Source organism: Pseudomonas sp. PDM15, from assembly GCF_014851565.1.
Lineage (GTDB): Bacteria > Pseudomonadota > Gammaproteobacteria > Pseudomonadales > Pseudomonadaceae > Aquipseudomonas.
Genome location: NZ_JACVAA010000003.1, coordinates 166,215 through 396,900 on the forward strand (window position 1 = coordinate 166,215; position 230,686 = coordinate 396,900).

Annotated in this window: 200 protein-coding genes and 1 pseudogene (2 of these 201 only partly in view); 82 read left to right on the forward strand and 119 right to left on the reverse strand. The window is 65.0% G+C overall.

Going from position 1 to position 230,686, the window contains the following annotated elements; translation table 11 throughout:
- On the reverse strand, positions 1-557 hold the 5' end (the start) of the coding sequence (gene sph / locus IB232_RS08780; RefSeq protein WP_192398134.1) for a sphingomyelin phosphodiesterase. The gene continues 955 nt to the left of window position 1, outside the view; only the first 557 of its 1,512 coding nucleotides appear in the window; its start codon is at positions 555-557; its stop codon lies beyond the left edge, outside the window.
- 245 nt (positions 558-802) lie between these two features.
- On the opposite strand from sph, the gene IB232_RS08785 reads away from it, so the two are divergent.
- Positions 803-1,255 carry a YqaA family protein gene (locus tag IB232_RS08785; protein ID WP_192398716.1) on the forward strand — a complete coding sequence of 151 codons (453 nt, stop codon included), beginning with the start codon at positions 803-805 and terminating at the stop codon, positions 1,253-1,255.
- Between the two features lie 9 nt (positions 1,256-1,264).
- Here the strand turns inward: IB232_RS08785 and IB232_RS08790 are convergent, their stop codons facing one another.
- The gene (locus IB232_RS08790; protein WP_021700093.1) at positions 1,265-1,543 is read right to left on the reverse strand and encodes a peptidylprolyl isomerase; all 279 of its coding nucleotides are present in this window, start codon (positions 1,541-1,543) and stop codon (positions 1,265-1,267) included.
- 146 nt (positions 1,544-1,689) lie between these two features.
- Here IB232_RS08790 and IB232_RS08795 point away from each other — a divergent pair, with 146 nt between their 5' ends.
- The gene (locus IB232_RS08795) at positions 1,690-2,901 is read left to right on the forward strand and encodes a PilT/PilU family type 4a pilus ATPase (RefSeq protein ID WP_192398135.1); all 1,212 of its coding nucleotides are present in this window, start codon (positions 1,690-1,692) and stop codon (positions 2,899-2,901) included.
- A 58-nt stretch (positions 2,902-2,959) separates the two neighbouring features.
- Here the strand turns inward: IB232_RS08795 and IB232_RS08800 are convergent, their stop codons facing one another.
- Entirely contained in the window at positions 2,960-3,856 is an 897-nt protein-coding gene (locus IB232_RS08800) for an alpha/beta hydrolase family protein (RefSeq protein ID WP_225592223.1), read from the reverse strand.
- Between the two features lie 389 nt (positions 3,857-4,245).
- Here IB232_RS08800 and IB232_RS08805 point away from each other — a divergent pair, with 389 nt between their 5' ends.
- On the forward strand, positions 4,246-5,133 hold the full coding sequence (locus IB232_RS08805; RefSeq protein ID WP_192398136.1) for an AraC family transcriptional regulator: 888 nt from the start codon (positions 4,246-4,248) through the stop codon (positions 5,131-5,133).
- 6 nt (positions 5,134-5,139) lie between these two features.
- Here IB232_RS08805 and IB232_RS08810 read toward each other — a convergent pair whose 3' ends face one another.
- The 10 genes from IB232_RS08810 to IB232_RS08855 form a co-directional block, all read right to left on the reverse strand.
- Entirely contained in the window at positions 5,140-7,095 is a 1,956-nt protein-coding gene (locus tag IB232_RS08810; protein WP_192398137.1) for an acetoacetate--CoA ligase, read from the reverse strand.
- Between the two features lie 46 nt (positions 7,096-7,141).
- Positions 7,142-7,912, reverse strand: a complete 771-nt coding sequence (locus IB232_RS08815) for a 3-hydroxybutyrate dehydrogenase (protein WP_192398138.1) — start codon at positions 7,910-7,912, stop codon at positions 7,142-7,144.
- 10 nt (positions 7,913-7,922) lie between these two features.
- Positions 7,923-9,314, reverse strand: a complete 1,392-nt coding sequence (locus tag IB232_RS08820) for a GntP family permease (RefSeq protein ID WP_192398139.1) — start codon at positions 9,312-9,314, stop codon at positions 7,923-7,925.
- 246 nt (positions 9,315-9,560) lie between these two features.
- Positions 9,561-10,976: a sigma-54 interaction domain-containing protein gene (locus IB232_RS08825; protein ID WP_192398140.1), complete on the reverse strand. Its 1,416-nt coding sequence runs from the start codon at positions 10,974-10,976 to the stop codon at positions 9,561-9,563.
- 82 nt (positions 10,977-11,058) lie between these two features.
- Positions 11,059-11,961 (reverse strand): hydroxymethylglutaryl-CoA lyase, encoded by a 903-nt coding sequence (locus IB232_RS08830; protein WP_192398141.1) that lies wholly within the window; start codon positions 11,959-11,961, stop codon positions 11,059-11,061.
- A gap of 160 nt (positions 11,962-12,121) precedes the next feature.
- A complete protein-coding gene (locus IB232_RS08835) occupies positions 12,122-14,071 on the reverse strand; it encodes an acetyl/propionyl/methylcrotonyl-CoA carboxylase subunit alpha (protein ID WP_192398142.1) in 1,950 nt (649 codons plus the stop codon).
- Positions 14,068-14,868, reverse strand: coding sequence for a gamma-carboxygeranoyl-CoA hydratase (locus tag IB232_RS08840; protein WP_192398143.1), 801 nt, complete (start codon positions 14,866-14,868; stop codon positions 14,068-14,070). Before IB232_RS08840 ends, IB232_RS08835 begins: the two co-directional genes overlap by 4 nt.
- Positions 14,869-14,871: 3 nt before the next feature.
- Positions 14,872-16,479, reverse strand: a complete 1,608-nt coding sequence (locus tag IB232_RS08845; protein ID WP_192398144.1) for a carboxyl transferase domain-containing protein — start codon at positions 16,477-16,479, stop codon at positions 14,872-14,874.
- Between the two features lie 143 nt (positions 16,480-16,622).
- The gene (locus IB232_RS08850; protein ID WP_192398145.1) at positions 16,623-17,786 is read right to left on the reverse strand and encodes an isovaleryl-CoA dehydrogenase; all 1,164 of its coding nucleotides are present in this window, start codon (positions 17,784-17,786) and stop codon (positions 16,623-16,625) included.
- Between the two features lie 30 nt (positions 17,787-17,816).
- The gene (locus tag IB232_RS08855; RefSeq protein WP_192398146.1) at positions 17,817-18,215 is read right to left on the reverse strand and encodes a MerR family transcriptional regulator; all 399 of its coding nucleotides are present in this window, start codon (positions 18,213-18,215) and stop codon (positions 17,817-17,819) included.
- A gap of 119 nt (positions 18,216-18,334) precedes the next feature.
- Between IB232_RS08855 and IB232_RS08860 the strand changes: the two genes are divergently transcribed.
- On the forward strand, positions 18,335-19,102 hold the full coding sequence (locus tag IB232_RS08860) for a 3-hydroxyacyl-CoA dehydrogenase (protein WP_192398147.1): 768 nt from the start codon (positions 18,335-18,337) through the stop codon (positions 19,100-19,102).
- Positions 19,103-19,111: 9 nt separating this feature from the next.
- Positions 19,112-20,239 carry an acyl-CoA dehydrogenase family protein gene (locus tag IB232_RS08865; RefSeq protein ID WP_192398148.1) on the forward strand — a complete coding sequence of 376 codons (1,128 nt, stop codon included), beginning with the start codon at positions 19,112-19,114 and terminating at the stop codon, positions 20,237-20,239.
- 111 nt (positions 20,240-20,350) lie between these two features.
- On the opposite strand, the gene IB232_RS08870 is transcribed toward IB232_RS08865, so the two are convergent.
- The gene (locus IB232_RS08870) at positions 20,351-21,280 is read right to left on the reverse strand and encodes a LysR family transcriptional regulator (RefSeq protein ID WP_137973243.1); all 930 of its coding nucleotides are present in this window, start codon (positions 21,278-21,280) and stop codon (positions 20,351-20,353) included.
- A gap of 133 nt (positions 21,281-21,413) precedes the next feature.
- Here IB232_RS08870 and IB232_RS08875 point away from each other — a divergent pair, with 133 nt between their 5' ends.
- Entirely contained in the window at positions 21,414-22,643 is a 1,230-nt protein-coding gene (locus tag IB232_RS08875; RefSeq protein WP_192398149.1) for an acyl-CoA dehydrogenase, read from the forward strand.
- A gap of 67 nt (positions 22,644-22,710) precedes the next feature.
- Here IB232_RS08875 and IB232_RS08880 read toward each other — a convergent pair whose 3' ends face one another.
- The 4 genes from IB232_RS08880 to xthA form a co-directional block, all read right to left on the reverse strand.
- A complete protein-coding gene (locus IB232_RS08880; protein WP_192398150.1) occupies positions 22,711-22,896 on the reverse strand; it encodes a hypothetical protein in 186 nt (61 codons plus the stop codon).
- Complete coding sequence (locus IB232_RS08885) at positions 22,889-23,881, reverse strand: TerC family protein (RefSeq protein ID WP_192398151.1); 993 nt, start codon at positions 23,879-23,881, stop codon at positions 22,889-22,891. Before IB232_RS08885 ends, IB232_RS08880 begins: the two co-directional genes overlap by 8 nt.
- A 166-nt stretch (positions 23,882-24,047) precedes the next feature.
- Positions 24,048-25,412 (reverse strand): substrate-binding domain-containing protein, encoded by a 1,365-nt coding sequence (locus IB232_RS08890; protein WP_192398152.1) that lies wholly within the window; start codon positions 25,410-25,412, stop codon positions 24,048-24,050.
- A 144-nt stretch (positions 25,413-25,556) separates the two neighbouring features.
- Positions 25,557-26,369, reverse strand: coding sequence for an exodeoxyribonuclease III (xthA, locus tag IB232_RS08895; protein WP_192398153.1), 813 nt, complete (start codon positions 26,367-26,369; stop codon positions 25,557-25,559).
- A gap of 147 nt (positions 26,370-26,516) precedes the next feature.
- Between xthA and IB232_RS08900 the strand changes: the two genes are divergently transcribed.
- The 6 genes from IB232_RS08900 (at position 26,517) to IB232_RS08925 (ending at position 36,769) form a co-directional block, all read left to right on the forward strand.
- The gene (locus IB232_RS08900; protein ID WP_192398154.1) at positions 26,517-27,158 is read left to right on the forward strand and encodes a GNAT family N-acetyltransferase; all 642 of its coding nucleotides are present in this window, start codon (positions 26,517-26,519) and stop codon (positions 27,156-27,158) included.
- Positions 27,159-27,257: 99 nt separating this feature from the next.
- Complete coding sequence (gene tpx, locus IB232_RS08905; protein ID WP_192398155.1) at positions 27,258-27,758, forward strand: thiol peroxidase; 501 nt, start codon at positions 27,258-27,260, stop codon at positions 27,756-27,758.
- Between the two features lie 161 nt (positions 27,759-27,919).
- Positions 27,920-29,122: an MdtA/MuxA family multidrug efflux RND transporter periplasmic adaptor subunit gene (locus IB232_RS08910; protein ID WP_192398156.1), complete on the forward strand. Its 1,203-nt coding sequence runs from the start codon at positions 27,920-27,922 to the stop codon at positions 29,120-29,122.
- Positions 29,119-32,217, forward strand: coding sequence for an MdtB/MuxB family multidrug efflux RND transporter permease subunit (locus tag IB232_RS08915; RefSeq protein WP_192398157.1), 3,099 nt, complete (start codon positions 29,119-29,121; stop codon positions 32,215-32,217). The genes IB232_RS08910 and IB232_RS08915 overlap by 4 nt, the downstream gene beginning before the upstream one ends.
- Positions 32,214-35,321, forward strand: a complete 3,108-nt coding sequence (locus IB232_RS08920; RefSeq protein ID WP_192398158.1) for an efflux RND transporter permease subunit — start codon at positions 32,214-32,216, stop codon at positions 35,319-35,321. Before IB232_RS08915 ends, IB232_RS08920 begins: the two co-directional genes overlap by 4 nt.
- The gene (locus tag IB232_RS08925; protein WP_192398159.1) at positions 35,318-36,769 is read left to right on the forward strand and encodes an efflux transporter outer membrane subunit; all 1,452 of its coding nucleotides are present in this window, start codon (positions 35,318-35,320) and stop codon (positions 36,767-36,769) included. Before IB232_RS08920 ends, IB232_RS08925 begins: the two co-directional genes overlap by 4 nt.
- Before the next feature lie 91 nt (positions 36,770-36,860).
- Here IB232_RS08925 and IB232_RS08930 read toward each other — a convergent pair whose 3' ends face one another.
- The 3 genes from IB232_RS08930 to IB232_RS08940 form a co-directional block, all read right to left on the reverse strand.
- Positions 36,861-37,310 carry a nuclear transport factor 2 family protein gene (locus tag IB232_RS08930; RefSeq protein WP_192398160.1) on the reverse strand — a complete coding sequence of 150 codons (450 nt, stop codon included), beginning with the start codon at positions 37,308-37,310 and terminating at the stop codon, positions 36,861-36,863.
- Positions 37,311-37,397: 87 nt separating this feature from the next.
- Positions 37,398-38,057, reverse strand: coding sequence for a glutathione S-transferase family protein (locus IB232_RS08935; RefSeq protein ID WP_192398161.1), 660 nt, complete (start codon positions 38,055-38,057; stop codon positions 37,398-37,400).
- A 50-nt stretch (positions 38,058-38,107) separates the two neighbouring features.
- Positions 38,108-39,010, reverse strand: a complete 903-nt coding sequence (locus tag IB232_RS08940) for a LysR substrate-binding domain-containing protein (protein ID WP_192398162.1) — start codon at positions 39,008-39,010, stop codon at positions 38,108-38,110.
- A gap of 129 nt (positions 39,011-39,139) precedes the next feature.
- On the opposite strand from IB232_RS08940, the gene IB232_RS08945 reads away from it, so the two are divergent.
- The 8 genes from IB232_RS08945 (at position 39,140) to IB232_RS08980 (ending at position 50,785) form a co-directional block, all read left to right on the forward strand.
- Complete coding sequence (locus IB232_RS08945; RefSeq protein ID WP_192398163.1) at positions 39,140-39,574, forward strand: PACE efflux transporter; 435 nt, start codon at positions 39,140-39,142, stop codon at positions 39,572-39,574.
- 139 nt (positions 39,575-39,713) lie between these two features.
- A complete protein-coding gene (locus IB232_RS08950; protein WP_192398164.1) occupies positions 39,714-40,190 on the forward strand; it encodes a chemotaxis protein CheW in 477 nt (158 codons plus the stop codon).
- The gene (locus IB232_RS08955; RefSeq protein ID WP_192398165.1) at positions 40,177-41,664 is read left to right on the forward strand and encodes a CheR family methyltransferase; all 1,488 of its coding nucleotides are present in this window, start codon (positions 40,177-40,179) and stop codon (positions 41,662-41,664) included. Before IB232_RS08950 ends, IB232_RS08955 begins: the two co-directional genes overlap by 14 nt.
- Complete coding sequence (locus IB232_RS08960) at positions 41,661-42,269, forward strand: chemotaxis protein CheW (protein ID WP_192398166.1); 609 nt, start codon at positions 41,661-41,663, stop codon at positions 42,267-42,269. Before IB232_RS08955 ends, IB232_RS08960 begins: the two co-directional genes overlap by 4 nt.
- Positions 42,270-42,289: 20 nt before the next feature.
- The gene (locus IB232_RS08965; protein ID WP_192398167.1) at positions 42,290-43,918 is read left to right on the forward strand and encodes a methyl-accepting chemotaxis protein; all 1,629 of its coding nucleotides are present in this window, start codon (positions 42,290-42,292) and stop codon (positions 43,916-43,918) included.
- Positions 43,919-43,925: 7 nt separating this feature from the next.
- The gene (locus IB232_RS08970; RefSeq protein WP_192398168.1) at positions 43,926-46,124 is read left to right on the forward strand and encodes a response regulator; all 2,199 of its coding nucleotides are present in this window, start codon (positions 43,926-43,928) and stop codon (positions 46,122-46,124) included.
- A 12-nt stretch (positions 46,125-46,136) separates the two neighbouring features.
- Complete coding sequence (locus IB232_RS08975) at positions 46,137-47,204, forward strand: chemotaxis protein CheB (protein ID WP_192398169.1); 1,068 nt, start codon at positions 46,137-46,139, stop codon at positions 47,202-47,204.
- Positions 47,205-47,206: 2 nt separating this feature from the next.
- Positions 47,207-50,785, forward strand: a complete 3,579-nt coding sequence (locus IB232_RS08980) for an EAL domain-containing protein (RefSeq protein WP_192398170.1) — start codon at positions 47,207-47,209, stop codon at positions 50,783-50,785.
- A 1-nt stretch (position 50,786) separates the two neighbouring features.
- On the opposite strand, the gene IB232_RS08985 is transcribed toward IB232_RS08980, so the two are convergent.
- Positions 50,787-52,133 carry a cation:proton antiporter gene (locus IB232_RS08985; protein WP_192398171.1) on the reverse strand — a complete coding sequence of 449 codons (1,347 nt, stop codon included), beginning with the start codon at positions 52,131-52,133 and terminating at the stop codon, positions 50,787-50,789.
- Positions 52,134-52,408: 275 nt separating this feature from the next.
- Between IB232_RS08985 and IB232_RS08990 the strand changes: the two genes are divergently transcribed.
- The gene (locus IB232_RS08990; RefSeq protein WP_192398172.1) at positions 52,409-54,097 is read left to right on the forward strand and encodes an alpha-amylase family protein; all 1,689 of its coding nucleotides are present in this window, start codon (positions 52,409-52,411) and stop codon (positions 54,095-54,097) included.
- On the opposite strand, the gene IB232_RS08995 is transcribed toward IB232_RS08990, so the two are convergent.
- From IB232_RS08995 to IB232_RS09030, 8 genes and pseudogenes are all read right to left on the reverse strand, one after another.
- A complete protein-coding gene (locus IB232_RS08995) occupies positions 54,069-55,028 on the reverse strand; it encodes a TIGR03885 family FMN-dependent LLM class oxidoreductase (protein ID WP_192398173.1) in 960 nt (319 codons plus the stop codon). The two genes, IB232_RS08990 and IB232_RS08995, sit on opposite strands and share 29 nt — an antisense overlap.
- 10 nt (positions 55,029-55,038) lie before the next feature.
- Positions 55,039-55,185, reverse strand: coding sequence for a DUF2474 family protein (locus IB232_RS09000; RefSeq protein WP_192398174.1), 147 nt, complete (start codon positions 55,183-55,185; stop codon positions 55,039-55,041).
- Positions 55,166-56,173 carry a cytochrome d ubiquinol oxidase subunit II gene (cydB, locus tag IB232_RS09005; RefSeq protein WP_192398175.1) on the reverse strand — a complete coding sequence of 336 codons (1,008 nt, stop codon included), beginning with the start codon at positions 56,171-56,173 and terminating at the stop codon, positions 55,166-55,168. The genes IB232_RS09000 and cydB overlap by 20 nt, the downstream gene beginning before the upstream one ends.
- Positions 56,130-57,580: pseudogene (locus IB232_RS09010) on the reverse strand (cytochrome ubiquinol oxidase subunit I); the annotation flags it as partial. The gene cydB and the pseudogene IB232_RS09010, both read right to left, overlap by 44 nt.
- Before the next feature lie 13 nt (positions 57,581-57,593).
- Positions 57,594-58,097, reverse strand: coding sequence for a DUF4142 domain-containing protein (locus tag IB232_RS09015; RefSeq protein WP_192398177.1), 504 nt, complete (start codon positions 58,095-58,097; stop codon positions 57,594-57,596).
- A gap of 77 nt (positions 58,098-58,174) precedes the next feature.
- A complete protein-coding gene (locus IB232_RS09020; RefSeq protein ID WP_192398178.1) occupies positions 58,175-58,945 on the reverse strand; it encodes an alpha/beta hydrolase family protein in 771 nt (256 codons plus the stop codon).
- Positions 58,932-60,026, reverse strand: coding sequence for a DUF3182 family protein (locus IB232_RS09025; RefSeq protein WP_225592226.1), 1,095 nt, complete (start codon positions 60,024-60,026; stop codon positions 58,932-58,934). The genes IB232_RS09020 and IB232_RS09025 overlap by 14 nt, the downstream gene beginning before the upstream one ends.
- 2 nt (positions 60,027-60,028) lie before the next feature.
- Positions 60,029-60,457 (reverse strand): hypothetical protein, encoded by a 429-nt coding sequence (locus IB232_RS09030; protein WP_192398180.1) that lies wholly within the window; start codon positions 60,455-60,457, stop codon positions 60,029-60,031.
- 147 nt (positions 60,458-60,604) lie between these two features.
- On the opposite strand from IB232_RS09030, the gene IB232_RS09035 reads away from it, so the two are divergent.
- Both IB232_RS09035 and IB232_RS09040 read left to right on the forward strand, forming a co-directional pair.
- Positions 60,605-60,934, forward strand: coding sequence for a DUF2513 domain-containing protein (locus IB232_RS09035; protein WP_192398181.1), 330 nt, complete (start codon positions 60,605-60,607; stop codon positions 60,932-60,934).
- Between the two features lie 10 nt (positions 60,935-60,944).
- On the forward strand, positions 60,945-63,386 hold the full coding sequence (locus IB232_RS09040; RefSeq protein ID WP_192398182.1) for a glycogen/starch/alpha-glucan phosphorylase: 2,442 nt from the start codon (positions 60,945-60,947) through the stop codon (positions 63,384-63,386).
- Positions 63,387-63,501: 115 nt separating this feature from the next.
- Here IB232_RS09040 and IB232_RS09045 read toward each other — a convergent pair whose 3' ends face one another.
- The 4 genes from IB232_RS09045 to IB232_RS09060 form a co-directional block, all read right to left on the reverse strand.
- Entirely contained in the window at positions 63,502-63,822 is a 321-nt protein-coding gene (locus IB232_RS09045) for a hypothetical protein (RefSeq protein WP_192398183.1), read from the reverse strand.
- 68 nt (positions 63,823-63,890) lie between these two features.
- Positions 63,891-64,361 (reverse strand): hypothetical protein, encoded by a 471-nt coding sequence (locus IB232_RS09050; RefSeq protein WP_192398184.1) that lies wholly within the window; start codon positions 64,359-64,361, stop codon positions 63,891-63,893.
- Between the two features lie 120 nt (positions 64,362-64,481).
- Complete coding sequence (locus IB232_RS09055; protein ID WP_192398185.1) at positions 64,482-64,955, reverse strand: hypothetical protein; 474 nt, start codon at positions 64,953-64,955, stop codon at positions 64,482-64,484.
- A 265-nt stretch (positions 64,956-65,220) separates the two neighbouring features.
- Entirely contained in the window at positions 65,221-65,607 is a 387-nt protein-coding gene (locus IB232_RS09060) for a hypothetical protein (protein ID WP_192398186.1), read from the reverse strand.
- A 172-nt stretch (positions 65,608-65,779) separates the two neighbouring features.
- Between IB232_RS09060 and katE the strand changes: the two genes are divergently transcribed.
- Positions 65,780-67,912, forward strand: coding sequence for a catalase HPII (gene katE, locus IB232_RS09065; protein WP_192398187.1), 2,133 nt, complete (start codon positions 65,780-65,782; stop codon positions 67,910-67,912).
- 49 nt (positions 67,913-67,961) lie between these two features.
- Here the strand turns inward: katE and IB232_RS09070 are convergent, their stop codons facing one another.
- The 3 genes from IB232_RS09070 to IB232_RS09080 are packed head-to-tail and all read right to left on the reverse strand — an operon-like array spanning position 67,962 to position 69,028.
- On the reverse strand, positions 67,962-68,195 hold the full coding sequence (locus IB232_RS09070) for a hypothetical protein (protein WP_192398752.1): 234 nt from the start codon (positions 68,193-68,195) through the stop codon (positions 67,962-67,964).
- A complete protein-coding gene (locus IB232_RS09075) occupies positions 68,195-68,803 on the reverse strand; it encodes an NAD(P)H-binding protein (protein ID WP_192398188.1) in 609 nt (202 codons plus the stop codon). The genes IB232_RS09070 and IB232_RS09075 overlap by 1 nt, the downstream gene beginning before the upstream one ends.
- A gap of 3 nt (positions 68,804-68,806) precedes the next feature.
- A complete protein-coding gene (locus IB232_RS09080) occupies positions 68,807-69,028 on the reverse strand; it encodes a hypothetical protein (RefSeq protein WP_192398189.1) in 222 nt (73 codons plus the stop codon).
- A gap of 154 nt (positions 69,029-69,182) precedes the next feature.
- Between IB232_RS09080 and IB232_RS23745 the strand changes: the two genes are divergently transcribed.
- From IB232_RS23745 to IB232_RS09095, 4 genes are read left to right on the forward strand one after another with little or no spacing between them, the layout of a single operon-like run.
- A complete protein-coding gene (locus IB232_RS23745) occupies positions 69,183-69,317 on the forward strand; it encodes a PSPA7_2676 family Cys-rich small protein (protein WP_318652249.1) in 135 nt (44 codons plus the stop codon).
- Positions 69,318-69,371: 54 nt separating this feature from the next.
- Entirely contained in the window at positions 69,372-70,247 is an 876-nt protein-coding gene (locus tag IB232_RS09085; protein WP_192398190.1) for a Ku protein, read from the forward strand.
- Positions 70,248-70,262: 15 nt separating this feature from the next.
- A complete protein-coding gene (ligD, locus tag IB232_RS09090) occupies positions 70,263-72,815 on the forward strand; it encodes a DNA ligase D (protein ID WP_192398191.1) in 2,553 nt (850 codons plus the stop codon).
- Between the two features lie 12 nt (positions 72,816-72,827).
- Positions 72,828-73,685, forward strand: coding sequence for an SDR family oxidoreductase (locus tag IB232_RS09095; protein WP_192398192.1), 858 nt, complete (start codon positions 72,828-72,830; stop codon positions 73,683-73,685).
- Between the two features lie 19 nt (positions 73,686-73,704).
- Here the strand turns inward: IB232_RS09095 and IB232_RS09100 are convergent, their stop codons facing one another.
- From IB232_RS09100 to glgA, 22 genes are all read right to left on the reverse strand, one after another.
- On the reverse strand, positions 73,705-74,223 hold the full coding sequence (locus IB232_RS09100; protein ID WP_192398193.1) for a GNAT family N-acetyltransferase: 519 nt from the start codon (positions 74,221-74,223) through the stop codon (positions 73,705-73,707).
- A gap of 19 nt (positions 74,224-74,242) precedes the next feature.
- The gene (locus IB232_RS09105) at positions 74,243-74,752 is read right to left on the reverse strand and encodes a Gar/GrdA family gentamicin resistance ATP-binding protein (RefSeq protein ID WP_192398194.1); all 510 of its coding nucleotides are present in this window, start codon (positions 74,750-74,752) and stop codon (positions 74,243-74,245) included.
- Positions 74,753-74,818: 66 nt separating this feature from the next.
- Entirely contained in the window at positions 74,819-75,301 is a 483-nt protein-coding gene (locus tag IB232_RS09110; protein WP_192398195.1) for a hypothetical protein, read from the reverse strand.
- A 77-nt stretch (positions 75,302-75,378) separates the two neighbouring features.
- Complete coding sequence (locus tag IB232_RS09115) at positions 75,379-75,837, reverse strand: SRPBCC family protein (RefSeq protein WP_192398196.1); 459 nt, start codon at positions 75,835-75,837, stop codon at positions 75,379-75,381.
- 12 nt (positions 75,838-75,849) lie between these two features.
- Positions 75,850-76,254: an MmcQ/YjbR family DNA-binding protein gene (locus IB232_RS09120; protein ID WP_192398197.1), complete on the reverse strand. Its 405-nt coding sequence runs from the start codon at positions 76,252-76,254 to the stop codon at positions 75,850-75,852.
- 33 nt (positions 76,255-76,287) lie between these two features.
- A complete protein-coding gene (locus IB232_RS09125; RefSeq protein ID WP_192398198.1) occupies positions 76,288-76,770 on the reverse strand; it encodes a hypothetical protein in 483 nt (160 codons plus the stop codon).
- A gap of 44 nt (positions 76,771-76,814) precedes the next feature.
- Positions 76,815-77,207 (reverse strand): hypothetical protein, encoded by a 393-nt coding sequence (locus tag IB232_RS09130; protein WP_192398199.1) that lies wholly within the window; start codon positions 77,205-77,207, stop codon positions 76,815-76,817.
- Positions 77,208-78,539: 1,332 nt separating this feature from the next.
- Complete coding sequence (locus IB232_RS09135; protein WP_192398200.1) at positions 78,540-79,094, reverse strand: hypothetical protein; 555 nt, start codon at positions 79,092-79,094, stop codon at positions 78,540-78,542.
- Positions 79,095-79,206: 112 nt separating this feature from the next.
- Positions 79,207-79,740 carry a hypothetical protein gene (locus IB232_RS09140; RefSeq protein ID WP_192398201.1) on the reverse strand — a complete coding sequence of 178 codons (534 nt, stop codon included), beginning with the start codon at positions 79,738-79,740 and terminating at the stop codon, positions 79,207-79,209.
- A 103-nt stretch (positions 79,741-79,843) separates the two neighbouring features.
- Positions 79,844-80,251: a DUF4288 domain-containing protein gene (locus tag IB232_RS09145; protein ID WP_192398202.1), complete on the reverse strand. Its 408-nt coding sequence runs from the start codon at positions 80,249-80,251 to the stop codon at positions 79,844-79,846.
- Positions 80,252-81,546: 1,295 nt separating this feature from the next.
- Entirely contained in the window at positions 81,547-82,527 is a 981-nt protein-coding gene (locus IB232_RS09150; protein WP_192398203.1) for a lysylphosphatidylglycerol synthase domain-containing protein, read from the reverse strand.
- Positions 82,524-83,735, reverse strand: a complete 1,212-nt coding sequence (clsB, locus tag IB232_RS09155) for a cardiolipin synthase ClsB (protein WP_192398204.1) — start codon at positions 83,733-83,735, stop codon at positions 82,524-82,526. The genes IB232_RS09150 and clsB overlap by 4 nt, the downstream gene beginning before the upstream one ends.
- The gene (locus tag IB232_RS09160; RefSeq protein ID WP_192398205.1) at positions 83,732-84,514 is read right to left on the reverse strand and encodes an endonuclease/exonuclease/phosphatase family protein; all 783 of its coding nucleotides are present in this window, start codon (positions 84,512-84,514) and stop codon (positions 83,732-83,734) included. Before IB232_RS09160 ends, clsB begins: the two co-directional genes overlap by 4 nt.
- Positions 84,511-85,410, reverse strand: a complete 900-nt coding sequence (locus tag IB232_RS09165; RefSeq protein WP_192398206.1) for a DUF72 domain-containing protein — start codon at positions 85,408-85,410, stop codon at positions 84,511-84,513. Before IB232_RS09165 ends, IB232_RS09160 begins: the two co-directional genes overlap by 4 nt.
- Before the next feature lie 8 nt (positions 85,411-85,418).
- Entirely contained in the window at positions 85,419-86,729 is a 1,311-nt protein-coding gene (locus IB232_RS09170; RefSeq protein ID WP_192398207.1) for a zinc-dependent alcohol dehydrogenase, read from the reverse strand.
- Positions 86,730-86,760: 31 nt separating this feature from the next.
- Complete coding sequence (locus IB232_RS09175) at positions 86,761-87,174, reverse strand: CBS domain-containing protein (protein WP_192398208.1); 414 nt, start codon at positions 87,172-87,174, stop codon at positions 86,761-86,763.
- A gap of 98 nt (positions 87,175-87,272) precedes the next feature.
- The gene (gene glgX / locus IB232_RS09180) at positions 87,273-89,399 is read right to left on the reverse strand and encodes a glycogen debranching protein GlgX (protein WP_192398209.1); all 2,127 of its coding nucleotides are present in this window, start codon (positions 89,397-89,399) and stop codon (positions 87,273-87,275) included.
- 9 nt (positions 89,400-89,408) lie between these two features.
- Positions 89,409-89,681: a DUF2934 domain-containing protein gene (locus tag IB232_RS09185; protein ID WP_192398210.1), complete on the reverse strand. Its 273-nt coding sequence runs from the start codon at positions 89,679-89,681 to the stop codon at positions 89,409-89,411.
- Complete coding sequence (locus tag IB232_RS09190) at positions 89,668-92,481, reverse strand: malto-oligosyltrehalose synthase (protein ID WP_192398211.1); 2,814 nt, start codon at positions 92,479-92,481, stop codon at positions 89,668-89,670. Before IB232_RS09190 ends, IB232_RS09185 begins: the two co-directional genes overlap by 14 nt.
- Positions 92,474-94,534 carry a 4-alpha-glucanotransferase gene (gene malQ, locus IB232_RS09195; RefSeq protein ID WP_192398212.1) on the reverse strand — a complete coding sequence of 687 codons (2,061 nt, stop codon included), beginning with the start codon at positions 94,532-94,534 and terminating at the stop codon, positions 92,474-92,476. The genes IB232_RS09190 and malQ overlap by 8 nt, the downstream gene beginning before the upstream one ends.
- Positions 94,531-96,285 carry a malto-oligosyltrehalose trehalohydrolase gene (treZ, locus tag IB232_RS09200; protein ID WP_192398213.1) on the reverse strand — a complete coding sequence of 585 codons (1,755 nt, stop codon included), beginning with the start codon at positions 96,283-96,285 and terminating at the stop codon, positions 94,531-94,533. Before treZ ends, malQ begins: the two co-directional genes overlap by 4 nt.
- The gene (glgA, locus tag IB232_RS09205; RefSeq protein ID WP_225592227.1) at positions 96,285-97,781 is read right to left on the reverse strand and encodes a glycogen synthase GlgA; all 1,497 of its coding nucleotides are present in this window, start codon (positions 97,779-97,781) and stop codon (positions 96,285-96,287) included. Before glgA ends, treZ begins: the two co-directional genes overlap by 1 nt.
- A 305-nt stretch (positions 97,782-98,086) precedes the next feature.
- On the opposite strand from glgA, the gene IB232_RS09210 reads away from it, so the two are divergent.
- A complete protein-coding gene (locus IB232_RS09210; RefSeq protein WP_192398215.1) occupies positions 98,087-98,569 on the forward strand; it encodes a CinA family protein in 483 nt (160 codons plus the stop codon).
- Between the two features lie 78 nt (positions 98,570-98,647).
- On the opposite strand, the gene IB232_RS09215 is transcribed toward IB232_RS09210, so the two are convergent.
- From IB232_RS09215 to IB232_RS09240, 6 genes are read right to left on the reverse strand one after another with little or no spacing between them, the layout of a single operon-like run.
- Entirely contained in the window at positions 98,648-99,772 is a 1,125-nt protein-coding gene (locus IB232_RS09215) for a mechanosensitive ion channel family protein (RefSeq protein WP_192398216.1), read from the reverse strand.
- A complete protein-coding gene (locus tag IB232_RS09220) occupies positions 99,765-100,850 on the reverse strand; it encodes a lactonase family protein (RefSeq protein WP_192398217.1) in 1,086 nt (361 codons plus the stop codon). Before IB232_RS09220 ends, IB232_RS09215 begins: the two co-directional genes overlap by 8 nt.
- A gap of 3 nt (positions 100,851-100,853) precedes the next feature.
- Entirely contained in the window at positions 100,854-101,219 is a 366-nt protein-coding gene (locus tag IB232_RS09225; RefSeq protein ID WP_192398218.1) for a hypothetical protein, read from the reverse strand.
- A gap of 13 nt (positions 101,220-101,232) precedes the next feature.
- Complete coding sequence (locus tag IB232_RS09230; protein ID WP_192398219.1) at positions 101,233-102,639, reverse strand: homospermidine synthase; 1,407 nt, start codon at positions 102,637-102,639, stop codon at positions 101,233-101,235.
- Positions 102,636-103,292: a phosphoribosyltransferase gene (locus IB232_RS09235; RefSeq protein ID WP_192398220.1), complete on the reverse strand. Its 657-nt coding sequence runs from the start codon at positions 103,290-103,292 to the stop codon at positions 102,636-102,638. Before IB232_RS09235 ends, IB232_RS09230 begins: the two co-directional genes overlap by 4 nt.
- A gap of 1 nt (position 103,293) precedes the next feature.
- Positions 103,294-104,634, reverse strand: a complete 1,341-nt coding sequence (locus IB232_RS09240) for an erythromycin esterase family protein (RefSeq protein WP_192398221.1) — start codon at positions 104,632-104,634, stop codon at positions 103,294-103,296.
- Between the two features lie 128 nt (positions 104,635-104,762).
- Between IB232_RS09240 and IB232_RS09245 the strand changes: the two genes are divergently transcribed.
- Positions 104,763-104,990: a PLD nuclease N-terminal domain-containing protein gene (locus IB232_RS09245; protein ID WP_192398222.1), complete on the forward strand. Its 228-nt coding sequence runs from the start codon at positions 104,763-104,765 to the stop codon at positions 104,988-104,990.
- A gap of 43 nt (positions 104,991-105,033) precedes the next feature.
- Here IB232_RS09245 and IB232_RS09250 read toward each other — a convergent pair whose 3' ends face one another.
- Together IB232_RS09250 and IB232_RS09255 are read right to left on the reverse strand one after the other, a co-directional pair.
- Positions 105,034-105,564: a DUF4142 domain-containing protein gene (locus IB232_RS09250; protein ID WP_192398223.1), complete on the reverse strand. Its 531-nt coding sequence runs from the start codon at positions 105,562-105,564 to the stop codon at positions 105,034-105,036.
- 81 nt (positions 105,565-105,645) lie between these two features.
- Positions 105,646-106,812: a zinc-dependent alcohol dehydrogenase gene (locus tag IB232_RS09255; protein WP_192398224.1), complete on the reverse strand. Its 1,167-nt coding sequence runs from the start codon at positions 106,810-106,812 to the stop codon at positions 105,646-105,648.
- Between the two features lie 163 nt (positions 106,813-106,975).
- Between IB232_RS09255 and IB232_RS09260 the strand changes: the two genes are divergently transcribed.
- Positions 106,976-107,446, forward strand: a complete 471-nt coding sequence (locus tag IB232_RS09260) for a hemerythrin domain-containing protein (protein WP_192398225.1) — start codon at positions 106,976-106,978, stop codon at positions 107,444-107,446.
- On the opposite strand, the gene IB232_RS09265 is transcribed toward IB232_RS09260, so the two are convergent.
- Positions 107,443-108,597: a carboxylate-amine ligase gene (locus tag IB232_RS09265; protein ID WP_192398226.1), complete on the reverse strand. Its 1,155-nt coding sequence runs from the start codon at positions 108,595-108,597 to the stop codon at positions 107,443-107,445. The genes IB232_RS09260 and IB232_RS09265 overlap by 4 nt on opposite strands.
- Before the next feature lie 147 nt (positions 108,598-108,744).
- Here IB232_RS09265 and IB232_RS09270 point away from each other — a divergent pair, with 147 nt between their 5' ends.
- The 14 genes from IB232_RS09270 (at position 108,745) to IB232_RS09335 (ending at position 123,662) form a co-directional block, all read left to right on the forward strand.
- Entirely contained in the window at positions 108,745-110,109 is a 1,365-nt protein-coding gene (locus IB232_RS09270; RefSeq protein ID WP_192398719.1) for an iron-containing redox enzyme family protein, read from the forward strand.
- 2 nt (positions 110,110-110,111) lie between these two features.
- Complete coding sequence (locus tag IB232_RS09275; RefSeq protein WP_192398227.1) at positions 110,112-111,050, forward strand: class I SAM-dependent methyltransferase; 939 nt, start codon at positions 110,112-110,114, stop codon at positions 111,048-111,050.
- Between the two features lie 20 nt (positions 111,051-111,070).
- Entirely contained in the window at positions 111,071-111,577 is a 507-nt protein-coding gene (locus tag IB232_RS09280; RefSeq protein WP_192398228.1) for a hypothetical protein, read from the forward strand.
- A gap of 9 nt (positions 111,578-111,586) precedes the next feature.
- Positions 111,587-112,027, forward strand: coding sequence for a DUF421 domain-containing protein (locus IB232_RS09285; protein WP_192398229.1), 441 nt, complete (start codon positions 111,587-111,589; stop codon positions 112,025-112,027).
- Positions 112,028-112,108: 81 nt separating this feature from the next.
- Positions 112,109-113,002, forward strand: a complete 894-nt coding sequence (gene galU / locus IB232_RS09290) for a UTP--glucose-1-phosphate uridylyltransferase GalU (protein ID WP_192398230.1) — start codon at positions 112,109-112,111, stop codon at positions 113,000-113,002.
- Between the two features lie 734 nt (positions 113,003-113,736).
- A complete protein-coding gene (locus IB232_RS09295; RefSeq protein WP_192398231.1) occupies positions 113,737-115,317 on the forward strand; it encodes a phage tail sheath family protein in 1,581 nt (526 codons plus the stop codon).
- A 12-nt stretch (positions 115,318-115,329) separates the two neighbouring features.
- Positions 115,330-115,854, forward strand: a complete 525-nt coding sequence (locus IB232_RS09300; protein WP_192398232.1) for a phage tail protein — start codon at positions 115,330-115,332, stop codon at positions 115,852-115,854.
- Between the two features lie 5 nt (positions 115,855-115,859).
- Positions 115,860-116,546, forward strand: coding sequence for a hypothetical protein (locus IB232_RS09305; RefSeq protein WP_192398233.1), 687 nt, complete (start codon positions 115,860-115,862; stop codon positions 116,544-116,546).
- Positions 116,543-117,325, forward strand: a complete 783-nt coding sequence (locus IB232_RS09310; RefSeq protein ID WP_192398234.1) for a hypothetical protein — start codon at positions 116,543-116,545, stop codon at positions 117,323-117,325. Before IB232_RS09305 ends, IB232_RS09310 begins: the two co-directional genes overlap by 4 nt.
- On the forward strand, positions 117,322-118,632 hold the full coding sequence (locus tag IB232_RS09315) for a DUF4255 domain-containing protein (RefSeq protein WP_192398235.1): 1,311 nt from the start codon (positions 117,322-117,324) through the stop codon (positions 118,630-118,632). The genes IB232_RS09310 and IB232_RS09315 overlap by 4 nt, the downstream gene beginning before the upstream one ends.
- Positions 118,629-120,527: an ATP-binding protein gene (locus IB232_RS09320; RefSeq protein WP_192398236.1), complete on the forward strand. Its 1,899-nt coding sequence runs from the start codon at positions 118,629-118,631 to the stop codon at positions 120,525-120,527. Before IB232_RS09315 ends, IB232_RS09320 begins: the two co-directional genes overlap by 4 nt.
- Positions 120,524-120,784: a hypothetical protein gene (locus tag IB232_RS09325; RefSeq protein ID WP_192398237.1), complete on the forward strand. Its 261-nt coding sequence runs from the start codon at positions 120,524-120,526 to the stop codon at positions 120,782-120,784. Before IB232_RS09320 ends, IB232_RS09325 begins: the two co-directional genes overlap by 4 nt.
- Positions 120,781-122,316, forward strand: a complete 1,536-nt coding sequence (locus IB232_RS09330; RefSeq protein ID WP_192398238.1) for a DUF4157 domain-containing protein — start codon at positions 120,781-120,783, stop codon at positions 122,314-122,316. Before IB232_RS09325 ends, IB232_RS09330 begins: the two co-directional genes overlap by 4 nt.
- 14 nt (positions 122,317-122,330) lie before the next feature.
- Positions 122,331-123,662 (forward strand): DUF4157 domain-containing protein, encoded by a 1,332-nt coding sequence (locus tag IB232_RS09335; protein WP_192398239.1) that lies wholly within the window; start codon positions 122,331-122,333, stop codon positions 123,660-123,662.
- A gap of 40 nt (positions 123,663-123,702) precedes the next feature.
- Here IB232_RS09335 and IB232_RS09340 read toward each other — a convergent pair whose 3' ends face one another.
- Positions 123,703-124,077 (reverse strand): hypothetical protein, encoded by a 375-nt coding sequence (locus IB232_RS09340; RefSeq protein ID WP_192398240.1) that lies wholly within the window; start codon positions 124,075-124,077, stop codon positions 123,703-123,705.
- 30 nt (positions 124,078-124,107) lie between these two features.
- On the opposite strand from IB232_RS09340, the gene IB232_RS09345 reads away from it, so the two are divergent.
- The 15 genes from IB232_RS09345 (at position 124,108) to fhuB (ending at position 143,363) form a co-directional block, all read left to right on the forward strand.
- On the forward strand, positions 124,108-124,959 hold the full coding sequence (locus IB232_RS09345; RefSeq protein ID WP_192398241.1) for a DUF4157 domain-containing protein: 852 nt from the start codon (positions 124,108-124,110) through the stop codon (positions 124,957-124,959).
- A 75-nt stretch (positions 124,960-125,034) separates the two neighbouring features.
- Complete coding sequence (locus tag IB232_RS09350) at positions 125,035-125,691, forward strand: hypothetical protein (protein ID WP_192398242.1); 657 nt, start codon at positions 125,035-125,037, stop codon at positions 125,689-125,691.
- Complete coding sequence (locus IB232_RS09355) at positions 125,688-126,047, forward strand: LysM domain-containing protein (protein ID WP_192398243.1); 360 nt, start codon at positions 125,688-125,690, stop codon at positions 126,045-126,047. The genes IB232_RS09350 and IB232_RS09355 overlap by 4 nt, the downstream gene beginning before the upstream one ends.
- Positions 126,044-127,183 carry a hypothetical protein gene (locus IB232_RS09360; RefSeq protein WP_192398244.1) on the forward strand — a complete coding sequence of 380 codons (1,140 nt, stop codon included), beginning with the start codon at positions 126,044-126,046 and terminating at the stop codon, positions 127,181-127,183. The genes IB232_RS09355 and IB232_RS09360 overlap by 4 nt, the downstream gene beginning before the upstream one ends.
- The gene (locus tag IB232_RS09365) at positions 127,180-127,692 is read left to right on the forward strand and encodes a phage baseplate assembly protein V (protein ID WP_192398245.1); all 513 of its coding nucleotides are present in this window, start codon (positions 127,180-127,182) and stop codon (positions 127,690-127,692) included. The genes IB232_RS09360 and IB232_RS09365 overlap by 4 nt, the downstream gene beginning before the upstream one ends.
- Before the next feature lie 121 nt (positions 127,693-127,813).
- On the forward strand, positions 127,814-128,134 hold the full coding sequence (locus tag IB232_RS09370) for a hypothetical protein (protein WP_192398246.1): 321 nt from the start codon (positions 127,814-127,816) through the stop codon (positions 128,132-128,134).
- Between the two features lie 2 nt (positions 128,135-128,136).
- Positions 128,137-128,505, forward strand: a complete 369-nt coding sequence (locus tag IB232_RS09375) for a GPW/gp25 family protein (protein WP_192398247.1) — start codon at positions 128,137-128,139, stop codon at positions 128,503-128,505.
- Positions 128,502-131,072 (forward strand): putative baseplate assembly protein, encoded by a 2,571-nt coding sequence (locus tag IB232_RS09380; protein ID WP_192398248.1) that lies wholly within the window; start codon positions 128,502-128,504, stop codon positions 131,070-131,072. Before IB232_RS09375 ends, IB232_RS09380 begins: the two co-directional genes overlap by 4 nt.
- Positions 131,072-133,858 (forward strand): putative baseplate assembly protein, encoded by a 2,787-nt coding sequence (locus IB232_RS09385; protein ID WP_192398249.1) that lies wholly within the window; start codon positions 131,072-131,074, stop codon positions 133,856-133,858. Before IB232_RS09380 ends, IB232_RS09385 begins: the two co-directional genes overlap by 1 nt.
- On the forward strand, positions 133,855-135,933 hold the full coding sequence (locus IB232_RS09390; RefSeq protein ID WP_192398250.1) for a hypothetical protein: 2,079 nt from the start codon (positions 133,855-133,857) through the stop codon (positions 135,931-135,933). The genes IB232_RS09385 and IB232_RS09390 overlap by 4 nt, the downstream gene beginning before the upstream one ends.
- Positions 135,934-135,942: 9 nt before the next feature.
- The gene (locus IB232_RS09395) at positions 135,943-139,116 is read left to right on the forward strand and encodes a DUF6519 domain-containing protein (protein ID WP_192398251.1); all 3,174 of its coding nucleotides are present in this window, start codon (positions 135,943-135,945) and stop codon (positions 139,114-139,116) included.
- Between the two features lie 11 nt (positions 139,117-139,127).
- Positions 139,128-139,622 (forward strand): hypothetical protein, encoded by a 495-nt coding sequence (locus IB232_RS09400; protein WP_192398252.1) that lies wholly within the window; start codon positions 139,128-139,130, stop codon positions 139,620-139,622.
- 104 nt (positions 139,623-139,726) lie between these two features.
- Positions 139,727-140,494, forward strand: a complete 768-nt coding sequence (locus IB232_RS09405) for an ATP-binding cassette domain-containing protein (protein ID WP_192398253.1) — start codon at positions 139,727-139,729, stop codon at positions 140,492-140,494.
- Positions 140,494-141,351, forward strand: a complete 858-nt coding sequence (locus IB232_RS09410; RefSeq protein ID WP_192398254.1) for an ABC transporter substrate-binding protein — start codon at positions 140,494-140,496, stop codon at positions 141,349-141,351. Before IB232_RS09405 ends, IB232_RS09410 begins: the two co-directional genes overlap by 1 nt.
- A complete protein-coding gene (gene fhuB / locus IB232_RS09415) occupies positions 141,348-143,363 on the forward strand; it encodes a Fe(3+)-hydroxamate ABC transporter permease FhuB (protein WP_192398255.1) in 2,016 nt (671 codons plus the stop codon). Before IB232_RS09410 ends, fhuB begins: the two co-directional genes overlap by 4 nt.
- 186 nt (positions 143,364-143,549) lie before the next feature.
- Here the strand turns inward: fhuB and fhuF are convergent, their stop codons facing one another.
- The 11 genes from fhuF to IB232_RS09470 all read right to left on the reverse strand — a co-directional run bounded on the left by fhuF (position 143,550) and on the right by IB232_RS09470 (position 169,717).
- Positions 143,550-144,299 (reverse strand): siderophore-iron reductase FhuF, encoded by a 750-nt coding sequence (fhuF, locus tag IB232_RS09420; protein ID WP_192398256.1) that lies wholly within the window; start codon positions 144,297-144,299, stop codon positions 143,550-143,552.
- Between the two features lie 16 nt (positions 144,300-144,315).
- Positions 144,316-145,611: a lysine N(6)-hydroxylase/L-ornithine N(5)-oxygenase family protein gene (locus IB232_RS09425; protein ID WP_192398257.1), complete on the reverse strand. Its 1,296-nt coding sequence runs from the start codon at positions 145,609-145,611 to the stop codon at positions 144,316-144,318.
- Between the two features lie 151 nt (positions 145,612-145,762).
- Positions 145,763-146,761 carry a GNAT family N-acetyltransferase gene (locus IB232_RS09430; protein ID WP_192398258.1) on the reverse strand — a complete coding sequence of 333 codons (999 nt, stop codon included), beginning with the start codon at positions 146,759-146,761 and terminating at the stop codon, positions 145,763-145,765.
- On the reverse strand, positions 146,751-148,934 hold the full coding sequence (locus IB232_RS09435; RefSeq protein ID WP_192398259.1) for a TonB-dependent siderophore receptor: 2,184 nt from the start codon (positions 148,932-148,934) through the stop codon (positions 146,751-146,753). The genes IB232_RS09430 and IB232_RS09435 overlap by 11 nt, the downstream gene beginning before the upstream one ends.
- 118 nt (positions 148,935-149,052) lie before the next feature.
- Entirely contained in the window at positions 149,053-154,437 is a 5,385-nt protein-coding gene (locus tag IB232_RS09440) for a non-ribosomal peptide synthetase (RefSeq protein WP_318652250.1), read from the reverse strand.
- Positions 154,434-165,221, reverse strand: coding sequence for a non-ribosomal peptide synthetase (locus IB232_RS09445; RefSeq protein ID WP_192398260.1), 10,788 nt, complete (start codon positions 165,219-165,221; stop codon positions 154,434-154,436). The genes IB232_RS09440 and IB232_RS09445 overlap by 4 nt, the downstream gene beginning before the upstream one ends.
- A 23-nt stretch (positions 165,222-165,244) precedes the next feature.
- Positions 165,245-165,970, reverse strand: a complete 726-nt coding sequence (locus IB232_RS09450) for a thioesterase II family protein (protein WP_192398261.1) — start codon at positions 165,968-165,970, stop codon at positions 165,245-165,247.
- Positions 165,970-166,173, reverse strand: a complete 204-nt coding sequence (locus IB232_RS09455; RefSeq protein WP_137973081.1) for an MbtH family protein — start codon at positions 166,171-166,173, stop codon at positions 165,970-165,972. Before IB232_RS09455 ends, IB232_RS09450 begins: the two co-directional genes overlap by 1 nt.
- A gap of 126 nt (positions 166,174-166,299) precedes the next feature.
- Positions 166,300-167,970: a multidrug ABC transporter permease/ATP-binding protein gene (locus IB232_RS09460; RefSeq protein WP_192398262.1), complete on the reverse strand. Its 1,671-nt coding sequence runs from the start codon at positions 167,968-167,970 to the stop codon at positions 166,300-166,302.
- A gap of 24 nt (positions 167,971-167,994) precedes the next feature.
- Entirely contained in the window at positions 167,995-168,561 is a 567-nt protein-coding gene (locus tag IB232_RS09465; protein WP_192398263.1) for a sigma-70 family RNA polymerase sigma factor, read from the reverse strand.
- A gap of 133 nt (positions 168,562-168,694) precedes the next feature.
- On the reverse strand, positions 168,695-169,717 hold the full coding sequence (locus IB232_RS09470; RefSeq protein WP_137973078.1) for a zinc-dependent alcohol dehydrogenase family protein: 1,023 nt from the start codon (positions 169,715-169,717) through the stop codon (positions 168,695-168,697).
- Between the two features lie 198 nt (positions 169,718-169,915).
- Here IB232_RS09470 and IB232_RS09475 point away from each other — a divergent pair, with 198 nt between their 5' ends.
- The 4 genes from IB232_RS09475 (at position 169,916) to IB232_RS09490 (ending at position 176,813) form a co-directional block, all read left to right on the forward strand.
- Complete coding sequence (locus IB232_RS09475) at positions 169,916-170,833, forward strand: LysR family transcriptional regulator (protein ID WP_137973077.1); 918 nt, start codon at positions 169,916-169,918, stop codon at positions 170,831-170,833.
- Between the two features lie 159 nt (positions 170,834-170,992).
- On the forward strand, positions 170,993-172,234 hold the full coding sequence (gene mexE, locus IB232_RS09480; RefSeq protein ID WP_192398264.1) for a multidrug efflux RND transporter periplasmic adaptor subunit MexE: 1,242 nt from the start codon (positions 170,993-170,995) through the stop codon (positions 172,232-172,234).
- A gap of 11 nt (positions 172,235-172,245) precedes the next feature.
- Positions 172,246-175,428, forward strand: coding sequence for an efflux RND transporter permease subunit (locus IB232_RS09485; RefSeq protein ID WP_192398265.1), 3,183 nt, complete (start codon positions 172,246-172,248; stop codon positions 175,426-175,428).
- Positions 175,425-176,813 carry an efflux transporter outer membrane subunit gene (locus IB232_RS09490; RefSeq protein ID WP_192398266.1) on the forward strand — a complete coding sequence of 463 codons (1,389 nt, stop codon included), beginning with the start codon at positions 175,425-175,427 and terminating at the stop codon, positions 176,811-176,813. The genes IB232_RS09485 and IB232_RS09490 overlap by 4 nt, the downstream gene beginning before the upstream one ends.
- A 165-nt stretch (positions 176,814-176,978) precedes the next feature.
- Here the strand turns inward: IB232_RS09490 and IB232_RS09495 are convergent, their stop codons facing one another.
- From IB232_RS09495 to IB232_RS09525, 7 genes are all read right to left on the reverse strand, one after another.
- Positions 176,979-177,440 (reverse strand): PA2169 family four-helix-bundle protein, encoded by a 462-nt coding sequence (locus IB232_RS09495; protein WP_412547721.1) that lies wholly within the window; start codon positions 177,438-177,440, stop codon positions 176,979-176,981.
- A gap of 144 nt (positions 177,441-177,584) precedes the next feature.
- Positions 177,585-179,744 carry a 1,4-alpha-glucan branching protein GlgB gene (gene glgB, locus IB232_RS09500; RefSeq protein ID WP_192398268.1) on the reverse strand — a complete coding sequence of 720 codons (2,160 nt, stop codon included), beginning with the start codon at positions 179,742-179,744 and terminating at the stop codon, positions 177,585-177,587.
- The gene (gene treS / locus IB232_RS09505; protein ID WP_192398269.1) at positions 179,744-183,037 is read right to left on the reverse strand and encodes a maltose alpha-D-glucosyltransferase; all 3,294 of its coding nucleotides are present in this window, start codon (positions 183,035-183,037) and stop codon (positions 179,744-179,746) included. Before treS ends, glgB begins: the two co-directional genes overlap by 1 nt.
- 13 nt (positions 183,038-183,050) lie before the next feature.
- The gene (locus IB232_RS09510) at positions 183,051-185,042 is read right to left on the reverse strand and encodes an alpha-1,4-glucan--maltose-1-phosphate maltosyltransferase (protein ID WP_192398270.1); all 1,992 of its coding nucleotides are present in this window, start codon (positions 185,040-185,042) and stop codon (positions 183,051-183,053) included.
- A gap of 109 nt (positions 185,043-185,151) precedes the next feature.
- The gene (locus tag IB232_RS09515; protein WP_137973069.1) at positions 185,152-185,394 is read right to left on the reverse strand and encodes a hypothetical protein; all 243 of its coding nucleotides are present in this window, start codon (positions 185,392-185,394) and stop codon (positions 185,152-185,154) included.
- 14 nt (positions 185,395-185,408) lie between these two features.
- Positions 185,409-185,876: an MgtC/SapB family protein gene (locus IB232_RS09520; RefSeq protein WP_192398271.1), complete on the reverse strand. Its 468-nt coding sequence runs from the start codon at positions 185,874-185,876 to the stop codon at positions 185,409-185,411.
- Positions 185,877-185,887: 11 nt separating this feature from the next.
- Positions 185,888-186,073 (reverse strand): PSPA7_2676 family Cys-rich small protein, encoded by a 186-nt coding sequence (locus IB232_RS09525; protein WP_192398272.1) that lies wholly within the window; start codon positions 186,071-186,073, stop codon positions 185,888-185,890.
- Between the two features lie 136 nt (positions 186,074-186,209).
- On the opposite strand from IB232_RS09525, the gene IB232_RS09530 reads away from it, so the two are divergent.
- A complete protein-coding gene (locus IB232_RS09530; protein ID WP_192398273.1) occupies positions 186,210-186,578 on the forward strand; it encodes a Rho termination factor N-terminal domain-containing protein in 369 nt (122 codons plus the stop codon).
- Positions 186,579-186,587: 9 nt separating this feature from the next.
- Here the strand turns inward: IB232_RS09530 and IB232_RS09535 are convergent, their stop codons facing one another.
- A complete protein-coding gene (locus IB232_RS09535; protein ID WP_192398274.1) occupies positions 186,588-187,031 on the reverse strand; it encodes a phosphotransferase system, HPr-related protein in 444 nt (147 codons plus the stop codon).
- 75 nt (positions 187,032-187,106) lie between these two features.
- A complete protein-coding gene (locus IB232_RS09540; protein WP_192398275.1) occupies positions 187,107-187,316 on the reverse strand; it encodes a hypothetical protein in 210 nt (69 codons plus the stop codon).
- A gap of 517 nt (positions 187,317-187,833) precedes the next feature.
- Between IB232_RS09540 and IB232_RS09545 the strand changes: the two genes are divergently transcribed.
- Complete coding sequence (locus tag IB232_RS09545) at positions 187,834-188,004, forward strand: general stress protein (RefSeq protein ID WP_192398276.1); 171 nt, start codon at positions 187,834-187,836, stop codon at positions 188,002-188,004.
- Between the two features lie 76 nt (positions 188,005-188,080).
- Here the strand turns inward: IB232_RS09545 and IB232_RS09550 are convergent, their stop codons facing one another.
- Together IB232_RS09550 and IB232_RS09555 are read right to left on the reverse strand one after the other, a co-directional pair.
- Positions 188,081-188,725 carry a paraquat-inducible protein A gene (locus IB232_RS09550; RefSeq protein WP_192398277.1) on the reverse strand — a complete coding sequence of 215 codons (645 nt, stop codon included), beginning with the start codon at positions 188,723-188,725 and terminating at the stop codon, positions 188,081-188,083.
- Positions 188,712-189,371 carry a paraquat-inducible protein A gene (locus IB232_RS09555; protein ID WP_318652251.1) on the reverse strand — a complete coding sequence of 220 codons (660 nt, stop codon included), beginning with the start codon at positions 189,369-189,371 and terminating at the stop codon, positions 188,712-188,714. Before IB232_RS09555 ends, IB232_RS09550 begins: the two co-directional genes overlap by 14 nt.
- Positions 189,372-189,508: 137 nt before the next feature.
- On the opposite strand from IB232_RS09555, the gene IB232_RS09560 reads away from it, so the two are divergent.
- Positions 189,509-189,970, forward strand: a complete 462-nt coding sequence (locus IB232_RS09560) for a copper chaperone PCu(A)C (protein ID WP_192398278.1) — start codon at positions 189,509-189,511, stop codon at positions 189,968-189,970.
- A gap of 18 nt (positions 189,971-189,988) precedes the next feature.
- Here IB232_RS09560 and IB232_RS09565 read toward each other — a convergent pair whose 3' ends face one another.
- Positions 189,989-190,612, reverse strand: a complete 624-nt coding sequence (locus IB232_RS09565; RefSeq protein ID WP_192398279.1) for a trimeric intracellular cation channel family protein — start codon at positions 190,610-190,612, stop codon at positions 189,989-189,991.
- Between the two features lie 7 nt (positions 190,613-190,619).
- On the reverse strand, positions 190,620-191,978 hold the full coding sequence (gene gorA / locus IB232_RS09570; RefSeq protein ID WP_192398280.1) for a glutathione-disulfide reductase: 1,359 nt from the start codon (positions 191,976-191,978) through the stop codon (positions 190,620-190,622).
- Between the two features lie 110 nt (positions 191,979-192,088).
- On the opposite strand from gorA, the gene IB232_RS09575 reads away from it, so the two are divergent.
- Positions 192,089-192,511: a VOC family protein gene (locus IB232_RS09575; protein ID WP_192398281.1), complete on the forward strand. Its 423-nt coding sequence runs from the start codon at positions 192,089-192,091 to the stop codon at positions 192,509-192,511.
- 61 nt (positions 192,512-192,572) lie between these two features.
- Here the strand turns inward: IB232_RS09575 and galU (IB232_RS09580) are convergent, their stop codons facing one another.
- The 9 genes from galU (IB232_RS09580) to ppsA form a co-directional block, all read right to left on the reverse strand.
- Positions 192,573-193,412 carry a UTP--glucose-1-phosphate uridylyltransferase GalU gene (galU, locus tag IB232_RS09580; protein WP_192398282.1) on the reverse strand — a complete coding sequence of 280 codons (840 nt, stop codon included), beginning with the start codon at positions 193,410-193,412 and terminating at the stop codon, positions 192,573-192,575.
- Between the two features lie 163 nt (positions 193,413-193,575).
- Positions 193,576-194,538 (reverse strand): OmpA family protein, encoded by a 963-nt coding sequence (locus IB232_RS09585; protein WP_192398283.1) that lies wholly within the window; start codon positions 194,536-194,538, stop codon positions 193,576-193,578.
- A 140-nt stretch (positions 194,539-194,678) separates the two neighbouring features.
- The gene (gene sigX, locus IB232_RS09590) at positions 194,679-195,269 is read right to left on the reverse strand and encodes an RNA polymerase sigma factor SigX (protein WP_192398284.1); all 591 of its coding nucleotides are present in this window, start codon (positions 195,267-195,269) and stop codon (positions 194,679-194,681) included.
- 89 nt (positions 195,270-195,358) lie between these two features.
- Positions 195,359-196,183, reverse strand: coding sequence for a mechanosensitive ion channel family protein (locus IB232_RS09595; RefSeq protein ID WP_192398285.1), 825 nt, complete (start codon positions 196,181-196,183; stop codon positions 195,359-195,361).
- 2 nt (positions 196,184-196,185) lie between these two features.
- Positions 196,186-196,422 carry a CrfX protein gene (locus IB232_RS09600; RefSeq protein WP_137973053.1) on the reverse strand — a complete coding sequence of 79 codons (237 nt, stop codon included), beginning with the start codon at positions 196,420-196,422 and terminating at the stop codon, positions 196,186-196,188.
- Positions 196,423-196,477: 55 nt separating this feature from the next.
- A complete protein-coding gene (locus IB232_RS09605) occupies positions 196,478-197,458 on the reverse strand; it encodes a zinc transporter ZntB (protein WP_192398286.1) in 981 nt (326 codons plus the stop codon).
- 52 nt (positions 197,459-197,510) lie between these two features.
- Positions 197,511-197,999 carry a ribonuclease E activity regulator RraA gene (gene rraA, locus IB232_RS09610; protein WP_137973051.1) on the reverse strand — a complete coding sequence of 163 codons (489 nt, stop codon included), beginning with the start codon at positions 197,997-197,999 and terminating at the stop codon, positions 197,511-197,513.
- Positions 198,000-198,138: 139 nt separating this feature from the next.
- The gene (locus IB232_RS09615) at positions 198,139-199,107 is read right to left on the reverse strand and encodes an alpha/beta fold hydrolase (RefSeq protein ID WP_192398287.1); all 969 of its coding nucleotides are present in this window, start codon (positions 199,105-199,107) and stop codon (positions 198,139-198,141) included.
- Positions 199,108-199,233: 126 nt separating this feature from the next.
- Positions 199,234-201,606, reverse strand: a complete 2,373-nt coding sequence (gene ppsA / locus IB232_RS09620; RefSeq protein ID WP_192398288.1) for a phosphoenolpyruvate synthase — start codon at positions 201,604-201,606, stop codon at positions 199,234-199,236.
- Positions 201,607-201,761: 155 nt separating this feature from the next.
- On the opposite strand from ppsA, the gene IB232_RS09625 reads away from it, so the two are divergent.
- Together IB232_RS09625 and IB232_RS09630 are read left to right on the forward strand one after the other, a co-directional pair.
- Positions 201,762-202,580, forward strand: coding sequence for a pyruvate, water dikinase regulatory protein (locus IB232_RS09625; protein WP_192398289.1), 819 nt, complete (start codon positions 201,762-201,764; stop codon positions 202,578-202,580).
- 20 nt (positions 202,581-202,600) lie between these two features.
- Positions 202,601-203,248 (forward strand): LysE family translocator, encoded by a 648-nt coding sequence (locus tag IB232_RS09630; RefSeq protein WP_225592228.1) that lies wholly within the window; start codon positions 202,601-202,603, stop codon positions 203,246-203,248.
- A gap of 16 nt (positions 203,249-203,264) precedes the next feature.
- Here the strand turns inward: IB232_RS09630 and prpF are convergent, their stop codons facing one another.
- The 5 genes from prpF to IB232_RS09655 form a co-directional block, all read right to left on the reverse strand.
- Positions 203,265-204,452 (reverse strand): 2-methylaconitate cis-trans isomerase PrpF, encoded by a 1,188-nt coding sequence (gene prpF, locus IB232_RS09635; protein ID WP_192398290.1) that lies wholly within the window; start codon positions 204,450-204,452, stop codon positions 203,265-203,267.
- 123 nt (positions 204,453-204,575) lie between these two features.
- Positions 204,576-207,185 carry a Fe/S-dependent 2-methylisocitrate dehydratase AcnD gene (acnD, locus tag IB232_RS09640; RefSeq protein WP_192398291.1) on the reverse strand — a complete coding sequence of 870 codons (2,610 nt, stop codon included), beginning with the start codon at positions 207,183-207,185 and terminating at the stop codon, positions 204,576-204,578.
- Positions 207,186-207,199: 14 nt separating this feature from the next.
- Positions 207,200-208,363: a 2-methylcitrate synthase gene (gene prpC / locus IB232_RS09645; protein WP_192398292.1), complete on the reverse strand. Its 1,164-nt coding sequence runs from the start codon at positions 208,361-208,363 to the stop codon at positions 207,200-207,202.
- A gap of 71 nt (positions 208,364-208,434) precedes the next feature.
- Positions 208,435-209,322 (reverse strand): methylisocitrate lyase, encoded by an 888-nt coding sequence (prpB, locus tag IB232_RS09650; protein WP_192398293.1) that lies wholly within the window; start codon positions 209,320-209,322, stop codon positions 208,435-208,437.
- Positions 209,319-210,041 carry a GntR family transcriptional regulator gene (locus tag IB232_RS09655; RefSeq protein ID WP_192398294.1) on the reverse strand — a complete coding sequence of 241 codons (723 nt, stop codon included), beginning with the start codon at positions 210,039-210,041 and terminating at the stop codon, positions 209,319-209,321. The genes prpB and IB232_RS09655 overlap by 4 nt, the downstream gene beginning before the upstream one ends.
- Before the next feature lie 282 nt (positions 210,042-210,323).
- Here IB232_RS09655 and IB232_RS09660 point away from each other — a divergent pair, with 282 nt between their 5' ends.
- The 4 genes from IB232_RS09660 to pabB all read left to right on the forward strand — a co-directional run bounded on the left by IB232_RS09660 (position 210,324) and on the right by pabB (position 214,819).
- Entirely contained in the window at positions 210,324-210,860 is a 537-nt protein-coding gene (locus IB232_RS09660) for an ATP-dependent zinc protease (RefSeq protein WP_192398295.1), read from the forward strand.
- A gap of 5 nt (positions 210,861-210,865) precedes the next feature.
- Positions 210,866-212,392, forward strand: coding sequence for an inactive transglutaminase family protein (locus tag IB232_RS09665; RefSeq protein WP_192398296.1), 1,527 nt, complete (start codon positions 210,866-210,868; stop codon positions 212,390-212,392).
- A gap of 7 nt (positions 212,393-212,399) precedes the next feature.
- Positions 212,400-213,383: an alpha-L-glutamate ligase-like protein gene (locus IB232_RS09670; RefSeq protein WP_171016341.1), complete on the forward strand. Its 984-nt coding sequence runs from the start codon at positions 212,400-212,402 to the stop codon at positions 213,381-213,383.
- Between the two features lie 92 nt (positions 213,384-213,475).
- Positions 213,476-214,819 carry an aminodeoxychorismate synthase component I gene (gene pabB, locus IB232_RS09675; RefSeq protein WP_192398297.1) on the forward strand — a complete coding sequence of 448 codons (1,344 nt, stop codon included), beginning with the start codon at positions 213,476-213,478 and terminating at the stop codon, positions 214,817-214,819.
- A 61-nt stretch (positions 214,820-214,880) separates the two neighbouring features.
- Here pabB and thrH read toward each other — a convergent pair whose 3' ends face one another.
- Positions 214,881-215,498 (reverse strand): bifunctional phosphoserine phosphatase/homoserine phosphotransferase ThrH, encoded by a 618-nt coding sequence (gene thrH, locus IB232_RS09680; RefSeq protein ID WP_137973038.1) that lies wholly within the window; start codon positions 215,496-215,498, stop codon positions 214,881-214,883.
- Positions 215,499-215,646: 148 nt separating this feature from the next.
- On the opposite strand from thrH, the gene IB232_RS09685 reads away from it, so the two are divergent.
- A complete protein-coding gene (locus IB232_RS09685; RefSeq protein ID WP_137973037.1) occupies positions 215,647-216,267 on the forward strand; it encodes a phosphoadenosine phosphosulfate reductase family protein in 621 nt (206 codons plus the stop codon).
- Positions 216,268-216,321: 54 nt separating this feature from the next.
- Here the strand turns inward: IB232_RS09685 and cysB are convergent, their stop codons facing one another.
- From cysB to IB232_RS09710, 5 genes are all read right to left on the reverse strand, one after another.
- A complete protein-coding gene (cysB, locus tag IB232_RS09690) occupies positions 216,322-217,296 on the reverse strand; it encodes an HTH-type transcriptional regulator CysB (protein WP_192398298.1) in 975 nt (324 codons plus the stop codon).
- Between the two features lie 137 nt (positions 217,297-217,433).
- Positions 217,434-217,919 carry a universal stress protein gene (locus IB232_RS09695; RefSeq protein ID WP_192398299.1) on the reverse strand — a complete coding sequence of 162 codons (486 nt, stop codon included), beginning with the start codon at positions 217,917-217,919 and terminating at the stop codon, positions 217,434-217,436.
- Positions 217,920-217,977: 58 nt separating this feature from the next.
- A complete protein-coding gene (locus IB232_RS09700) occupies positions 217,978-218,883 on the reverse strand; it encodes a 5'-nucleotidase (RefSeq protein WP_192398300.1) in 906 nt (301 codons plus the stop codon).
- A gap of 7 nt (positions 218,884-218,890) precedes the next feature.
- Entirely contained in the window at positions 218,891-219,838 is a 948-nt protein-coding gene (locus IB232_RS09705) for a putative 2-dehydropantoate 2-reductase (RefSeq protein ID WP_192398301.1), read from the reverse strand.
- Entirely contained in the window at positions 219,838-220,173 is a 336-nt protein-coding gene (locus IB232_RS09710; protein ID WP_318652252.1) for a thioredoxin, read from the reverse strand. Before IB232_RS09710 ends, IB232_RS09705 begins: the two co-directional genes overlap by 1 nt.
- 49 nt (positions 220,174-220,222) lie before the next feature.
- Here IB232_RS09710 and IB232_RS09715 point away from each other — a divergent pair, with 49 nt between their 5' ends.
- Together IB232_RS09715 and IB232_RS09720 are read left to right on the forward strand one after the other, a co-directional pair.
- Positions 220,223-220,642 (forward strand): PilZ domain-containing protein, encoded by a 420-nt coding sequence (locus IB232_RS09715; protein ID WP_192398303.1) that lies wholly within the window; start codon positions 220,223-220,225, stop codon positions 220,640-220,642.
- Positions 220,643-220,763: 121 nt separating this feature from the next.
- Positions 220,764-221,840: a 3-deoxy-7-phosphoheptulonate synthase gene (locus tag IB232_RS09720; protein WP_137973030.1), complete on the forward strand. Its 1,077-nt coding sequence runs from the start codon at positions 220,764-220,766 to the stop codon at positions 221,838-221,840.
- 57 nt (positions 221,841-221,897) lie between these two features.
- Here IB232_RS09720 and IB232_RS09725 read toward each other — a convergent pair whose 3' ends face one another.
- Together IB232_RS09725 and IB232_RS09730 are read right to left on the reverse strand one after the other, a co-directional pair.
- Entirely contained in the window at positions 221,898-222,179 is a 282-nt protein-coding gene (locus IB232_RS09725) for a GNAT family N-acetyltransferase (RefSeq protein ID WP_192398304.1), read from the reverse strand.
- A gap of 20 nt (positions 222,180-222,199) precedes the next feature.
- Positions 222,200-223,462 (reverse strand): hypothetical protein, encoded by a 1,263-nt coding sequence (locus IB232_RS09730; protein ID WP_192398305.1) that lies wholly within the window; start codon positions 223,460-223,462, stop codon positions 222,200-222,202.
- Positions 223,463-223,793: 331 nt separating this feature from the next.
- On the opposite strand from IB232_RS09730, the gene oprI reads away from it, so the two are divergent.
- On the forward strand, positions 223,794-224,045 hold the full coding sequence (gene oprI, locus IB232_RS09735; protein WP_003448337.1) for an outer membrane lipoprotei OprI: 252 nt from the start codon (positions 223,794-223,796) through the stop codon (positions 224,043-224,045).
- Between the two features lie 124 nt (positions 224,046-224,169).
- On the opposite strand, the gene IB232_RS09740 is transcribed toward oprI, so the two are convergent.
- The 3 genes from IB232_RS09740 to IB232_RS09750 all read right to left on the reverse strand — a co-directional run bounded on the left by IB232_RS09740 (position 224,170) and on the right by IB232_RS09750 (position 226,141).
- Positions 224,170-225,123 (reverse strand): L,D-transpeptidase family protein, encoded by a 954-nt coding sequence (locus IB232_RS09740; RefSeq protein WP_192398306.1) that lies wholly within the window; start codon positions 225,121-225,123, stop codon positions 224,170-224,172.
- Between the two features lie 74 nt (positions 225,124-225,197).
- Positions 225,198-225,479, reverse strand: coding sequence for a hypothetical protein (locus IB232_RS09745; RefSeq protein ID WP_192398307.1), 282 nt, complete (start codon positions 225,477-225,479; stop codon positions 225,198-225,200).
- Positions 225,480-225,535: 56 nt separating this feature from the next.
- The gene (locus IB232_RS09750) at positions 225,536-226,141 is read right to left on the reverse strand and encodes an arylesterase (RefSeq protein WP_192398308.1); all 606 of its coding nucleotides are present in this window, start codon (positions 226,139-226,141) and stop codon (positions 225,536-225,538) included.
- A 10-nt stretch (positions 226,142-226,151) separates the two neighbouring features.
- Here IB232_RS09750 and IB232_RS09755 point away from each other — a divergent pair, with 10 nt between their 5' ends.
- From IB232_RS09755 to greB, 3 genes are read left to right on the forward strand one after another with little or no spacing between them, the layout of a single operon-like run.
- Positions 226,152-226,835: an ABC transporter ATP-binding protein gene (locus tag IB232_RS09755; RefSeq protein ID WP_192398309.1), complete on the forward strand. Its 684-nt coding sequence runs from the start codon at positions 226,152-226,154 to the stop codon at positions 226,833-226,835.
- Positions 226,835-229,327 (forward strand): ABC transporter permease, encoded by a 2,493-nt coding sequence (locus tag IB232_RS09760; RefSeq protein ID WP_192398310.1) that lies wholly within the window; start codon positions 226,835-226,837, stop codon positions 229,325-229,327. The genes IB232_RS09755 and IB232_RS09760 overlap by 1 nt, the downstream gene beginning before the upstream one ends.
- A gap of 40 nt (positions 229,328-229,367) precedes the next feature.
- Positions 229,368-229,880 (forward strand): transcription elongation factor GreB, encoded by a 513-nt coding sequence (greB, locus tag IB232_RS09765; RefSeq protein ID WP_192398311.1) that lies wholly within the window; start codon positions 229,368-229,370, stop codon positions 229,878-229,880.
- On the opposite strand, the gene IB232_RS09770 is transcribed toward greB, so the two are convergent.
- Positions 229,867-230,178, reverse strand: a complete 312-nt coding sequence (locus IB232_RS09770; protein ID WP_225592230.1) for a class I SAM-dependent methyltransferase — start codon at positions 230,176-230,178, stop codon at positions 229,867-229,869. The genes greB and IB232_RS09770 overlap by 14 nt on opposite strands.
- A gap of 166 nt (positions 230,179-230,344) precedes the next feature.
- Between IB232_RS09770 and thpR the strand changes: the two genes are divergently transcribed.
- Positions 230,345-230,686 carry the 5' portion of an RNA 2',3'-cyclic phosphodiesterase gene (thpR, locus tag IB232_RS09775; RefSeq protein ID WP_192398312.1) on the forward strand. The gene runs 156 nt beyond the window's last position, so only the first 342 of its 498 coding nucleotides appear in the window; it begins with the start codon at positions 230,345-230,347; the stop codon falls past the right edge of the window.

Consider the following 230,686-nt stretch of genomic DNA (forward strand, 5'->3'; position numbering starts at 1 on the left):
GCGCGCACCGCCGTGCCCTTGCCGTCCGGGCAGCCGGTATCCGCGGCCTGGGCGTGGGTGCCGATCACGTGCAGCGGCTGGTCGTTGCGGTCGAGGCGGGCGTAGACGAAGCCCTTGTTGGAGAAGTAGTCGGCGCCGCAGCCCTGGGCATAGACGTATTGCACGCGCTCGACAATCGGCCAGCGGCTGACGATGGCCACGCCGCCGTCTTCCGGCGTGGTATCGGAGTAGGCGCCGAGGGTGGCGTCCCAGCCATTGCGCGAGCGGCCAAGGATCGGGGTCTGGTGCGGGTACTCGTTCTTCAGTCCATCCAACAGGATGGCGGCGGCGGGATTGTCGAACAGTTCGTTGAGGATCACCGCGTCCTGGCCCTTCATGTAGTCGGCCTGGGCAATCAGCCTGGCACGGGTTTCCTGGCCCCAGCCGGGCTTGAGCGTGCTGGGCAGGAAGAACACGTTGTGGGCCAGCAGCTTGTACTGGTCGCTGGGAGCCGCCGATAGCGGCGCGGCGAGTGCGAGAAGGGTAAGGGTGCAGCAGGCGAGCGTGGTGAACTTCATCCTGAAGGCTCCTGTGGCCTTTACGGCCTCTTGTTGGTGGCATTCCCGGTCTCTGGAATAGACCAGACGCCCGAAGAATCCTGGAGCACTGTTACAGTTTTGCAAGGCGGACAAGGGAGGTCGATGACAGAGCTGTTGCACTGGTCGAGATGGTTGGCCTAGACCAAAGCTGCTTTCGTCGAGCTTCGCAGACGCTACCGGACAGGCTATAACGCAAGCCCGACAATGCTTTCGTGAGTTCCTACTTGCTCGATCATTCCGCCTACCTGGGCCTGTTTCTCTCCGCCTTTGGCGCCGCCAGCCTGTTGCCGCTGCAATCGGAGGCTGTGTTGGTCGGGCTGTTGCTCGGCGGTGGGCATTCGGTGCTCGGCCTCCTGCTGGCGGCGAGCCTCGGCAACATCCTGGGTTCCGTGCTGAACGCGGCGCTTGGACGTGGCATCGAGCGCTTTCACGGGCGCCGCTGGTTCCCGCTTAGCGAAGCGCGCCTGGAGCGGGCCAAGGCCACGTACCGGCATTACGGGCGCTGGTCGCTGCTGCTGAGCTGGGTGCCGATCATCGGCGATCCGCTGACCCTGGTGGCCGGGGTGATGCGCGAGCCTTGGTGGAGTTTTCTGCTACTGGTCGGCGTGGCCAAGGTCGGACGCTACCTGGTGCTGGCTGCCATCACGCTTGGTTGGGCCGCATCCGGCTGGAGCTGAGTAAAGGGATCACTCGCGGTAGAACACCTGGATCAGGTGGTAGCCGAACTGGGTCTTTACCGGGCCGTGCACTTCGCGCAACGGTTTCTTGAAGATCACCTGGTCCACGGCGCGGACCATCTGCCCCGGGCGAACTTCGCCCAGGTCGCCACCTTTCTTGCCCGAGGGGCAGGTGGAGTACTTCTTCGCCAGCACGTCAAAGGCCTCGCCAGCGGCGATGCGCTTCTTCAGCGCGGCAGCTTCGGCCTCGGTTTTCACCAGGATGTGGCGGGCCATTGCCTTGGGCATGATCGGTTCCTCAATTTGCGAGGACGCTATTGTGCCAGCATTCCTTGCGCCATCAGAATGGCGTCATTTTTCAGGCTGATATTGGCCGGAAACGCAGGTCGACTTGGCCTAACTTGATTACTCCACCCCGATGGAAGCGCGCCCCCATGGACCTCACCCAGATGCTGAAAATCCTGTCCAGCCAGGACGGATCCGACCTCTACCTGTCCACCGGGGCGCCGCCCTGTGCCAAGTTCAACGGGGTACTCAAGCCACTCAGCCAGGACCCGCTCAAGCCGGGTGACGTGGCTGCCATCGCCGCCGGGGTGATGGATGAGTTGCAGCGCGCCGATTTCGAGAAAGAGCTGGAGATGAACCTGGCCATTTCGGTACCCAACGTCGGCCGCTTTCGCATCAACATTTTCAAGCAGCGCAACGAGGTCTCCATCGTCGCGCGCAACATCAAGATGGAAATCCCCAAGTTCGAGGACCTCAAGCTACCCGAGGTGCTGCTCAAGACGGTAATGGAGAAGCGCGGCCTGGTGCTGTTCGTCGGTGGTACCGGCTCGGGCAAGTCCACCTCCCTGGCAGCGCTGATCGACTACCGCAACCGCAACAGCGGCGGCCACATCATCACCATCGAAGACCCGGTGGAGTACGTGCACCGGCACAAGAAATCGATCATCAACCAGCGCGAGGTGGGCGTGGACACCCGCAGCTTCCACGCCGCGCTGAAGAACACCCTACGCCAGGCGCCGGACGTGATCCTGATCGGCGAGATCCGCGACCGCGAGACCATGGAGCATGCCCTGGCCTTCGCCGACACCGGCCACCTGGCCATCTCCACCCTGCACGCCAACAACGCCAACCAGGCGCTGGACCGCATCATCAATTTCTTCCCCGAGGAGCGCCGCCCCCAGTTGCTCAATGACCTGGGCAATAACCTCAAGGCATTCGTCTCCCAGCGCCTGGTCAAGACGGTCGACGGCAAGCGTCGTGCTGCGGTGGAGGTGTTGCTCGGCACGCCGACCATCCGCGACCAGATCAAGCGCGGCGACTTTTCCGAGATCAAGGAGACCATGGAGAAGTCGAAGAACCTCGGCATGCAGACCTTCGATCAGGCGCTGATCGACCTGGTCCACGACGGCAGCATCGATGAAGAGGAAGCGGTGAAGAACGCCGACTCGGCGAACAACGTGCGCCTCAAGCTCAAGCTGTACAAGGACAACCCGGCCGCGCCCCAGGCGGCAGCCCTGGCGCCGGTTGCCGCACCCGAAGCGGCACCAGCAGCAGCCCCGGCCAACTGGGCAATGGAGCTCAAGCTGGAGGATATCGAGGAAGAGGCGCCGCCAGAGGACCCGGGGCGCCAGGGTATCTGACGGCCGCTGGGCAATAAAAAAGGGCAGACCTGGGTCTGCCCTTTTTCATGGGCGTCGATCAGTAGGGGCAGTTCTCGCGATACTCGGAGATGGCCAGGTCGCCCTCATGGTTCGGGCCGCAGAGGAACTGGCTGTAGCGGCTGTCGAAGTCGATGAAGCGCTTCATCCAGGCGATGCCGTACATGCCCAGCATGTCCTGATTCGGGTAGCCGGAGTTGGCGCAGAAGTGCGAGCCGCCGTAGATCTCGAGGAACGCCTTGGGCGTGGAGCTGGGGATCTGGTTGTAGAACGGCGAGGCATGCTGGGCCACCGGAGCCACGGTGTCGGCGCTGCAGGCCAGGATCAGCGTCGGCGTCTTGATCCCGCTGAAGGCGCTGGAGCCCAGATACCACGGCGCCTGCGGGATGATGGCGTTGATCGAGCGCTGGGTGGACAGCTTGAGCGAGCCGCCACCGCCCATGGACCAACCAATGGCGCCCAGGCGGGTGCTGTCGATCTTGTTGTAGAGCGGGCTGGACGAGCTTTTGCTCTGGGCGATCAGGTAGTCCAGCGCTTCGCTGAGCTGGCTGGCGCGGCTGTCCGGCTGGTCGTAGATGGTCTCGGTATTCATGGTCATCACCACGAAGCCGTGGGAGGCGAGGCGCGGGCCCCACCAGTCGATGCTGCTCTCGTAGGAGAGATAGCCGGGGATGACGGCGATGGCGCCCATTTTGCCGGTGGTGTTTGTTGGGTAATACACGGTGCTGTCACCGTAGCCCTTGAGGAAGCCGGACACGGAAAACTTGGCAGTGCTGAAGGGACCGGTCGAAGCCTTCAGGGCAGCGACCGTTGGCGCCGGTCCGCGGGTGCAATTGCTGCAAGGTGCGGAAGGGCCGGGAGCGGAAAAGGCATAAGTGCTGGCCAGTAGCGTGGCGGCCATCACTATCGCCTTGGCAGTCGTTACTTTGATTCCCATGTCATTACCTCGTTGGTTTTTGTTGTTGCGTCATGACGATTGGTGGGTGGGTTGTTTCAAACCGCGGCTGGAAACTAACAACGAGGTAAGTGCGCAACAACAATGAAGTCGTCTCAGTTCATACAAGAGAACGGATAACGCCTGCTGTTTATCTGATTTCGGCTGCACATCTTGAATTCTCTGGAGTTGAGCCGGGCGAGAGTTCGCCTTTTCTGTAGCTCTAGAGTATGAAAGAGAAGTGGCTTGTCACTCTTTCGGCTGCATTTGGTGAGTTGCCCGATGCGGGTTGTTAATTGGGCGGTGTGGCTGTTGACAGAAGTCGGCAATAAAACAAACTTGCAGGCTAAAGTTCAGTCCCATGTTTCTACTCGCTAAAAGAGCACTCTCGAATGCCTGCCGAGCGAAACTCATCTCCTGCGCTGGTCTATGTCTGCAATCGGCGCTACCTGTATCTGGGCCGTAGCCGCCTGCTCATTCGCGATCTGCATTCGGGGGCGGCGGCGCTGCTCGTTTGCCTGGAGGGCGAGGTGAAGTTTCGCGCGCCCGGCCACGAGCAATGGCTCAGCAGCGCCAGCGTGCTGATTCCCGCCGGCAGCCGGATCGCTATCGACAATCGCGATGCGGTCCTGGCGTCCTGCTACCTGGATGCGGGCAGGCCCGACTTCGCGTTACTGCGCCGGCAGATGGCGGCGACATGCCAGGGCATCCACTACCACCACCGGCAGGGCGACTATCTGGCGCAGGAGCTGACCCAGCTGCGCGACGAGGCGCCGGACTTTGCCGAGGCTCAGCAGCGGGTCGAACAGATACTCTATCGCGGGGCCTGCCTACCGCTGCCGGAGGTCGACCCACGGGTGACCCATGTAGTGGAGCGCCTGCGTACAAGCGCGGCGCTGAACACCTCGGTCGGTGCGTTGGCGGCTGAGGTGGGGCTGTCCGAGTCGGGGCTGATCAAGCTGTTTGCCCTGCAGGTGGGCGTGCCACTGCGCCGGCACCGGCTCTGGTATCGCCTGATCGACTTTGTCAGGCTCACCCTGGCCGGCACGCCCAGTCACGAGGCGATCAAGGTGGCGGGGTTCAGCGATGCCGCGCACCTGTCACGCTGCTACAGCGGGTTCTTCGGGGTCAATCATTCCTATGCCTTCTCGCCCAGGACCCACGTTCGCTACCTGGTGCCCGAGGAAACCGTTCCTAGGCCACTGAGTGCCGGGAGGGCAAGCCTGGCGGCAGATCCAGGCTTGCGTGCAGGCGAGGCAGGCGGCGCGCGCTGCCCCTAGGCCCGATCAGCCACGCAACTCTTCGAGATCGCGATATAGCTCCAGCGCCTGCGGATTGGCCAGGGCGTCGGTGTTCTTCACCGGTTTGCCGTGCACCACGTTGCGCACGGCCAGTTCGACGATCTTGCCGCTGATGGTGCGCGGGATGTCGGCCACGGCAACGATTCTGGCGGGTACGTGTCGCTGTGTGGTGTTGTCGCGGATCACCGCGCAGATGCGCTGCTTGAGCTCTTCGTCGAGCACCACGCCGTCACGCAGGCGCACGAACAGCACCACGCGCACATCGCTCTGCCATTCCTGGCCGATGGCGATGGACTCCAGCACTTCCTCGACCTTTTCCACCTGGCGGTAGATCTCGGCGGTGCCGATGCGCACGCCGCCGGGGTTGAGCACGGCGTCCGAGCGGCCGTGGATCACCAGGCCGCCGTGTTCGGTCTCCTCGGCGTAGTCGCCGTGGGCCCAGACGCCGGGGAAGGTGTCGAAGTAGGCGCTGCGGAATTTCTCGCCATCGGCGTCGTTCCAGAAGCCCACCGGCATCGAGGTGAAGTGCTTGGCGCAGACCAGCTCGCCTTTCTCGCCGATCACCGGCTTGCCGGCGTCGTCCCATACCTGCACGTCCATCCCCAGGCCCTTGCACTGCAGCTCGCCGCGCCACACCGGCAACACCGGGTTGCCGAGGGCGAAGCAGGAGACGATGTCTGTGCCGCCGGAGATGGAGGACAGGCAGACGTCGCTCTTGATGTCGCGGTAGACGTACTCGAAGCTCTCGTGGGCCAGTGGTGAGCCGGTCGAGAGGATGGTCTTCAGGTGGCTCAGCTTGTGCGTCTCGCGCGGCTTGGCACCGGCTTTTTCCAGGGCGGCGATGAACTTGGCGCTGGTGCCGAAGATGCTGATGTTCTCGGCGTCGATCAGGTCGATCAGGCGCTCGGCACCAGGGTGGAAAGGCGAGCCGTCGAACAGCACCAGGGTGGCGCCCAGGGCCAAACCGGAGACCAGCCAGTTCCACATCATCCAGCCGCAGGTGGTGTAGTAGAACAGGGTGTCGTCGGCGTGCAGGTCGGCGTGCAGGCCGAGCTCCTTGACGTGCTGCAGCAGGGTGCCACCGGCGCCGTGGACGATGCACTTGGGCACGCCGGTGGTGCCGCTGGAATAGAGGATGTACAGCGGCTGCTCGAAGGGTACCTGGGTGAACTGCGGCTCGCCGCCGGCCTGGTAGAAATCGCCCCACAGCGCCACAGGCGCGACTGTCTTGAAGTCGCCCGGCTTAGCGTCGGGGTTGGAGTAGGGCACTACAACCAGCTGCTGCAGGCTGGGCAGGCGCTCGAGGATTTCGTTGAGCTTGGCCGTCAGGTCGAGGTTCTTGCCCGCATAGCGGTAGCCGGCGGCGGCGATCAGTACCTTGGGCTCGATCTGGCCGAAGCGGTCGATCACGCCCTGGGTGCCGAAGTCCGGCGAGCAGCTCGACCAGGTGGCGCCGAGGCTGGCGGTGGCGAGCATGCCGACCAGGGTCTGCCAGGTGTTGGGCATAAAGGCGGCCACTCGATCACCAACCCCGACGCCAGCCGCCTGCAGGCTGCGCTGCAGGCCGGCGACATGGGCGGCCAGTTCGGCATAGCTGAGTTGCTCGCGCGAGCCGTCTTCACTGATGGCGACCAGCGCCGGATGGTTGTCGCGCCGACGCAGCAGATGTTCGGCGAAGTTCAGGGTGGCGCCGGGGAACCAGTGGGCACTGGGCATGGCCGCGCCTTCGCGCAGCACGGCCTCGGGCTGGGCGGAGAAGCGCACCTCGAAGAAATCGACGATGGCCTGCCAGAACGCCTCGCGCTCGCCCACGCTCCAGGCATGCAGGGCTGGGTAGTCGGCCAATTGCAGGCCGTGGCGCTGGTTGACGAAGAGGCGGAAGGCCTCCATGCGGGTGGCGGCGATGCGTTCGGCGGAGGGGGTCCAGAGCGGTGCGGTCATCGGGTCGATCCTGACTTCTTGTATGTGTCGATTGTAGGTCACGGAGTTACTGGGCGAGCCAGCCACCGTCCATGTTCCAAGCGGCGCCGCGTACCTGTTCGGCGGCGTCGCTGCAGAGGAACAGGGCCAGGGCGCCGAGCTGTTCGGGGGTGACGAACTCAAGCGACGGCTGCTTTTCGGCCAGCAGGTTATGGCGTGCCTGATCGAGGCCGCCAGCCGCGGCGGCGCGGTCGTCGATCTGCTTCTGTACCAGCGGGGTCAGCACCCAGCCGGGGCAGATGGCGTTACAGGTGACGCCGCTGGTGGCCGTCTCGAGCGCCACGCTCTTGGTCAGGCCGACCAGGCCGTGCTTGGCCGCCACGTAGGCGCTCTTGCCGGCCGAGGCCGCCAGGCCGTGGGCCGAGGCGATGTTGATGATCCGCCCCCAGTTGCGCGCGCGCATGCCCGGCAGCGCCAGGCGCGTGGTGTGGAAGGCGGAGCTGAGGTTGATGGCGATGATCGCGTCCCAGCGCTCCGCCGGGAATTCCTCCACCGGCGCCACGTGCTGGATGCCGGCGTTGTTGACCAGGATGTCGATGGCGCCGAATTCGGCCTCGGTGGTGCGGATCAGCGCCTCGATCTCCTCCGGTTTGCTCATATCTGCCGGATGGTGAGCGACCTTGCCGCCGTGGGCGGCGACGGCGGCAACGGCCGCCTCCACGTCGCCGAAGCCGTTGAGCATCAGGTTGGCTCCGGCCTCGGCCAGCTTGAGGGCGATGCCCAGACCGATGCCGCTGGTGGAACCGGTGACCAGTGCGGTCTTGCCTTGCAGATTCATGTGCGTCTCCTTAGACGATGCCGGTGGCGTAGAACACGCCGATCACCACGAACACCGCCAGGGTCTTGATCAGGGTAATACCGAAGATGTCCTTGTACGCCTCACGGTGGGTCAGGCCGGTCACCGCCAGCAGGGTGATCACCGCGCCGTTGTGCGGCAGGGTGTCCATGCCGCCGGAGGCCATCGAGGCTACGCGGTGCAGCACTTCCAGCGGGATGTTGGCGGCGTTGGCAGCGGCGATGAAGGTATCGGACATGGCCGCCAGGGCGATGCTCATGCCGCCCGAGGCCGAGCCGGTGATGCCGGCCAGCAGGGTGACGGTGACCGCCTCGTTGACCAGCGGGTTGGGGATGCTCTTCAGCGCATCGGCCAGCACCAGGAAGCCGGGCAGGGAGGCGATCACCGCGCCGAAGCCGTATTCCGAAGCGGTGTTCATCGACGCCAGCAGCGCGCCGCCGACGGCGGTCTTGGTGCCTTCGGCGAGCTTGGCCTTGATCGCGCGGAAGCCGCAGATCAGGACCAGCAGAATGCCCAGCAGCAGCGCGGCCTGCACGGCCCAGATGCCGGTCAGCTTGGCTACTTCGCTGGTCACCGGCTGCGCCATGCCGGCCAGCTGCAGGCTGTGGGTTTTGCCGTACAGCTCGGGAATCCAGCGGGTGAACAGCAGGTTGGACAGGCCCACCAGCACCAGCGGCGACAGCGCCAGCCAGGGGTTCGGCAGGGCGATATCCTCGGCGGTTTCCGGCTCGTTGCGCAACTCGGTGCCGTAGCCTTCGCCATTGCGCTTGGCTTTGTTCAGCTGGCGGCTGAGATAGAACATGCCGACGCTGAATACGAACAGGGTGCCGATTACGCCCAGCCACGGCGCCGCCCAGGAGGTGGTGCCGAAGAAGGTGGTGGGGATGATGTTCTGGATCTGCGGGGTGCCGGGCAGGGCGTCCATGGTGAAGCTGAACGCGCCGAGGGAGATGGTGGCCGGGATCAGGCGCTTGGGAATGTCGCTCTGGCGGAACATCTCGGCGGCGAACGGGTACACGGCGAACACCACCACGAACAGCGAGACGCCGCCGTAGGTGAGCAGGGCGCACACCAGTACGATCACCAGCATGGCCTGGCTGGTGCCGAGCAGGCGGATGGCGGCGGCGACGATGGAGCGCGAGAAGCCGGACAGCTCGATCAGCTTGCCGAACACGGCGCCGAGCAGGAACACCGGGAAGTACAGCTTGATGAAGCCGACCATCTTCTCCATGAACACGCCGGTGAAGGCGGGCGCCACGGCGGACGGATCGGTGAGCAGCACGGCGCCGAGGGCGGCGATGGGGGCGAAGAGGATGACGCTGTAGCCGCGATAGGCGGCCAGCATCAGCAGGGCAAGGGCCGCGAGGGCAATGATCACGCTCATTGAGCTATCTCCTGGCGCCGCGTCGCTGCGCGGCATTCATTGTTGTTGTCGGCGACCGGAGAGGGCGCGGAGCAGAAGATAGCGACTTCCATGCCAAATACCTAACTTGTTGAAATTAAAGGATTATCTTTGATTTGGACGAGTTGGTTTGCACTGCTTTGTCTCTAGATGGAGACATCGTTGGCGCGGGTGTCAGAGAATTCGGGCGTTCGGCCTTGTCTCCACATGGAGACTGGCGTCTCCATTTCAGGACGAAAGCCCCAGGGCAAGCATCTTCTTGTACAGGGTGGAACGCCCCAGCCCCAGGTGTTTGGCGGCCTCCAGTACGTTGCCGGAGTGTTCGGCCAGGGCCTGGCGAATCAGCTCGCGTTCGTAGTTCTCGCGGGCCGCATAGAAGTTGGTGGGTGGCGAAACAGTGCTGCCTGGCGTCGCCGGGCTTTGCTCTGGCAGTGATACGAGGCGGCCGATGGCGGAGCGCAACGCGCTGGCATCCAGGATTGGCTCGTCACTGAGCAGTGCCGCACGCTCCAGAACGTTGCGCAGCTCGCGGATATTGCCCGGCCAGGCATGGCTGGCGAGCAGAGCTTGGGCCTCGGCATCCAGCTCGTGGTGGCCGGGCAGTTCGTCGAGAATCGCCTCGCACAGCGCCGGCAGGTCGTCCAGGCGCTCGCGCAGCGGCGGCAGCTGGATCGGCAGGACGTTGAGGCGGTAGTACAGGTCGGCGCGGAAGCGGCCTTCCTGCACGGCGGCCTCCAGATCCAGCGAGGTGGCGGCGATCAGGCGCACGTCGCTGCGGCGCACCTCGTTGGAGCCCACCGGCTCGAATTCCTTCTCCTGCAGCACACGCAACAGCTTGCTCTGCAGGGCCAGCGGCATGTCACCGATCTCGTCGAGGAACAGGGTGCCGCCCTGGGCGATCTGCAGCTTGCCGGGGCGGCCCTTGCGGTCGGCGCCAGTGAAGGCGCCGGGCGCGGTGCCGAAGAACTCGGCCTCCAGCAGGGTCTCCGGAATCGCCGCGCAGTTGACGCTGACGAAGGGCTTGTGGGCCCGCGGCGAGGCACTGTGGATGGCGTGGGCCAGCAGCTCCTTGCCGGTGCCGGTCTCGCCGAGCAGCAGCACCGGCGACTCGCTGGCCGCACCACGGCGGGCGCGGCGCTTGACCTCCAGGCTGGCGGCGCTGGCGCCAATGAAGTGGGCGAAGCTGTACTTGGCCTGGCGTGCCTGCAGCAGCGAGCGGGTCGAGGCCAGTTCTTCCTGGATCTGCATGAAGCGCGTGACCAGCGGCGCCAGGCTGCGCAGCTGGTCGAACAGGGCGAAGCCGATGGCGCCGATCACCGCGCCGGCATCGTCGTGCACTGGCAGACGCATCACCACCAGCGGGCCGCCGGGGGTGTCGAGCATGTCCAGCAGGATCGGCTCGCCGGTCTCCACCACCTGGCGCAGCAGGCTGGAAGGGATGACCTTCTCCACTTCCTGGCCGATGGCCTGGCTGGCGTCGTCCAGGCCATAGCGGCGGGCGTAGCGCTCGTTCATCCAGACGATGCGCGCGTCCTTGTCGACGATCACCGTGCCCTCGCTGGACTGCTCGACGATCTCGAACAGCGAGCGGATCGCCAGCAGGCGCACGTGCTGGTAGTCGCGCAGGGTAGAGGCGTCTTTCATCGGCAGTCTCGCTAGGGGGAGGAGGCAGAGCTTAGTGGGGCTCGGCCATCGGGCAATCTGACCTTGGTCGCAGCGCCGGCGTTCAGCGGGCGGCCAGACGGGCGCGGGCGACGCGCGAGCCGTTGGGCTTGTCGAGCACCTGGCAGATGCGCGCGCCGGCGTCGATCAGCTTGTCCATGTCGATGCCGGTATGGATGCCCAGGCCCTGCAGCAGGTAGAGCACGTCCTCGGTGGCGACGTTGCCGGTGGCGCCCTTGGCGTAGGGGCAGCCGCCCAGACCGGCGACCGAGCTGTCGAACACGGCGATGCCCTCCAGCAGGCTCGCATAGATGTTGGCCACGGCCTGGCCGTAGGTGTCGTGGAAGTGTCCGGCCAGCTTGTCACGCGGAATATCGCGGCCGACCACCTCGAACATGTGGCGGGTCTTGCCGGCGGTGCCGGTGCCGATGGTGTCGCCCAGCGAGATTTCGTAGCAGCCCATGGCGAACAGCTCGCGGACCACGGCCGCGACCTGCTCGGGCGCCACCTCGCCCTCGTAGGGGCAGCCGAGCACGCAGGAGACGTAGCCGCGCACGCTGATACCGTGGGCCTTGGCCGCTTCCATCACCGGGACGAAACGCTCCAGGCTCTCGGCGATGGAGCAGTTGATATTGCGCTGGGAGAAGGCCTCGGAGGCGGCGGCGAATACCGCCACTTCCTTCACCCCGGCCTCCACGGCGGCCTCGAAGCCTTTGAGATTGGGGGTCAGCGCGCCGTAGACCACGCCAGGTTTCTGCTGGATGCCGGCGAACACCTCGGCGCTGCCAGCCATTTGCGGCACCCACTTGGGCGAGACGAAGCTGCCCACTTCGATGTAGCTCAGGCCGGCGGCGCTCAGGTCATCGGTCAGACGCACCTTGTCGGCAACGTTGATCGGCTGTTTCTCGTTCTGCAGGCCATCGCGCGGGCCGACTTCGACCAGGCGGACGTGTTGCGGCAGGTTCATCGGTGTTCTCCCTGGTGGAAACGCTGCGCGGTTTCCACCCTACGTAATCGTGTGTGCTGATATGGCGGCGTAGGGCAGTAGGGTGGATGTCGCTTTCTACATCCACCAGCCTTCAGCATCGACCTGGGGTGGACATAAAAAGTGATGTCCAGCCTAAGGTTCAGCTTTGTTCCAATTCCACCAGCGCAGCGCCTTCGCCGACCATATCGCCCTCGGCGCAGTACAGCGCCTTGACCGTACCGGCGTGGGGCGCGCGGATGCTGTGTTCCATCTTCATGGCTTCCAGCACCACCAGGGCTGCGCCGGCTTCCACGGCCTGGCCAGCTTCGACCAGCACGCGCACGATACTGCCGTTCATCGGGGCCGTCAGCCCTCCGTGCTGGGCGTGGCTGGCTTCGGCCTCGGCGATCGGGTCGACGCGGCGTACCTCGTGCAGGCGACCCTGCCATTCCAGATAGAGCGCATCACCCCGGCGGATTGCCCGGTGCGCGCGGCGCAGGCTGTCCTGTTCGGTCCACAGCTGCTCGCCTTGCAGGCGCGATTGTGCCGGGCCGCGCAGGTGCACAGTATGGCGCTGCTCGCCGCTGGCGAGATGTACATCGGTTTCCGCTGCCAACCCTGCGCGCCAGCCGCTGCTGGTAGCCCAGGGCGAGTGATAGTCCTCGTGGCTGCGGCGCGGCGCTTCGCTGTGCAGCCAGGCCTCGGCGGCCAGTTGCCAAAACTCGGCAGGCAGTTCGGCCACGGCCGGCAGCAGTTGTTCCTGGTGACGAGCGATAAAGCCGGTGTCCAGCTCGGCGTTGGCGAAGGCCGGATGGGCTAGCACGCGGCGCAGGAACGGCAGGTTGCTGGCGAAGCCGCCGACGGCGGTTTCTTCCAGCATGGCCAGCAGGCGCTGGCGGGCCTGTTCGCGGTCCTCGCCCCAGGCGACCAGCTTGGCCAGCATCGGGTCGTAGAACGGCGAGACGGTATCGCCCTCGGCCACGCCGCTGTCCACGCGGCGGCCTTCGCCGGCGGACGGTTCGCGGTAGAGCTTGAGGTCGCCGGAGGCGGGCAGGAAGTCGTGATCGGTGTCCTCGGCGTACAGGCGCACCTCGATGGCGTGGCCATTCAGCGGCACCTGTTCCTGGGTGATCGGCAGCGCCTCGCCGCGGGCCACGCGGATCTGCCAGGCCACCAGGTCGAGTCCGGTGATGGCTTCGGTAACCGGGTGCTCCACCTGCAGGCGGGTGTTCATTTCCATGAAGAAGAACTGGCCTCGGGCATCGAGCAGGAACTCCACGGTGCCGGCGCCGACATAGCCGATGGCCTGGGCGGCCTTGACTGCCGCCTCACCCATGGCGCGGCGCAGTTCGGGGCTTAGGCCCGGAGCCGGCGCTTCCTCGACCACCTTCTGGTGGCGGCGCTGGATCGAGCAGTCGCGTTCGTTGAGGTACAGGCAGTTGCCGTGGCTGTCGGCGAATACCTGGATCTCCACGTGGCGCGGCTGCAGCACATACTTCTCCACCAGCATGCGCGAGTCGCCGAAGGCGGACTGGGCTTCGCGCTGGGCAGAGGCCAGGGTCTCGGCCAGCTCGGCTTCTCGCTCGACCACCTTCATGCCCTTGCCACCACCACCGGCGGCGGCCTTGAGCAGCACCGGGTAGCCGATGCGTTCGGCGGCGACGCGGAAGGTCTCCACGTCCTGGGCTTCACCGTGGTAGCCGGGCACCAGCGGCACGCCGGCGTCTTCCATCAGTGCCTTGGCCGCGGACTTGCTGCCCATGGCGTCGATGGCGGAGGCGGGCGGGCCGAGGAACACCAGGCCGGCGGCCACGATGGCGCGGGCGAAGCCGGCGTTCTCGGAGAGGAATCCGTAGCCCGGGTGGATCGCCTGGGCGCCGCTGGCCTTGGCCGCGGCGATGATCTTGTCGACCAGCAGGTAGCTGTCGGCCGGCTTGGCGCCGCCGAGATTCACCGCCATATCGGCCTCGCGCACATGCCGTGCGTTGGCGTCGATGGCGCTGTGCACGGCCACGGTCTTCAGGCCCTGGGCCTTGGCGGTGCGCATCACCCGGCAGGCGATCTCGCCGCGGTTGGCGACCAGCAGGGTGTCGATGTGCTTGTGGCTCATGCTTGCGGCTCCTGCCAGGCGGGCGTGCGTTTTTCCAGGAAGGCGTTGAGCCCCTCCTGGCCTTCCGGGCTGACGCGGATGCGGGCGATGGCGTTCTCGGTGTAGCGGCGCAGAGCCGGGGTGAGCACGCCGCTGGCCACTTCACGCAGCAGGTCCTTGCTGGCCTGCATGGCCTGCGGGCTGTTGAGCAGCAGGTTGTTCACCCAGCCTTCGACTTGGGCGTCCAGTTCGGCGGCCGGGTAGGCCTCGGCCAGCAGGCCCAGCTCGCGGGCGCGGCCGCCGGAGAAACGCTCGGCGGTCAGTGCGTAGCGGCGTGCGGCGCGTTCGCCGAGGGCCTGGACCACGAAGGGGCTGATCACTGCAGGGGCCAGGCCGATGCGCACTTCGGACAGGCTGAACAGCGCGTCGTCTGCGCCGATGGCCATATCGCAGCAGCTGACCAGCCCGACGGCGCCGCCGAAGGCCGCGCCCTGGACCACGGCCAGGGTCGGGATCTTCAGGGCGTTGAGGTTGTACATCAGCTCGGCCAGCTCGCGGGCGTCATTGAGGTTGGCGTTGTAGTCCAGCTTGGCGCTGGCCTGCATCCAGGCCAGGTCGGCGCCAGCGGAGAAGTGTTTGCCGCGCCCGCGCAGAAGCAGGAAGCGCAAGGTCTTGTCGGCGGCGATGGCGTCGATGGCGAGGATCAGCTCGCGGATCATCTCGGCGTTGAAGGCGTTGTTCTTCTCCGGGCGGTTCAGCCACAGAGTGGCGAAGCCGCGCGGGTCTTTTTCCAGCTGTACGGTGGTGAAGTCGGTCATGGCTTACATCCGGAACACGCCGAACTGGGTCGGCTCGATGGGCGCATTGAGGCTGGCGGACAGGGCCAGGCCGAGGACGTCGCGGGTCTGCGCCGGGTCGATCACGCCGTCGTCCCACAGGCGGGCGCTGGAGTAGTAGGCATGGGCCTGCTGTTCGTACTGGGCGACAATGGGCTGCTTGATGCGGGCTTCTTCCTCGTCGCTGAACGGCTGCCCGGCGCGGGTAGCTTGCTCGCGCTTGACCTGGACCAGCACGCCTGCAGCCTGTTCGGCCCCCATCACGCCGATCCGCGCGTTGGGCCACATCCATAGGAAGCGCGGGTCGTAGGCGCGGCCGCACATGCCGTAGTTACCGGCACCGAAGCTGCCGCCGATGATCACGGTGAACTTCGGCACCTTGGCGCAGGCCACGGCGGTAACCAGCTTGGCGCCGTGCTTGGCGATGCCGCCTTCTTCGTATTTCTTGCCGACCATAAAGCCGGTGATGTTCTGCAGGAACAGCAGCGGAATGCCGCGCTGGCAGGCCAGTTCGATGAAGTGCGCGCCTTTCTGCGCCGCTTCGGCAAACAGAATGCCGTTGTTCGCCAGGATGGCCACCGGGTAGCCGTGGACATGGGCGAAGCCGCAGACCAGGGTGGTGCCGAACAGCGCCTTGAATTCATCGAACTCGCTGCCATCGACCACCCGCGAAATCACTTCGCGCACATCGAAGGGCTGCTTGGCATCGGCCGGGATCACTCCGTACAGCTCGTCCGCCGAGTGCAGCGGGGCGAGCGGGGTGCGAGTCTGCAGCTGGCCGAGCTTGCGCCAGTTGAGGTTGGCGACGCAGCGCCGGGCGATGGCCAGGGCGTGCTCGTCGTCATCGGCATAGTGGTCGGCCACGCCGGAGGTCTTGCAGTGCACGTCGGCGCCGCCCAGCTCCTCGGCCGTCACCACCTCGCCGGTGGCAGCCTTCACCAGGGGCGGACCGGCCAGGAAGATGGTGGCCTGGTTGCGCACCATGATGGTCTCGTCGCTCATCGCCGGCACATAGGCGCCGCCGGCGGTGCAGGAGCCCATGACCACGGCGATCTGCGGGATGCCCTGGGCGCTCATATTGGCCTGGTTGAAGAAGATCCGGCCGAAGTGCTCGCGGTCCGGAAACACCTCTTCCTGACGCGGCAGGTTGGCGCCGCCGGAGTCCACCAGGTAGATGCACGGCAGGCGGTTCTGCTGGGCGATGGTCTGCGCGCGCAGGTGCTTCTTCACGGTCAGCGGGTAGTAGCTGCCGCCTTTCACCGTGGCGTCGTTGGCGATGATCATGCACTCGACGCCTTCCACCCGGCCGATGCCGGCGACCACGCCGGCGGCCGGTACGTCTTCGCCGTAGACCTCGTGGGCGGCCAGCTGGCCGACTTCGAGGAAGGGCGAGCCGATGTCCAGCAGGCGGTTGATGCGCTCGCGCGGCAGCAGCTTGCCGCGCGAGGTGTGGCGTTCCTGGGCCTTGGCGCCGCCGCCTTCGTGGACGCGGGCGAGCAGGGCGCGCAGGTCGTTCACCTGGGTAAGCATGGCCGCCTGGTTGGCAGCGAACTCCGGCGAACGGGTGTTGATCTGGGTATGCAGGATGGCCATCTGGCGCGCTCCGATGTGCTTTAAATCTCCCCTCTCCCGTTCACGGGAGAGGGGCCGGGGGAGAGGGCAGTGCAGGCGACCTAGAGCCCCTCTCCCTAACCCTCTCCCATAAATGGGAGAGGGATGGCTCGTGCAGGCTGGGACTACTTGGTCTCGTTGTACAGCTCGCGGCCGATCAGCATGCGGCGGATCTCGCTGGTGCCGGCGCCGATCTCGTACAGCTTGGCGTCACGCAGCAGGCGGCCGGCCGGATACTCGTTGGTGTAACCGTTGCCACCGAGCAACTGGATGGTGTCCAGGGCCATCTTGGTGGCCATTTCGGCGGTGTAGAGGATCACCGCCGCCGCGTCCTTGCGCGACTCCTCGCCACGGTCACAGGCCTTGGCCACGGTGTACAGGTAGGCCTTGGAGGCGTTCATGCCGGCATACATGTCGGCCAGCTTGCCTTGCACCAGCTGGAACTCGCCGATCGACTGCTTGAACTGCTGGCGCTCATGTACGTAGGGCAGCACTACGTCCATGCAGGCGCTCATGATTCCGGTGGGGCCGCCGGAGAGCACGGTGCGTTCGTAGTCCAGGCCGCTCATCAGCACCGCCACGCCACGGCCTTCGCCACCGAGGATGTTTTCCTCCGGTACTTCCACGTCCTCGAATACCAGTTCGCAGGTGTTCGAGCCGCGCATGCCCAGCTTGTCCAGCTTCTGGTGGCGGGAGAAGCCCTTGTAGTCGCGCTCGACGATGAAGGCGGTCATGCCGCGCGAGCCGGCGTTGATGTCGGTCTTGGCGTAGATCACGTAGGTATGGGCGTCGGGGCCGTTGGTGATCCACATCTTGTTGCCGTTGAGCACGTAGCGGTCGCCGCGCTTCTCGGCGCGCAGCTTCATCGACACCACGTCGGAGCCGGCATTCGGCTCGCTCATGGCCAGCGCGCCGATGTGCTCGCCGGAGCACAGTTTGGGCAGGTACTTGGCCTTCTGCTCGTAGGTGCCGTTCTTGCGTATCTGGTTCAGGCACAGGTTTGAATGGGCACCGTAGGACAGACCGACCGAAGCCGAGGCGCGGCTGATTTCTTCCATCGCCACCACGTGGGCCAGGTAGCCCATGTTGGTGCCGCCGTATTCCTCTTCCACGGTCATGCCGAGCAGGCCCATGTCGCCGAACTTGCGCCACATATCCATGGGGAACTCGTTGTCACGGTCGATCTGCGCCGCACGCGGGGCCAGCTCGGCCTGGGCGAACTGATGCACCGAGTCGCGCAGCATGTCGATGGTCTCGCCGAGACCGAAGTTGAGGGTTGGGTAGCTCATGGGTTCCACCTGTGAATTATTGGATTAAGTTCAGGAAGTAACACTTTGATCTGAAAGGGTTTCTGCCAGTGCGGCCAGGCAGCGCTCCTCGGCCGTGTCGAGCTCCAGCTGCATCTGTTCGATGTCCAGCAGTTGCTGCTCCAGCTGGGCGCGGCGGGCGGCGATCTTGGCCATGAAGGTCTCCAGCTGCTTGCGGTTGCCGCTGCTGGGGTCGTAGAGGTCAATCAGTTCCTTGCACTCGGCCAGCGAGAAGCCGATGCGCTTGCCGCGCAGGATCAGCTTGAGGGTCACCAGGTCCTTGGGCCGGTAGATGCGCTCCTGGCCGCGGCGCTCGGGCACCAGCATGCCTTGCTCCTCGTAGAAGCGGATGGCGCGGGTAGTGACGTCCAGCTCGCGGGCCAGATCGGAGATGGAATAGGTGATGGACATGGCGGCTCTCGTTTACCTTTACGTTAACGTAAACCTGTGCCAGTCTGACTGTCAATCTCGGGCTCCGGCCGCGGCCGCAGTGCCCGATCGACATTCATCGCTGGATGAGGAGTTGGCTTGTGCGTATCGAAGATTCCGTGTTCCTGATCACCGGCGGCGGCTCCGGCCTCGGCCTGGCTACTGCGCGCGAGCTGGTCGGTCAGGGCGCCAGGGTGCTGCTGCTGGACATCAATGCCGAAGCCGGCGCCAAGGCGGCTGCCGAACTGGGCGAGCGGGCGCGTTTCCTGCGCGCCGACATCAGCAGTGAGGCCGATGGCCGCGCCGCCGTGGACGATGCGTTGCAGGCTTTCGGCGCCGTGCACGGGCTGGTCAACTGCGCGGGGGTGGCGCCGGCCGAGAAGGTCATCGGGCGTAACGGTGCCCACGGCCTTGACAGCTTCCGCCGCACCATCGAGATAAACCTGATCGGCAGCTTCAATATGCTGCGCCTGGCCGCCGAGGCCATGGCCAAGAACCAGCCGAACGAGGGTGGCGAGCGTGGTGTGATCATCAACACCGCCTCGGTGGCGGCCTTCGATGGGCAGATGGGCCAGGCCGCCTATTCGGCGTCCAAGGGCGGCGTGGCCGCCATGACGTTGCCGGTGGCGCGCGACCTGGCGCGCTCCGGCATCCGCGTGATGTGCATCGCCCCGGGCATCTTCGAGACGCCGATGATGGCCGGCATGCCCCAGGAGGTGCAGGACTCCCTGGCCGCCAACGTGCCGTTCCCGCCGCGCCTGGGCCGCCCGGCCGAGTACGCCGCGCTGGTCCGTCATATCGTCGAGAACGCCATGCTCAACGGCGAGGTCATCCGCCTGGATGGCGCGCTGCGCATGGCGGCCAAGTGAGGTGAGCCGATGATTTCCGCCGAACAGGACATCCTGATCCGTGACATGGCCCGCCAGTTCGCCCAGGAGCGGCTGAAGCCCTTTGCCGCCGACTGGGACCGCGAGCACCGCTTCCCGGCAGAAGCCTTGAAGGAAATGGCCGACCTCGGCTTCCTCGGCATGCTGGTGCCGGAGGAGTGGGGTGGCGCGCAGACCGGCCACCTTGCCTACGCCATGGCCCTGGAGGAAATCGCCGCCGGCGACGGCGCCTGCTCCACCATCATGAGCGTGCACAATTCGGTGGGCTGCATGCCCATCCTCAAGTTCGGCAGCGCCGAGCAGAAGCAGCGCTTCCTCCAGCCCCTGGCCAGCGGCGCCATGCTTGGCGCCTTCGCCCTGACCGAGCCGCAGGCCGGCTCCGACGCCAGCGACCTGCGTACCCGCGCACGCAGTGATGGCGACCACTACGTACTGAACGGCGCCAAGCAGTTCATCACCTCCGGCAGCCATGCGGGGATGGTTATCGTGTTCGCCGTGACCGACCCGGCGGCCGGCAAGAAGGGCATCAGCGCCTTCATCGTGCCGACCGACACGCCCGGATACTCGGTGGTACGGGTCGAGGACAAGCTCGGCCAGCATGCCTCCGATACCTGCCAGATCCAGCTCGACGAGGTGCGCATTCCGGCGTCGTTGCGTTTGGGTGAGGAGGGCGAGGGCTACCGCATCGCCCTGAGCAACCTGGAAGGCGGGCGCATCGGCATCGCCGCGCAGTCGGTGGGCATGGCCCGTGCCGCGTTCGAGGCAGCGCGTGACTACGCCCATGAGCGGCAAACCTTCGGCAAACCGATCATCGAACACCAGGCCGTGGCCTTCCGCCTGGCCGATATGGCCACGCAGATCGCCGTGGCGCGGCAGATGGTGCATCACGCCGCCAGCCTGCGCGAATCCGGCCAGCCGTGCCTGACCGAGGCCTCGATGGCCAAGTTGTTCGCCTCGGAGATGGCCGAGAAGGTCTGCTCGGCGGCCATCCAGACCCTGGGCGGCTACGGCTACCTGAAGGACTTTCCGGTGGAGCGCATCTACCGCGATGTGCGGGTGTGCCAGATCTACGAAGGCACCAGCGATGTGCAGCGCATGGTGATCGCGCGCAGCTTGTAACGACTACTCCCCTTTGCGCTGGGCAGACTCGTTCCGCCTCCGACCAGCTGGCCGGTTCCCTCGAAGGCGCCGTTTATTCGTGAAGAAGGGGCCATTCGGCCCCTTCGTTTTTCAGGCCTGTTCGGCGGCCTTCTTCTCCTGGACACCGATCTGCTGGGCCAGCTCGATCAGCTGCTCGCGCATCCAGCGGTTGGCGGGGTCCTGGTCGGTGCTCTCGTGCCAGTAAAGGTGGGTTTCCAGGGCCGGCACGTCGCTCACCGGCAGCTCCACGTAATGCAGATTGTGGCGACGGGCGAAGCGCTCCGGCACGGTCATCGCCATGTCGGTGTTGTGCAGCACGGTGGAAGCCATCAGGTAATGCTGCGAGCGCAGGGCGACCTTGCGTTGCAGGCCCATCTTGCCCAGCGACAGGTCGATGTAGCCGAGGCCGCTGCGGCGGCTGGAGATCTGGATATGGGTCAGCGACAGGTATTCGTCCAGGCTGATCTTGTCCTTGGCCAGCGCATGGCCGGGGCGCAGGGCGCAGACGTAGCGGTCTTCCATCAGCTTGACGTGGCGCACCTGCGGGTCGGTGTTGAGTACCGCGTCCACGGCGAAGTCCAGGCGGCCGGCGGCCAGTTCCTTGGTGGTCTCGCGGCGCTTGGACTGGAAGCTCTCGATCTGCACCGCCGGGGCCAGGCGGCGCAGGCGCTGGAACAGCGCAGGCAGCAGGATCTGCTCGGAGAGGTCGGTCATGCTGATGCGGTAGGTCTTGTTCGCCTGCTTGGCGTCGAAGGTGCGGCTTTCCTGCACCGATACGCGCAGCAGCTGCAGCGCGTTGCGCACCGGACCGATGATGTTCTGCGCCATCGGCGTGGGCACCATGCCCTGGGCGGTACGCACGAACAGCGGGTCGTTGAAGGTCTCGCGCAGGCGGGCCAGGGCGTTGGAAACGGCGGGCTGGGTGATGCCGACGATCTGCCCGGCGCGGGTCAGGTTGGCCTCGGTATAGATGGCATCGAAGACGATGAAGAGGTTGAGGTCTACCTTGTTCAAGTTCATGGTCTCTCTCCGCGGGATCGAGCCTCATCATATATTGCTTATGAATGTTGATAAGGCAGGAAAATAGCTTAGATAAATCGTGGGTGCTGTTCTAGCATCATTTCCACATCGAAGCCAACCACAAGGTGTCCCCATGGATTTCGCCTACTCCCCCAAGGTCCAGGAACTGCGTGAGCGCGTCACCGCGTTCATGGAAGCCCACGTCTACCCGAACGAAGCCGTGTTCGAGCAACAGGTCAACGAAGGCGACCGCTGGCAGCCGACCGTGATCATGGAAGAGCTCAAGGCCAAGGCTAAGGCCGAGGGACTGTGGAACCTGTTCCTGCCGGAGTCCGAGTACGGCGCCGGCCTGACCAACATGGAATACGCGCCGCTGGCCGAGATCATGGGCCGTTCGCTGATGGGCTCCGAGCCGTTCAACTGCTCCGCGCCGGACACCGGCAACATGGAGACCCTGGTGCGCTACGCCACCGAGGCGCAGAAGAAGCAGTGGCTGGAGCCGCTGCTGGCCGGCGAAATCCGTTCCGCCTTCGCCATGACCGAACCGGGCGTGGCTTCCTCTGACGCCACCAACATGCAGGCCAACGCCGTGCGTGATGGCGACGAGTGGGTGATCAACGGCCGCAAGTGGTGGACTTCCGGCGCCTGCGACCCGCGCTGCAAGATCATGATCTTCATGGGCCTGACCAACCCGGACGCGCCGCGCCACCAGCAGCACTCGATGATCCTGGTGCCGAGCGACACCCCCGGCGTGAAGATCCTCCGCCCGCTGCCGGTGTTCGGCTACGACGATGCTCCGCACGGCCATGCCGAAGTGGTGTTCGAGAACGTGCGCGTGCCGTATGAGAACGTGCTGCTCGGCGAGGGGCGCGGCTTCGAGATCGCCCAGGGTCGCCTCGGCCCAGGCCGGATCCACCACTGCATGCGCTCCATCGGCATGGCCGAGCGTGCGCTGGAACTGATGTGCAAGCGCGCCGTCAGCCGCACCGCCTTCGGCAAGCCGCTGGCCCGCCTGGGTGGCAACATCGATCACATCGCCAACTCGCGCATCGAGATCAACCAGGCCCGCCTGTTGACCCTCAACGCCGCGTACATGATGGACACCGTGGGCAACAAGGTGGCGCAGAGCGAGATCGCCCAGATCAAGGTGGTGGCGCCCAACGTCGCCCTCAACGTGATCGACCGTGCCATCCAGATCCACGGCGGCGCCGGTGTTTCCAACGACACCCCGCTGGCCTACTTCTACGCCATGCAGCGCACCCTGCGCCTGGCCGACGGCCCGGACGAAGTGCACCGCGCCGCCATCGGCAAGTTCGAAGTGGGCAAGTACGTGCCGCGTGAGGCGATGAAAGCCAGCCGCTGATTGGTAGCTGCTGCAATGCACAAGGCCCGCGTAAAGCGGGCCTTGTCTTTTGTGCGTGGTGTAGTGCCTACGGCTGCTCCTGGTTACCGTCGTCGCGCAGCTGTTGGCGCAACCAGCTGAAGCGCTGGTGCAGCTGGGCGGCGAAGGTGCGCGCCGCCAGTTCCTCATGGAAGGTCAGGGTCCTGCGCCCCAGGCATACCAGCCACAGGGTGCGGCCTTTGCTTTCACGCAGCTCGATTCGCACATCAGGCATCAGGCCCGGTCTCCTGGTTGCGGGTCTTCAGCAACGACAGCAGCACACCGCCGGCCAACAGGCCAAAGGTTACGCCGAGCGAGAGCAGGGCGGGAATCTTGCCGATAAAGCCGTGCAGGAAGATCTTGCCACCGATGAAGATCAGTACCAGCGCCAGGGCGTATTTGAGGTAGACGAAGCGGTGCATCAGCGCCGCCAGGGCGAAGTACAGCGAGCGCAGGCCGAGGATGGCGAAGATGTTCGAGGTGTAGACGATGAACGGGTCCTGGGTGATGGCGAACACCGCCGGCACGCTGTCCACGGCGAACACCAGGTCGGCCAGCTCGATCAGCACCAGGGCGAGGAACAGCGGTGTGGCGTAGAGCAGGTGCTGGCTGGCGCCCTCCGGGCGCTTGCGGATGAAGAAATGGCCGGCGTGCAACTCGTCGGTGACCCGCATATGCCGACGAAGGAAACGCAGCATGGGGTTCTGCGACAGGTCGGGATGCTGCTCCTCGCGGCTGAACATCATCTTCACCCCGGTGAACAGCAGGAAGGCGCCGAAGATGTAGAGGATCCAGTCGAACTCCTTCACCAGCGCCGTGCCCAGGCCGATCATGATCGCCCGCAGCACGATCACCCCGATGATCCCCCAGAACAGCACCCGGTGCTGGTAGCGCCGGGGGATGCCGAAGAAGCCGAAGATCATCGCCATGACGAACACGTTGTCCATCGACAGCGATTGCTCGACCAGGAAACCGGTGTAGAACTCCAGCGCGCTCTGCGCGCCCAGCTCGTGCCAGACCCAGAGGCCGAACAGTACGCCGACGCTGAAGTAGCCGCTGTACAGCAGCAGGCTCTCGCGCATCTCGATCTCGTGCTGGTCGCGATGGAGGATGCCCAGGTCCAGCACCAGCAGGGCGACGACGATGCCGAGGAAGCTCAGCCACAGCCAGGTGGCGGTGCCGAGCAAGGGGGTATTGAGGAATTCGAGTAGCTGGCCCATCGGCCCCTCCGTCGCTGTCAGTCAGACAGTGACTCCGACATCGCGGCGAGGGTTCGCCGCCAGAGGGGCCCGGCGTCACTGAAGGCTGCGCGTGCAGCCGTCAGGAACAAGGCTAGAGCGGGTGGCGTGGTCCGGCAAATCGCCGAACGTTACAGGCGGTTGCGGCCTAGTAGACCCAGACCTCGACGCGGCGGTTCTTCAGGCGCCCGTCGTCAGCGCTGTTGGCCGCCACCGGCATCTGCTCGCCGAGGCCGGTGATCTCGCGGAAGATCACGCCGCCCTTGGACAGGTCGCGGCGCACGGCCATGGCGCGCAGCTTGGACAGCAGGGCGGCGCGCTGCGGGTCGCTCTTGGCGTCGCCGAAGCCGACCAGTACCACCTTCTGGCGTAGCTTGTCGTTGGCCTTGAGGTAGTCCAGCAGTCGGGCGATGTCGCGTTGCGCCTTGTTGTCCAGCTCGGCGCTGCCTTCCTGGAAGCGGAAGTTGACCGACAGGCGCTGGGCCTCGTCAGCCAGCTTGCGGTAGTCCGCCGGCATCTGCGCCGAGGCCTCGACCTTAACCGCCTGCACGGTCTGGGGGATGAAGCCGGTCTTGGCCACGATGGCCTGGCCGGCCGGGCTGTGGGCGAACTGCACCAGCGACTGCACCCACTCGTTGGTGGTGCCGGGCGGGTTGTACAGGAACAGCCGGCGCGACAGCGGATAGTCCTCGGTGGCGATCAGCGTGGTGCTCGGCAGCATCGGCTGCGATTCACCGTCGGCTATCGCCAGCGGTTTGCTCTGCCGCACGTAGGGCAGGCCGATGAAGCCAATGCCGCCGGGATCCTGGCTGACGCCGTCGGACAGCTGGTCGCTGGACTCGAAGCGCTTGGCCGCGCCACCCAGGCTCTTGCCGTGGGCGGCCAGGACCAGCTCCTTGAAGGTATCGAAGGTGCCCGACTTGTCGTCGCGGGCGTAGAGCTGGATCGCCCCGGGGTTGCCACCCAATGCGCTCCAGTCCTTGATCTCGCCGGCGAACACGGCCGCCAGCTGTTCGGTGGTCAGGGCGCTGACCGGGTTGCCCGGATGGACGATGATGGCCAGGCCATCGATGGCGATCACCTGTTCGGCGTTGCCGCCGCGCATATCGCCCAGGGGTTGCAAAGCCGTGGCCTCGGCATCCTTGATCGGCCGCGAGGAGGCGGCCAGGTCGGCGCTGCCTTCCTGCAGGGCGACGAAGCCGGTGCCCGAACCGTGGGCCGCCACGTTCACCTGCAGGGTACGGCCCAGTTTGTCCTCGGCCAACACGCGCTGCTCGTTTTCCGCGCCTTTTTCGATGCGTACGTTGGCAAAGCCCTGGCTCTCGTACAGGCCGCTGACCAGTGCCGGGCCAAGCTTGGCGCCGATGGTGTTGGAGCCCTGGATGCGCATCAGGGTGGTGCCGTCGGCGGCGAAGACCGACCAGGGCAGGGCGTAGCAGATGAAGCCGAGGAACAGCCATGCGTAGACATGGCCGAGGTTGTGCCGATCACTGACTGGCAGGGCGCGCGACATGTAGCAGACACCTTCTAGGGGGCTGGGAAAGTGCGCGCAGAATAAGTCGGTTAAGTTGCAGTCAGGTTACAGTGCGCCGCTCTGGCATGCGGGCTAGGCATAAAAAAGGCCACCTTGCGGGTGGCCTGGTTCGGGCTCTGCGGATCAGCTCAGCTCCAGCCAGATCGGCGCGTGGTCCGAGGGCTTTTCCATGCCGCGCAGGTCGTAATCGATGCCACCATCCTTGAAGCGCGCCTGCAGGGCGGCGGTGGCCAGGATCACGTCGATGCGCAGGCCGCGCTTGGGTTCGTCCTCGAAGCCGCGGCTGCGGTAGTCGAACCAGCTGAAGCGATCATTCACCGCCGGGTTGAGGTGGCGGAAGCTGTCCGTCAGGCCCCAGCCCTTGAGGGTGGCCAGCCACTCGCGCTCTTCCGGCAGGAAGCTGCACTTGCCGGTCTTCAGCCAGCGCAGGCGATTGGGCTCGCCGATGCCGATGTCGATGTCTTCCGGGGAGATATTGATGTCGCCCATCACCACCAGCGCCTGGCTCGGGTCGAAGCGCTCCACCAGCAGTTGCTGCAGGTCGGTATAGAAGCGCTGCTTGGCCGGGAATTTCACCGGATGGTCGCGGCTCTCGCCCTGGGGGAAGTAGCCGTTCATCACCGTCACCGGGTTGCCGTGCTGGTCGGTGAAGGTGCCATAGATGAAGCGGCGCTGGGATTCCTCGCCATCGTTGGGGAAGCCCTTGTGCAGCTCCAGCGGCGCCTGGCGCGAGAGCAGGGCGACGCCGTAGTGGCCCTTCTGGCCGTGGTAGTGCACGTGGTAGCCGAGCTGGCGGATCTCCGCTTCGGGGAACTGGTCGTCGGAGACCTTGGTTTCCTGCAGGCCGATCACGTCCGGCTGGTGTTTCTCGATCAGCGCCTGCAGCTGGTGCGGGCGGGCGCGCAGGCCGTTGATATTGAAGGAAACGATCTTCATGGAGGGCTACCGGCAGGGAAAACCGCGATGCTAGCCCAGCTCCCGCGCGGCGGCCAGCGTCTGGCGAGGGTGGGGCGGCGGTGCTACCTTGGCTGGCGACCCGTCGGATGCATAACAACAAGAAACTCCCAACAAGAGGTCAGCCTGATGCCCCACCGTACCGCCGAAGTCCGCCTGCTCGATCATGGCTACAGCCGCGAGGCCCGCTCGTTGCTGTATCACGCCTACCGCCACGACCCGACCTTCGCCTACCTGTTCGAAAGTGAGCGCCCAGGCTTCGACCAGCGCGTGCGCGCCACGGTGCGCGAGCTGGTGCAGCAGCATTTCGCCGAAGATCTGCCGGCCATCGGCCTGCTCATCGAGGAACGCCTGGTGGGCATCGCGCTGATCGCGCCGCCGATCCGCCGGCTGGGCATCACCGAGAGCTGGGGCTGGCGCCTGCGCATGCTGATGACCACCGGCTTCCGCTGCACCAAGCGCTATCTGGAATACCACGATGCAGTGCTCGCCTGCCTGCCGCCGGGGCCGTACCACGTGCTGCCGCTGCTTGGCGTGCACCCGCAGTTCCAGGGGCAGAAGCTCGGCGAGCAACTGCTCGCTGCGCTGCATGAATGGTGCGCCGAGGATGCCGGCTCGCAAGGCGTGGTGCTGGATACCGGCAACCCCCACTACTTGGAGTTCTACAAGCGCCAGGGCTACGAAGAAATCGGCGAAGTCGCGGTCGGGCCGATCCGCGAGCATGTATTCTTCCACCCCAATCCGCAGCCCGCGCAGCAGGCTGCCGGCTGACACAGCGACCATTGCTGTGTCAGTACCGGGCGGTCACACTGGCGCCCGTCTCCCCGCTGGGCGCCGAGACCCCGGCACAACACAAAGAAGGAACTCGCAATGGCACAAGTAACCCTCAAGGGCAATCCGATCCAGGTCGAAGGCCAGCTGCCGCAGGCCGGCCAGCAGGCGCCGGCGTTCAAGCTGGTGGCCAAGGATCTGTCCGATGTCAGCCTCGCCAGCCTGGCCGGCAAGCGCAAGGTGCTGAACATCTTCCCGAGCGTGGACACCCCGACCTGCGCCACTTCGGTACGCAAGTTCAACGCCGAGGCCAGCAAGCTGGCGAATACCGTGGTGCTGTGCATCTCCGCCGACCTGCCGTTCGCCCAGGCGCGCTTCTGCGGTGCCGAAGGCCTGGAGAACGTGATCAACCTGTCCACCATGCGCGGCGCCGAGTTCCTCAAGGACTACGGCGTGGCCATCGCCAACGGCCCGCTGGCCGGCGTCTCCGCCCGCGCCGTGGTGGTGCTAGACGAGCAGGACAAGGTGCTGCACAGCGAGCTGGTCGGCGAGATCGCCGATGAGCCCAACTACGCCGCCGCGATCGCCGTCCTGAAGTAATTTCCGTGTGTCACACAACGGCCTGCCATCTGCAGGCCGTTGTCGTTTCTAAATTTCCAACTTCTTGTTACGTCTAAGAAGGGTAAAAAGGCGGTAAAGACCCTTTGCCTGGCTGCTGGGAGTACTTATCGTTCACCCTCCCCAGGATAGTGATCTCGCAAATGCCCGAATCCCGCCGTTTCCCCAGACTCTCTCGCCCCTGGCTGATCGCCCTGGCCGTACTGCTCGGCGTCGTGCTGGTGTGGTGGCTGCTGCCCGGCAAGCCGGAACAGAAGAAGGAGGGCAACAGCCCCTGGGAAGGCCCGGTGCCGGTGCGCCTGACCGAGGTTGGTAGCGGCGACTTCCATATTGAGCTCAAGGCCCTGGGCACCGTCACGGCGCTGAACACCGTCAATGTGCGCTCGCGGGTGGACGGCGAGCTGGTCAAGGTGTTCTTCGAGGAGGGTCAGTTGGTCAAGGCCGGCGACCTGCTGGCGCAGATCGACCCGCGCCCGTACCAGGTGGCGCTGCAACAGGCCGAAGGCACCCTGGCGCAGAACCAGGCGCAGCTGAAGAACGCCGAGATCGACCTGGCGCGCTACCAGGGCCTGTACGCCGAGGACAGCATTGCCAAGCAGACCCTGGATACCCAGCAGGCGCTGGTCGGCCAGTACAAAGGCACGGTGAAGAGCAACCAGGCCGCTGTGGCCGATGCCCGCCTCAACCTCGACTTCACTCGGATTCGCGCGCCGATCGCCGGCCGCCTCGGGCTGCGCCAGGTGGACCTCGGCAATCTGGTGCGCAGCAGCGACACCACGCCGCTGGTGGTGATCACCCAGGTCGAGCCGATCGCCGTCAACTTCACCCTGCCCGAGAAAGACCTGCCGCCAGTGCTGGCCAAGGTACGCAGCAACCAGAAGCTGCTGGTACAAGCCTGGGACCGTGGCGAGCAGCAGCTGCTGGCCGAGGGCGAGCTGCACAGCCTGGACAACCAGATCGACGTGGCTACCGGCACCGTCAAGCTCAAGGGCCGTTTCAGCAACGCCGGCGAGCAGCTGTTCCCCAACCAGTTCGTCAACGTGCGCCTGCGCGTGGAAACCCGCCAGCAGGCCACGCTGATCCCGTCCGCCGCCGTGCAGTTCGGTGCGCGCGGCACCTTCGTCTTCGTCCTCGGCGCCGATGACAAGGTGCAGCTGCGTGATATCAAGGTCGCTGCCAGCGACGGCGCCACCAGCCTGATCGATTCCGGCGTCAAGGTCGGCGAACGTCTGGTGCTGGAAGGCACCGACAAGCTCAAGGAAGGCAGCCAGGTGCAGGTGATCGGCAACGAGCCGGGCGCCCTGGCACAGCCGCAAGGCAAGGCCGCACAGAAGCAGGGCGCATGAACGTTTCACGTCTGTTCATCCTGCGTCCGGTCGCCACCACGCTGTTGATGGTGGCGATCTTCCTCACCGGCCTGATCGCCTACCGCCTGTTGCCGGTCTCCGCGCTGCCGGAGGTGGATTACCCGACCATCCGCGTGCTCACCCTTTATCCGGGCGCCAGCCCGCAGGTGATGACCAGAGCGGTGACTGCGCCGCTGGAGCGCCAGTTCGGCCAGATGCCGGGCCTGAAGCAGATGTCCTCGACCAGCTCGGGCGGCGCCTCGGTGATCACTTTGCGCTTCACCCTGGACGTCAACCTGGACGTGGCCGAGCAGGAAGTACAGGCGGCCATCAACGCCGCCACCAACCTGCTGCCCGACGACCTGCCGGCGCCGCCGGTGTACAACAAGGTCAACCCGGCGGATACCCCGGTGCTGACCCTGGCGATCCGCTCCAATACCTTGCCGCTGACCCAGGTGCACGACCTGATCGATACGCGCATGGCGCAGAAGATCGCCCAGATCAGTGGCGTCGGCCTGGTCAGCCTGGCCGGCGGCCAGCGCCCGGCAGTGCGCATCAAGGTCGATCCCGAGGCCCTGGCCAGCCATGGCCTGAACCTGGCCGACGTGCGCGAGCTGATCGCCGCGCAGAACGTCAATCAGCCCAAGGGCAACTTCGACGGCCCGACCCGCGTCTCCCAGCTGGACGCCAACGACCAGCTCAAGTCCGCCGATGAATACCAGGACCTGATCCTCAAGTACGAGAACGGCGCGGCACTGCGGCTGCGCGACGTGGCCAAGGTGGTGGACGGCGCGGAGAACGACCGCCTGGCCGCCTGGGCCGACCGCAATGAGACCGTGCTGCTGACCATCCAGCGCCAGCCGGGTGCCAACGTTATCGAGGTGGTGGATCGCATCCAGCGCCTGCTGCCGCAGATCACCGCATCGCTGCCGGCCAGCCTGGAAGTGCAGGTGCTCACCGACCGTACCCAGACCATCCGCGCAGCGGTCAAGGACGTGCAGTTCGAGCTGGTGCTGGCCATCGGCCTAGTGGTGCTGGTGACCTTCCTGTTCCTGCGCAAGGTTTCGGCCACCATCATCCCGTCCATCGCCGTGCCGCTGTCGCTGATCGGCACCTTCGGCGTGATGTACCTGGCCGGATTCTCGATCAACAACTTGACGCTGATGGCTCTGACCATCGCCACCGGCTTCGTGGTGGACGATGCCATCGTCATGCTGGAGAACATCGCCCGCCATCTGGAAGAGGGCGAGACACCGTTCAACGCCGCGCTCAAGGGCGCCAAACAGATTGGCTTCACCCTGATCTCGCTGACCTTCTCGCTGATCGCCGTACTGATTCCGCTGCTGTTCATGGCGGATGTAGTAGGGCGGCTGTTCCGCGAATTCGCCATCACCCTGGCGGTGGCCATCCTGATTTCCCTGGTGGTGTCGCTGACCCTGACGCCGATGATGTGCGCGCGCCTGCTCAAGGCGGAGAAGGAAGAGAAGCAGGGGCGTTTTTACCGCTCGGCGGGTGCCTTTATCGATGGTCTGATCGCGCGCTATGCCGTGGGCCTGACGTGGACCCTGCGCCATCAGGGCCTGACCCTGCTGGTGGCCATCGGCACCCTGGCACTTACCGTGGTGCTGTACCTGGCCGTGCCCAAGGGCTTCTTCCCGGTGCAGGACACCGGGGTGATACAGGGTATCTCCGAGGCACCGCAGTCGATCTCCTTCAAGGCAATGAGCGAGCGCCAGCAGCGCCTGGCCAGCGTGATACTGCAGGACCCGGATGTATCGAGCCTGTCGTCCTACATTGGCGTCGACGGCGACAACCCGACCCTCAACAGCGGTCGCCTGCTGATCAATCTCAAGCCGCACCGCGAGCGTGACGCCACCGCCAGCGAGGTGATCGAGCGCCTGCGCCCCGAGCTGGCCAAGGTGCCGGGCATCGCCCTGTACCTGCAGCCGGTGCAGGACCTGACCATCGAGGACCGGGTCAGCCGTACCCAGTTCCAGTTCAGCCTGGAGTCGCCTGATGGCAAGCTGCTGGATGAGTGGACGCCCAGGCTGACCGCCGCCCTGAGCGAGCAGCCGCAGCTGCGCGACATCGCCAGCGACCTGCAGAACCAGGGCCTGCAGGTGTTCCTCAATATCGACCGCGACGCCGCTTCGCGCCTGGGCGTGAGCGTCGGCAACATCGACGATGCGCTGTACGACGCCTTCGGCCAGCGGCAGATCTCCACCATCTTCACCCAGGCCAGCCAGTATCGCGTGGTGCTGGAGAGCATGGGCGCCGGCGAGCTGGGCCCGCAGGCACTGCAACGCATCCATGTGGCCACCGCCAGCGGCGGACAGGTGCCGCTGGCCTCGCTGGCGCGGGTCGAGGAGCGTTCGGCCAGCCTGCTGGTCAACCATATCGGCCAGTTCCCGGCTGTCACCGTGTCCTTCAACCTGGCGCCGGGTGTGTCGCTGGGCGAGGCGGTCGAGGTGATCGAGCGGGTGGAGCAGGAGATCGGCCTGCCGGCCGGCATCCAGACCCAGTTCCAGGGCGCCTCGGAGGCGTTCCGCGCCTCGCTGTCGAGCACGCTGCTGCTGATCCTGGCGGCCATCGTCACCATGTACATCGTGCTCGGCGTGCTTTACGAGAGCTACATCCACCCGATCACCATCCTCTCGACGCTGCCGTCGGCGGGTGTCGGCGCGCTGCTGGCGCTGCTGCTGACCGGAAACGACCTGGGCCTGATCGCCATCATCGGCATCATCCTGCTGATCGGCATCGTCAAGAAGAACGCGATCATGATGATCGACTTCGCCCTGGAGGCCGAACGCAACCAGGGCATGGCGCCCCAGGATGCGATCTACCAGGCCGCGCTGCTGCGCTTCCGGCCGATCCTGATGACCACCCTGGCCGCGCTGTTCGGCGCCATCCCGCTGATGCTGGCCTCGGGCTCCGGCGCCGAGCTGCGCCAGCCGCTGGGCCTGGTGATGGTCGGCGGCCTGCTGCTCAGCCAGGTGCTGACCCTGTTCACCACCCCGGTGATCTACCTGGCGTTCGACCGCATGTCGCGGCGTCTGCTCGGCCGTAGCGCCTCGGGAGTGGCGCTGGCGCCATGAACCTTTCAGCGCCCTTTATCCGCCGGCCGGTAGCGACGCTGCTGCTGAGCCTGGCGATCATCCTCGCCGGGCTGGTCAGCTTCCGCCTGTTGTCGGTGGCGCCGCTGCCGAACATGGATTTCCCGGCCATCGTCATCAGCGCCACTCTGCCGGGCGCAAGCCCGCAGACCATGGCCTCCAGCGTCGCCACGCCGCTGGAGCGGGCGCTGGGCAGCATCGCCGGCATCAGCGAGATGACCAGCCGCAGCGCCCAGGGCAACACGCGGATCATCATCCTGTTCGAGATCGGGCGGAACGTGGACGCCGCCGCCCGCGAGGTACAGGCGGCGATCAACGCCTCGCGCAACCTGCTGCCCAGCGGTATGCGCAGCATGCCGACCTACGAGAAGTTCAACCCGTCGCAGGCGCCGATCATGGTGCTGTCGCTGACCTCGCCGCAGCTGGACAAGAGCCAGCTGTACGACCTGGCCTCCACCGTGATCGCGCAGAAGCTGTCGCAGGTGCAGGGTGTGGGCAAGATCGAGATCGGCGGCAGTTCGCTGCCGGCCGTGCGCGTGCAGCTGGAGCCGCGCCTGCTCGACCAGTACGGCGTGGCGCTGGACGAGGTGCGCACCGCCATCGCCGAGGCCAACCGCGACCGGCCCAAGGGCGACCTGGCCGATGCCGACCGCCACTGGCAGATCCAGGCCAACGACCAGCTGCACAAGGCGGCCGAGTACCAGAGCCTGATCATCCGCTACCAGAATAACGCCCCGGTACGCCTGAGCGACGTGGCCAAGGTCGGCGACTCGGTGGAGAACCGCTACAACTCCGGCTTCTACAACGACGAGAAGGCCGTGCTGCTGGTGGTCAACCGCCAGCCGGGGGCCAACATCATCGAGACCATCGAGGACATCCGCGCCGAGCTGCCGGCCCTGGAGGCGGTGATGCCGGCGAGCGCCACGCTTGCAGTGGCGATGGACCGCTCGCCGGTGATCCGCGCCAGCCTGCACGAGGCCGAGCGCACGTTGCTGATCGCCGTGGGCCTGGTGATCCTGGTGGTGTTCCTGTTTCTCGGCCGCTGGCGCGCCTCGCTGATCCCGGCGCTGGCGGTGCCGGTGTCGCTGGTCGGTACCTTCGCGGTGATGTACCTGCTGGACTTCTCGCTGAACAATCTGTCGCTGATGGCGCTGATCATCTGCACCGGCCTGGTGGTGGACGACGCCATCGTCGTGCTGGAGAACATCTCGCGGCATATCGAGGCCGGCGAGAAGCCCATGGCCGCGGCCTTCAAGGGCGCGGAGGAGGTGGGCTTCACCCTGCTGTCAATGAACCTGTCGCTGGTGGCGGTGTTCCTCTCCATCCTGTTCATGGGCGGCATCGTCGGCAGCCTGTTCGGCGAGTTCGCCGTGACCCTGACGGCGGCCATCCTCATCTCCCTGGCCGTGTCCCTGACCCTCACGCCGATGCTCTGCGCCCGTTGGCTCAGGGCCGAGGAAGAGGAGCACGAACCGAGCCGCCTGCAGCAGTTCGGTGCACGGGTGCAGGAGCGCGTGCTGGCCTTCTACGGGCGCAGCCTGGAGTGGGCCCTGGCGCATTCGCGGCTGACCCTGTTCATCCTGCTGCTGACCATCTTCGGCAATTTCTACCTGTTCGCCACGGTGCCGAAGAACCTGATGCCCGAGCAGGACACCGGCCAGCTGATCGGCTTCGTGCGCGGAGACGACGGCCTGTCGTTCCAGGTCATGCAGCCGAAGATGGACGCCTTCCGCGACGGCCTGCTCAAGGACCCGGCGATCCACAGCGTGGCCGGCTTCATTGGCGGCGAGAGCGGCATCAACAACGCCTTCCTGGTGGTGCGCCTGAAGCCCATCGCCGAGCGCGACATCTCCGCACGCGAGGTCATGGACCGCCTGCGCGACGAGCTGCCCAAGGTGCCCGGCGCGCGGCTGATGCTGATGTCCGACCAGGATCTGCAGTTCGGCGGCCGCCAGGGGCGCAGTTCGGAAAACGAATACGTGTTGCTGGCCAGCGAACTAGAACTGCTCAATCAGTGGATGCCCAAGGTACGCGATGCGTTGGCGGCCTTGCCCGAGCTGACCGATATCGACGCCAACGAAGGCGAGGGCGCCCAGCAGATCAACCTGGTGGTGGACCGCGCCACGGCCCAGCGCCTGGGCGTGGACATGGCGATGATCACCAGCGTGCTGAACAATGCTTTCAGCCAGCGGCAGATCTCCACCATCTACGAGACGCTCAACCAGTACAGCGTGGTGATGGAGATCGATCCGAAATACGCCCAGTACCCGGAAGCACTGGACCAGATCCAGGTGATCGCCGCCGATGGCCAGCGCGTGCCGCTGTCCGGCTTCGCCCGCTGGGAGCGCAGCCTGGAGGAGGACCGGGTCAACCACCAGGGCCAGTTCGCCGCCGAAAGCATCGGTTACAGCCTGGCGCCGGACGTGAGCCAGGACCAGGCCAACGCGGCGATCCGCCAGGCCGTGGCCGAGCTCAATTTGCCGACCGAAGTGCAGGGCGTGCTTGGCGGCACCGGTGGGCAGTTCGAGAAGGAGGCCCAGGGTCAGCCGGTGATGATCCTCATCGCCCTGCTGGTGGTGTACATCGTCCTCGGCATCCTCTACGAGAGTTACATCCACCCGCTGACCATCCTCTCCACGCTGCCCTCGGCCGGGGTCGGCGCGCTGGCAGCGATCCTACTGACCGGCAGCGAGTTCAGCATGGTCTCGCTGCTCGGCCTGTTCCTGCTGATCGGCGTGGTGAAGAAGAACGCCATCCTGATGATCGACCTGGCCCTGGAGCTGGAGCGCAACGAGCACCTGAGCCCGCAGGAGTCGATCCGTCGCGCCTGCCTGCTGCGCTTCCGGCCGATCATGATGACCACCCTGGCCGCCATGCTCGGTGCGCTGCCGCTGCTGCTCGGCCAGGCCGAGGGAGCGGAGATGCGCCAGCCGTTGGGCCTGGCCATCGTCGGCGGGCTGATCCTCAGCCAGTTGCTCACCCTCTACACCACCCCGGTGGTCTACCTGTACCTCGACCGTCTGCGCCATCGGGTCAACCGCTGGCGTGGCGTGCGCACTGACGCCGCCCTGGAAACTCCGCTATGAAGTCCACATTGCCCTGCATTTCCCTCCTGCTCGCTGCTCTGGCCATGGCTGGTTGTGCCGTCGGCCCGGATTATCTGCGCCCGGATAGCGCGCCCTCGGCCGAGTTCAAGCAGGCCGCCGGCTGGAAATCCGCCGCGCCGGCCGACACTGAGCTGCGTGGCGACTGGTGGAAGCTGTACGGCGACGCCGAGCTGGACGGCCTGATCGAGCGGCTCAATGCCAATAACCAGAACCTCGCCAGCGCCGAGGCTCAGTATCGCCAGGCACAGGCCCTGGTGCGTGGCGCGCGTGCCGGCTTCTTCCCGACAGTCGGCCTGAACACCGGCGTGACCCGCGCCGGCCAGGGTGGCGGCGACAGCACCATCGGCACCAGCGGCGGGGTCAGCGTCAGTGGTGCCAATGCTTCCACCGTCTCGAAGACCTATGAGGCCAGCCTCGGCGTGAGCTGGGAGCTGGACCTGTGGGGCAAGCTGCGCCGCCAGCTGGAATCGGAGAACGCCGGCCTCGCCGCCAGCGAGGCCGACCTGGCCGCCGTACGCCTCAGCCAGCAGTCGGAACTGGTGCAGAACTACCTGCAACTGCGGGTGCTGGACCAGCAGCAGCGCCTGCTGAACGAGACCGTCGCCGCCTACAAGCAGGCCTTCCGCATCGCCGAGAACCAGTACAAGGCCGGTATCGTGCCCAAATCCGACGTGACCCAGGCGCTGACCCAGCTCAAGGGCACCGAGGCCGAGGCGGTGGACCTGGAGTACCAGCGCGCCCAGCTGGAGCACGCCATTGCCGTGCTGATCGGTGTGGCGCCGTCCGAGTTCGAACTGGCGGTGCGTGAGGATGTGCCGGCGCTGCCGAGCGTGCCGGTGAGCCTGCCTTCGACCCTGCTGGAGCGCCGCCCTGACGTGGCCGCCGCCGAGCGCCGGGTGATGGCCGCCAACGCCGAGATCGGCGTGGCCGAGGCTGCCTACTATCCGGAGCTGAGCCTGTCCGCCACCGGCGGCTACCGCAGCGGCGGCCTGGACAACTGGATCAGCTCGCCCAATCGCTTCTGGTCCATCGGCCCGGCCTTCGCCCTCAACCTGTTCGATGGCGGCCTGATCCGCTCCCGCGTCGAGCAGGCCGAGGCCAGCTACGACCAGACCGTGGCCGATTACCGGCAGACGGTGCTGGGCAGCTTCCGCGAAGTGGAGGATTACCTGGTGCAGCTGGCCGTGCTGGAGCGCGAGGCCGTGGTGCAGCAGGAGGCGCTGGACGCCGCCCGCGAATCGCTGCGGCTGATACTCAACCAGTACCGCGCCGGTACCGTCGAGTTCACCGACGTGGTCACGGTGCAGACCACTGCGCTGTCCAACGAGCGCACCCGCCTGACTCTGCAGGGCAGCCGCCTGACCGCCAGCGTTCAGCTGGTGGCGGCGCTGGGTGGCGGCTGGCAGGGACTGCCGGTAGAAGAGTAGGGAGCTTGTGGGAGCGGCCTTGGCCGCGATATGAGCCGGCCAACAGCCATCGCGGCCAATCTGAGTGCCGCCCAGATGCGCCCGCAGCGCTCTAGGGCTGGATTGTCGCCTCGATGCGCACGATCTTCGGCTCGCCGTCGATCAGGCGCAGACTGACGGTTTCCTGCATGCCGGTGCTCATCTCGTGGCCCTGCATGCTCAGGGTTTCCTTGGTGGTGTCCTTGACCGTGGCGCTCTGGCCGTCCTGGGCGATCTCGATCGACTCGATAACCACTTCCATGCGGTAGCTGTCCAGGCCGGACCAGCCCTGCTTGAGCAGCTGGCGGTACTTGTCCGCGTCGAGCTCGATGCTGCCCTTGGCGGCGGTGATGTGGATGCGCACGTCCTCGCTCATGTGCGACAGGGTGGCGTCGATATCGCGCTTCGAAGCGTCGGCCGCTATCTGGTCGTACAGGTTGCGGATGCTGTTTTCGGTCAGCGCCGGATCGGCGTGGACCAGCGGGGCGAACAGGCAGAGTAGGGACAGCACGAGCTTTTTCATCGACCTTCCTTGTGGTGCACGGATATGGATGGCCGATGCTAGCGGCATCGCGCCGGCAAAAGGAACCCCGCCGTTGCAAGCTGTGGATCAGTCCCGGTCCGGCGCGCCCAGCGGGAAGAACGTCCGGTACGGCCGCGCCTCATCCACGGCGCGGGCGAAGGACGGTCGCTGTAGCAGGCGCTGACGATAGGCACGTACCGCGGGGAAGGCCGGGCCGATCGGCTGGGTCCAGTCGGCATAGAACAGGAAGGGCGCCGCCGCGCAATCGGCCAGGCTGAAGACTTCGCCGGCCGCCCAGGTGCGGCCCTGCAGGCGCTGCTCCAGCCAGGCGTAGGCGGTGTCCAGCATGCGCCGTGCTTCGGTCACGCCATAGGCATCGCGATCATCCGGTGCGCGCAGGGCATCGAACACACACTTCTGCTGCGGGGTGGAGATGTAGTTGTCGAACACCCGGTCCATGAAACGTATTTCCAGCGCTTGCTGGGGATCGTCCGGAATCAGCCGCACCGGCCCCGGATGGTTCAGCTGCAGGTGCTCGATGATGATGCTCGACTCCGCCACCATCTGGCCTGCATCGACCAGCAGCGGGAAACGGCGCATGGGCCACAGCTCGGCCAGCCGCTGAATATGCTGCGGCTGCTCCGGCGCCAGCAGGCGGTACTCGAAGGCAATGTCGTTCTCATAAAGGGCGATCAGCACCTTCTGACAGTAGGAGGAGAAGGGGTGGGCGTAGAGTTCCAGGGCCATGCGGTGAGTCTCCATCGAGGTGGGTTAGTCCTGGTCGAACGGCGAGCGCCTCAATCGACAGGCTGCCGGTCTTCCTGCGCGGTCTCTTCCGCCAACCAGTTGAGTAATGCCTTGATCGCCGGCTGGCGCTCGCGACCCGGCACGCACAGCGCCAGGTAGCGCGCGCCGGGCAGGCTGATATCGGCACGGTAGGGCCGGAGCAGGCCGCTGGCCAGGCTGTCGGAGACCAGCACCGAGCTGGCCAGCACCAGGCCCTGGCCGGCGATGGCCGCCTGCAGGGCGTAGTGTTCGTCGGGATAGTCGCGGCGCATGGCGCCGGCAACCCAGGGCTCGTTGGCCTCGGCTGCCCAGGTTTCCCAGGCCGGCAGGCCGGACAGTGGCGCCTCCCAGCCCACGCCGATCAGTTCCGGCCGCTGCGCTGGCAGGCGCTCCAGCAACTGCGGCGCGGCATAGGCAGCGAAGCGCTCCTCCATCAGCGCTTGCTGGAACAGTTGCGGGTAATCACCCAGGCCGCAGCGGATGGCCAAGTCGATGCTGGCGTCACGCTGCAGGTCGACCAGCTCGTTGCTGGTCTCGATGCGTACGCGGATGCCCGGATGGCGCCGATAAAAGCGGCCGAGGCGGGGAATCAGCCAGAGCGCGGCGAAGGCCGGCATGGTGCTCAGGCTCAGGCTGTGCTCGCCGGCCTGGGGGCGCAGTGCTTCCAGGCTGCGGTCGATCTCCAGCAGGGCGCCGTGCAGACTACGCCGCAAGCGCTCGCCGGCCTCGGTCAGGCGTACGCCGCGGCCCAGGCGTTCGAACAGCAGACTGCCGAGCCATTGCTCCAGGCCACGGATCTGATGCGACACGGCGGTGGGCGTGACATTCAGCTCCAGCGCCGCGGCGCGAAAGCTGGCCAGGCGCGCGGCGGATTCGAAGGTGCGCAGGGCGTTGAGAGGCAGGCGGGCGAACATGGGCGGCTCGTCGATAGGTGAGTTGTATTCATCCTGGCAAACTATAGGTCATTTGTTCCGTTGGCCGCACCTCCATAGATTCATGGCCACGACGTGCCGCCCATGGCACGGCAAAGGGTGAGGTGAACTATGCAAGGCGCAAAACGCAAGGTGGTCCAGGCGCTGCTCTACGAGCTAATCGGCGCGTTGTTCGTGTCGCCGGTGATTGCCTACGCCTTCGACGAGAGCATGGTCTACTCCGGCACCCTGGCCATGCTGCTGTCCCTGGTGGCGCTGAGCTGGAACATGCTGTTCAACGGCCTGTTCGAGTACTGGGAGGCCAGGCAGAAGCGGCGTACTCGCACCCTGGGGCGGCGTCTGCTGCATTCGCTGGGTTTCGAGGGCGGCCTGGCGCTGATGCTGGTGCCGCTGATGGCCTGGTGGCTGGATATTTCCTGGCTGCAGGCGCTGGTGGCCGATCTGGGGCTGCTGCTGTTTTTCTTCTTCTATGCCTTCGCGTTCCAGTGGGCCTTCGATCTGCTGTTCGGCGTGCCCACTTCCGCGGTCGAGGTTTGCCAGGGATGAGCTGACCGCGTGCTCCAAATGGCTGCCGGCAAGCTGTCGGCGGGTTGGCAGACGAGTTGACCGGTTGGACCGGTTCGCTGGACGTGCCGCTGTGCTGGGCTAGGGTAAAGAGGACAGCTAGCGGCAACTGGACGCCTCTATGGACAGATTTACTGTGCTGCCTTTCCGGCTAGCGGGGCAGCATCTGGCGGTACCTCTGGAAAACGTGATCCGGGTGATCCCGGCATTGCAATGCACGCCGCTGCCGGGCGCGCCGCAGACCGTTCTCGGCCTGGCCAATGTGCGTGGGCAGATTGTCCCGGTAGTGGACCTGGCACGGCGCTTCGCCTGGCCGGCGGCGCCTCTCGCGCTATGGCAGCCGTTTCTCTGGCTGCGCAGTCGCACTCGCGAACTGCTGGTACCGGTCGATGGCGTGGAGACGGCGGCCCAGTGCTCCGCCACGGATGTGGTTGATTCCGCGCAGCCCCGAGTGCCTAGCGAGATGGTGCGCGGCGTGTTGCGTACCGAGGAGGGCATGCTGCTGATCCAGGACGTCGAGCAACTACTGAGCGACGCTGACGAGCTTGAACTGCAACGCGCGCTGGATGCCAACGGAGCGGACGATGCGCCAGGCTGAGCCGACCTGTTCGCCGCGGCTGCTGGAGGTGCTGGCGAGCAAGGTGCACCAGCATCTGGGCATGGACTTCGGCGGGCCACGGCGGGCCGAGCTGCTGCGGCGCCTGCGCCAGCTGGCCGTGGAACAGGGGCGTGATCCGGCTACCTGGCTGGAGAGCCTGGCCTTCGCGGACTGGGACGATGCGCAGATCCAGGCCCTGATTCCCGCCTTCAGTGTCGGCGAAACCTACTTCCGGCGCGATGCCGAGGCCCTCGACTGGCTGGCCCGCCACCACCTGGCGCCGCTGCTGCAGCGCCGGCGCGCTGCCGGCCAGCGCTATCTGCGGGTGTGGAGCGCGGCCTGCTGCACCGGCGAGGAGGCCTACAGCCTGCTGTTCCTGCTCGACGGGCTGCTGGGCGCCGAGGCAGCGAGCTGGACGCTGGAATTGCTGGCCAGCGACATCAACGCCGGTTTCCTCGCCCGTGCCGAGCAGGGGCGCTACGGGCAGAACGCCTTTCGGCGCAACGAGGAGGCGTTCCGCACCCACTATTTCCAGGCCGACGAGCGCAGCTGGCGGGTACGCCCCGAATGGCGCGGCCGCATTCACTTCCTGCGCCACAACCTGGCCGACAAGGCGTTGCCCAATCCCGGTCGGGGACTGGCCGGGATCGATCTGATCCTCTGTCGCAATGTGCTGATGTACTTCTCCACCGAACATGCCACGGCCGCGCTGCGTCGCCTGCTGGCCTGCCTGAGCGACGACGGCATCCTGGTGCTCAGCGCCGTGGAGGCGGGCCTCGCCACCCAGGCCGGCCTGAACGGCTTCTGGGCCGGCAGCAACTACGCGCTGGCAGCGGATGCGGCCGCGCGGACCTCGCCGCCACCGCTAGCGAGAACACAGCCCATTCAGGCCCCCGTGGTGGAGTTCAAGTTCGTGCCACCGGCGCCTCCCGAACCTGTCGCCAGTGCGCCGGCGCAGGTCGAGCCCGACACCCTGTGGCGCGATGCCGAGGCGGCGTTGGCCCAGGGCCGCATGGATCGGGCACGGGAACTGCTGGATGGCTACCTGGCCCGCCCCGGTCTGGCCCTGGCCAGGCGCTATGACGCCTGCCTGCTGATGGCACGCAGCTGGGCCGATCAACAGCGCAGCGGCGAGGCCAGGGAATGGTTGCAACGCGCCCTCGATCTGGATGCCGCAGCGCTGCCTGCCTATTGGCTGCAGGCGCTGTTGGCCCGCCAGGAGGGTGACGTGACGGCGGCCCTGCAGGCCCTGCACAAGGCGCTCTACCTGGACCCTGACTGCTCGATGCTGCACTTCCAGCAGGGGCTGCTGCTGCGCGAGGCAGGCCGCCGCCAGCCCGGCGACAAGGCCCTGCGGGTCTGTTTGGGACTGCTGCAGTCCTGGGCCGCCGACGCACAGGTGCCGCTCGGCGACGGCCTCAGCGCCGGCCAGCTGCGTCGGCTCTGCGAACAATTGCTGGAGGGCCGCGCATGAACGAGACGAGCAACGTCGAGGAGCGCTGGGCGCAGTTGCGCGAGCGCCTCGCGGAGTTCGAACGGCGCATCGACCAGGAATTCTCCCCCGACCCCGGCGAGCACCAGGAGCGCCTGCAGCAACGCACCCGCGAATGGGCGCGCAACGTCGAGGAAACTCGGCCGGACAGCCTGATCGAGCTGCTCAGCTTTACCCTCGGCGAAGAGCTCTACGCGATCGAGACCCTGCATGTCGGCGCCGTGCTGCCGCTGCCGCACTTCACCCCGCTGCCGGGTACGCCACCCTTCGTGCTGGGCATCGTCAATGTGCGCGGGCACATCGTCTCGGTGCTGGACCTGCGGGTGTTCTTCGAACTGCCGATCGAGGGCCTCTCCGACAAGAACTACCTGGTGGTGCTGCGCAACCAGGACATGGAATTCGGCCTGCTGGCCGATCGCATCCGCGGTATCGAGCAGATCCCGCGCGACAGCCTGCAGGCGGGCCTGGCCAACCTGACGGGCATCCGCGCGAACTACCTGCTGGGAGTTACCGCGGAGCAGACCACGGTGCTGGATGGCACACGCCTGCTCGGTGACCCGAACCTACGCGTCCACGCCGACGACTAACGACCAAGCAAGGAGGATTCATGCTGGCAAACCTGTTGAACCTGCGTATCGGTAGCAAGCTGATGCTGGCATTCGCGGTGCTGATCCTGGGTTTCGCATTGCTGCTGTTCACCACGCTGGAGCAGTTCGTCGCCTTGCAGAAAAGCGAGGAGGAACAGTTCGCCCGACGCTATGCGCGGGTGACCGACGTCAAGGACCTGCTGATCAGCATCAACCTGCAGCGGGTGGAGATGCTCAGCGCCCTCGGCGGCGATGCCCAGGTGCTGGAGGAAAGCATTCGCGCCGGCAGCGAGCTGAATGATCGTCGCCTGGAACGCCTGCAGACCGCCGTGCAGGGTGACGAGGTGACCATCGAGCTGCTCAAGCAGATGCAAAGCCTGCGCGCCGGTTATGTGCGCAGCCGCGACAACGAACTGCTGCCGCTGCTGCAGGCTGGCAAGCTGGACGAAGTGCGGGCGTTGGTCGCCGGCCCGCAGCGGCAACGAGTGGAGCGCCTGCACGACCTGGCCGAACAACTGGTGGCACGCACCAATCAGCGCATTGCCGAGAGCACCATCCAGTCGCAACAGGCGCTGGAGGACCTGCGCAGCAGCATCTTCCAGGCCGGCCTGGCCCTGGTGCTGGGCGGCGCGCTGCTGGCCTGGCTGCTCAGCCGGCACATCGCCCAGCCGCTGGCGCGCCTGACCAACCTGGCCGAGCAGATCGGCCGTGGCGAAATTCCCCGCGAACTGCCCGGGCACACGCGCCAGGACGAGGTCGGCCGTCTCAGCCACGCGTTCTTCAACATGAGCCAGTACCTGCGCGAACTGGTCCAGGAGCTCGACGAGAGCATCTCGGTGGTGGCCAGCGCCAGCGAGGAAATTATCGCGGTGACCACCCAGGTGGCGGCCAGCACCCAGGAAACCGCCACGGCGATCAGCGAGATCGCCACCACGGTGGAGGAGGTCAAGCAGACGGCGGTGCTCGCCGGCAACAAGTCGCAGTCGGTCAGCGAGAGCACCGAGCGTACCCGCCAGGTGGTGCAGAGCGGCCGCCAGTCGGTGGAAGAAAACCTGCGCGGCATGGGCCTGATCCGCGAGCAGATGCAGGCGGTGGCCGAGAGCATCATGCGCCTGGGCGAGCAGAGCCAGACCATCGGCGAGATAGTCGCCTCGGTCAACGACCTGGCCGAACAATCCAACCTGCTCGGCGTGAATGCCTCGATCGAGGCGGTCAAGGCCGGCGAGGCGGGCAAGGGGTTCTCGGTGGTGGCGCAGGAGGTCAAGACCCTCGCTGAACAGTCCAAACAGGCCACCGCCCAGGTGCGTGGCATCCTCGGCGACATCCAGAAGGCCATGACCAAGGCGGTGATTCTCGCCGAGGAGGGCAGCAAGTCGGTGGAGGGCGGCTACCAGCGTGCCCAGGTCAGTGGCGAGGCGATCCGCACCCTGGGCAGCAGCGTGGAAGAATCCAGCGAGATCGCCCTGCAGATCGCCGCCACCAGCCAGCAGCAGATGATCGGCATGGACCAGATCGGCAGCGCCATGGAGAACATCCGCCAGGCCAGCCAGGACAATGTGGCCGGTGCGCGGCAGGTGGACATGGCGGCGCGCAATCTGCATCAGCTCGGCCTCAAGCTCAAGGGCCTGGCGGCCCGGTTCAAGCTGTGAGGCACCCGTGAGCTTCGACCGCGACGCACTCCGGCAGCGGCTGCAGGCGAGCTTCCGCGCCGAGGCGGCCGAGCGTCTGGCAATCCTCGCCGACACCCTGGCCAACTGGCGCGAGGGTGGCGCCAGCGAGCAGGGCATCGAGTCGCTGTTTCGCGAGGTGCACAGCATCAAGGGAGCATCGCGAGCCGCCGGGATCGGCGAGATCGAGCGAATCTGCCACGCCTGGGAGAGCCTGCTCGGCGCCGTGCGCCACGCCCATATCGAGCTGACGCCGGAACGGGTAGAGCTGTGCCGCCTGACCCTCAAATTGGTGCAGCGCCTGCACGCCGGTCAGGAGGTGGATGGCAACGAGCTGGCGCAGATGATCGACAGCCTCAACGACAGCACCCTGGGTCAGGAGGTGGAGCTGCCGGTGCTGGAAGCACCCAGTGCCGAGCTGCCGCAGGACCCGACCACCGTGCGCGTGGCCACCGAGCGCCTGGACGCGCTGCTGTTCCACAGCGAGGTGCTGCTGCAGCACAAGTTGGAGGCCCAGGCCCACGCGCGCAGCCTGCAGGAGCACGCGCTGGCCTTCGAGCCGCAGCGGACCAAACGCATGCTCGGCTCCGGTGCGCTCAAGCAGCTGCGCGAGAGCCTCGATGAGCTGCCCAGTAGCGCCCAGGAAGGCCTCAAGAGCGTGCTCGATTATCTCGACTGGAGCCTGTCGCAGCTCGACCGCCTGCATTTCGGGGCCGCGCGCCTGGCCAAGTCTGGAGCGCAGATGGCCCTGGGACTGGCCCAGTTGTCCGACGCGCTGACCGGCGAGATGCAGGGCGCGCTGTTGCTGTCTGGCAGCAGTCTGCTCGAAGGCGTGCCGGCCATGGTCCAGGACATCGCCAGCCAGGCCGGCAAACGCGCGGAGCTGCAGGTACGCGGCGAAAGCCTGCAGATCGACAAGCGCATCCTCGACGAGCTGCGCATCGTCCTCACCCACCTGCTGCGCAACGCCATCGACCACGGCCTGGAAACCCCGGAGCAGCGCACCGGCCAGGGCAAGAATCCGGTAGGAAAACTGCTAGTGGAACTGGCCCAGGAGTCGGCGGACCGCTTCGAACTGCGGGTCAGCGACGACGGTGCGGGCATCGATCCCGCCGGGCTGAAGGCAAAGGCCATGGCTGCCGGACTGCTCAGCGCGGAGCAGGCACAGGCCCTGGGCGAGCGCGAGGCGTTGGGGTTGATCTTCCTCTCCGGGCTGTCCACCAGCGGCATGATCACCGACATTTCCGGCCGCGGCCTAGGCATGGCCATCGTCCAGGACACGGTGGAGCGTCTCGGTGGGCGCATCGAACTGGAGTCCACGCGCAGTGCCGGCACCTGTTTCCACCTGCACCTGCCGCTGAGCCTGTCGACCTTCCGCGCGGTGATCGTGCGCAACGCCGAGCGGGTGTTCGCGGTGCCGGCCCTGGCGGTGGAACGCTGCCTGCGCCTGCCGGCGAGTGCCATCCGTACCCTGGAGAATCGCCCGTCGGTGGCCTTCGAAGGCGAGGTGCTGCCGCTCTGGCCGCTGGCCGATGTGCTCGGCCTGGCGCAGCCGCCGATCATCGCCAGCGAGCTGACTCTGCTGCTGCTCAAGGTGCGCGGCGAGCGCTTCGTGCTGCTGGTGGAGGAGCTGCTGGGCGACCAGGAAATCATCGTCAAGAACCTCGGCCGCCAGCTGCAGCGGGTGCGCAACCTGATGGGCGCCACCGTGCTAGGCGATGGCCAACTGGTGCCCATCCTGCATCCCGCCGATCTCTATCGCAGCGCATTGGAGTCGCAGGACTCCAGCCTCAGCCAGCAGGCGCAGCCGCGCCGCAGCGAGGTAGTGCAGCGCCTGCTGATCGCCGAGGACTCGTTTACTTCGCGGGGGCTGCTCAAGGCGATTCTGGAGGCGGCGGGTTACCGGGTGACCACCGCCAACGATGGCCTGGAGGCCTGGAATGCCTTGAAGCAGGGACAGTTCGACCTGCTGGTGTCCGACGTGGAAATGCCGCGTCTGGATGGCTTCACCCTGACCAGCCGCATTCGCGCCGACCGCACCCTGGCGGATCTGCCGGTGGTGCTGGTGACCGCCCTGCATTCTGCCGAGGACCGCGCACGCGGTCTGGAGGCGGGGGCCAATGCCTATCTGGCCAAGAGCGGTTTCGAGCAGGACAACCTGCTGGAAGCCATTCGCCGGCTCATCTGAGGGGGGACGGGAATGCGTGTGCTGGTAGTGGACGATTCACCGGTGAGCCGCATGCTGCTGCGTGCCGTGCTCGAGGGGGAGGGCTATGAGGTACGCGAGGCCAGCACCGGTAGCGAGGCTTTGCAGGCGCTACTCGGCGGGTTCACCCCGGACATCGTCACCATGGACGTGCACATGCCGGGCATGGATGGCTACGAGACCACTGAGCGCATTCTCGAGCACTACGCCTTGCCGGTGGTGATTCTCTCCGCCAGCGTCAACCACCAGGCCTCGGTCACGGCCATGCGCGCCCTCGAAGCCGGCGCCCTGGCGGTACTGGAGAAGCCGGCGGGGCCGACCGCCAGCGACTTCGAGGAGCGCATTGATGAGCTGCTGCGCACCCTGCGCAGCATGGTCCAGGTGAAAATCGTGCGGCGTAAGCGCCGACCCAGTGCGGCGAGCGCTGTCGATACTCCGCCGCTGGTGGCGCAGACGGCGGCGTGCGCACCGTTGCTGGTGGCGATCTCCGCATCGGCGGGTGGCCCGATGGCGATCAAGGCTTTCCTGCAATCCCTGGTGCCACCACAGCCCTGGGCCATGGTGCTGGTCCAGCACATCGCGCCAGGCTTTTTGCCGAGCTTCCGCGACTGGCTGGCGACGCTGACGCCGCTACCGATAGTGATCGCCGAGGGTGGCCAGCGCCTGACTCCTGGCGCATTGCACCTGGCGCCGGACGGTCATCATCTGGGCTTTGCCGCCAATCGCAGCGTGGTTCTCGACGATGCCCCGCCGGAAGAACACGTGCGCCCGGCCGCCAACTACCTGTTCCGCTCGGTTGCCCGTCACTTCGGCAAGCAGGCGATCGGCATCCAGATGTCCGGCATGGGCCGCGACGGCGCCCAAGGCCTGGCCGATATGTGCCAGGCCGGCGCCCTGACTCTGGTGCAGGAACCGAGTACGGCGGTGATCGACTCCATGCCCAAGGCGGCCATCGGTCTGCAGGCAGCCCGTCAGGTGCTGCCGCCCGAAGGCATCGCAGAACTGCTCAACGCAATAGCCGCCCACATGGCCGCAGTAAACGGAAGTAACGGGAGGGAATGACCATGTATGCCGACGCCGACATCTTGGTGGTGGAAGACAGCCACACCCAGGCCACCGAACTGCAGTACATGCTCGAAGCCGTTGGCTGCAAGGTGCGGGTGGCGAGCAATGGCCGCGAGGCGCTGGAGATGGTGGCGGTGCGCAAGCCGACCATCGTCATCAGCGACATCGTCATGCCGGAAATGGACGGCTATGAGCTGTGCCGTCAGCTGAAGAGTTCGGCGCTGACCCAGAGCATCCCGATCATCCTGGTCACTGCACTGGCGGACGCCCGCGATGTAGTCCATGGCCTGGCGTCGGGAGCCGACAACTTCATCGTCAAGCCCTTTGACGAAAAATACCTGATGTCGCGCATCCGCTACTTTCTGGTCAACCTGGAGCTGCGCAGCCACGAGCGGGTGCAGATGGGCGTCGAGGTCGTGCTGGAGGGCGAGCGGCACTTCATCACCGCCAGCCGCCAGCAGATCCTCGACCTGCTGATCTCCACCTACGAGCAGGGCGTACGCCTGAACAACGAGCTTCAGGCCAAACACGACGAGCTGGCCCGTACCAACTCGCTGCTCAATTGCCTGTTCCACTTCACCAGCGGCCTGACTGATGCCAAGAGCGAGCGCAACGTCATCGACGCTGCGCTGCGGCGCATCCTGGAGTTCCCCGATGCGGTCGGCGCCTGGCTGCTGCTGGCCGACGCCAACGAGCCGCACGAGCCGGCCCATGTGGCTGGCGCCCGCGCGCGTGGGCCGAACTATTCGAAGCATGATCTCGATAAATGCGCCCGCAACTGCCCGTGCCGGCATGCCTGGGTCAGCGACAAGCTGTCCCGGCCGAGCAACATCAGTGACTGCCCGGCGTTGATCGACAAGCCCGGCGACTCCATCCACGCCAGCATCCCGCTGCAGATGGGCAGCGAGATCATCGGCATGCTCAACGTGGTACAGCGCGATGCGCAGCCCTGGTCGGAAGAGTCGCTCAGCGCCCTGGCCTCGATCGGCCGCCAGCTGGCCATGGCCCTGGGCCGCGCGCGCCTGTTCGAAAGCATGGAGCAACTGGTGGAGCAGCGCACCGAGGCGCTGACCAAGAGCGAGGAGCTGTTGCGCAAGGTACTGGACAGCCTGCCGGTGGGGGTGTTCGTCACCGACCAGCAAGGCCGCCTGATCATGAGCAATCCGGAAAGCAGCCTGATCTGGGGCGGCGCCCACCCGAGCGGGGCGGAGGGTTACGGCCACTATCGCGGTTGGTGGGCGGAAACCGGCGAACGCATCACCGAGACGGACTGGTCGATGATGCGCGCCGTGCAGCACGGTCGGGTGTCGCGCAACGAGGTGGTTGACATCGAGACCTTCAAGGGCGAGCGCAAGACCATCCTCAACTCGGCGGTGCCATTTCGCGATGCCAGCCAGGTGATCCAGGGCGCCATCGTGGTGATCCAGGACATCACCGAACAGCGCCGCCGTGACCTGGACATTCGCATCCGCACCCGCGCGGTCGAGGCCAGCGTCAACGCGGTGATCATCACCGATGCCGAACATCCGGATCAGCCCATCGTCTACGCCAATCCGGCCTTCGAGCGCATCACCGGCTATGCGGTCGAGGATGTCCTGGGGCGCAACTGTCGTTTTCTGCAAGGCGACGAGCGCAATCAGGCCGGGCTGGACAACATTCGCCGCGCCCTGGTGGCGAAGGAGGAGGGTGCAGCCCTGCTGCGCAACTACCGCAAGGACGGCTCGGAATTCTGGAACGACCTGCGGGTGGCGCCGGTGGTCAACGATCGCGGCAAGGTCAGCCATTTCGTCGGCATCCTGCATGACGTCACCGAGAGCAAGCGCTATCAGGAGGAGCTGGAACACCAGGCCAACCACGACAGCCTCACCGGCCTGCCCAATCGCAACCTGCTCAATGACCGTATCGGCCAGGCCATCGCCTTCGCCAGCCGCGGCAGCGGCCAGTTCACCCTGGCGTTCATGGATGTCGACCAGTTCAAGGTGGTCAACGACAGTCTGGGCCACAGCGCCGGCGACCAGCTGCTGATCGAGATTGCCGCGCGGCTGCGTGCCAGTGTGCGTGACATCGACACAGTGGCGCGGCTGGGGGGCGACGAGTTCATCATTCTGGTGGCCGACACCGTCCAGCTCAGCGAGCAGGTCGCCCTGCTGGAGCATATCAAGGACACCATCGCCAGCCCGATGATGCTGGATGGTCAGGAAGTGGCGGTCAGCTGCAGCATCGGTTTCTGCTGCTTCCCCAGCGACGGGCGCGATGCCGGCACCCTGCTGCGCAACGCCGACACTGCCATGTACCAGGCCAAGCACCAGGGGCGTAACCGCATCTGCGCCTTCATGCCGGCGATGAACGAGCAGGTGCAGGCGCGCTTGGCCATGGAACAGCAGACTCGCCACGCCCTGCAGAACCAGGAATTCATCGTTTTCTACCAGCCGCAGCTGGACCTGCAGAGCGGCCGTCTGTGCGGTTTCGAGGCGCTGGTGCGCTGGAATCGCGGTGGCACCATCGTCTCGCCGGGCGAGTTCATTCCGCTGGCCGAGGAAACCGGCTGGATCGTCGATATCGACTTCTACGTGTTCGAGATGGTATGCAAGCAGCTGGCGATCTGGCGCGAGAGCTTCAGCCAGGACCTCAGCGTGGCGGTGAACTTCTCCGCCATCAGTTTCGCCGACGAGAACTTCATCGAACGCATCCTCAGCGTGCTGAGGAACCAGAGCATTCCCTCGCGTTGGATCAAGATCGAACTGACCGAGACCATCCTCACCAGCGACGCCGACGTGGTGCAGCGCAAGATGCAGCATCTGTGCGAGCAGGGCGTGCGCTTCTCCATCGACGATTTCGGTACCGGCTACTCGTCGCTGGGTTACCTCAAGCGCTTCCCGTTCAGCCAGCTGAAGATCGACCGCAGCTTCATCACCGACATTCTCACCGAACCGGACAGCGCCTCGCTGGCCCGCTCGATGATCTCCATCGGCCACAACCTGGGGATAAAGGTGATCGCCGAAGGGGTGGAGCAGTCGGAGCAGATGAGCTTCCTGCGCGCCGCCGGCTGCGACGAGATGCAGGGCTACTTCTACTCACCGCCGCTGCCGCCGCTGGCCTGCATGCAGTTCCTGCAGAGCGGCGCGCCGCTGAGCCTGCCGACCAATATCCTCGATGGCACCGAGCGTTATCTGCTGATCGTCGATGGCAGCACCGAGAGCCACGACGCCCTGCGCCGCCTTCTGCGTCTGGAAAGCTACAAGCTGCTCAGCGCCAGCGACGGCGCCGCCGCGCTCAACCTGATGGCGCAATACCCGGTGGACGTGGTGCTGACCGACCTGAGCCTAGTCGACATGCACGGGGTGGAATTCCTGCGCAAGGTCCGCAGCATCTACCCGGACGCCATCCGCCTGGCCCTAAGCGACGCCGCTCGGGTCGGCAGCATCCTAAAGGCGGTCAACGAGGGCGTGATCTACCGCTTCATCACCACCCCATGGGAGCCGGAAGACCTGCGCAACCAGCTGCGCGAGGCCTTCCAGCAACGCGAACTGCACCGCGAGAACCGCCGCCTGCGCGAGCAGGTTGGCATGGCGCGCTGAGTCAGCGTCGATATAGTCGCTCGTAGCAATCCAGCAGCGGCTGGGTCGACAGGCCGTGCAACAGGATGCTCAGGGCCACCACGCTGAGCACCAGGTCGCTGGCCTCGCTGGCGGCCAGTGGGGACAGGTCGTGGTTGATGGCGTAGCTGAGGTAGTACAGGCTGCCGATGCCGCGGATGCCGAACCAGCCGACGAACAGGCGATGGCCGAGTGGCAATTGGCGCTCGCGGATCAGCAACACGGCCATGGCCGGGCGTACCAGGCAGAACAGGGCGAGCGCCAGGGGCAGGGCGCGCCAGTCCCAGTGGTAGATCAGCAGGGCGCCGAGCAGGGTCACCAGGAGGATTTCCAGAATGCGCTCGAGCAGCCCGCCGAAGGAGAGGATGTCGGCCATCAGCGCGCCGGCGGCGATCTGCGGGTGCTCTTCCGGATCGGCGCCGAACTCCACCAGCACATTGGCTTGGCCTTCCTCGCGCGGCGCCGGATTGACGTTCTTTTCTTCTGCGGGATCATCGGTGTGGCTGCTGGTCTCCACCTCGGCATGGCGCAGGCCCAGGCCGGCGGCGAAGGTGGCGAGAAAGCCCCAGGCACCGATGAACTCTGCGCAGGCGTAGGAGAGAGAGATCAGCGCCAGTGCGAGGAAGTCGTTGGCAGTCACCACCGTATCGGTGTGTCGTGCGCGCAGGTAGATCACCAGGCGCCCGGTGCCGCGGCCGAGTGCATAACCTAGCAGCAGGCCGGCGGGGACGGCCCACACCACGTCACTGAGCAGCCAGCGCATTACCTCATCAAGCTGCGGTAGCGCTTGCCCTTGGGCGATCAGCAGCAGCGCGAGCACCACGAAGGGAAAGGCGATGCCGTCATTGAGCCCGGCCTCGCCGGAGATCGCGTAACGCAGGCGGTCGACATCGCCGGCATGGCTGACCTGCACCAGGCTGGCCAGTACCGGATCGGTGGGCGAGAGGATGGCCGCCACCAGCAGCGCCAGGCCCCAGTCCAGGCCGAGGCCGAAGTGGCCGACCAGGGTCAGGCCGAGGATGGTGCCGACCAACACCGGCCCCGCCAGTAGCCAGGCCGCGCGCCATTCCGGCGAACGCAGCGGCAGGCGCAGCTTGAGCCCGCCGATGAACAGCGAGACCAGTACCGCGGCCCCGGCCAGATGTTCCAGCCAACCACTGATAGGGCCGAGGCCCTGCTGCCAGAGTTTTAGGCCGAGAGGGCCGATGGCCAGGCCGAAGGTCAGGTACAGCACCGAGGATGAGATCGGCAGCAGGCGCAGGTAGGCGGACGCCAGCGCCAGGATCAACAGCAGGGTGCCAAGTACCAGCAGCCAAAGGCTGAAGCTCATGGCGTTCTCCGTTGGCACGGTGCGGGGCAGGGCGAAGGATGCATCGGAAGACCGCCTGGTAGGTTATTCAGTTGAGACGGGGCTGCGGGCTGCGGGGTTCAAGGCGCTTTTCCGGTTGGCTGGGCTGCGGATCGATACGTCATCGGCTGCTGGCCCATGCCGTGAGTGGCCAGGACATCGGGATGCCGATCCCGATCCGGCGGCTCGGCGATTGCCTGAACTTGTACCGTCGCGCTCGGCTCCATCTAGCAGGGTCCGAGCCGGCGGAGTGGCGGATGGAAGCGAACGACGTGTGGTACGACAGCGCGGTGTCCTATCAGCTGGATGTCGCCACCTTTCATGACTCCAATGGCGATGGCATCGGCGATTTCCCCGGCCTCACCGCGCGCCTGGACTACTTGCGCCAGCTGGGCATCAACAGCCTGCTGCTGATGCCGTTCCATCCGTCATCGGAGCGCGACGACGGCTATGACGTGATCGACCACTACGGCATCGACCCCCACCTGGGCAGCTTCGGTGACTTCAGCGCCTTCATCGACGAGGCCCGGGCGCGTGGCATTCGGGTGCTCCTCGATCTGGTGGTCAACCATACCTCCAGCCAGCATCCCTGGTTCCAGGCCTCGCGCCACCCCGGCTCGCCGTTTCGCGACTACTACGTGTGGGTGGAGGAGCCGGACGACGCGCAGGCCGACCAGGTGATGTTTCCCGACCAGTACGACAGCGTGTGGACCTACGACGAGCAGGCCGGCGCCTACTACTTCCATCGCTTCCACGACTTCGAGCCGTCGCTGAACCACAGCAACCCCAAGGTGCGCCAGGAGGTGATGCGCATCCTCAGCTTCTGGCTGGCCCTGGGCGTGGACGGCTTCCGGGTGGACGCCGCGCCCTACCTGATCCTGCCCAAGGGGCCGGCACAACACTTCAGCGACCCACATGAGTACCTGCGCCAGCTGCGCCGCCACGCCAGCCGCTATGGCCACGGCGCGCTGCTGGTGGGCGAGGCCAATGTGGCGCCCGAGGAACTGGGGCAGTTCTTCGGCAATGGCGACGGGTTGAATCAGCTGTTCAACTTCATCGGCGCCGAGCGCATCTTCCTGGCCTTGGCCCGCGAGGACGGCACGCCGATTCGTGAGCTGGAATCGCTGCTGCCACCCTTGCCGCCCAGCGCCCAGTGGATGAACTTCCTGCGCCATCACGACGAGCTGAACCTGGCCATGCTGGACGAGGCGACGCGCGAGGAGCTGCTCGACGCGATCGCCCCACAGGAGCATATGCGCATCTATGGACGCGGCGCGCGCCGACGCCTGGCGCCGCTGCTGAGCGACCCGCGGCGGGTGCGCCTGGCGCTGAGCGTGTTGTTCAGCCGCAGCGGCGCGCCGCTGCTGTACTACGGCGACGAGCTGGGCATGGGCGACAAGCTGGAGCTGCCGGATCGCTTCCCAGTACGTACGCCGATGCAGTGGTCGGCTGAGCGTAACGGCGGTTTCTCCAGCGCCGATCCGCAACGCCTGATCCGGCCGATGATCGACGACGGCGAATATGGTTATGCGCGGGTCAACGCCACCGAACAGTGGTTGGATCCGCAGTCCCAGCTCAACGCCACGCGGACGCTGATCGAGACACGGCGCTCCTGTCCGGAGTTCGGCCTGGGGCGCCACGAATTCATCGAGTGCGATGGCGGGCCGGCCGTACTCGCCGAGAGCTATTTCCTCGATCGCGGCCGGGTGGTCTGTGTGCACAACCTGGCACGCAGCGCCTGCACGGTGCGCATACGCCACCCGGAGCTGGCCGACCGCGACTGCTACGAGCTGATCTCGCGCCAGGTGGCGCGGGCCGATGCCATCGGGGCACTGGAACTGCAGCTGGCGCCCTACGGCTACACCTGGTGGCGAGTCGGTTCGATCTTCTCTCCGGCCGAGAACGGCGCCAGCGTGGCTAGCGCAATTGCGGAAGCACCGAGCTAGCGAAAGCCTCGATGAAGCGCTGCTGGTGGCGGTTGACGTTGTGCAGGTAGATGCGCTCGAAACCCTGCTGCAGATCGGCTTGCAGCCAGGCGGCGTGTTGCGCCAGGTCGCTGCCGATGCGCACCTGCTCGAGCAGATCCTCGGGGCGCACCGTGCTGGCCGCCGCCTCGAACTCCTCGACGCTCTTCAGATCCTGCGTCAGCGGGCCGGGCAGCACGTTGGTGCGCCATTGCTGATGGGCCCCGGCGAGGGCTTCGGCTTCGCTCTCGGCGTAGGACAGCTTGGCCTGCAGCAGCAGGGGTTTGCCGGCGCCACCGCCGTCACGGAAGGCATCGATGATGCGTTGCTGCTGCTCCGGCGTGCTGCTGACCGTGATCATGCCGTCCGCCCAGCTCCCGGCCCAGCGCGCGGTCTGCTCCGACAGCACCGCCGCGTACAGCGCGGGCGGGCGTGACGGCAGGCTATACAGCCGCGCCCGCTCCACCTTGATCAAGCCATCGCGCGACACTTCCTCGCCGGCCCACAGGGCGCGGATGATCGCCACCGCCTCGGCCAGACGGGCATTGCGTTCCGCCTTGGGTGGCCAGCGCTCGCCGGTGATCGACTCGTTGATCGCTTCGCCGCTGCCCACTGCCAGCCAGAAGCGCCCCGGGTACATCTGCGCCAGGGTCGCGGTGGCCTGGGCGATCAGCGCCGGGTGATAGCGAAAGCACGGCGTATTGACCACGCCCAGGTCGAAGGCGGTGCCCTGCAGTGCCGCGCCCAGCCAGGACCAGGCGAAGCCGCTTTCGCCCTGGCTTTCGCTCCACGGATGGAAGTGGTCCGAGCACATGCCGGCGGCGAAGCCGGCGCGCTCGGCCTGTTGCATCAGCTGCAGCAGTTCGCCGGGCGGAAACTGTTCGTGGGAGGCGTGATAGCCGATCACTGGCATGGGGCGTACCTCAGCTAGGAGTGGTCAGGCCCGCAGCGCTCATCAGCAGGCGCAGCAGCCAGGCCAGCAGCGCCAGGCTCAGCACGCTGCCGGTCCACAGCGCCACCAGCCAGGCCAGGCGGCGCCACAACGTGGGTTCAGTGGTAGCCCTGGTCATGAGTCACCTTGCCGCGGAACACGTAGTAGCTCCACGCCGTGTAGCCGAGGATGAAGGGAATGATCAGTAGTGCGCCGACCAGGGCGAAACCCTGGCTCTGCGGCGGCGCGGCGGCGTCCCAGAAAGTGATCGAAGGCGGCACTATGTGCGGCCACAGGCTGATGCCCAGGCCGGCGTAGCCGAGGAAGATCAGCACCAGGGTCAGCACGAACGGCTTGGCGTTGTCGTAGTTGGCCACCGAGCGCAGCAGTTGCTGGAAGGTCAGCAACACCAGCAGCGGCACCGGCAGGAACCAGAACAGGTTGGGCAAGCTGAACCAGCGCTTGGCGATGGCCTCATGGGCCAGCGGCGTCCACAGGCTGACGATGCCGATCACTACCAGCAGCACCAGGGCCAGCGGGCGCGCCAGGTCGTGCATGCGCTCCTGCAGCGGGCCTTCGGTGCGCATGATCAGCCAGGTGCAGCCGAGCAGGCAGTAGGCGACCACCAGGCCCAGGCCGCAGAAGATGGGGAAGGGCGCCAGCCAGTCCAGCGAGCCGCCGGCGAACTGTCCGTCATGCACCGGCAGGCCTTCGATAAAGGCGCCGAGCACCACGCCCTGGGAAAAGGTGGCGACCAGCGAGCCGCCGATGAAGGCCTTGTCCCACACATGGCGCCAGTGTTCGGAGGCCTTGAAGCGGAACTCGAAGGCCACGCCGCGGAAGATCAGCCCGATTAGCATGAAGATCAGCGGCAGGTACACGGCCGACAGCACCACCGCATAAGCCAGCGGAAAGGCGCAGAACAGGCCGGCGCCGCCGAGCACCAGCCAGGTCTCGTTGCCGTCCCAGATCGGCGCCACCGTGTTCATCATCACGTCGCGGTCGCCGCGGTCGCGGAAGAATGGGTAGAGCATGCCGATGCCCAGGTCGAAGCCATCCATCACCACATACATCATCACGCTGAAGGCGATGATCAGGGCCCAGATCAGCGACAGTTCGATGCCCATGGCTCAGCCCTCGTCCACTCGTTCTTCCGGCGCCGACAGCGGTCGTGCCGGGGTGCGCGGCCGTCCGGCGCCACCGTCGTTGGTCTCGCGGCCCTCGTGGGGCACCGGCCCCTTGCGTACCAGGCGCAGCACATAGACCAAGCCCACGCCGAAGACGAAGAAGTACACCACCACGAAGGTCACCAGACTAATGCTCATCTGCGTGGCGCTGTGCAGCGAGACCGCGTCGCGGGTGCGCATCAGGCCATAAATTACCCAGGGCTGGCGGCCGATCTCGGTGGTGAACCAGCCGGCGAGTATCGCGATGAGGCCGCTGGGGCCCATGAGCAGGGCCAGGCGCAGGAAAGCCCGAGACTGGTACAGACGGTCGCGCCAGCGCAGCCACAGGCTCCACAGGCCGGTGAGAATCATCAGCAGGCCGAGGCCGACCATGATGCGGAAGGTCCAGAACACGATGGTGGCGTTGGGCCGATCCTCGGGCGGGAAATCCTTCAGCGCCGGAATCGGCTCGGTCAGGCTGTGGTTGAGGATCAGGCTGCCGAGCACCGGTATCTCCACGGCGAAGCGGGTTTCCTCGCGCTGCATGTCCGGCCAGCCGAACAGAATCAGCGGGGTAGGGCCTGGCTCGTCGTTGTTCCAGTGGCCCTCGATGGCGGCGATCTTCGCCGGTTGGTGCTTGAGCGTGTTGAGACCGTGGGCGTCGCCGATCAGCGCCTGCAGCGGCGCTACCAGCAGGGCCATCCACATGGCCATCGACAGCATCTTGCGCACGCCGGGATTGTCGTTGCCGCGCAGCAGATGCCAGGCCGCCGAGGCACCGACGAAGAACGCCGTGGCGAGGAAGGCGGCCACCGCCATGTGCGTCAGGCGGTAGGGGAAGGACGGGTTGAAGATCACCGCCAACCAGTCCACCGGGATCACCCGGCCATCGACGATCTCATAGCCCTGGGGCGTGTGCATCCAGCTGTTGGAGGCGAGTATCCAGAAGGTCGAGATCAGCGTGCCGATGGCCACCATCACCGTGGCGAAGAAGTGCAGGCGCGGGCCGACGCGGTTCCAGCCGAACAGCATGACGCCCAGGAAGCCGGCCTCGAGGAAGAAGGCGGTGAGCACCTCGTAGGTCAGCAGCGGCCCGGTAACGCTGCCGGCGAAGGTAGAGAAGCGGCTCCAGTTGGTGCCGAACTGATAGGCCATGACCAGCCCGGAGACCACGCCCATGCCGAAGTTGACGGCGAAGATCTTCAGCCAGAAATGGTAGAGGTCGCGATAGACCTCCTTCTTGGTCTTCAGCCAGAGCGCCTCGAGCACGGCCAGGTAGCTCGCCAGGCCGATGGTGATGGCCGGAAACAGAATGTGGAAGGAGATGGTGAAGGCGAACTGGATACGCGCCAGGTCCAGGGCTTCCATGTCGGTCTCGCGGTCAGGACAGCGGGTGCGCGCGGGTCAGCATGCGCGCCGTCTGCAGGTGATGCTTGAGCACCGGCAACTTGGCGCGGGCGAAGGCCTGCAGCTCGGCGTCGCCCTGTTCGGCCGCCTGGTTGAACAGGGCGACGCTGTTCTCGTAGCTGCGCGCCTGCAGGTCAGCGTAGAGGGCGTCGAAGTTGTCGCCACTCAGTTGCTGCAGCTGCGGCTTGCTGCGCTTCAGCAGCTCGGCATCGGCCGGCAGGTTGACCTGGCGTGCGCGCGCGAAGGTCTGCAGGTCGGCGTTTTCACGCGGATGGTGGTCGATCACCTGCTGGGCGAAGTCCTTCACATCGGCCGACTGGCTGCGGCGCAACGCCAACTGGGCGGCCTCGGTCTCGGCGATGCGGGCGACCACGGCCTGCTCGACGAAGGTCTGGGTATCGACGGTGGGCGCTGCCAGCAGCGGTGTGGTGGCGAACAGCAGCCATAGACCGGCGCTGCGCAGGATGTTTCTGGCCATGGCGAGCCTCCGAAGCCGTTGCAGAATCTAGGTGTGTGACGAGGGCGGCGGGGCAGGGTTCAAGTTTTCTCCCCGGCTCAGGAGTAGATCGCCAGGTGGTGCGGGTAGTCCCCGACCCGTGCGCCCATCACCATCTCGCTGATCCAGCTGGTGAGGATCGAGGTATAGGCACGCTGGTCGCTGTCGTTGCTCAGCGAATGGTCGGCGCCATCGACGATGCGGTGGGTCAGCGAGTGCGCCTTGACGAAGGCGGCGCGATAGCTCATCAGCGTGGTGTGCGGCACGAAATCGTCATGCTCGGACTCCACCAGCAGCACGTCGCCCTCGAACTCCGAGCAGGCGGAAAGGGCGCGGTTGCCCTGGGGCGGCACGAAAGTGCGCCGGTATTCGGCCAGGCGCTCGCGATCGAGCTGGTGCTTGGGCGCGTCCCATTCCTCGTCCCAGTACAGGGCCGGCACGCGCAGAGCCAGCCATTTGACCGGACGCAGGGTGCTGAGGATGGCCGAGAGGTAGCCACCGTAGCTGGTGCCGATCACCGCGATGGCTTCGGTATCGGTGGAGGGATGACTGGCCAGGCGGTCGTAGGCGGCGACTATGTCCGCCAGGTTCTGCTCGCGGGTCACGCTTTGCTTGCGCGACTGGGTGCGCTCATGGCCGCGCAGGTCGAAGGTCAGGCACACGCAACCAAGCCCGGCAATGCCCTTGGCACGGGCTAGGTCGCGCTGCTGGCTGCCGCCCCAGCCGTGGACGAAGAGAATTCCGGGGACCTTGGCCTGCGGCGAAACCATGGTCCCGGCTATCGTTTCGTCTTCCACCACAATCTCCACTTTTTCGCTATGCGACGTCATGCGGCTCCACCTTGACGTATTTGCTCAATCTGCCGACTTCCGGCTCCTCGCCGCTGTAGAGCTGCTGGGCATCGTCCGGCGGCTCGCTCTCGCCGTAGCACTCGAAGGTCGAGGCTCGCACGCTGCGCAATGTCGGGTCGGCGGCGAAGGCCTCCAGGGCGAAGATCTCCGCCGCACTGGCACCGCCGATGCGCCAGGACTGTTCCAGCACGCCTGAGCGTGGCTTGCCCAGGCTGTCGATACCCTGGGCCACATCGTAATTACGCCGCGAGGCGGACAAGCCGAAGGCGGCGAAGGCGGCATGCTCGTACACATGCGCCTGGGACACGGCCAGGCGGATCGCCTCGGGCATGTCCAGGCGCATCAGTTCGGCGTAGTCGCCGCGCACTATGGTCAGGTCCGAGCCACCGTAGACCTCCACGCCCGTGTTGTCGCGGGTCAGGCGCTGGCTGCCGTAGTAGCTGGCGGTGATGCCGGCGACCAGCACCTGGCCGACGCTGAAGGTCACCACGTCACTGAGGTTCTCCTCCAGCACCAGGCCCCAGGTGGCGACTTCGGCGGCGTCCTGCTCGGCCAGCAGCTCGGCCAGGCGCTGGCGATCATGGATCACTTCCTGGCCACGTCCGGCCTTGCCCAGCACCGGCTTGAGACGCACCGTGCCGTGCTGCAGCAGCTGTTCGCCGGCGCGCTGGGCATCCGCCAGGTCGAATACCGTGCGTCCACCGAGAATGGAATTGGCCGCCTGTTTGGAAAACTCGTGGGACCAGCCCGGCGGCACATGGCTGGGCTGCGCCGGCAACGGATGGCTGATGGCCTTGGTGGCCATGAACGGTTGCGCCACCACGCCACCGAAGAAGTCGTCGAGGCCGTGGATGCCCAGCTCCTGGCAACGTTCGGTGCCGATCAGCGTGTCGCTGGGAATCAGGTAGTAATTGCCGCTCGCGTGCTCCGCGGGATCACGGTCGCCGAGGAAGCGCGTGCCGAGCAGGGCGGCAATCTTGCGTCCCAGCACCTGATGTACGGCGCGTTCATGCTGGCTGACGCCGCACTCGCTTGGTAACAGCAGGACTCCATCCTTCATGCTCAGCGATCCTGCCATGCGCCACCGCCTCGCTCGCAATCCTTTCTGGCCTGGCTGCGATCGTTCAGGCCGTAGTAGTAGGTCACCACCTTGGCGTTATCCGGCACATTGAGCTCATTGGGCGGCGGGTTGCTGCTGCTCGACCGGTGGTTGGCCAGGGTTTCCTGGGTGATCGCGGCGGTACAGCTGGCCTTGTGATCGTCCGCGCACTCGGCGACCTTTTCCTTCTTGGTGCCCAGGGTTTCCTGGCTCTCGTTGCTGCACGACCAGTTGATCGTGCCCTCGGGCATGCCCTGGAACTCGTAGCAGCTCTCGGTCTCCACCGCCTCGACGCCGGGGCTGGCAGACCGGCTGAGGATGTGACAACCCTCGGCCATGGCCAGCGAGCCAAACAGGCTGCCGACCAGCAACACAGCGGTCTTGGCGATCATCTGCTACCTCCGGGTGATTCGTGGGACCTATGCCTTCTGAACCGGTCAACGACACGGGAGTTCAGACTTTCTCCCTGCAAGAAAGGTGGAACTAAGCGGGCCCGCGCGAACCCTTATCTGGAGTAATCCTGAGGAGGGAACGCCGTCATGAAGAGAGATTGGGAGCTGATCAAGGCGCTGATGCTGGAGATCGAGAGTCGCGAGCAGGGCCGCTACTTCGTCCCCGAGCCCTTTGCCGGCCACGACCTTGAATCGGTGAAATACCACCTGCACCTGCTGGATCAGGCCGGTCTGGTCGAGTGTGAGCTGGACGAGCCGTGGGACGGCGTGCCGGTGCTGATCGGGCGCAACCTGACGCTGCTCGGCCACGACCTGCTGGACAGCCTGCGCGACGACGAAGTAGCGCGTCCACGCCCGGCACCGCTGCTGGCGCACATGAGCGGTGTGGCGCGAGAAACACTGCGGCGCATCGCCTGAGGAGGTTGCCATGGCAGGGGAAGCGGAGGTTCTCGAGTTCAAGCAGAACATCCTCGCCAAGCTCAAGTACGCGGTCGGCAAGGACCCGGGCAACGCCTTCGACCACGACTGGTTCGAGGCCATCGCCCTGGCTGCCCGCGACCATGTGATCGATCGCTGGGAAGAAGCCTCGGCCCAGCTCGACCGACGCGGGCAGAAGCGCATCTACTACCTGTCGCTGGAATTCCTCATCGGCCGCCTGCTGATCGACAACCTGAGCAACCTGGGTCTGCTCGATGTCGCTCGCCAGGCCCTGGCCGAACTCAATGTGGACCTGGAGCGCATCCGCCAGGTCGAACCCGACGCGGCGCTCGGCAATGGCGGCCTCGGTCGTCTGGCCGCCTGTTTCATGGAGAGCCTGGCCACCCTCGGCCTGGCCGCCCATGGTTATGGCATCCGCTACGAGCACGGCCTGTTCCGCCAGGTGGTCGCCGATGGCTGGCAGCTGGAGCAGACCGAAACCTGGCTGGACTTCGGTAACCCCTGGGAATTCGAACGCCCGGAAGTCAGCTACAGCATCGGTTTCGGCGGCAGCGTGCACAGCTTGGCGGAGGAGGGTGAGCTGCCCCGGCATGTCTGGCAACCCACCGAGACCATTCGCGCCATCGCTTACGACACCCCGGTGATCGGCTGGCGCCGCAACGCGGTGAATACCCTGCGCCTGTGGCGCGCGCGCGCCGAGGAAGACCTGCAGCTTGACCGCTTTAACGCCGGCGACCATATCGGTGCGGTGGTGGATGTAGTGCGCGCCGAAAGCATCTCGCGGGTGCTGTATCCAGCCGACAGCACCGAGGCCGGGCAGGAGCTGCGTCTGCGCCAGGAGTTCTTCTTTGTCTCCGCCTCGCTGCAGGACCTGTTGCAGCGCCACCTGCGCGAGCAGGGCGATATCCGCAGCCTACCGCAGCACGCGGCGATCCAGCTCAACGACACCCACCCGGCCATCGCCGTGGCCGAGCTGATGCACCTGCTGGTGGATGTGCATCAGCTCAGTTGGTACGACGCCTGGCAGCTGACGGTGGCGACCCTGTCCTACACCAACCACACGCTGCTGCCCGAGGCGCTGGAGTCCTGGCCAGTCTCGCTGATGGAGCGCCTGCTGCCGCGTCACATGCAGATCATCTACCTGATCAACTCGTATCACATCGACTCGCTGCGGGCTCAGGACATCCACGATTTCACGCTGTTGCGCTCGGTGTCGCTGATCGAGGAAGACCATGGCCGGCGGGTACGCATGGGCAACCTGGCATTCCTCGGTGCGCACAGCGTCAACGGTGTGTCGGCGTTGCACACCGAGCTGATGCGCAAGACGGTATTCCGCGATTTGCACGGCCTGTACCCGACGCGAATCAACAACAAGACCAATGGCGTGACCTTCCGCCGCTGGTTGTTCCAGGTGAACCCGCAACTCACCGAGCTGCTGGTGGAGACCCTTGGGCCAGAAGTACTGGATTCGCCGGAGACCGTGCTGCGTGGTCTGGAAAAGCACGCCGACAAGAAGACCATGCACAAGCGCTTCGCCACCCTGCGCCAGCAGAACAAGGCAGCCCTGGCCGCGCTGGTGCAGGAGCGCCTGGGCGTGACCCTGGACACCAGCGCGCTGTTCGATGTGCAGGTCAAGCGTATCCACGAGTACAAGCGCCAGCTGCTCAACCTGATCCACACCGTGGCCCTGTACCAGGCGATCCGCAATGACCCGACCACCGACTGGGTGCCGCGGGTGAAGATCTTCGCCGGCAAGGCGGCGGCCAGCTATCACCAGGCCAAGCTGACCATCAAGCTGGCCAACGACATCAGCCGCACGGTCAACGACGACCCCACGGTGCGCGGCCTGCTCAAGGTGGTGTTCATCCCCAACTACAACGTCAGCCTGGCCGAGACCATCATTCCGGCGGCGGACCTGTCCGAGCAGATCTCCACCGCCGGGCTGGAGGCCTCCGGCACCAGTAACATGAAGTTCGCCCTCAACGGCGCGCTGACCATCGGCACCCTGGACGGGGCCAACGTGGAGATGAGCGAGCAGGTGGGCAACGACAACATGTTCATCTTCGGCATGACCGCGCAGCAGGTGGAACTGCGCAAACAGGCCGGCGAGCTGAACATGACCAGCGTCATCGCCGGCTCTGATCGCCTGAGCGCCGCGCTGGAGGCGATTCGCGGCGGCGTGTTCTCGCCGGACGACCCGACGCGCTACGTGGGCCTGATCGACGCCCTGGTGCACGACGACCGCTTCATGGTCTGCGCCGACTTCGACGACTACTGGGCGACTCAACGCCGGGTCGACGAACTCTGGCAAGACCCGGCCCGCTGGTGGCGCGCGGCGGTGCTCAATACGGCTCGAATGGGCTGGTTCTCTTCGGATCGGACCATTCGCGAGTACGCCAAGGAGATTTGGGGAGCGCCGGCTGTGGGGTGACGGGGTTCAGTGGCGAGCCAGGGACATCGTTGGGCCTGCCGCTGGGTTAGGGAGCAGGCTTTGGTCAATCCCACTGAGCAAAGAGAGCGGCTTGAGCCGCTTGTTAGGTATGGCTCTATACGCCTCTGATGATTGGCTCATTGCTAAAGCCGCCTTTCAAAAAAGATACGTTGATAATTGTTGAGCAACGCATACACATTGAACCTGTGAAATTTGAGTATTCCTTGGTTCCTAATTGTTGATATGAACCTAAGGTTCTTTCATCGTCGGCCTGGTCATCTGCGTCGTTATACCAATAGCATTCGTTAAGCTGGAGAAAGCCCCGATCGTTGCCGTTCAGGAGTTCCTCCACCTTCTGTTCATCGGCTAAGCCACGATAGGTTCTAACTTTGTATTCTGAAATTTGAACTTCTACTTCTATCCAGATAATTTGCAATGCCAGTAGTTATTAACTTGCCTACACCTGAGTCAAGCTGCACCGCGAAGCGGCATCGGTTTGGTCGATTAGTTGGATCCGACTGGAATCTCGCCTTCCCAAGACCAAGCGCGGTACGACGAAGGCCCGCCGTGAAGCTTGTGAATGAGCTTTGCATAGCTTGGGTTTGTCTTGCCGATGGAGGCCAGCGGACCGAATCCATAACTTGCTACTCGACCGTCGTAACCATTTTCGACGCTGGCACAAAGACGCCCAGACAAGAAGCCTTGAATTTGATCGACGGCCTCGTCCGCAATTTTTGAGTCGAAAACGGATGGCGGAAGTGGACTGTGGCAAACGCAGTGCGAGTGGAAGACCTTGGAGTACACCGTGATTTCATTCGCTGCCACGATAGTCGCACGAAGAAAGCCGACGTCTTCGCATGGCGAGGGGATGTCCAGCAGCAGCTGGCCGGACTCCGAACGGGTAATCGAATGGGGGGGAAGCTCTATTTCGGCGAGGCGCTGGAGAAATAGCGCTTCTAACGATTGCTCGGACACTTTGCGCCTTCCTGAGGAAGCAACGTTGGTAAAGGGGCGGCCGCAAGCGTAGCTTGTGCCCCGGAGTGAGAGCAGCGAACGACTTGAGCCAAGTGTTATGTTGAACTCGACAGAAGATATTTATAAGTATGTTGCAATAACAAAGTCATGGTGTTCAACAAAAAATGTAATTGCGCCTTGGTCTTCCTCGTCTCTGTGCTCAATGCAGACAGAGTTCTGGCTTATTAGACGATTCCACGGCCCCTCTTCATCTTCTGTGCTGCTGATCAAGCCATAGTACTCAATTAGATTCCAGTTTATATTTTTAATGGTTTCAGAATTGCCTGGGGGAAGTTTGCTGTAAATTTTCTCGTTAAAAATTTTTTGAATAAATTCAAAATCCACGGTCGTTTTTTGGGAGGGTTGCCCTTGTTGCTTTTCTTGAGGCATGTGCTCGTCAACTATGGATTCTAAGGTTCTTCCATTCTTTTCAATGAGGGCTGCGCCAAAAGATCTTGCATGATGCCCGATGACGCATCTTAATGCATTCAGAAAGCCATCCAATTCTAAGGCGTGAATCTCTGGCTTTAGTATTTCCAGCTTCAGGTTTCTCATGTGCTTGGATTGAAGTGTAGTTATAAATAGAAGCCAGCTGATGTATGGCGAATTGCTCAATCGGATTAAAATTATTTATAAGGCTCGGTAGCAAGCTCTAAATAGCGGCTTTCACAAAGTAAGACACCAATCTGTAAGTCTTTTTGCCAACTGGCCGTGGCCGCAGGGTAGCTTGCTACACAGTCTTGAGACAATGGTCGGCAGAGGTGTTGATCTGCTGATGAGTACTCCAAATCTGATTATTAACGCCAATCCAACAAGTCCTTCAAATAAACCCAGGCTGATGACGCTCGGCCACATAGTCCAGCGGCAGCGCCGCGGCCTTGATGAAGAAGGATGCCAGTTCGGTTTCCACCAGGGTCTGGTTGATCGATTCTAGCGGCGCCTCCAGGCGCTGGACTTCCGGGCCGTAGCTCTTTTCGTGAAGCACCAGGTTGCGCCCGGTCAGGGCACCAATGCGATAGACGCAGGGCACCCCGTCGCTCGGACGCTTGAGGGTCAGGCGCAGTTCGGGGTGTTCGTCGTTGCGCAGTTGCGTGTGCGCCTCCAGGCCATTGGCGTGGGCGTAGCGGGCGGCTTCCTCGAAGTGCAGCGCGGCGCAATCGACCAGGGCCACCAGCAGGGCGTCGCGGAAGGTTTCTTCGTTGTTCATCTATCGCTACCTCGGCTGTCGGACATTGGCTGTTCGACCGGGCGGCGTGCGGCGAGTGCCGGGCTTTTTCAGCGCAGCGGCGTGGTGAAAATCGCTAGAACCTCTGCGGAGCGACCCTCTCATAGCTAGAAGGCGCCGTTCACGGCGCAACCGTAGCCATGAGGAGAACGACATGTCAGAGAAGAAGAGCCCGAGCGAGGCGGCGGGCACCCACACTCTCGATCGCGGCAACAGCAACGCCAAGTTGGACCAGCTGGAGCGCTGGCGCGAAGACGCCAGTGGCGAGGCCCTGACCTCCAATACCGGGGTCAAGGTAGCCGACAACCAGAACACGCTGAAGGCCGGCGAGCGGGGGCCCTCGCTGCTGGAAGACTTCCTGATGCGCGAGAAGATCACCCACTTCGACCACGAGCGCATTCCCGAGCGGGTAGTGCATGCGCGTGGTTCAGCGGCACACGGCTACTTCCAGGTCTATGAGCCGCTGAGCGACCTGACCTGCGCCGACTTCCTCAACCATCCGGAAAAGAAGACCCCGGTGTTCGTGCGCTTCTCCACCGTGCAGGGCCCGCGTGGCTCCGCGGACACGGTACGCGACGTGCGCGGCTTCGCCACCAAGTTCTATACCGACGAGGGCAACTTCGACCTGGTCGGCAACAACATGCCGGTGTTCTTCATCCAGGATGCGATCAAGTTTCCCGACTTCGTCCATGCCGTGAAGCCCGAGCCGCACAACGAGATACCTACCGGCGCCTCGGCCCATGACACCTTCTGGGACTTCGTCTCGCTGCAGCCGGAGTCGGCGCACATGGTGCTGTGGGCCATGTCGGACCGCGGCATTCCGGTGGCCTACCGGGCCATGCAGGGCTTCGGCGTACACACTTTCCGCCTGGTCAACGCCGAGGGCCGCAGCGTGTTCGTCAAGTTCCACTGGCGGCCGGTGTCCGGCGTCTATTCGCTGGTCTGGGACGAGGCGCAGAAGCTGGCGGGCAAGGACCCCGACTTCAACCGCCGGCAGCTGTGGGAGGACATCGAGAGCGGCGACTATCCCGAATGGGAGCTGGGCCTGCAGGTGATCCCCGAGGAGGACGAGCACAAGTTCGACTTCGACCTGCTCGATCCGACCAAACTGGTGCCCGAGGAACTGGTACCGGTGCGTGTGGTGGGCAAGATGGTGCTCAACCGCAACCCGGATAACTTCTTCGCCGAGACCGAGCAGGCTGCGTTCCACATCGGCCATGTGGTGCCGGGCATCGACTTCAGCAACGATCCGCTGCTGCAGGGCCGGCTGTTCTCCTATACCGACACCCAGCTGCTGCGTCTGGGCGGGCCCAACTTCAACGAGATCCCGATCAACCGGCCGCTGTGCCCGTTCCACAACAACAACCGCGATGCTCCGCACCGGCAGACCATCAACAAGGGCAGGGCGGCCTACGAGCCCAACTCGATCGATGGTGGCTGGCCCAAGGAAACCCCGCCGGCGGCCAGTGGCGGCGGTTTCGCCTCCTACCCGGAGCCCATGAGCGGAGTGAAACTGCGCAAGCGTGCCGACTCGTTCGGTGATCACTTTTCCCAGGCCCGGCTGTTCTGGAACAGCATGGCGCCCCATGAGAAGGAACACATCATTGCCGCCTACAGCTTCGAGCTGGGCAAGGTGGAGCGTCGCGAAATCCGCGAGCGCCAGGTCAACGAAATCCTCGCCAATATCGACCCGACGCTGGCCACGCGAGTGGCGCAGAACCTCGGCCTGCCCGCGCCGGCCGGCAGCACCGTGGCCCCGGTGAAAACGACGCTGAAGGAGTCGCCGGCGCTGAGCCAGGCCAATCTGCTGTCGGGCAATGTCCGCTCGCGCAAGGTCGCCATCCTGGTGGCTGACGGCGCCAACGCCGATGACATCAGCCATATCATCGGTGTGCTCAACAGCGAAGGCGCCACCGCCAAGGTGATCGGCCCCAGCTCGGCGCCAGTGAAGACCAGCGATGGCAACACCCTGGTACCCGACGCCACCCTGGACGGGCTGCCCTCGATCGCGTTCGATGCGGTGTTTGTGCCCGGCGGCGCCGAGGCGGCCAAGGCGCTGCTGGCCAACGGCGCGGCACTGCACTACTTGCTGGAGGCCTACAAGCACCTCAAGGCCATCGCCTTGTGCGGCGAGGCGGCGGACCTGATGGCAGAGCTGCGGCTGGAGGCGGATGAGGGGCTGCTGAGCGCGGCCAAGGCAGAGGATCTGTGCGCCGATCTGGTCAAGGCCATGGCCCAGCACCGGGTGTGGGCGCGCGAACCGAAGGCCAAGGCGATTCCCGCCTGATGTGCTGTGTGGCACTCCGGCCTACGGGCCGGGGTGCCTCTACTCTCAACTAGCGATGGGCGAAGTGGTGCGCCGCGCGATAGGCCGGGCTCAGCACCGGGCGCGGCAGCTTCGGTCGTGGCGCCTTGCGCCGGGTGGGAATTGCCGCCGGCGGCGGCATGACGGCGCGGGGCCGGCTGTAGGCGGAATGGCGGCGGGCGATGCGCAGCATGCCCCAGAGCATGGCTGCGGCGACCAGGAACCAGGCCGAGATCATCAGCAGAATGATGCTTGCGGGTCCCATCAGCTATCTCCTTCGACGATGCGCACGCGCTCATGCACGTGCAGCGACACGGTCATTTCATCCAGTAGCCCGGCGGCGAAGCGGCGCAGGGGCAGGGCGCGGTCACCGGGCTGCACGAAGTCGGCGAACTGTAGGGTCTCGCCCGTCGGCGCCGGTGCCTCGACCAGGGTCCAGGCAATCGGGCTGGCCAGCAGGCGCTCCTGCAGATGGCTCACAGGCGCAGAGGGCTGCTGCGGGCTCTCGTCCAGCCAGGCGAAGTCGTCCACCACCAGCAGGCGCTTCACACCGGCTGTTTCCAGGCCATCCAGCATGGCGAGCAGGGCGCGGAACAGCAGAGGGAAATCGTCCCGGGCAGTGCCCGGCAACTGCTCGCCGAGCAGGCAGATGACCGCATCCATGCCGGCCACGCTGTGGCTGACGGAAAGCGCGTCGGACAGGTCGCCCCCTTTGGTACGCAGGCCTGGAATCGAGGGCAGGGCATTGAGCTGGTCGACGATGGCCATCGCCTCGTACTGGCGGTGCAACGCCTCGACCAGCACCGCGCTGCCCAGGCTGCTGCGGGCGCCGTAGAGCGCCAGCTTGTAGGCAGGAGTCTCCAGGTTTTTCATGGCTCAGGGCTGCAGGTGGTGGCCAGGGGAGGCGGCGGTCTTCTCCTTGTCGATACGGCTGGCCTGCACATCGGTGATCGCCCCAGGCCGGGCCTCGCTATGCAGGGCCTGCAGATAGAACAGCGCCTGTTCCGGCGTCAGCGTCTCGCTGTCGGCCTGCACCGTGACGGATTGCGGCTGGTTATCGAGGATGAAACTGACCAGGAAATCGTACTTCTTCGCCATGGTTGAACTCCCGTGCTGCGTGGCCTGGCGGCCTCCTGACTGATAGACCACGGGGTGGCCAAAAGGAGTTCAGGTATTTGTTGATAAAACCTTCGGCGATTGTCTGCGGTCGACAGGTTATCGGGTACCCGACGGTGGGCCGCAGGAGGAACAGATGACTTTCATGTGTTTGATCAGTGGCTGTAACTGGATCAATGGCAACACCACTCTGATGGGCAAGGAGACTCTGCTGTGCCAGTGCTGTAGCCGATGCGGCAGTTTCCGTTACCTGCCCGGAGAGAATCACTGAAACTTTGTCCGACCACGACGGGTCGGCCCATAACACTCCCAGGATGCGACTGTCATGGCTCGAGCTATCTGGAAAGGCGCTATCAGTTTCGGTCTGGTGCATATCCCGGTGGCACTGGTTTCAGCCACGTCGTCCCAGGGCGTCGACTTCGACTGGCTGGACAAACGCAGCATGGAACCGGTCGGTTACAAGCGGGTGAACAAGGTCACCGGCAAGGAAGTGACCAAGGAACACATCGTCAAGGGCGTGGCGTACGAGAAGGGCCGTTACGTGGTGCTCAGCGAGGAGGAGATCCGCGCCGCTCACCCGGAGTCGACCCAGACCATCGATATCTTCGCCTTCGTCGATAGCCCGCAGATCCCGCTGCAGAACATCGACACACCCTATTACCTGACTCCCGACCGCCGTGGTGAAAAGGTCTATGCGCTGCTGCGCGAGGCCCTGGCCAGCACCGATAAGGTGGCCCTGGCCCACGTGGTGTTGCACACCCGCCAGCACCTGGCGGCGCTGATGGCACTGGAATCGGCCCTGGTGCTGGTGAAGCTGCGCTGGCCGAGCGAGGTGCGTGGCCTGGAATCGCTGGAGCTGGGCTCCGCGGTGACCAGCCCGAAGCTGGTGAAAAGCGAACTGGACATGGCCAAGCGGCTGATCAAGGACATGAGCGCCGATTGGCAGCCAGAGGATTACCACGACAGCTTCCAGGATCGGATCATGGAACTGGTGGAGCAGAAGGCCAAGGCCGGCAAGATCGAGGAGGTTGAGCGCGTGGACGGCCAGGAAGAGCGGCGCAGCGCCGATGTCATCGACCTTACCGAATTGCTCAAGCGCAGCCTCGGCGGCAAGGCAGAGAGCAAACCATCGAAGCCCAAGGCGAAGCCGAAGGCGGCCAGCACGACCCCACGCAAGACCGCCAAGACGGCACGCAAATAAGCCAGGAAAACCGACATGGCCAGGGCGCAGAGCGAATACAACCGCAAACGCAATTTCGAGCAGACCAGCGAGCCCCGCGAAGAGCCGCGCAAGCGCACCCGCAAGGCCGGCGCCCTGCGTTTCGTGATCCAGAAGCACGATGCCCGGCGCCTGCACTATGACTTCCGTCTGGAACTGGGCGGTACCCTGAAGAGCTGGGCGGTGCCCAAGGGGCCGAGCCTGGATCCACGCGACAAACGCCTGGCGGTGCACGTGGAAGACCACCCTTTGGACTATGCCAGCTTCGAGGGCAGCATTCCCGAGGGTAACTACGGCGCCGGCGACGTGATCGTCTGGGACCATGGCATCTGGCAGCCCCATGGCGACCCGGCGGCGGGCTACGCAGCCGGCAAGCTCAAGTTCACCCTGGTCGGCGAGAAGCTGGCCGGCGACTGGACCCTGGTGCGTACCCATCTGCGTGGCAGCAGTGACAAGCAGCAGTGGTTGCTGATCAAGGAGAGTGACGACACCGCACGTTCGGCCGACGAGTACGACGTGGTCGAGGCGCAGCCGCAGAGCGTGATCAGCGGCGGGCTGGTCGGCGGGCCGAGCAAGAAGGCGGTGCGCAAGGCGGCGGAAAGCAAGAAGGTCAAGCCCAAAGCCAAGGCTGCCAGCGCCGATTTTCCGGCCAGCCTGGCGCCGCAGCTGGCCACCCTGATGGAGCGGCCTCCAGAGGGCGACTGGCTGTACGAGGTGAAGTTCGACGGCTACCGCATTCTCGCCCGCATCACTGATGGCGAGGTGCGCCTGTTCACCCGCAACGGCCACGACTGGACGGCGCGCCTGCCGCTGCAGGCCGAAGCCCTGGCCAAGTTGGGGCTGCGCGATACCTGGCTGGATGGTGAAGTGGTGGTGATGAACGACCAGGGCCTGCCGGACTTCCAGCTGCTGCAGAACGCCTTCGACATCGGTCGCAGCCACGACATCCTTTACTACCTGTTCGACGCGCCCTTCATCAATGGCGAGGACCTGCGCGAGACGCCGCTGGAGCAGCGCCGCGACCAGCTCAAACAGCTGCTGGGCAACCCGCGGCGTTCGCCCTTGCGTTTCTCGGCGGCGTTCAGCGCGCGCCATGAGGACATCATCGAAAGCGCCTGCGCCATGTCCCTGGAAGGCGTGATCGGCAAGCGCGCCGGCAGCCGCTACGTGTCACGCCGCAGCCCGGACTGGATCAAGCTCAAGTGCCGCCTGCGCCAGGAGTTCGTCATTGTCGGCCATACCAAGCCGCAGGGCAGCCGGAGCGGCTTCGGTGCATTGCTGCTGGCGGTCAACGAGGACGACGGTCTGCGCTACGCCGGGCGAGTCGGCAGCGGCTTCGGCGAGGTGGCGTTGAAGGAGCTGCATCAGCAACTGCAGAAATTGGCGCGCAGCGATTCGCCACTGGCGCACAAGCTCACTTCCGCGCAGACCCGCGGAGTCAGCTGGGTCGAGCCACAGCTGGTCGGCGAGGCGGAGTTCGCCGAGTGGACACGCGAAGGCATCGTGCGCCAGGCCACCTTCGTCGCCCTGCGCAGCGATAAACCGGCCAGCCAGATCGTACGCGAGCGTCCGCGCCCACCGGAGCAGCTCGGCGCCAAGGCCAAGCCCGTCAAGCCAAGCAAATCTGCGAGTGGCAAGGGCGCCAAGCCGGTGGTGGCCGAGGTGCCGATCAGCAATCCGCAGCGGGTGATCGACCCGGACAGCGGCACCACCAAGCTGGACCTGGCGCTGTTCTACGAAGTGATCGCCCAGTGGCTGCTGCCGTACCTGGACAATCGTCCGGTATCGCTGGTGCGAGCGCCGGACGGCGTGGGCGGCGAGCAGTTCTTCCAGAAGCACGCCGAGCGCCTGGCCATTCCCAACATCAAACACCTGGACCCGAGTCTGGACCCCGGCCACGCCAGGCTGATGGAAATCGACAGCCTGCCGGCGCTGGTTGGTGCTGTGCAGATGGGCACCATCGAGCTGCACACCTGGGGTGCCACCAGTGATCGCATCGAGACACCGGACCACTTTGTCCTTGATCTCGACCCGGACCCCGCGCTGCCCTGGCGCAGCATGCTCGAAGCCACTCGCCTGACCCTAGCCGTGCTCGATGAGCTGCATCTGGACGCCTACCTGAAAACCAGCGGCGGCAAGGGCATCCACATCATCGTGCCGCTGGCCCGGCGCGCCGACTGGGATACGGTCAAGGGCTTCGCCAAGGCCGTCGCCCAGTTCATGACCCGCCAGCTGCCGGAGCGCTTCACCGCCACCTCCGGGCCGAAGAACCGGGTCGGCAAGATCTTCATCGACTACCTGCGCAACGGCCGCGGCGCCAGCACCGTGGCCGCCTACTCGGTACGTGCCCGGCCCGGGCTACCGGTATCCGTACCGATCAGCCGCGACGAGCTGGACGGCCTGCGCAGCGCCCAGCAATGGACCATTGCCAACCTGCAGGAACGTCTCGACGGCCTGCGGGACAACCCCTGGAGCGGCTATGCCAACCGCCAACGCCTGACCCGCGCCATGTGGGACCGGCTCGGCGCCACACCGCCCGCAAGTGAATGACGAGGAAATTCCATGAGCGAGAAACAGACACTGCCAGCGCAGCACCAGGAAACCCCGCATGGCAGCGAGGCGCAGATGGACCCGCCACCGGTGTACATCGACGAGCGCTATCGCGGCGCCGGCAAGCTGGAGGGCAAGGTCGCCATCATCAGCGGTGCCGACAGCGGCATCGGCCGTGCGGTAGCCGTGCATTTCGCCGAAGAAGGTTGCGACATCGTGCTGCTGTACTTCGACCGCGATGAAGACGCCCGCCACACCCAGGCGGAGATCGAACGCCGCGGCCGCCAGGTACTACCCCTGGCCGGCGATGTGGCGGACGCCGAGTTCTGCCGCCAGGTGGTCGAGCAGGCCATCGGCAAATGGGGACACATCGATATCCTGGTCAACAATGCCGGCGAGCAGCAGCCCCAGGATGGTCTGGAAGACATCAGCGAAGAGCAGTGGGAGCAAACCTTCCGCACCAATATCTTCGGCATCTTCCAGCTGACCAAGGCCACGCTGCCGCATCTGAAGGACGGGGCGGCGATCATCAACACCACCTCGATCACCGCTTACAAGGGGCACCCCGTGCTGCTCGACTACTCGTCGACCAAGGGCGCGATCACCACTTTCACCCGCTCGCTGGCGCTGAACCTGGCCAAGCGCGGCATTCGCGTCAACGCGGTCGCGCCGGGGCCGATCTGGACACCGCTGATCACCTCGACCTTCCCGCCGGACAAGGTCGCCACCTTCGGTTCGGACACCCCCATGCAGCGCCCCGGCCAGCCCGCCGAAGTGGCACCGGCGTTCGTTTACCTGGCCAGCAACGACTCGTCCTATGTCAGCGGCCAGGTGCTGCATGTGAACGGCGGTTCTGTGGTGAATGGCTAGCGGCTGGCGCGTCGCAACCTCAGGCTGCGGCGTGCCAGTACCAGAACAGGGCGATTTCCCCAGGGGCGGCGAGGGTGCCATACAGGTGCACATCGAAGCCGCCCAGGCGGAAGCCGAAGCGCTCGTACAGCTTGCAGGCCGCCACGTTGTTGTTCTGCGTCTCCAGCATCAGGCCGGGTAAGCCGCGTCCCTTGCACCAGTCCACGGCATGGTGGAGCAGGGCGGTTGCCACGCCGGCCCGGCGCAGCTTGGCGTCGACCAGGATATTGTCGATGCGTGCATAGCCGTTCCAGGCTTCGGATAGCGCTATCGCGCCGGCTGGCCGACCCGCGAGGCGGGCGATGAATAGTTCGCCATCGCTCTCTTCGTCATCATCGTCACCGTAGGATTTCCGATAGGGCTCCACGTCGACGATGTCGTAGCCGAAACGACCGTCGATGAAATGAGGGCGCAGCTCCTGCGTCACGTCGAAGCTGGCATCCAGGCCGGCCTCGGCCAGCTCCGACAGCGAGCCCCTGTGAATGGTGATGCCGGACATCGAGAGCTCTCCTAGGTGTTCAGGCGCAGAGGCCCAGGCGAATCAGCAATGCGGAAACCAGTTCATCTGGCGTGCCGGAAACATCGAATGGCTCGCCCAGGCCGGCATTTGACTCACCTTCCAGAACCGCGCGCTCCTCGACCACCGTCTGCATCTCGAAGTCCTGTTCGTCGATGGCGCGGGCGCTCTGGCGTAGGCGAATCCGCCTGAGATTCTCGTCAAACGGCAGGACCAGGCGGAAGCAGCGTACATCTCCGTCGAGATCACTCAGCGCCTGGCGCAGCGCATCGAGTTCAGCGGCCGTGTGCCATATGTGGTTGATGACGAAGTAGCGATAGCCATGGGCTAAGTGGTGCTTGACCAGCAATGCCAGCGTCGAATGCAGGTACCCCAGCTCGTCCGCGGGAGGCGGGTTCACGGCGACCACCTGATCGCCATCGAGCATCACGCTCGCGTCCAGCCGCTCCATAAGCGCCTCGGAGAGCGTCGACTTGCCGATGCCAAGGGGGCCGTTCAACACAATGATCATCAATCTACCCGCCTTTCGTGAAATCGCCTTGGTCGATGGCCACTCGAGCGGCCTGCTCAGGGTCCGTTACTGGCACTGGGCGATGGGCATGTCCGCCTTGCCGAAGGTGGCGTACACCAGATCGATCTGGTGCGCGCGCATGACATCGCTCAGCTCTGGCGTGCAAACCAACTTCTGCCAGCGTTCCTGGCGGGCTTGATTCTCGGGGGACAGTATCTGGCTGTTCAGCTTGCCGCTCAGCTGCAACTCCGAAGGCTGCGCGGCGGCAAACGAGAGATGGAAGAGCGACCAGCTCTCGCCGGCAGCAGCTGCCTGTGCCGGGTCAACGCCATTCTTGGCGCCGAGAAACTCCAGCTTCAGGTCGGCGGATTGCGCTGCGACTGCTGTACCGACGCGAGCCAGATCCGCGATGGCGGCTTGATCGGCGGGGCTGATGCTGGAGGACGATTGCGCGCTTCCCGCCTCAGGTTGCTGATCACATCCGGCTAACGCACCGAACGCCAGGATGGAGCAGAGAAACAGGGGCTTGAATGGCTGGAGATCGATCATGTGGGCTCTCGAGATACCGGTGAACTTTCAGGTGGCCGCGTGGCAGTTGATTGTGGAGTAATGGCGGGGCAGAGAGGTCAGGCGCGACGCCCCTCCAATACCCTGGCTAGCCTTTTCATCCCAATCGCGGCGCGCTTGCGCATGATTCTGCGGGCGAGTGGCAGGAGCGTGATCCTGGCGAGGAGGCGATCATTGCGGCTGAACATCCGCCACACGACCCGACATGCGCCGGCATCGATGGAGTGGAACTCGATTTCCATCCTCGGCATCAGCGGCGGCAGCTGGCCTTCCGTGACGAACAGTTTGTTCGGCTCCGCTGCAACGGCTGTGATTGCAACCTTGCGGTTGCCGCGCATGGGGATGGCGACGGTTTCAAGGTAGGTTTTCCCGGGGGCGGCATGCGCTAGCTCGTTCGCCGACTCGATGGCTAGGACACCAGGAAACCACTCGCCGAACGTCTCCAGATTGGTGATGTATTCATACGCCACACTCACCGGGCAAGCTATCTCGGCAGTGTTTTCTGTCAGTAGATACACGCGATGCTCCTTCTATCCACGGGCCGTGGTGACCGTAGAGTGGGGGCAGGGTTGTGATTGCTCAAGGGCAATAGCCGATTGCTGCCGCTTCGAAAGGCCGGAGCGTGCCTTGGCGTAAGACCAGGTGATCAGCTCCCGAAGGTAGTCGGCCGGAACCGTCTCGACATCCACGATGGTGACCCAGCGGAACCTGGCCATATAGCGGGCCGGCTTGATGCCCGGCACGTCAGTCAACTCCAGGAAGCGCTCCGCAGAGGTGCAGATACTGAAGCGCCACTGCTCCGGCTCGCTGGTCTTGAAGTACGCGAACTTTCTGCCGCCCACGTAGTAGACAAGGATGTTGCTGGGTGCGTCGTAAAGCTTCGCAGAGACACCGGGGAGTCCACGGCAGTAGTCCTTGACGGCGGCAATATCCATAAAATCCGTGCCCTCTAGCGTGGCCAATCTGAATCATCCGCTATGTGGCGGATTCAATTCGCAGGGAATCAGCTCGGCTCTGTGTGTTGGAGTTGCATTTCTCATAAACGGGAGAATGAACTTCCCCAAGTAATTCGCGTTATTGGTTTCGATCTGCATGCAGGTCCTAGTATCTGGCTTTAAATTCACCTGCAGTTTAAAGCCAGGACTACCTGTCGATGAAACGGTAAAGGTACGACTTCCCGAGGGTAGCTTAAACTCAACTGTCTTGCTTATTCTCATGTAGGAGAGAAGCGTTTTGTCGTTATCGACAAGATTAAAGCCGCTCTCTCCTAGCTTTGCTTCCTTGGAGATTACGATCAACGTAGCAGTGCCGGCCTGCTCTGAGGCCCCAGTTGATGGTCCAGGCGTGCGTATGGTTTCATTTTGACAACCGGTCATCAAAACAACACCGAGCATTACAAGTTTTTTCAAAACATTATCCATGTACTGATTGAAAGGGCTGGCAATTCTCACTGGACTGATAGTGGCGCAGCTTGAGGTATTGTCATGTTCAGCTATTACTTATGGCTAATAATTTGTTTCATTTCAATCTCCGGCTTATCTGGCGACCCAAGTCTCCATTGGGGCAGCGGCGCTATGATTAGCGCAGCCCAGCCACCGATGGTAGTTATCTTGAAGGATCCTAACGGCACTATTTTTTGCTGATCTGTAATGGTCGAGGCACTATATGTGTCTGCGCAATGCGTTGGGATTAGCCCAAATGTAAGCACAAACAGCATCGGCTCGAAGCACTGAAATCCCTCCGGATGTAAATTCTCTTGTTTGACTAGAATGGGTGCATCTGGATTAAGCATCATTTTTGCCGCGGACGCATTATCGGTCATCTCAACTTTGTAAGTCGCACAGCCGCCTATGAACGTTAGCAAAATAGAACTGATTATTTTCTTCATAGGGTGCTGAACTGGCCAAAAGCAGACATTAGCAGAAAGGCGAATACAATGATCCCAATGCAGCACACATATGTTTCATTTCTAGACCCGCTCAGCCACTCATTCTTCGGGTATTTCCGAGCGTTGCCACTTTTACAAAAGGCCAGCCAATAGAGTAGAAAAATGAGCTCAGCAGTATTTCTGTTACGAGGTAGCCAAGAAGTCGTGCAGCGAAGCCGAGGATTTCTTCCATGTGTCACCAGCGCATAGCATTTAGTTAATCGAGCGGTTTCAACCGACCCCGAATGAGCAAGGGTTAAAAATCTAGAGCATTTTATTGAGCGGCAGGTGAGTGGGTGCGTGAGATAGTGTAGTGCGCCCAGGCAGTTGGCATGAATAAAGCTACGCTTATTGCGTATGTTTTTATGGTTCTAGCCATGTCGTGATCAGCCGGAATTGATGGGTGGTCGTTTCCGTACACAGGGCGCAAGAAATACTCTAGCGTTATCATTACTAATATTACCCGCCACAGCTGCGAAGGAAGAATGGCTGATCGATTCACGGCGTAAAGTATATTCCCCAAAGTGGTGAGTATGTATAGAAGCACAGCTGGCAATGTATATATCAAGCTTAAATCGGCGAGTATGCTGTTTGTTGCGCACAGGGCGAGCCAGATGGCGAAAATTACTGAATACACAAGCATCCACCACTTTATTCTTGGTGCCATGCGAAGGGGCGCGACTGATGATTGCGGTGGGGTGCATGGGTTATACATGTCATGCCTAAAAAATAAGGGTGTTCGCCAATTTTGCTTAGGGTGCCCAGGTGAGCGATACGAACGATTCAGAATTGTGATGCGCTACTGGCAGTGTTGGCGTGCCTCTTCTTCTGTTTTTACCTCTGTTCCGTTGCAGTGATAGCCCGGCACGGCGCAGTGAAGATATGCCTTACCTAATTGCTTAGCTTCGTACTCACTTCCAATTACTGTGGGTGCATTTCGCCCGGCAGTTGCTTTGCAAGACTCCTTTCTTGAATCTACTTTATTTATGCATTGACTTTTGCTGATGTTGAATGACTTGGTTGAGTTGTCGCACATTTTTAGCGCGGTCTCGTGCCATAGCTCAAATAAATTTTCTTGCGGGATGGGTTGGTTCTAGATGTTGCTTATGCTGTATTGATTCGTGCCGCTCGCGCTGCCTAGATAATTATTTTGTACGCATAGTACGCCGCGGCAGATAGTACGATCAGAATGATGATTTTCTTCATGTTACTTCCTTGTGATAACGATTGGCTAAGGGGCGGCCAATAGCGCAATTATTGGACGTCCCGAGTGAGCGAAGCGAACGTGTTAGGCTAGTACTGAGGTTCAGCAATGAACTGGATATCGACCCGACTATTCTCGGGACTAGATGGGTCATCCTCATTCAGGAGTTCATCTGCTCCATTGCCAACAGTATCAATGTCGAAGTCAGATGAAAGGTTCAGCGCCCTGCGGACAGAGCTTGCTCGCATATAAGAGAGGCTATACTCGTCGTCGCTAGCTGTGCAATCACTTTCGATGGTGGTGTTTTTTGTAGAAGGGATATTGGAGTTGCCGCTAATTTGTAGTGTTATTGATTCGTCACTCTCCAATGCAGATTCAATTAACTCGCCTATATTTTTTGAGATTTCACCTTCTGCTGTTTCGTTTAGACACTTACTATAATCCTGGAAGCTTTGCCCTTTTACTCTAATAAGTGCCTTTTCTGGAACTATTTCAATGTGCAATAAGCCTTTGCTTTTGACTAATTCTGAAATGGAGGTGATGGCTTTTGCGGCGGTTGAGTTTTTTGCGGCCTCTGAGTCGGCCTGCGCGAAAGCTGGGTGCAGCAAAATGGCGATAGATAAAGCGCTGTATATTGGTTTCATCGTGCGTCCTAGGTTGAGTTGATGTTGGGGTCGTGGTGTTAGCCTAACATTTGGTTAAGGGGCCGGCTTTAGCCGGTCCCGAGTGAGCGAAGCGAACGACTTGAACCATTTGTTAGGTGACGCTCTTGAGTTGGTGATATTTGCTGCTGAATTGGTGCCTTGAGTCACTTTGCTTTACATGCTCGTTAATTCCGAGCAGCCAAAACTTCGAATTCTTTTTCCAGTTGCCATGTATGTAAGTGGCGAAAAATTCGTATGGATGCCCAGCAACCGATAGCCCTTCAAGAGCTTTTTTGATCATGTCGAGGTGGCGCCAGTTATACGCCCACAAGACGTCTTCTTTTGCCTCGATGTAATGATATGGTTTTGGAAGCTCTGCATAGCTCAGGCCTTCAGCTGTAAAGCTGCACTTTGTACAGGCCAAGGTGAAGGGCTTGCTCTTCCAGGATGGACTGAGGTCTCCGACAATTACTTGATTTAGGGCTGCCTCTACATCCACTGCCTGAGCCATGTGTTTGCACTTAGGACACAAAACATGAATTTCTCTTGCTCGTTGCTTGTGGTCGTAGCGTGCGTGATTAACGTTTCCGCTGGATCTAAAGCCGTAGCGTTTTTCAACGGACTTTTTGCCACTACGAATTTCCATGGATAACCTTTGGCACCTAACGATTAAGCTAACGGGCAGGCAAAAGCGTAGCTTTTGACTGTCCAGCGAACGAAGTGGGTGGCAGTTGAGCGCATTGTTAGGCTTAACCCTTTGAGTCGTCGAATACTTCAAGCTCTATCTTTTTGCGAACCCATGATTTCACCCTGCCAACACTTATACTTGAATTATCTTCAAAAGCAATTTCTGTTCCGTCAGGATCTATTTCGTCATAAATAGGCAGCAAACTGGATAGGCCTTCAAATACCCAACGTCCTTTTCTTCCTTTGCCATCTGACCAGTCGCTTTTGTTGTCAATTCCTAAGTTGCCGTATTCGACGGCTTTATAGGCTTTCTCACGATCTTCTGCTTTGAAGATCACTGTGTTTGCAAATGCGCGGCAGCGACGCTTATCGTTTGATTTGTCTTCATCATCAAATTCAAAGCGCTCTATTAATGTGGCTACCCACCAACCGTATGGACTTATATTTCTTGTTGGGATGTCATTGCTCATTTAAGTGGGCCTAACGTTCAAGTTAAGGGGCCGCGGAACGCGGTCCCAGTGAGCGAAGCGAATGGCTTGAACTTGTTGTTAGGCTTTTGCGGTATGTTAGTAAAGAATCTCTCTGCAAGAGCTGGACACACGCGGGCCTGACCAAAATTCACAGGCGTGAGCATAAAGTCCCTATGTACCAGTTTCCGTCCAAGCCTTTTCTCTGCGCATGAGAGGCAAAGCATTCCGTCAATTCTTGGATTTATTGACTTCCAGACCTTTAGCTTGAGCATGTAATACTCTTGGCTTGCGTCTGTGTCTTTGGAGCAGTCAAGGCAAAGCCAGCGCTCTTGGCCTTGGGCGATTTTCTCTGCGTCAGTGAGCATTCAGCTTTGGCCTAACGTTTGGCTAAGGGGCCGGCTTCGCCGGTCCCGAGTGAGCGGAGCGAACGACTTGAGCCAATTGTTAGATTGCCCAGCCGTACGCTGCAAGTGAGGCAAGCGCTGCGCTTTACCGGCGGTGCGCACGGCGTGTCGGTTTTGGCCCGGACAGTTATTTGTGATGTGCACATGCTTTGAACGCAACTCCTTTGCTGGCCACAAATAACGGCCTCTACTGCCAGGCGACCATTCGATTCAGGAACACCGCGACGGTGCGGTGATTGTGTTTCCTGGCTCGGTGCTGAAGAACCAATATTGCCCTTGCGCCTAACGATTAAGCTAAGGGGCCGGCTTCGCCGGTCCCAGCGAACGGAGTGAGCGCTTTGAGCGCATTGTTAGGTGCTCTCACTGGCAATTGCCTGCTCAAGCTGCTCTACACAAGCCTTAACCTCAGGGTAAGACTCTACCCATAGACTGCCAAGATATTGCTTAACGCTCCTCGGTCCGAGGAGCTGCTTGATGCTGTGAGTATTAATAGCCTGCAGAAGATCATGCGCAAGCTCCAAAACGACTTCGCTATGGGAAGAATTGGGTTGCCCGTACTCGACGTTGTACATCCAAACCCGGTTTATCTCTTTGATTAGTTTCCCTGCAGCTTTGGAGCTTGCACTGCGGTCTCTGGGCATCCTTTGCACCTAACTATAAGTAGACGACACAAGTGGCGTAATATTTTCCGCCATATGTGTCGCATAACATTCCTTGTCGTCCGCTAAGTCCTTGTTTGGCCTGAAGAGCGCATCAGCAAATGCGCCATAGGAGGAAGGCAAAAGCGACAGGGGTTCGCAAACTCCGGCTGCTCCATCAGGAGCAGCGATTCGTTTGCGACCCTATGCGATTTGCCTTGAGGCTGTCTATCCGTTGGGACGTATAGAAAGGTCAGGCGCCTTCGGTTTTCAGGCGGCCGGCCTGTTCCGACTTTTGCCTGAGCTTCTTGGCCCGCTTCTCCAGCACCAGATAAACCACCACGGCCACCAGCAGCGGCAGCAGCAGGTAGATGGCGCGGTAGCCGATCAAGGCGGCGAGGACTGCGCCCTTGGAGGCCTGGCCTTGCAGCATGGCGATGAATACCGCCTCCAGCACGCCGAGGCCGGCGGGGATATGGGTGATGACGCCGGCGATGCTGCTGACCAGCATGATGCCGAGCACGGTGGGGTAGTCCACGCCGTCGGGCATCAGCAGGAACACCAGCAGGCTGGACAGCGACCAGTTGCACATGGACATGCCGGCCTGGGCCAGCGCCAGGCGCAGGGGGGGCAGGGTGACCTCGTGATCGCGCCAGGTCCAGGAGCGGCGACGGGCGAAGCGACAGGCCAGCAGGTAGCTGGCGGCGACCAGCAGCAGGGTGACGCCGATCATCTGCAGCGCGGTGGTACCGATCTCCCATTGTTCCGGCAGGCGCACCAGGCGCAGGGCAAACACGCCACCGGCGAGGATCAGGTAGCCCAACCAGTTGGTGATCAGGCTGAAGGTGAGGATGCGGGTCACCATGGCCACGCCCAGTCCCAGGCGCGAGTAGAGGCGGTAGCGCAGGGCGATGGCGCCGACCCAGGAGCTGAGATTGAGGTTGAACGCATAGCAGACGAAGGTCAGCGGCAATATCTGCCGTGCCGGCAGGTGGTGGCCGGTATAGATGCGCCCGAGCAGGTCATAGCTGGCGAACAGCAGGAAACTGGCGGTGGTGATCGCCACGCAGGCGGCCAGGGTTGGCCGGTCGAAGCTGCGCAGGGCCTGGACCACCTCGCTCCATTCCAGGTTTTTCACCAGCATGAATAGCAGCACAGGCACCATGATGAAGAACAGTGCCGTGAGCAGGCGCTTTCCCCAGCGAATCCAGGGGTTGGGATGTGGCTTGCTCATGGCAGCTTGCCCTGGCTGCAGAGGGCGTCATGCGTCTCGTCGGGCTCTGGGCGCAGCGATTTCAGGCGCGGCGAATGGCCGGGGAACTTGGACGCGATGGCCGGGAACAGCCGGGTGAAGTGGAAGCACAGGAAGATCAGCGGAGCACGCCACCAGTAACCGCGGATCGCGCGCTCCAGGCTGATGCGCTTGCAGTGCTCGCTGATCAGGGTTTGCAGGTGTTCGTGGAGCTGCTGGTTGAAGCGGGCGTCGCGGATGAACAGGTTGGCTTCCAGATTCAGCGCCAGGCTCAGCGGGTCGAGGTTGCTGGAGCCCACGGTGGCCCATTCGCGATCGGCCAGGGCGACCTTGCCGTGCAGCGGGCGCTGGCAGTATTCGTGGATTTCCACGCCGTCGCGCAGCAGGTAGTTGTACAGCATGCGCGAGAAGCCGCGAGCCCAGGGCATGTCCGGCTGGCCCTGGAGGATCAGGGTCACCCGCACGCCGCGGCGGGCGGCGTTGCGCAGTTCGCGCAGCAGACGATAGCCGGGGAAGAAATAGGCGTTGGCCACCACCAGGCGGTAGTTGGCCGAGCGAATGGCCAGCAGATACTGGGTTTCGATGTCCCGGCTGTGAGCGTCGTTGTCGCGCACCGTCAGCAGCATGCGGGCGTCGCCGGCGAGGCGGGTGACCGGGCGTACCTGGCTGGGCTCGTCGAGGGCAGGGCGCATCACCCGCAGACTGGCGGCATGCAGGTCGGCGACGATCGGGCCGACGACTTCCACCGCGTAGTCCTGCTTGGCCATCGGGCCGAAGTCGCCAAGGTGGTCGGCCGAATAGTTGATGCCACCGACGAAGGCACGCTCGCCGTCGATCACCACCACCTTGCGGTGCAGGCGGCGGAACAGGTTGGTACGCATGCCCAGCCGGCGCGGGCTGGGGTCGAATACATGGATATTGACCCCGGCGCTGGTCATGGCGGTGACGAACTCGCGGCTGAGGTCGGCGGTGCCGTAGCCGTCCACCGTCAGTTCGACGCGCACGCCACGCTGGGCAGCATCGATCAGCACCTGCTGCAGCTCGTTGCCAACCTTGTCCTCGAAGATGATGAAGGTCTCGATCAGTACTTCGCGCTTTGCCGCGCGAATGCATTCGAAGACTCGCGGGTAATACTCCTCGCCATTGATCAGCAGCTGGACCTGATTTCCTTCGCGCCAGTTGTAATTCATAGGTGAATCTCCACAGCCAAGGGGGCATGGTCGGAAAGGTGGGACCAGGGTCGGGTCGATAGCGCGACGGGCGCATGGCTGGTCGCGTTGCGCACGTAGATGCGGTCCAGGCGCAGCAGCGGCCAGCGCGCCGGGAAACTCTTGGCCGGCTCGCCAAATTCGCTGGTAAAGACTTCGTGCATGCCCTGTTCGGCGAGGACTGCGCTGGCGGTCTGGCGCCAGTCGTTGAAGTCGCCGGCGACTATGACCGGCTCATCCGCCGGCAGGCTCTCGACCAGGCGGCAGAGCAGGGCCAGTTGCTGGCGGCGGTGCACCTCGCGCAGGCCCAGGTGCACGCAGATGGCATGCACCTGGCGCGGGCCGGGCACATCCAGCACGCAGTGCAGCAGGCCGCGCTGCTCGACCACGCCGATCGACACATCCAGATTCACGTATTGGCTGATGGGGAATTTGCTCATCAGCGCGTTGCCATGGTCGCCGTCCGGGTACACCGCGTTGCGCCCGTAGGCGAACTGCGGCCACATGCTGTCGGCGAGGAATTCGTAGTGCGGCGTCACCGGCCAGTTGCGGTGCCGGCGGGCGTGGCGCTGATGGGTGCCGAGTACCTCCTGAAGAAACACCAGGTCGGCTCCGGTGGCGCGTACCGCCTCGCGCAGCTCGGGCAGGATGAAACGCCGGTTGAGGGCGGTGAAGCCCTTGTGGGTATTGATGGTCAGCACCTTGAGCTGATGCACGGCGGGCGCTTGCTCCACCGTGAGAATCGGACTGGGTTCGCTCATACCAGTTCTCCTTGCCGGCGCTGCGGCGAACGCCCCAGGCCTTCCAGCAGGTGGCGCGCGTCGTAGGGCGCGCGCACCTTCACGTCGTTGTCGAAGTAGCAATACAGGTCGCGCGGCCGCTTGCTCGGCTGGTGTTCGGGGTCGATCAGTCGGGCGTCATCCGGCTGCCCGCCAGCGGTCCAGGCTTCGATGCGTTCCTGCCAGCGCAGCAGCGCCTGGGGCGAATAGCCGCTGGTGTAGAGCTTTACGTCGCCGTGCAGGCGCAGGTAGAGGAAGTCGGCGGTGACGTCCTCCATATACGGCCATTTACTCGCGGTATCGGCCACCACCAGGGCCACGCCGTGCTGGCGCAACAGCTCGACGAAGGCCGGGCAGAGGAAGCTGTCGTTGCGTATCTCCACCGCATGGCGCAGCGCGCGTCCCGGCTCGGCTTCCAGATAGCCAGGCACATGCAGCCGCGCATCGGCGTGCCGCGCGCAAGCGCGTGCCTGCTCGGTGTCTTGAGGCAGCCGACCAAGGAAGTCGCCGAACAGCTGGGCATCGAAACCGAAGGTGGGTGGGAACTGCCAGAGGATCGGGCCGAGTTTGTCCTTCAGCTGCAGCGGGCCGGAGGCGAAGAAGTTGGCCAGTGGCTGGCCGACATCGCGCAGGCGGCGCACATGGGTGATGTAGCGCGGCGCCTTGACGCTGAAGACGAAGTCCTCCGGCGTGTCGGCATACCAGTTGGCGTAGCGCTGCGGATTCTGCAGGCCGTAGAAGGAGCCGTTGATCTCGATGCTGTTGACCTCCCGCGAGGCGAACTCCAGCTCCCTGCGCTGGGGCAGCCCCTTGGGATAGAAGTCGCCACGCCAGGGGGCGTAGCGCCATCCCGATATGCCGATGCGAATATCACTCATGGAACTCCCTAGGACCGCTTGGGCACCATTGTGGTCAACATGTCGCCGTTGGACGCGGGCGCTTCGATGGTCTGCTCGAGGCGGCCGCTCTTGATCTGCTCCTCGCTGCCTACGCCCAGCTGCATCTGCGGGTGCAGCTCGACCTTGATCCAGCCTTCGTCGCGGCGGTCGAACGCCTTGAAGGCTTCGATGGCATCGCTCATAGGCTTGATCTGGGTGAGGATCTTGGCCGGGTCGATGCGGTGGTTGAGTACCAGGTCGATCAGCAGCGGGATGTATTTGCGGTGATGACAGTTGCCCATGTTGATGGTCAGGTTCTTGTTCATCGCCGCGCCGATCGGGAACACCCGCGCCTGCTGCGGGTAGACGCCGATGATCGACAGGGTGCCGGCCTTGTCCAGCGCTTCCACGGCCCACTGCAGGGCCTGACTCGGCGCATTGCCGGGGTGCCAGTTGGCGCCGTCCGGGTGGGTCTTGGGCGCGACTGCGGCCATCTCTTCGCGGAACTGGCCGACTTGCTGGGAATTGGCGTGACAGGAGCACTCGGCGTCCACGCCGACAGCATCGATGGCGCGGTCCACGCCAATGCCGCTGGTCAGCCGACGCAGGGTCTGCACCGGGTCTTCCAGGTCGAAATTGATCACCTCGGCGCCTTGCTGGCGGGCCATGCGCAGGCGGTCCTCGAGGTGGTCGATGGCAAATACTCGCGAGGCGCCGAGCAGCTTGGCGCTGGCGATGGCGAACTGGCCGACGGGGCCGCAGCCGAACACCGCCACCGTATCGCCGGGCGTGATCTCGGCCATCTCGGCACCGAAGTAGCCGGTGGGGAAGATGTCCGAAAGCAGGATGGCCTGGTCGTCGCTGATCTCGCGGGGCAGCTTGACCAGGCCGATATGGGCGAAGGGAATGCGAGCCTTCTCGGCCTGCAACCCGTGGAACGGGCCGGAGGGCGAGGGGCCGCCGAAGAAGGCCGTGCCGGCCTCCTTGCCGTTGGGGTTGGCCTCGTCGCACTGGGCGTAGTAGCCAGCGCGGCAGTAGGAGCAGTTGCCGCAGGCGATGGTGGAGGGAATCACCACCCGGTCGCCGATCTGCAGGTTGCGCACATCCTCGCCCAGGGCTTCGACGATGCCGACGCCCTCGTGGCCAAGGATGGTGCCCTTGGCCATGCCGGGCACGGTGCCGCGCACGAAATGCAGGTCGGTACCGCAGATCGCCGAGGCGGTCAGGCGCACGATAGCGTCGGTGGGCTCTTGCAGGGTGGGCTCGGGCACGTCATCGAGACGGATGTCGCCCACATCATGGAATACCACGGCTTTCATGCGGTTCTCCGACTCGCTCTGCCCGCAGGCTTCAGTGGGCCTGCGCTACGCCGCGCAGCAGGGTGCTGCTGGACTTGTCGCTACGGGCGCTGGCGATGTTGCCGAGGGACACCACGCCGATCAGGCGCTTCTCGCGGCTGAGTACCGGCAGGCGACGTTTCTGGATATCCGCCATGTTCTGCGCCACGTGCTGCACGTCTTCGTCCTCGAAGCAGTAACAGACGTTGCCGCTCATCACCTGGCGTACCGGGGTGTCGCTGTTCAGGCCTTCTGCCACCGCGCGCACGGCGATGTCGCGGTCGGTGAGCATGCCCACCAGGCGGTCGTTTTCCTCGACCAGCAGCGCGCCGCTGTCGATGCGCGCCATCAGCGCGGCGGCCTCACGGATGCTTTCTTCGGGGCGCACTGTCTGCACATTGCGGGTCATGATTTCGCTGATCTTCATGTCGTCCTCCTGTGTCGAAAGTGACGGCGCCGCTTTTGCGGCGCCTACAGCTTCCGACTGGAGGGGACGGGCGCGGTTCAGGCTTTTTTCGCCGTGGATCAGTCGCCTTCCTTCTGCAGCTTGAACAGCAGCAGCGAGCGCGGCGCCACCTGGAACTGGCTGCCGAAGGCGAACTGCTCGCTGCTGCGCTGCTGTGGCTGATTACTGTCGAGCAGGCCGACCCAGGCCGAGCCTTCGGCCACCTCCGGCAGGAGGAAGTCCACGGACTCGTGGTAGGCGTTGAGGATCAGCAGCAGGGTGGCATCCGCGCCGCTGCGGCGGATGCCGGTGGGTTGGGCGCGGCCGTCCAGAAGCATGCCCATGCAGCGGGCCTCGCCGTCGTGCCAGTTTTCCTCGCTCATCTCCTCGCCATTGGGTGCCAGCCAGGTCACGTCCTTGACCCCTAGCTCTTCGTTGTAATGGCCGACGAAGAAGCGCCCGCGACGCAGGATCGGGTAGGCGCGGCGCAGGGCGATCAGGCGCCGGGTGAAGGCGATCAGGCCCTGGCCTTCCTCGTCGATGTTCCAGTCCACCCAGCTCAACTCGTTGTCCTGGCAGTAGGCGTTGTTGTTGCCCTGCTGGGTGCGGCCGAACTCGTCGCCGGCCAGCAGCATCGGCGTGCCTTGGGCGAACAGCAGGGTGGCCAGCAGGTTGCGCATCTGCCGCAGGCGCAGCTCGCGGATCTCCTGGTTGTCACTCGGCCCTTCACAGCCGTGGTTCCACGAGATGTTGTTGTCGGTGCCGTCGCGGTTGTCTTCGTCGTTGGCCTGGTTGTGCTTGTGGTCGTAGGACACCACGTCGCGCAGCGTGAAGCCGTCATGGGCGGTGATGAAGTTGACCGAGGCAAAGGGCCGTCGGCCGCGCTGGTTGAACAGGTCACCCGAGGCGGTGAGGCGGCTGGCCAGCTCCGCCAGCTGGCCGCCGTCGCCTTTCCAGAAGGCGCGGGCGTTGTCACGGAACTTGTCGTTCCATTCCGCCCAGCCGGGCGGGAAACCGCCGACCTGGTAGCCGCCGGGGCCGCAATCCCAGGGCTCGGCGATCAGTTTGACCTTGCTCAGCACCGGGTCCTGGCGGCAGGCGACCAGGAAGCTGTGGCGCTCGTCGAAACCGTCGGCGTAGCGGCCGAGGATGGTTGCCAGGTCGAAGCGGAAGCCGTCCACGCGCATCTCGGTGGCCCAGTAGCGCAGCGAGTCGGTGACCATCTGCAACACGCAGGGGTGCGACAGGTCGAGGGTGTTACCGGTGCCGGAATCGTTGATGTAGAAGCGCCGGTCGTCCGGCATCAGACGGTAGTAGCTGGCATTGTCGATGCCGCGCATGCACAGGGTCGGGCCGCGCTCGTTGCCCTCGGCGGTGTGGTTGTAGACCACGTCGAGAATCAGCTCCAGGCCGGCATCGTGCAGGTGCGCGACCATCTCCTTGAACTCGCTGACCTTGCCGCTGGCCAGGTACGCCGGGTGCGGGGCAAAGAAGCCGATGCTGTTGTAGCCCCAGTAGTTGTTCATGCCCTTTTCCAGCAGATGCTGGTCGTTGACGAAGGCATGTACTGGCAGCAGCTCGATGCTGGACACCCCGAGCGCGCGGATGTGCTTGAGCAGCTCCGGGTTCATCAACCCGGCGCAGGTGCCGCGCAGGTTCTCCGGCACGGCCGGGTGCAGCATGCTGATGCCGCGCAGGTGGGTCTCGTAGAGGATGGTGCTGTCCCACGGCACGCGGATCGGCGCCTGCTCACCCCAGGTGAAGGCCGGATCCATGACCTTGCTCTTGGGCACGAAGGCGGCGCTGTCGCGCTCGTCGAAGCTGAGGTCGGCATCCGGATGGCCGATGGTGTAGCCGAACAACGCCTCGGACCACTGCAGCTTGCCCACCAACTGCTTTGCGTAGGGGTCGATCAGCAACTTGTTGGGGTTGAAGCGGTGCCCGGCGTCCGGCTCGTACGGGCCGTATACCCGGTAGCCGTACACCTGGCCGGGATGGGCATCCGGCAGGTAGCCGTGCCAGATCTCGTCGGTGTATTCGGGCAGCTCGATGCGCTCGATTTCGGTCTTGCCCTGGTCGTCGAACAGGCATAGCTCCACTTTCGTGGCGTGGGCGGAAAACAGGGCGAAGTTGACGCCAAGACCGTCCCAGGTGGCGCCGAGGGGGAAGGGGTGGCCTTCGGCGATGCGCGAGCGCTGCTTACCCATGCTCACCTCTCAGGCCTTGGGCGTTTTGGTGGTGCTGCGCGGTGCGCGCGGCTTCTTCAGCAGTGCCGGCTGTTCGGCCTGGGCCTCCGCCTCGGCCAGCGTCACCGCCTTGGGCTTGCTGATACGCCGTGGCTTGAGCGTCGGCAGCTGCTCGGTGGCGGCTTCGGCCTCGGCCAGCTTGTAGGCCATGGCCCAGTGGCGATCTTCCTGGCCGACGGGCTTACCCTCGGATTCCCAGATCTGATAGGCGAATTCGCGGACGCGTTGTTCATCGATGCTCATGGCAATTCTCCTGGCGATGGGGTTTGAGGCAGAGCAGGTTGACCGGGAACTCCGCCAGCACCTCGGCCAGCAGCAGATGCCCGTGATTGGTCGGTGAGTGCGGCGGCAGAATGCCGGTCAGGCCCAGGCCGGCGAGCTCCGGCGGCAGCACGACGCGGGTATCGCCCCAGCGCGCGGCCGGTATGTGCGGCACCTCGCTGCTGCCCAGCAGGCCGGCGGCCAGGCGAGGCACCACGGCCACCAGGTGGGTGTCGCCGAAGCTGCGGGCGAAGGCCAGTACGCGGCTGGCCTGCTCGCCCTCGACCTCCAGTGGGCGGTAGTCGCCGCGGGCGAACAGCTGCGGGCGGGCATGCCGGATGGCCAGCAGATTGGCGATCAGCCATTGCTTGACCCGGCCATCCTGCCAGTGGGCGAGCAGCTCGCCTGGTTCGGCCAGGCCGTCCAGCGAGGCGACGCGGGCGGCGAAGTCCACCGGCCGGCGGTTGTCCGGATCGACCAGGCTGAAATCCCAATACTCGCAACCCTGGTAGAGGTCCGGCACGCCCGGCGCACTGTACTTCAGCAGGCACTGGGCCAGGCTGTTGAGGGCGCCGGCCGGAGCGATGCTGGCCACCGCAGCGACCAGCTCCAGGCGCAGCTCGCGGCCTTCCGGACGGGTCAGCAGGCGCTCGAGGAATTCCTGGCTGGCCGCTTCGTGCTCGGCGTTGGGAGCGTTCCAGCTGGTGTTCAGCTTGGCTTCGCGCAGGGCCTTCTGTTGCCAGGTGCGCATGCGCTGCAGATAGGCCTGCAGGCCTTCGCTATCGTCCGCACTCAGTTCCAGCGGCCAGCTGCCGAGCAGGGCCTGGTAGAGGATCAGTTCTTCATCGGCGCTGGGTGCGTTTTCCGGCAGGTCGCCGCGCCACAGGGCGGCCAGGGCGCGCCAGCGCTGGATCTTCTCGGCATACCAGGACGCGCGTTCGCTGAGCACGGCCAGGCGCGCGCGGCTGTCCTCGCCACGCTTGTGGTCGTGGGTGGCGGTGGCCAGCTGGTTGTATGGCAGCTTGCTGGCCCGCTCGCGGTTGCACTGGTGGAAATGTTCCAGCGGCTGGCTGAAGTGCTCGGCGTCGAAGCCCACGTCGTAGCGCGACAGCAGCACGCCGGCGCGGTAGCAGGCGGTGTCTTCCACCGCCTTGGCCGCCACCGGCGAGGTCAGCTGCTGGAAACGGCTCAGAACCCGCGCGCGCAGCTTGCGCGGACGCCCCGGCGGCAGCTCGTGCAGCGGTTGGCCGCCGAGCCAGCGGTCGAGGTGGTCGAGCAGCGGCCAGTCGGCTTCGGCCAGGGTCAGGCGCGCGCCGTCCAGGGCCTGCTGGAACACGTGCTGGTCCTGCCCGGAGCGGCCGCAGGCGTTGGCGTAGGTGCGGTACACCGGGAAATGCACGATCAGCTCGAGCAGCGCCCGGCGGATAGAGGCCAGGGTCAGGTCGCGGGTGGCGATATCGTTGCGCGCCACCTGCAGCAGGCCCTGGGCGACTTCCTCCAGATCGCCGGTCAGCGAACTGCCGAGCACCAGGCGTCGTGCCTCCAGTGCCTCCTCGGCGAACTCCTGCGGGCGCCCGCCCAGCTCGCTCCACAGCTCGCGCAGCGGCTGTTCACCGCGCGGATCGTGCTGCAGCAGGGCGAGCTGGTTCATGAACTCGTAGCCAGTGGTGCCGTCGACGTTCCAGTTGTCCGGCAGGTGCTCGCCGTAGCCGAGGATCTTCTCCACGTAGATCGGAAAATGCTGGCCGAACATCGCCTGCGGACGCTTTGCCAGCAGCAGGTCGACGCGCCGGCGCAGGCGCCGGCAATAGGCGCGCGGGTTGGCCAGGCCGTCCACATGGTCGATGCGCAGGCCGTCGACCAGGCCCTGCTCGATCAGCTGGAAGATCTTGCCGTGGGTCAGCTCGAACACTTCCGGGCGCTCCACCCGCAGGCCGCCCAGCTCGTTGATGTCGAAGAAGCGCCGCCAGTTGATGTCGTCGGCTGCCGTGCGCCAGCTGGCCACCCGGTAATGCTGGCGTTCCAGCAACTGGTGCAGGCGCTGCACGCCGGCTTCGCCGTCGCAGCGGTAGCGGGCCAGGGCGCGGCGCATGGCCTCGCCAGTCACCTCTGGGCGGCCCAGCTGGGCCAGTTCGGCGCACAGTGGCTGGCTGCTGTGCCAGGCATCGCCGTCGCTGCGCAGGGCGTCGAAGCGTTTGGCCAGCTCGGCCAGCGCCGGGTCGTCGGCGCCGCGCAGGATCTCGCCGTAGCTGGGCGGGGTGATCGGCAGACGATGTTCGAAATGCTGCGCGTAGAAGCGGCCGTGGTCCGGGTCGAAGTGCAGGGCGATGCTGCCGCCGGCCAGGGCCTCGCCATAGTCGGTACGCAGGAAAGGCACCAACAGCTGGCCGGCCAGTAGCGGGTCGTGGGAGTGCCACTGGATATCGAAGAACTTGGCATAGGGGCTGTCCTTGCCCCATTCCAGCAGGTCCAGCCACCAAGGGTTGGCGTCGCCGCCAACGGCCATGTGGTTGGGCACTATGTCGAGGATAAGGCCGATACCGCGGCCGTGCAGGGCCTCGACCAAACGCACCAGGCCGGGCTCGCCGCCCAGCTCGGGGTTGATCCGGGTTGGATCGACCACGTCGTAGCCGTGCATCGAGCCCGGGCGCGCGGTGAGCAGCGGCGAGGCGTACACATGGCTGATGCCCAGGCGCGCGAAGTAGGGCACCAGCTCTACCGCGTCATGCAGGGTGAAGCCCTGGTGGAATTGCAGGCGCAGGGTGGCGCGCAGATCAATCATCGATCGCCTCCTGGCGAGCCTTGGCCAGCCGGGTCAGGCGGCGTTCGGTGTCCGGCTGTTCGAGCAGCTGGCGCACCGGCAGGGTCTGACGGCGGCGCCAGTTGGGGTGGAGTTGGCCGGGGCCGGGCAGGTTGGGTTGCTGGTCGGTGCCGGTGGCGTCCTCCAGCGGCAGCAGCACCAGTGACGCCGGCGTGCCGCCGATGTAGTCGATGCTGGCCTGCAGGCAGGCTTCGGCGTCCTCGCGCGCGCCTTGCAGGCGTCCGTGCTCGGCCAGGGCATCTGCCAGCGCGGCGCTTTCCCGGGCGCGCCCGGCGCGGTCGTCGCTCTCCTGCTCGGGCCGGCTGTGGCCGGCGCGCAGGCGCCAGTCGATGTCATTGCCGGCCAGCCAACCCTTGATGCTCGGCAGGTCGTGGGTGCTGGTGGTGGCCAGGGCGTTGCGTGGCCAATGATGCGGGGCGATGAAGCGGCCGTCGTGCTGCTCGAACAGCAGTACGCGCATGCCGAGGATGTTGCGCCGCGCCAGCTCCTCGCGCAGACCCTCGGGCACGGTGCCCAGGTCTTCGCCGATGACCAGCGCACGATGGCGGTGGGACTCCAGGGCCAGCAGGCGCAGCAGGTCGGTCATCGGGTAGCGCAGGTAGGCGCCGTCCTGTGGCTCGCCGCCATGCGGGATGACCCACAGGCGCTGCAGGCCCATCACGTGGTCGATGCGAATGCCGCCGGCATGCGCCAGATTGGCCTGGAGCATCTCGATGAAGGCGCGGAAACCGTGGCGGCGCAGGCCTTCGGGAGAAAAGGCCGACACGCCCCAGTTCTGCCCGGCGCGGTTAAGGATGTCCGGCGGCGCGCCGACCGTGACCTCCTGCAGCAGTTCGTTCTGGCGGCTCCAGGCCTGGCTGCCGGCGCAGTCGGCGCCCACCGCCAGATCGGCGATCAGGCCGATGCCCATGCCGGCGCCACTGGCCACCGTCTGTGCACTCTCCAGACCGCGCGCGACCAGCCACTGGGCGAAGGCGTGGAAGCCGACGTCGTCGGCGTGCTGGCTGGCGAAACGCTGCACCGCGGCATGCCGTGGGTCGCGGAAATGCTCCGGCCAGTTGCGCCAGTCGCCGGATTCGCCGCTGCCCAGCATATGGCCGTGCAGCGCCTCGAAGCGGCAGTGCTGCAGCAGGGCATCGCCACCGGCGTCGCAGAAGGCAGTGAAGTTGCCGAGCAGCGAGCCGTCGCTCTCGCGGAAGTCGCGATACAACTCGCGCAGCAGGCATTGCCGGGCCTTGGCCACGGCGGGCCAGTCGATCAGTTCCAGCTGCTCCAGGCGCGCCCATTCTTCCTGCAGGTCGCAGGCTTCGATGGCCCATTCCACCGCTTCGCTGCCCAGCAGATTGGCCGGATCGGCGTGCAGGACGTTGAAGAACAGCCGGCTGGAGGGCGAGTAGGGGCTGTAATGTTCGGGATCGGCGGCGAACATGGCATGCATCGGGCTGATCGCCAGGGCATCGGCGCCCTGGTTGGCGGCATGCCGGGCCAGGTCTTCCAGGGCGCGGGTGTCGCCCAGGCCACCGTCGCCGGGACGACGCAGCGAATACAGCTGGGCGGTGAGGCCCCAGGCGTGGCGCTTGCCGCACAGCTCCTCGACGCTGCGGCAGGCCGGCGGCGCCACCGCCAGGGTCAGGCGCGCATCGCCGATCTCCAGGCGGTGATAGCCGGGCACGTCCTGGGCGGGCAGGCAGCCGTGGGGATCGAGTCGGCCGGACTGTACCTCGCCATCCTCGCGCGTCAGCTTGTAGGCCTGTTCCGGGGCGAAACCGCTCAGCCTTGTGGCCTGGCCCTGTTCCAGGGTCAGCAGCGGGTCGGTGGCCGGATTGGCGTGGCGTTGGCGCAGCTCGGCCAGACTGCCCTCGATCTGCTGTGGGCTCTGCGCCGGAAAGCCGAGGGATTCCAGCAGGCGCCGCTGCGCTTCGGGACTGACCCGCTGTGGGCGGCCATTGGCGTCCTGCCAGTCCACGCTTAGGCCGGCGGCGTCGGCCAGTTCGGCAAGCAGGGCATCGCTCATGGCGCCACCTCCAGCACGGCCTGGGCACTGCGTGCAGGCAGCAGGCCATGGCGATATTCCTCCTCGTTGACCCGGTGGGCGCACAGCAGCTTGCCGGCCGGCGAGCGGGCGCCGGTTTCCACGGCGAGCTCGCCCAGATTGATGTCGATGCGCAGCAGCTGGCCATTGCCGAGGCGCCAGCCGGCCGACAGCGCGCCGGGGGCCAGTACCGTGACGCCCAGCGAATGGCTGCCGTGGAGGGCCGGCACGATGTGGCTGTGGCGCAGGTGCAGCAGGCGCCGGTAGTAGTCCAGCCATTCACGCTGGCGCGGTTGGCTGTTGGGCGCCAGATCCGGCTGCGAGCGGGTGAAGGTGGCCAGGTCGTTGGGATCGGGAATGCGTTGCAGCAGCGCCGGATCGGCGAAGCGCGAGAACTCGGCGAACTCGTTGCGCCGACCATCGCGCACCGCATTGGCCAGTTCGCCCTGGTGATCGGTGAAGAACAGAAATGGCTGGATCGAACCCCATTCCTCGCCCATGAACAACAGCGGCACCATGGGCGAGAGCAGCAACAACAAGGTGGCGGCTTTCAGCGCGTCCTCGTCGGCCATGGCCGCCAGGCGTTCGCCAAAGGCGCGGTTGCCGACCTGGTCGTGGTTCTGCAGGAACAGCACGAAGGAGGTTGGTGGCAGCTGGCCGCTGGGCTCTCCACGCGGCTTGCCATGGCGATTGGCCTGGCCCTGATAGACGAAGCCCTCGGCCAGGCAGGTCGCCAGCTTGGCGGTGGCATCCTCGGCGAAGTCGGCGTAGTAGCCCTCCGTCTCGCCGGTCAGCAGCACATGCAGGGCATTGTGGCCATCGTCGTTCCATTGGGCGGTGTAGCTGCGCTCCAGCAGGCCGGCCGAGTTGTTTTCGTTCTCCAGGATCAGGTGCACGTGGCGGCCGGGTGGCACCGCGGCATATACCCGATCGGCCAGGTCGGCGAGGAAGTCGTCGTCGCCAATGGCGTGCACGGCGTCCAGGCGCAGGCCGTCAACGCGGTAATCGAGCAGCCACATGAGGGCGTTCTCGCAGAAGAAGTCACGCACCTGCGGGCGGCGGAAGTCGATGGCCGCGCCCCAGGGCGTGTGCCGGTCCTCGCGAAAGAAGGCGCTGGCGTAGTGGCCCAGGTAGTTGCCATCCGGGCCAAAGTGGTTGTAGACCACGTCGACGAACACCATCAGGCCCATGCCGTGGACGCTGTCGATCAGGTGCTTGAGCTGGTCCGGCGTGCCGTAGCTGCCGTCCGGGGCGAATGGCAGCACGCCGTCGTAGCCCCAGTTGCGCCGCCCGGGGAATTCGCCGAGCGGCATCAGTTCGATGGCCGTCACACCCAGCTCGGCCAGGTGCGGAAGCAGCGCCTCGACGCCGGCGTAGCCACCCAGTAGGCCGGCGTGCAGTTCGTAGATCACCGTCTCGTGCCAGGGTCGACCACGCCAGTTGGCGTGGCGCCACACATAGCTGCGGTGATCGACCACCCGGCTGAAGCCGTGCACGTCGCCGAATTGCCGGCGCGAGGCCGGATCGGGCACCCGCCGACTACCGTCGATGATGAAGCGGTAACTGGTGTCCGCCGGGCATTCCAGCTCGCTCTCGAACCAGCCGTGCGCCGCCTCCTGCATCGGGTGCAGCGAACCGTCCTGCAACTCCAGGGCTACCTCGCGGCAGTCCGGCGCCCACAAGGCGAAGCGGGTACGCCGCTCATCCAGCCGCGTGGCTCCGTGGCTGTACATCAAAGCGCATCCGCGGCCAGGCGAGTGGCGCCCAGCAGTTCCTGGTACAGCTCGTCATAGGGCAGCACCGACTGCCGCCAGAACAGCGGCGCGGCCATGGCCCGGCAGCGCATGGCACTGAGCAGCTCGGGGTGGCGATAGACATTGAAGGCGCGCTGCACCGCCTCCTGGTAACTCTCCAGGGTGGATTCGCGGAACAGGAAGCCGGTGACGCCATCCTCGATGGTGTCGGCCAGGCCGCCGGTGCGCCGGGCGATCGGCAGCGAGCCCAGGCGCTGGGCGTACATCTGGCTCAGACCGCAGGGTTCGAAGCGCGAGGGCATGAGCAGGAAATCGCTACCGGCGAAGATGCGCCGGGCGTCCGTCTCGTTGAAGCCGATGTGCACGCCGATGCGACCCGGATGACGGCTGCCCAGCTCGGCCATGGCCGCCTCCAGCTCCGGTTCGCCACGACCGATCACCGCCAGGCGGCCGCCCTGGGCAACGATCTGTTCGGCCACGCCAAGGGTCAGGTCGATACCTTTCTGCTGCACCAGGCGCGAGACCACGGCGAACAGCGGGCCGGAATCCGCATCCAGGCCGAGCAACTGCTCGACGTACGCAGCGTTGGCGCGCTTGCCTTGCCACTGACGCACGCCGAAGCCCTGCGCCAGGTGCGGGTCAGTGCGCGGCTCCCAACTCTCATCGATGCCGTTGACGATGCCGCTGAGCTGGCCGACGGCGACCTTGGCCTGCAGCATGCCTTCCAGGCCGCAGCCGAACGCCGGGGTGGTGATTTCCTCGGCGTAGGTGCGGCTGACCGTGGTCACATGGCTGGCATAGACGATGCCGGCCTTGAGGAACGACAGCTTGCCGTAGAACTCCATGCCGTCGCTGCCGCAGGCCTGGGCGGGAATGCCCAGCTCGGCGTTGCACTGCAGGTCGCAGAGGCCCTGGTAGGCCAGGTTGTGGATGGTCAGCACGGTGGGGCTGGCCACCTGGCGCCAGGCCATGTAGGCCGGGGCCATGGCCGCCGGCCAATCGTTGGCGTGGACCAGCTCGGGGCACCAGCGGATGCACGCGGTACCGCTGGCGATCTCGGCGGCGGCCAGGCCCAGGCGGGCGAAGCGTATATGGTTGTCCGCCCAGTCACGGCCGTGGGCGTCGCCATAGGGTGTGCCGTCGCGTTCGTAGAGTTCGGGGTTGATCAGCACGTACACGATCAGGCCGTCGGCTAGGTCCATGCGTCCGATCTTGCACGGAGGCAGGGCCGCATGGCCGCCCACTTCGCCGACCACACGAATGTTCTGGCCGCTCTCCATGACCTGGCGGTAGCCGGGAATCAGCACGCGGATATCGTGGTGGCTCGAGAGCGCGCGGGGCAGGGCGGCGGACACGTCTCCCAGACCGCCAACCTTGATCAGGTCGGCGAACTCGGAGGTGACGAAAAGAACCCGCTTTTTCTGCTCGTGCAGGCTCTCGACGTGCAATTGCGGTGGAGCTGGAAGCTGTGTCATGGCCTGTGCATCAATTCTTGCGGTCACAGCGACGTTTCCCATGTCTTTACTCCGAAATCTCAGTGAATCGCCTGCCGCTTCGCCTGGTCCGCCACACAAGGCGCCCCTGCCAAGTCGGCTCTGCTTGGCCCGACTGGCGTCGTCTGCTGATAAACCGACAACCCCATACTCTTTCCCTGACCGGAGCGCTTGGCGGAAAGTTTCGACTTTTTTGCACGCCGCCCCCGGCCGGAAAACTTGAACTTTGAGCGCCGCGCGGCCTTCCCATGGGCATAAGTCAACCCATCGGCAGAGAGGGCACACAGATGCAGAGCGTCGAGCAGGTAGTGCACTTCCTGGAGAAGTACCGTCTGACCCTGAGTACCGCCGAATCCTGTACTGGCGGCCTGATGGCATCGCTGATGGCAGAGATTTCCGGCAGCGGATCCGTGCTGGACAGCGGCTTCGTGGTTTATTCGCCGGAGGCCAAGCAGATGTGCCTGGGGGTCAACCGCATGACCATCGATCACTTCGGCCTGACCAGCGAAGAGGTGACCCGGGAGATGGCCCTGGGTGCGCTGAAGATGAGCCGCGCCGACATCGCCCTGGCCAATACCGGGCTGGCCGAAGCGGATGGGCCGATGGACGGGGTACAGTGCTTCGCCTGCGCCATGCGCATCAACGATCACCAGGGCGTGGTCAGCGAGACGCTGAAGTTCGAGGGCGAGCGCAACGACGTGCGCTATGCGGCGGCGCGCTATGCGCTTTTGCAGTTGCCGTACTACTACGAACGGCTGCGGGTGATGTGAGGCGGTATTCGCCGCAGGCGCTACGGCGTTGCGCCGTGGTGGGCTGCCTGCGGCGAGATCATCCTATAAACAGCCATTTCACACCGGCGGCTGGCGCTCCGCTTCCACCACCTGGCCGCTTGGCTGCTGCTCCACCAGATCGATGCCCGAGGCACTGCCCACCGACGCGCGCAGCTGCGGCAGGCAGCCGGGGAAATTGGCGCAGATGAAGTTCACCAGGTTCTCGCGCAGGTAGCAGCGCAGATCCCAGTTATGCGAGGAATTGGAGGAACTGACCAGTACACGCACCTGGATCGCCCGCTCGCCGGTCTCGATCAGCTGCAGCACCCGCACCCGACCGTCCCACAGATGGGTGGCCTCGTCGCACAGGCGTACCAGTTCCTCACGCAATGGCTCCAGCGGGGTGGAATAGTCGAGCCACAGCAGCACCGCGCCGGTGATGGACGAGTTGCTGCGGGTCCAGTTCTGGAACGGGTGCTCGATGAACCACTGCAGCGGCACCACCAGGCGACGGTCGTCCCAGATGCGCACCACCACGTAGCTGCCGGTGATCTCCTCGATGCGCCCCCATTCGTTCTCGACTATCACCACGTCGTCCAGGCGGATCGGCTGGGTCAGGGCGATCTGCAGGCCGGCGATAAGGTTGCCCAGCACCGGCTTGGCGGCGAAGCCCACCGCCAGGCCGGCGAGCCCGGCCGAAGCGAGCAGGCTGGCGCCGAACTGGCGCGCGGCGGGGAAGGTCATGAGCATGGTCGAGGCGCCGAAAATCACCACGAACACACTGAGCGTACGCACCAGCACCTTGGTCTGGGTCTGGATGCGCCGCGCCTGCAGGTTGTCCGCCATGTCCACCGGGTGCTTGGCGACGATGACGCGCTGGATCGCATCCGCCGCGCGCAGGCCGAGCCAGGTGAAGGCGGCGATCATCGCCAGCAGCACCAGGCGGCGGGCACCATCGATCAGCAGCAGCTGGTCCGGCGCCGAACTCAGTACCACCTGCACCCCGCACAGCGGCAGCAGCAGGCGCACCGGCGCGCGGGCGCGCTGCAGTAGCTCGCGCGCCGCCAGCAGGTTATGGGTGAGCCGGGTGAGCAGGCGCAGCAGCCAGCCGGCCACCACTTCCAGCAGCAGTGCCACCAGCAATGCGACGCCCAGGGTGCGCAGTTCGGGCCAGGGCAGCAGGTCGAGCCAGGCGTTATCCATGGGCTACCGCGGTGATGAACTTGAGATCGCTGGGGCTGGGCACCTGCAGCTCCTGCAGCGTATCGCCGAGCAGGCCAGTGGCCGGGTCGCGCTGGATGACCAGCAGATTGTCGCTGCGCTGGTTGGCCACCAGCAGGAAGCGGCCATCCGCGGCGAGCGCGAATTCGCGGGGCTCCACGCCGCCGCTGTTGCGCCGCTGCAGTTCCTCCAGCGCGCCGTTGCACGGGTCCACTGCGTAGGCCACCAGCTGGTTCTGCGCGCCGCGCCGGCTGACATAGAGGAAGCGCCCATCCACCGACAGATGCAGCGCGCCCAGGCGACGGTCCGCTGGCGGCTGCAGCGGCGGGTCGAGGTCATACAGGGTGCGCAGCCGCAGCCGCCGATCCTGATAGTCGAGCAGGGCAACCTGGTTGCTCAGTTCCAGGGTGAGATAGGCGTGCCGCCCGCTGGCGTCGAACAGCAGATGGCGTGGCCCGCTGCCTTCGGACAGCTGCAGATAGCGCGGGTTGGCCGGCGCCAGCGGATCGCCGCGCTCGGCCTGGTAGTGATAGTGGTAGAGGCGATCCGCACCCAGATCGCAGGCGAAGACATCGCGGTCATCGGGCGCCAGCACCACGCAGTGGATGTGCGATGAGGCCTGGCGCTGCGCACCGGGGCGCTCGAAAGGCTCGACCAGCAGCTGGGTCACCCGCCCCAGGCCATCGGCGCTGAGCGGCAGCACGGCCAGCGAGCCCCCGGGGAGGGCATCCGCACAGTAATGGGCGACCAGCAGGTGGCGCGCTTCCTCGCCAAGGCAGCCATGCACCGCCTCGATACCTTCGCTGGGCATACTGGCGGTGACGATGAACTGCCCATTCGCGTCGCGGCGCAGGGCGCTGACCCGACCGCCGCCCTGCACATCCTCCAGGGCGAACAGCCGCTCACCGTCGGCGGATACCACCAGCCACGAAGCCTTGCTCGCGGCGATGCGCTGCAGCGGCCGCTCTTCGAGCCGGCCGCTGGCGGCATCGAAACCCAGGCGCAGGATGCCATCGCATTCGGCGCAACCCACCAGCAGATGGTAACTAGGTTCCTGCATGCGTCACTTCATCCACTGCGCACGTAGGCTGCGCGCCTCCAGGGTACGCCCCAAGGCCTGGTTGGCCGGCAGCAGCAACAGGCCGACGACGAACCAGATCAGCAGCCGCGGCAGCAGCTGCCAGCCGTCCACGCTGACTTCCAGCAGCGCCCACAGGCTGGCAATCACCGTGACCAGCACGTACAGCACTACTGCCTCGCCCCGGCGCAGTAGAAATAGCGCACCCACCGACAACAGCAGCAGGTCGCCGAAGAACTCCTGCAGCGACGCGCTCAGGCGAATATCGCCGGCTGCCATGACCAGGCCGCCCAGCAACAGGGCGGCGCCGAGCAGGCGGATCGGCAGGATCAGGTTGAATGAGTCGAACATGGCACTTTCTCCTTTAGTCCACGCGGAAATTGGCGAACTGCCAGGGATCGTCACGATCCAGCGCCTCATCGAATAGCCGCTCCCGGTCCTGCAGGGGCGTCCAGTCGCTATACAGTCCGACCAGCTCGCCCAGGTAGGGACGGCACAGCGCAAGGATCTCCTCGTGCGGCAGCTGGTCGGGTTCGAGAATGCCTCGGTCCGGGTTGGCCATGGCCCAGATCACTCCGGCCATCACCGTCGCCGTTACCTGCAGGCTGGTGGCGCTGTTGTGCGGGCACAGCTCGCGAGCCTGCTCGATGCTCAGCCGCGAGCCGAACCAGTAGGCGTTGCGCGCATGGCCGAGCAGCAGTACGCCGAGCTCGTCGCGGCCGCCGGCTATTTCCTCGTCCAGCAGGCGCTGGCGCGATTGCGGTTGCCAGTTACGTGCGGCCAGCTCGTGCAGCGACAGCAGGGCATCGTCGCAGGGCTGGTAGGCGTAGTGCACGGTGGGGCGGTACTCGGGATGCTCGCCACGGCCGACGGTGAGGTAGTCGGCAATGGAAATCGCCTCGCTGTGGGTCACCAGAAAGCCCTGGGTGGGACCGGATGGCGTCCAGGTGCGCACGCGGGTGGCGGCGCCTGGGCGCTGTAGGTAGATCGCCGCCTGGCAGCCGAAGGCATGGCGTCGGCCGTCCATCGGCAGGCTCTTCTCGTGGCTGCCCCAGCCCAGTTCGGCAGGCTGACAGGCTTCGCTGATGAAGCCGTCCACCGACCAGGTGTTGACGAACTCGTCTTCGACCTTGCGCCGCGCGGCGTACTGCGAGTCGCGCTCGGCGATATGGATGCAGCGCACCCCAAGGCGCTGGGCCATGCTTGCCCAGCCCAGGCGGTCGAACGGGGCGGCCTGGGGTTGGCCGAGGTCGGTGGCCAGCTGCAGCAGCGCCTGCTTGACCAGATGCGAGACCAGCCCCGGGTTCGCGCCGTGGGTGATCAGCGCCGTGCTGCCGTCGGGCTCGCCACGCCGGCGCGCCAGCAGGCGTTCGCGCAGGGCATAGTTGCTGCGCTCGGAGGCCGACTGCTGGCTATCGGTATAGGCGCCGGCCCAAGGCTCGGTGCAGGTGTCCAGGTACAGAGCGTTGTGCTCCTGGCACAGGGCAATCAGCGCCGCGCTCTCCACATTCACCGAGAGATTGAGCAGGAAGTCGCCGGGGCCGAGCAGCGGTTCCAGCTCGGCGCGGTAGTTGTCCTCGGTCAGGCGCACGCTGCGCAGCTCGACCCCGTACTGCTCGGCGATCGGCCGATCGCCATCGTCGGGCGTGATGATCAGCAGCTGCGCCGGCTGCAGGTCGATATGCCGCAGCAGCAATGGCAGCACGCCACGGCCAATGCAACCGAAGCCGATCAGCAGCAGACGCCCGTCGAACGGGTAGGGGGCGTTCATATCCGCGCTCCTGGCGACAGCAGCTCCATGACTTCCAGATCGGAGACCTGGCGGAAGTCGAGATAGTGGTCGCCGACAGCGCGAAACGGCTCTGGGGTAACCAGGCAGATCAGCTCGTCCACCAGCGGCCGCAGTTTCTCCACTGCCTCGCTCGGTCCCACCGGCACGGCCAGAATCACTCGGCGCGGGCGCAGCTTGCGCAGCCCCTGCAAGGCCACCCGCGCGGTGCTGCCGGTGGCCAGGCCGTCGTCCACCAGGATTACCTCGCGGTTCTCCAGCGGCACCGGCAGGCGCGGGCCGCAATACAGGGAGCGGCGCCGCTCGATCTCGCGCAGCTGCTCGGTCACCTGCTGGGCGAACCAGCCGGGCGCCGGGTCGAACAGGCGCAGCATGTCTTCGTCCACCAGCCATTGCGGCTCCGCGCTATCCACCACGGCGCCCAGGGCGAATTCCGGCTGGCCGGGCGCGCCGATCTTGCGGACCAGCAGAATGTCCAGCGGCGCGCCCAGCTCACGCGCGATGGGATGGCCAACTGGCACGCCGCCCCGGGGCAGGGCCAGTACCACCGGCTCATGCAGCTGCAGCTCACGCAACGCGCCGGCCAGCGCCAGGCCGGCCTGGTGACGATCACTGAACTCCGCGGATTGCCCCATCTCAGACTCCAAAGGGAACGATGTCGGCGTCATGGCCCTGGGCGAAGGCTCCGCTGCTGTTCAGCGGAGTGATCGGCGAGGTGCGGGCGAACCACAGGTAGGCGTCGAACTGCTCGCCCAGCACGCTCTCGTAGTAGTGACTCTGCCGCTCGCTCTGCGGCCGGTAGACCACGCCGATGGCGCGTTGCAGCAACGGCTCGCCGAGGGCGTGACGCAGGGCGTTCTTGCCGGCGCCGCGCCAGTCGGTCAGCGAGGCGGGCAGGCCGACGCGCAGGAACAGGCTCTCCCAGCTGTCGGCGCGCGAGGGCAGCACCGATTTGATCTTCAGCTCGCCACCCCAGTCGTCGGCGGCGGCCACCTCACCGTGGTCGGTGCCCATGCCGATCAGCACCGCGTCGTCGCCCCAGCCGATGCGGCACAGCTGGCCGAGGTTGAACTCGCCCTGCCAGCCCATGGCAGTGGCGGCGGCATCGCCGATGTGCGAGTTGTGCGCCCAGACCACCGCCTTGGCCTGGCGGCCGCGATGCTTGAGCACCTGTTTGAGGGTGTCGAACATATGGTTGTCGCGTAGGTTCCAGGACGACACCGAGGCGCGGTACATCAGTCGGTAATACTGCTCGGCCGAGCGCACCACGCGTGCGTTCTGCGCCGCATCGAACAGCCCTTCGTCGCGCTCCAGGCTCTCCAGGCGAGCCCACAACAGCTCGCTGAGCTGTTCGATTACCGCCGCCTCGCAGGAGTCGCCGTCGCCCCATTCGACATGCTGGCCGTAAGCGGCGGGGTCGTCCTGCCAGGGCGTCAGACAGGCGTAGCGCTGGCGTGCCTCGGCGGCGCGAGCCGGGTCGCTGCTCTCCAGGTAGCGCAGCACGGCCTCCATGGAGGCGCGCAGGCTGTAGATGTCCAGCCCACGGAACTCGACGCGCTCGGCCGGCTCGCGGCCGACGTTATGGCCGCGCAGCCAGCGCACGAATTCCAGCGTCTCGCGGTTGCGCCACATCCAGCTGGGGAAACGGGCGAAGGCAGTCTCTTCATCGGCGCTGACTTCCACACGCCGTACGTGGCGGTCGATGCGCGCGGCGTCCGGCCAGTCGCCCTCGATGGCGACGATGTTGAAACCGTGCTGCTCGATCAGGCGCTTGGTGATGGCGACACGGGCACGATAGAACTCCGAGGTGCCATGGCTGGCCTCGCCGATCAGCACCACACGAGCGTCGCCATAGCGCGAGAAGGCCGTGGCGAATTCGGGGGCGTCGATATCCGGCAGCGGCTCGGCGCTACGCCGCAACAGGTCGATCAGTTCCTCGCTGGAACGCTCGGCATGGCGGAGGGCGGAGGAGGGCATGACGCTTACCTCGTGGTGGGACTCGCAGTATTCGAGGCGCGCAAGGCGCCGAGCGTTCGATCGATTTCGCCTGAACCGTGGGGCGTGGCTGTGGACACAACAGAAACACCACCCGCAGGAGAATCATCATGTTTGGCGAATTCACGCTTCTGTTCATTGCCCTGGCGGCGATCATCCTGTTGCTCGATGTCTGGGCCATTCTCAGCGTCTATCGCAGCGACAAGGGGGTGGAAAGCAAGGCGCTGTGGTCGCTCGGCATCGCCCTGTTCCCAGTGCTCGGCCTGGCGGTATGGGGCGTACTGGGGCCGCGTGGCCTGGCCCATCCGCCGTCCTCGCCGGAGCACAGCAAGGGTTGAGCGGGCTTGAGCCCGGGAAGCATCCCGGGCTCTGTGCCGATGATTACTCGGGCAGCTGGGAGTTGATCTGCTCGGCCATCTTCAGGTGATGCTCGAGCTTGGGCAGGGTCTGCTTGGCGAAGGCGGCGATTTCCGCATCCTCGGCATTGATGGCCTTCTGGAACAGCTCGATGGTCTCCTTGTGGGCCATGACCTGGTTGTTCATGTAGGCCTTGTCGAACGAGGCTTCACCACGCAGCTTGAGGATGAGCGCCTTGGCCTGGTTGATCAGCTCGGCGTCGGTGGACACCTCCAGCTGCTTCTTGGTAGCCAGTGCGCTGAGCTCCTTGTTGGCCGCGCTATGGTCCTCGACCATGCTCTGGGCGAATTCCTTGACGTCGGCGGTGGTGCCTTTTTCCAGGGCCAGCTTGCCGGTCTCGATCTCGGCGATGCCTTTGGCCGAAGCTTCCTCGACGAAATTGCGTGGGCTGACCTGCTCCTGGTCGGCGGGCGCTTCGTTGGCTTGCACGGCGGCACCGGCACTCAGGGCGACGGCGGCACACAGACCAAGGGTTAGTTGTTTTAGATTGCGCATGGATGACTCTCCTGTGTGAGTTGCCTGGAGTAGAAGCGGCGAAAGTCGGCGAAGTTCAGCCAATGGGATGAATGGCGCCGCTCAGGGGCGCAGCACCACCTTGCGGCAGTCGTCTTCCTTCTTGTCGAACAGGCGGTAGCCTTCGGCCGCCTGTTCCAGGTTCATGCGGTGGCTGATGATCACCTCGGGCTTCAGCTCGCCACGCTCCACATGCTCCAGCAGCATCGGCAGCAGGGCCTGCACGTGGGTCTGGCCCATCTTGAAGGTCAGGCCCTTGTCGAACGCGTCGCCGAACAGGAAGCCATGGATGAAACCGGCATACACACCCGGCACGCTGACCGTGCCGCCGCGGCGCACGGCGGCAATACACTGGCGCAGCACCTTGCCGCTGCTGGCCTCGAGCTTGAGGGTGGTGAGGATGGTTTCGGTCGGGCTGCCCTTGGCCTCGAAGCCCACCGCGTCGATGGCCGCGTCCACGCCGCGATGGCCCGCCGTCTGCTCGATGATGGCGGTGGCCGGATCGTCGATCTCGTCGAAGTTGATCGGAATGATCCCGTAGGCCTGGCGGGCGAACTCCAGGCGATACGGGTGCTCGTCGATCATGAAGATCTGCTCGGCGCCGGCCAGGCGCGCGCAGGCCGCGGCCATCAGGCCGACCGGCCCTGCGCCGTAGATGGCCACGCTGCTGCCCGGGCCGATGCCGGCGTTGAGCACGGCCTGGTAGCCGGTGGGCAGGATGTCGGTTAGGAACAGCACCTGTTCGTCGACCAGGGTGTCGGGAATCTTCATCGGCCCGACATTGGCCTTGGGCACGCGCACATACTCGGCCTGGCCGCCGGGCAGGCCGCCGTACAGATGGCTGTAGCCGAACAGCGCGGCACCGGAAGGTATCTGCTTCTTGTTGAGGATGGCGCCGCGCCCGGGGTTGGTGGTTTCGCAGGCTGCGTGCAGGTTCATGGCGCAGAAGAAGCAGGTGCCGCAGGCGATGACGAAGGGCACCACCACCCGGTCGCCCTTGCTCACGCGGGTCACCGCGCTGCCGGCCTCGACCACTTCGCCCATGAACTCGTGGCCGAAGATGTCGCCATCCTTCACCTGGGGAATCTTGCCCCGGTACAGGTGCAGGTCCGAGCCGCAGATGGCGGTGGCGGTCACCCGCAGGATGATGTCGTCGTCGGCCAGGATGACCGGGTCGGCCACCGTCTCGACGCGAACGTCGTGGCTGCCGTGGTAGGTGAGTGCGCGCATTGGGAATCTCCTCGGTGGCAAGTCCTTTATCGAGAAAGCGCCCCGCTCGGGAGTTCAGCCCGCTGGACGGGCGGTGCCGGTAATTGCTCGAACTTAGGGCGGACCCGCAGGGTCACCTTTACGTCCGCACCAGCGGTCAATCGTCCATAGCCTGGAGATAATCATGAACGCCGTAGAGCTGCTCAAACAGGACCATCAGGTGGTCAAGCAACTGCTGGAGAAACTCGTCGCCACCACCGAGCGTGGGGTGAAGACCCGGCAGGATCTGCTGCACAAACTGCACGTCGAACTGGCGGTGCACACCGATATCGAGGAACAGATTTTCTATCCCGCCTACGAGAAAGCCGGCGGCCGCGAGGAGGGGGTGATGTCTGCCGAGGCCAAGGAGGAACACCGCACGGTGGACTCCCTGGTGCTGCCGGATCTGGCCAAGACCGACCCGGCGACGATCAACTTCGCCGGCCGCGCCAAGGTGCTCAAGGAGCTGCTGGAGCACCACATCGAAGAGGAGGAGAAGGAAATGTTCCCCAAGGCACAGCAACTGCTCGGGGCGCAGAAGCTGGAAGAGCTGGGCAAGCTGATGGAGGAGCGCAAGCGCAGCCTCAAGCAGGCCCTCAACAGCCAGGCCGCCTAGGCCGGTTCGGGCTCGCTCCGCACAGAGCGGGCCCGTGTTTCATCCAGCACCTGATCGACTACCGCCGCCAGTGCCTGACGCTGGCCGATGCCGGTGCTGCGTACGCCTTCATATAGCGCCAGCTGACGCTCCGCACTGCTGCCATGACGCAGGATGCGCCGGGCCTGCTCGAACACTTCGCCATCGCCGAACGATTCGACCCAGGGGCCGATCCGCTCGCGCAGCTGTGCCAGCCAGTCCAGCGCGCGCAATGCGCTGCGGCCATCCACATCGAGAAAATGCGCCGCGCCACCCAGGCGTCGCGCACGCCAGTAGTTCTCTTCCAGCACCAGGCGCTGCAGGCTCATATCGACCGGGTCCCTGGCCTCGATGGCCCAGGCCACCAGCCCTCGGAACAGCCCCGCGATGCACAGCACGTCCGCTACCCGCGGGCAGGCGTCGGCAATGCGCAGCTCCAGAGTGGGGAAGCGCGCCGAAGGGCGGATGAACCACCACACATCGCTGCGCTTGCGGATCGACTCGGAGGCCAACAGCAGGTCGATGTAGGCCTGCAACGCCGGCTCGTCAGGCAACGCCTCGGGAATGCCCATGCGCGGCCATTCCCCGCACAAGGCGCGGCGGTAGCTGAGCAGGCCACTACGCCGACCATTCCAGAACGGCGACGAGGCGCTCAGCGCGAGCAGCAGCGGCAACCACGGCAGCACGCGGTTCATCACCCGTACGCGATCAACGTCTGCCGGCACGCCGACATGCACATGCAGGCCGGACAGCAGGCTGCGCTGGGCCACGTCGCGGTAGTCGGCGAACAGCTGGGCATAGTGTGGCGAGTCGGTGGCCAGCTGCTGACGCCAGTCAGCGAAGGGATGGGTGGCCGCGCCGTACAGGCCCAGACCGAAACCTTCCGCAATCTCGGCCAGGCGCTGGCGGCCCTCCAGCAGACAGGCACGGGCGCCAGCGAGATCGTGCAGCACCGGCGTCACCAGCTCGATCTGGCTGCGGAACATCTCCTCGGCCAGGCGCGAGCCGAAAGCTTGCCGGCAGGCTTCCACCAGGCCAACGGGCGGCTGGGCCACCACGTCGCGGCTGCGCGGGTCGACCAGGAGGAATTCCTCTTCGATGCCGAAAGTGGGGGCGGAGCGGTGGTCGGGCATGGCGTTCTACCGGGGTCAGGTCCTTCCCAAGGGACGGCCCCCGGCTTCGCCGAGTTCAAGTAACCCGCCAATCCTGTTGGTGGAATCTTTGCGGCGCACCGGTACTCCCACTGATACCAGGCATCGCGCGAGAACCCTGCCATGACTATGACCACCACCGCACCGACCCCGACTTGCCCGCTGAGCGCGGTGGATTGCCACCCGGTGCGTGATACTTACGAAGCGCTGTTGCGAGTGCCGGCGGACGCCGCCAGCCTGGCGCGCGCGGGCGACTTCCTCGACACCCAGCTGGCCATGGCCGAACGCCTGCCCTGTGACCTTCCGAGCGATCCGCAGCGCCTGCTGGAGTGGGTGAGGGCGGGGGCCAAACGCACCACCGAGGCTTACGCCGAGTACCTGCAGGCGCGCAAACGCGGCGAGCCGCGCCGCTACTTCACCGGCCGTGCCCACGCCCTGTACTTTCTGCGTGGCGTGGCGCCGACCAAGCTGGTGGACGGCGCCTGGCTCTACGGCGTGCTGCCGCACTGGCACGAGCTGCGCTTCCAGCCGCTGGTACAAACCTATGTGGAAGAGCTGGGCAGCGGCCAGCCGGCGCAGAACCACGTGCTGCTGTACCGCCGCTTGTTGGCCGAGCACGGCTGCGATGAGCTGAGCGGCTTGAGCGATGCCCACTATATCCAGGGTGTGCAGCAGCTGGCGCTCGGCTACCTGGCCGAGCGCTACCTGCCGGAGTTGATCGGCTACAACCTGGGCTACGAACAGCTGCCGCTGCACCTGCTGATCAGTACCTACGAACTCGGCGAACTGGGCATCGATCCTTATTATTTCCAGCTGCACGTGACCATCGACAACGCCGCCAGCGGCCACGCCCAGCGCGCCGTGCAGGCGCTGCTGGACAACCTGCCGGTGGTCGGCGATCGCGACGAATTCCTGCACCGCGTCAGCCTCGGCTACCGTCTCAACGAACTGGGCCGTGGCACTAATGCGGTGATCGACGAGTTCGACCTCGAGCGTGAGCTGCTGGCCATGTTCGAGCGCAAGCGCCAGGTCGCCGGGCGGGTGCATTCCGATCACTGTCGCATCGACGGTCGCACGGTCAACCAGTGGCTCGGCGCGCCGGGCCGCATGGGCGACTTCCTCGCCGCGCTGCAGGCACGAGGCTGGATTCGCCGCAATCAGGACCCGCAGGACAGTCACTTCTGGCAGCTGATCGACGGCCAGAAGGCGGCCATGTTCGGTGTGTTCAATCCTTACGAACGACAGCTGCTGCACGACTGGATCGCTGGCGAATGGCTGGAGGAAGAGGGCGCGTCGATCACTCGACGCCAGGAGGCGCCACAGGAGGCGGGCGAGGGTGACTTCGCCAGCGAGACCCGCGCCCTGCTGGCGGAACTGGAGCAGCTGTCCACCGCGCAACGCAGCGCGCGGCTGATCGAACTGATGTCGCCGGCCTTGCATCACACGCCGGCCGGCCTGCTGGCCACCCGCCTGTTCGCGGCGAGCCACCGCTGATCATGGGCCGGGTCAATCGTCATCTGTTGCGCCTCGGCCAAGCTCTGCATGCCCGCGCCTATCACTTCACCACGGTGACACCGCTAACCCACAGCCGGGTCAACGCGCGCTCGGAAAATGCCTGGGCGAATGACCTGCCCGGCGTGTTCGGCTGGAGCCGGCCGTTCCAGCGCGAGACCATCGGCGAGGAGCTGTTCGGCCTGCTGGACAGCGCCAACGCGTTGCTGGAAACGCCGGACGGCGGCTGGCTCAGCACCGTACGCTGGTCCAGCCTGGGCGACGAGCTCTACGTGCATTCGCGCTACCCGACCCAGGACGAGGATGCGGTGTTCTTCGGCCCGGACACCTATCGCTTTGCCCAGGCCATCGAACAGCACCTGCACCAACAGCCCGGCAAGCCATTGCACCGGGTCGCCGATATCGGCTGCGGTGCAGGCCCGGGCGCGCTGCTGGTGGCCCAGGCCGACAGCGCAGCGGAAGTATTCGCCCTCGATATAAATCCGCTCGCCCTGGAGTACACCGAGGTCAACGCGCGCCTGGCCGGCATCGGCAACGTGCGCGTGCTGCGCAGTGATCTGCTGGACGCCGTCAGCGGCCAGTTCGACCTGATCCTCAGCAATCCGCCCTACATGCTCGATCCGCAGCAGCGCCCCTATCGCCACGGCGGCGGTTCGCTGGGCGCGGAACTGGCCTTTACCCTGATCGACGCAGCGTTACCGCGTCTGGCACCTGGCGGCAGCCTGCTGCTGTACACCGGCGTGGCCATGGTCGCCGGGCGCGACCCGCTGCTGGAACACTGCAAGGCTTACCTGGCAGGGCAGGACTTTGTCTGGAGCTACCGCGAGATGGATCCGGACCTGTTCAGCGAACAGCTCCTGGAGCCCGGTTACGAGGCGGTCGAGCGCATCGCCGCGGTGGTACTGACTATCACCCGCAGCTGATCGAGCGGAGAAGCGAATCGATGAATGCAGACGAAGCGCGCAGCAGAACCGAGCCGGTACGTGAGGACATGCCGCTGCAGCTCAGGGCCTGGCGCATCGAGCGGATCGGCTGGTCTTGCCTGCTCGCTGTGGTCCTGTTGGCGCTGGGCGGAGTATTCGGCAAGGGACCGTTGAGTTCGGCCAAGGCCAGTAGCGCAGACGGCCGACTGCAGGTGGAGTACCAGCGCATCGCCCGCAACGGCGCGCATTCGCAGCTGCTGATCGAGGTGCAGGGGGCAGGGGAGCGCCAGGTGGAAATCGACCTGAGCGGAGATCTGTTCGATGGCGTCAGCATCGAGACGATCGAACCGCAGCCCCTGCGTAGCGCGACATTCGAGGACTCCGGCCAGCGCCTGTTGGCAGCCGCCGATGACCGGGGCAGGGTGCGCCTGCGTCTGGATATGCGCGCTGAGGGAGTTGGTCGCTACGGCGCCAGTATCGGCTCCGGCGAGCAGCGTGTCGCGCTACAACAACTGATCCTGCCCTGAGATTCGTCTATGGACGCCGTCCTTCGCGCCGCCGCCATCTACCTGGCGCTGGTTGTGCTGTTCAAGCTGGCCGGGCGCCGCTCGCTGGCCCAGCTGACCACCTTCGACTTCGTGCTGTTACTGATCATCGGCGAAGCCACCCAACAGGCCTTGCTCGGCGAAGATTTTTCGCTGACCAACGCGTTGCTGGTGATCATCACGCTGATCGTCCTCGATGTTGGCGCCTCGCTGCTCAAGCGTCATTCGCAGCGTTTCGCCGCGCTGCTCGACGGCACGCCGACCATCGTTGTGGAGAATGGCGTGCCGCTGGAAAAGCGCTTGGAAAAGTCGCGCCTGAAGCTCGACGACATCATGGAAGCGGCGCGAGAAAGCGGTATCGAGCGGGTAGAGCAGATCAAGTTCGCCATCATCGAGCGCAACGGCAAGATATCCATCATCCCCAAGAAATGACGGAGCGGGAAAAACCTTGAACTAGAGCGGAGCCGTACCAGTCAGCTGATCAATGCTGACACGTCAATCGGTGAGACCACGATGATCAAGAAATGCCTGTTTCCCGCCGCGGGCTACGGAACCCGCTTCCTTCCAGCCACCAAGTCCATGCCCAAGGAAATGCTGCCGGTGGTGGATACGCCGCTGATCCAGTACGGCGTCGAGGAAGCCTACCAGGCCGGCCTGACGCAGATCGCCATGGTCACGGGGCGCGGCAAACGCTCGCTGGAAGATCACTTCGACATCAGCTATGAGCTGGAGCACGAGATCAGCAATACCACCAAGGAAAATGCCCTGCGTGGCATTCGTCGTCTGATCGATCAATGCACCTTTTCCTATACGCGCCAGGTCGAGATGAAGGGACTCGGCCATGCGATTCTCACCGGCCGGCCGCTGATCGGCGACGAGGCCTTCGCCGTGGTGCTGGCCGATGACCTGTGCCTGAACCCAGGCGGCGATGGCGTGCTGACGCAGATGGTCAAGCTGTACAACCAGTTCCGCTGCAGCATCGTGGCCATCCAGGAAGTGCCGCCCGAGGAAGTTTCGAAATACGGGGTGATATCCGGCGAGGCCATTCGCGACGACATTTTCCGGGTTGACCGCATGGTGGAGAAACCGCGCCCGGAAGACGCGCCATCGAACCTGGCGATCATCGGCCGCTACATCCTCACACCCGACATCTTCAAGCTCATCGAACAAACCGCACCGGGCAAGGGCGGCGAGATCCAGATCACCGACGCCTTGCTCAAGCAGGCCCAGCAAGGCTGCGTGCTGGCTTACAAGTTCAAGGGCAGACGCTTCGACTGCGGCGCGGCGGAAGGCTACGTCGAGGCCACCAATTTCTGCTTCGAGCATCTGTACAAGCCCGAACACCAGAAGCCGCAGGTCCAGGTGGTGACGGAACCGGCCGAGCTGGAGGCCAGCACGGTCGCCTAAGGTTGCTGGAGCATGCTTGCTCGGGCTCAGTAGCTATCCGGTCAGACTAAAACGTGCCCGATAGCGCGAACACCGCGCGCAACGTGATGTTGCCGAGCAGTTGATTCGGCTCGGTAACATCGCTAGGCAAAGAATCACTTCAGCGCCCGTACCCACCAAGAGATCTCCGACCTGGCAAACCCGCTGCAGGAGAAGATCGCATCGCACCTGATTCGTACAGGCAAGAATGACAGCCGAGGGGAGGAGACCAATGAAAGCCAAGCAGGCAACGCTAGAGCTCTGACTTGCATTGAGCTGGCTCAGTCATATTTATCGTTTAACATAATATACATTATGCGAACTTACATGCTTCGTTTTACGAGGCTCGATGCCCAAGCTTTCAAGCTTCGCATAATGTGACTTACGTTAAGTTTCCCGCCCAGATCCCATACCTCTCGTCAGCCTGGCACAGTGACAGCATTGCGCCCCGGCTTCGCTAACCTATGGTCAAAATAGATTCATCGGCCGTATGGCCAATCGGGCTCCTGCAGTCCGCGTTTGACGCCTAGTTTTCATGGACGGAAGCAAAGCTACTTCCTCTCCGCCGCATTTGGGCCTGGACGCTCGTCTTTCCTGATTGCGCGCATCGCATTGTCCGCATCGATCCAACTTGTGCACCGAGTAGTTCCATGCCCGGTATGCGCGCCATCTTTGCATTAGGCCGGGCATCAGATTCTCTCTGAGGAGTCCAGCTCATGCCTTCCAACCTGAGTTACCCCGGCGTCTATATCGAAGAAGTACCCAGCGGCGTGCGCAGCATTACCGGCGTCGCCACCTCGATCACGGCGTTCATCGGGCGTGCATTGCGCGGACCGACCGATGATCCGGTTCGCGTCCAGAGCTTCGCGGAATATTCCCGCTTGTTCGGCGGCCTATGGCAACCGAGCACCATGAGCTACGCGGTGCTGCAGTTCTTCCAGCATGGTGGCAGCGATGCGCTGATTGTTCGCGTGGCCAACGCAGCCGTCACCGCGACGCTGGAGCTGCCCACGGCCACCGGCTCGCTGCTGCTGGAGGCCGCCAGCCCCGGAGTTTGGGGTAGCCGGCTGCAGGCAACGGTCGATCACCTGACGCGCGATACCGCAGACACGCTGTTGTTCAACCTGCTGATCGAAGAGCTGGATCGCCCTGGAGGCACTGTCACCGTGGCATCGGAGGTGTTCCGCAACCTGTCGGTAGACCCGCTGAGCCCGCGTTTCGTCGACACCGTACTCAACGAGCAATCGGCACTGGTCAACGTCCAGACCTCGGCGCCTGTCGATGAGAGCCCCACGGACGGCACAGTCACCGTCGCCAACGACGATGGCACGGCGACCGCGGCAGGCAGCCTCGGTGAGGATGGCGATCCGATCGAGGACACGAATATCACTGGCGATGAGGACGATCGCACCGGAATCTTCGCGCTGGATGCGGCGGACCTGTTCAACCTGCTGTGCATCCCTCCCCTCGAGCGCGACACCGACCTGCTCGAAGAAACCTGGGCCGATGCGGCCACTTATTGCCAGGCGCGCCGGGCGCTGCTGATCATTGACCCGCCGGCCGCCTGGACCGCGACGCCGAGCACCGCAATCGACGAAGCCGAGACCGGTGTCAATGACCTGCGAAACGCGGTGGGAAATGCGTTCGCGATCAACGCTGCAGTCTATTTCCCACGCCTGCGCATGGCCGATCCGTTGTCCGAGAATCGCCTGGCCGAGTTCGCGCCCTGCGGCGCGGTCGCCGGGATCATGGCGCGCACCGATGTACAGCGCGGCGTGTGGAAAGCCCCGGCCGGTCTGGCTGCATCCTTTTCCGGCGTACAGGGCTTCAGCTACACCATGACCGACCGGCAGAACGGCGTGCTCAACCCCGTGGGCCTGAACTGCCTGCGCACCTTCCCGGTCGCCGGCCATCTGGTCTGGGGCGCGCGCACATTGGCGGGTGCGGACTTGTTGGCCTCCGAATGGAAGTACGTACCGATCCGCCGCCTGGCTTTGTTCCTCGAGGAAAGTCTATTCCGCGGCACCCAGTGGGTCGTGTTCGAACCGAATGACGAGCCGCTGTGGGCGCAGATCCGCCTGAACATCGGCGCCTTCATGCAGGACCTGTTCCGTCAGGGTGCGTTCCAGGGCTCCAGTCCGCGTGATGCCTACTTCGTCAAATGCGACCGTGAAACCACCACGCAGAGCGACATCAACCGCGGGGTGGTGAACATCCTGGTTGGCTTCGCCCCGCTCAAACCCGCCGAGTTCGTGGTCATCAAGCTGCAGCAGATGGCCGGGCAGATCGACGTCTAGGAGAACCAGACCATGGCTCAGTTCAGCGCCAACGCACAGCGTTTCGATCCGTACAAGAACTTCAAATTCCGGGTGAAATGGGACGGCCGCTACGTGGCCGGCATCAGCAAGGTCGGCGCCCTCAAGCGTAGTACCGAAATGGTCGAGCATCGTGAAGGTGGTGATCCCTCCACCTCACGCAAATCGCCCGGTCGCACCAAGTTCGAGGCCATCACCCTGGAGCGCGGTGTTACCCACGACACCGAGTTCGAAAAGTGGGCCAACAAGGTGTGGAATTTCGGCGCAGGCCTCGGCGCTGAGGTGTCACTGAAGGACTTCCGCAAGGACCTGATCATCGAGGTGTACAACGAGGCCGGCCAACTCGCCCTCGCCTACAAGGTGTTCCGCTGCTGGGTGTCGGAGTTCCAGGCCCTGCCGGACCTGGATGCCAACGCCAACGCAGTGGCCATCCAGACCATCAAGCTGGAGAACGAGGGCTGGGAGCGTGACTACGACGTGACCGAGCCCACCGAACCCAGCTACACCGAGCCGGCCTGAGCAACATGTTGCCTCTCACCTCCTCGCGCCTGCTGGCGCTCTGGGAACACGGCGCGCCGCGCCATCCGCTCGACCGTGCGTTGTTGTTGTTCGCCCAGGCCGCGCCGGACATTCCGGCCGAACAACTGGCCGACCGGCCGCTCGGCGAATGCAACGCGGCGCTTATGCGGCTGCGCTGGAGCAGTTTTGGCAGCCGCGTGGCGCTCTGGCTGGATTGCCCGACCTGCGGCGAGCGCATGGAGTTCGAGCTGATGCCGGATCAGCTGCCAGCCATGCAGCAACCACCCGAGTCCGTCGAAGTGGCCGGGCAGCGTTTTCGTTGCCCGACCAGCCGCGATCTGGCGCGCGTTGCCCACATGGTCGATATGGAGTTGGCGGCTGACCAATTGCTGCTGGGATGTGCCGGAAATTCCGAGGTGCCCGGCATTCCACGCGAGCAGATCGAAGGCGCGCTGGAGAGTGCCGACCCCTGGGCCGACCTATCGCTAGCCTTCCAGTGCCCCGCTTGTGGCCGAGATGGCGAGGCCGGTTTCGACGTGGCGAGCTACCTGTGGGAGGAAGTCGATGTCAGCGCCCGCCAGCTGCTGAACGAGGTACATCTGCTAGCCCAGACCTATGGCTGGAGCGAGGCGGAGATCCTGGCCTTGAGCCCCGCGCGGCGAAGCGCCTATCTGGCGAGGGTGGCGCCATGAGCGGTCTATTCACCCGTCTCGCGGCGCAGGCCAGCGGAAAGCGCGCGGCGATACTGCACTCACCGGCTGCACTGCCTTATCGCGGCGCCCCCGAGAAGCCATCACTGGAATACGCCCCCATAGCGTTGCCGGAGACGCCTGGGGCGTCATTGGAACAACCTTCGAGGCCACTGGCGCCGGGTCACCAAACCATCCTCGATCAGCCGGCGATGCCAGCTGGCAGTGAAATAAATGCGCGGGATGCCATCCATGCTCGACCCTCTCCGGCGGGAGTCATCGCGCCGGAAGCACCGGCCGACATCGTCTTGCCCGACCCGTTTGCACCACTCCGGCAACCCACTTCGGGGGCAGCCGATGCATGGGCCATTCCACCGGCCGCACTCGCGCAGCCAACGCAAACCACTGAGCCTCGCGCAGATGCAGCCAAGCCCGAGCTCGCGCGCAGAGCCGAGCCGCATGCACAACTCGACATGATCGGCGCTGCAAGAGCGGATTCCCTGCAGACCGACTTCGCTTCGCAAAATGCGAGCGGCGCCCTGCCCCTGCCGGCCACCCTGCTCTCCCCGCGTACCTCACCGGTCAGGCAAGCCGCTGCTCCCACGGCGCCGAGCGCCACGCAGCCATCCCCTCAACAAGCGGATGAAGTGCACATCCATATCGGCCGAATCGAAGTCACCGCAATCCAGGAGCGCGCTCCGAGCAAGCGCGAGGCGCGCAAGGGGCCTACGCCGCTCTCGCTGGACGACTACCTTGCCAAGCGCAAGGGAGACGGACGATGAGTACCGCCCTGGCCCTGGCCGGCGTCACCGCCGTGCTGCGCGACCGGCTCAACGATGGGCTGGTCAACCACAATGTTGCCGGCATTCTCGGCAGCACGGTGACCGTCAGCGTGCTGGCGCCGGACCGCGTCGTGCCGGCCGATGGCACCGAATCGAGCCAGCTCAATCTGTTTCTCTATCAGGCGATGCCAAACGCCAGCTGGCGCAACCAGGCGCTGCCATCGCATGACGCCGGCGGTCGGCAGCGCCTGACCAACCAGCCGCTGGCCCTGGACCTGTACTACCTGATTTCCGCCTACAGCGGCGGCGACCTGCATGCCGAAATCCTGCTGGGCTACGCCATGCAACTGATGCATGAATTCCCGATCATCACCCGCGAGATGATCCGTACCGCCCTCACCCCTTCGCCAGATCTCGGTGTGGTCCTGCCTCCGGCTCTGCGGGCGCTGGCCGAGTGCGGCCTGGCCGACCAGTTCGAGTTGCTGCGCATCACCCCGCAAACGCTGAACACCGAGGAAAGCTCCAAGCTATGGTCCGCCACCCAGTCTAGCCTGCGGCCCACCGCGGCCTACCAGGTGTCGGTGGTGCTGATCGAGGCGACTCGCCCTGCCCTCGCCCCGCTACCCGTGCTGACTCGCGGAGAGGCAGACCCGCTGTCGGGGCGTGAGCGCGGCGTGATGGTTTCCCCCAGCCTGATCCCCGCTTTGCCGATCTTAGAAGCCATATTGCCCAGCGGAGCCCAACCGGTGGCGCGGCTCGGCCAGAACATCGTATTGCGCGGGCATCATCTGAACGGCAGCAATCGTGAGGTGCGTATCGGCAATCCCCGCTACGAAGTGAGCGAAGTGCTGGCGGCCAGCGGTGCAGACCTGGGCTCGCAGATGGGACTGCTGATACCGACAGCCCGCGCAGACGACTTCCCGGTGGGCGTCTACGAAGCGAATGCGCGCCTGATCCGCCCCGGCGAAAGCATCGCCCGGGAAAGCAATCGCCTGGCGTTTACCCTGGCGCCGGACATCACCAACCTGCCGCAGAACGTTGCCCGTGATGGCGACGGCGATGCCCAGGTGACCATCGAGTTCACCCCCGAACTGCGCGCCGGCCAGCGCGCGACGCTGCTGGTCGGCCAGCGTGAAGTGCCGCCTCAGAGCTTCGCCGCGCCCACGGCCAGCCTGGACTTCCTGATCGAGCAGGCCGAAGTTGGCGAACATCTGGTGCGCCTACGCATCGACGGGATCGACAGCCCGATCATCAACCACAGCACCACCCCGCCGACATTCCTCGATCTACGGCTGACCATCACATGAACGCCCCCGCCGCCCTCGATTGGTCGACCGCCAACCAGCAGTTGCTGGTGGCTGAGTTCGCTCGTTTGCGGGCGTTGCTCGAGGGCAGCGATGGCGAGGAGGCGCAAACGAGAGTCGCCGAGCTGCGTGCGACGATGAGCGTGCCACCGGCCATCGATACCCTGGCGCTGCTGTTCGAGCTGAGCGACTTCGAGCGCGATCTTCTGCTTCTGGTTGCCGGAGTCGAAATGGACGCCAGGCTGGGCCCGCTCTGCGCGCAGGCCAGTGGCCAGGCAAGCCGCCCCTGGGCGACCTTTGGCCTGGCGATGAGCGTGCTGCCGGCAGCCCACTGGGATGCCCTGGTCCCGTCGGAACCGCTGCGTCATTGGCGCCTGCTGGAGGTAGACGAGAGTGGCGGCTTGGCCAGCGGGCGCGTGCGCCTGGATGAGCGTGTGCTGCATTACCTGGCGGGTCTCAACCATCTGGACCCGCGCCTGCAACCGCTGCTGTCGCGGCTGCCCCCGCCAGGATTGATGTGCCGCGGGCACGCCGATGTCAGCGCAGAAGCCTGCTCGAGGTTGCAGCACGATGGCGGAAGTCCGCGAACCATCCTGCTATTTGGCGACGACCCGCAGGGCCAGCAGGATGTAGCCGCCGACATTGCCCGGCGCCTGGGTGTGACACTGCATTGCTTGCGCGCGGCGGATATTCCCGCAACGGCTCACGAGCAGGCGGCGCTGGCCATACTCTGGCAGCGCGAGGCGGTGCTGCTCGGCAGCGCCCTGCTGATCGAGCTACGCGATGACGAAGGCAAAACGCTGGAGCGTTTCATCGAGCGCCTCGGCGGACTGCTGATAGTTGCAGCGCGGGCACCTACAGCACTGGATGGTGAGGCTTTCGCCATTGATCGCCCCGACGTGCCCGAGCAACGCCGGCTCTGGCGCGAGGCACTGGGCCAACGCTACGACGAACTGGCGCAAACCATCGACAATCTGGCCGGGCAGTACAGGCTCGGCGCCCGCCGGATTGCCAGCATCGCCGCGCGGCTTAGTCCGGACGCCGACCTGGCCGAGCTGCACCACGCCTGCCGGGCCGATGCCCCGGGCATGAGCGAACTGGCCCAGCGCATAGAAGCGCGGGCCGACTGGGACGATCTGGTGTTACCCGAGGCGCAGCTCAGGATCCTGCAGCAGGTCGCCGTGCATACCCAGCATCGCCTCACCGTGCACCACGACTGGGGCTTTGCCGAGAAAAGCTCGCGCGGCCTGGGTATCGCCACCCTGTTCTGGGGCGACTCCGGCACCGGCAAGACCCTGGCCGCCGAGGTGCTGGCCAATACCCTGGGCCTGGCGCTCTACCGCATAGACCTGTCGGCCGTGGTCAGTAAATACATCGGCGAAACGGAGAAGAACCTGCGCAAGGTTTTCGACAGTGCCGAGGAGCTTGGCGCCATCCTGCTGTTCGATGAGGCGGACGCGCTGTTCGGCAAGCGCAGCGAGGTCAAGGACAGCCACGACCGTTACGCCAACATAGAAGTCAGCTATTTGCTGCAGCGTATGGAGGCCTATCGCGGCCTGGCGATCCTCACTACCAACCACAAGGCCGCGCTGGACTCTGCCTTCGCAAGACGCCTGCGCTTCGTCGTGCATTTCCCCTTCCCCGACCAGGTGCAGCGCGAGGCGCTCTGGCACGGCGTATTTCCGGCTGCGACACCGCTGGAACCTCTGGATTACCACAAGCTGGCGCACCTGGCCGTCCCCGGCGGCACCATCCGCAATATCGCACTTTCCGCCGCGTTCCTCGCTGCCGAGGCTGGCACCGCGATCGGCATGCGCCATCTGCTACGAGCGGCCCATATCGAGGCGGCCAAGCGCGACAAACCGATCTCCGATGCCGAAACGCGGGGGTGGGTATGAGCCGCATCGTGCTGCATATCGACCGCCTGGTGCTGCGTGGCATCGAGCCGGATGACGCCACCGCCTTTGCCGAGGCCTTGCGGGCCGAGTTGCAGCGCCAGCTCACTGCACACGGAGCCCAGACATTGCAGCGCCATGACGGACTGGCCCGTCTACGTCCAGCCCCCGTGCACATCGCACCGCGCAGCAGCAGCGAACAGCTGGGCAAAGCGGTCGCCAGTCATTTGCTACCTACCACCGAGCGAGGTGCGCCATGAGCCTCGGCAGAGTCGAACAGCTGAATCCTGCACCCGAACACTCGGGAGCACTGCTGCAGCGCAAGTGCGCTTGCGGCGGCCAGGCCTCCGAACTGACCGGAGAATGCGCCGAGTGTTCGCAGCGGCTGCAACGCAAGCTGGCTATCGGCCCAGCAGACGACCAGTACGAGCGCGAGGCCGATCGCGTTGCCGAGCAGGTAGTGGGAGGCTTGCCCGGCGACGCCCAGGTGCACCAGGCAACGACTACACCACTGCAACGCAAGTCAGACGACGGCGCGGCCAGCGGCGGTGGTGTACCGGCAGTGGTCAACCAGGCATTGAATTCGCCCGGGCAGCCGCTGGGTAGCGAAGCGCGTGCGTTCTTCGAGCCGCGCCTCGGCCACGATTTCGCCAAGGTGCGCGTGCATACCGACGCTACCGCGGCGGAGTCAGCCAGAGCGGTCAAGGCCCGAGCCTATACGGTTGGCCAGGACCTGGTATTCGCCTCCGGCCAATACTCACCGGATAGTCACGAGGGTAAGCGCCTGCTGGCCCATGAGCTGACTCACGTCACGCAACAGAGCCAGGACCTGCGCCGGGCACCGGCGGACAAGGCAGCCAAGCCGCCAGCCGACCCGCTGTGCGAGACCTTCAAATTCGATGACGCCCGCAAGGAAGTCGACAAGCAGGCAGCGCTGGCCGCAAAAAGCGATGACCTACTGCCGCTGATTCGCGCCCTCAAACCGATCCGCCGTTGCGCCACCGCCAAACAACAGACCCAGGTGAAGGACAGCCTGAGCAGCAGTCTTTCCACCGCCAAGGCCGACAAGGCCTGGGCCGCAGCCGGCACGGCATTCGGTGGCTATGTCGGCTTCTACCCAGGCTATGCCAGCGACGTCAAAACGCATCTGAACAAGCTGGGTGCCAGCGAGTCGCTGGCTTCCAACACCTTCGAGTTGTCCGAAGAAGGCAAGACGCACAAGAAGAGAGCCAAGACCGCGGCCAGCGGCGATGTCGCCGACCTCGGGCGCACCGACATCGTCTATTTCCGTGGCCACCAGTACGCCCAGTACAAGGCGCCCGGGCTATTCGCCGATGGCGATGAGACCAAGGGATTCGACCTGCGCTATGTCGAGAAGAAAGGTGGCTTCGGCAACGTCAAGCTGATGATCAGCACCAGTTGCGCAACCTTGTGCCAGGAGGCCGCTGTGGTGTTCAGCGGCCTGTTCCCCAACGCGGTGATCCTCGGCTACCGCAAATCGGCCCCCATTGACGGTGGAGCCGTGCGCGCCGACCTGACCAAGCGCATCAACGAACTCAATCGCCCCCTGCTGCTCGATCAAGCCGTCGACGTGGCCGCGATCATCTCCATCTGGAAGGCGATAGCGGAGTCGATCCACAAGGGGCAGACCGGCCCGCAACCGGGCATCTACCAGGGCGGAACCGTGACCTATTGGGATGGCTCCGCCTGGCAGACCGTCACCGCGACGGATGCGAAGAAGAACGCCTGCAGGAAGAAAGGAGACTTCAGTGATCAGTATCCCGCGCCCTGACAGGAGGTTTGCCGATGAGTGCCAGGGCTAGCCTGAGTCCACCGGCCACCTCCAATGCGGCGAAGCCTGCGCTGCAGCACAGGGGTGCCTGCAGCAATCAGCCCGCCAGCAAAGAGATAGGCAACGCGGAGTTCAGCTTCGTCCAGCCGCTGGCCAGATTGGCCGTGGGCGCCAGTGATGACCCACTTGAACAGGAAGCAGACCGGGCCGCCGCGCAGGTACTTGGCGGAATCGGCAAGGCCAGCGTTCAAAGCTCGTCGGCGCCGCATCTCAGCCGCGTTGCCGGTGGCTCCCCTGCTGCATCGGCAGCTCCGGCCAGCGTGAGCAGAACCTTGCTGGCTTCCGGCGAACCATTGTCCGGCGCCACCCGAAACTTCTTCGAGCCACGTTTGGGCCATGATTTTGCTCAAGTCCGGGTGCATCGGGACAATGCCGCCGCCAATTCCGCGCGGGATGTTGCCGCCCACGCCTACACCGTGGGCCGACATGTGGTGTTCGCTCAGGGGCGCTATTCCCCTGATAGCTCCGCCGGGCGCACATTGCTTGCCCACGAGTTGGCCCATGTCGTGCAACAGAGCGGTTCCGGATTTGGCGGTGGACTGGTGCAGCGCGCTGGCGAAGGCGATTCACCGGCCAAGCAGCCCTCTCCAACGCGCAGGATAGTCGCGCTGACCTTCGACGATGGCCCGCATATAGCTGGGTTAGGTACCGGCCGGAACAGAACCGAGAAGGTCCTCGATACCCTGCGCGACAAAGGGGCCAAGGCCGGATTCTTCATTCAGACCCATGCACTGGATGGCGAAGGAAATCCCCACCGGGGTAACACGCGCGTTGGCCGGCAGCTGATCCGCCGCATGCATGCCGAAGGCCACGCCATCGGCATCCATACCGGAGGTACCCGGGACCATGAGTCGCACGTCGCTGCCCAGGCCGCCGGGCGCCTGCGCGGCGAACTGACGAGGGCTCGCGATTTTATCCGCGACACTACGGCCACCGAGACCGAAGCCGGCGTGGACGCCACCCTGGTCAGGCCGCCCTTTGGCAGCTCGGACACGGCCGTGCGCAGCACCTATGCCTCGCTCAGCCTGACCAACCTGCTCTGGGACATAGACGGCGACCCCGGCGGCGAGGTGTCACTGGATCAGCTCAAGATCAATGTCACCAATGGTCTGAGCGCGCTGGCTGCAGGTGGCTGGCGAATGACCACGCCCTCGGCGCCGAAGATAGTCGTGCTCTACCACGACATTCGCCGCAACTCATCCACACACCTGGGCGCCGTCATGGATCACATCACCTTGGTAATGCAGCGCGACCATAACTCAACAGTTTCCTTCGAGAAACCCTGACAGCCAGCAGGCGGAAACGGACATGGGTTCATGCAGCCAATCAGCACCATGCAGCCAATGCGAAAGCTGCAAGGAGCGCTCCCACCCGACCAGTTTCAAAGGTCGGGAGCCGTCCCTGCTTAGCCATGCGCAGCGACAACGCCTGGAGACTGAGGCCGATCTGATGGCCGATCGATTCACCCGCTCTGGCTTCACTCAAGGAGCTCAGCTCCCCACTGCCTCCCGTGCCCCGCATCAGGCAGTTTTGAAGAAGGACGACGAGGAAAATGCTACGCCCGAGCAAGCTGCTTCCCAGGAGATCAAGGGCGGTGGTTCTGTCACGGAAACTGCCGAGAGCAACCTCGACGAGCCCGGCGCTGCCGATGGCGAGGTGCTTACCAAGCGTGCGGATGCGCAGATAGAGCCAGTCAGTCATGCGCCCGCCTCGACCGGAGGTGGCGCTGCCATGCCCGCTTCCGAGCGCCGCCCCTTCGAAGCCTTCTTCGGCAGGGACTTCTCCTCCGTGCGTATTCACAACGACAGCCAGGCGCACCGTTACACCCGCCAGATCAATGCGCTGGCCGCCACTCGAAGCAATCATATCTACCTGTCCGAGCGGGTTGCCGCCAGCCGCCCCAGAGCGCTGCTCGCCCACGAGCTGACCCATGTGGTGCAGCAGGGGCGCGCACCGCTGGCCGCGGCTCGTGTGGCAGCAACGGCGCATCCGGCTCGACTGCAGGATGCACCGCCGAACATCTCTCCGGCGCCCATCGGCTGGCAGCTCTACCAGGCGACCATTTGCAACGGCGAAGTCAACGAGCACCCGAGCACGCAGCCACGAGATTTTCCAGCCACCTACATCAGCAAGATCAACGTCTCGCTCACCAACCAGCGCGTGACCCTCGACTGGACCGGCCCGAGCGTCGCCGAGGCCGAACAGAACGTCAGAGATGCCACCGGCGACGGCATCATCAATTGCACCACCGGGGCGGGAGTGAACGGCCAACCCAGCTGCAACAACGTCGCCCATAGCAAGACTGCTGGTAGCTGCTGCACCCCCATAGGGACATTCACCCTGGGAGCGCAGAGCTGTGTCACATCTCGTCTTGGATTACAGAATTTCAGCGGCTTCCAGCGCGCCGGCGTGGGCTTCCACTACTACTCCAGCGTGCCCGGCCACCCGGCTTCCCATGGCTGCGTCAGGCTGCACCGAGGGGCCTCCAAGATCATCTTCGACAGCGCTCGATCGAACGTCACCACGGTCGAGGTCAGCGGCAGTTACACCGGCAGCTACAGCAGGTACAGCAGCTGCGACTAGGCAGCTGCTTCAGCGAGGGAAGGCAAAGATGAAAACAGAACTGCAGGACCAGGATGTTTGCGGGGCGCGCGCGCGATGAGCAGCCTCGCCAATTCTCCCCGCCTGATCAAAGCCGGTCTGGTCATGATCGACCCGCAAACCGCCCAAGTACGCAGGGTGATTGCCCTGCAGTACAACCCGGAAAAACTCACCCGTAGCCTGCAGGTGCAAGGTGCTGGCGATGGCGCCGAACGATCCGAGGCGCTGCGTCTGAAGGGCCCGGCGGTGGAGACTTTCCAGTTGGAGGCGGAGATCGATGCCGCCGACCAGTTGCAATACCCCGAACAGCACAAGGCCGTGGTCGATGCCGGTATCGCTCCGCAGCTGGCGGTACTGGAGTCGCTGGTCAATCCGACGGCGGCCGATCTGCTGGCCGGCAAGGCGCTGGCCGCGGCGGGCACCCTGGAGATCGCGCCGATGGAGTCATCCCTGGTGCTGTTCGTCTGGGGCGCCAAACGCATCGTGCCGGTACGGGTGACCGACTTCTCGATTGCCGAGGAGGCGTTCGATCCTCAGCTCAACCCGATCAACGCCACCTGCAACCTGGGCCTGCGCGTGCTCTCGATCGACGACCTCGGCTTCGCTCACAAGGGTGGTGGGCTGTTCATGGCCTATCTGCAGTCACGAGAGAAACTGGCCGGCAAGGCCGCAACCTTCGGCTTCGACGCACTGGGTATCGGAGGTCTGCCATGACCGATCCACTCAAGGCCTTCCTGCAGGCCAACGCCATTACCGCGCCGGCCTTCGCCCCGGACAGCCGCTACCACGGCCTGGACATCGCCCAGTGGGTGCGCGCCGATGGCGAGGTGCTCAGCTATGTGCGACGGCGCTTCGTGCCTCCGGCGGAGAACTTCGCCACCCTCGGTGAGCATCGCGTGGAGGTCGGCGACCGCCTGGACAACCTGGCCGCCCGCTACCTGGGCGACCCGCAGCAATATTGGCGGCTGTGCGATGGCAACGGCGCGCTGCGGCCGGACGAGTTGACCGAAACGGTCGGCCGCGTGCTACGCATCACCCTGCCGGAAGGCGTGCCGGGAGACGACGCATGAGCAATGCCGTCCACCTCAGCCTGCTGATCGGTCCGATCATTCCGTTGCCGGTGCCGGCGATGCTGATCGACGCCCTCGAAGAGGTCACGGTGACCAGTGCCAGCGAAGGTGCCAGCGGCTTCCAGCTGCGCTTCAAGGTCAACAGCAAGTCCGAGCTGAATACCCTGTTCCTAATCGCCGTGGGCAACAACGCCAGCCTCGGCGTGCCGCCGCTGCGGGTAGTGCTGATCGTCACCCTCGGCGGGCGCCCGCAGCCGCTGTTCGACGGCGTGCTGACCAATGTCGAGGTACAGGCCGGGCAGAACCGCCAGCCCGGCAGCATCACCATCACCGGCGAGGACCTAACCAAGGTGATGGACCTGATCGACTTCTCCGGCATGCCCTACCCGGCCATGCCGATCGAGGCTCGGGTGGCGCTGATCTGCGCCAAGTATGCGGCGTTCGGCATCATCCCCCTGCCGATTCCCTCGCTCTTCACCGATGTTCCGATCCCCATCGAACGCATCCCCGCCCAGCAGGGCACGGACCTGGCCTATATCCGCCAGCTGGCCGGCGAAGTCGGTCATGTGTTTTACATCGAGCCGGGCGAGGTGCCGCTGACCAACATCGCCTACTTCGGCCCCGAGATCAAAGTAGGGCCACCGCAGCCGGCGCTGAACATCGACATGGATGCGCACACCAACGTCGAGTCGTTGAACTTCAGCTTCGACCCGACCAAGGGTGTGCTGCCGATCGTGTTCATCCAGAACCAGATGACCCGCGTGCCCATCCCCATTCCTATCCCCAACCTCAACCCGCTGCAGCCGCCGCTGGGCGTGCTGTCCACGCCGCTGGCCAATCTCAAGATGATGAAGGAGACGGCCAAGATGAACCCGATGCAGGCCATCAGTGCCGGTCTGGCCGAAGCCAAGAAATCCCAGGACGCGGTCACCGCCAGCGGCAGCCTCGACGTGATGCGCTACGGCCGCATCCTGCGCCCGCGCAAGCTGGTCGGCGTGCGCGGTGCCGGGGTCGCCTACGACGGCCTGTACTACGTCAGCAGCGTCACCAGCACCCTGGGTCGCGGCAAGTTCACCCAGAGCTTCAACCTCAGCCGCAACGGGTTGATCTCCATCACGCCAACGGTGCCCGCATGAGCCAGCAACGCTATTACGGCAAGTACCGCGGCATGGTGCTGAACAATATCGACCCCATGCAGCAGGGCCGCCTGCAGGTGCAGGTGCCCGACGTGGCGGGGCTGATTCCTGCCAGCTGGGCCATGCCCTGCGTGCCGATCGCCGGCATCCAGAACGGCATGGTGGCGTTGCCGATGATCGGCTCCGGGGTATGGGTGGAGTTCGAGCAGGGCAACCCGGACCACCCGATCTGGGTCGGCTGCTTCTGGGGCAGCGCCGCGGAGATTCCTGCCCTGGCGCGGGCCACCCCGCCAGGCCTTTCGGCCATCACTCTGCAGACGCCGCTGCAGAACGGTCTGACCATCTCCGACCTGCCCGGCCCTACCGGCGGAATCATGCTCAAGAGCGCCACCGGGGCGACCCTGATCGTCAACGACACCGGCATTTACATCCAGAACGGCAAGGGCGCCATGCTCACCCTGGTGGGCCCGGCGGTCACCATCAACAACGGCGCGCTGACGGTGATCTAGGTCCCGCGCGGATGGCCACGATGCAGTTCCCGGAACAAGGAGGCAGGTATGGACAGACAAGTAACGCAGTGCCGTGAACGGTTGCTCCTGGTCATGGCTCAACGAGAAGGAGGCCGCTGATATGCCCGGTCCCCTCCTCCACGTCGGCGCCAGCGTGCTCTGCGCCCACGGCGGTACCGCCACGCCGACCGTGCCCAATCCGCGGGTGCTGGTCAGCGGCCAGCCAACGGTGTTGATGAGCGGCCCCTATGTGATCGCCGGTTGTCCGTTCAATGTCTCCAGCAGCCCGGTACCCTGCGTCACCGGGCAATGGGTGGTGGCCGCCACACGCGTTCTCTCCAACGGCCAGCCCGTGGTGCTGATGGACAGCCAGGCGGTCTGCGCACCCAACGGCACGCCGCTGCTGCCCGTGGCAGCACAGACGCGCGTGATCGGGAGCTGAGCATGACCCAACGACTGCACTTCCCCTATGCCTTCGATGGCCACGGCCGCAGCCGAGAAGCGGACGAAGCCACCTGGATACGTGGCCTGATCGAACAGGTGCTGTTCACCGCGCCGGGCGAGCGGGTGATGCGCCCGGACTTCGGCAGCGGCCTGCGCGAGCTGGTGTTCGCGCCCAACAGCCCGGAGCTGGCCGCCACCGTGCAGTTCCTCGTGCAGGGCGCGCTGCAGCAATGGCTGGCCGACCTGATTCTGGTCGAGTCGGTCGAGGTCAGCGCCGTCGAGTCTCGCCTGGCGGTGCAGGTGCAGTACCGCATCCGCCGCACCAACCAGCGGCGTGACGACAGCTTCGTCCAGGGAGCGGCGCCATGATCTACCACTGCTGCGAAGAGAACCGCCGAGCGCTGGTGGATGCCCACCCCAGCCTCAATGGCATCGACTACCTGGAGGTGCTCGACCTCGACGCACCACCCGGCAGCCCACGCCAGCGCACCCTGCTGGTTCGCCTGCTCAAGCCGGTGCCGGCCGGGGTCAGCGTAGACAACCTGCATATCAGCGGTGGCGAGCGCGTGCGCCGGGTGGGCATCCAGTGGCTTGGCATCGCCAGCACGCCGCCGGCCCAGGTCAGCGCCGCGGAGCAGGCCCTGTTCCTGGGTCTTACCGAGCCCGACCACGTGCTGGTGGTACGTACCGACACGGACGGCGACCACTCCACCTACCGTCTGCAGCTGCGCCAGGCCGGCTCTCTCGATCTGCCGCTGGCGAACTTCGACCCGCGCCTGTCCGCCGTGGACTTCGCCTTCAAGGTCGAATGCCCCAGCGACTTCGATTGCCGCCCGCAGCAGGACTGCGCAGAACCGTCCGCAGCCGCGCCGGACATCAACTACCTGGCCCGCGACTACGCCAGCCTGCGCCGCCTGGTGATGGATCGCCTGGCCCGGCAGATGCCCGGCTGGCGCGACCGCAGTCCGGCCGACCTGGCCACTACCCTGGGCGAGCTGATCGCCTATGTCGGCGACCTGCAGCACTATCAGCTCGACGCCGTTACCACCGAGGCCTACCTGCACACCGCGCGCAAGCGCAGCAGCCTGCGCCGCCATGCATTGCTGGTGGACTACCAGCTGCACGAAGGCTGCAACGCCCGCGCCTGGTTGCACCTGCATGTCGGCGGCGGGCCTTTCCCGATGCCGGCCGGGCTGCGCTTTTACACCCGCGTGCCGGGCGTACCGTCGCGCATCCTCGCCGACTCGCCGGAAGAACGTCAGGCTCTGCAAAGTGCGCCGCTGGTGTTCGAGCCGATGCACCAGGCCACCCTCAACGAGGCGCACAACCGGCTGTTCTTCCACACCTGGAGCGATGCCCGCTGCTGCCTGCCCAGCGGCGCCACCTCCGCCACCCTGCGCGGCCACCTGCCGGATCTGGCGGTGGGCGATGTGCTGGTATTGCAGGAAGTCCTCGGCCCGCTCACCGGAGAGGCTGCCGACGCCGATCCCGCACGTCGCCACGCGGTGCGCCTGAGCGCGGTGCGTGCCTTCGACGGCAGCGATCCGCTGCTCGATCCGCTGGACGACAGCGAGATCACCGAGATCGCCTGGCACCCCGCCGACGCCCTGCCCTTTTCCCTGTGCATCTCCAGCGAGACCGACGAGGCCCACGGCAGCCTGCAGCTGGAGGATGTGAGCGTGGCCCTGGGCAACATCATCCTGGTCGATCACGGTCGCAGCGTTATCGGCGAAGCGCTGGGCAGCGTGCCGGAGCCATTGCTGCAGTATCCGGCCAGCGGCGGTGCTTGCCAGCGTTTGGCTCCGGAGCCGCTACCGCCGCGCTATCGCCCGTTGCTGGCGGAGGGCCCGGTGACCCACCGCGGCCGCGTCCTGCGTCGGGTTAGCGAGGGTGGCCTGGTGCGGCGCGAATGGGTGCTATTCGACCCGCAGGCCTCGGCCAGCGCCGCCCTGCACTGGCGCGCCGCCGATGCGATCCCCGACCTGCGCCTGGAGAGCGGTCCGGGCGGTAGCCCGGAGCACTGGAACGTGCAACGCAACCTGCTGGACAGCAGGGCCGAGGACCGCCACTTCGTGGTCGAGGCCGAGAGCGACGGCAGCGCCCGCCTGCGCTTCGGCGACGACCGTCATGGCCGGCGCCCGGACAGCGGCATGGCCTTCCGCGCCTACTACCGGGTCGGCAACGGCCCGGCCGGCAATGTCGGCGCGGCCAGCATCGCCCATGTGGTCAGCGCCGAGGCGCGCATCGAGGCAGTGAGCAATCCGCTGCCGGCCCATGGCGGGATCGCCGCGGAGAACCAGGCCGAGCTGCGCCGCGCGGCGCCCCAGGCGTTCCGCACCCAGGAACGGGCCGTCACCCCGGCCGACTATGCCCAGGTCACCGAGCGCCTGGACGCCGTGCAACGTGCCGCCGCCGGGCTGCGCTGGACCGGCAGCTGGCACACGGTATTCGTCACCGTCGACCGCGACGGCGGTGACTCGGTCGATGCACCATTCGCCGAGAAGGTGGTCGAGCACCTGGACCGCTACCGCATGGCCGGCCACGACCTGCGCGTCAACGAGCCGCTGCACGTCTCGCTGGAGATCGACCTGCTGGTGTGCGTCAAGGCCGGCTACTTCCGCAGCGATGTGCGCCACGGCCTGCTCGATGTGCTCGGCAGCCGCCAGCGCGGCGACGGTACGCGCGGGCTGTTCCACCCGGACAACTTCAGCTTCGGCCAGACCTTCTTCCTCAGCCCGCTGTACGCCGCGGCGCGCACCGTACCCGGCGTGACCTCGGTACAGGTGACGCGCTTCCAGCGCCAGGGCCAGGTCGATCCCAAGCCGCTGGCCGATGGTTTTATGGCGCTCGGCCGTCTGGAGATCGTGCGCCTCGACAACGACCCCAACTTCCCCGAGCACGGCGTGCTGCGGCTCAATCTGCATGGAGGCAAGTGATGGCCAGCAAACCCGAGTGCGACTGCTGCGCCGGCGTCGATACCGATACCCCGCGGCGCATCGACAACCCGCCTGGGTTGCCGATGATCGACTACCGCATCGGTCGCCATGGCGACTTCATGGACAGCCTGCAGGCGCGCCTGTCCAGCACCGAGCATCCAGCCCTGGCGGCCTTTACCAGCCGCGAGGCCAGCGACTTCACCCTGGCGCTCTCCGATGCCCTGGCCTGCTCGCTGGATGTGCTCGGCTTCTACACCGAGCGCTACGCTCAGGAGCATTACCTGCGCACCGCCACCGAACAGATGTCGGTGCGGCAGATGGCCCGCCTGATCGGTTACCGCCCCGCACCGGGGGTGGCCGCCTCCACTCACCTGGCCTTCACCCTGCTCAGCGCGCCGGGAATGCCCAGCGAGCCGATCGTGATTCCGCGCGGCACCAAGGTGCAAAGCGTGCCCGGGCAGGATGAACAGGCGCAGACCTTCGAGACCATCGCCCCGGCGCCGGCTCGCGCCGCCTGGAACGCCATACCGGCCCAGGCCAGCCGTGCCTGGCGGCCACGCAAGGGTGACACCGAGCTGTGGCTGGCCGGGGTCAGCCATCAGTTGCAGGTCGGCGACGCCATTCTCATCGTCGGCGACGAACGCCTGAGCGATCCCGGCAGCGAGCGCTGGGACGTGCGCGTGCTGGCAGGGGTCGCGGCAGACAGCGACAATGGGCGCACCCGCCTTTCCTGGACCCACCCGCTGGGCAGCGGCTTCCCGGCCATGAACCCGAGCGGTGCCGGCGCCCGGGTGTTCGCTCTGCGCCAGCGCACGGCGCTGTTCGGCCATAACGCGCCGGACCCGAACCTGTTCGGCTCGGACAACCCGCAGATCATCAACCAGATAGACACGACCACTAGCACCACCAACTGGCGCTGGGCCAACTTCCAGCTCGACCCGACGGCCATCGACCTGGACACCGACAACGCCAAGATCGTGGCCGGCAGCTGGTTCGCCCTGGTCTCCAACAATCCCGACTACGGCAGCGCCGATCTGCCCGGCTATGTCGAGCTGTACCGCGCCGTGCGGGTGATCCATCGCACCCGCAGCGCCTTCGCCCTGTCCGGCAAGATCACCCGCATCACTCCGGACACCGACGAGAACCTCAGCGCCAGCACCTTCCCCCTGCGCCAGACCCTGGTGCTGGCCCACAGCGAGGCGCTGGAGGTGATCGCCACGCCGCTGTTCCACCCGGCGCACGGCGATGTCCTCGAACTCGACCAGCGCGTCGACGGCCTGCAACCTGGCCAGGCACTGGCGCTCTCCGGCCGGCGCCAGCGCATCGCCCTGCAGGCCAGCGGCCTGGCCCTGCAGCTGGATCAGGGCGGCAGCGTGGCACTGGAACAGGGCGACGAGCTGTTCATGCTTGGCGCCGCCGACCGCATGTTCGGCAGCACCCCGGTGGCGCTCGGCGCCGAGGAGTTCGCCGGGCTGCTCGGCAACGCCTCGGTCAACCTGCGCCTGCAATTGCTGGATCGCGACGGACGCAGCGGCCGCCTGCAGGCCAACGCCAGCCAGGTGCGCCTGGCCAGCGGCCACAAAGATGATCCGCTGGTGCGCCAGATCGCCTTCATCGCAGACGGCGAGGACGCACTCAGCCACGACCGCGACCGTACCAGCCTCAAGCTGCAGATGGCGCTGCAGCATGTGTTCGAGCGCGCCAGCCTGCGCATCAACGCCAACGTCGCGCCGGCCAGCCATGGCGAAACGGTGGAGGCCATCCTCGGCGACGGCAATGCGGCCCAGGCCAACCAGCGCTTCCTGCTCAACCAGGCACCGCTGACCTACCTCAGCGCCAGCACGCCAAGCGGGCGCGCCTCCAGCCTGGAGGTGCGAATCAACGACGTGCTGTGGGGCGAAGTCCCGAGCCTGTACCACGTGGTGGCCAATACGCGCAGCTACGAGACCAGCCAGGATGAAGCCGGCTACACCACCCTGCAGTTCGGCGATGGCAACGAGGGCGCGCGCCTGCCCAGCGGCCACAGCAATGTGCGGGTGCGCTACCGCAAGGGCTTAGGTGGCGGCGGCAATCTGGCCGCCGGCAAGCTCACCACCCTGCTGTCGCGCCCGCTGGGCGTCAGCGAAGTGGTCAACCCGGTCCCCGCCAGCGGCGGCGAGGACGGTGAGTCGCTGACCCAGGCTCGCGCCAATGCGCCGCTGACGGTGCTGACTCTGGATCGCGCCGTGTCCATCGCCGACTACGCCAACTTCGCCCGCGCCTTCGCCGGCATCGACAAGGCCCATGCCCTGTGGATTCCCAGCGGCCCGGCGCGCGGGGTATTCCTCAGCCTGGCCGGCGCGCTGGGAGCACCCATCGCCGAGGGCGACGCCGTGTACGCCTCGCTGCGCGCTGCGCTGCTGGCCTATGGCGACCCTCTGGTACCGCTGCGCATGGTTGGCTACGCCGATGCGCGCTTCCGCTGTCGCCTGGCAGTCAAGGTGCTTGCGGAATACGAAGGCGACCTGGTGCTGCGCCAGGTGGAGGCAGCCCTGCGCGAACACTTCGGCTTCGCCCAGCGCGATTTCGGCCAGAACGTCTCGGTCGATGAACTGGCCGCGGTGGCCCACGGCGTGGCCGGCGTGCAGGCGGTGCAGGTCAGCCGCCTGTACCGCCAGGGCCAGGCGGCCGGTCTGGTGCCGCGCCTATATGCCGCGTTGCCGGTGGCCTCGCTCAGCGGCCTGCCGCAAGCGGCCGAACTGCTGACCCTGGCCGATGAGCCGCTGGAGCTGGAGGTGCTGCCATGAGCCTGGACGCACAAGCGCTGTTCGCCCTGCTGCCGGCCATCCACCGCATCCGCGATGCGGAACTGGCGCAGGCCCAAGGCTTCGAACGCGGCCCGCTGGAAGAGCTGGTGGCGCTGCTGGCGGAGCAGCTGGGCATTGCCGAGGAAGGCCTGGAGCAGCTCTACGACGACCTGTTCATCGAGACCTGTGCCGACTGGGTGGTGCCCTATATCGGCGACCTGATCGGCTACCAGGGCCTGCACCAGGTGGTGCCCAAGGTCGCCAGTCCGCGTGCCGAGGTGGCCCATACCATTGCCCTGCGCCGGCGCAAGGGTACCGCCACCGTACTGGAGCAGCTGGCCCGTGACGTCACCGGCTGGGACGCCCGCGCCGTGGAGTACTTCCAGCGCCTGTGCGCCACCCAGTACATGAACCATCCGCGCCCGCAGGCGCTGCAGGCTCCCGATCTGCGCCAGGAGCAGGCGCTGGAGTGGCTGGGCACGGCCTTCGAAACGGCCAACCGCAGCGTGGACGTGCGCCGCATCGAATCCGGGCGCGGTCGTCACAACATTGCCAACGTCGGCCTGCACCTATGGCGCATCCAGGCCTATTCGCGCACTCAGGCGCCCTGCCTGCGTGCCGGCCCGCGGCGCTACCGGGCCAGCCCGCTGGGCCACGACCTGGCGCTGTACAACAAGCCGCGGGTGGAAGACGACATCGGCCATCTGGCCGAACCGGACAACGTGCCCTGGCCGCTATCGCGCCGGCGCCTGGAAGCGCACCTGGCGCGGCACTACGGCGTACGCGCCGCAGCCGGAGAACCACTGGACAACCCGGCGCCGAGCCTGGAGCTGTGGGTCGACGGCACGCTGATCGAGCGCACACAGATCTGCATCTGCCACCTCGGTGACGACGGCGCCGGCTGGGCGCACACACCGCCAGCCAACGGCACCTATTCGATCGACCCGGTGCTGGGGCGCATCGCCCTGCCCGGCGATGCCCCGGACCCGACCGAGGTGCAGCTGACCTGGCACGAGGGTTTCTCGGCCGATATCGGTGGTGGCGAGTACGAACGCGGCGCCGACCTGCCCTCACCGCCAGCCGACCGCCTGGTGATACGGGTGCCGGACGACCAGGCAAGCATTGCCGCGGCGCTGACCGAGATCGCCGGCGATGGGGTGGTGGAGATCACCGACAACGGCCGCTATGAGGAGGCACTGAGCATTCAGGTCGCCGCCGATGGTGCGGTGGAGATTCGTGCGCGCAATGGTCGGCGCCCGGTCCTGGTGCTCAGCCAGCTGGACATCAGCGGCGCGGCGGACAGCGCCTGCCTGCTCAACGGCCTGCTGATCGCCGGCGCGCCGCTGCGGGTAGCGGCCGGCGCCGGTAATGCTCTGGCCCGCCTGGAGCTGAGCCACTGCACCCTGGTACCCGGTATCGAGCTGGACGCCAACGGCCAGCCGCAGCAACCCAGCACGCCCAGCCTGCAGCTGGAGATCGCCAGTCTGTACACACGCATTTCCCGCTGCCTGGTCGGCGCCATTCGCGCCCACGAGCGTGCGACGCTGCAGGCCAGCGACAGCCTGATCGACGCCACCGCCCGCGATGGCGTGGCCTTCGCTGCCGTCGACGGCGCATCACCAGGCGCGGCGCTGTCGCTGGACGCCTGCACGCTGATCGGCAAGCTGCACACCAGCGAGGTGGGGCTGATCTCCAACAGCATCCTGTTCGCCGCCCTGGCCCCCGCCGACAGCTGGGCGGTACCAGTGCGCGCGGAGCGCAAGCAGGTCGGCTGCGTGCGCTTCAGCTGGCTGCCGTTCAATTCGATCCTACCCCGTCGCCACCGCTGCCAGCCCGACTCCAGCAGCGCCTCCCGGCACATCGCTCCACGTTTCACCTCACTGCGCTATGGCACCCCGGCCTATGGCCAGATCGCCACCTCCACCGCTGCGGAAATCCTTCAGGGCGCGGACGACGAGAGCGAGATGGGCGTATTCCACCAGCTGTATGGCGCGCAACGGGTCACCAATCTGCGCATCCGCCTCGCCGAATACCTGCGAGTCGGGCTGCACGCCGGCATCTTTCACGAATCCTGAGGGAGCATCATGAGCTTCGATCTGAGTCGAATCCGCTTCGACGCCCGCCGCGACTTCCTCGGCGTGGTCATGCAACAGGGCCGGGTCCAGCTGGACGCCGACTGGAACGAATGGGTGGCACAGCTGGCCCGACGCATCCAGGCCGGCGCGCTGGACACCTACGGCGGCAACGTGGTGCCACGCATCACCCCGGACGGCTTCCGCATCGAGGCCGGCGGTGGCAGCTTCACCATCGGTGTTGGGCGCATCTACGTGGACGGCCTGCTGGCGGAAAACCACGGCGCCGCGCCCAATATCTGGGAACCGCGCCTGGCCGAGTTGACCGGCAGCACCGCGCTGAACTACGCCAACCAGCCCTACTACCCCAACCCGCCGGCGCTGCCTCAGGGGGGGGCGCACCTGGTGTACGTCGATGTGTGGCAACGCGACGTCACCGCCGTGGAAGCCCCCGACCTGATCGAGAAGGCAGTGGGCGTGGACAGCACCGGGCGTCTGCAGACGGTTTGGCAGGTCAAGGTGCTGGCCAATGTCGGCGACAGCACCTGCGCCACCGAGGATGAAGATGTCCCGGGCTGGCAGGCGCTGATCGCGCCCTCGGCAGCGCGCCTGTCGACCGGCACCGGCGTGCCGAACTTCGAGCCTGACCCCTGCCAGGTACCGCCGGCCGCCGGCTATCGCGGCCTGGAGAACCAGCTGTACCGGGTCGAGGTGCACCGGGGCGGCACGCTCGGCACCGCTACCTTCAAATGGTCGCGGGACAATGCCACGGTGGCCTCGCGGGTCAGCCATATCAACCCGGCGCGTGATCGCATCACGGTCGAGAGCATTGGCCGCGACGACGTGCTGCGCTTCCACGATGGCGACTGGGTGGAGGTGACCGACGACTGGCGCGAGCTGCACGGCCAGCCTGGCGAGCTGCGCCGCATCCGCGTGGCTGGCGGCGTGGACGAAAGCGCGCGGACCCTGCAGTTCGACCAGTCGCTGCCCGCCGGCATGTTCCCGACCGATGCCCAGCAGGCCACCCAGGCCGTGCGCAACACCCGCGTGCGGCGCTGGGACCAGACCGGTCTGGTGCGCCGCGAGAACGGCAACCAGGTGCTGGATCTCAACGCCCCCGGCGCCGCCGGCGATATCCCGATACCCGCCGCCGGTACCCGCCTGTTCCTTGAGCACGGCATCCTGGTGGACTTCAGCCTGGCCCCGGCCGGCGGCCAGTTCCGCAGCGGCGACTACTGGGTGTTCGCCGCGCGCACCGTGGACGCCAGCATCGAGCAACTGAACCAGGCGCCGCCGCTGGGCATCCACCACCACTACGCGCGCCTGGCGATGGTCAATTTCCCCGGCGACGAGACCGACTGCCGCGTGCTCTGGCCGCCAATCGCCGAGGGCGAAGGCTGCGACTGCACCGTCTGTATCAGCGCCGAGGACCACAACAGCGGCGTCGCCACCATCCAGCAGGCCATCGATGCGATCAAGGATGTCGGCGGCACCATTTGTCTGGGCATCGGCACCTACAACCTGCGAGAGGCGCTGACGGTGGACGGCGCCAACTCGCTGCGCATCCGCGGCCAGGGCTGGGGCAGCCTGCTGGTGGCCAGCGGGCCCGGCAGCGTTCTCGACATCTCCGCCAGCAACGGCGTGGCCTTGGAGAACCTCAGCCTGATCGCCTCGGCCACCAGCGCCAATACCACGGCGGCACTGCGCGCACGCAATACGGTCGACCTGCGCGCCGAGCATATCAACGTGCTGTGCCTGGCCACCGGCGAAGGCGCCAGCGCCGCCATCGGCCTGGGCGGCAACATGCTCGGCGTGAGCATCGACGACTGTGCCCTGGTGGCCGAGCGCGGCCTGGTGCGCCTCGGCGAGCACCTGCTCAGCGCCGAGCTGCGGGTGACCCGTAACCTGTTCTTCTGCAGCCAGCGTGCGCTGAATCTGGACGGCATCAGCCTGCACTACGGCGACACGCGCATCGACGGCAACCTGATGATCACCGGCAGGCAGACTGCACTGGTGGCGACCGGCGCGGTGTTGCCGGGCTCGCCATTTACCATCGCCGACAACGTCATCTACACCCAGGGCGATGGCATTCGCGCCGGGGTGGATGGCCTGCGTATCCGCGACAACGAGATCAGCGGCACGTCCGAACGGGGCGGCGAAGGCATAGTGCTCGAAGAGGGTCTCGACCCGCAGGGACCCAGCGACGTGCGCATCGAGGGCAACCGCCTGCGCCAGCTGCAGGGCAATGCCATCGCCATCAACCAGCAGCTGGACGGCGCCAGCATCACTGGCAACCTGATCGAGGACATCGGCCTGGGCGCCCTGGTGATGGGCGAGGCAGGCGGCGCCACGAGCCTGGTAGTGAGCGGCAACCGCTGCCGCAATCTGGGCCTGGCGGCGAATGTCGAAGGTACCGCCTACGCGGCGTTCCAGTTGATCCGCATCCAGCGTGCCGACTTCTGCGACAACCTGGTCGCCGAGGTGGCGCGTGAGGCAGTGCTCGCGCCGGCCATCGCCGGCCTGCGCGCCGCCGCCATCGCCCAGTTGCGGGTGTGCGACAACCGCTTCCTCGGCATCGGACCGGACCGCAGCAGCGGCGAAGTGAGCGCCATCCAGATCATTCCGCCCTTCGATCGCAGTGTGGTCGAAGGCAACCATGTGGACCGGGTCGGCGACGACGAGCAGCAGAAGCCGGTCAATGCCATCTGGCGAGCGATCCTGATCGCCCCGGTAGCGATCGGGGCCAGCGGCCACTTCAGCGCCGCTTACCTGGTCGCCGCCACGCAAAACAACATCTACCTGCTCACTGCCAACAGTGCCTATGCGGTGGCCAACCGTCGCGCCGACCTGGCGATCCAGAACAACCAGTTGCGCGCCCACCTGACCAGCGTGTCGCTGAACCTGTGCGCCGAGCTGGACCATTGCCTGTTCGCCGGCAACCGCTGCGAAACCATCGGCGGGGCCAACACCAGCGGGGCGCAATCAGGCGATCTGCAGGCACGTACCCTCAACGCCAGCAACAACCGCCTGCTCGGCCAGGGCGACCAGGACACCCTGCACCTGCAGCCGGATGCCCAGGTCAAGCAGGCCATCGTCATCGGCAACACCAGCTCCGGCAATATCCGCGTCATCAACGGCGCGCCGGTCCCCAACGACATGGGGTTGACCAACCTCATCGGCTTCTAGGAGAGCACGACATGGCCGTCACCACCTTTCGCGGCGAAAAGAACCTCGGCGAGCTGGCCGACAAGCTGTTCCTGCGCCTCACCCCGCGCCAGCGCGAGAAGGTCGAGGGTGCACTGCTGCAGGCCAATCCGCAGCTGGAGGAACTTTCCAGCCTGCGCGCCGGCACGCTGCTCAAGGTGCCGGACCTGCCGGAGCTGCGCGCCAAGGTCAACCGCGCCGGCGGCAACCCGGACGACCAGTTGGCCGAGCATCTGAGCAACGAGCTGTCGGCCTTCGCCAGGCTGCTGGGGCCACGCTTCGCTACGGCGCAACAGGCAGTCGAACAGACTGCCGCGGTGCTGGCAGAGCCGGAGCTGAACCGGGTGATCGCCAAGGAAAAACCGCTACGCGACCTGGCGAAGAACATCGGCACGCTCAACGAGGCACGCAAGAAGGAGCTGGATGAACGCCAGCAGGCGCTGATCGCCGCCGTGAAACAGATGCAGGGTGATCTGCAGAAGCGCTGAGGCGACATGGCCTGGCGTTCAGGAATGCATTGCGTTTGCCAGGAATTATCATTTTGGCTAAAGTCGCCGGCTTCGCGCATAGCTCGGCAAGCCAAGGATTGTCCATGTTCCGACTCGATGCGGTCAGTTTCAGCCTGCCGGAACGCACCCTCCTGCATCCGCTGTCGCTCGACATCCCGCAAGGCCAGATGGTCGGCCTGATCGGCCACAACGGTTCCGGCAAGTCCACCCTGCTGAAGATGCTGGCCCGCCAGCAACCGGCCAGCGCCGGCCGCGTGCTGCTGGACGACAAGCCACTGGCCGACTGGAAGGACCGCGACTTCGCCCGCCAGGTCGCCTACCTGCCGCAGCAGCTGCCGCCTGCCGACAGCCTGACCGCCCGCGAGCTCGTCGGTTTCGGCCGCTATCCCTGGCACGGCCTGCTCGGCCGCTTTGGCAGCGAGGACCACGCCAAGGTACGCGAGGCCATGGAGCTGACCGACACCTCGCGCTTTGCCGAGCGCATGGTCGACAGCCTCTCCGGCGGCGAGCGCCAGCGCGTGTGGCTGGCCATGCTTCTGGCGCAGAACAGCCGCTACCTGCTGCTGGACGAACCGACCTCGGCCCTCGACATCGCTCACCAGGTCGACGTGCTCGGCCTGGTGCACCGGCTCAGCCAGCAGCTCGGGCTGAGCGTGATCGTGGTGCTGCACGACATCAATATGGCCAGCCGTTACTGCGACCGCCTGATCGCCCTGCACAGCGGACGCCTGCTGCTGGACGGCAGCCCGGCCGAGCTGATGACCGACAGCAACCTGGAGGCCATCTACGGCCTGCCCATGCAGGTGCTCAGCCACCCGCGCGGCCAGCAACCCATCGCCGTGGTGGTGTGATGCGCTGGCTGCTCTGCATGCTCGCCCTGCTGGCGGCAATCGCCCAGGCCGACACCCGCCAACCGCGCATCGCGGTGATTGACTGGGGCCTGACCGAGACCCTGCTCGGCCTGGGCGTGACGCCTATCGCGGTGGCGCAGACCGAAGGCTACCGACGCTGGGTGCAGGCGCCCGAGCTGCCTGAACAGGTAGTCGACCTCGGCCTGCGCATCGAGCCCAACCTCGAACTGCTCAGCCAGCTCAAGCCGGACATGATCCTGATCACCCCGCAGTTCGCCGCCAGCCGCGCGCAGCTGGAGCGCGTGGCGCCGGTGCACACCCTGGCCATTTACACCCCGGAGGCCGAAGCCTATGTCGGCGCCCAGCGGGTGACCCGCGAGCTGGCCGAGCTGCTTGGCCGACAGAGCGAAGGCGAAGCGATGATCGCGCGCATTGACAGCACCATGGCCCGAGTCAAGGAACGCCTGGCTTCACAGGCATTGCCGCCGTTTTATGTGATGACCTTCCTCGACCAGCGCCATGTGCGCCTGTTCGGCAAACAGAGCATCTACCAGGGCGTGCTGGACCGAGTCGGCCTGCGCAATGCCTGGCAGGGCCCGACCAACTACTGGGGCTTCAGCCAGCAGGGCATCGACCGCCTGGCCGAGACTCCCGAGGCCGCCCTGCTCTACCTGAAACCCATGCCGCCCGGCGTTCAGGACGGCCTGGCAGCCAGCTCCCTGTGGAACCAGCTGCCGGCGGTACGCGCGGGGCGCCTGTATGACCTACCGCCGGTATGGAGCTTCAACGGCCTGATGGCGGCCGAGCGCTTCGCCCACCTGCTGGAAGCGCGCCTGGCGCCGGAGAGTGTGCAATGAGCGATTTGCTGGCTGAGGGGCCACTGCCTGTGCGGACCCGCCGAGGCTTCTCCAGCCACCCTGCCTGGCTATGCGGCGTGCTGCTGATCCTGACGCTTGGCCTGGCACTCGCCGACCTCGGCCAGCGCCTGCCGAGCGGGCAATGGCTGCAGGCCATGTTCGCCCCGCGAGACGGCGACATGGCGCAGCTGATCCTGCACTTCAGCTGGTTGCCGCGCCTGTGCATGGCCCTGCTGTGCGGCGCCGTACTGGCCCTGGCCGGCACCCTGATGCAGCAGGTCCTGCGCAACCCGCTGGCCTCGCCGACCACCCTGGGCGTGGCCAGCGGCGCCCAACTCGGCCTGCTGGTCGCCACCCTGTGGGCGCCCTGGCTGCTGGATTTTAGCCGCGAGTGGGTAGCCCTTGCCGGTGGTGGTCTGGCCTCCCTGCTGGTGTTCGCCCTGGCCTGGCGTCGAGGACTGGCACCCCTGACGCTGATCCTCGCCGGCCTGGTGGTGACGCTGTATCTCAGCGCGCTCAACGTGACCCTGATGCTGGTCCAGCAGCAGGACCTCAACGCGGTGTTCATCTGGGGCTCCGGCTCGCTCAGCCAGAATAGCTGGAGCGGCGTGCAGTTCCTCCTGCCACGCCTGGCCGTCGGCATGCTGCTCCTGCTGCCGCTGTTGCGCCCGTTGGCCCTGCTGGAGCTGGACGACAGCGGCGTGAAGAGCCTGGGCGTGCCCCTGCGCTTCCTGCGTTTCGTCACCCTCACCCTGTCCGTGTACCTGGCCGCCTGCGTGGTCAGTACCGTTGGCGTGATCGGCTTCATCGGCCTGGCCGCGCCGGCCCTGGTACGCCTGCTCGGTGCGCGCACCTTCGCCCAGCGCCTGCGCTGGGCGCCGCTGCTCGGCGGCCTGTTGCTGAGCGTCACCGATCTGGGCATCCAGCGCCTAGCCGGCAGCCTGGCCGAACTGGTGCCCACCGGCGCCGCCACCGCCCTGCTCGGCGCACCGCTGCTGCTCTGGCTACTACCACGCCTGCGCCTGGCCGGTGGCCAACCGCACAGCGGCGACGGTCATCACTTCAGCCGTCATCCCTTCCCGGCCAGGCGCCTGCTGCCGCTGGGCGTGGTACTGGTCTGCGCACTGCTGATCGCCCTTGGTCTGGGGCGCGGCCTGGACGGTTGGCAGTGGACCCTGGGCGACGCCACCCTGCTCGATTGGCGCTGGCCACGGGTGATGGCCGCCGCTGCCGCAGGCTGCATGCTGGCCCTGGCCGGCTGCATGATCCAGCGCCTGACCGGCAACCCGATGTCCAGCCCCGAGGTGCTCGGCATCAGCGCCGGCGCTGCACTGGGTCTGATCGCCCTGCTGTTCCTGCTGCCCTACTCCGGCCCCCTGGCCCAGCTGGCGCTGGGTGGTCTGGGCGCCGGCCTGACGCTTCTGCTGCTGCTCGGTCTGTCGCGGCGCTCCGGTTTCGCGCCCGAGCGCGTGCTGCTGATCGGCATCAGCATCACCGCGCTGTTCGATGCGCTGCAGGTGATCCTGCTGGCCGGCGGCGATCCGCGCGGGCAGAACCTGCTGGGCTGGATGTCCGGCTCGACCTACTTCGTCGGTCCGCAGATGGCAGTCTGGGTGCTGGTCTGCAGCCTGGTGCTGCTGGTCGCCGCACTGCCTTTCGGTCGTTGGTTGGAGCTGTTGCCGCTGGGCGATGGCACTCCACGCGCCCTGGGCGTGCCGCTGGGACGCAGTCGCTTCTTGCTGTTGCTGCTGGCGTCGCTGCTGACGGCCGGCGCCACCTTGATCGTCGGGCCGCTGAGTTTCATCGGGCTGCTGGCGCCACACCTGGCCCGCCTGCTCGGCTTGGCTCGCGCCGTGCCGCAGATGCTTGGCGCGGCACTGCTCGGCGCACTGGTGATGGTGGCGGCGGATTGGCTGGGGCGCACGGTGCTGTTCCCGGCGCAGCTACCAGCGGGGCTGCTGGCATCGCTGCTGGGTGGAGCCTACTTCATGCTGTGCCTGTATCGGCGCTGAGGGGCTTGCTGGTGGGCTGTTCGCTGCGCTCCTGAGCCCACCCTACGTGGAGCAGAGCTGCGGATTATCCGTAGGGTGTACTTGCCGCAGGCAGTACACCAAAGGTCGCTCGCCAACCCCATAAGTTTTACTCGCAGCAGGCGGAAGACATGGGATTACTCACCGGAAAGGCGAGCATCCAAGCCATCAATCCAGTACCGCAGTTCCTTCCGCCGGAGGCTCTTCCAGCAACGGGCAGTTGTCGCACATCTCCATGCCCAGTTCGTTACGGATGCAGCACAGCTTGCGTTGCCGCCAGGGCGCGCAGCCCTCGCCCTGTGGCACATAGCTGACCGGCTCGAACAGCGGGTTGCGAGTGCCGTCCGGGCGCAGCTTGCTTTCCAGCACTTCGAAACCCTGGGCCAGCATCGGCTTGGGGAACGGCAGGCCGTCGAGGGTCGACATGAACCATTCGAAGTAGTTGCCGGCGTTGCTCCACAGCACTCGCGCGGCGATCTTGCGATGGGCGCGCAGGGCATCGATGAAGGGCAGCAGGTTGTCGTCGAGCAATCCCGCGAAGCGCTCGAAGCCGTTGGCCGGGGCCGCGCTCCAGCGTTCGCCGGCGTGCGGCAGCTTGAAGGCCTCGGGTAGGCCATCGGCGCCGACCACCACCTGGATCTCGTCGAAATCCAGCGGCAGGCGCCAGTTGAGGATGAGTCCTGCCGCCAGCACCGGCGGAATCAGGCGCAGGAAGTAGTACTTGGACCACAGCGACATCAGCGCACGCCGATCACCCTCGGCATGCTCGGGGCCGAAGCGCAGCATCTGCTCTTCGAGACGCTCGGGGCTGACGAACTCACGCCCGGACAGTGCCGGGCGTGGGTCATCCGCAAGGGTTAGAACATCGCGGTAGTGGGCGAAAGGCCCTTGAAACAGCGGGGCAATGGCCGGGATCATCGGCCCCCCGCCTGGGTCAAGCACATGCGCTGGCGACTCCTGTTGCGTGGCGCTGTCGACGGCTGTCCATCAGCGCATCGACCACTTCCTGTGAACGTATGGCCAGCACCGACAGCAACGTGTCGCTCAGGCCATGGCTGGCCTCGCAGCAACCCTGCAGGTAGATACCGGCAGTCATCTGCGGCTGGCAGCACAGACGATAGTCGCGTCCGACGCCTTCGCCCAGATGCTCGGCCAATCCGCCGAGCAAGCGCTTGTAGCCGTCACGACGATAGCCGGTGGCCAAGACTACGGCATCGTACAGGCGATCTTCCACGCCTTCCGGACCGCTCAGGGTCAGGCGAATGCCCTCGTCGCCGGCCTGCACGGCCTCGATATTGCGCTGCGGCAACAGGTTGTGCGGCGCGTGGCCGGTGACCTTCTGCAGGTACAGACGGTGATAGATGCTCTCGATCAGGTCCAGGTTGACCACCGAGTAGTTGGTCTGGGCGTTGGCCTGGATGAACGCCTCGCGCTCTTCCGGCGACTGGCCATAGACCACGTCGGTGTAGGACGGATCGAAGATCTCGTTGATGAACGGGCTGTCGTCCGCCGGGCGCAAGGCCTGGGCGCGCATCACCAGGGAGACCTCGGCGCTCGGGTAGCGGCCGCACAGATCGCTGAAGATCTCCGCTGCGCTCTGCCCGGAGCCGACCACGGCAAGGCGCTTGGGTTCGCCGCAGGCCTGGATGCGCTCCAGGTAGCTGGAAGAGTGCATCACCCGTGCGTCGCCCTTGAGCGGACGGAATGCCTCGGGCACCACCGGCTCGCCGCCGATGCTGACCACCAGGTTGCGGGTGATGCGCGCACGGGTGCGGCCGTCGGCCAGGCGCGAGATCACCTTTACCCGGGTCACGTCGCCGCCATCGAGCACCGGTTCGACACCGATGACTTCCTCGCCGTAATGCAGGCGATCGCTGAACTGGGCCGCGGCCCAGCCCAGGTAGTCGTTGTACTCCAGGCGCGACGGCGTGAAGGTGCTGATATTGATGAAGGCTTCCAGTCGGCGCTTCTCGTGCAGGTAGCTGACGAAGGTGTAGCGGCTGGACGGGTTGCGCAGGGTGGCCAGATCCTTGAGGAAGGAAATCTGCATGCGGCTGTCTTCCAAGAGCATGCCACCGTGCCACTCGAAGGCCGGTTTCTTTTCCAGGAAGCAGTATCGCAGGCCGTGCTCACGCACCCGGCGGTCTTCATCCAGGGCCACCGCAATGGCCAGGTTGGCGGGCCCGAAGCCCAGCCCGATCACATCGTATTCCAGTGTTTCTATGCTCATGTCAGGCCCCGATCCTCTGCGGATGGTTCGTGTGAAGGCCAAGTCAGCCCCTGGAGGCACTCGCCTCGCCCAACCTCATCAGTTCACGGCCACGCTCGGGCGCGGCTCTTTTGTTCTATGGGTCCACGGACAGCAACCGTGGACCTTACTGCTATGCCAGGCGGCAGCGTTCGAAGAACACTTCACGCGACTGCACCATGAGTGCCGCGCGCTTGTGCGGGAAATCGAATTCCTTCGCCTTGTGGTAACCCTGCGCCTGCATGTGACCAATCATCTTGGCGTTGTCGGCACGGGGCTCGGCGACCACCCGCTGGGTACGCGGATCGTCGAGGAACAGGTAGTGGGTCAGTGCGTTCAACCAACTGGCCACCTTGTGCGGGCCGCGATGGCTCTCTTCGCCAACCAGCATGTGGATACCGCGGTCGTAATCCGCCACGTCATAGAACGGTGCGAGACGGTCTTCCTTGGCCCAGTAGGCTTCGTAGTAGGCGAACGGTTCGTCGTCGAAGCAGCCGATCAGGGTCAGCACGCGCGGATCTGCGGCCAGCTCCTCCAGGTAGCAACGATGCTTGGTGAGGTCGCCCTCTTCCTGCCAGAACGCGGCCACGCGGGCGCTGTTCTGCCAGCGGTTGAAACGCTCGAGGTCGCTGTCGATATCCAGAGTGCGCAGGGAAATCCAGGCGCCCAGGCTGGCGTCGAAACGCCGATAGACCTCGCCCTGCGGCTTGGGTGCACGCCGCGGATGACGGCGGCCTGTGGCATGCATGACCATCTGCTGCGGATAGCCGGCGCTGCCGGTATTGCGCAGGAACGGCCCCGGCAGCTGCCAGAACAGCGAGCGCTCGATGCGCAGGCTCTCGCCTTCGCCCACCAGCAGGCCGCTGTACAACAGCGCGGGGTCGATACTTTCCAGCTGCAGACGCAGCCTCTGCAGTGCCGGATCACTGGCAAAGCACCAGTACGCCAACAGCCACAGAGCCTCGGCTTGTTCCTCGACAGCCAGCTCCAGCGGAACCAGCAACTCGCCCTGGCGACGGGCGCGCAAGAGCGCGCGCTCGTCCAGATGCAGGGCCAGGCTGACGCCGTCATCGCGGGTGACCAACCGCTGCCCATTGGGCAGCGGCAATTGTTGTAGCGGATTAGAAGTCATAACTCACACTGGCGATGACGTTGCGACGGTTGCCGTACCAGCAGTAGTACTCACAAGCCGCAACGTATTCCTTGTCGGTCAGGTTATTGGCATTGAGTTGCAGACGAATGTCCTGAATGCGGTAGCTGACCATGGCGTCGACCAGGGTGAAGGACGGCACTTCCAGGGTCTCGGTATTGTCGCCATAGGTGGAGCTGGTATGCCGCACGCCGGCACCGAAGCCCAGACCGTCGAGCAGGCCGCCATGGAACTGGTAGTTGGCCCACAGCGAAGCCATCTCGTCGGCGACGTTGGCGGGGGTCTTGTCCTTTTCCGCCTCGACGCTGGTCTTGGTGGTTTCTGGATCGAGCTTGGTGTAGCTGGCAATCAGGCTGATGTTTTCGGTGACATTAGCCTGGGCCTCCAGCTCGATACCGCGGCTGCGCACTTCGCCCAGCTGAGTGGGGACGCCGTTGCTTGTCTTAGTGACGTTTTCCTGGGTCAGCTCGAAGACCGCCGCGGTGAACATCGCATCCAGGCCTTCCGGCTGGTACTTGATACCGATTTCCTTCTGGTCTCCCTCTTGTGGCTCGAAAGGCTTACCCGTGACACGGTTTATGTCCGTCACCGGCAGGAAGAACTCGGAGTAGCTGATATACGGGGTCAGGCCATTGTCGAACACATAGGCGACACCACCGCTCCAGGTGAAGTTATCGTCACGTACGTCATGGCTGACGTTGCTGGTCTGGTTGTCGAAGTCGGTGCGCGACTTGTCGTAGCGACCACCCAACAGGAACACCCAGTTGTCGAGCTTGAGCTGCTCCTGGATGTAGTAACCGAACTGATCGGCGCGGGTGTCCTTGTCTTCCAGAGCGAAATCGCCGATTGGCGCATCGTTGCCGATCGGAATAACGCCACCCAGCGGTGTGTTGTTGCGTGGGTCGAAGATATCCAGCGGCGGGATCACGCCGAAGTTTGGATAGCCGTTGGGGCTGCGATCATTGATCTTCAGCTGCTGGTAATCGAAGCCGAGCAGCAGGGTATTTTCCCAGCGATCACCGAACCAGTTGCCGAGCAGGCGGTTGTCCACCGACAGGTTGTCCGCCTTGCCATCGTTGTAGGTCAGGCCGCGATTGATGATGCGATCGGTGAGGTTGCCGTAGAAGAATAGCTGGCGCAGTTCCAGGTCCATGTGGCCGTAGCGCAGGTTCTGCTGGAAGTCCCAGTTGTCGCTGATGCGATGGTTCAGTTCGTAGCCCAGGGTGTACTGGTCACGCTCGAAGGTCTCGTACTCGGGATTGCCCACCGCGGTGTCGGTGTCGATATCGCCATTCGGGTTATGGCTGATAGTGCCGCTAGACGGCAGGAACTGCAGCTGCGGATCGGAGCGATCCTTCTGCATGCTGGCCAGTACGGTCAGCGAAGTATCTTCGTTGAAGTTGATGGTCATCGAAGGCGCCAGCAGGATGCGCGCGGCGTCAACGTCATCGACCTGGGTACCGGTGTCGCGGCTCAGCGCCACCACGCGGTACAGCAGATTGCCCTCTTCATCCAGCTTGCCACCGACGTCGGCGTTGATCTGCTTGCGATCGAAGCTGCCGTACTGAATGCCGATCTCGTTCTTGGCATCGACTGTCGGGCGCTTGCTCTGCAGGTTGATCAGGCCGCCAGGCGGGGTCTGACCATAGAGTACGGACGAAGCGCCCTTGAGCACTTCGATGCGCTCGAGCATGTAGGGATCGATCTGCCAGCTGTAGAAGGCGCTGGAGTAGATGCGCGAACCGTCCATGAACAGACCGTTGTTGGCCTGTTTGAAGCCGCGAATGATGAACCAGTCCTGCTTGTTGTCCTCGCCATAGAAACCGGCCTGCACGCCGCCGGAATAGCGCAGAGCCTCGCTGATGGTCTGGACGTTGCGGTCCTCCATCTGCGCCTGGGTCACCACGGAAACCGAACGTGGAGTCTCGCTCAGGGGAGTGTTGATCTTGGTGGCGCTGCGGCTGTTCTTGGCCACGTAGCCCTGGTCTTCGCCGACCGGGCTGTCCAGCTCGCCGCTGATGTTGGTGGCTTCCAGCTGTACGGCTTCCTCGGCATGCAGACCGATGCTGAACGCGCCCAGCGCACAGGCCATGGCCAAGGGCAGGCGCGCCTTGGTGAAAGGTACTTTGGCCTGCTGCTTCGCTTGCTGTTCCATCAACACTCCCCAGAAATCAAATTAGAAGGATTCGCATTTATATGGCTTGCCTCTACTAGACGAGCAAGGCGCAGGAAAATTTAGCCGCCGACAGAAAATTTCTTCGGCGGCTCTCACTTCAGCTGCCCAGCAAGGCCACCAGCTCCTGAAGGACCTGCGGATGACGGACGATGCCCTGGTGATCGGTGTCGATGAGGCGGTGGCTGGCCGCCCTGCCCTGCACCTGCTCCAGGCCACTCTCCAGCAAGGCCGCCCGTCCGCCTGGCTGCGCCGCCCACCAGCAATGCGGGCGTACCTTGACCCTGGGCAGCGCGTAACCGGCGCACAGACGGCGCATGTGCTGCTCCACCGCCCAGGCGAATAGCAGCTCCTCCAGGCTCTGGCGGGTCATGCCGTCCAACGGTTGGCCGGCGAACCAGCTGCTGCAGGCCTGCGGCCAGTCCAGCGGTTCGAGCTGCAGCAGTTGTTCGAACAATCCATCCCAGGCCTTGGCAGGCAACTCCGGAGCCAGCAGTTGCAGATGCTCGAGCAGCTTGGCGCGGGCCTGCGGATGGCGCGCATCGTCGCCGGCGATCTCGGTGCCCGGCACATAGCAGTCGAGCAGGCCGAGGAAGGCCACCTCCTCGCCACGCGCCTCCAGACGCGCCGCCAGCTCCAGCGCCAGGCTGCCGCCCAGCGACCAGCCAACCAGCCGATACGGCCCCTGCGGTTGCTGCTTGAGCAGCGCGGCCAAGTAGGCATCGGCCATCTCACTCAGCGAGGCATCCCGCCAGCTCGGGTCGAGGAAGCTACGGCACTGCAGGCCGAACACCTCACGCGCACCATCGAGCCTCGCAGCCAATGGCTGGTAGCCGGTGACCCGGCCGGTGACCGGGTGCGGGCAGAACACCGGCGCGGCCGGCGCCTCCTGGCGAGTCAGGCGCAGCAAGGGCGATGGTCCTTGCACGGCCTGGCCGCGCGCCAGCTCCAGCAAGCCAAGCAGTTCCCGGCGATAGTCTGCAGCCAGAGCCTCGATGGTCTCGGCACGGTACTGATTGGCCGCGTATTCCCAGGACAGCTGCAACTGGCCGTCGAACACCTGGCCATTGACCGCCAGGCGCGCGGCCAGCGGGTTGTTCGCCGCCACCGCTGCACCACCGCCGGCCGCCGGGCGGAACCAGTCCGCCGCCGCTCCGGCCTGGTACTGGCCGAGATAGTTGAAGATCACTTCGGCGCTCGGCACGGCAGCAAGTGCCGCCTGCGCCGCAGTCGAACCCAGCCAGCGCAGCACGCCGTAGCCCTGGCCGCCATGTTCGACCTGCTGCAGGCGTTGCTGAACCTGCTGCAGGTGCTCGCTCATGTCGCTGGCCTGTGGCAATTGCAGCGGATACAGGCTGGTGAACCAGCCGACCGTGCGCGACAGATCCAGCTCGCCGGCCAACGCCTCGCGGCCGTGGCCTTCGAGGTTGACCCGCAGCCCCGGCTGGCCGCTCCAGCGGCACAGCGCGCGGGTCAACGCGGTGAGCAGCAAGGCGTCGATTCGTACACCCGATTGCGCCGGCGCCTGCAACAGGCGTTTGGTCTGGGCAGCATCCAGGGCCAGGCGCACTTCGCGCTTGTCGCCATGGGTAGCGCTAGTACCATCCAGTTCGCGAGGCAGGGGCATGGCCGGGCCACTCAGGCGGCTGCACCAGGCATCCAGCTCGACCTGCGCCGCTTCGCTGCCGGCCCAGCCTTGCAAGGCCTCGGTCCAGCGCTTGTAGGACTGACTCTTGCTCTGCAGGCGCACGGCCTGGCCGGCCTCCAACTGGCGATACGCCGCGAGGATATCTTCCAGCAGGATGCGCCAGGACACGCCGTCCACCACCAGGTGATGCACGGCCAGCAACAGGCGATCGGGCTGGCCAGTCTGCTTGAGATAGAGCGCGCGCAGCAGCGGGCCGGCGGCCAGGTCGAGGCTTTGCTGGGCCTGCTGGCAGAACGATTCGGCCTCGGCATCGCTGCCGGCTTCACGCAGCCACAGCAGTGGCTGCTCGATATTCACGTCGGCATAGTGCTGGCGCCAGGCGCCCTGCTCCAGGTTGAAGCGCAGGCGCAGGCCGTCGTGATGGGCCACCAGCGCCTGCAGCGCCTGCTCCAGCAGCTGCGGTTCGAGCGGACGCTGCAGCTCCAGATTCAGCGCCTGGTTCCAGTGCGCCGGCTCGGCCTGATCCATGGCGAAGAAGTGCGCCTGGATCGGTGCCAGCGGCAGTTCGCCGCTTACCGGTTCCTGTTGCTCCTCCGCCCCGGCCAGGCGTGCGACCTTGGCCAGCTCGGCCAAGCGCGGGAACTGGAACAGCTCGCGCGGCGCCAGTTGCAGCCCTTGCTGGCGCACGCGACTGACTACCTGCAACGCGACTATGGAGTCGCCGCCCAGCTCGAAGAAGTGGTCCTGGCGCCCGACCCGCTCCACACCCAGCACCTCGGCCCAGATGGCGGCAAGGATGCGTTCGTTGTCGGTTTGCGGCGCCTCATAGGACTGGCTGTGCCAGGTCGGCTCCGGCAGCGCGGCACGGTCCAGCTTGCCGGCTGGGGTCAGCGGCAGCTTGGCCAGGGCGATGATCTGCGTCGGAACCATATAGTCCGGCAGCACCTTGGCCAGCTCGGCTTTGAGCTGCGTGGTGTCGCTGGCCTCTTTGGCCACGACGTAGCCCACCAGCTGCTTGCCGGTCGGCGTCTCGCGGGCGATCACCGCCGCTTCTTGCACACCTTCCAGGGCCAACAACTGGCTCTCGATCTCGCCCAGCTCGATACGGAAGCCGCGAATCTTCACCTGATGATCCACCCGGCCCAGATAGTCCAGGGTGCCGTCTGCGCGCCAGCGCACCAGGTCGCCGGTGCGGTACATGCGCTCGCCGGCTGCGCCAAATGGATCGGGCAGGAAGCGTTCGGCGGTCAGCTCCGGACGCTGGAAGTAGCCACGAGCCAGACCGACTTCACCGCCGATATACAGCTCGCCAGCCACGCCGATGGGCAGCAAGTTCAGCTCGGCATCCAGCACATAGAGGCTGCGTGGCCCCACCGGGTTGCCGATCGGCGCGTAGGCGGCTTCGAAACTGTCACCAGGGAAGGCTTCCCAGATCAGCGGCGTGACCACCGTCTCGGTCGGGCCGTAGCCGTTGATGATGCGTTTTGGCTGCAAGACTTTCTGCAGGCGCTCGTAGGTCTCGCGGGTAAAGGCCTCGCCACCCAGGGTCCAGGAACGGACCGGCAGTTTCAGGTTCTGGCTTTCCACCCAATCCAGCAATTGCTGGGCATAGCTGGGCGGCAGGCAGGAGATGGTCACGCCTTCATCAGCGATCACCTGGCAGGTCTTCTCCGCGCTCCACAGCTCCTGATCGCGGATCACCAGGCGACTGCCGAAGGCCAGCGGCACGGTCCAGCGCTCCAGGGCGCCATCGAAGCTGATCGAGGCGAAGTGCAATTCCACATCGTCCTGGGTCATGCCGTAGCGCTGGCCGATGGTCTGCACATGCATGCTCAGACCGAGATGATTCACCGCCACGCCTTTCGGCTGGCCGGTGGAGCCGGAGGTGTAGATCAGGTAGGCCAGATTCAGCGGGTGCAGCTGTACCGCAGGCGCTGACGAATCAAAAGCGGACAGATCCAGCTGATCCAGATACAGCGGTTCAACCGAAGAGGACAGCGGCAGGCGCTTGGCCAGATCGGACGAGGTGATCAGCCATTTAAGGCCCGAGTCCTCGACCATGTAGGACAGGCGCTCGCGCGGGTAATCCGGATCCAGCGGCACAAAGGCGCCACCGGATTTCAGCACCGCCAGCATGGCCACGATCATTGCGTTGCCGCGCTCCAGCGACACACCGACGCGGGACTCCGGGCGCACGCCTTGAGCGACCAGTAAATTGGCCAGGCGATTGGCTTTGGCTTCCAGCTCGGCAAAGGCAATTCGCTCGGTGCCATGTACCAGGGCGATGGCTTCGGGGCGCAAGCGTGCCTGCTCGGCAATCAGCTCCGGCAGCAGACTCGTAGCATCGAAGTCCTGGCGCGGAGTGTTCCACTCAGCCAGCCGTGCCAGGTCGCCGGCATCCAGTAGTTGTAGGCGCACCAGGGGCTGATCCGGCGCGGCACTGACCTGCTCCAGCAGACCCAGCAGGTGCGCGGTCATCTGCTGCATCTGCCCATCGTCCAGGCGCTCGCGAGCCCAGGTCAGGGTCAGTCGCAGTTGGCCAGCGCTGTCTTCCAGGCTGTCCAGGGCCAGGTCGAACAGCGCATGCGGTACGCCCTGGGCCAGCGGCTCCAGGCGCAGGCCGGGCAGCTGCAAGGCGTCGAGGTCGCGTTTCTGGTGATTGAACAGCACCTGGAACAGCGGCGTCTGACCCAGGCTGCGCTCGGGCGCCAAGGCTTCCACCAGTTGGTCGAACGGCAGATCCTGCTGATCCTGGGCATCCAGGGCGTGGCGACGCACGTCGGCCAACAACTGGCGGAAGCTCATGTCGCTACTCAACTCGGCACGCAGCACCTGGGTGTTGACGAAGAAACCCACCAGCGGCGCGGTCTCGGCGCGCTGGCGGTTGGCTACCGGCACACCGACGCGGATATCGCGCTGGTTGCTGTAGCGCGCCAGCAGCAGCTGGAAGGCGGCCAGTAGCAGCATGAACAGGGTCGCGCCTTCGCCCTGGGCCAGCTGGCGCAGGCGCTCGGCCAGGGCCTGAGGCACCTCGATGGCTTGACGTGCAGCATGCCGTTGGCCGGACGCATCCAGCTTGTAGGGCAAGGCCAGCACCGGCTGCTCGCTGCCCAGGCGCTCGCGCCAGTAGCCGAGCTGGCGTTCGCGCTCGCCGGCCTCCAGCCAGGCGCGTTGCCACTGGGCATAGTCGGTGTACTGGATTGGCAGTTCGGTTAGTTGCGGAGTCTGCCCCAGGCGCAGCGCGGCATAGGCGCGACCCAGTTCCTCGGCGAACACACCGATGGACCAGCCATCCGAGACGATGTGGTGGCAGACGATCTGCAGGCGCCACTGCTGCTCGGCCAGACGCAGCAGCTGCACGCGCAGCAGCGGCCCTTCGATCAGGTCGAAGGTGCGCGCCGCATGGGCATCGGCCAGGGCCTGCAACTGCTCCGGCTCGCCGCGCAGGTCGCATTCCTCCAAGGCCAGCGGGCTTGGCGGGTCGATGCGTTGGCAAAGCTGACCAGCGTGCTCATAGAAACGGGTACGCAGCGCCTCATGACGCTCGACAATCAGTTCCAGCGCCGCCAGCAGCGCGCCGCGATCCAACTCGCCCTCCAGGGCGAAGGCGCCAACCATGTGGTAGGCGCTGCTATCGGGCTCCATCTGCGCCACCAGCCACAGGCGTTGCTGGGCATGCGAGGCCGGCAGGTGTTCGCCGCGCGGCGCCGGTACCAGCGGCAGGCGGTCGAAACGAATGCCTTTGGTTGCCAGCAGCTCGAGGAAGCGCTTCTGTTCGGTCGGCCCGAGGGCGAGGAAACGGCGCGCCAGGGCGGCCTTGTCGATGGGCGCGGTCACAGGGCCTCCAGTTCGTCGAGCAGCGCGGCCATGTCGCGCAGGTCTTGGTCTTCTTCCTCGGCAGCGGCCGGAGCCAGGCCGTCGAGGGAGGTGGCCAGGGTGGCCAGGTCTTGCGCCTCGAAGAAGGCCCGCAGCGGCAACTCCAACCCCAGGCGCTGGCGCAACAACGCCACGGCCTGGGTGGCCAGCAGCGAATGGCCGCCGAGTTCGAAGAAGTTGTCGTCGAGGCCGACCTGGGCTACTTCCAGCACTTCCTGCCAGATGCTCGCCAGGGCGATTTCCAGCACGGACTGCGGCGCTCGGTAGCTGCGCGCCTGCCATACCGGCTCGGGCAGCGCACGGCGCTCCAGCTTGCCGTTGGGCGACAGCGGCATACGGTCGAGGCGCATCAGGATCGACGGCACCATATGTTCGGGCAGCTCGACCTTCAGCGCCGCCTTGATGCCGCTGAGCCAGCTGGCTTCATCCGCCGGCAGCGGATCGGCCACTACATAGCCAACCAGCTGCTTGCCGATCTGGCTGTCGCGGGCCACCACCACGGCCTCGGCAACACCCGGCTGGGCACCGAGCTGGGCTTCGATCTCGCCCAGCTCGACGCGGAAGCCGCGAATCTTCACCTGATGGTCGATGCGCCCCAGGTAGTCGATGGCGCCATCGGCGCGCCAGCGCACCAGGTCACCGGTGCGGTACATGCGCGAGCCGGCTGGGCCGAACGGATCGGGCAGGAAGCGCTCGGCGGTCAGCTCCGGACGACGGTGGTAGCCACGCGCCAGGCCGATGCCAGCGATATACAGCTCGCCGGGCACGCCTTGTGGCACCAGGTTGAGCTGGGCATCGAGGATATGCAGGCGCAGGTTGGCGATCGGCCGGCCGATCGGCACGGCATGACGCCCCTCCTCCACGCAGGTCCAGTGACTGACGTCGATGGCCGCCTCGGTCGGGCCGTACAGGTTGTACAGACCAGCCTGCGGCAGGCGCTGGAAGGTCCGCACCAGCAGCTCGGCCGGCAGCGCCTCGCCACTGCAGATGACGCGGGTCAGGCTTTGGCACTGCTCCACATCCGGGTGCAGCAGGAACGCCTGCAGCATGGACGGCACGAAGTGCAGCGTGGTGACGCGATGGCGCTGGATCAGCTCCACCAGCTTCTGCGGATCGCGGTGGTCGCCCGGTGCGGCCACGGCCAGGCAGGCGCCGGTTACCAGCGGCCAGAAGAACTCCCACACCGAAACATCGAAGCTGAACGGAGTCTTCTGCAGCACCACGTCGCCGGCACCGATCTGGTAGGCCTCCTGCGTCCACAAGATGCGGTTGGCCAGGGCCTCGTGGCTGTTGCCGGCGCCCTTGGGCTTGCCGGTGGAGCCGGAGGTGTAGATGACGTAGGCCAGATCGTTGCCCTGCAGCCTGACTGCTGGCGGCGTGACCGGCTCGTCGCTGCAGTCCTCGCGATCCAGGCCCAGTGCCTTGAGGCCGGCCGGCAGCGGCAGACGCTCGACCAGCTGGCTGTGCGACAGCAGCAGGTCGACGCCGGAATCCTCCAGCAGATAGGCCAGGCGCTCCAGCGGATATTCCGGGTCGAGCGGCACATAGGCGCCACCGGCGCGGACGATGGCGTGCAGACCGATCACCAGCTCCAGCGAGCGCTCCAGGCTGATGCCAACCAGGCTACCGCGCTGCACGCCGAGGCTGCGCAGGCGGTTGGCCAATTGGTTGATGCGCTGTTCCAGCTCGACATAGCTCAGCGTCTGCTCGCCGAATACCAGGGCCGGGGCCTGCGGGGTGCGCGCGGCCTGCTGGCTGATGCGCTCGCTGAGGTTGACCAGCGGGCCGTAGTCCTGGGTCGTGTCGTTCCAGGTGGCGAGCTGGGCCTGCTCGTCCTCGTCCAGCAACGGCAGCAGGCCGATGGGCCGGCTCGGGTCGGCGCAGATGCCTTCCAGCAGACGCACGAAGTGCCGCGCCAGGCGCGCGATGGTGCGCGCCTCGAACAGCTCGCCGGCGTAGCTGACGAAACCGCTGAGGCTGCCGTCGGCGGCTTCCTCGGTATCCAGCGCCAGGTCGAACTGGGCACCGGCGGCGCCCGGGTCATGCGGCTGCACGCGTAGGTCCGGCAGGTTGCCGAGGGCGCCGAAGTCCACCTGCTGGTGGTTGAACGCCACCTGGAACAGCGGGTGATGGCTCAGGCTACGCGTCGGTTGCAGCGCTTCAACCAGTTGATCGAACGGCAGCTCCTGATTGGCCAGGGCGTCGCGGCTGGCCTCGACCAGTTCGCCGAGCAGCTCGCGGAAGGGTTTCAGCCCGGCCGGCTCGCCACGCAGTACCAGGGTGTTGATGAAGCAACCGAGCACACCGTCCATTTCCGCCAGGCTACGCCCGGCCACCGGCACGCCGACGCGGATGTCTTCCTGGCCGCTGTAGCGGTGCAGCAATGTCTGCCAGGCCGCCAGCAACAGGCTGAACAGCGTGCTGCCTTCGCGCTGGGCCAGGGCACGCAGCTGTGCGGTGAGCGTCGAGGACAGCTCGAAACGCCAGCGCAGGCCCTGACGGCTGCCATGGGCTGGGCGAGGATGGTCGGTGGGCAGCTCCAGTAGCGGCTGGTGTTCACCCAGGCGGGCCTTCCAGTAGTCCAGCTGGCGCGTGGCCTCGCTGGATTTCAGCCAGTCGCGTTGCCACTGGGCATAGTCGGCGTATTGCAGCGGCAGCGGCGCGAACTGCGTAGCGCGGCCCTCGGCGAAGGCCGCGTAGGCGGCGGCGAACTCGCCGATAAAGCGCTGCATCGACCAGCCATCGGAGACGATGTGGTGCTGAATCAGCAGCAGACGGTATTCCTGGTCGCCCAGGCGCAGCACGCTGACCCGCAGCAGCGGTTCGCTGGCCAGGTTGAACGGACGCTTGAGCAGCTTCTGCGCGTAATCGCGGGCCTCGGCTTCGCGCTCGTTGGCAGCCAGCTCACGCAGGTCGACCCAGTCAATACGCTGACCCTGGGCCGGCAGAATGCGCTGACGCGCCTCGCCGTTGACCTCGACGAAGCGGGTACGCAGCGCCTCGTGGCGCGCCTCCAGCTGGTCGAAAGCGGCCTGCAGCGCCTGGCGATCCAGGCGGCCCTGCAGATCGAGACCGGCCGGCATATGGTAGGCGCCGTTGTTCGGGTCCAGACGATTGAGGAACCACAGGCGCTGCTGGGCATGCGACAGCGGCAGATCGCCGCCACGCGGCAGCGCGCGCAGTACCGGTGCATCCGCAGCTTCGCGTTGCAGGGCGACGGCGCAATCGGCCAGGCGGCTCTGCTCGAACAGCGCCTTGAGCGGCAGCTGCAAACCCTGTTGGCGGATGCGGCTGACTACCTTGAGCGCGACGATGGAGTCACCACCCAGTTCGAAGAAGTGGTCCTGGCGCCCTACCCGCTCGACACCCAGCACTTCGGCCCAGATGGCGGCGAGGATGCGTTCGTTGTCGGTCTGCGGTGCCTCGTAGGACTGACTCTGCCAGGTCGGCTCCGGCAGCGCGGCGCGGTCCAGCTTGCCGGCCGGGGTTAGCGGCAGTTTTTCCAGGGCGATGATCTGCGCGGGGACCATATAGTCCGGCAGTACTTTGGCAAGCTCGGCTTTGAGCTGCATGGTGTCGCTGGCCTCTTTGGCCACGACGTAGCTCACCAGCTGCTTGCCGGTAGGCGTCTCACGGGCAATTACCGCCGCCTCTTGGATTCCATCGAGAGCCAGCAGTTGGCTCTCGATCTCGCCCAGTTCGATACGGAAACCACGAATCTTCACCTGATGATCGACGCGTCCCAGGTAATCCAGGGTGCCGTCTGCGCGCCAGCGCACCAGATCGCCGGTGCGGTACATGCGCTCGCCTGCCTGGCCGAACGGGTCGGGCAGGAAGCGTTCGGCGGTCAGCTCGGGACGCTGGAAGTAGCCACGGGCCAGGCCCACCTCACCGCCGATATACAGCTCGCCAGCCACACCGATGGGCAGCAGGTTCAGCTCGGCATCCAGCACGTAGAGGCTGCGTGGGCCGACCGGATTGCCAATGGGCGCGTAGGCGGCCTCGAAGGTGTCACCGGGGTAGGCTTCCCAGATCAGCGGCGTTACCACCGTCTCGGTCGGGCCATAGCCGTTGATGATCCGTTGCGGCTGCAACACCTTCTGCAGGCGCTCGTAGGTTTCACGGGTAAAGGCTTCGCCACCCAGCGTCCAGGAACGCACCGGCAGCTTCAGGTCTTGGGACTCGACCCAGTCCAGCAGCTGCTGGGCATAGCTCGGCGGCAGGCAGGAGATGGTCACGCCTTCGTCGGCGATCACCTGGCAGGTTTTCTCGGCGCTCCACAGTTCCTGATCGCGGATCACCAGACGGCTGCCGAAGGCCAGCGGCACCGTCCAGCGCTCCAGGGCGCCGTCGAAGCTGATCGAGGCGAAATGCAGCTCGACATCGTCCGGGGTCATGCCATAGCGCTGGCCGATGGTCTGCACATGCACGGTCAGACCGAGATGATTCACCGCCACGCCCTTGGGCTGGCCGGTGGAGCCGGAGGTGTAGATCAGGTAGGCGAGATTTAGCGGATGCAGCTGCACTGTAGGCGCCGATCCTTCGAAGGCCGACAGATCCAGTTGATCCAGATACAGCGGCTCTACGCCCTCGCCCAGCGGCAGGCGCTCTGCCAGATCGGAGCTGGTGATCAACCACTTCAGGCCCGAGTCCTCGACCATGTAGCTGAGGCGCTCGCGCGGATAATCCGGGTCGAGCGGCACGAAGGCGCCACCCGACTTCAGCACGGCCAGCATGGCCACGATCATCGTGTTGCCACGTTCAAGGGAGACGCCGACACGCGACTCTGGCTGCACGCCGTGGGAAACCAGCAGATTGGCCAGGCGATTGGAGCGGGCCTCTAGTTCGGCAAACGAAATTCGCTCGTCACCATGCACCAGGGCAATGGCCTCAGGACGCAGAAACGCCTGCTCGGCGATCAGCTCCGGCAGCAGGCGCGCAGCATCGAAACCTTGTTGGGGTGTATTCCACTCGTTCAGCTGCGCCTGTTCGCCGACGGAAGCCAGCGCCAGGCTGCCCAGCGCACGCGCCGGATCGCCGCACACCTGGTCCAGGGCCTGGCGCAGCAGCGCCTCGACCTGAGCGATGCCGGCGGCATCGAAGTGCGCGCGGTCGTAGGCCAGCAGCAGCTCCAGGCGGCTGCCCGGCAGCACGGCCAGGGTCATCGGGTAATGTGTGAACTCGTGGCTCTGTGGCATGCCCAGGCGCAGCTCGCCGCGCTCGGCCTGCTTTAGTGCATCACCCAGCGGGTAGTTCTCGAACACCAGCAGGCTGTCGAACAGCGCTTCGCCGGCGCTGCCGACCCAGCGCTGGATATCGTGCAGCGGGCAGTGTTCGTGCTCGCGCAGCTGCAGGTTCTGCACCTGCAGCGCGGCCAACCAGGCGCCCAGTGGCTGCTCGGCCGGCAGCTGGATCGCCACCGGCAGGCTGTTGATAAACAGGCCGAGCATCTGTTCGCTGCCGGCCAGCTCGGTCGGGCGACCGGCCACGGTGGCGCCGAAGCACAGACTGCGCTTGCCGGTCAGACGCGCCAGCAGCAAGGCCCAGGCAGCTTGCACCAGGGTGTTGAGGGTCAGGCCGTGGCGCTGGGCGAAGCCGCGAATCTGCTGTTCGGTAGCGGCGTCCAGCGGTAGCGGATGGCGGGCATGGCCCTGCTCCGGCGCGCGGCACGGCAGGCAGCCGGCGATGCGGGTGGCACCGTCCAGCGGGGCCAGCTGCTCGCGCCAGAAGGCCTGCTCGGCGTCAGCATCCTGGCCGTCGAGCCAACTGATGTAGTCGCGGAACTGGCCGCCCGGCGCCGGCAGGCGGTCGCCGTGGTAGAGGGCCAGCACTTCGGCGAATAGCAAGCCGTTGCTCCAGCCGTCCAGCAGCAGGTGGTGCAGGGTCCACGCCAGCACGAAGTCACCGGTACCGCGCTGGATCAGCGCCAGGCGCAGTAGCGGCGCTTTGTCGAGGGCAAAGCCGCGCTCACGCTCGGCACTGCAGAAGGCCTGCAGCTGCTCATCGAAATCGGCGACGCCGCGCCAGTCGAGATCCTGCCAGTCCAGCTCGACCTCGGCCTGCACCAGTTGCAGCGGACGCTCGCCCAGCAGGAAGCGGCTGCGCAGCACGCCATGGCGCGCCAGCACCTGACGCCAGGCGCTCTGCAGACGCGCAGGATCGAGGCCGGTGAACGGCAGCAGCAGCTGGCTGACGTAGCTGCCGGCGCCTTCCAGCTGGCTGTGGAACAGCAGGCCCTGCTGCAGCGGCGACAACGGGTGGATGTCTTCCACACCGGGCAGCGCATCCAGCTCGGCCTGGCTCAAGCCGGCCAGCGGCACGTCGCTGGGGGTCAGGCTGGCCGGGGCTTTCTGGCAATGCTGGGCGATGGCGCGCAGCTCGTCCTGCAGGCGAGTGACGAGCCCCTCCAGGGTGGTGCGCGCCAGTTGCGCCGGGTTGAAGTCCAGGTGCAGATGCAGAGCGCCGCCACGTTGCTCGGCGTTGATTACCAGCGGTGCATCCAGCGGCGCATTGGCTTCGCGCCACAGACCACCTTCGCGAAGATGCAGGCCGTTGCCGCCCTCGTCGAACTGGCCGAGGTAGTTGAACAGCAATTGCGGGACGCGCTCGCCCAATTGCTCACGCTGGCGCAGCAGGCCGTAACCCAGGCCCAGGTCGGGCACGGCGCGCAGTTGCTCCTTGATCGCCTTGAGGCTGGCGGCCAGCTCGACTTCCGGTTGCAGGCGCACGGGGTAGAGACTGGTGAACCAACCGACGCTGCGCGACAGGTCGATATCGTCGAACAGCGGCGCGCGGCCGTGGCTTTCCAGATGCACGCACAGCGCTGGCTGCTCGCTCCAGCTGCACAGCACGCGGCTGAGGGCAGTGAGCAGAAGCTCATCGGCACGCAGGCGATAGGCCTGCTGGCCGGCCTGCAGCAAATCACGGGTAAATCCGGCGTCCAGGCTCAGTTCCAGACGCTGGCGAGTGCCTTCGCTACCAAACTCGCTGCTCAGCAGCGGCAGCTCGCCGCCGGCGGCCTGTTGGGTCTGCCAGTACGGCAGTTGCGCGTCGACGTTCCAGCCGGCCAGGCGCTCGCCCCAGGTCTTGAAGGCGCTGGTCTTGCTCGGCAGCTGTACCGCCAGGCCGCTGGCCAGTTGCAGGCAGGCACGCTGCAGGTCTTCCAGCAGCACGCGCCAGGACACGCCATCGACCACCAGGTGGTGGATGGACAGCAGCAGGCGATCGGCCTGGCCTGGTTGGGTAAGGTAGAGGCCGCGCAGGTGCGCGCCGCTGGCCGGATCGATGCTGCGCTGGATAGCGTCGTAGCGCGGCTGCGGGTCTTCGCCGGTGACCAGCTCTACCTGTTGCAGCAAAGGGACGCCTGCTACGGCGCCATGTACTTGCTGCCACTGACCATCGCGCTGCTCGAAGCGCAGGCGCAGGGCGTCATGGTGCTGAACCAGGGCTTGCAGGGCCTGTTCCAGCTGAGCAGTTGGCAACGGCTCGGCCAGTTCCAGCAGCAGGTACTGGTTGCACGGAGCCAGGCCTTCGCGCTGCAGAAGACGAGCCTGGATCGGCAGCAGCGGTGCCGCACCGATCACCGGGCCCTGATCGGCCAGCGGTGCGGCGACGCTGCGGGCAACGCCGGCCAGCTGGGTCAGGGTCTGCTGCTGGAAAAGGTCCTTCGGTGTCAGACCCAAGCCCTGCTGACGTGCACGACTGACTACCTGCAGCGCGACGATGGAGTCGCCGCCCAGCTCGAAGAAGTGGTCCTGGCGCCCTACTCGCTCGACGCCCAGCACTTCGGCCCAGATCGAGGCGAGGATGCGCTCGTTATCGGTCTGCGGCGCTTCGTAGGATTGGCTCTGCCAGGTCGGTTCCGGCAACGCCGCGCGATCCAGTTTGCCGGCGGGAGTCAGCGGCAGTTTTTCCAGGGCGATGATCTGCGCAGGGACCATATAGTCCGGCAGCACCTTGGCTAGCCCGCTGCGCAAGGCACTGGTATCAGTGTTGTCGCGAGCAACCACATAGCCCACCAGCTGCTTGCCGGCCGGCGTCTCACGGGCGATTACCGCCGCTTCCTGCACGCCTTCCAGGGCCAGCAGCTGGCTCTCGATCTCGCCCAGTTCGATACGGAAACCACGGATCTTCACCTGATGGTCGACCCGGCCCAGGTAATCCAGGGTGCCGTCTGCGCGCCAGCGCACCAGGTCGCCGGTGCGGTACATGCGCTCGCCTGCCTGGCCGAACGGGTCGGGCAGGAAGCGTTCGGCGGTCAGCTCGGGGCGTTGGAAGTAGCCACGGGCCAGGCCCACTTCACCGCCGATATACAGCTCGCCCGCCACGCCGATGGGCAGCAGGTTCAATTCGGCATCCAGCACATACAGGCTGCGAGGGCCCACCGGATTACCAATGGGCGCGTAGGCGGCCTCGAAGGTATCTCCCGGGAAGGCTTCCCAGATCAGCGGCGTGACCACCGTCTCGGTCGGGCCGTAGCCGTTGATGATCCGTTGCGGCTGCAGCACCTTCTGCAGGCGCTCGTAGGTTTCACGGGTAAAGGCCTCACCGCCCAGGGTCCAGGAGCGGACCGGCAGTTTCAGGCCTTGCGATTCGACCCAATCCAGCAGTTGCTGGGCATAGCTCGGGGGCAGGCAGGAGATGGTCACGCCTTCGTCGGCGATCACCTGGCAGGTCTTCTCGGCGCTCCACAGTTCCTGGTCACGAATGACCAGACGGCTGCCAAAGGCCAGCGGCACCGTCCAGCGCTCCAGGGCGCCGTCGAAGCTGATAGAAGCAAAGTGCAGTTCCACATCATCCGGGGTCATGCCGTAGCGCTGGCCGATGGTCTGCACATGCATGGTCAGGCCGAGATGGTTTACCGCCACGCCTTTCGGCTGGCCGGTGGAGCCGGAGGTATAGATCAGGTAGGCGAGATTTAGCGGATGCAGCTGAACAGTTGGGGCAGACGTCTCAAATGCCGACAGGTCAATCTGATCCAGATGGAGCGGCTCGATGGCCGAAGACAGCGGCAGGCGCTCGGCCAGATCGCTTGAGGTGAGCAACCACTTCAGGCCCGAGTCCTCGACCATGTAGGACAGGCGCTCGCGCGGGTAGTCCGGATCCAGCGGCACAAAGGCGCCGCCGGATTTCAGCACCGCCAGCATGGCCACGATCATCGTGTTGCCACGCTCCAGCGAGACGCCGACGCGGGACTCGGGGCCCACGCCATGGGTCACCAGCAGATTGGCCAGGCGATTGGCGCGGGCTTCCAGTTCGGCAAACGAAATTCGCTCGCTGCCATGCACCAGGGCAATGGCCTCAGGACGCAGAAACGCCTGCTCGGCGATCAGATCGGGCAACAGGCGCGACGTATCGAAACTCTGCTGCGGAGTATTCCACTCATTCAGTTGCGCCAATTCCTGCGCCGTCACCAGCGCCACTTCAGCCAGTGCCGCCTGGGGCTGGCTGGCGAAACCGTCGAGTACCTCGAGCATGCCGGCGATCAGCCGTTCGATGCTGCTCTCGGCAAACAGGTCGGCGGCATAGGCGAAGTTGATCAGCAGCTCGTCACCACGGTCGCGCACGGCGTCCAAGGCCAGGTCGAAGGGAATCTGGCTGGACGGCAACTCTGCCAACTGGGTCTCGATGCCCGGCAGCCAGTTGGCCGCCAGCGGGTGCTGCCGACGGTAGTTGAAGGCCACCTGGAACAGCGGCTGTTGGCCCAGGCTGCGGCTCGGCGCCAGCTCTTCCACCAGGCGTTCGAAGGGCATTTCCTGGTTGGCCTGAGCCTGCTTCAGGCCGCTGCGGGCCTGCTCCAGCCACTCGGTGACCGACAGCTCGGGACGCGGCTCGGCCTTGAGCACCACGGTATTCACGAAGAAACCCACCAGGCGCTCGAAGCCCTTGGCGCGACCGGCCACCGGTACGCCAATGCGCACTTCACGCTGTCCGGACAGGCGCGCCAGCTGCAGTTGCAGGGCCGCCAGCAGCACGGTGAACAGAGTGGCGCCGTTGGCCTTGGCCAGCTCGCTTAGGCGCGCCACCAGCGCCGGCTCTACCTGCAGGGAGCGGTAGGCGGCGCGGCGCGCGGCCTGGGCGTTGTGCGGGTAATCCGGCGTCAGGCTCAGCGGCGGCTGCTCGCCGCCCAGACGCTCGCGCCAGAAGGCCATCTGCTGAGCGCCGGCCTCGCTGTCCAGCCACTCGCGCTGGCCAACGGCGTATTCGCTGTACTGCACCGGTTGCGGGGTCATGAACGGCTGGCGATTCTGCAGGCGAGCGCGATAGAACTCGGCCATCTCCTCCACCAGCACGCGCACCGACCAGGCGTCGGAGATGATGTGGTGCATGCCCACGGCCAGGGCATGGCTGTTCTCGCACAGGCGATACAGGGCACAGCGCACCAGTGGGCCACGGGTCAGATCGTAGTCGGCCTCGATGAAGGCGCGAGCCAGCGACTCGACCTGCTCGGCGCCGCCTTCCAGCTCGATGATCTCCAGCGGCATCGAACCCGTCGGCAGCACGGCCTGCTGGGCAAGGCCGTCATGTTCGCGGAACACGGTGCGCAGCGCTGCATGGCGGGAGTACACCTGATCCAGGCCATGGCGCAGGCTGTCCATGTCCAGCTGACCTTCGAAACGCAGCACGCCGCCGATGTTGTAGGCGGTGCTGCCGCTTTCCAGGCGGCTGAAGAACCACAGTCGCTGCTGGGCGAAGGACAGCGGCGCCCATTCCAGGGCAAGGTTCGACGGGACTTGTGCGTTCATGACAGTACCTCGCAAAGAGTGGCCTAGGCGCCCAGGGGCATACCGGCCGCCTCGCGCCGCAACAGGCGCGTGGCATGGAATTCGATCAGGGACAGCAATTCGTCTTCCTGGGGGCGCAGGTAGGCGTGATCGCCATCCAGCCATTCCAGGGTGAAGGGGCCGCGGGTTTCGCGGCGCCAGGCGCGCAGGTCGTCCTCGCTCAGGCAGTCGCGGCGCGCACCTAGTACATGCACCGCGCAGGGCAATGGCGCGCGGCGCTGGTAGCGGTAGCTTTCGGCTAGGGCCAAATCACTGCGCAGCACTGGCAACAGTTCGCGACGGAATAGCGGATCGGCCAGCAGCTCGCGCGGCAAACGGGCAAAGCCATTCAGGCCGGCGAACAGTTCGCCGTCGCTGCGTGTGGTCATGCGCGGAGCCTGCAGGCGGCGCGATGGCGCACGGGAGGCCGAGGCGAACAGCGCCAGCGGTGCTGCATGGCCATCGGCAATCAGCGCCTGGGCCAGCTCGAAGGCGAGCATGGCGCCCAGGCTATGGCCCCACAGCAAGTAAGGACCATTGCACTCGCGCAGCCAGGCCTGCTTGAGGTCGGCCAGCAGCGCCGGCAGTTCCTGGCAAAGCGGCTCGCTCTCACGGGCGCCGCGACCTGGCAGCTCCAACGGGCAGACTTCCAGCCAACGCGGCAGGCGCTTGCGCCAGCGTGCATAAGGCATGGCGCTGGCGCCGGCATGAGCCAGGCAGAACAGCTGCATCAGGCGTCCATGGCCTCGCGCAGGCTGCGCGGGCGCATATCGGTCCAGACGCTGGCGATATGGGCCAGGCAGGTCGGCTTGTCGCCGCGCACGCCGTCTTCGCGCCAGCCGGCGGGTACGGCCTTGTAGGCCGGCCAAATGGCGTACTGCTGCTCGTCGTTGACCACCACCAGGAAGGTGGTTTGCGGATTATCCAGACTCATTGGGTATCCCTCGTAAAAGGTGGCACGCTTTAAAGACGCACGAAGCTGCGAATAATTTTCATTTAATTCGTTTGCACGGACATGACAGTGCCCTGCCCCTGTTACCAGGGGCGAAGAAGACTGCAATCAGGCCGGGATGGAGCCGCCGATTTCCCGAACCGCGTCCTGGGTGGCGCGGTCACGGGCTTCGCCGGTGAGCTCGGACAGACGACCGCCATCCATCTTCAGCAGGCGGTCGGCCTGGTCGAAGTAGTGGTCGTCATGGGTGATGGCGAGCACGGTCTTGCCGGCGGCCTTCAGCTGCGGCAGCAGCTCGCGGTAGAACAGGCGGCGGAACAGCGGGTCCTGGTCGGCGGCCCATTCGTCGAGGATCAGGATGTCGCGGTCTTCGAGCATCGCCAGCATCAGCGCCAGGCGCTTGCGCTGACCTTGGGAGAAGCGTGTGTCGGCCAGGCGGCCGGCGGCGAACTTGACCTTGTGGCGCAGGCGCAGGCGCTCCAGCCACTGGCCGACCAGCGATTCGTCCACTTCCGTTGCCGCCGGACCAAGCAGGCGGGAGAACAGGTGGAAATCGGTGTACACGCTGGCGAACAGCTGGCGATAGGACTGCCACTGGTGCGGCTGCACGACGTGACCGTCCAGACGGATCTCGCCGCCGGCCGGGCGATGCAGGCCGGTGAGCAGGCGCGCCAGGGTCGACTTGCCGCTGCCGTTGCCGCCGACCAGGAACACCAGCTCGCCACGGCGCAGCTCCAGGTCGATGGGGCCGACATCGAAACCAGCCTCCTCGCCCTCGCCCGGATAACGGTATTCGACACCGGCCAGCTGCAAGCTTTGCCACTCGCCGAGGCCAGGCACTGCGGCGATATCGCTGGTTTCCGGCGCCAGGTCCAGCGCCTCCAGTTTGTCCAGCGAGATGCGTGCTGCCAGCAGGCTGGGCAGCGCGGCGACGGTGGCGACCATCGGCGCACGCAGGAACAGCACGGTCAGAGCGAAGGTCGCGGCGACCTCACCGGAGGCCCAGCCCAGGCCGCTGGCGCAGAAGAACACCAGGCCGATGCTGCCCAGCACCATGGCGTTGGCCCAGTTGCCGGCCAGCCCGTTGAAGATATCGGCGCGGGTGACGTTGTCGCGATAGGCACGGGCGTCGCGGTCGAACTCCTCGTCGTACAGCATGCGTGCGCGATCACGGTTGAGCGCCAGCTCCTTGCGGCCGTCGATGATCGCCTGGTAGTCCTGATACAGGTGGTCTTCCGCTTCGCGCAGCAGGCGGATGTGATGGTTGACCTTGCCGACGAAGAACCAGCCCACCAGCAGCGTGAGTCCCAGCCAGCCAGCGGTGATGCCGAACAGCGCCGGCGACAGCCAGGCCAGGTAGCTGAAGGCGGCGATGCTGAGGATCAGGCCGTAGGTCAGCTCCGGCATATAGACGAAGGCGATGGTGATGTTGCGGATGTCGCTGGACAGGCTGGCGAGGATGCGCGCGCCGCCGATCTGCTCCAGGCGCTCGATATCGGTGTCCAGTACCCGGCGCACAAGGCTGCGGCGCAGGCGGTAGACGAAACGATGGCCAAGCGTGTGCAGCGCCACCTGCCCCGCTCCCGAGCTGATCATCAGCAGCGCCAGCAGGCCGAGGAAGCTGAGCAGCGTAGTCGCCAGCTCGCCTTCCAGGCGGATCAGCTTGAGGTTGATGAAGGCGATCACGCCGACGCTGAGCACCGCGCTGCACAGGCTGAGCAGGACGATGCCGGAGAGCGGCAGGCGGTTATCGCGGAACAGCAGCTTGAGCAGTTTCATATCGGGTCCAGAACGGCGAAGGCGTCAGGCCGCCTCGGTGTCGAGGCGGCTGCGGCAATGGCTGAGAGCATCGCGCAGAAGGAAATGCACCAGGGTCGGCGAGGCGCTGAGATGGGTGGCCACCTCGCGCTGGCTGTAGCCCTCCAGCTGGCTCATGGTGAACACGGTGCGGGTGCGCTCGGGCAACTCGCCCAGGGCATGCTGCAGGCGCTGCCATTCCAGCTGGCCGATAGCGCGCTGCTCGGGACCGGACTGCGGCGCGGGCAGCTCATCGAGCGCATCCTCGTCGGCGCTGTAGCGACCTTCCAGGGCCTGGCGCCGCAGACGGTCGATGGACAGGTTGCGCACCATGCGGAACAGGTAGCGTAGTGGGTCTTCGATGGCGTGGCGGTCGCCGCTCTCCCACAGCTTGAGGAAGGCGTCGTGCACCACATCCTCGGCACGCGCGCGGCAGCCGAGCACGCCCTTGGCGGCGTCTATCAGTACACGCCGATGTGTGGCGTAGAGACTGTCCAGCCCGTTGTTCCTGATATCGGAGGCCAAGCGTACCGGTGTGCCGGCGGGCTCCCCCCAACGATGAAACGTTCCCATAGCCCGATCCTCGGCTGCAACGTGCTGCGCATCTTAATGATAATCCTTATCAATTCAAGCATTCCTTCAGGATTTTCCCCGAGAAATGCAAACGCCGCCCGAAGGCGGCGTTTTGCCAGCATGATCACGCTCTTTATGCTGGGATATTCATCACCACTCGGCCACCGGCAGGACAGGTCTCCATGAACTGGTTGGCCGCGACGAAATCCTCGAAATCGAAGGACTTGGCAATGGTCGGCTTGAGCAGGCGATCAGCCGTCAGCTGGTTGATCCGCTGCAGCGCACGTTGCACCGCCTCCTCGTCGCGCTGCAGACCCAGGTCGGGCTGGCCAGTGAAGTCCAGCACGCAGTGACGGAAGAACTGCAGATGTTTCTTGAACGCCGCACAGGCCGGGAACGCGGCATCGTTGCCACCGTTCACGCCATAGATGATCAGCTTGCCACGGGTCGCCGCGACGTCGCCGAGCAGCTTCATCTGCGGGCCGGCGCACTGGTCCAGCACCACTTCCACGCCTTTGCCGTCGGTGAAACGCTCGACTTCGAGGACCAGGTCCTGCTCTTCGGTGTCAATCACCTTGTCGGCGCCCAGCTCACGCAGGTAGGCACGGGTGGAGCCTTCGCTGGTGGCGGCGATCACCACGGCGCCCAGCGCCTTGGCCATCTGCACCGCCTGCGGCGCCAGGCAATGGGCCGCCTCGGTGACCAGTACGCGCTGGCCGGGCTGTACATCGGCCAGTTCGACCAGGGCAAAGTAAGCCAGCATATAGGGGGTGTAGTGCACCGCTGCTTCTTCCGGCGTGAGCACGTCGGGATAACGAGTCAGCGCGCTACGCGGCATCAGCACCAGATCGCCCCAGGCCGGGTACTGGTTGGGGCTGAAGGCCGGGAAGCTGGCAACCGCCACGCCAGGGGTTAGATCGTCGACGCCCGGGCCAACGGCCTCGACCACGCCGGACAGCTCGAAGCCGACACCGGCCGGCAGCTGCGCCGCCTGATCGGGCGCCAGGTTCTGCCGCCACAGTACGTCACGCCAGCCTACGCCAAGCGCCTGGGTGCGAATCAGCACCTCGCCGTGGCCGGGTTTCGGGGTCGGCAATTCCTCCAGACGCAGCACGCTGGCATCGCCGAACTGGTGGAAACGGATCATGCGGGACATCACACACCTCGCCGTGGACTCTATGGCCCCGGACTCTATATGGGCTTATCCATCGACACCACCCGCGCACATTGATAGTCACCATAAATGTGGATGATCGGGCCGGCCGAAGGCCGAGGCTGACGATAAGGTCAACCTCGCTCTTGACGTTATCTTGCCACGGCCGCACCTTTCACACACCCAACATGGAAGACAGTGATGAACCGCAACGACCTGCGCCGCGTCGATCTGAACCTGCTGATCGTATTCGAGACGCTGATGCACGAGCGCAGCGTGACGCGTGCCGCGGAGAAACTGTTCCTCGGCCAGCCGGCGATCAGCGCCGCCCTCGCCCGCCTGCGCAGCCTGTTCGACGACCCGCTGTTCGTCCGCACCGGGCGCAGCATGGAGCCCACGGCGCGGGCCACCGAGATCTTCGGCCTGCTCTCCCCGGCGCTGGACTCCATCTCCACCGCCGTCAGCCGCGCCACCGACTTCGACCCCGCCACCAGCAACGCGGTGTTCCGCATCGGCCTGTCCGACGATGTCGAGTTCGCCCTGCTGCCGCCGCTGCTGCGCCGCCTGCGCGCCGAAGCACCCGGAGTATCTATAGTGGTGCGCCGCGCCAACTACCTGTTGATGCCTAACCTGCTGGCCTCCGGCGAGATCTCAGTGGGTGTCAGCTATACCGAGGAGCTGCCGGCCAATGCCAAGCGCAAGGTGATTCGCCGTGGCGGCTCGCGCCTGCTGCGCGCCGACAGCGTGCCGGGCAACCTCAGCCTGGATGATTTCTGCGCCCGCCCGCACGCCATGGTGTCGTTCGCCGGCGGCCTGATCGGCTTCATCGACGAAACCCTGGAAAAGCTTGAGCGCAAGCGCCGCGTGGTACTGGCCGTGCCGCAGTTCAACGGCCTCGGCGCGCTGCTCGCCGGCACCGACCTGGTCGCCACCGTGCCGGACTACGCCGCCTCCGCGCTGATCGCCATCGGCGGCCTGCGCGCCGAGCCGCTGCCGTTCGAGAGCAATACTTTCGAGTTGCACATGGTCTGGCGCGGTGCCCAGGACAACGACCCCGCCGAACGCTGGCTGCGCTCGCGCCTGCAGATGTTCTGCGGCGATCCCGACACCCTCGCCTGATTGCACCAGGCGCTCTGCGACGGGCGCCACAGCCACTATTAACGCCAGAGCATGAATCATCATTCCGGATGATATTCAAATTCGGATCGTTCGATTCGTGCCTTCAAACTGCGCCGAGCAGACTCCGCCCATTCACAAATCCGACTGGCGGAGTCAAACATGGAACAGTCAAACAATATCTCCTGGCGCTTTCCCCTGGCCCTAGCGGCCATCCTGGTGTTGAGCGCCTGCGGCAAGGGTGAAGATGCCAGCCAGCAGATGCCGGCCGCCAAGGTCAGCATCGCCGAAGTCATCGAACAGCCGATCAACGAATGGGACGAGTTCACCGGCCGCCTCGAGGCGCCCGAGTCCGTCGAGATTCGCCCGCGCGTCTCCGGCTACGTCGACCGCGTCGCCTTCGACGAAGGCAGCCTGGTGAAGAAAGGCGACCTGCTGTTCCAGATCGACCCGCGTCCGTTCGAGGCCGAGGTCAAGCGCCTGCAGGCCCAGCTGCAACAGGCCCGCGCCAACTCCACCCGCACCGCCAACGAGGCCCGTCGTGGCGATCGCCTGCGCCAGAGCAACGCCATCTCCGCCGAACTGGCCGATGCCCGCAGCAGTGCGGCCGCAGCCGCCGAGGCGCATGTCGCGGCAATCCAGGCGGAACTGGAGAATGCCCAGCTCAACCTCAGCTTCACCCGCATCACCTCGCCGATCGACGGCCGCGTTAGCCGCGCCGAGATCACCGAGGGCAACCTGGTCGGCGCCGGCCAGTCGCTGCTAACCTCGGTGGTGTCCACCGACAAGGTCTACGCCTACTTCGACGCCGACGAGCGCGTGTTCCTCAAGTACATCGAGCTGGCCCGCAAGGCCGGTAGCGACGCCCGCGGCGCCAGCCCGGTGTACCTCGGCCTGTCCAGCGAGGACGGCCACCCGCACGAGGGCCAGCTGGACTTCCTCGACAACCAGGTCAATCCGCGCACCGGCACCATCCGTGGCCGCGCCGTGTTCGACAACCGCGACGGCCGCTTCACTCCGGGCCTGTACGCCCGCCTCAAGCTGGTCGGCAGCAGCACCTACGCGGCGGCGCTGATCAAGGACGAGGCGGTCGGCACCGACCTGGGCAAGAAGTTCGTCCTGGTCCTCGGCGACAAGAACACCGTGGACTACCGCGCCATCGAGCTCGGCCCGAAGCTGGAAGGCCTGCGCATCGTCCGCAGCGGCCTCTCCAAGGGCGAGAAGATCGTGGTCAACGGTCTGCAGCGCGCCATGCCCGGTGCCACGGTCGACCCGCAATCGGTGCCGATGGCCGACGAGGCCACCCTCGCCCAGCTGGCGCGCCTGCGCCAGGCCGTGGATGGCCGCGACGCCCCGCGCGTGGCCGAACAACAAGCCAAATCCAGCAACGCACCTCGCGGCTGAGGTAGAACGCCATGAACTTCTCCCAGTTCTTCATCAAGCGGCCGATCTTTGCCGCCGTGCTGTCCCTGCTGGTGCTAATCGCCGGTGCGATCTCGCTGTTCCAGCTGCCGATCAGCGAATACCCGGAAGTGGTGCCGCCCACCGTGGTCGTGCGCGCCAACTTCCCCGGCGCCAACCCCAAGGTGATCGGTGAGACCGTCGCCTCGCCGCTGGAGCAGGCCATTACCGGCGTGGAAAGCATGCTCTATATGTCGTCGCAGTCCACTGCCGACGGCAAGCTGACCCTGACCATCACCTTCGCCCTCGGCACAGACCTGGACAACGCCCAGGTGCAGGTGCAGAACCGCGTGACACGCACCATGCCGACCCTGCCCACCGAGGTGCAGCGGCTCGGCGTGACCGTGGACAAGGCCTCTCCCGACCTGACCATGGTGGTCCACCTGACCTCGCCGGATCAGCGCTACGACATGCTCTACCTGTCCAACTTCGCCGCGCTCAACGTCAAGGACGAGCTGGCGCGCCTGGACGGCGTGGGTGACGTGCAGCTGTTCGGCATGGGCAACTACTCGCTGCGCGTGTGGCTGGACCCGAACAAGGTGGCCTCGCGCAACCTCACCGCCTCAGATGTGGTCGCTGCCATCCGCGAACAGAACCGCCAGGTCGCCGCCGGCGCCCTCGGCGCACCGCCCTCGGACGCCGGCAACAGCTTCCAGCTGTCGATCAACACCCAGGGCCGCCTGGTCAGCGAGGAGGAGTTCGAGAACATCATCATCCGCGCCGGCGACGACGGCGAGATCACCCGCCTGAAGGACATCGCGCGCATCGAGCTGGGCTCCAGCCAGTACGCCCTGCGCTCGCTGCTGAACAACCAGCCGGCCGTGGCCATCCCGGTGTTCCAGCGCCCCGGCTCCAACGCCATCGAGATCTCCGACGCCGTGCGGGCTCGCATGGCCGAGCTGAAGAAGAGTTTCCCGCAGGGCGTGGACTACGAGATCGTCTATGACCCGACCATCTTCGTGCGCGGCTCCATCGAGGCGGTGGTGCACACCCTGCTCGAGGCCATCGTGCTGGTGGTGCTGGTGGTGATCCTGTTCCTGCAGACCTGGCGCGCCTCGATCATCCCGCTGGCTGCCGTGCCGGTATCGCTGATCGGTACCTTCGCCGTGATGCACCTGTTCGGCTTCTCGCTCAATGCCCTGTCGCTGTTCGGCCTGGTGCTGGCCATCGGCATCGTGGTGGACGACGCCATCGTGGTGGTGGAGAACGTCGAGCGGAACATCGGTCTGGGCAAGACGCCCATCGACGCGACCCGCCAGGCCATGAAGGAAGTGACCGGCCCCATCGTCGCCACCGCCCTGGTGCTGTGCGCCGTGTTCGTGCCGACCGCGTTCATCTCCGGCCTCACCGGGCAGTTCTACCAGCAGTTCGCGCTGACCATCGCCATCTCCACCGTGATCTCGGCGTTCAACTCGCTGACCCTGTCGCCGGCCTTGGCCGCCGTGCTGCTGAAGGATCACCACGCGCCGAAGGACCGCTTCTCCCGCGTGCTCGACAAGCTGTTCGGCGGCTGGCTGTTCAACCCCTTCAACCGATTCTTCGACCGTGCCAGCCATGGCTATGTCGGCACCGTGAAGCGCGTGCTGCGCGGCAGCTCCATCGCCCTGCTGGTTTATGGCGGCCTGCTGGTGTTCGGCTACCTGGGCTTCTCCAGCACCCCGACCGGCTTCGTGCCGCAACAGGACAAGCAGTACCTGGTCGCCTTCGCCCAGCTGCCGGACGCCGCCACCCTCGACCGTACCGAGGAGGTGATCAAGCGCATGTCGGAGATCGCCGGCAAGCATCCGGGTGTGGAGAACACCGTGGCCTTCCCGGGCCTGTCGATCAACGGCTTCACCAACAGCCCGAACAGCGGCATCGTGTTCACCCCGCTGCGGCCGTTCGACGAGCGCAAGGACCCGAGCATGTCCGCCGGCGCCATCGCCGCCGAGTTGAATGCCCAGTTCGCCGAGATCCAGGATGCCTACATCGCCATCTTCCCGCCGCCGCCCGTGCAGGGCCTCGGCACCATCGGTGGCTTCCGTCTACAGATCCAGGACCGCGGCAGCCTCGGTTACGAGGAGCTGTACAAGCAGACCCAGAACATCCTGGCCAAGGCGCGCGCGCTGCCGGAGCTGAACCCGATGTCGGTGTTCACCAGCTACCAGGTCAACGTGCCGCAGATCGATGCAAACATCGACCGAGAGAAGGCCAAGACCCACGGTGTGGCCATCAGCGACATCTTCGACACCATGCAGGTGTACCTGGGCTCGCTGTACGCCAACGACTTCAACCGCTTCGGCCGTACCTACCAGGTCAACGTCCAGGCCGAGCAGCAGTTCCGCCTGGAGCCGGAGCAGATCGGCCAGCTCAAGGTGCGCAACAACCGTGGCGAGATGATTCCGCTGTCCACCTTCGTCAAGGTCGATAGCGCCTCGGGCCCGGACCGGGTGATGCACTACAACGGCTTCCTCACCGCCGAGATCAACGGTGCCGCAGCGCCCGGCTACAGCTCCGGCCAGGCCGAGGCAGCCATCGCCAAGCTGCTCAAGGAGGAACTGCCCAACGGCATGACCTACGAGTGGACCGAGCTGACCTATCAGCAGATCCTCGCCGGCAACACCGCGATCTTCATCTTCCCGCTCTGCGTGCTGCTGGCCTTCCTGGTGCTGGCCGCCCAGTACGAGAGCTGGAGCCTGCCGCTGGCGGTGATCCTGATCGTGCCGACCGTGCTGTTCTCCGCCATCACCGGGGTGATCCTGGCCGGCGGCGACAACAACGTGTTTACCCAGATCGGTTTGATCGTGTTGGTCGGCCTGGCGTGCAAGAACGCCATCCTCATCGTCGAGTTCGCCAAGGAGAAACAGGAAGAAGGCCTCGACCGCATGGCCGCGGTGCTGGAAGCCTGCCGCCTGCGTCTGCGCCCGATCCTCATGACCTCCATCGCCTTCATCATGGGCGTGGTGCCCCTGGTGCTGTCGTCCGGCGCCGGTGCCGAGATGCGCCATGCCATGGGCGTGGCAGTGTTCAGCGGGATGATCGGTGTGACCTTCTTCGGCCTGCTGCTGACTCCGGTGTTTTATGTGCTGATCCGCGGTTTCGTGGAGAAACGCGAAGCACGCAAGGCCAACCAGATCGCTCACGAGGTGCATGCATGAAGCCGTTGATTCCCGCCCTGCTCGCCCTGGCGGTCAGTGCCTGCGCCGTCGGCCCGGACTATAAGACGCCAGAAACCCAACCAGCGCAGATCACTGCGCTGGAAGCCAGCGACTACGACCGCACCGATTTCGAATCGGCCTGGTGGCAGCAGTTCGACGACCCGACCCTGAGCCAGCTAGTCCAGCAGTCGCTCAAGGAGAACCGCGAGCTGCGCGTGGCCTTTGCCCGCCTGCGCGCCGCCCGCGCCATCCGCGATGACGTTGGCAACGACCAGATGCCGGTGATCACCAGCCGCGCCAGTGGCGAGTTCGGCAAGGCCCAGCAGCCACCGACCAGCGAGGAGCGTATCCGCCAGGAGCGCTACGATCTGGGTCTGGACATGGCCTGGGAGCTCGACCTGTTCGGCCGTATCCAGCGCACCATCGAGGCCAGCGACGCCCAGAGCGAGGCCGCCGAGGCCGAGCTGTATCAGCTGCAGGTCAGCTTGATCGCCGAGCTGGTGGACGCCTACGGCAACCTGCGTGGCGCGCAACTCAGGGAGCGGATTGCCCGCGACAACCTGAAGAACCAGAGCCAGTCGCGCGCCCTCACCGAGCAGCTGCGCGACGCCGGCATCGGCAGCGAACTGGACGTACTGCGCGCCGATGCGCGCCTGGCCGCCACCGAAGCCAGCCTGCCGCAGTTGCAGGCCGAGGAAGCACGGGCCCGCCACCGCATCGCCACCCTGCTCGGCCAACGCCCGGAACAGTTGACCGTCGACCTGTCGGCCAAGCCGCTGCCGGTGATCGCCAAGGCCCTGCCCATTGGAGATCCGGCCGAGCTGCTGCGCCGTCGCCCGGATGTACGCGTGGCCGAACGCCAGCTGGCCGCTGCCACCGCCAATGTCGGGGTGGCCACTGCCGACCTGTTCCCACGGGTCAGTCTGTCCGGCTTCCTCGGCTTTACCGCCGGCCGCGGCTCGCAGCTCGGCGCCGCCGATGCGCGAGCTTGGGGTGTGGCGCCGACCATCAGCTGGGCGGCGTTCGATCTGGGCAGCGTGCGGGCCCGCCTGCGCGGCGCAGAGGCTGACGCCGATGGCGCCCTGGCCAGCTACGAGCAGCAGGTGCTGCTCGCCCTGGAAGAGTCGGAAAACGCCTTCAGCGATTACGCCAAACGTCAGCAGCGCCTGGTCTCGCTGGTGCGCCAGTCCGAGGCCAGTCGCGCGGCGGCGGCCCAGGCCGCAGTGCGCTACCGCGAAGGCACCGAGGACTTCCTCGTGCTGCTCGATGCCGAGCGTGAGCGCCTGTCTGCCGAGGATGCCCAGGCCCAGGCCGAGATCGACCTGTACCGCGGCATCGTCGCCATCTACAAGGCGCTCGGCGGAGGTTGGCAGCCGAACGCCTGACAGATCCGGCCCGAGCACGCTCGAGCCACACCATCCCTCCTGGGCCGACCCTGCCCTTGTCGGCCATTGCGCTCCCCGCGGCTCGCTCCTGACCGCGGGGATTTTTTTGCCAGCAGAAAAGACAACGGCCGGCAAAAGCCGGCCGCAGACTCACCAGATGCCGGATCAGCTGGCGCGCGCCATGCTGCGCAGGGCCTTGATCTGGTCGTGGTTGCGGATCACACCGGCGTACTGGCGCTGGATCACTTCACGCACGTTGACTGGCAGGTTCTTCTCTTCCAGAGCCTCGGCGTAGTGCTTCTTGGCCACGTCCTCGCCGCGCTCGCACTCATTGAGGATGGCCTCGTCGCTCTTGCCGGTGATCAGCGCCTTGAGGTCGACCCAGCGGCGGTGCAGGTCACCACCCACGCTGGTGTCGGTTTCCGGCTTGCCGCCCAGTTCCAGCACCAGGCCCTGCAGTTCACCGGCCGCGGCCGCGCATTCGCGCGAACGGTTGTTGAACAGCGACTGCAGCTGCGGATCCTTGACGTCCTTGGCGCAGGTACGGAAGCCCGCCTCGCCGTCCTTGCTGGTCTCGATCAGGTTATTGAGAACCTTGATGGTGTCTTTGATGGTATCGCTCATCATTGTCTTCCTTTGCCGGCGTTGCCGGCGGCTGGTGGGATGACTGCAGAGGCGCAGTTGCTGTTGCGCCGCCTGATGGTGTCGACTCGGCCGCTTCGATCGGTGTTCCACCTAACCGATGGGCGGTAGGGCCAACAGATCAAGGACTTAGCCTTGCTCGGCGACCAGGATCAGGGCGCCCAGCGGTGGCAGGTCGAGTGGCAGTGACTGGGGCTGGCCGTGGTCGCTGTGGGCGATGGTGTGCACCTGGCCACGGCTGCCGGCGGCCGAGCCCAGATAGCACTCGTCGTCGCTATTGAGCAGCACGCGCCAGCTGCCGGCGATGGGCACGCCGACGCGGTAGTCGCCGCGCGGCACCGGGGTGTAGTTCTGCACCACCAGCAGCGGCCGCTCGCCCTCGGCGTGGCGTAGCCAGGCGAACACGCTGTTGCGCTGGTCGTCGCCGATCAGCCACTGGAAGCCTTCGGCGCGGCCATCCAGGCGATGCAACGCCGGGTAGTCGCGGTACAGGCGATTGAGGTCGCGCACGAGGTTCTGTACGCCGACGTGCTCGCCGTAGTGCAGCAGGTACCAGTCCAGCTGTTGGTCGTGATCCCACTCGCGCCACTGGCCGAACTCGCAGCCCATGAACAGCAGCTTCTTGCCCGGATGCGTCCACATGTTGGCGAGGAACAGGCGCAGGTTGGCGAACTGCTGCCAGCGGTCGCCGGGCATCTTGCCCAGCAGCGAGCCCTTGCCGTGCACCACCTCGTCATGGGAGATCGGCAGCACGAAATGCTCGGAGAAGGCGTAGATCAGGCCGAAGGTCAGCTGGTGATGGTGGAAGCTGCGGTGCACCGGGTCCTGCTGGATATAGGCCAGGCTGTCGTGCATCCAGCCCATGTTCCACTTGTAGGCGAAGCCCAGGCCGCCCTCGCCGCTCGGTCGACTGACGCCCGGCCAGGCGGTGGACTCCTCGGCGATCACCAGGGCGCCGGGCGCCTCGCTGGCGACCACCTCGTTGAGGTGACGGAGGAACTCGATGGCCTCCAGGTTCTCGCGACCGCCGTGGCGGTTGGGAATCCACTCGCCGTCCTTGCGCGAATAGTCGCGGTAGAGCATCGAGGCCACCGCATCCACGCGCAGGCCATCTATGTGGTAGGTGCGCAGCCAGTGCAGCGCCGACGCCAACATGAAGCCGTGCACCTCGGTGCGGCCGAGGTTGTAGATGAAGGTGTCCCAGTCCTGGTGGAAGCCCTCGAACGGGTGCGCGTACTCGTACAGCGCCGTGCCGTCGAAGCGCGCCAGGCCATGCTCGTCGGTGGGAAAATGCGCCGGCACCCAGTCGAGGATCACGCCGATGCCGGCGCGGTGGCAGGCATCGACGAAGGCGGCAAAATCGGCCGGCGAACCGTAGCGCGAGGTCGGCGCGAACATCGACAGCGGCTGGTAGCCCCAGGAGCCGCCGAACGGGTGCTCCATCACCGGCAGCAGTTCGATGTGGGTGAAGCCCAGGTCCTGCACGTAGGGAATCAGGCGCTCGGCCAGCTCGGCCCAGGTCGGCGGGCGTTCGTCGACGTGCTGCCAGGAGCCGGCATGCACCTCGTAGATGCTCAGGGGCCGGTCATGGCCCTGGTGCCGTTGCCGGTTGGCCAGCCAGTCCTGGTCGGTCCAGGCGAAGTCCAGCGACGCGGCGACCCGCGAGCCGGTGGCGGGCGGATGCTCGCCCTCCAACGCCAAGGGATCGGCCTTGAGCGGCAGCACGCCGTCGGCGCCGAGAATCTCGAACTTGTATACCGTGCCGGCACCCAGGCGCGGGATGAACAGCTCCCAGACCCCGCTCGGGTAGCGCAGGCGCATGGGGTGGCGGCGTCCGTCCCAGCCGTTGAAGTCTCCGACCACCGAAACCCGCCGGGCGTTGGGCGCCCATACGGCGAAGCGCACGCCCGGCACGCCGTCCTGCTGCATCAGCTGGGCGCCCAGGCAGCGGCCGAGATCGCGGTGATTGCCCTCGGCGAACAGGTACAGGTCGATATCGCCGAGCAGCGCGCCAAAGGCGTAGGGATCCTCGGTTTCCTGCTCGGCCTCGGGCCAGTGGATGCGCAGGCGATACGGCTGGGGTCGCTCCAGTCTCAGGCTGAACAGCCCTCCGGCGTCTTCCAGCTGCATGGCGCCGAGCAGCTCGCCGCTGTCGGCGGCCAGCAGCTCGACCGCCAGTGCGCCCGGCAGCCATACCCGTACCAGGCTGCCGTCGCCATCCGGTTGCGGGCCTAGAAAGGCAAAGGGGTCGCCATGCTCGGCGCGGCGCAGACGTTCCAGGTCAGTCATCAACGGTTTCCCTGCAATTGGTGAACAAGCTCCAGCAACCCGTGCAGCGGGACATCGATCCAGTCGGGTCGGTGGGCGGCTTCATAGAGAATCTCGTAGGCGGCCTTCTCGATGCTGAACAGCGCCAGCGCCGCGCCCTCTCCTTCGCGGGCCTGCCACTCATGCGGCAGATCGGCGGCGGCCAGGCGATAGGCGTCATAGAAGGCGGTGCGCGCCTCGCTGCGGTAGCGCGAGGCAATGCGCTGGCGGGCCACCGTGGCCTCGTCCGACGAATCGGAGCCCTGGGCGTTACGCAGCACCATGGCGGCGGCATAGTCGAAGGAGCGCAACATGCCGGACACGTCCTTCATCGGGCTGTGACGCTGGCGACGCTGCTCCAGTGGCCTGCTCGGCTCGCCCTCGAAGTCGATGATGTAGGCATCGCCCTGCACCACCAGCACCTGGCCCAGATGCAGGTCGCCATGCACCCGTATGCGCACGCCGCCGCCGGACAGCCGCGCCAGGTCGCTGACCAGACGCAGCAGTTCCTCACGTTGCTGCAGAAGCAAGTCGACCTGACGCTGGTCCGCCTCGCTCAGGCGTTCGCGGCTGTGATCCAGCGCGTCTAGTGCCTGCTGCAGCTGCGCACCGATGGACTCGCCCCAGCCCTGGCTGTCCGTCTCGTCGCTGGGGCGCAGGCCGAAATCGGGATCGTCGCTGGGCTTAGCCAGTACCAGATGCATCTCGCCCAGCCGCCGGCCCAGGGTGGCGGCAAAGGTCTGCAGCTCCGTCAGGGCGTCGTATTCGCTCTGCACATTGGAGATGCCGCCGCTGAGCTCGTCGCGGATGGCCCGCTGCAGGTTGTCCAGGGTCCAGCTCCAGGCATCGCCCTGATTGCTCAGGTAGCCCTGCAGGATCATCAGGGTGAAGGCCTCACCCGCTTCGTCCACTCGGCGCACTTCGCCCAGCATGGGCGCGATGTTGGCGTAGCCGTTGGCGGTGAGAAAACCGCCCATCTCCGCCTCCGGATGCACGCCCGGGAACAGGCGGCGCACCAGCTTGAGCACCATGCGCTCGCCGATGATCACCGAGCTGTTGGACTGCTCGGCGGAGATCAGCCGCGTTTCCTCGCCCGGCACCGCCGGGTAATCGGCGAAGCGGCTGCTGGCCAGGAAGTGGATCTCGCTGTCTCCCGCCTTCAGCACCTGACGGCTGTGCAGGTGGGCGAGTACCTCGTAGGTGAATTCGGGCAGGCTGAAGCCGTCGGTCAGCAGGCCCACCTGGCGACCACGGCGCAGACGCGCCAGGGCCAGTTGCTGGGCCAGCGGATTGCCGGCCGAACCTTCGTCGACGTAGGCCAAGGGCAGCTGGTAGCGCTCGCTGCCCTGGGTGATCTCGGCCAGCGCGCGCAGGTCGCCGAACGGCTGCACGTAGGCCAGCTCGGGCTTGGCGGCGCCCTCGCCCTGGGCGGAGAACCAGCGCCGCCGCCCCAGATAGCTGGCAAGCAGATCGCTCTCCAGCACGCCGCGGCTGGGCGCTCGGACCAGCTCCTGCAGATCGCGCTTGATCACCAGGGTCGGCAGCTCGGCCATGCGCTCCACCGGTGCCACGTGCCAGCTAGGCATCTGCGAGGCGTCCGCCAGGTAGAACCAGTAGAAGCCGTAGGGCGGCAGGGTCAGCAGATAGGTCATCTCGCCGATGGGCGGGAAGGACGCACCGCCGACCATCTCCACCGGTACCCGGCCGTCATAGGCGGACAGCTCCAGCTCCACCGCCTGGGCCGCACGGGACAGGTTGGCCACGCAGAGGATGCTCTCCTCGCGGCCGTCGGCGCCGCGTAGCTCACGGAGGTAGGCGAGGATGCGGCGGTTGCTCGGCGTGAGCATCTTCAGGCTGCCGCGGCCGAAGGCCTGTTGCTGCTTGCGCACCGCCAGCATGCGGCGCATCCAGTTGAGCTGCGAATGTGCGTCGCGGGCCTGGGCCTCGACGTTGACCGTCTGGTAGCCGTACAGCGGGTCCATGATCGGCGGCAGCACCAGCTTGGCCGGGTCGGCGCGGGAGAAGCCGCCGTTGCGGTCCATCGACCACTGCATGGGGGTGCGCACGCCGTCGCGGTCGCCAAGGTAGATGTTGTCGCCCATGCCGATCTCGTCGCCGTAGTACAGCACCGGGGTGCCCGGCATCGACAGCAACAGGCTGTTGAGCAGCTCGATGCGTCGGCGGTCACGCTCCACCAGCGGCGCCAGGCGGCGGCGGATACCCAGGTTGATACGCGCGCGCTGGTCGGCGGCGTAGTAGTTCCACAGGTAGTCGCGCTCGTCGTCGGTGACCATCTCCAGGGTCAGTTCATCGTGGTTGCGCAGGAAGATCGCCCACTGGCAGTTGGGTGGGATATCCGGGGTCTGGCGCAGGATGTCGGTGATCGGGTAGCGGTCCTCCTGGGCGATGGCCATGTACATGCGCGGCATCAGCGGGAAATGGAAGGCCATATGGCATTCGTCGCCCTCGCCGCCCTCCTCGCCGCCGAAGTACGGGCGGGTGTCCTCCGGCCACTGGTTGGCCTCGGCCAGCAACATGCGATCGCTGTAGCGCTCGTCCAGGGCTGCGCGGATGCGCTTGAGCACCACGTGGGTCTCGGCCAGGTTCTCGTTGTTGGTGCCATCGCGCTCGATCAGGTAGGGAATGGCGTCCAGGCGTAGGCCGTCCACGCCCATATCCAGCCAGTAGCGCATCACCCCGAGCACCGCGCGCAACACCTGCGGGTTGTCGAAGTTGAGGTCCGGCTGGTGCGAATAGAAGCGGTGCCAGAAGTATTGGCCGGCGACCGGGTCCCAGGTCCAGTTGGACTTCTCGGTGTCGAGGAAGATGATCCGCGTGCCGGTGTACTTGTCGTCCGTGTCGGACCAGACGTACCAGTCGCGCGCCTTGGAACCCTTCTTGGCACGCCGCGCGCGCTGGAACCAGGGGTGCTGGTCTGAGGTGTGGTTGATGACCAGCTCGGTGATCACCCGCAGGCCGCGCTTGTGTGCCTCGGCGATGAAGCGGCGGGCGTCGGCCAGGGTGCCGTAATCCGGGTGCACGCCCTTGTACAGGGCGATATCGTAGCCATCATCGCGGCGTGGCGAGGGGTAGAACGGCAGCAGCCAGAGGGTGTTCACGCCGAGGTCGGCGATGTAGTCGAGCTTGTCGATCAGCCCGGCGAAGTCACCGACGCCATCGTTGTCGGCGTCGAAGAACGACTTCACGTGCAGCTGGTAGATCACCGCATCCTTGTACCACTGCGGATCGTCGAGAAAGGCTTTGCTACGGGCCATGCGGTCACTCCTGTCAGCGCACCGGGCGTACGCGCCAGATGCCGAACGGCAGATGCCAGGGTTCGATGCGCATCCACTGCACCTTGCCGTGCCACGTCCAGCGGTGGCCGTTCATCAGGTCCTCCCCCTCCAGCGCGGCATCGTCGGCCAGGCCGAACTCCCACAGCGGCAGCTCGAAGCTGGCCTCCTGGGCGTTATGCGGGTCGAGGCTGACGGCGACCAGGATGAAGTTGTCGCGCTCGGCGGTGCGCTTGCCGAAGAAGAGGATGTTGTCGTTCCAGGCGTTGTAGGCCTGGAAGCCGAAGTGGCTGTGCAGGGCGCGGTTGTCGCGGCGGATCTGGTTCAGGCGGGTGATCTCGCCGACGATGTTGCCCGGCGCGTGGTAGTCGCGCGGGCGCAGCTGGTATTTCTCCGAGTCGAGGTACTCTTCCTTGCCCGGCACCGGCGCCGCCTCGCACAGCTCGAAGCCGGAATACATGCCCCACAGGCCCGACCCCATGGTCGCCAGCGCGGCGCGGATGAGAAAACCGGCGCGACCGCCGTGATGCAGGAAGTAGGGATTGATGTCCGGCGTGTTGACGAAGAAGTTCGGCCGGTAGCACTCGCGCCAGGGCGACTGGTTGAGCTCGGCGAAGTATTCCTCCAGCTCCTTCTTGCTGTTGCGCCAGGTGAAGTAGGTGTAGCTCTGGGCGAAACCGAGCTTGCCCAGACGCGCCATCATCGCCGGGCGGGTGAAGGCCTCGGAAAGGAAGATCACCTCGGGATTCGCAAGGCGCACCTCGGCGATCAGCCACTCCCAGAACGGCATCGGCTTGGTGTGTGGATTGTCCACGCGAAACAGGGTGACGCCCTGCTCCACCCAGCCCTGCACCACCTCCAGCAGTGCCATCCACAGCTCCGGCACGGCGGCCTCGGCGTAGAAGTCGACGTTGACGATGTCCTCGTACTTCTTCGGTGGGTTCTCGGCGTGGCGAATGGTGCCGTCGGGTCGCCAGCTGAACCAGCCGGGATGCTGCTTGAGCCAGGGATGGTCGGGCGAGCACTGGATGGCGAAGTCCAGTGCCACTTCCAGGCCATGGTTACGCGCGGCCTGCACCAGGTCGCGGAAGTCCTCCAGACTGCCCAGCTCGGGATGCACTGCCTCGTGCCCACCCTCGGCACTACCAATGGCGTAGGGGCTGCCGGGATCATCCGGGCCGGCCTTGAGGCTGTTGTTGGGGCCCTTGCGATGGGTGCGGCCAATGGGGTGGATGGGCGGGAAATACAGTACATCGAAGCCCATCGCGGCGATGTCCGGCAGGCGCCGCTGCACGTCGGTGAAGGTGCCGTGGCGCTGCGGATCGCCGCTTTCCGAACGCGGGAACAGTTCGTACCAGCTGGCGAACTCGGCCAGCTTGCGGTCTACATCGAGCGGAAACACTCCGCTGCGCACCAAATGCGGACGGTGCTCGGCCTGGCCCATCAGCTCGCTGGTAAGCGGGTCGAGCAGCACGGCCACGCGCTGGTCCAGCGTCTCGCAATCGGCCAGGCGCCCGAGCAGCCCGACGAATCGCTCAGCCAGCTGTGCCGGTGCCTCCGCGCCGATGCGCCGAACCAGAGCCTCGCCCTCCTGGATCTCCAGGGCCACGGGCACGCCGGCGGCGTACTTCTTCTTCAATTCGTAGTGATAGCTGGCGTAGATGTCCTGCCAGGCCTCGATGACGAACTCCGCCCGGCCGGGCGCCTCCGGCACCAGCCAGCCGCGCCAGCGATCATTACCTTGCGCCTGCAGCGGCACGCGTTGCCATTGCTGCTCGCCGGCACCACGCCAGAGCAGCGCCGCGGCGATCTGGTCATGGCCATCGGTGAAGATCACCGCGTCGACGGCCAGCGCTTGCCCTACCAGGCACTTGGCGGCGAAGCGTCCGCCTTCGACCTGCGGCATCACCGACTCGATGGCAATGCGCGGCGCGGCGGCGGCGAGACTAGCGTTGACGCGGGCTTCGGCCTGGCGAATCGCATGCATCGCAATGGGCTCCTTGACGCCCGGCGGACGTGTACTGGGAAAGAGAGGGTGGGCCGGCAGCGGCTTCCTTGAGTTCCGAGCCCGCTGCGGCGGCAAAAGTTCAGGCTGCTTACAGCGGGATACCATCGGCGTAGAGCACGCCGCGCTCGGGATGGATGTCGAGAATCGAGCGCAGCATGCGCTCCGCCGCATCCTCCGCCTCGCGCTCGCAGACGCAGCGTGGGTCAAACACCCAGAGCACTGTCACCTCGCCGCCGTAACGCTTGGGTTGGTACTCGATGAGGCCGATGAAACTGGCGCCGTTGTACATGGCATCGGTCCACGCCGTGCAATGTTCAAACTCGCGGAACATGAGATACCTCTCCGCTAGGGTGGTGGCTGCTTGGCCTCGCGTTCGAGAGCCGGCAGCGCGTGGAGGATGACCAGAGCCAGCAGCGTGGCCAGCAACGCGGTGCCTTCCCGACCAAGGCCTACGGCAATACCGATGGCGGTGCTGAACCAGAGCGAGGCCGAGGTGGTGAGTCCCTTCACTTCGCTGTCGCTGTTGCCTTTGAGAATGGTGCCGGCACAGAGGAAGCCGATACCGGCGGCAATCCCCTGGATAACCCGGCTGATGGCGTCATGCTCAGCCCCATCGAGCTCCAAAAGCATGGCGAACAGCGCCGCGCCCAGGGTCACTAGCATGTGGGTGCGCAGCCCTGCAGCCTTACCCTTTGACTCGCGTTCGAAGCCCAGCAGGCCGCCGAGCAGCGCGGCCATCAGCAGGCGCAGGCCCGCGCGCAGCATCTGCTCTGGCTGCCCGAAGTCGGCGAACTCGTCGTGCAGAGTCGCCATCAGGTAATCGCTCAGCTCCAAGGCAGCTGCCGACCAGGGCGCACACTCAGCAGCGCCTGGCGCTCTCCTGGCAACAGATAGCGCCGGGTACCGCCGCGGCTGCAGCATTCGTGCAGCAGCTCACTGCCGCACAGGCGCAGGGCGGAGGATCGATCAGGGAACCATTGGCATCCGGAAATCAGACAAAGCATGGTCATGGTGGCCACTCCGTTGGGTCTCTAGAAAGTGACTCGCAACGCAGCGGAAGGTTTGATGAAATTTCGAACTATCGAGGTCTGCCCGCTTCTCTTGAGGTGAAGCCGCACGAATGCGGTGCCAGTGGAGATGACGACCATGCCTCGCGGTAGCAAAGACAAGTACACCGACAAGCAGAAGCGCAAAGCCGAGCACATCGAGGAGAGTTACGAGTCCCGTGGCGTCTCCAAGGGTGAGGCGGAGGCACGGGCGTGGGCCACGGTGAACAAGCAATCCGGCGGCGGCGAGCGCAAAGGCGGCTCGGGCCAGAAGAAGAGCCCGGAGAAGAAGGCAGCCGCGCGCAAATCGTCAGCTCGCCGCGCGGCCGAAACTCGCGAAGGTGTGCCACGGCCAGGCTCGAAGCTGGAATCGATGACTCGCCCGGAGCTGATGGACCTGGCGCGCAAGCGTGACATCCGCGGGCGCTCGACCATGCGTAAGGCAGAACTGATCGAGGCCCTTGGCTGACCTACCCGGCTACTCGTCTTCGCCCTCGGTCACCTGGTCCGTCCAGGGCTTGCCATCCAGCGGGGCGGAACGCGCCAGCTCGGCTTCGTCGAGGCCGATGCCGCCACCGATAGCCGACTCGTCGACCACGCTCAGCTCCTTGTCGAGCGGGTGGCTGTCGCCCAGCTCGTCCGGCGAGTTGGCTCCGCTCTCATCGAACAGGGTGTCGGGGCTGAGGTCGTCCATGCTCACATTGTCCTCGTGGGCACTGTCGGTCAGCGTCTCGCCACCGGTCATGCCGGCATGCGACTCACGTTCGGCCGAGTACTCCTCGCGCACCTCGGCCTCCGGGCGTTGATCGCCGGCACGGCCCTCGCGCTCATCGTGGCGGTCATCGAAATCCAGTTCGCGGACCGAGCCCATGCGGTCCTCGATATCGTCTATCTCGTGAACGCGCGGCGTGTGCTTGTTCATGCTGCTTCTCCGGTCGGCTGGTGTTCCTCTGTCGACTGGCGGCCGCGACGATGATTCAAGCTGTTTGCCGCTACCTCAGAAGCGAATGCGCATGCTACGGCTCGGCAGCTCGTCCAGCTGCAATGCCTGGGCGGAAGACTGCTGGACGGCCTGGAGGTCATTGAACATCGGCTGCGGCGGCGATTCGAAGATGGGTGCCAGGTAGCCTGGCGATTGGTCGTAGCCGATCGGGGTGGAGTGATCGAGATTGCGCAGCAGAGGCTGTAGATCGATGACCTGGTCCATCGCTGGCGTGCGCGCGGGCACTCGGTCGAAGGATTGCCATGCGAGGAAAGTGCATAGCGGTGTGCAGATCAACAGTACGACGAGGTAATAGTCGAGAAATGATTCCCCGGGCCGATCCCGGCCAGACTCCACAGTACCCATGGCGGCTGTTCTCCCTGGTGGGTGTGCACCGACAGCCGCGAAAGCAGTGCGCACCGGATGAAATTGTCGTAACCCCTGACAGCGAGCATTGGGCAGTGATGGCCATGAGCCTGAAAACGCGGGCGACCCTTGAGCCAGAACGGATTGTCCGGCATATCGCGGAGTGATGAAGATATCTTTTGGAGATAAAAGGATATCCCTTCCGCATATCGGGTGAATAAATCGCGCCGTTATGCCTTCTAGAGCCTCTGCGGCGGGCTTTACCCGGCGAGTTATGCGTTTAAGTCATTAAAAAAGACTGAACACTTGTCGCCTCGTTCTCTCCGAGTAAGGGTGCATCGGCACATACACCAAATTACTGACGAGGATCCAAAAAATGGCTCAACATCGCGGCGGTAAGGGCAATTTCGCGGAAGACCCCCAGCGTGCTTCCGAGGCCGGCAAGAAAGGTGGCCATGTGAGTGGGGGCAACTTCAAGAACGACCCTCAGCGTGCCTCCGAGGCAGGCCGCAAAGGCGGCCAGAACAGCCACGGCGGTCGCAACTAGCAATCTGCGCAACTCGAGAGCGGCCTCCGCTCTCGAGTTCCAGCCCAACGTTTCCGCTCATCCTTGCCTTACCAGGCTAATCCGCCTGGGCGGTAGCCTCCTGCTCCTCCACATCCTCGTCGAAGGTGTTGTCCCAGATCAGTCGCGGGTCGAAGGTGACTGCGGCAATCATGGTCAGGATCACTACGGTGGCGAAGGCCGCGGCGCCCAGATTGGCCTGGATGCTGGCCAGGTTGCCGAAATTGACCACCGTCACCAGGATGGCGATGACGAAGATATCCAGCATCGACCAGCGCCCGATCCATTCGATGAAGCGGTACATAAGGATGCGCTGCTGCGCCGACATCGGCTGATGCCGTTGCACCGAGTACAGCAGCATGGCGATGCCCACCAGCTTGAAGGTCGGCACCAGGATGCTGGCGACGAACACCACCAGAGCGATCGGCAGCATGTCGGCATGGATCAGCTCCAGCACCCCGCCCATGATGGTCGACGGCGCGCCCTTGCCGAGGAAGCTGACAGTCATGATCGGCAGCACGTTGGCCGGAATATAGAGAATCGCGGCGGTGATCAGCAGGGCCCAGGTGCGCGCGATGCTGTCCGGCCGGCGTGCATGCAGGCGACCACCGCAGCGCGTGCAATGTTGTACTTCGCCTTCGCGCAGGTATTCCAGCTTGTGGCACTCCCCGCAGACGATGATGCCGGCATCAAGTGCGCGCATCGCCATCCTCCTCTTCGCTCAGCGCGTCCCATACCTGGTGCGGAGACATGGTGACCTCCAGCCAGATCTGCGCCAGCATCAGCGCGATGAAGCAGGCCAGGCCGACCCCCAGGTGCAGCTTGGCCATGTCGATCAGCTTGACGATGGATACCAGGATGCCGAACAGGTACACCTCGAGCATGCCCCACTCACGCACGTGGTGATAGATGCGATAGCAGTAGCAGGCCAGCGGCCGCAGGGCCGGCCGCGGCATGGCGATCAGCACGAACAGCTGGCAGAGCAGTTTGAGCAGCGGCACCAGCATGCTGCAGAAGAACACCACCACGGCCACGCCTTGCATGTCCGAGTGATACAGCCCCACCACCCCGCTCCATACCGTGTCCACGGCGTGCTGGCCGAGAATGCTGAGGCTCATGATCGGCAGGAAGTTGGCCGGCACGAACAGGATCAGCGCGGTCAGCACCAGGGCCAGCGAGCGGCGGCGCATATGCGATCGGTGCACCACCATCTCGTAGCCGCAGCGTGGGCAGCAAGCCTTCTGCTCTTCCCCCACACGCGGGTGGTGCATGAGCAGATCGCATTCGTGACAAGCGATCAGCTGCTCCAGCGGCGGTAGCTGTCCTCGGGTCAGGCTTTCGGATTGCACTCTCTTCCACCTCTCGACTCGGCAGCCCGTCCTCAGGCCGCAGGCTAGATATTACCCGCATTGCGCAACTTTGCCGCAGCGCCCGCAGCACGGCTTCGTGCTAGGGTGCGTAGAACCCACCCTCAAGAGGTTTGCGCATGCGCCTGAAACTGGCCCCGCTCGTTCTGCTCGCCCTGTTCAGCACCCCTGCATTCGCCCACGGCTACAGCGTCGGCGAGCTGCATATCGACCATCCCTGGTCACGCGCCCTGCCGCCCACCGCACCCAATGGCGCCGCCTATTTCGTGGTGCACAACAAGGGTACAGAGGGCGACCGCCTGCTCGGTGCCAGCACACCGCTGGCCGCCAATGCCGAGCTGCACACCCACGTGCACCTGGGCGACGTGATGAAGATGCAGAAAGTCGACTCGGTGGGCGTGCCCGCCAATGGCGAGGCCCGCTTCGAACCCGGCAGCAACCACGTCATGCTGTTCGGCCTAAAGCAGCCTCTGGTGGCCGGTGAACGCTTCCCGCTGACCCTGGAGTTCGAGAAGGCCGGCAAGGTCGAGGTGGAAGTCGCCATCGAGGCCGAGCCCCCCAAGGCCGAGCACCATCACTGATGCCCGAGGCACCTGGCGTCAGTCGCGATCCAGCAGATGAAAGCGCGGCAACGACAGGTGCCAGCGGATCGCCGCCAGGCGGGTCAGCAACACTGTCAACATGGCCACTCCTGTATCCAGCCAGTGCGGCGTTTCCAGCTCGCGCATCACGATGAACACCAGCGAGCCGAGGATGCAGGCGGTGGCGTAGATCTCCTTCTGGAAGATCAGCGGAATCTCGTTGCAGATCACGTCGCGCATCACCCCACCGGCCACGCCGGTCATCACGCCCATGATCACCGCAGTGCTGTACGGTACGTAGTGCTGCAGCGCCACCTCGGTACCGATCACGGTGAACACCGCCAGGCCGAAGGCGTCCGCGATCAGCAGGCCGCGCTCATGGATCGGCTGGGTCAAGCGCACCCAGAGCACGGTGCCGACCGCGGCAATCGACGCGATCAGAATGTAGGTGTCGTTACGGATCCAGCTGACCGGATGGTTGTCCAGGATCAGGTCACGCAAAGTGCCGCCACCCAGCGCGGTAATCACGGCGATGACCAGCACGCCGAACAGGTCCATGGATTTGCGTCCCGCCATCAGGGCGCCAGTGATGGCGAAAACGGCGACGCCGAGCAGGTCGGCAAGGTAGAAGATCTGTTGCATGGCGCCTTCAGCTGCTCACGGGGGCGCGCATGGTAACAAACTCCTCGGCGGCGGTCGGGTGGATGCCCAGGGTTTCGTCGAAGATGCGTTTGGTCGCCCCTGCCTTCAGCGCCACGGCCAGGCCCTGAACGATCTCGCCCGATTCCGGACCGACCATGTGGCAGCCGAGCACCTTGTCGCTCTTAGCGTCGACCACCAACTTCATCAGGGTGCGTTCCTGGCATTCGGTGAGGGTCAGCTTCATCGGCCGGAAGCGGCTCTCGAATACCTTTACCTCGTGGCCCTGCTCGCGCGCCTGTTCCTCGGTCAGGCCGACGGTGGCGATGTTCGGCAGGCTGAACACGGCGGTGGGAATCAGGCTGTAGTCCAGCTTGCGATACTCCTCCGGCTTGAACAGCCGACGGGCAACCGCCATGCCTTCGGCCAGCGCCACGGGGGTGAGTTGCACACGACCGATCACGTCGCCGAGGGCGAGGATCGAGGGCTCGCTGGTCTCGAACTGCTCGTTGACCTGGATGAAACCCTTGTCGTCGAGCTGCACGCCGGTGTTTTCCAGGCCCAGATTGTCCAGCATCGGTCGCCGCCCGGTGGCGTAGAACACGCAGTCGGTGGCCAGCTCGCGGCCATCGTTCAGGGTGGCCAGCAGACTGCCGTCGGCCTGGCGCTCGATACGGGTGATGTCGGTATTGAACTGCAGATCCAGGCCCCTCTTCTCCAGCTCCTCCTTGAGGTGCTTGCGTACCGCGCCGTCGAAACCGCGCAGGAACAGGTCCTTGCGATACAGCAGCGAAGTTTCGGCGCCGAGACCGTGGAAGATCGAGGCGAACTCGACGGCGATATAGCCGCCGCCCACCACGAGGACGCGCTTGGGCAGCTGTTCGAGGAAGAAGGCCTCGTTGGAGGTGATCGCCAGCTCCTTGCCGGGGATATCCGGCACCTGCGGCCAGCCACCAGTGGCGATCAGAATGTGTTTGGCGCTGTGACGCTGGCCGTTGATCTCCACCTCATGCGGGCCGGTCAGCTTGGCGTGGCCTTCCAGCAGGGTCACACCGCTGTTCACCAGCAGGTTGCGGTAGATGCCGTTGAGGCGCTGGATCTCGCGGTTCTTGTTGGCAATCAGGGTCGGCCAGTCGAACTGCGGCTCGCCCGAACTCCAGCCAAAGCCCGCGGCCTGCTCGAAGTCGTCGGCGAAATGGGCGCCGTACACCAGGAACTTCTTCGGCACGCAGCCGACGTTGACGCAGGTGCCGCCCAGATAGCGGCTTTCGGCCACGGCCACCTTGGCGCCGAAGCCGGCGGCGAAACGGGCGGCGCGCACACCGCCGGAACCGGCGCCGATCACGAACAGGTCGAATTCATAGGACATCGCAGTTCTCCTTGCAGACGACAAGCATACCGGAGAGCCCGGGGGCTGCGTGTATGCTGCCGTTAGTAGGACTAGACAAGTGCCGCCCCGGTTCGGCCAGGAGGATCGCCATGCGCCCCACTCTCACCCATGTCGCCCTGCACGTTCCCGAGCTGCAACCCTGCGTGGAGTTCTATCGCGAGTTCTGCGGCATGCGGGTGATCCACGAGCGCGCCGGCAAGGGCTCGAAGATCGTCTGGATGGCCGAGCCCGGCAAGGAACACCAGTTCATCTTCGTGATCATGCCCGGCGGCACGGAGCGCGGGCTTGCGGCAGACGACTACAACCACTTCGGCTTCGCCGTGGCCAGCCGCGAGGCGGTCGATGAGATCGCCAGACGAGCCGCCGAAGCCGGCTGCCTGGTCTGGGCGCCACGCGACGAGCCCTATCCGGTCGGCTACTACTGCGGCCTGCGCGATCCAGCCGGCAACTACGTGGAGTTCAGTTACGGCCAGCCGCTGGGGCCGGGCTCGGAGGCGATGCCCATTCTCTGAGCCTTGCACCCTGAAACGACAAAGCCACCCGCAGGTGGCTTTGGTTGACAGCAGCGGCCTATCAGTAGGCCTTGCCGGTCTTGTACAGGTTCTCGAAGCAGAAGTTGGTGGCGTCGATGTAACCCTCAGCACCGCCGCAGTCGAAACGCTTGCCCTTGAACTTGTAGGCGATCACGCAGCCATCCTGGGCCTGCTTCATCAGCGCGTCGGTGATCTGGATCTCGCCACCTTTGCCCGGCTCGGTCTTCTCTATCAGGTCGAAGATGTCCGGGGTCAGGATATAGCGGCCGATGATCGCCAGGTTGGACGGGGCGTCTTCTGGCTTCGGCTTTTCGACCATATTGTTCACGCGGTAGATATCGTCGCGAATCATCTCGCCAGCGATCACGCCGTACTTGGAGGTTTCCTCCGGCGGTACTTCCTGGATGGCAACGATGGAGCAGCGGAACTGGTTGTACAGCTTGACCATCTGCTGCAGCACGCCGTCGCCTTCGAGGTTGAAGCACAGGTCGTCGGCCAAAACCACGGCGAACGGCTCGTCACCGATCAGCGGGCGGCCGCTGAGGATGGCGTGACCGAGGCCCTTCATCTCGATCTGACGGGTGTAGGAGAAGCTGCACTCGTCGATCAGGCGACGGATGCCGACCAGGTACTTCTCCTTGTCGGTGCCTTGAATCTGATGTTCCAGCTCGTAGCTGATGTCGAAATGGTCTTCCAGCGCGCGCTTGCCACGTCCGGTGACCATGGCGATCTCGCTCAGTCCTGCTTCCAGAGCCTCCTCGACGCCGTACTGGATCAGCGGCTTGTTGACCACTGGCAGCATCTCCTTGGGCATGGCCTTGGTGGCTGGCAGGAAGCGAGTGCCGTAACCGGCCGCCGGGAACAGACATTTCTTGATCATGACAATCCTTGGTACTGCGAGGGGCTGAATTGCCGCGCAGTCTAATCAGGCTGAGTCGGCCTTACAATGCCCGTTGAGTGAAGAAATACCGGGGCTTTCGAATACTTTTGAAGCCAACAAAAAACCCGGCCTAGGCCGGGTTTTTTGCAGAGCTCAGCGCCAATTACTTGGCCTGGGCTTCTACTGCAGCTTCTACGCGACGGTTGACCGCGCGACCGGCTTCGGTGGCGTTGTCGGCAACCGGGCGGGACTCGCCGTAGCCAACCGAACCAACGCGCTCGGAACCTACACCGTACTGGTTGACCAGTACTTCACGAACGGCGTTGGCACGACGCTCGGACAGCTTCTGGTTGTAGGCGTCGGTGCCGACGGAGTCGGTGTGGCCTTCAACGGTGGTGTTGGTCTGCGGGTACTGGTTCATGAAGTCGGCCAGGTTCTTAATGTCACCGTAGCTTTCTTCTTTGACCTTGGACTTGTCGAAGTCGAACTTCACGTCCAGCTCGACGCGAACGGTCTCAGCCGGTTCCGGAGTCGGGGCGACTTCGGCAACCGGCTCGGCAACCGGCTCGGCAACCGGGGCCGGCTTGGAGCCGCTACCGAAGTTCAGGCCGATACCAACGCTCGGGGCCCACTCGGTATCGCCCTGGTCGATGTTGTACTGAGCTTCAACGCCAGCGCGGGCGTAGAAGTTCTCGGTGAAGTAGTACTTAGCACCACCGCCCAGGTTGGCGAAGGTGGAACCGTTGCGACCGCTACGACCATTCTGGCCGATGCTCTGGTCGGAGAAACCGGCGGAGACGTACGGACGCAGGCTGTCGGCGGAAGTGTTGAAGTGGTACAGAGCATCCAGGGCGGTGTTGGAGCCCTTGATGTTGCGGCCGTCCTCGGCACGAGCGTTGTGCACTTCGTCGTAACCCAGGCGCAGCTCGACATCATCGGTCAGGAAGTAACCAATGGAGCCACCGAACAGGTTGCCATCGTTCTTGAAGTCGCGAGCTTCATCGAAGTACTGCTTCTTGGCGAAGCCTTCGATTTCAACAGCGCCCTGGCCTTGAGCCAGAGTATTCAGCGAAGTGGCGGCAACCAGAGTACCGATGACGGCGCCCAAGGTGTTTTTCAGTTTCATCCGTAAATCCCCATCAAAAGACGATTAATAGTTGCCCGGCCTAAGCGACCGAGAACAACATGGCGGCGATTGTAACAAAACTACACACTGCTGTGTGGTGATATTTCGCGCACACTGCGCGTAAGAGGCTGTTCGGCTAATTAAGTTTCACTGACATTGCCGAATTTTTCGCGCAGGCGGTCGAGGGCGCGCTTATAGCGCATCTTGGTGGCGCTGAGCCCCATGTGCATGATGTCGGCGATTTCCTGGAACTCCAGTTCCGCAACAAAACGCAATACCAGGATTTCCCGGTCAATGGGATTGACGTGGACCAGCCAGCGATCCAGACCGCCCTTCTCTTCCAGCTTGGGCGCCTTTTCTTCGGATGCCTCTTCCAACGGGTCGAGGCTCAATGCATCGAGCAGACGGCGTTTGCGCCGTTCCTTGCGATACTGAGTGATGCATTCGTTATAAGTGATGCTATATAGCCATGTCTTGAACTTGGACTTGCCTTCGAAGTTCTTCAGCCCATAGAGAACTTTCAGCATAACTTCCTGGCAGACGTCATCTGCATCACGCTCGTTACCGAGGTAACGAGCACAGACATTGAACAGAGTCCGCTGGTAACGCCGCATCAGCTCTTCGTAAGCACGCGTGATATGGAACAGCTCGACATGCGCACGCTGCACCAGCTCCTCGTCCGAGAGCTCGCGTGGGTCGTACCGCGTGGGAAGCGATTGGGCCTTGTTCAAAACAACTCGTGCCGACAGTCAGGTCAGAAGGCAGCGCCAGAGCGCAACGCTAGAAGCGCTGGTCGCATACATTAGCAGGGATTGACGCGTCAGCGGCTGCTGACGCGTTGCTCGAGCAGGGTACGGTTGGCCACCGAAACCAGCTCACCCTCTTCGGTGAGTAGCACGGTCTTCACGGTACCGATCTCCTCGATCTGGCCTTCGACATCACCGATCTTCACTTGTTGCCCGACCTCATAGAGTTCGCGCACATAGATGCCGGCCAGGATCTGGCCGGCGATTTCGCGACTGCCCAGACCGAGCGCCAGGGCGACTGCCAGACCCACGGAAATCAGCACGATGGCGATCACATTGTTCAGCAGGTCGGTCTTCACCTCCAGCTGGCCGATAGCGACCGAGATGCTGATGATGATTACTAGACCCTGGGCAATGCGACCAAGGCCGGCGGCGTAATCCAGGCCGACACCTTCTGCAGCACCGCGCACCAGGCTGCTGACCAACTGAGCGAGCAGCACGCCGGACAGCATGATCACGGCCGCGCCCAGCACTTTGGGTAGATAGAGTGCCAGCACATCGAGGGTGGCGGACACGCGGTCCAACCCCAGCGATTCGGCGGCGGAAACCAGGAAGATCAGCAAAACGAACCAGTAGACGATCTTGCCGATCAGGGTCGATACCGGTACCTGGATGCCAACTTTGGAAAGCATCTTGTTCAGACCGGTGCCCGCCATCAGGCGATCCAGGCCCAGCTTGGCCAACAGCTTGGACAGCAGGGTATCGAGCAGCTTGGCCACCACGAAACCGAGCAGCACCACGACCAGAGCGCCGAAGAAACGAGGGATGAAACCCGCGACGGGAGCCCATACCGAGCTCATGGCGTTAACGAGACTTTGAGTCCAGGGATCGAATTCCATATTCAGTCAGCCTTGTCTGCGGAGCGGGTACGGCGGGAAACCGGTGCCACGTGAGCGGAACCGTTGTTGAGAGCGATCATGATGGCCTCAAGGCCTCGCCCCATGAGACCGAAGAGGTCGCCAGCGCCGACCTGGCGGTTGGCGGTCTTCAGCACGCGGCCGAGGGTCGCGTCATCATCGTGGTCACCGGGCTGCGACTTGAGCAGGTCGCGCAGGGACTCTTCAAAAGGATCGTACATGCCTACCTCGCATGGATTTGTTGCCTAGACGTGGCGACCTTGGCGCAAGTCACATCTAGAGCCAGCGCAGCCGGCGGAACACCCACCATTGCAGCCCGCCGATGCTGGCAAGAATGGCGCAGATCAGCAGGAAACCATATTTGCTCTCGGCCCCCGGGATGCCACCAACATTGATGCCGAGCAGGCCGGTGAGAAAGCTCATGGGCAGGAAAAACACGGTGGTCACGCCGAGCAGGTACATGGCGCGATTCATCTTCTCGCTCATCCGCCGGTGCTCGGACTCCAGCACCAGCCCTACCCGCTCACGAATCATCTCTAGCTCTTCCAGATAGCGGGTCAGCCGGTTGTTCAGCTCGTTCCACTGGTCGCCGTCGCCATAACCGTTGCGCGTCAGCTGGGCATAGATATCCCGCTGGGGAGCCAGAAAGCGACGCAGGCCGGCGGCGCGACGACGCACGTGCAGCACCACACCGTGATCGGGCATGAAGCGCTCATCGCTGTCGAGGCGCTCTTCCTGCCCTTCCAACTGGTCGGACAGGCCATCGATAAGCCCATCGACTTTGTCGGTAAGGTAGTGCGCCAGCTGCAATACCAGCTCAGTGCTGTCGCGCGGGCCCTGGCCCTGCTCCAGCAGGGCGATCAGCTCTTCGGTGGCGCGCAGAGGGCGTAGGCGTAGGGAAATGACCCGGCGAGCACTGGCGAAGATTCGCACCGAGACCATGTCTTCAGGATCGGCACCCGGATTCAGATTGACGCCGCGCAGGAACAGCAGCAGTTCATGCTCAGGCAGCGTCAGCAGGCGCGGCCGGGTATTTTCCTCCAGCAGCAGATCGCAGCTGAACTCGCTGAGGCCGCTGTGCTCGCGCAGCCATGCACGAGTCTGCGGATGGCCTCTGTCCCAGTGCAGCCAGAGACTCTCCTGCTCAGCAAGCTGCAGGCCCTCGAGCTGATCCCACTCCAGGCTGCGTGCGCCACCCCGCCCGTCCAGGACGAAGGCGTGCACCAGCCCCCACTGCAGATTGTCTTTCTCGTACATCCCTGCGCTCACTGTCGCCACATGGAGCTCACCATTGCGAGCTCCGTAGGGTTTACTCCGGCATTTTCAGCGGTTCGGGGGAAACGATCACGCCGTTGTTGTCGGCATAGACATAATGGCCCGGCTTGAAGGTCACGCCACCGAAGGTCACGGCCACGTTGAGATCGCCGATGTTGCGCTTGTCGGTCTTCATCGGGTGGCTGGCCAGCGCCTGCACGCCCAGGTCGGTCTGCGCCAGCACGTCGACATCGCGCACGCAGCCGTAGATCACCATGCCTTCCCAGCCATTCTTCGCCGCCTTCTCGGCGATCATGTCGCCCAGCAGCGCACGGCGCAGGGAGCCACCGCCGTCGACCACCAGCACCTTGCCCTTGCCAGGCTGATCGGCCTGAGATTTGACCAGCGAGTTGTCCTCATGGCACTTGACGGTGACGATCTCGCCACCGAAGGAGTCGCGACCACCGAAATTGGCGAACATCGGCTCGACCACCTGTACCAGCTCCGGGTAGGCGTCGCAGAGATCGGGGGTGACGTATTGCATGGGGATGCTCCTATCAGTGGGAACTCAGAGTAGGCGGCGCCTGGATTGCTCAGACGCTCCGCCGCTGCGAAGGCGGCGAATCGTGGCCGGACCGGCGAAATTCGCCACATCTTAGCCGCATGCCAGAGCGCTTGTAACCTCAATCCTGCTGCTTTTCCGTCGGCAACCGCAGTTCGCGCACCCAGTGTTCGACCAGGGGCCAGACCTCCGCTTGCGCCTCCTTGCTGACCAGCATTTCGACATGGCCGAAATCGCTGGAAAAGCCTTTCTCCTTGCTCAGCAGCAGGAAGCTGCGTGGCGCGGCACCGAACTGCTCGTACAACTTTCGGCAAGCCCAGGTCGGATCCTGAAGGTCGCCGGCGGCACTGACCGCCAGCAGGGGCACCTGCACATCGGCCATGCCCGCCCACCAGTCGCGCTCGGAGTCGCCGAAACGGCCGAATAGGCGATGCCAACGCAGACTCTCCAGCGCCAGGCCGATCGGCTCATCCTCGGGACCGCGCTTGAAGCGCGCGCCGGAGATATGGTGGAAGCCCTTGAGCAGCAGACGGCTACCCCACTCCACCGGCGGCACCTTGAGCGGCCAGTAGATGCGACTGATCTGCGCTCCGAACAGCGCCGCCGACGCCGCGCCCTCAGCATTCAGGTAGCCGCCACCCAGCGCTGCCGCCAGAGTGGTGCCGCCCAGCGAGTGACCGACCCAGTGCGGTACACGGCCAGTCTGCTCGCGCACGAAGGCGGCGATGGCAGGCAGGTCGTAGCGCGCGTAGTCGGCCACCGTGTTGTGCTTGTAGGCCTGGTTGCGCGGCGACAGGCCGTGGCCGCGCATCTCGGCGATCCACACGTCGAAGCCGGCGCGTGCCAAGTACGGCCCCAGGCCGATGGCTCGCGGCGAGTACCAGAAACGACGGTTGGAGAAACTGCCGTGCACCAGGATCACCGGATCTCCACGGTGTTCCTGGTCGGTCAGGCCCAGACGGGTCAGCGCCAGCTCGACGGAGAAGTCCGGCGAGTTACCGGGCTTCAGGCGATAGACGTCTTCGCTCAGATCACCGCGCAATTCGGCACTGATCAGGGCGACGGGGAATAATTCACTACTGCTTTGCATACTGCTTCTTGCACGAAAAATGGCGGGAGCGATTTTGGGCCGCGCCCCAGGGCAACAGCCCCAAGCGTATCTGCCATACACAAAAAAGGGCGGGATCGCTCCCGCCCTTCTGGGATGACGCTTGAATCAGCCTTGCTGACCTTCGGCCAGGAAGAACCAGGTATCCAGCACCGAGTCCGGGTTCAGCGACACGCTCTCGATGCCCTGCTCCATCAGCCACTTGGCCAAATCCGGGTGGTCCGACGGGCCCTGACCGCAGATGCCGATGTACTTGCCGGCCTTGTTGCAGGCCTGGATGGCGTTGGCCAGCAGTTTCTTGACCGCCGGATTACGTTCGTCGAACAGGTGCGCGACGATACCGGAGTCACGGTCCAGGCCCAGGGTCAGCTGGGTCAAGTCATTGGAGCCGATGGAGAAGCCGTCGAAGAACTCGAGGAACTCGTCGGCCAGCAGCGCGTTGGACGGCAGCTCGCACATCATGATGACTTTCAGGCCATTCTGACCACGAGCCAGACCGTTGCTGGCCAGCAGCTCGACCACTTGAGAAGCCTCGCCCAAGGTACGCACGAAGGGCACCATGATCTCGACGTTGGTCAGGCCCATCTCGTTGCGCACTTTCTTCAGTGCGCGACACTCCAGCTCGAAGCAGTCACGGAAGCTCTCGCTGATGTAGCGCGAGGCGCCACGGAAGCCGAGCATCGGGTTCTCTTCTTCCGGCTCGTACAGCTTGCCGCCGATCAGGTTGGCGTATTCGTTGGACTTGAAGTCCGACAGGCGCACGATGACCTTCTTCGGCCAGAAGGCCGCAGCCAGGGTGCTGATGCCCTCGACCAGCTTCTCGACATAGAAGCCGACCGGGTCGTTGTAGCCGGCAATGCGCTTCTCGACGCTATCCTTGATCTCCGCCGGCAGGCCGGCGAAGTTCAGCAGTGCTTTCGGATGCACGCCGATCATGCGGTTGATGATGAATTCCAGGCGGGCCAGGCCCACGCCCTCGTTGGGCAGCTGAGCGAAGTCGAAGGCGCGGTCCGGGTTGCCGACGTTCATCATGATCTTGAACGGCAGGTCGGGCATGGCGTCGACCGAGTTCTTGCGGATGTCGAAGCCCAGCTCGCCTTCGAAGATGAAGCCGGTGTCGCCTTCGGCGCAGGAAACGGTCACGCCCTGGCCATCCTGCAGCACCTGGGTGGCGTTGCCGCAGCCGACCACGGCCGGAATGCCCAGTTCACGGGCGATGATCGCCGCGTGGCAGGTACGGCCGCCGCGGTTGGTGACGATGGCACTGGCGCGCTTCATCACCGGCTCCCAGTCCGGGTCGGTCATGTCGGAGACCAGCACGTCGCCCGGCTGGACCTTGTCCATCTCGGATACATCGTGGATCACTCGCACGCGACCGGCGCCGATGCGCTGGCCGATGGCGCGACCTTCCACCAGAACCTTGCCCTTCTCCTTCAGCAGGTAGCGCTCCATCACAGTGGCGCTGGCACGGCTCTTCACGGTTTCCGGACGGGCCTGGACGATGTACAGCTTGCCGTCGTCGCCATCTTTGGCCCACTCGATATCCATCGGACGGCCGTAGTGTTTCTCGATGATCAGCGCCTGCTTGGCCAGCTCGCTGACTTCGGCGTCGGTGATGCAGAAACGCGCGCGCTCGGCGCGGTCGACGTCGACGGTCTTGACCGAACGACCGGCCTTGGCCTCTTCGCCATAAACCATCTTGATCGCCTTGCTGCCCAAGTTGCGGCGCAGGATGGCCGGGCGACCGGCTTCCAGGGTCTGCTTGTGTACGTAGAACTCGTCGGGGTTCACTGCGCCCTGCACCACGGTCTCGCCGAGGCCGTATGCGCCGGTGATGAACACCACGTCACGGAATCCGGACTCGGTATCCAGGGTGAACATCACGCCGGCAGTACCGGTTTCCGAACGGACCATGCGCTGCACGCCAGCGGACAGGGCGACCAGCTTGTGGTCGAAGCCCTGGTGCACGCGGTAAGCGATGGCGCGGTCATTGAACAGCGAGGCGAAGACTTCCTTGGCCGCGCGGATCACGTTGTCCACGCCGCGGATATTGAGGAAGGTCTCCTGCTGGCCGGCAAAGGAGGCGTCCGGCAGGTCTTCGGCGGTGGCGGAGGAGCGCACGGCGACGGCCATGTTGTCGTTGCCGGCGCTCATCTCAGCGAAGGCCGTGCGGATCTGCGCGTCCAGCTGGGCCGGGAACTCGGCGTCCATCACCCACTGGCGGATCTGCGCGCCGGTCTTGGCCAGGGCGTTGACGTCATCCACGTCCAGCGCGTCGAGGGCGGCGTGGATGCGGTCGTTCAGGCCGCTTTGTTCGAGAAAGTCACGGTAGGCCTGGGCGGTAGTGGCGAAACCACCCGGAACAGAGACGCCGGCGCCAGCCAGGTTGCTGATCATTTCGCCCAGGGATGCGTTTTTGCCCCCTACATGCTCCACATCGTGGACGCCGAGCTTATCGAGGGAAATTACGTACTCAACCAAGGTGAACTCTCCACTGTACGTGGCAGAGCCGGTGCAGCGCCGCCGCAGCCTGGCTTTGCCTCAAGGAAATAAGTCACAATGCCGACCAGTACGGGCCCGGCAAAGGGGGCCTATGATAGCCAAGAATCGTTCCTGACTTAAGGCCTCCGCCATCAATGAAACGAACCGCATTCTTCATTTCCGACGGCACCGGCATCACCGCGGAAACCCTCGGGCAAAGTCTGTTGGCGCAATTCGAGGCCATCAGCTTCACCAAGCTCACACGCCCCTATATAGACAGCGTGGAGAAGGCGCGGGCCATGGTACAGCAAATCAACAATGCTGCCGAGAAAGACGGCGCCCGGCCGATCATCTTCGACACCGTGGTCAACCAGGAAATCCGTGACGTCCTGGGCCAGTCCGAAGGCTTCATGATCGACATCTTCTCCACCTTCCTCGCGCCGCTGGAAGCCGAGCTGAGCGAGCACTCCTCGTACTCGGTCGGCAAGTCCCACTCCATCGCCAGCAACACCCACTACATGGAGCGCATCGAGGCGGTCAACTTCGCCCTGGACAACGACGACGGTGCCCGCACCCACTACTACGACAAGGCCGATCTGATTCTGATCGGTGTTTCGCGTTGCGGTAAGACACCCACCTGCCTGTACATGGCCATGCAGTTCGGCATCCGCGCAGCCAACTACCCGCTGACCGAAGAAGACATGGAGCGCCTGCAGCTGCCGGCTGCCCTCAAGCCCTACAAACACAAGCTGTTCGGCCTGACCATCGACCCCGACCGGCTCACCGCCATCCGCCATGAGCGCAAGCCCAACAGCCGCTACGCCAGCTACGCCCAGTGCGAGTTCGAGGTGCGCGAGGTGGAAAACCTGTTGCGCCGCGAGAACATCAACTTCATCAACTCCACCCATTTCTCGGTCGAGGAAATCTCGGCCAAGATCCTGGTGGAAAAAGGCGTCGAACGCCGCCTCAAATAACCTACGCCTCGGTGACCGTCATGACCCTGATGGACGCAGTACTGTTTGCCCCGATCGCCGCGCTGATCTCGCTCGGCCCTGGCCCCAACAACTTCTGCGCCCTCAACAACGGTATCAACTACGGCGTCCGTGCGGCTATCCTGGCCACCTTCGGACGCCTGGCCTCCTACGCCATCTTCCTGTTCATCTCCGCGGTCGGCCTCGGTGCCATGCTGCTGGCCTCGGAGACCGCCTTCACCATCATCAAGTGGGCCGGCGCCCTGTATCTGGTTTACCTCGGCATCAAGACCTGGCGCAGCACCGAGTTCAGTGGCCTGCAGCCGAGCGACGGCGAACTGGCCGAACGCGCGCCAGTACAACCGCCGATCGGCAAGCTGATGCTCAACGAATTCCTGGTCGGCATCAGCAATCCCAAGGCCATCCTGCTGTTCGCGGCGATCTTCCCGCAGTTCATCAAGCCGGATCAGCCGACGGCCGAGCAATTCCTCTACCTCGGCACCACCTACCTGCTGGCCGAACTGTGCGTCGGCTCCACCGCCTACGCCCTGTTCGGCATGCAGATTCGCCGCCTGGTGCGTAGCCGCAAGGGTGTCAGCCGCCTGAACAAGAGCACCGGTGCCTTCTTCGTCGGTGCCGGAGGCCTGATGCTGGGCGTCAATAACCACTGACTCCGGCGGGCGCTTCCTAGAAGGAATCGCTCGGTACTCGCACCCAGCCTTCCATCAGGATCCGCGCACTGCGGCTCATGATCGCCTTGGTCACCGTCCACTCGCCGCCGACCAGCTTGGCCTCGGCGCCGACCCGGAGGGTGCCGGACGGATGACCGAAGCGCACCGCCTCGCGCTCGCCACCACCAGCAGCCAGATTGACCAGGGTGCCCGGGATGGCCGCCGCCGTGCCAATCGCCACGGCACAGGTACCCATCATCGCGTGGTGCAGCTTGCCCATGGACAGTGCACGCACCAGCAGATCGACCTCGCCGGCCTCGACCGTTTTGCCACTCGATGCCTTGTAACTCTTTGGCTTGCTGACAAAGGCGATCTTGGGCGTGTGCTGGCGGGTCGCCGCCTCTTCCGCCGTCTTGATCAGCCCCATACGCAGCGCACCGGCCACGCGAATCTGCTCGAAGCGCGCCAGCTGCTGCGGATCACCGTTGATGGCGTCGCGCAGCTCGGTGCCCTGGTAGCCGATGTCTTCGGCATTGACGAACACGGTCGGAATGCCGGCAGTGATCATGGTCACCTTGAAAGTACCGACACCCGGCACGTCCAGGTCGTCGACCAGGTTGCCGGTGGGGAACATCGAGCCCCCCTCCTCGCCATCGTCGGACGGATCGAGGAACTCCAGCACGATCTCCGCCGCCGGGAAGGTCACCCCGTCCAGCTCGAAGTCGCCGGTTTCCTGCACCTGGCCGTTGCTGACCGGTACGTGGGCGATGATGGTCTTCTGGATATTGGCCTGCCAGATACGCACCACGCATACGCCGTTATCCGGAATACGCGCCGGATCGAGCAACCCGGCCTGAATGGCGAATGAGCCCGCGGCGGTGGACAGGTTGCCGCAGTTGCCGCTCCAGTCGACGAAGGCCTTGTCGATGGAGACCTGGCCGTAGAGGTAGTCGACGTCATGCTCTGGCTGACTGCTTTTCGACAGAATCACACACTTGCTGGTGCTGGACGTGGCACCACCCATGCCGTCGATATGTGCGGAGTACGGGTCAGGGCTGCCAATCACGCGCATGAACAGCGCATCGCGCGCCGCTCCCGGCACCTGGCAGCTGGCCGGTAGGTCCTGCAGGCGGAAAAACACGCCCTTGCTGGTGCCACCACGCATATAGGTAGCGGGGATTTTGATCTGGGGTTGATGAGCCATGGTCGCGTCCTGAAATGCTAAGGCCGCCCTTCTCCCAGTGGGAGAAGGTGCCCGAAGGGCGGATGAGGGACCGCCTCCCTCACCCCAGCCCTCTCCCAAAGGGAGAGGGAGTAAGTGCTGACCTCAGCCGGCGGTGGACTCGAGGAAGTCCTGGGCAAAACGCTGCAGCACGCCGCCGGCCTTGTACACATGGACTTCGGCGGCGGTATCCAGACGGCAGGTCACCGGCACCTTGACCACTTCGCCATTGCGGCGATTGACCACCAGGGTCAGGTCGCAGCGCGGCGAAACCTCGCCCTGGATGTCATAGGTCTCGGTGCCGTCGAGGCCCAGGGTCAGGCGGGTGGTGCCCGGCTTGAACTCGACCGGCAGCACGCCCATGCCCACCAGGTTGGTGCGGTGGATACGCTCGAAGCCTTCGGCGGCGATCACCTCCACGCCGGCCAGGCGTACGCCCTTGGCCGCCCAATCACGGGACGAGCCCTGGCCGTAGTCGGCGCCAGCAACAATGATCAGGTTCTGCTTGCGGTTCATGTAGGTTTCGATGGCTTCCCACATGCGCATGACCTTGCCTTCGGGCTCGACGCGGGCCAGCGAGCCCTTTTTCACCACACCGTCGACCACAGCCATTTCGTTGACCAGCTGCGGGTTGGCGAAAGTGGCGCGCTGAGCGGTCAGGTGGTCGCCGCGGTGGGTGGCGTAGGAGTTGAAGTCCTCCTCGGGCAGGCCCATCTTCGCCAGGTACTCACCGGCAGCCGAGTCCAGCAGGATAGCGTTGGACGGCGACAGGTGATCGGTGGTGATGTTGTCCGGCAGGATCGCCAGCGGCAGCATGCCCTTGAGCGTGCGCTCGCCGGCCAGGGCGCCTTCCCAGTAAGGCGGACGACGGATATAGGTGGACATCGGACGCCAGTCGTACAGGGGGCTGTCGGCCTCCTGCACGGTGCCCAGGTCGAACATCGGGATGTAGATCTGCTTGAACTGCTCCGGCTTCACGCTGGAGGCGACGATGGTGTCGATCTCCTCGTCGCTCGGCCACAGGTCCTTGAGGGTGATCGGGTTGCCGGCTTGGTCGGTACCCAGCACATCCTGCTCAATATCGAAGCGCACGGTACCGGCGATGGCGTAGGCCACCACCAACGGCGGCGAGGCCAGGAAGGCCTGCTTGGCGTAGGGGTGGATGCGCCCGTCGAAGTTGCGGTTACCGGACAGCACGGCGGTGGCGTACAGGTCGCGGTCGATGATTTCCTGCTGGATCACCGGGTCCAGCGCGCCGGACATGCCGTTACAGGTGGTGCAGGCATAGGCGACGATGCCGAAGCCGAGCTTCTCCAACTCCGGCAGCAGACCGGCTTCTTCCAGGTACAGCTTGGCGACTTTCGAACCCGGAGCGAACGAGGTCTTCACCCACGGCTTGCGAATCAGACCCAGTTCGTTGGCCTTCTTCGCCAGCAGGCCGGCGGCCACCACGTTGCGCGGGTTGGAGGTGTTGGTGCAGCTGGTGATGGCGGCGATGATCACCGCGCCATCCGGCAGCTGGCCAGCCGCTTCTTCGGCCTTGGCTGCGGCCAGCTTGCCTTCGTCGGCAATGCCGCGCTCCTGAAGCGCCGAAGTCGGCAGGCGCTTGTGCGGGTTGCTCGGGCCGGCCATGTTGCGCACGACGGTGGACAGATCGAAGCTCAGTACCCGCTCGTACTCGGCGGTGACCAGCGCATCGGCCCACAGACCGGTGAGCTTCGCGTATTGCTCGACCAGTTCCACCTGCTCCGGCTCGCGGCCGGTCAGCTTGAGGTAATCGATGGTCTGCTGGTCGATGTAGAACATCGCCGCAGTCGCGCCGTATTCCGGGCACATGTTGGAGATGGTTGCGCGGTCGCCGATCGAGAGGCTGTCCGCGCCCTCGCCGAAGAACTCGACGTAGGCGCCGACCACCCGCTCTTTGCGCAGGAACTCGGTGATGGCCAGCACGATGTCGGTGGCGGTTATGCCGGGCTGGCGTTTGCCGGTGAGCTCCACACCGACGATGTCGGGCAGGCGCATCATCGACGGCAGGCCGAGCATCACGGTCTCGGCTTCCAGACCGCCGACGCCGATGGCGATCACGCCCAAGGCATCCACGTGCGGGGTGTGCGAGTCGGTGCCCACGCAGGTATCCGGGAAGGCAATGCCGCCGCGCGCCTGGATCACCGGGCTCATCTTCTCCAGGTTGATCTGATGCATGATGCCGTTGCCGGCGGGGATCACATCAACGTTTTTAAAGGCCGTTTTCGTCCACTCTATAAAGTGGAAGCGGTCCTCGTTGCGACGCTCTTCCACGGCGCGGTTCTTCTCGAACGCGTCCGGGTCGAAGCCGCCGAATTCCACAGCCAGCGAGTGGTCAACGATCAGCTGGGTCGGCACCACCGGGTTGACCTTGGAAGGATCACCGCCCCTCTCAGCGATGGCATCACGCAGGCCGGCCAGGTCGACCAGCGCGGTCTGGCCGAGGATGTCGTGGCAGACCACGCGCGCCGGGTACCAGGGAAAGTCGAGGTCGCGCTTGCGTTCGATCAGCTGCTTGAGCGAAGCGGTCAGCGCCTCCGGCTCGCAGCGGCGCACCAGCTGCTCGGCCAGCACGCGGGAGGTGTACGGCAGCTTGGCGTAGGCACCTGGCTCGATGGCATCGACCGCTTCGCGGGTGTCAAAGTAGTCCAGCTGAGTGCCGGCCAGCGGCTTGCGGTATTGGCTATTCACGGTGTTATTCATAGTTATGGGCGATCCTTGAGCGGCACGAACTTCAGGTCTTCTGGGCCTGTGTAGTTGGCGCTCGGGCGGATGATCTTGCCGTCGATGCGTTGCTCGATGACGTGGCTGGACCAGCCGGAAGTGCGGGCGATGACGAACAGCGGGGTGAACATGGCGGTGGGCACGCCCATCATGTGGTAGCTGACGGCGCTGAACCAGTCGAGGTTGGGGAACATCTTCTTGATATCCCACATGATGGTTTCCAGGCGCTCGGCGATGTCGAACATCTTGGTGTTGGACTGCTCGACAGACAGCTCGCGCGCCACTTCCTTGATCACCTTGTTGCGCGGGTCAGCCACGGTGTAGACCGGGTGGCCGAAGCCGATCACCACTTCCTTCTTCTCGACGCGAGCACGGATATCGGCCTCGGCCTCGTCCGGGTTGTCGTAGCGTTTCTGGATCTCGAAGGCCACCTCGTTGGCGCCGCCATGTTTCGGGCCGCGCAGCGCGCCGATGGCGCCGGCGATGCAGGAGTACATGTCCGAACCGGTACCGGCGATCACCCGGGAAGTGAAGGTGGAGGCGTTGAACTCATGCTCGGCGTACAGATTGAGCGAGGTGTGCATGGCACGCACCCAGGACTCGCGCGGTTTCTCGCCATGCAGCAGGTGCAGGAAGTGGCCGCCGATGGAGTCATCGTCGGTTTCCACGTCGATGCGCTTGCCGTTGTGGCTGAAGTGGTACCAGTACAGCAGCGCCGAACCTAGCGAGGCCATCAACTTGTCGGCGATGTCGCGGGCACCTGGGTGATTATGGTCGTCCTTCTCCGGCGACACACAACCGAGCACGGACACGGCGGTGCGCATCACGTCCATCGGGTGGGCGGACGGCGGCAGCTGTTCCAGGGACGCCTTGAGCGCCGCCGGGATACCGCGCAGGGCCTTGAGCTTGGTTTTGTAGGCAGTCAGCTCGGCAACGTTGGGCAGCTTGCCATGCACCAGCAGGTGAGCGATCTCCTCGAACTCGCAGCGGTTGGCGAAATCGAGCACGTCATAGCCGCGGTAGTGCAGGTCGTTGCCGGTGCGGCCAACGGTACACAGGGCGGTGTTGCCGGCGGCGGTGCCGCTCAGGGCGACGGACTTCTTCGGCTTGAAGCCTGGCGTGGTGGTGTCTACGGAAGCGCTCATCGCTCTCTCCTCATCTGAATCCGGTAGTACTGCTTATTGTTGTGGCAGGCCGCGTGCGGCCTGCGGGCCGGTCACTTCTTGCCGGCGGCGAACAGCGCGTCGAGCTTCTGCTCGAAGGCGTGGTAACCGATGCGGTCGTACAGCTCGGCACGAGTCTGCATCAGCTCGATGACGTCTTTCTGATGACCGTTCTGGCGGATCGAGGTGTAGACGCTTTCCGCCGCCTTGTTGGCCGCGCGGAAGGCCGACAGCGGATACAGCTGGATGGCCACGCCGACCGAAGCCAGCTCGTCACGGGTGAACAGCGGCGTAGCCCCGAACTCGGTGATATTGGCCAGCACCGGCACGTTCAGCGCATCGACGAAGCGTTTGTAGGTCGGCAGGTCGTAGGCGGCCTCGGCGAAGATGCCATCGGCGCCCGCCTCCACGTAGCGCTGGCAGCGCTCGATGGCGGCGTCCACGCCCTCGGCCTGGATGGCGTCGGTGCGGGCGATCAGGAAGAAGTTCGGATCGGTCTTGGCATCGGCGGCGGCACGCACACGGTCAACCATTTCTTCGCAGGAGACGATTTCCTTGCCCGGACGGTGACCGCAGCGCTTGGCACCGACCTGGTCCTCGATATGGGCGGCGGCGGCGCCGGCCTTGATCAGGTTCTTGATGGTGCGCTCGATGTTGAAGGCGCTAGGACCGAAGCCCGTGTCGATATCCACCAGCAGAGGCAGGTCGCAGACATCGGTGATGCGGCGCACGTCGGTGAGCACGTCGTCCAGGGTGTTGATGCCCAGGTCCGGCAGCCCCAGAGAACCTGCGGCGACACCTCCACCGGAGAGGTAGATGGCCTGGAAGCCGGCACGCTTGGCCAGCAGCGCGTGGTTGGCGTTGATCGCGCCGATCACCTGCAGCGGCTGCTCGGCAGCGATGGCATCGCGGAAGCGCTGGCCGGGGGTTCTTGCACTCATGACTCACCTCGTGTTTTGGACGGGTTGGCGAGCGCTTCCTGGTAGTGGCGCTCGATATTGCGCTTGGATGCACCGATGTGACGGCGCATCAGCAGTTCGGCCAGTTCGCCGTCACGTTCGGCGATGGCATCGAGAATGCGATGGTGTTCGGCAAAGGCATGCCGCGGGCGATTGGGCGTGGCCGAGAACTGCAGGCGATACATGCGTACCAGCTGGTACAGCTCGCCGCAGAGCATCTGCGCCAGGGTCTTGTTGCCGCTGCCCTGAATGATCCGGTAGTGGAAGTCGAAGTCGCCTTCTTGCTGGTAGTAGCCGACGCCGGCCTGGAAGGCCGCGTCCTGCTCATGCAGGTCGAGCACGCGGCGCAGTTCGTCGATCTCGCCCTGAGTCATGCGCTCGGCCGCCAGGCGGCAGGCCATGCCCTCGAGGGATTCGCGGATCTCGTAGAGTTCGATCAGCTCGGCATGACTCAGCGACACCACCCGCGCACCTACATGGGGTACACGCACCAGCAAACGCTGGCCTTCCAGGCGGTGAATCGCCTCGCGCAGCGGGCCACGGCTGATGCCATAGGTGCGCGCCAGCTCTGGCTCGGAGATCTTGCTGCCCGGCGGGATCTCGCCCTGCACGATGGCCGCCTGGATGCGGCGAAACACGTGCTCGGCCAGGGTTTCCGAGTCATTCTGATCGCTGCTGGGGACTTCGAGAGCGTCGAGCATTATTGTCAACACAATGAGCTTCAGTTGCGGCAAAACTAAGCGTCATACCCAAGAGTGTCAACACTTTAGAATTGGATTGTCGACAATCTGCACGACAGGCGAAACGCCTCGCAACCGTGTAATCAACCTGCAGAAACGCTCATAAGCGGCTGTCGCAGCAGAAAAACCCCATGTTAGAATGCCGCCCGCATGAGCCGGCCCAGGCCATTTGTACGCCTGCTAAACTTCACCAGCCGGCTTGCGCCCTGCCGCCGCCCCGACGACGCGACCGATAAAGGATTTATGCGACTTCAGTCCCTCGCCATCATCCTCAGCTGCAGCCTGCTACCCGGCCTGAGTCTCGCCGCCGAAAAGACCGTCTATGGCCTGAACGAATACGTCAGCCTGGCCGATCTCGACCTGCAGGTCGCCGCCAAACTGGATACCGGCGCCAAGACCGCCTCCCTCAGCGCCCGCGATATCGAACGTTTCAAACGTGACGGCGAGACCTGGGTACGCTTCTATCTGGCTATCGACGAAGCACACGAACACGCGATCGAACGACCGCTGGCGCGCATCAGCAAGATCAAACGCCGCGCCGGCGACTTCGATCCCGAGGAAGGCAAGACCTATACCGCTCGCCCGGTGATCGAATTGCAGGTGTGCATGGGCAAGGCCCGTCGCACCATCGAAGTGAACCTGACCGACCGCAGCGCCTTCCAATACCCGCTGCTGATTGGCTCCGAAGCGCTCAAGCGCCTGGATGCCATGGTCGACCCCAGTCTTAAATATGCTGCCGGCAAGCCCGGCTGTACCCCTGACGCAAACTCCGCCGAGTAACCCACATGCGCTCTCTTACCCTGCATCTGAAAGTCCTTATCACCCTCCTGGTGACTGTGGGCGTTCTGGTCACGGCCTACCAGATCTTCGTTCTCGGCATCCCGGTGACCGAGGACGAGACCGACGACCTGTGGAACATCGACGCCAAGGTCGAGTTCCAGGCAAGCCCGCGCGAGCCGGTCAAGGTGCAGATGTTCGTGCCGCCGCTGAACCAGGACTATGTGAGCCTCAACGAGAGCTTCATCTCCAACAACTACGGCGTCAGCGTCAATCGTGCCGACGGCAACCGCAAGCTGACCTGGTCCGCTCGCCGCGCCGATGGCAAGCAGACCCTCTACTACCGCCTGGTACTGACCAAGCGCTACAGCGGTGAACCGGCCAAGGCCAAGGGCCCGATCTTCCGCGACAGCATCGCCGTAGAAGGCGCCGAGAAGATCGCCGCCGAAGCCCTGCTCGCCCCCATCCGCCAGCACTCGGCGGACGTCGAGACCTTCATCAGCGAGACCATCAAGCGCGCCAACAACGTGGGTGACGACAACGTCAAGCTGCTGCTCGGCGGCGACGCCTCGACTGTCAACAAGGCCAAGGTCATCGATCTGCTGCTGTCCATCGCCCACGTGCCGATGGAGCGCGTGCACACCATCCGCCTGGCCGCCGACTTGCAACAGAGCCCGGAACTGTGGCTGCGCAGCTTCAATGGCAAGGACTGGCTGTACTTCAACCCGGACACCGGTGAGCAAGGCCTGCCAAGCGACCGCGTAGTCTGGTGGACCGGCGACGAGCCGCTGATCAACATCGAAGGTGGCAAGAAGGCCCAGGTCAGCTTCACCCTGAACAACAGCGAGATGAACGCCATCCGCCTGGCCAAGCTGACCGACGAGAACACAGACGTCGACTTCCTCGAATACTCGCTGTACGGCCTGCCGCTGCAGACCCAGCAGACCTACCAGATCATGATCATGATCCCGATCGGCGTGCTGGTGATCCTGATCCTGCGCAACCTCGGCGGCCTGCAGACCCTCGGCACCTTCACCCCGGTACTGATCGCCCTGGCGTTCCGCGAAACCCAGCTGGGCTTCGGCATCGTGCTGTTCACCATCATCACCGCGCTCGGCCTATCGCTGCGCTCGTATCTCGAGCACCTCAAGTTGCAGATGCTGCCGCGCCTGTCGGTGGTACTGACGTTCGTAGTGGTACTGATCGCCGTGATCAGCCTGCTCAGCCACAAGCTGGGCCTGGAGCGCGGCCTGTCGGTCGCCCTGTTCCCGATGGTGATCCTGACCATGACCATCGAGCGCCTGTCGATCACCTGGGAAGAACGTGGCGGCACCCATGCCTTCAAGGTCGCCGTCGGTACCCTGATCGCCGCGTCCCTGGCCCACCTGCTGATGAGCATCCCGCAGCTGACCTACTTCATCTTCACCTTCCCGGCCGTACTGCTGATTCTGGTGGGCTTCATGCTGGCGATGGGTCGCTACCGCGGCTACCGCCTGACCGAGCTGTTCCGCTTCAAAGCCTTCCTGAAGGATTGAACCCATGATCGGCCTGTGGAAGACGTGGAAGGCCCTTGAAGCCAAAGGCATCATGGGTATCAACCGACGCAACGCGGACTACGTGCTGAAGTACAACAAACGGCACCTGTACCCGATCGTCGACGACAAGATCATCACCAAGGAGCGCGCGATCCAGGCCGGCATCCATGTGCCGGAGATGTACGGGATCATCTCCACCGAGAAGGAAATCGAGAAATTCGACGAGATCATCGGTGGCCGCAACGACTTCGTGATCAAGCCGGCGCAAGGCGCCGGCGGTGACGGCATCCTGGTGATCGCCGACAAGTTCGAGGGTCGCTACAAGACCGTCTCCGGCAAGATCGTCAGCCAGGAAGATATCGAGCACCAGCTGTCGAGCATCCTCACCGGCCTGTACTCCCTGGGCGGCCACCGCGACCGCGCGCTGATCGAGTACCGGGTCACCCCGGACCCGATCTTCAAGAGCATCAGCTACGAAGGCGTGCCGGACATCCGCATCATCGTGCTGATGGGCTACCCGGTGATGGCCATGCTGCGCCTGCCGACCCGCCAGTCCAACGGCAAGGCCAACCTGCACCAGGGCGCCATCGGCGTTGGCGTGGACCTGGCCACCGGCGTGACCCTCAAGGGCACCTGGCTGAACAACAAGATCAGCAAGCACCCGGACACCACCAACGCCGTGGACGGCGTGCAGCTGCCCAACTGGGACGGCTTCATGAAGCTGGCGGCCGGCTGCTACGAGCTGTGCGGCCTCGGCTATATCGGCGTGGACATGGTGCTGGACGTAGACAAGGGCCCGCTGATTCTCGAGCTCAACGCTCGCCCCGGTCTGAACATCCAGATCGCCAACGATTGCGGCTTGACCCATCGCGCCCATGCGGTGGAAGCCCGCCTGGCCGAGTTGGCGAAGAACGATGTGAAGGAAAGCGTGGAGGATCGCGTGCGCTTCTCTCAGCAGCTGTTCGGCCACGTCAAACCGAAAGAAATCTGAGCCCCGGCTCGGTGACAAGGCCCGGCGATGCCGGGCTTTTTCATTGCCTGGCGTAATCCTACAATCCGAGCCCAACCTACCGAATTCGCCGCATGAGCACCTGCCGCGTCCATCCGTTGCCCTACCAGGCCGACCCCGCCGCCTACTTCGCCCTGGTGCGCCATGCGCCGGGCGCCGTGCTGCTGGATGCGGGACGGCCCCAGGCCGAGCGCGGGCGCTTCGACCTGCTCAGCGCCTGGCCGCTGGAGCAGTTCACTCCGCAGGCAGATGAGCCCGGACAGGACTTCTTCCAGCGCCTGCGCAACGGCCTGGCCCGGCTCGGCCGGGCCGAGGCGCCGGAAGGCAGCGAATTGCCCTTCATCGGCGGGCTGATCGGCTACCTGGCCTACGACTTCGGCCGCCGCCTCGAACAGCTGCCGGAACAGACCATCGACGACCTGCAGCTGCCCGATGCCCGCTTCGGCCTCTACGGCTGGGCGCTGATCAGCGATCACCTGCTGCACACCAGTCTGCTGGTGTTTCACCCGCAACTTGAGCAAATCGAGTGCGAGCGACTGGTACAGCTGTTCGAAACGAGCACGGCGCAGGAAGCGCCGGCCTTCTCTCTGCTCAAACCATTCCAGGCCGACCTCGGCCAGGGCGAATACCGCAACGCCATCGAGCGCATCCAGGCCTATATCCAGGCCGGCGACTGCTATCAGGTCAACTTCGCCCAGCGCTTCCAGGCGCCCTGCCAGGGCGATGCCTGGAACGCCTACCGGGCATTGCGAGCGGCCTGCCCCACCCCCTTCGCCGGTTTCCAGGCGCTCGACGATGGCGGCGCCATTCTCAGCCTATCCCCGGAGCGTTTTCTTCAGGTCAGCCAGGGCCGCGTGGAAACCCGGCCGATCAAGGGCACCCGCCCTCGCGGTGCCACGCCGACCGAGGACGCCGCCAATGCCGCCGAGCTGCTGGCCAGCCCCAAGGACCGCGCCGAGAACCTGATGATCGTCGACCTGCTGCGCAACGACCTGGGTCGCAGCTGCAGCACGGGCTCGGTGCGGGTGCCCGAGCTGTTCGCGCTGGAGAGCTACCCCAACGTGCATCACCTAGTCAGCGCCGTGACCGGCGAGCTGGCCGCGGGCAAGGATGCGCTGGATCTGGTTGCCGGCAGCTTCCCCGGCGGCTCCATCACCGGAGCCCCAAAGATCCGCGCCATGCAGATCATCGACGAGCTGGAGCCGACCCGCCGCGCCCTCTACTGCGGATCTCTGCTCTATCTGGATGTACGCGGCGAGCTGGACAGTTCCATCGCCATCCGCAGCCTGCTGATCGAGGACGGCACCGTCAGTTGTTGGGGTGGCGGCGGCATCGTGGCGGACTCGGACTGGCAGGCCGAGTACCAGGAGTCCATCACCAAGGTGAAAGTGCTGCTGCAGACGCTGGAAGCGCTCTGATCCCAACAGGCGCCCACAAAAAAGGCCCGCATCTGCGGGCCTTTTTCATTGCGACGAACCTTTACAGGCTCAGCTCGCGGTTGGACGCCTTGAGGAACTCGCGCTTGAGGTCTTCATAGGTGTGCACGGCCGGGAACTGCGGGAACTCGCGGATCACGTTGTCCGGCGCGTGGAACAGGATGCCGGCGTGAGCCTCGCTGAGCATGGTGGTGTCGTTGTACGAGTCGCCTGCGGCGATCACACGGTAGTACAGGCTCTTGAAGGCGATTACCGACTGGCGCTTGGGGTCCTTCTGGCGCAGCTGGTAGCCCACCACGCGATCGGTCTCGTCGGTGATCAGCTTGTGGCACAGCAGGGCCGGGAAGCCCAGCTGACGCATCAGCGGCTGGGAGAATTCGTAGAAGGTGTCGGAGAGGATCACCACCTGGAAGCGCTCGCGCAGCCAGTCGACGAACTCCACAGCGCCTTCCAGCGGCTTGAGGGTGGCGATCACTTCCTGGATGTCGCGCAGCTTGAGGCCGTGCTCGTCGAGAATGCGCAGGCGCTGCTTCATCAGCACGTCGTAGTCGGGGATGTCGCGGGTGGTCGCCTTGAGCGCGTCGATGCCGGTTTTTTCGGCGAAGGCGATCCAGATTTCCGGAACCAGTACACCTTCGAGGTCGAGGCAGGCGATTTCCACGGGCGTCTCCTAAATGCGTTGGGCTGTTCGAGGGCCGGCACTCTAGCAGCATGGCCGGGCGCTGGTAAACCGGCCGCGCCGGTGGTTGCGGCTGCCACGGACTGGTAACATCGTCGCCCTTGAATTCACTGCCCACAGGACCGCTCAGATGACGTTCGATCTGGCCACTATCAACGCCGAACTCGGAAAAGACGCCGAAAAACTCGTGGAATGGGCCCTGAGCCTGGGCAAGACGGCGATCTGCACCACCAACTTCCGCCCCTTCGAGGCGGTCATCCTGCACATGGTCACCCGCGTCAAGCCGGACACCCAGGTGATCTGGATGGACAGCGGCTACAACACCGAGGCGACCTACAAGTTCGCCGACGAAGTGAGCAAGCAGCTCAACCTCAATCTGAAGACCTACCTGCCGCTGCGCTCGCGTGCCCATCGCGAGGCCATCGACGGGCCGGTGCCGGCGCTGGACGATCCGCGTCATGCGGCCTTCACCGAAGAAGTGAAACTGGAGCCCTTCGCCCGCGCACTGCGCGAAGCCGCGCCAGAAGTCTGGTTCACCGCACTGCGCGCCAGCGACACCGCGGTGCGTGCCCAGATGGACCCGGTGAGCGTCAACCCGGACGGCCTGATCAAGGTCGCCCCGCTGCTGCACTGGAGCTCCAAGGAGTTGTACGAGTACTTGGTAAAGCACAACCTGCCGAACAACTTCGACTACTTCGACCCGACCAAGGGCGAGGACAATCGCGAGTGCGGCCTGCACATCAGCCACTGATGTCGCAGAACGAAAAAGGGCGCCAAAAGGCGCCCTTTTTCATGCCCGCAAAAATCAGTGCACAGGCAGTTCGACACCGTCGAACAGCTCGTCCAGCTCGGCCTTGGTGTGGCACTGCACAGCCTTGGCCAGCACGTCGCGGGTCAGGTGTGGGGCGAACTTCTCGATGAAGTCGCACATGAAGCCGCGCAGGAAGGTACCGCGACGGAAGCCGATCTTGGTGATGCTGGACTCGAACAACTCGCTGGCATCGAGGATCACCAGGTCATTGTCGAGCTTGGCATCGACCGCCATGCGCGCCACGATGCCGACGCCCAAGCCCAGACGCACGTAGGTCTTGATCACGTCGGCGTCGGCCGCAGTGAACACCACCTTGGGCGTCAGACCCTTGTGGCTGAAGGCCTCGTCCAGTTTGGAGCGGCCGGTGAAACCGAACACGTAAGTGACGATCGGGTGTTCGGCCAGCGCTTCCAGCGTCAGCTTCGGCAGCTTGGTCAGCGGATGGCCCTGGGGCACGATCACGCAACGGTTCCAGCGGTAGCAAGGCATCATCACCAGGTCGTTGAACAGTTCCAGGCCTTCGGTGGCGATGGCGAAGTCCACGGTGCCGTCGGCGGCCATCTCGGCGATCTGAGTCGGCGAGCCCTGGTGCATGTGCAGGGCCACTTCCGGGTACTGCTTGATGAAACCGCTGATTACCGGAGGCAGCGCATAGCGCGCCTGGGTGTGGGTGGTAGCGATGGAAAGGGTGCCCTTTTTCTCGTTGGAGAATTCCTGGGCGATCTGCTTGATGCTCTCCACCTTGCGCAGGATTTCCCCGGCGGTGGTGATGATGCGCTCACCGGCTGGCGTGACACGGGTCAGGTGCTTGCCGCTTCGGGCGAAGACCTCGACACCTAACTCGTCTTCCAGCAAGCGGATCTGCTTGCTGATGCCGGGCTGCGAGGTATAGAGGCTCTGCGCGGTGGCAGAGACATTGAGGTCATGGTGCGCCACTTCCCAGATGTAGCGCAGTTGCTGCAGCTTCATAGATATCCCTCAAAGCAGATAGACGCTGCCCGAATTTGCCAACGCAGCGATATAACCATATTAACGGTTTAGAGATAAAACTAGACGATTTTCTGAGTTGTGCATGCCGTTCGTCTAACGGTTAGCGATAAGCCTTACTAGCGATGCTGCAGCATGGGCACCAGATAGACGGGAGTCTCCGACAGCTGCAGCAGGCGTGCCGCCGTCCTGCCCAGGGGAATCTCGTGCGCAGCGCCATGGCTGTGACTGCCTACGACCAGCAGATCGACCCCGAGTTTCCGCGCCTCGTCGAGAATCACCTGGGCCGGGTCGCCCTGCACTACCCGTACGCTGCGGACTATCTGCATGTCCTGCTGCGCCTCGCCCATCTCGTCGCGAAAACCCTCCAGCACACGCTGCTCGATGCTGGCCATCACCGTGGTCAGCCCCTTGCTGCGCAGCTCCTGCAGGGTCTTTTCATCGAGATAGGTGTTCAGCACAGATTCGGCGAACAACCCCAGCGGCTCGACGGCGTGCACCACGTGCAGCTCGGATTGGAACGCCTTGGCCAACGACAGAGCGTGCTGCAGCACATAGGGCGCATAGAGCCCGAGATCGGTGGCATAGAGAATGGAACGCAACATGCGGCCTCCCTGACTTCCTGCTAGGGCCTCTCTGAGCTTAGCAGCGCTGTCGCCAGCGTCAGGGTTGCAGTTCGTTGCTCACGCCATGCGGTACGTGGCCAGTGGCGACTACCTGGCTGGCACGCTCGCAATGGCCGGTCTGGTCGTCGAAGAACACGTCGGCGGCGAAGGCCTCAAGGAAGGCCGATTTGTCGAGGCCGCCGAGGAACAGCGACTCATCCAGACGGATGTCCCAGTTGCGCAGGGTGCGGATCACCCGCTCGTGGGCTGGCGCCGAGCGCGCAGTGACCAGCGCGGTGCGAATCGGACACTGCTCCTCGGGAAACTCGCGCTGCAGGCGATTCAGCGCCGCCAGGAAAGGCTTGAACGGCCCACCGCCGAGCAACTCGCGAGCCGAATCCTTCTCGTGCTGCTGGAACGCCTCCAGCCCAGCCTGCTGGTAGACCCGCTCGGACTCGTCGGAGAACAGCACGGCATCGCCATCGAAGGCGATGCGCAGCTCGGTACTCGCCGCACGGCGCGGACCACCGGAGAGAATGGTGGCGGCGGCGAAACCAGCGCCCAGCGCGCCGCGCACATCCTCGGCATGAGTGGAGAGGAACAGATGGCTGCCAAATGCCGCCAGATAGGGGTAAGGACTGCGACCACCAACGAACGCCGCACGGGAAATGCCCAGGCCGTGATGAGTGATGGAATTGAAGATGCGCAGCCCCGTATCGGCACTGTTGCGCGACACCAGTATCACCTCGACCCGCGCCTGGCCCAGGTTGCCGTTCAGACTCAGCAGTTTCTCCACCAGCGGGAAGGCATCGCCGGGGGCGAGGATTTCATCCTCATGGTCAATCTGGTATTGGCGATAGGCTTCGACGCCTTCGCTTTCGTAGATGCGGTGACTCTCGCGCAGATCGAACAGCGCACGCGAGGAGATCGCCAATACCAGTTTGTCACCCAGTCCCTTGCCCATAGTGGTCTCAGCTCGCGTCGAGGAAGCGCAATGCCTGGTGCAGCATGCGCATTTTCGGCAGTTCACAGCCCGCTGCCGCGGCAGCCGCCAGAGGCGCGGCGTAGATGGCCTGCAGCTCCAGCGGGCGCTTGTGCTTGAAGTCGTGGTACATGCTGGGCAAATAGTCCGGCATGCGCTCTGTCACCGCCAGCAGCTTCTGCGCGTAGCCCTCCGGCAGGACATGGCCGCAAGCCGCGGCGCCCTGCACCACTTCCTGCATCAGGTCCAGGATCAGCTCGCGGCTGTCGGCGCTGGCCATAAGGCGGGTGGTGCCGGCATCCAGCAGCACGGAGAGGCCGTTGTAGGGCACGTTCCACACCAGCTTCTGCCAGCGCGCCTGCTGCAGGTCGACCATGGCGGTGGATTCCAGGCCGGCCGAACGAAACAGCTCGGCGCCCTCCTCGACCAATGCCTGCCGGGCTTCGATCGAATCCGCCGGGCCCGAGTGATAGCCTAGGTTTACCGCACCCAGGGATTGATGCTCGATCACCCCTGGCGCAGCGCGATGGGTACAGATAAAGCACAGCCCGCCAAGCAGATGCAGCGAGTCCGGCAGCAGAGGTCGCAGCAGCTCCTCGACGGCCAAACCATTCTGCAGCAGGACCACCTTGGCGCCTGGCCCGGCCAGCTGGGCGATGACAGGAGCCAACTCCGCATTACTGGTGGTCTTGGCTCCCACCAGCAACCAATCGCAGGCCGGCATGTCGGCTGCGCTGCTCCAGGCTTGCACTGGCCGCAGATGCAGCTGGCCATGCACGGCGCTGTTCAGCCGCAGCCCCTGCTCCACGACCGCGGCATATTCGCTGCGCAGCAGAAAATGCACATCATGACCGGCGCGGGCCAGCATCAGGCCGTAGAAGCCGCCAATGGCACCGGTACCAACGATGCCGATGCGTGGGCGTTGCGGATCCGGCATCAGGGTAACTCCTCGGGTTGACGACCCAGCGCCTGCTCCAGCACTGCAGAAAGCCCGGTCGGATTGAGCTGGGATTGCAAACTGCCAAAGAATTGGCCGTCACGAATGAGAAACAGGCTTGGCAGGTGGAAAACGCCATAACGTTGGACCAAGCCGCCGTTATGGCCCGCGTCCACCCAGCACAGGCGCTCGATAGGAAGCCCCATACCAGGCAGTGCGTGACGGGCCCAGCGGCAACTGGCACAACCTATGCTGGTAAATATCAGCAGGGAGCTCCCCGGCAGATCCAGCAACTGGCGGTCTGCATCAAAATCGGTTAGCTCCAGGCTGGGCACTATACTGTTCACGTGTGATGTCAAATGGATGGCATCCGGAGTGGTCACAATGCGTCGTTTTCTGCGTCACCCGAGCGACATGCCAGTGGAACTGGTCCAGCGCAAGCATGCCTTCCTACCACGACAGAGGCTGAACAATATCAGCCTGGGCGGGGTGGCGTGCAATTCCAGCAAGGGCTTCCGCAAGGGCACGGCCGTGGAGTTGCGTATCCCGGTGCTGGGCGAACAGGCCCGCTATTCCGGGGTGGTAGCCTGGTGCCGCAAGCAGGCGGAGAACTATCTGGTGGGCATCGCCTTCATCGATGAAGACACATTGTTCCGCGCCCGCATGGTCGAGCAGGTCTGCCAGATCGAGCATTATCGTCATCAGCGCGAGCAGGAACTGGGCTCACCGCTGGAGGTGGAAACCGTCGCCCGTGAATGGATAGCCCTGCACGCCGCCGAGTTCCCCAGCACGCAAATCCACTGATACCGAGCGGTTCCGCCCATTGTCTAGGCGGCCTGGAAAGCGTTAAGGTGCCTGTCCCCCGCTGCGCCCCATGATTTCGCCTGAAGAGGCGCTCGGCTCCCGTGACCTGACGAGTACCACGATGGCTGATTTACCAATTGACGATCTTAACGTTTCGTCCAATGAAACCCTGATCACCCCGGCGCAGCTCAAGCGCGAAATCCCTCTCACCGAAGCCGCCCAGCGCACCGTTGCCAACGGTCGACAGGTCGTTCGCGACATTCTCGACGGCAAGGATCATCGCCTGTTCGTGGTGGTCGGCCCCTGCTCCATCCACGATATCAAGGCCGCCCATGAGTACGCCGAGCGCCTCAAAGTGTTGGCCGCGGAGGTTTCCGACAGCCTGTTCCTGGTCATGCGCGTGTACTTCGAGAAGCCGCGCACCACGGTCGGCTGGAAAGGCCTGATCAACGACCCCTACCTGGATGACTCGTTCAAGATCCAGGATGGCCTGCACATCGGCCGTCAGCTGCTGCGCGACCTGGCGGAAATGGGCCTGCCGACCGCCACCGAGGCGCTCGACCCGATCTCTCCGCAGTACCTGCAGGACCTGATCAGCTGGTCGGCCATTGGCGCTCGCACCACCGAATCCCAGACCCACCGCGAGATGGCCTCGGGCCTGTCCTCGGCTGTGGGCTTCAAGAACGGCACTGACGGCGGCCTGACTGTGGCAATCAACGCCCTGCAGTCCGTTTCCAGCCCGCACCGTTTCCTCGGCATCAACCAGGAAGGCGGCGTATCCATCGTCACTACCAAGGGCAACGCCTACGGCCATGTCGTGCTACGCGGCGGTAATGGCAAGCCCAACTATGACTCGGTCAGCGTCGCCATCTGCGAGCAGGAATTGGCCAAGGCCAAGATCAGCGCGAACATCATGGTCGACTGCAGCCACGCCAACTCCAACAAGGACCCGGCCTTGCAGCCGCTGGTCATGGAGAACGTGGCCAACCAGATTCTCGAAGGCAACAACTCGATCGTTGGCCTGATGGTGGAAAGCCATCTGGGCTGGGGTAGCCAGTCGATCCCGAAAGATCTGGGCGATCTGAAGTACGGCGTCTCCATCACCGACGCCTGCATCGACTGGGACACGACCGAGAAGACCCTGCGCAGCATGCACGCCAAGCTCAAGGATGTACTGCCCAAGCGCCAGCGCGGCTGATCTTCCGCAGAAACAAAAACGCCGGGCAATGCCCGGCGTTTTTATTTGGAAAGCGACTCAGTGCTTGAGCTGCTGGCGCTGGCGGCGCTCGAGGTAGCGCTCCACATAGGAGCAGGACGGAATCACCGTGTAGCCCATGGACTCGGCGTACTCCAGTGCCTGTTCGGTCAGCGCCGCGGCAATGCCGCGCCCGCGCAGGGCGTTCGGCACGAAGGTACGGTAGATGTCGAGCGTCTGTTTGCCCAGATCCATATAGGCCAGATAGGCGCGGTGGCCGTTGATGACGGCCTCGAACTGATGACCCGCCTGGTCATGGTGGATGGACAACCCTTGGCTCATTTCATCTCCTCAATGGGGCTCTAGAACAGAACCCTTACCTTATCGATCTTTTCAAGACGAAGAAACATCTCGGCCGACCCGGTGCCCATCTGCACGCTGAGGAACACCTTGCCATTCTCGATCTTGTGCAGCACACCCTGATAATAGGTGCCGTCATAAGTAATGAACTGTAGCCGCTTGCCAGCATGGCTGGGTAGGCTTTCCACATTCACAAACTCGTACTGCGAAACCTGTACCTGCTCATTCTCCTCCGCACGCACAAGCTCATTCGCCACCGGAATCGGCGCCGCCTGGGGATCGACCCAGGAAAAAGCCAGAGGTTCCACCGCCTGCTGATTGATCAGCACGGCCGGACGCAGCATGGCCAGCACGTCCTTGGCCTCGAAGAACTGCAGGCCATCCCAGGTCATGCCCTCGGTCGGCGCCAGTTCGACGCGCAGCGCCTGTGGATCCTTGTAATAGGCCTTCAGCGAGTCCAGCAGTGCTGGATCCAGGGCGATGCGCTGAGCACGTAGCGACTGGTCCAGATGCTCCAGCGAAGTCTGCAGATAAGCCTCATCCGACTGGCCCAGCTTGCCGGCGCAGTAGCTGCTGACCTTGCGCTGGTACTGGTTGTCATTGATTTCCACTGTAACGGTGGAGACTCGAGGCGGATTGACCCGTAGATCGCCCGGCTTCTCCGACATGTTGGCCAGGGAGAAGCTGACACGGTAATCGCCCATGTCGCGCATATCCGCAGCCAGGTTGAAGCTCAGGGTCTGCGCCCCAGGCTGGAACAGGTACGAGAACTGAGCGTCGGTTTCGAAAGTGCGATAACCCATTTCCAGCAGCTCATCGACCCCGATGCGACTGCTACTGCCGCATGCCACGCTGGTCAGCGCGGTCTCCAGATCGGATTGCTCCGGCGCCTGATGGACCATCTCCATGAAAGGGCCATGTACATCGAGCGTAAGCCCTTTGATATTTACCGCCATCTGCTCGGGGAATTTGCCCTCGGCCAGACGCTCCTTGAACGACAACAGGTCCATCAAACCCTTGAACTTGAGTTCCGCGTGGGCGATATGAAACTCGTCGTTGAACATCGGCACGTGGACCTTGATGCCTTCGACGCCAACACGGCCATCGAAGGAAGAAGTGATGCCCTGGTAACTCAAGTTCATGAAGGCAGACATCTGAGCGACCGCATCATTCATGATCGAACGCACCGACAACCACAGCGAAGCCTTGATCAGTATCGCTACGGCCACTATGGCCAACAGTCCCCACTTGATGAGTTTCGACATCTTAACGTCCTTGGAATTGTCCGGAATTGCATCCTGCCGGATACGGCGAGCGCATATTATCAATTGCACTCGCCCGGACGCCATGTGGCAGAAATGCACAGACGCCCCCACTAAAAGTGTCGAGGATTGGATTTGCAAGCCTCCTTGCGAGCACTCGAACTGCATGTTTTTTAAACAGAAAAGATTAAAACTTGAACAGATCAGGCTTTTTTTTGCTTCACTTGCTTCAGGTCGGTTTACTTACTAAAAGTAATGGGTAGTATGTAGCCCGGCTAATTTCCCGAGCTCGGGAAATTGCTTTTCATGGAAAGTCCACCTTAAGGGGAACACGATGAACAACGTTCTGAAATTCTCTGCTCTGGCTCTGGCCGCCGTTCTGGCCACCGGTTGCAGCAGCGTATCCAAAGAAACCGAAGCCCGTCTGACCGCTACCGAAGACGCCGCTGCCCGCGCTCAAGCTCGTGCAGACGAAGCCTACCGCAAGGCCGACGAGGCTCTGGCCGCTGCTCAGAAGGCTCAGCAGACCGCTGACGAAGCCAACGAGCGCGCTCTGCGTATGCTGGAAAAAGCCAGCCGCAAGTAATTCTTGCCAAGGCTTTGAAGAAGCCGATCCGGTTCGCCGGGTCGGCTTTTTTAATGCCTGCGATTTCTCGCGACAACAAAAAACCCGCCGGCATCGCTGCGGGCGGGCTCTTCGAAGTCGCGACCTAGAGCTCCAGCGGAGTGGCCTCGTGATTGGCCACCGCCTCTTGAGGTATGGCGATCTCGATCGGCATGCCATCTTCCGACGCGACTACCTCACGCACCATCTCCCAGTCCAGGCGCATGCTGCCGCCCAGTGCGTCGTTCTTCAGTAGTGCATTGATCACGGCAGTGTGCTTGTCCACTACCGACGGCGCTTCGCTGTCGGTCAGCGGCGCATGGGCCTCCAGATAGACCTTGCCGCCACTGACACCGAACTTGTACGGCTCGTTGACGATGCGTACGGAAGTCCCCACCGGGGCCATCTTGGCCAGTTCCAGCACGTTGTTGTTCAGCATGCGGAAGCAGCCGTGGCTGACGCGCATGCCAATACCGAACTTCTTGTTGGAACCGTGGATCAGGTACCCCGGCGTGCCGAGAGTGAACTTGAACGGCCCCAGCGGGTTATCCGGACCTGGCGGCACGTAGGCTGGCAGCGGATCGCCATCGGCGGCGTGCTCGGCACGGATCGATGCCGGCGGCGTCCAGCCCGGATTCGGCGTCTTGGCGGTAATGGTGGTATGCGCGATTGGCGAGCCCCAACCTTCACGACCGATTCCCAGTGGGAAGGTGTGCACCACGTTCTGCCCTTTCGGGAAGTAGTACATGCGGTACTCGGCCAGGTTGATCACGATGCCTTCGCGCGGGCCCGGCGGCAGGATATAGCGGGTCGGTAGGATGATCTCGGCGCCCTCGCCCGGCAGCCAGGGATCGACTCCCGGGTTGGCCGCGACCATCTCCAGATAGCCCAGATCGCTGGAGGTGGCGATGTCGGCGAAGGTGTCCTCGTACTTGGCCTTGACCACCTGGATCTGGCCGACGATATCTTCGCCCGGGGGCGGCAGGGGCAGCTCGAGGGCGGCAGCAGGGCCGGCCACGATCAGGCTGGTGAGGGCGACGGCAGGAACGCGCGACAACATCCGTTAATCCTTGGCAAGAATGGCTGATGGAAAGACTCGGGATTGTACACCGGCCGCAAGCGGGCCGGGAGGGTTCAGGCGTCGGGCCACAGCAGCCGTTCACCGCGGCGCTGGGCCTCCAGCGCCTCGCGGCAGGTCGGACACAAGCGCTTGTCACGCAAACCGGCCTTATCCACATCGCGCATCACCGGCAGCGCCGGCAACAGACCGCCACACAGGGTGCGATCGGCGAAGCCGCCCAACTCCAGCTGCTTGGCCACCAGATGCACCTTTGCCTCGCGGCAGGCGAACAGATCGAGCTGCTCGTCGGGCACGATCAGTTGGTAGGCGTACAGGGACCAGGCGGGACGCGGCATTCAGGGCTCCGGGGCGGGGGCGCCACGATAGCCGAAAGCCAGCAACCGGGGAAGGCTCAGAGCAACGGCTCCAGCTTCGGCCAGACGTTCTTCAGCATCTGCGGCTGGGCCACTACGGCCGGGTGGATGCCGTCGGCCTGCATCATGCCCGCCACACCGCCGACGCCCTCGAGCAGAAACGGCACTAGAGGCACCTGCTTATCCGCCGCCACATCGCTGAACACCTGAGCGAAGGCCTCGGTATAGCGCTGGCCATAGTTCGGCGGCAGACGCATACCCAACAGCAGCACTTTTGCTCCCGCAGCGGTGGACACATCCACCATGCGAGCAAGATTCTGTTGCAATTGCGCGGGGGGCTGGCCACGCAGGCCATCGTTGCCGCCGAGCTCGATGATCACTAACTGCGGCTGATGTTGTGAAAGCAGCGCCGGCAGGCGCGCCAGGCCGCCTGAGCTGGTATCGCCACTGATCGACGCATTGACCACCCGGTGCGCGAAACCACCCTCCTGCAGGCGGTTCTGCAGCAGGGACACCCAGCCCTGGCGTGTATCCAGGCCCAGAGCGGCGCTGATACTATCGCCGATGACCAGTACGGTGCCGGCCAGTGCGCCCTGAGCCCACAACATCAGCGTCAGCGCACCGCTCATCCACAATGCACGCATCGGACTCTCCATGAGCGCAAGCATTCTTACTGCGCGGCACCTTAGCAAAGTGGTTCCCAGCACGGAAGGCGAGCTGGCCATCCTCCACGATCTCTCCCTCGATCTCGCCCGCGGCGACAGCCTGGCCATCGTCGGCAGCTCCGGCTCCGGCAAATCCACCCTCCTCGGCCTGCTGGCCGGCCTCGACCTGCCCAGCGCCGGCGAAGTCGAACTGGCCGGCAATGCCCTGCAGTCGCTGGATGAGGACCGCCGGGCCCGGGTCCGTGCCGAGCATGTCGGTTTCGTCTTCCAGTCCTTCCAGCTGCTGGACAACCTCAACGCCCTGGAAAACGTCATGTTGCCGCTGGAGCTGGAAGGCCGCAGCGATGCACGCCAGCGCGCCGCCTCACTGCTGGAAAGAGTCGGCCTGGGCCAGCGCTTCGGTCACTACCCGCGCCAGCTCTCCGGAGGCGAACAACAGCGTGTGGCCATCGCCCGCGCCTTCGCCGCCGAGCCGGCGATCCTGTTCGCCGACGAACCCACCGGCAACCTCGACAGCCATACCGGCGAGCGCATTAGCGACCTGCTCTTCGAACTGAACCTGGAGCGCGGCACCACCCTGGTCCTGGTCACCCATGACGAGCGTCTGGCCCACCGTTGCCGGCGCCTGATCCGCCTGGAAGCCGGCCGCCTGGTCGACAGCGTGGAGCCCTGATGTTCGCCCGCCTGTTCGTCCTCGCCTGGCGCCAGCTGTTGCGCGATGCCCGCGCCGGCGAGCTCCGCGTGCTGTTCTTCGCCCTGCTGGTGGCGGTGGCCGCCAGCACCGCCATCGGTTACTTCGGCGCCCGCCTTAACGGCGCCATGCTGCTACGCGCCACCGAGTTTCTCGGCGCAGATCTGGTCCTGAACGGCAGCGCACCCGCCGCACCCGAACAGATCGAAGACGGCCGCAAGCTGGGCCTGCAGCACGCCCAGGTGGTCGAGTTCGCCAGCGTGATTGCCGGCGAGCAGGGCATTCAGCTGGCCAGCATCAAGGCCGCCGGCAGCGGCTACCCACTTCGTGGCGAACTGAAAAGCGCCGCCGAGCCCTATGCCGCCGACCAGCCTGGAGGCGGCCCGCAGCCCGGCGAGGCCTGGGCCGAGGCACGGCTGTTCGCGGCGCTGGACCTCAAGATCGGACAGAGCATCGAAGTCGGCAGCCGGCAACTGCGCCTGACCCGCGTGCTGACCCACGAGCCCGACCGCGCTGGCGACTTCTATAGTCTCACCCCACGAGTACTGATCAACCTGGCCGACTTGGCCTCCACCGGCGTGGTCCAGCCAGGCAGCCGGGTGCGCTACCGCGACCTCTGGCGTGGCGACACCGCGATCCTGGCCAACTATCGCGCAGAGACCGAGAAGGGCCTGGCCGCCCACCAGCGCCTAGAAGACGCCCGCGACGGCAACCGGCAGATCGGTGGCGCACTGGGTCGCGCCGAGCGCTACCTGAACCTGGCCAGCCTGGCAGCCGTGTTGCTGGCCGGCGTCGCCGTGGCGCTCTCGGCAGCCCGTTTCGCCGCACGCCGCTTCGACGCCAGCGCACTGCTGCGCTGCCTGGGCCTTTCGCGCCGCGAAGCACTGAGCCTGTTCGGCCTGCAGCTAGCCATGCTCGGCCTGCTCGCTGCCTTGGCTGGCGCCCTGGTCGGCTGGGTCGGCCAGCTGGTGCTGTTCAAGCTGCTGCAGGGCTTGCTGCCTCCTGGCGTGCCGCCTGGTGGACTGTTGCCGGCGCTGGCCGGGATGGCCACCGGACTGGTGGCGCTGGCGGGCTTCGCCCTGCCGCCCCTGGCGGCACTCGGCCGCGTGCCGCCGCTGCGCGTACTGCGCCGCGATCTGCTCCCCGTGCCGCCGAGCTCCTGGCTGGTCTACGGCGCCGCGCTGTTAGCGCTGGGCATGATCATGTGGCGCCTGAGCCTGGATCTGAAGCTCACTCTGGGCCTGCTCGGCGGCGGCCTGCTTGCTACTCTGCTGCTTGGTGGTGCCCTGCTGTTCGGCCTGAACGCCCTGCGCCGCCTGCTGGCCCGCGCCTCCCTGCCTTGGCGCCTGGGCCTGGGGCAGCTGCTGCGGCATCCGCTGGCGGCGGCCGGACAATCGCTGGCCTTCGGCCTGATCCTGCTGGCCATGAGCCTGATCGCCCTACTGCGTGGTGAGCTGCTCGACACCTGGAAGGACCAGCTACCGGCCGAAGCGCCCAACCACTTCGCCCTCAATGTGCTGCCGGACCAGCGCGAGGCCTTCGCCACCCGCCTCGCCCAACTGTCGCCGCATCCCGCGCCGCTCTACCCGATAGTCGCCGGCCGCCTGACCATGATCAACGGCGAGCCGGTGCAGGGCATCGTCAGCAAGGACAGCCAGGGCGAGCGCGCCATCCAGCGCGACCTCAGCCTGACCTGGGCGGCCGAGCTGCCCGCAGGCAATGTGCTGCTGGACGGCCAGTGGTGGCAGCCCCAGCCGGAGGGCGAGCAGCCTGGTGTGTCGGTGGAGTCGGAGCTGGCGGAAAGCCTCGGTCTCAAGCTGGGTGACGCGCTCACCTTCAGTGTCGGCGGCATGGAGAAGCAGGCTCGGGTCACCAGCCTGCGCCAGGTGAAGTGGGACAGTTTCCAGCCGAACTTCTACATGATCTTCGAGCCCGATACCCTGCAGGACCTGCCCGCCACCTACCTGACCAGCTTCTACCTGCCGCCGCAGAGCGAGAAGCGTCTGGTCGAACTGTCGCGCGAGTTTCCCGCCGTCACCTTGCTGCAGGTCGAAGCGCTGCTGGAGCAACTGCGCAGCATCATGGCCCAGGTCAGCCTGGCGATTGAGTATGTGCTGCTGTTCGTCCTGGCGGCCGGCCTGACCGTGCTGTTCGCCGGCCTGCAGGCCACCCTCGATGAACGCCTGCGCCAAGGCGCCCTGCTGCGGGCTCTCGGCGCAGAGCGACGCCTGCTGCTGCGCGCCCGCCGCGCCGAGTTCGGTCTGCTCGGCGCCGGCAGCGGTCTGCTGGCCGCCGTTGGCTGCGAGCTGGCCAGTTTCCTGCTGTACCGCTATGCGTTGGAGCTGGAATGGCAGCCGCATCCGTGGTTGCTGCTGTTGCCGGTGATCGGCGCCTTGCTGGTCGGTGGCGCCGGCGTCTGGGGCACCCGGCGGGCCCTCAACGCCTCGCCGCTGACCGTGCTGCGCGAAGTCTGAGCTTGCTAGAATCGCCCGACCTCCAGACTTTGCGAACAGCATGAGCCGCTATCGACCACCCCGCACCGCAGGCACCCCGCTGATCACCCCCGAAGGCGAGGCGCGCCTGCGCGCCGAGCTGCACGAACTGTGGCACGTACGCCGGCCGCAGGTGACCCAGGCAGTCAGCGAGGCCGCCGCCCTCGGTGATCGCTCGGAGAACGCCGAGTACATCTACGGCAAGAAGATGCTGCGCGAGATCGACAGCCGTGTGCGCTTCCTCACCAAGCGCCTGGAAAACCTGAAGGTGGTGAGCACCCCGCCGGCTGACCCGAACAAGGTGTACTTCGGCGCCTGGGTGACGCTGGAGGACGAGGACGGCAACGAGTCGCGCTACCGCATCGTCGGCCCCGACGAGCTGGACCTCAAGCTGGGGCTGATCAGCATCGACTCGCCGCTGGCCCGCGCCCTGGTGGGCAAGGCGCTGGATGCCGAGGTGCGGGTACAGACGCCCGGCGGCGAGCAGGAGTTCTACATCACCGCCATCGACTATCCGGCACTCAGCGCAGGCTGATCAGGCCCTGGCGAGCGACCCGTACCAACTGGCCAATCAGCTCGTCGTTGACCGGCTGTGCCTCGACGCCGACCACCACCAGATCGAAGGCATCTGCCGGCAGACGTGCCAGATCCTGCGCGCTGGCGCCGGAGAAACGGATCAGGAAATTGCGTGCTCCGGACCACTGCTTGGGCCAGCCTTCGAGGCTCTTGAGCAGACGCGGCTGATGGCTGCCGACCAGCAGCACATGCGGGTGGCGATTGACCGCGGTACGCGGCAAGGGGGAAAAATACAGATGGGTGCGCGGGCAGCTCATGGATGCAGTCTCAGCCTCATAGTCCTGCCGGACTGCGGTGAGAGGCGACACCGGCCAGCGCTTTAGCGGTATTCGCCCAACCGGGCAGCGCCCCGCAAGTTGCTCTTAAATCGGCGCTATGAGGTGTGATCGTAAAAATGCCGCCCAAGGCTGTCAAGGTAAGCTCATGCTGCGACTGTTCTTCGCCCTGCCCTGTCCACCCGCGATTGCCGTGGAGATCGACGCCTGGCGATCGCATCTGGCCATCTCGGGCCGACCAGTTCCGAGCGCCAACCTGCACCTGACTCTGGCCTTTCTCGGCGATCTGCCCGAGCGCGCGCTGGCGCTACTGGAAGCATTGCCGCCGCGACTGCCATTGCGCGACCTGGCCTTCGACCTGCAGCTGGACCACCTCGACTGCTGGCATGGCGGCCTGCTGCACCTGGCACCCAGCCAACCGCCCGCCGGGCTGCTGGCGCTGGCCAGCGGCCTCGCGCGCTTACTCGATGAAGCCGGACTGGCCAGCGAG

Coding starts and splice junctions, on each gene's coding strand:
- IB232_RS08995 (WP_192398173.1), bottom strand. CDS start 55,028: ATGCCAGTGATCGGCTATCACGCCTCCCACGAACAGTTTCCGCCCGGC.
- IB232_RS09425 (WP_192398257.1), bottom strand. CDS start 145,611: ATGAGCATAGAAACACTGGAATACGATGTGATCGGGCTGGGCTTCGGG.
- IB232_RS09055 (WP_192398185.1), bottom strand. CDS start 64,955: ATGAGAAACCTGAAGCTGGAAATACTAAAGCCAGAGATTCACGCCTTA.
- IB232_RS09355 (WP_192398243.1), top strand. CDS start 125,688: ATGACCGATCCACTCAAGGCCTTCCTGCAGGCCAACGCCATTACCGCG.
- IB232_RS09750 (WP_192398308.1), bottom strand. CDS start 226,141: ATGCGTGCATTGTGGATGAGCGGTGCGCTGACGCTGATGTTGTGGGCT.
- IB232_RS09015 (WP_192398177.1), bottom strand. CDS start 58,097: ATGGCCAGAAACATCCTGCGCAGCGCCGGTCTATGGCTGCTGTTCGCC.
- IB232_RS08935 (WP_192398161.1), bottom strand. CDS start 38,057: ATGGCCCTGGAACTCTACGCCCACCCCTTCTCCTCCTACTGTCAGAAG.
- IB232_RS09235 (WP_192398220.1), bottom strand. CDS start 103,292: ATGGGGCAATCCGCGGAGTTCAGTGATCGTCACCAGGCCGGCCTGGCG.
- IB232_RS08990 (WP_192398172.1), top strand. CDS start 52,409: ATGGAAGCGAACGACGTGTGGTACGACAGCGCGGTGTCCTATCAGCTG.
- IB232_RS09070 (WP_192398752.1), bottom strand. CDS start 68,195: ATGGGACCCGCAAGCATCATTCTGCTGATGATCTCGGCCTGGTTCCTG.
- IB232_RS08950 (WP_192398164.1), top strand. CDS start 39,714: ATGGACAGATTTACTGTGCTGCCTTTCCGGCTAGCGGGGCAGCATCTG.
- IB232_RS08850 (WP_192398145.1), bottom strand. CDS start 17,786: ATGAGCTACCCAACCCTCAACTTCGGTCTCGGCGAGACCATCGACATG.
- IB232_RS08830 (WP_192398141.1), bottom strand. CDS start 11,961: ATGAACCTGCCGCAACACGTCCGCCTGGTCGAAGTCGGCCCGCGCGAT.
- IB232_RS09535 (WP_192398274.1), bottom strand. CDS start 187,031: ATGAACAAGCACACGCCGCGCGTTCACGAGATAGACGATATCGAGGAC.
- IB232_RS09615 (WP_192398287.1), bottom strand. CDS start 199,107: ATGCAAAGCAGTAGTGAATTATTCCCCGTCGCCCTGATCAGTGCCGAA.
- IB232_RS09100 (WP_192398193.1), bottom strand. CDS start 74,223: ATGTCCGGCATCACCATTCACAGGGGCTCGCTGTCGGAGCTGGCCGAG.
- IB232_RS09295 (WP_192398231.1), top strand. CDS start 113,737: ATGCCTTCCAACCTGAGTTACCCCGGCGTCTATATCGAAGAAGTACCC.
- tpx (WP_192398155.1), top strand. CDS start 27,258: ATGGCACAAGTAACCCTCAAGGGCAATCCGATCCAGGTCGAAGGCCAG.
- IB232_RS08875 (WP_192398149.1), top strand. CDS start 21,414: ATGGATTTCGCCTACTCCCCCAAGGTCCAGGAACTGCGTGAGCGCGTC.
- IB232_RS09330 (WP_192398238.1), top strand. CDS start 120,781: ATGAGCCTCGGCAGAGTCGAACAGCTGAATCCTGCACCCGAACACTCG.
- IB232_RS09510 (WP_192398270.1), bottom strand. CDS start 185,042: ATGCATGCGATTCGCCAGGCCGAAGCCCGCGTCAACGCTAGTCTCGCC.
- IB232_RS09110 (WP_192398195.1), bottom strand. CDS start 75,301: ATGATCGATCTCCAGCCATTCAAGCCCCTGTTTCTCTGCTCCATCCTG.
- IB232_RS09465 (WP_192398263.1), bottom strand. CDS start 168,561: ATGGGAACGTTTCATCGTTGGGGGGAGCCCGCCGGCACACCGGTACGC.
- IB232_RS09160 (WP_192398205.1), bottom strand. CDS start 84,514: ATGAGCGAACCCAGTCCGATTCTCACGGTGGAGCAAGCGCCCGCCGTG.
- IB232_RS09145 (WP_192398202.1), bottom strand. CDS start 80,251: ATGAGCAATGACATCCCAACAAGAAATATAAGTCCATACGGTTGGTGG.
- pabB (WP_192398297.1), top strand. CDS start 213,476: ATGAGCACCTGCCGCGTCCATCCGTTGCCCTACCAGGCCGACCCCGCC.
- IB232_RS09430 (WP_192398258.1), bottom strand. CDS start 146,761: ATGACTTCTAATCCGCTACAACAATTGCCGCTGCCCAATGGGCAGCGG.
- IB232_RS08900 (WP_192398154.1), top strand. CDS start 26,517: ATGCCCCACCGTACCGCCGAAGTCCGCCTGCTCGATCATGGCTACAGC.
- IB232_RS09035 (WP_192398181.1), top strand. CDS start 60,605: ATGAAGAGAGATTGGGAGCTGATCAAGGCGCTGATGCTGGAGATCGAG.
- IB232_RS09395 (WP_192398251.1), top strand. CDS start 135,943: ATGAGCTTCGATCTGAGTCGAATCCGCTTCGACGCCCGCCGCGACTTC.
- IB232_RS09350 (WP_192398242.1), top strand. CDS start 125,035: ATGAGCAGCCTCGCCAATTCTCCCCGCCTGATCAAAGCCGGTCTGGTC.
- IB232_RS09300 (WP_192398232.1), top strand. CDS start 115,330: ATGGCTCAGTTCAGCGCCAACGCACAGCGTTTCGATCCGTACAAGAAC.
- IB232_RS09335 (WP_192398239.1), top strand. CDS start 122,331: ATGAGTGCCAGGGCTAGCCTGAGTCCACCGGCCACCTCCAATGCGGCG.
- IB232_RS08960 (WP_192398166.1), top strand. CDS start 41,661: ATGAACGAGACGAGCAACGTCGAGGAGCGCTGGGCGCAGTTGCGCGAG.
- IB232_RS09210 (WP_192398215.1), top strand. CDS start 98,087: ATGCAGAGCGTCGAGCAGGTAGTGCACTTCCTGGAGAAGTACCGTCTG.
- IB232_RS09470 (WP_137973078.1), bottom strand. CDS start 169,717: ATGTCCCGCATGATCCGTTTCCACCAGTTCGGCGATGCCAGCGTGCTG.
- IB232_RS08930 (WP_192398160.1), bottom strand. CDS start 37,310: ATGAAAAAGCTCGTGCTGTCCCTACTCTGCCTGTTCGCCCCGCTGGTC.
- mexE (WP_192398264.1), top strand. CDS start 170,993: ATGGAACAGTCAAACAATATCTCCTGGCGCTTTCCCCTGGCCCTAGCG.
- IB232_RS08980 (WP_192398170.1), top strand. CDS start 47,207: ATGTATGCCGACGCCGACATCTTGGTGGTGGAAGACAGCCACACCCAG.
- IB232_RS09135 (WP_192398200.1), bottom strand. CDS start 79,094: ATGAAACCAATATACAGCGCTTTATCTATCGCCATTTTGCTGCACCCA.
- IB232_RS09240 (WP_192398221.1), bottom strand. CDS start 104,634: ATGCCCTCCTCCGCCCTCCGCCATGCCGAGCGTTCCAGCGAGGAACTG.
- IB232_RS08795 (WP_192398135.1), top strand. CDS start 1,690: ATGGACCTCACCCAGATGCTGAAAATCCTGTCCAGCCAGGACGGATCC.
- IB232_RS08845 (WP_192398144.1), bottom strand. CDS start 16,479: ATGGCCATCCTGCATACCCAGATCAACACCCGTTCGCCGGAGTTCGCT.
- IB232_RS09030 (WP_192398180.1), bottom strand. CDS start 60,457: ATGATCGCCAAGACCGCTGTGTTGCTGGTCGGCAGCCTGTTTGGCTCG.
- greB (WP_192398311.1), top strand. CDS start 229,368: ATGAGCCGCTATCGACCACCCCGCACCGCAGGCACCCCGCTGATCACC.
- IB232_RS09560 (WP_192398278.1), top strand. CDS start 189,509: ATGCGCCTGAAACTGGCCCCGCTCGTTCTGCTCGCCCTGTTCAGCACC.
- IB232_RS08945 (WP_192398163.1), top strand. CDS start 39,140: ATGCAAGGCGCAAAACGCAAGGTGGTCCAGGCGCTGCTCTACGAGCTA.
- fhuF (WP_192398256.1), bottom strand. CDS start 144,299: ATGATCCCGGCCATTGCCCCGCTGTTTCAAGGGCCTTTCGCCCACTAC.
- IB232_RS09585 (WP_192398283.1), bottom strand. CDS start 194,538: ATGAAACTGAAAAACACCTTGGGCGCCGTCATCGGTACTCTGGTTGCC.
- IB232_RS08800 (WP_225592223.1), bottom strand. CDS start 3,856: ATGGGAATCAAAGTAACGACTGCCAAGGCGATAGTGATGGCCGCCACG.
- IB232_RS23745 (WP_318652249.1), top strand. CDS start 69,183: ATGACTTTCATGTGTTTGATCAGTGGCTGTAACTGGATCAATGGCAAC.
- galU (WP_192398282.1), bottom strand. CDS start 193,412: ATGATCAAGAAATGTCTGTTCCCGGCGGCCGGTTACGGCACTCGCTTC.
- IB232_RS09540 (WP_192398275.1), bottom strand. CDS start 187,316: ATGGACCAGGTCATCGATCTACAGCCTCTGCTGCGCAATCTCGATCAC.
- cysB (WP_192398298.1), bottom strand. CDS start 217,296: ATGAAGCTGCAGCAACTGCGCTACATCTGGGAAGTGGCGCACCATGAC.
- IB232_RS09130 (WP_192398199.1), bottom strand. CDS start 77,207: ATGAAGAAAATAATCAGTTCTATTTTGCTAACGTTCATAGGCGGCTGT.
- IB232_RS09250 (WP_192398223.1), bottom strand. CDS start 105,564: ATGCGCAATCTAAAACAACTAACCCTTGGTCTGTGTGCCGCCGTCGCC.
- IB232_RS09075 (WP_192398188.1), bottom strand. CDS start 68,803: ATGAAAAACCTGGAGACTCCTGCCTACAAGCTGGCGCTCTACGGCGCC.
- IB232_RS09725 (WP_192398304.1), bottom strand. CDS start 222,179: ATGAGCCAAGGGTTGTCCATCCACCATGACCAGGCGGGTCATCAGTTC.
- gorA (WP_192398280.1), bottom strand. CDS start 191,978: ATGTCCTATGAATTCGACCTGTTCGTGATCGGCGCCGGTTCCGGCGGT.
- IB232_RS08790 (WP_021700093.1), bottom strand. CDS start 1,543: ATGCCCAAGGCAATGGCCCGCCACATCCTGGTGAAAACCGAGGCCGAA.
- IB232_RS09310 (WP_192398234.1), top strand. CDS start 116,543: ATGAGCGGTCTATTCACCCGTCTCGCGGCGCAGGCCAGCGGAAAGCGC.
- IB232_RS08805 (WP_192398136.1), top strand. CDS start 4,246: ATGCCTGCCGAGCGAAACTCATCTCCTGCGCTGGTCTATGTCTGCAAT.
- IB232_RS09315 (WP_192398235.1), top strand. CDS start 117,322: ATGAGTACCGCCCTGGCCCTGGCCGGCGTCACCGCCGTGCTGCGCGAC.
- IB232_RS09630 (WP_225592228.1), top strand. CDS start 202,601: ATGACCCTGATGGACGCAGTACTGTTTGCCCCGATCGCCGCGCTGATC.
- IB232_RS09000 (WP_192398174.1), bottom strand. CDS start 55,185: ATGACCAGGGCTACCACTGAACCCACGTTGTGGCGCCGCCTGGCCTGG.
- IB232_RS08835 (WP_192398142.1), bottom strand. CDS start 14,071: ATGAGCCACAAGCACATCGACACCCTGCTGGTCGCCAACCGCGGCGAG.
- IB232_RS09485 (WP_192398265.1), top strand. CDS start 172,246: ATGAACTTCTCCCAGTTCTTCATCAAGCGGCCGATCTTTGCCGCCGTG.
- IB232_RS09625 (WP_192398289.1), top strand. CDS start 201,762: ATGAAACGAACCGCATTCTTCATTTCCGACGGCACCGGCATCACCGCG.
- malQ (WP_192398212.1), bottom strand. CDS start 94,534: ATGAGCGATGCCCTGCTTGCCGAACTGGCCGACGCCGCCGGCCTAAGC.
- IB232_RS09040 (WP_192398182.1), top strand. CDS start 60,945: ATGGCAGGGGAAGCGGAGGTTCTCGAGTTCAAGCAGAACATCCTCGCC.
- IB232_RS09445 (WP_192398260.1), bottom strand. CDS start 165,221: ATGAACGCACAAGTCCCGTCGAACCTTGCCCTGGAATGGGCGCCGCTG.
- IB232_RS09530 (WP_192398273.1), top strand. CDS start 186,210: ATGCCTCGCGGTAGCAAAGACAAGTACACCGACAAGCAGAAGCGCAAA.
- IB232_RS09270 (WP_192398719.1), top strand. CDS start 108,745: ATGACCACCACCGCACCGACCCCGACTTGCCCGCTGAGCGCGGTGGAT.
- IB232_RS09740 (WP_192398306.1), bottom strand. CDS start 225,123: ATGTTGTCGCGCGTTCCTGCCGTCGCCCTCACCAGCCTGATCGTGGCC.
- IB232_RS08865 (WP_192398148.1), top strand. CDS start 19,112: ATGATTTCCGCCGAACAGGACATCCTGATCCGTGACATGGCCCGCCAG.
- IB232_RS09020 (WP_192398178.1), bottom strand. CDS start 58,945: ATGACGTCGCATAGCGAAAAAGTGGAGATTGTGGTGGAAGACGAAACG.
- IB232_RS09745 (WP_192398307.1), bottom strand. CDS start 225,479: ATGCCGCGTCCCGCCTGGTCCCTGTACGCCTACCAACTGATCGTGCCC.
- IB232_RS09150 (WP_192398203.1), bottom strand. CDS start 82,527: ATGAGCAAGCCACATCCCAACCCCTGGATTCGCTGGGGAAAGCGCCTG.
- IB232_RS09390 (WP_192398250.1), top strand. CDS start 133,855: ATGAGCCTGGACGCACAAGCGCTGTTCGCCCTGCTGCCGGCCATCCAC.
- IB232_RS08870 (WP_137973243.1), bottom strand. CDS start 21,280: ATGAACTTGAACAAGGTAGACCTCAACCTCTTCATCGTCTTCGATGCC.
- IB232_RS09365 (WP_192398245.1), top strand. CDS start 127,180: ATGAGCCAGCAACGCTATTACGGCAAGTACCGCGGCATGGTGCTGAAC.
- IB232_RS09190 (WP_192398211.1), bottom strand. CDS start 92,481: ATGATTGATCTGCGCGCCACCCTGCGCCTGCAATTCCACCAGGGCTTC.
- IB232_RS09285 (WP_192398229.1), top strand. CDS start 111,587: ATGGACGCCGTCCTTCGCGCCGCCGCCATCTACCTGGCGCTGGTTGTG.
- IB232_RS08855 (WP_192398146.1), bottom strand. CDS start 18,215: ATGTCCATCACCTATTCCATCTCCGATCTGGCCCGCGAGCTGGACGTC.
- IB232_RS09275 (WP_192398227.1), top strand. CDS start 110,112: ATGGGCCGGGTCAATCGTCATCTGTTGCGCCTCGGCCAAGCTCTGCAT.
- IB232_RS09140 (WP_192398201.1), bottom strand. CDS start 79,740: ATGGAAATTCGTAGTGGCAAAAAGTCCGTTGAAAAACGCTACGGCTTT.
- IB232_RS08940 (WP_192398162.1), bottom strand. CDS start 39,010: ATGTTCGCCCGCCTGCCTCTCAACGCCCTGCGCACCTTCGAATCCGCC.
- IB232_RS09255 (WP_192398224.1), bottom strand. CDS start 106,812: ATGCGCGCACTCACCTACCACGGCAGCCACGACGTTCGCGTCGAGACG.
- IB232_RS09695 (WP_192398299.1), bottom strand. CDS start 217,919: ATGTTGCGTTCCATTCTCTATGCCACCGATCTCGGGCTCTATGCGCCC.
- IB232_RS09265 (WP_192398226.1), bottom strand. CDS start 108,597: ATGCCCGACCACCGCTCCGCCCCCACTTTCGGCATCGAAGAGGAATTC.
- IB232_RS08890 (WP_192398152.1), bottom strand. CDS start 25,412: ATGTCGCGCGCCCTGCCAGTCAGTGATCGGCACAACCTCGGCCATGTC.
- cydB (WP_192398175.1), bottom strand. CDS start 56,173: ATGGGCATCGAACTGTCGCTGATCTGGGCCCTGATCATCGCCTTCAGC.
- galU (WP_192398230.1), top strand. CDS start 112,109: ATGATCAAGAAATGCCTGTTTCCCGCCGCGGGCTACGGAACCCGCTTC.
- IB232_RS09720 (WP_137973030.1), top strand. CDS start 220,764: ATGGCTGATTTACCAATTGACGATCTTAACGTTTCGTCCAATGAAACC.
- IB232_RS09325 (WP_192398237.1), top strand. CDS start 120,524: ATGAGCCGCATCGTGCTGCATATCGACCGCCTGGTGCTGCGTGGCATC.
- IB232_RS09455 (WP_137973081.1), bottom strand. CDS start 166,173: ATGAGTCTGGATAATCCGCAAACCACCTTCCTGGTGGTGGTCAACGAC.
- IB232_RS09575 (WP_192398281.1), top strand. CDS start 192,089: ATGCGCCCCACTCTCACCCATGTCGCCCTGCACGTTCCCGAGCTGCAA.
- IB232_RS09405 (WP_192398253.1), top strand. CDS start 139,727: ATGTTCCGACTCGATGCGGTCAGTTTCAGCCTGCCGGAACGCACCCTC.
- glgB (WP_192398268.1), bottom strand. CDS start 179,744: ATGACTGACCTGGAACGTCTGCGCCGCGCCGAGCATGGCGACCCCTTT.
- IB232_RS08815 (WP_192398138.1), bottom strand. CDS start 7,912: ATGAATCTGCAAGGCAAGACCGCACTGGTCACCGGTTCCACCAGCGGC.
- IB232_RS09595 (WP_192398285.1), bottom strand. CDS start 196,183: ATGGAATTCGATCCCTGGACTCAAAGTCTCGTTAACGCCATGAGCTCG.
- IB232_RS08965 (WP_192398167.1), top strand. CDS start 42,290: ATGCTGGCAAACCTGTTGAACCTGCGTATCGGTAGCAAGCTGATGCTG.
- IB232_RS09085 (WP_192398190.1), top strand. CDS start 69,372: ATGGCTCGAGCTATCTGGAAAGGCGCTATCAGTTTCGGTCTGGTGCAT.
- IB232_RS09260 (WP_192398225.1), top strand. CDS start 106,976: ATGAACGCCGTAGAGCTGCTCAAACAGGACCATCAGGTGGTCAAGCAA.
- IB232_RS08880 (WP_192398150.1), bottom strand. CDS start 22,896: ATGCCTGATGTGCGAATCGAGCTGCGTGAAAGCAAAGGCCGCACCCTG.
- IB232_RS08820 (WP_192398139.1), bottom strand. CDS start 9,314: ATGAGCGTGATCATTGCCCTCGCGGCCCTTGCCCTGCTGATGCTGGCC.
- IB232_RS08975 (WP_192398169.1), top strand. CDS start 46,137: ATGCGTGTGCTGGTAGTGGACGATTCACCGGTGAGCCGCATGCTGCTG.
- IB232_RS09525 (WP_192398272.1), bottom strand. CDS start 186,073: ATGACCATGCTTTGTCTGATTTCCGGATGCCAATGGTTCCCTGATCGA.
- treS (WP_192398269.1), bottom strand. CDS start 183,037: ATGGCCCGTAGCAAAGCCTTTCTCGACGATCCGCAGTGGTACAAGGAT.
- IB232_RS09080 (WP_192398189.1), bottom strand. CDS start 69,028: ATGGCGAAGAAGTACGATTTCCTGGTCAGTTTCATCCTCGATAACCAG.
- IB232_RS09375 (WP_192398247.1), top strand. CDS start 128,137: ATGACCCAACGACTGCACTTCCCCTATGCCTTCGATGGCCACGGCCGC.
- rraA (WP_137973051.1), bottom strand. CDS start 197,999: ATGCAATACGTCACCCCCGATCTCTGCGACGCCTACCCGGAGCTGGTA.
- IB232_RS08955 (WP_192398165.1), top strand. CDS start 40,177: ATGCGCCAGGCTGAGCCGACCTGTTCGCCGCGGCTGCTGGAGGTGCTG.
- IB232_RS09120 (WP_192398197.1), bottom strand. CDS start 76,254: ATGGATATTGCCGCCGTCAAGGACTACTGCCGTGGACTCCCCGGTGTC.
- prpF (WP_192398290.1), bottom strand. CDS start 204,452: ATGGCTCATCAACCCCAGATCAAAATCCCCGCTACCTATATGCGTGGT.
- glgX (WP_192398209.1), bottom strand. CDS start 89,399: ATGGGTAAGCAGCGCTCGCGCATCGCCGAAGGCCACCCCTTCCCCCTC.
- IB232_RS09185 (WP_192398210.1), bottom strand. CDS start 89,681: ATGAGCATCGATGAACAACGCGTCCGCGAATTCGCCTATCAGATCTGG.
- IB232_RS09170 (WP_192398207.1), bottom strand. CDS start 86,729: ATGAAAGCCGTGGTATTCCATGATGTGGGCGACATCCGTCTCGATGAC.
- IB232_RS09225 (WP_192398218.1), bottom strand. CDS start 101,219: ATGTTCGACTCATTCAACCTGATCCTGCCGATCCGCCTGCTCGGCGCC.
- IB232_RS08925 (WP_192398159.1), top strand. CDS start 35,318: ATGAAGTCCACATTGCCCTGCATTTCCCTCCTGCTCGCTGCTCTGGCC.
- IB232_RS09495 (WP_412547721.1), bottom strand. CDS start 177,440: ATGATGAGCGATACCATCAAAGACACCATCAAGGTTCTCAATAACCTG.
- IB232_RS08810 (WP_192398137.1), bottom strand. CDS start 7,095: ATGACCGCACCGCTCTGGACCCCCTCCGCCGAACGCATCGCCGCCACC.
- IB232_RS09685 (WP_137973037.1), top strand. CDS start 215,647: ATGACGTTCGATCTGGCCACTATCAACGCCGAACTCGGAAAAGACGCC.
- prpB (WP_192398293.1), bottom strand. CDS start 209,322: ATGAGTGCAAGAACCCCCGGCCAGCGCTTCCGCGATGCCATCGCTGCC.
- IB232_RS09105 (WP_192398194.1), bottom strand. CDS start 74,752: ATGATCATTGTGTTGAACGGCCCCCTTGGCATCGGCAAGTCGACGCTC.
- IB232_RS09400 (WP_192398252.1), top strand. CDS start 139,128: ATGGCCGTCACCACCTTTCGCGGCGAAAAGAACCTCGGCGAGCTGGCC.
- katE (WP_192398187.1), top strand. CDS start 65,780: ATGTCAGAGAAGAAGAGCCCGAGCGAGGCGGCGGGCACCCACACTCTC.
- IB232_RS09165 (WP_192398206.1), bottom strand. CDS start 85,410: ATGAGTGATATTCGCATCGGCATATCGGGATGGCGCTACGCCCCCTGG.
- IB232_RS08920 (WP_192398158.1), top strand. CDS start 32,214: ATGAACCTTTCAGCGCCCTTTATCCGCCGGCCGGTAGCGACGCTGCTG.
- IB232_RS09305 (WP_192398233.1), top strand. CDS start 115,860: ATGTTGCCTCTCACCTCCTCGCGCCTGCTGGCGCTCTGGGAACACGGC.
- fhuB (WP_192398255.1), top strand. CDS start 141,348: ATGAGCGATTTGCTGGCTGAGGGGCCACTGCCTGTGCGGACCCGCCGA.
- IB232_RS09550 (WP_192398277.1), bottom strand. CDS start 188,725: ATGCGCGCACTTGATGCCGGCATCATCGTCTGCGGGGAGTGCCACAAG.
- IB232_RS09215 (WP_192398216.1), bottom strand. CDS start 99,772: ATGGATAACGCCTGGCTCGACCTGCTGCCCTGGCCCGAACTGCGCACC.
- IB232_RS09515 (WP_137973069.1), bottom strand. CDS start 185,394: ATGTTCCGCGAGTTTGAACATTGCACGGCGTGGACCGATGCCATGTAC.
- IB232_RS09490 (WP_192398266.1), top strand. CDS start 175,425: ATGAAGCCGTTGATTCCCGCCCTGCTCGCCCTGGCGGTCAGTGCCTGC.
- xthA (WP_192398153.1), bottom strand. CDS start 26,369: ATGAAGATCGTTTCCTTCAATATCAACGGCCTGCGCGCCCGCCCGCAC.
- IB232_RS09370 (WP_192398246.1), top strand. CDS start 127,814: ATGCCCGGTCCCCTCCTCCACGTCGGCGCCAGCGTGCTCTGCGCCCAC.
- IB232_RS09520 (WP_192398271.1), bottom strand. CDS start 185,876: ATGGCGACTCTGCACGACGAGTTCGCCGACTTCGGGCAGCCAGAGCAG.
- IB232_RS09095 (WP_192398192.1), top strand. CDS start 72,828: ATGAGCGAGAAACAGACACTGCCAGCGCAGCACCAGGAAACCCCGCAT.
- IB232_RS09280 (WP_192398228.1), top strand. CDS start 111,071: ATGAATGCAGACGAAGCGCGCAGCAGAACCGAGCCGGTACGTGAGGAC.
- IB232_RS08985 (WP_192398171.1), bottom strand. CDS start 52,133: ATGAGCTTCAGCCTTTGGCTGCTGGTACTTGGCACCCTGCTGTTGATC.
- IB232_RS09025 (WP_225592226.1), bottom strand. CDS start 60,026: ATGAAGGATGGAGTCCTGCTGTTACCAAGCGAGTGCGGCGTCAGCCAG.
- IB232_RS09340 (WP_192398240.1), bottom strand. CDS start 124,077: ATGACTGACTGGCTCTATCTGCGCATCCGCACGCTTGGTAAGCACCTC.
- IB232_RS09460 (WP_192398262.1), bottom strand. CDS start 167,970: ATGAAACTGCTCAAGCTGCTGTTCCGCGATAACCGCCTGCCGCTCTCC.
- IB232_RS08885 (WP_192398151.1), bottom strand. CDS start 23,881: ATGGGCCAGCTACTCGAATTCCTCAATACCCCCTTGCTCGGCACCGCC.
- IB232_RS09700 (WP_192398300.1), bottom strand. CDS start 218,883: ATGGGCAAGGGACTGGGTGACAAACTGGTATTGGCGATCTCCTCGCGT.
- IB232_RS09770 (WP_225592230.1), bottom strand. CDS start 230,178: ATGAGCTGCCCGCGCACCCATCTGTATTTTTCCCCCTTGCCGCGTACC.
- IB232_RS09730 (WP_192398305.1), bottom strand. CDS start 223,462: ATGTCGAAACTCATCAAGTGGGGACTGTTGGCCATAGTGGCCGTAGCG.
- IB232_RS09385 (WP_192398249.1), top strand. CDS start 131,072: ATGGCCAGCAAACCCGAGTGCGACTGCTGCGCCGGCGTCGATACCGAT.
- oprI (WP_003448337.1), top strand. CDS start 223,794: ATGAACAACGTTCTGAAATTCTCTGCTCTGGCTCTGGCCGCCGTTCTG.
- IB232_RS08825 (WP_192398140.1), bottom strand. CDS start 10,976: ATGAAAGACGCCTCTACCCTGCGCGACTACCAGCACGTGCGCCTGCTG.
- IB232_RS09060 (WP_192398186.1), bottom strand. CDS start 65,607: ATGAACAACGAAGAAACCTTCCGCGACGCCCTGCTGGTGGCCCTGGTC.
- IB232_RS09320 (WP_192398236.1), top strand. CDS start 118,629: ATGAACGCCCCCGCCGCCCTCGATTGGTCGACCGCCAACCAGCAGTTG.
- IB232_RS09600 (WP_137973053.1), bottom strand. CDS start 196,422: ATGTACGATCCTTTTGAAGAGTCCCTGCGCGACCTGCTCAAGTCGCAG.
- IB232_RS09565 (WP_192398279.1), bottom strand. CDS start 190,612: ATGCAACAGATCTTCTACCTTGCCGACCTGCTCGGCGTCGCCGTTTTC.
- IB232_RS09705 (WP_192398301.1), bottom strand. CDS start 219,838: ATGCCGGATCCGCAACGCCCACGCATCGGCATCGTTGGTACCGGTGCC.
- IB232_RS09660 (WP_192398295.1), top strand. CDS start 210,324: ATGCGACTTCAGTCCCTCGCCATCATCCTCAGCTGCAGCCTGCTACCC.
- IB232_RS09450 (WP_192398261.1), bottom strand. CDS start 165,970: ATGCAGCTGTTCTGCCTGGCTCATGCCGGCGCCAGCGCCATGCCTTAT.
- IB232_RS09435 (WP_192398259.1), bottom strand. CDS start 148,934: ATGGAACAGCAAGCGAAGCAGCAGGCCAAAGTACCTTTCACCAAGGCG.
- glgA (WP_225592227.1), bottom strand. CDS start 97,781: ATGACACAGCTTCCAGCTCCACCGCAATTGCACGTCGAGAGCCTGCAC.
- IB232_RS08910 (WP_192398156.1), top strand. CDS start 27,920: ATGCCCGAATCCCGCCGTTTCCCCAGACTCTCTCGCCCCTGGCTGATC.
- ligD (WP_192398191.1), top strand. CDS start 70,263: ATGGCCAGGGCGCAGAGCGAATACAACCGCAAACGCAATTTCGAGCAG.
- IB232_RS08915 (WP_192398157.1), top strand. CDS start 29,119: ATGAACGTTTCACGTCTGTTCATCCTGCGTCCGGTCGCCACCACGCTG.
- clsB (WP_192398204.1), bottom strand. CDS start 83,735: ATGAATTACAACTGGCGCGAAGGAAATCAGGTCCAGCTGCTGATCAAT.
- IB232_RS09715 (WP_192398303.1), top strand. CDS start 220,223: ATGCGTCGTTTTCTGCGTCACCCGAGCGACATGCCAGTGGAACTGGTC.
- treZ (WP_192398213.1), bottom strand. CDS start 96,285: ATGTACAGCCACGGAGCCACGCGGCTGGATGAGCGGCGTACCCGCTTC.
- IB232_RS09755 (WP_192398309.1), top strand. CDS start 226,152: ATGAGCGCAAGCATTCTTACTGCGCGGCACCTTAGCAAAGTGGTTCCC.
- IB232_RS09760 (WP_192398310.1), top strand. CDS start 226,835: ATGTTCGCCCGCCTGTTCGTCCTCGCCTGGCGCCAGCTGTTGCGCGAT.
- IB232_RS08840 (WP_192398143.1), bottom strand. CDS start 14,868: ATGACCGACTTCACCACCGTACAGCTGGAAAAAGACCCGCGCGGCTTC.
- IB232_RS09655 (WP_192398294.1), bottom strand. CDS start 210,041: ATGCTCGACGCTCTCGAAGTCCCCAGCAGCGATCAGAATGACTCGGAA.
- IB232_RS09345 (WP_192398241.1), top strand. CDS start 124,108: ATGCCCGCTTCCGAGCGCCGCCCCTTCGAAGCCTTCTTCGGCAGGGAC.
- prpC (WP_192398292.1), bottom strand. CDS start 208,363: ATGAGCGCTTCCGTAGACACCACCACGCCAGGCTTCAAGCCGAAGAAG.
- IB232_RS09360 (WP_192398244.1), top strand. CDS start 126,044: ATGAGCAATGCCGTCCACCTCAGCCTGCTGATCGGTCCGATCATTCCG.
- IB232_RS09380 (WP_192398248.1), top strand. CDS start 128,502: ATGATCTACCACTGCTGCGAAGAGAACCGCCGAGCGCTGGTGGATGCC.
- IB232_RS09545 (WP_192398276.1), top strand. CDS start 187,834: ATGGCTCAACATCGCGGCGGTAAGGGCAATTTCGCGGAAGACCCCCAG.
- IB232_RS09230 (WP_192398219.1), bottom strand. CDS start 102,639: ATGAACGCCCCCTACCCGTTCGACGGGCGTCTGCTGCTGATCGGCTTC.
- IB232_RS09175 (WP_192398208.1), bottom strand. CDS start 87,174: ATGAAGATCAGCGAAATCATGACCCGCAATGTGCAGACAGTGCGCCCC.
- IB232_RS09605 (WP_192398286.1), bottom strand. CDS start 197,458: ATGTACGAGAAAGACAATCTGCAGTGGGGGCTGGTGCACGCCTTCGTC.
- IB232_RS09665 (WP_192398296.1), top strand. CDS start 210,866: ATGCGCTCTCTTACCCTGCATCTGAAAGTCCTTATCACCCTCCTGGTG.
- IB232_RS09475 (WP_137973077.1), top strand. CDS start 169,916: ATGAACCGCAACGACCTGCGCCGCGTCGATCTGAACCTGCTGATCGTA.
- IB232_RS09245 (WP_192398222.1), top strand. CDS start 104,763: ATGTTTGGCGAATTCACGCTTCTGTTCATTGCCCTGGCGGCGATCATC.
- IB232_RS09220 (WP_192398217.1), bottom strand. CDS start 100,850: ATGCAGGAACCTAGTTACCATCTGCTGGTGGGTTGCGCCGAATGCGAT.
- IB232_RS09410 (WP_192398254.1), top strand. CDS start 140,494: ATGCGCTGGCTGCTCTGCATGCTCGCCCTGCTGGCGGCAATCGCCCAG.